Source organism: Oceanicola sp. 22II-s10i (assembly GCF_002210105.1).
Taxonomy (GTDB): domain Bacteria; phylum Pseudomonadota; class Alphaproteobacteria; order Rhodobacterales; family Rhodobacteraceae; genus Pseudooceanicola.
The window spans coordinates 53990-217500 of the sequence record NZ_AQQU01000001.1 but is presented as its reverse complement, the minus strand read 5'-3'; the positions used below and the strand labels follow the sequence as shown (position 1 = coordinate 217500).

Genomic DNA, 163511 nt, shown 5'->3' with positions numbered 1-163511 from the left:
ATCGGATTGGGTGGGCCGCTCAGTGGTTCCTGGAAATAGCCCTCCATTAGATCGTACCCTAAACCGACACAGGTGGACTGGTAGAGAATACCAAGGCGCTTGAGAGAACGATGTTGAAGGAACTCGGCAAAATACTCCCGTAAGTTCGCGAGAAGGGAGCCCGGTTTCTAGGCAACTAGAGGCTGGGGGCACAAACCAGGGGGTGGCGACTGTTTACTAAAAACACAGGGCTCTGCGAAGTCGCAAGACGACGTATAGGGTCTGACGCCTGCCCGGTGCCGGAAGGTTAAAAGGAGGGGTGCAAGCTCCGAATTGAAGCCCCGGTAAACGGCGGCCGTAACTATAACGGTCCTAAGGTAGCGAAATTCCTTGTCGGGTAAGTTCCGACCTGCACGAATGGCGTAACGACTTCCCCGCTGTCTCCAACATCGACTCAGCGAAATTGAATTGCCTGTCAAGATGCAGGCTTCCCGCGGTTAGACGGAAAGACCCCATGCACCTTTACTACAACTTCACACTGGCATCAGGCCATGCATGTGCAGGATAGGTGGTAGACTTTGAAGCAGGGACGCCAGTCTCTGTGGAGTCTCCCTTGAGATACCACCCTTGCATTGCTTGATGTCTAACCGCGGTCCGTTATCCGGATCCGGGACCCTGTGTGGTGGGTAGTTTGACTGGGGCGGTCGCCTCCTAAAGCGTAACGGAGGCGCGCGAAGGTTGGCTCAGAGCGGTCGGAAATCGCTCGTTGAGTGCAATGGCAGAAGCCAGCCTGACTGCGAGACTGACAAGTCGAGCAGAGTCGAAAGACGGCCATAGTGATCCGGTGGTCCCAAGTGGGAGGGCCATCGCTCAACGGATAAAAGGTACGCTGGGGATAACAGGCTGATACTGCCCAAGAGTCCATATCGACGGCAGTGTTTGGCACCTCGATGTCGGCTCATCTCATCCTGGGGCTGGAGCAGGTCCCAAGGGTACGGCTGTTCGCCGTTTAAAGAGGTACGTGAGCTGGGTTTAGAACGTCGTGAGACAGTTCGGTCCCTATCTGCCGTGGGTGTAGGATACTTGAGAAGAGTTGCCCCTAGTACGAGAGGACCGGGGTGAACGGACCACTGGTGGACCTGTTGTCGTGCCAACGGCAGTGCAGGGTAGCTATGTCCGGACAGGATAACCGCTGAAGGCATCTAAGCGGGAAGCCCCCTTCAAAACAAGGTATCCCCGAGGGCCGTGGTAGACCACCACGTCGATAGGCTGGAGATGTAAGTGCGGTAACGCATTCAGTTGACCAGTACTAATTGCCCGATAGGCTTGATTTGATCCAGTAGAAGTCGGACTTCTACGGATCGGAAGAAGTACACCGAACGTGTACTGACTTGGACGATGATTGAGGGTCTTACTTGGTCTGGTGGTCATAGCGAGAGCAAAACACCCAGCCCCATCCCGAACCTGGCCGTTAAGTGCCTTAGCGCTGATGGTACTGCGTCTTAAGACGTGGGAGAGTAAGTCACCGCCAGACCTAGTAAGCCCCTCAATGATATCTCTCTTACGATGCGCACCTCACAGACCATATGGCCCGAGGTGCCGGAAATTGGCGCGGGATGGAGCAGTCCGGTAGCTCGTCAGGCTCATAACCTGAAGGTCGTAGGTTCAAATCCTACTCCCGCAACCAATGCCACCCCGATCGACAGGAACATCCGCCACTCCGGCGGATTTTTTGCGTTTTGGGGGCCCGTATCGACATTCCTGCACCCTCCCAATGCTCCGGTTCGGTGAAATTACCCTGGCAAGACGATGGGCCCAGACGGTGCCGGGCCGCATGGCCTGCGACAACAAATATCGACACCGATCCCGATCCCGGCCGTTGCAGAGCGACCGACGGCATAATATATTCCGTTATCAGAATGTGAGTCGGCCCCGCCGATTCCTCAAATCGGAGCATGCTATGACACTCGATCGCGCAGTCCTCGCCTTTGCCGGGGTGATGGTTCTTCTCAGCCTGGCGCTGACCCTCTGGGTCTCGCCCTACTTCATCTGGTTCACCGCCTTCATCGGTGTGAACATGCTGCAATCGGCGTTCACCGGCTTCTGCCCCGCGGCGATGATCTTCCGGCTGTTCGGCATCCAGAAGGGCTGTGCCTTTCAATAAGCCCGGCCCGCGGGGCTGAACTCGGCCCCGCGGCTATTGCAACCCGTCGTGCACCTGTCACTCTGCCCCGAAACCGGGGAGGAGCTGATGACCGGACCGAACGAAAAGCAATGGCGCGCCGTCGCGGACCTGTATCACGACGTCTTTCTGGGGCTGCTGCTGACTGTGCTGTCCCGGAAGGGCGCCCGCGCCGGCGAAATCTTCATGTTCAATATCTTCCGCCGCCAGCAGCGCGAGAAGTTCCTGTCCGGTCTCGAAAAACTCGGGATCGCGGATGAGCCGCCTGCCGTGGCGGCGGCCAAGTATCATTACCTGTCGAACATGATCGGCGGGGTGAATGTCGAATACATGCGCGAACATGACGGCAAGGCGTGGATCCGCTATGCCCCGCCCCGTTGGGCGTGGAAGGGCGTCGTGCTCTGTGCGATTCCGCCCAAGGTCTCCGAGGCGATGCTCTGGGGCTGGCATTCCAACAACGGCATCATGCTCGGCGCGCCGTCCATGGGATTCGTCTGCACGAAACAGGCGGTTGACGCGCAGGACGGGCTCGAGGGCTATTATTTCGACTACGGTCGCCCCCTAGAACAGCAGGAACGCCTGAGGTTCGCGCGGGACGAGGAAGCGCCTGTGTTCGACCCCGCCGCCGCGCCGATGCTGGGGATCGAGACCTGGCCGGCCGAGCGTCTGGCCAAGGCGCACCGGAACTACGCAATGGAATATGCGAAATCGGCGCTGCTCGAGGTGGTCAACACCTTTGGCCCCATCGAAGGCGAGGGGCTGATGCGGCTGGCCTGCCGCATGGTCGGGATGCAGGTCTATCGCGATATGGAGGCGGCGTTCGGCACCCCGGACTTCGCCGCAGCTCTGACCTGTCTGATCGCGGCGCAGGGCGATTCCGGCACGGCGACAGGGGAGGGGGCCGAGGTCCGCGTCACGCAGGACAGCTGGCGGCTGATGGCGGATGCCGGGCCGCATGGTGTCATCGCACGTGCCGGATACGAGGCGCTGCTGGCCGGGATGGGCGACGCGGCCCGGCGCGGGTCGAGGGTGTCGGTCAGCTGGGCCTGAACCGGACACGCATCGTCGCAATCGCTTGAACGCCTGCGGCACGGCGGTGTCCCGCGCAGGGGAACCCCTTGAAACGGCGGCATAATGCCCAGAAACGGCGCGCAGGTTGCAGACCGCGTGCGGGTGGTTAGCTGTGTGACAGCGCAGAGGCCGGTTGGTCTCCGCGACCTCTAACTCACAGGCATCCGGAGGATGACATGACAACGATTGCTTCCAAGCTGCTCCGCGGCTCTATCATTGCGGGCGTCGCGCTCGCACCCGTGTCTGCGCTGGCGCAGAGCGCGGCGACGCCGCAGGACGACACGGCGCAGCAGACCGCGCCCGAAACCATGCCGGGGACCGAAGCGGCTGATTTCAGCGAGGCGCAGCTGGAGAGCTTTATCGAGGCGACCGTGAAGATCCAGGAGCTGCGGGACAGCTTCCTGCCGCAGATCGAGGCGGCCGCGTCCGAAGAGGACAAGCAGGCGCTGGCACGGCAGGCCCAGACCGAGATGCAGTCGGCGGTCGAAGAGACCGAGGGGCTGGACGTCGAGACCTACAACCAGATCGGTCGCGCGGCGCAGTCGGACGAAGGGCTGAACGCACGTCTCGTGGCGATGCTGCAGGACCGGACGCCCGCGCCGGGCACTGCCGGGGAGACCCGCGACGAGGGCTGACCCCTCCGGATTATGAAATGCGGCCGTCTGGCCGTGTCATTGAACGCCGCTCCTTCGGGGCGGCGTTTTCTGTTCGCTGCGGACGGGCGGGCGGCAGGCTTGCGTCCGGGCGGCTGCGGTGGCGGGTGAAGGCGGGGCGGTGCGTGGCGAGCACGCACCCTACGCGTGTCGGGGATAAGGGGACGCGCGTGAAATAATTCACCACCTCGCGGCAGGTGCGGGTAACACTGTGCCATTGGTTAGCGACAGGAGGTATCGCCATGACCGAAATGACCCGCCGTTCCACCCTTGGGCTTCTCGCTGCCGGGGCCGCTGCGCCCCTCTTTGCCGGGTCGGCCCATGCCGCGTCTCACGCGGATGTCGTGGTGACGATCAAGGGGTTCGCCTTTTCGCCCGCGTCGCTGACGGTCAAGGCCGGGACCGTCGTGGCTTTCGTCAACGAGGACGGCGCGCCGCATACCTCGACCTCCAAGGACGGGGGCTGGGACACCGGACGGCTGAACAAGGGTCAGCGGAAGGAGATCGAGATGGGCAAGGCGGGGACGTTTGCATACGTCTGCGCGTTCCATCCGAACATGAAAGGGACGGTTGTGGTGGAGTGAGGCGACCCGCGTTCAGGGATCGGGGGCGGACAGGCGGGGGAAGTCGATGTCTTCGCTCCGCATGTCTGGGCAGCCAGCCTCGGACACCAGGCGGACCTTGCGGTCATACGCCATGTGTCCGAACCCCATCTGACGCGTGGATTGCAGCACGAAGGCTTCCGTCACCCTGCTGAGCCAAAGCCGGCCGTCGAAAATGCCGCAGAAATAGATGTACTCCGCGTCGAGAACGCGGGGATGCTTGTCGGGCGCGATGATTGCGCCGAGTTCCTGCCGCGCCGCCACCTGCATCGGCAGGGGGACGAAATATTCCAGACTATCCTCCGGCTGTTAGTCGCTCAGGATGACGTTTCCGTCCGCATCGTAGAGCGCGAAGTAGATCTTGGCGTTCTGCATCGGCAGGTCGGAGTTGTTCTTGAACGAGAAGAAAAGCGCCCGCGTCGACGGATCGTCCTGCACTTCGTTCTGGAAGGACACCATCGGGACGAGGCTGGCGGTGACGCTGAACATGTCGGAATACAGCAGCCCGACGATCCCCGAGACCAGCCCGATGCCAGCGACAATCGCGGCAGAGGTCTTTGATACGATGGCCGGTGCGTGAATGGGCATGGACGGTCCTTGGACTGTTTGGACGGGGCCCATCACGTAACTCAACCGGTGGATGAAGGACACGCCGCACATCCCTGCGGCGGGCATGTCCCATTGGATGTGGCGCGCCGGTCACGCGGGCGGGTTACGGGGCTGAGATCGGCGGGACGCAGTGGCTTGCGCGCTTGCCCGCATCGGTTGTCGGGAAACATGCCGCGTCAAGCTTGGTGCAAACCACACGACCATCGCCTGCGCCGCTTTGCCGGATGGCGGCCTGACAATCCTGTCCGGGAGGTCGCTGGGTCGATTGCCCGCAAGACTGGCCATGGTGCCCGTCGCACCTGGGCGTCCCGGAGGTAACCGTTGTGTGGACTGATCCGGGCGGTTCCGGATCTGAGGTTCTTGGCAAACAGGGCGGGGTTCGTCCCGCCCTGTTCCAAAGCGCTGCGCGTTGCTGACGCGCGGTGCGCGTCCTTAACGGGTGAACTTCTTGTACTTCACCCGCTTCGGCTCAAGCGCATCCGGCCCGAGCCGGCGCTTCTTGTCCTCTTCGTAATCCTCGAAGTTGCCTTCGAACCATTCCACATGCGCCTCGCCTTCAAACGCCAGCATGTGCGTGCAGATCCGGTCGAGGAAGAAGCGGTCGTGCGAGATGACCACGGCGCAGCCGGCAAAGTCGGTCAGGGCGTCTTCGAGCGCGCGCAGCGTCTCCACGTCCAGGTCGTTGGTCGGTTCGTCGAGCAGCAGCACGTTGCCGCCGTCCTTCAGCAGCCGCGCCATGTGGACGCGGTTGCGTTCACCGCCCGACAGCAGCGAGACTTTCTTCTGCTGGTCCGGGCCCTTGAAGTTGAACGCACCGCAATAGGCGCGGGAATTCACCTCGGCGTCGCCGATGGCGATGATGTCCTGACCGTCGGAAATCGCTTCCCACACGTTGTTGTCGGGGTCGAGGTCGTCACGGGACTGGTCGACGTAGCTCAGTTTCACCGTATCGCCGAATTCCACCGTCCCGGCATCAGGCTTTTCCTGACCGGTCAGCATGCGGAACAGCGTGGTCTTGCCCGCGCCGTTGGGGCCGATCACGCCGACGATGGCGCCGGGCGGGATCGAGAACGACAGGTCCTCGATCAACAGCTTGTCGCCCATGGCCTTTTTCAGGTTCTCGACCTCGATCACCTTGCCGCCCAGACGGGGGCCGTTGGGGATGACGATCTGGGCCTTGCCGATCCGTTCCTTCTCGGACTGGTCGGCGAGGTCCTTGTAGCGCGTGATCCGGGCCTTCTGCTTGGCCTGACGGGCCTTGGCGCCCTGCCGGATCCATTCCAGTTCGCGCGACAGCGTCTTCTGCTTGGCCTTGTCCTCGCGCGCTTCCTGTTCCAGCCGCTTGGCCTTCTGTTCCAGCCACGCGGAATAGTTGCCCTCGTAGGGGATGCCGCGGCCGCGGTCGAGTTCGAGGATCCAGCCGGTGATGTCGTCGAGGAAGTAGCGGTCGTGGGTGACGATCAGGATCGTACCCTTGTAGTCGATCAGGTGCTGCTGCAGCCACGCGATCGTTTCCGCGTCGAGGTGGTTGGTCGGTTCGTCCAGCAGCAGCATGTCGGGCTGTTCGAGCAGCAGCTTGCACAGCGCGACGCGGCGCTTTTCACCGCCCGACAGCTTGGTGACGTCGGCATCGTCGGGCGGGCAGCGGAGCGCTTCCATCGAGATGTCGATCTGGCTGTCGAGATCCCAGAGGTTCTGGGCGTCGATCTCGTCCTGCAGCTGCGCCATCTCGTCCGCCGTCTCGTCCGAGTAGTTCATCGCGATCTCGTTGAACCGGTCGAGCTTGGCCTTCTTCTCGGCCACGCCCAGCATGACGTTGCCGCGCACGTCGAGGTTCGGGTCCAGCTCCGGCTCCTGCGGGAGGTAGCCGACCTTGGCGCCCTCGGCGTGCCAAGCCTCGCCCTGAAAGTCCTTGTCCCAGCCGGCCATGATCTTGAGCAGCGTGGACTTACCCGCGCCGTTCACGCCGACGACGCCGATCTTCACGCCGGGGAGGAAGTTGAGGTGGATGTTCTCGAAGCACTTCTTGCCGCCCGGATAGGTCTTGGAGACGCCGGACATGTGATAGACGTATTGATACGAGGCCATCTTGGACTCCCTTGAAGGGCTGCGGATTCCGGGGGGTGATACAGAAGCGCGCGGGCGGGGGCAATGTGATCGCGGGCCCCTTTGTCAAAAGGCCGGAACCGGCGGGCGCTGGCGGGTGTTCATCCCCTGTGAGCGGAGGGTCCAGCGTGGCGGACGGTACGAGTACCTTGAATGATGATGAGTTGACGGCCGAGGCTGAGACGCGGGAATCCCGGCGGCTGAGGCGCATCCAGTATATGCTGGCGGGCATCCTGATCCTGCTGTTCCTGTGGTCCATTTCACTGGCCAAGGTCGTGATCATGCCCATCGTTCTGGGCCTGCTGATCGCCCTGACGCTGACGCCGTTCGTCCGGGGGCTGAGGCGGCTCGGCGTCCCGGAAGTGGTGTCGGCTTTTGCGCTGATCGGCGCGCTGGCGCTTTCGATCGCCATGGCGCTCTACTTCCTCAGCGGCCCGGCGACCACGCTGGTGGACGAGGTCCCGCGCATCCGGTTCGAACTGCGCGAGAAGATGGCCGAGTTCGAGGCGCGGTTCCGGGCCGTTCAGCAGGCGTCGGAAGAGATGGAGAACATCACGAACGGCGACAACGAGAACCAGCAGCAGGTGGTGGTGTCGGACAAATCCGGTGTGCTGGGCACGGCGCTCAGCTCGCTGGCCGGGCTCGGCTCGGCGGTGGCGATCGCCATGGTGCTGGCGATGTTCCTGCTGGCGGCCGGTGACTTCTATCACCGCAAGCTGGTCGAGGCGCTGCCACGCCTGTCGGACAAGAAGCGGGCGTTGCTGATCGCGCATGACATCGAACGCCAGATATCGCGCTACCTCGCTGCGATCACGGTGATCAACGCCTGCCTGGGGCTGGCGGTCGGCATCACGCTCTATCTGCTGGACATGCCCTTTGCCTACCTCTGGGGCGTGGCGGCGTTCCTGATGAACTACCTTCCGTTCATCGGCGCGATGCTGGGTGTGGCGGGCTGTGCCGCCGTGTCTCTCGTCACCTTCGACACGGTGAGCGCCGCGCTGGTTCCACCGCTGGCCTACCTGACGCTGACCTCGCTCGAGGGGCAGATCATCACGCCCTACCTCGTCGGCCGGCATCTGAAGCTGAGCGCGGCGGTGGTGTTCGTGGCCGTCGTGTTCTGGGCGTGGCTCTGGGGCGTGGCGGGCGCGCTGATGGCGGTGCCGTTCGTCGTGTTCGTCAAGGTCATCTGTGACCACATCCCGTCCTTGCACGTGTTCGGCACCTTTCTGGGCGGCAAGGGCGATCCGCTGGCCGTGACCGGGCCGGCCACGGGCGCCGGTGGCCGATGATCCATGCCGAACTTCATGCATGGAGCCTGCCGGAAAGCGCTCCACTTGCGTGCCGCCATGCGCTAAATGGCGGGAATGCGTCACGATTTTCCATATGCGCGGGCAGGGCAGGTGATCGGGCTTCTGGGCGGATCCTTCGATCCGGCCCATGCCGGTCACGCCATGATCACCAAGGAGGCGCTCAAGCGCTTCGGCCTCGACCGGGTCTGGTGGCTGGTCAGCCCCGGCAACCCGCTCAAGACCCGCGGCCCCGCGCCCCTGCCGCAGCGCATGGAACATGCGCGCGAGGTGATCGACGATCCGCGTGTCCGCGTGACGGATATCGAGGCGCATATCGGTACGCGCTACACCGCGCGGACGCTGCGAAGGCTCAAGTCGCTCTACCCCGGCGTCCGCTTCGTCTGGCTGATGGGGGCGGACAACCTGGGCCAGCTGGACCGTTGGCAAGAATGGCGCTGGATCATGGACAACGTGCCGGTCGGGGTGCTGGCCCGGCCCGGCCAGCGGATATCGGCGCGGACGTCCAAGGCGGCGCGGGTCTATGGGGCGGCGCGCCTGCCCTCGGCGCATTCGACATTGCTGGGACGGTGCGCCGCACCGTGCTGGTGTTTCGTAAATGTTCCCATGATACCCCTGTCGTCGTCGGCGATCCGAAAGGCCGGCCAGTGGCACGCCGGGTCCGACAACACGGGCGCTTGAACCCCGTGGACTTGAGCCCTGTGGACAAGCGCGGATAGGGTGCGCTCATGAACCGTCAGATTCCCCGTCGCACCTTTCTCAGCGGTGCCCTTGCAGCCCTCGCCGCGCCCGCGCTGGCCAATGCGCCGGCCCGTTCGCTGCGCCCCGTGCCGCGTCCGCCCGAGGGCCAGCGCGGCCCGCGTGTTCCCGAGGGCGAGGCGCTGGTGTCCGACGCGCGGCTGGATGCTGCCGTCGCCTATGCGGTCGCGGATGCCCGTACGGGGCTGGCGCTGGAAGGCCGCGGCGCGGGCGACGCGCTGCCGCCCGCAAGCGTGGGCAAGGCGCTGACGGCGCTCTATGCGCTGGACCGGCTGGGGCCGGATCACCGGTTCCGCACGCGGCTGATCGGCACCGGCCCGGTCCGGGAAGGTCGGCTGACGGGCGATCTGGTGCTGGCCGGGGGGGCCGATCCGACGCTCGACACCGACGGGTTGGCCACCCTGGCAAACCGCCTGAAGGAGTCCGGGGTGCGCGAGGTCGCGGGCCGGTTTCTTGTCTGGGGCGGGGCCCTGCCGCAGGTGCAGACGATCGACAGGGCGCAGCCGGATCATGTGGGCTACAGTCCGGCCGTGTCCGGGCTGAACCTGAACTACAACCGCGTGCATTTCGAATGGCGCCGGGCCTCGGGCAAATGGGCCGTGTCGATGGACGCGCGCAGTGCCAAGTACCGGCCGGACGTCGCCTTTGCCCGGATGCGGATCGAAACGCGCGATGTGCCCGTCTACACCTATGCCGACCGGGACGGACGCGACGAATGGACGGTCGCGGCCGGTGCGCTTGGCAACGGCGGGGCGCGCTGGCTGCCGGTGCGCAAGCCCGAGATTTATGCGGGCGAGGTGTTCCAGACCCTCGCGCGGGCGCACGGCATCGTGCTGAAGGCGCCGGAAGTGACGCAGGCGCAGCCCGTGGGCGACGAACTGGCGGCGTTTGAAAGCGGCGAGCTGCGGGGCATCGTGGCGGACATGCTGCTCTATTCCACCAATATCACGGCCGAGGCGATCGGCATGGCCGCCAGCGTGTCGACCAACCCCGATGTCTCGACGCTCGCCGGGTCCGCCGCGCTGATGAACGCGTGGCTCGCGACGCTGCCCGGTGCACCGCGCATCGCGATGGTGGATCATTCGGGGCTGGGCGGCGACAGCCGGGTCACGGCGGATGCGATGGTGACGGTCCTGTCCGCGCCCGGCGTGCCGGGCCGGCTGCGCCCGCTGATGAAAACGATCCCGATGCGCGATGAGAAGGGGCGCCCTGACCGCAACCATCCGATCAAGGTCGAGGCCAAGACCGGCACGCTCAATTTCGTGTCCGGTCTTGCGGGCTACATGACCGGGCCGGACGGCACCGATCTGGCCTTTGCGATCTTCGCGGCCGACGTGACCCGCCGCGAGGCTCTGGACGAGGACGAACGTGAACGTCCGCCGGGGGCGCGGTCGTGGAATGCCCGCGCCAAGGCCCTTCAGAGGGCGCTCATCGAGCGCTGGGGCGCGCTCTACGGCACCACCTAAGGCGGGCCGCGTCAGTAGTGGCGCGTCAGCTGTTCCGAATGCAGCTGCACGACCCGGTGGGGTTCGTTGTGGGTATCCGCGAAGGTGCCGAGGACCGGCAGCAGGCAGAGGATCAGGGACGCCACGATCAGGAAATGCTTGCGGTTCATTGTTTCGAATTCCTCACTGTCTATGATCCCATTTGGGGCCGGACAGGGGTTTTCGCCAATGGTGGAATTCCTGACCCTGCGGAAGTCCGCATCGGGCCGGGCGGATTGTCGCCGCAGGCTCAACAGCCTCGCGGCGACGTGATTTCCGGTCAGCCCTTCAGGTGCCGCGCCCGTGCCCCGCGTTCGATCGCGGCGGCGTGCAGGCGGTCGATCCTCAGCTCGTAACGGATTTCCTCGAGCAGCCTCAGTTCCGCCTCGCGCAGGGTGCCGTCGGCGGCGGCCACGTCGCAGGCCAGCGCATAGGCGGTTTCGTTCAGGTGCTCGGGCAGGTTGTCCCGCACGAGGCCAAACAGCGCGTCCAGCCCGTCCTCCTCGGCAAACAGGTCGAAGACCAGCTCCGACATGGAGCGAATGCGGTCCGCGTCGTAATGGCCGAAGATCGGCAGGACGTTCACGTTGTTCTCGATCTTGACGAGTTCCATCGTGCGGACATCCTCGTCCGAGACGGAAACGGCGATCATGATGAGGACAAGACAGTCCTGCGGGGTGAGGGAGTGGGTTTCGGTATCAACCATTGGTCTTCTCGGGTCTGTTGTTGCGGTGCAGAATATTGACCCCGGCGGTGGCGGGCAATAGGAAGCGCCATTGTCCCACCGGTCCGTGACCGGGTTCTGAAGGAGTGGAGTGATGAGCGATTTCCGCGAAGCGGCGATGAATTCGAAGGCCTGGCCGTTCGAAGAGGCCCGCGCTCTGCTCAAACGGTACGACAAGGCGCCGCCGGAAAAGGGCTATGTGCTGTTCGAAACGGGCTATGGCCCCTCCGGCCTGCCGCATATCGGCACCTTCGGCGAGGTGCTGCGGACGACGATGATCCGCCGCGCCTTCGAGGTCATCAGCGACATCCCGACCCGGCTGATCTGCTTCTCGGACGACATGGACGGGATGCGCAAGGTGCCGGGCAACGTCCCGAACCAGGACCGCCTGCGCGAGGACCTGCAGCGCCCGCTGACCAGCGTCTACGACCCGTTCGAGGAATTCGAGAGCTTCGGCCACCACAACAACGCGATGCTGCGCCGGTTCCTCGATACCTTCGGGTTCGAATACGAGTTCTATTCGGCGACCGAGTTCTACAAGTCCGGCCAGTTCGACGAGGTGCTGCTGCGCGCCTGCGAACGCTATGACGACATCATGAAGGTCATGCTGAAATCGCTCCGCGAGGAGCGTCAGCAGACCTATTCCTGCTTCCTGCCGATCCACCCCGAGACCGGGCGCGTGCTCTATGTCCCGATGAAGGAGGTCAACGCCAAGGACGGCACGATCACCTTCGACGACGAGACCGGGCGCGAATGGACGCTGCCGGTGACGGGCGGGCAGGTGAAGCTGCAGTGGAAGCCGGACTTCGGCGCACGCTGGGCCGCGCTGGACGTCGATTTCGAGATGTATGGCAAGGACCACTCGACCAACACGCCGATCTACGACCGGATCTGCGAGATCCTCGGCGGACGGGCCCCGAACCATTTCACCTACGAGCTGTTCCTCGACGACAAGGGCGAGAAGATCTCCAAGTCCAAGGGCAACGGCCTGTCGATCGACGAATGGCTGACCTACGCCTCGACCGAGAGCCTGTCGTATTTCATGTACCAGAAGCCCAAGACGGCCAAGCGGCTGTTCTTTGACGTGATCCCGCGGGCGATGGACGAATACCACCAGCAGCTGCGCGCCTATGCCGATCAGGACGACGCGCAGAAGGCGGCGAACCCGGTGTTCCACATCCACGGGCACAACGTGCCGGCGTCGGACATGGTGGTGCCGTTCGGGATGCTGCTGAACCTCGCCTCCGTCGCCTCGGCCGAGGACAAGGACGTGCTGTGGGGCTTCATCCGCCGCTATGCGCCGGAGGCCACGCCGGAAAGCCACCCCGCGCTGGACGCGGCGGCGGGCTATGCGGTGCGCTACTACAACGATTTCGTGAAGCCCGAGAAGGTCTATCGCGCCCCGACCGACAAGGAACGCGAGGCGCTGGAGGCGCTGCGCGACGGTCTGAAGGACTGGGGCGGGCCGATGGATGCCGAGGAGCTTCAGGGGCTGGTCTTCTCGGTCGGGCGTGAACGGTTCGACCCGATGAAGGACTGGTTCAAGGCGCTCTACGAGGTCCTGCTGGGGGCCTCGCAGGGGCCGCGCTTCGGCGGGTTCATCGCGCTTTACGGCGTGACCGAGACGGTGGCGCTGATCGACCGGGCGCTGGCCGGGGACTTCGTCTGACACCGGTCGCCGGGGGCGCAGCACGCCCCCGGCCCACAGGACCGGATCACCGCCGGCGCGCGTCCACGAGCGCGAGCGTGTAGAGCCCGATCCCGGCCACGGCCAGCACGGCCCCCACGACGCCCGAGGCGGGATAGTCGTATCCCATCCTCAGCGCGGCGGCGGCCAGCATCGGGCCGAGCGCGTTGGCAAAGTTGAACGCGGCGTGGTGCATGGCGGCGGCCAGCTGCTGCGCCTCGCCTGCCACGTCCATCAGGCGCGACTGGATCACCGTCGCCACGCCGCCCAGCATCCCCAGCGAGAAGACGACCGGGATCAGCGTCCACAGGCTGCCCGCGGCCACGGAATAGAGCAGCAGCACAAGCGTCCCGGCGGTGAAGCAGGCATAGACCGTGGCGTTGGCGTTGCGGTCGGCCATCATGCCGGACAGCAGGGTAAAGACGGTCATCCCCGCCCCGGTGATCATCAGCACCACGGGCACGGCACTGGCCGGAGCGCCGGTGGTGTGGATGACGGTCGAGGCGAGGTAGGTGTAGACGGCGAAGAACCCGCCGAAGCCGATGGCCCCGGTCGCCAGCAGCAGCAACACCTGCCGGTTCCTCAGCGCGCCGAGTTCCCGCAGCGGGTTGGCAGCAGGATCGGGCCGGTCGCGGGGGGCGGCGAACCAGACCGACAGCGCCGTCGCCAGCGACAGCACGCCGACGAGGGCAAAGCCCCATCTCCAGCCCACGACCTGCCCCAGCCAGCTTGCTGCCGGAACGCCGATGGTGGTGGCCAGCGACAGCCCCACGAACACCCGCGCCACGGCCGAGGCGCGCCGGTTGCGCGGCACCACCGCGGCTGCGGTCAGCGCGGCGAGGCCCAGGTAGGCGCCATGCGGCAGGCCGGAGAGAAAGCGCGTCAGGGTGAACAAGCCGAAGTCCTGCGCCAGCCCCGAGGCGGTGTTGAACACCGCGAAGGTCAGCATCAGCAGCACCAGCATCAGCCGCCGCGACACCCGCGCGCAAAGCACGGAGATCGTCGGCGCGCCGATCACGACGCCGATGGCATAGGCGCTGATGGCATCCGCCGCCCGCGCCTCGGACACGGCGAGGTCGGTCGCAAAGAAGGGGAGCAGCGCCATGGAGGCGAATTCCGTCGTGCCGATCGCGAAGGCGCCGAGCGCGAGGGCAAGAATGACAAGCCCCGGCGGAACCGGGGCTGCTGTCGTCACCGGGGCGGGTGCGAAAGCCTGATCGGACATGAGGGGGCCCTGTCTGTCGTGACGTCTGGCTCCTCCCTGTCCGATGGCTAACGCCACCGGGCAGGGATTGCAATCGCGCCGGTCAGTCGCGCAGCCGCCAGCCGGTGCGGAAGATCAGCCAGATGATCCCGACGCAGAGCGCGGTGAAGCCGGTGATGGCCAGCAGGCTCAGCGCCACCGAGACGTCCGACTGTTCGAAGAAGGCCCAGCGGAAGCCCGAGATCAGGTAGACCACCGGGTTGAACAGCGTGATCGTCTGCCAGACCGGCGGCAGCATCGAGATCGAGTAGAACGACCCGCCGAGGAAGACGAGCGGGGTCACGATCAGCATCGGCACAAGCTGCAGCTGTTCGAAGTTCTTGGCCCAGATCCCGATGATGAACCCCATCAGCGCGAAGCTGACGCAGGTCAGGACGAGGAAGGCCAGCATCGCCAGCGGGTGTGCGATGCTCAGGTCCACGAACAGCGAGGCGGTGCCGAGGATCACCAGACCGATGAACAGCGACTTGGTCGCCGCCGCGCCCACATAGCCGATCACCACCTCGATGAAGTTCACCGGGGCCGACAGGACCTCGTAAATCGTGCCGATGAACTTGGGGAAGTAGATCGCGAAACTGGCGTTCGAGATCGACTGCATGATGACCGAGAGCATGATGAGGCCCGGCACGATGAACGCGCCGTAGCTCACGCCCTCGACCTCCTGGATGCGCGAGCCGATGGCGGTGCCGAAGACCACGAAGTAGAGCGAGGTCGAGATCACCGGCGAGATGAAGCTCTGGAGGATGGTGCGGAAGAACCGCGCCATTTCGTAGCGGTAGATCGACCAGATGGCATAGGTGTTCATGCCGCGTCCTCCTTCACGAGGCTGACGAAGATCTGTTCCAGCGAATCCTGCCGCGTCGACAGGTCCCGCATCACGATCCCCGCCGCCGACAGGTCGGCCAACAGGCGGGTGATCCCCGTCCGGTCCGCATGGGTGTCGTAGGTATAGACCAGCGCGGCACCGTCGTCGGCGAGCTCCAGGTCATAGCCCTTCAGCGCGTCCGGCACCTCGGACACGGGTTCGCGCAGCTCGATCTTCAGCTGCTTGCGGCCCATCCGGCTCATCAGCTTGTCCTTGTCCTCGATCAGCAGGATCTCCCCGTGGCTGATGACGGCGACGCGGTCGGCGATGGCCTCGGCCTCTTCGATATAGTGAGTGGTCAGGATGATCGTGACGCCCTGTTTCTTCAGGTCCGCGACCACTTCCCACATGTCCTTGCGCAGCTCCACGTCCACGCCCGCCGTCGGCTCGTCCAGGAACAGCACACGCGGTTCGTGGATCAGCGCCTTGGCGATCAGCACCCGGCGTTTCATCCCGCCGGACAGTTCGTTCACCTTGCTGTCCCGCTTGTCCCAGAGCGACAGCTGCTTCAGCAGCCGCTCCATCAGCGCATCGTCCCGGCGCTTGCCGAACAGGCCGCGCGTCAGGCCGACGGTGTTCTTCACCTTCTCGAACGGCTCGAGCGAGATGTCCTGCGGCACGAGACCGATCATGCCGCGCGCCGCGCGGTAGTCGTGCTGGACGTCGTAGCCGCCGACCGTCGCCTGTCCCGAGGTCGGGATGGTGATGCCGCAGAGCGTCGAGATCAGCGTCGTCTTGCCCGCGCCGTTCGGGCCGAGCAGCGCGAGGATCTCGCCCTCCTCGATGTCGAGGTTGACGCCCTTCAGCGCCTCGAAACCGCCCTCGTAGGTTTTCTTCAGGTTCTTGACCTGCAGGATCGGGGCCATGGCCACCTCCCGTTATGTTGTATTCAACGCGGGAGACCTATACGCGCAGCCATGAATGACAAGGCCGCCCGCAGGCGGCCGTATCCCTCATCCGCGCACAGTCGCGGTAATGTCGGTGCGCGCTCAGCTGCCGGTGATGCGCCGCAGCCAGCCCTTCTTCTCGGCCTCGGGGGCCTCGTCGCCCTCGGCCGGGCCTTCCAGCACCTCCTGGAAGCGGGTGAAGAACTGGTCGGCCATCTTCTTGGCGAAACCGTCGATTATCCGGCTGCCGAGCTGCGCCAGCTTGCCGCCGACCTTGGCCTCGACGTCATAGGTCAGCAGCGTGCCGGCCTCGGTCGGCTCCAGCGTGACCTTGGCGCCGCCCTTGGCAAAGCCCGCCGCGCCGCCCTTGCCCTCGCCGCTGAGCGTCAGGGACTGGTTCTCGACGATGTCGGAAATGGTGACCGCGCCCTTGAAGGTCGCCTTGACCGGCCCGACCTTCTGCACGACCGTCGCCTCGAATCCCTCCTCGGGGGTGCCGGTGACCTCCTGCGCGCCGGGCACGCATTCCTTCAGCACGTCAGGCGACAGAAGCGCGGCAAACACCACCGCCGGTTCCGCCTTGATCTCGCGGCTGTCGCTCATCTGCATGGGAAGTCTCCTGTCCGTCCTGTTCAGGCCGGAGGCTACTACCGCGCAGGGGCGTATGGAATACCGGATTTCGACGCGGCGTCAGTCGAAGTCGAAAATCTCGCTCAGCAGGCTCTTGCGCTTGCGCTTCTTGTAATACTTCCGGTCGTCGTCGCGGTAGCGCGGATCATAGCCGTGATAGCGCCGGTCGTCGTCGTAGCGGCGGTCGCCGTCATAGCGCCGGTCATGGCCACGATCGCGCGGCGGCTCCATGTGGTGCGGCTGCGGCGCGGGGGCCGGTTGCGGCGGGGGCGGCGGGGTGACGACGGCTTCGCCCAGTTCCTGTGCCGAGCGGTCGATGATCTTGTCCAGCTCGCCCCGGTCCAGCCAGACGCCCCGGCAGGACGGGCAATAGTCGATCTCGACCCCCTGCCGTTCGGTCATCATCAGCTGGGTTCCGTCCACCGGACATTTCATCACGCTCTCCCATGTGTATCTGCACCTGACATGTGGGGACCGGGGGCGTGCTTCTCAACCCGTTAACCCTGCCCGCGGAATGTGCGCGACAACCGGCCGCGTCACGCGCTATCCCCCGCCTCACGACACCGGGCCGCTCTGCCGCCCGCAACCAGACACAACACGATCCGACGGTGTGGGCCGCATGTGCGGCCACTGTCGTGCATTGCGGCCCTCTTCGTTCTGCATGAGGAGCCTGCGATGCGCATTCTGATCTCCGACGCCACATGGACCTCGGCCACACTCGCGCACCAGTTGCGCGGACAGGGCTTCTATGTCAGCGAAGCGGCCACGGGCGAAGACATCCTGACCTACGCGGCTCAGGGCCGGTATGACGCCATCCTGATCGACCCGGATCTGCCGGACACCACGGCGCAGAGCCTTCTCCGGCACCTGCGCGGCGCGCATCCGCACATGCCGGTCTGCCTCTTCGCCCGGTCGTGGAGCCACGAGGCGACGGCCCGCGCCCTGACCGCCGGGGCCGACGATGTGATCCCCTTTCCCTACGACGCCCCGGCCATCGCCGCCCGCCTGCGGGCCTATGCCCGCCGGGCGCAGGGCTTCGCCAGCCAGACGCTGACGCATGGCGGTCTGACGGTCGAGCTGGACGGGATGGCCGTGCGCTATGCGGGGCAGGCGCTGCACCTGACGCGGCTCGAATACGAACTGGTCGAGATGCTGGCGCTGGCCGATGGCCGTCTCGTCACCCGCGAAGCGATCATGACTAAGCTCTACGCGTGGGAGGACGAGCCCGATCCCAAGATCATAGACGTCTATATCTGCCGCATCCGCTCCAAGCTCGCCGCTTGCGGTGCACCCGGCGACGTCCTGCTGACCACATTCGGGCAGGGTTATCGCGTCAATGCCGCGGCGGTGCCGATGCGTCGCGCCGCCTGAGATACCCCGCGCGCCTCTCTCACACCGCGCGCGTCCGGGCGCCGGGTCCAGCCTCCAGGGACCCGGCCCACCCATTCGGCAGCTTTTCGGCGACGTTAACACCGGCTTAACCGAGCTGCGGCCAAGCTGTGCCATGTCCCCGACCCGACCGCCCATTGCGCTCCTCGCAGCCCTGCTGTTCGCCACGCTGCCACTGGCCGCGCCGGATGGGGCCGCGGCCGGGGCGTGGCCGCGTGACCGGGGGCGGGTCTTTTCCGCCTACACGCTGCGCCGGGGGCTGTCGGGCGGACCGGTGATGACCTCGATCTATCAGGATATCGGCCTCGGCCCGCGCAGCGGTCTGACGCTGGAACTGGACCTTGCACAGGGACGGTTCGAAAAGGTCTTTGCCTTTGGCCGTGTCACGGCCACCCGGCCCGGCGCCGCGACACAGATGTCCTTTGCTGTCGGCGGCGGCACGCTGTCCGGCGATGCCGCCGTCGCCGGCCGCGTCATGCTGGGCCACGGTTTCCGCGTCTTCGGCTCTGACGCATGGGCGGAAATCGCGCTGACCGGCGAACACACCCGCCGGACCGGCAGGATGGCGGGCAAGGCGGACCTGACGCTGGGCATCTCGCCGACACCGCGCCTGAAATCCTACGTTCAGGTCTTTGCCTACAAGGCGAACGACAGCCTGCTCTACCTGCGCACGGAATCATCCACCGCGATCCGGCTGTTCGGCAGCACCTGGCTCGACCTCGGCCTGTCGAGCGGGATTGCCGGATCGTTCGACCGCCGGATCAAGCTCGGCATCTGGATGTCGTTCTGATGGACCTCGACCGCGCCACGCCCTAGGTTCGGCGGCATGAGCAAAGCCGATCCGATCCGCCCGACCGATGACGAAGCGCGCGCGCTGGCCCGCGACCTGCTGAGCGGCGCAACTTTCGCCGCGCTGGGCGTGATCGACCCCGACACCGGCGCGCCCTCTGTCAGCCGCATCGCGATGGCCACCGCCCCGGACGGGCGCCCGCTGAGCCTGATCTCGGACCTTTCAGCGCACGCCCGCGCACTGAAGGCGAACCCCTCGGCCTCGCTGCTGGTCGGCGAGCCCGCCGACCGCGGCGATCCGCTGACGCACCCGCGCCTGACGCTGCAGGTCACCGCCCGCGAAACGCGACACGGAGAGCCCGGCCATGCCGAACTCTCCGCCCATTACCTGTCGCAGCGGCCCAAGGCGAAACTCTACGCCGGGTTCGCGGATTTCTTCCTCGTCACCTTCGACATCGAGGCGGGGTTCCTCAACGGCGGCTTCGGCCGCGCCTTCCGCCTGACCGCCCAGGACATCCTCGGCTGAGGCTCACAGCGCGTCGTCCATCCGCACCATCACGCTGACGGTGCCCTTCACCGGCTCTTCCCAGTCCAGCGTCACCTGATCGCGGTCCGGCCCTTCCTTCAGCTTCACATAGGGCATCCCCCAGTGGGCGGTGTTGTTGGCCCGCTCGATCTTGCCGTTCGCGACCACCGCCTCGACCGTCTGCGCCCAGCCCCCGAACGGCAGGCGCGGCGCGCAGTCGAGCGTCCACGTCGCCGCCGCCGTCGCCTGATCGTGCCGGACCAGCAGCGGGTTGGTGACGCCCACCTCGACCGCGTTGAACATGTTGTCCGAGAAGGTCACGTTCTTGCAGCGGTCGTAATCAATGTCGGCAAAGGACGTATCCACCGATTCCACCCGGTCGATCTCGCCGTGGATCACGCGGAAGATGTTCCCGGTCACCGCCAGCCCGTTCAGGAAATGCCCGGTGCCGTAGGGCTTGACGACGATGAAGGTGAACCACGGCGCGACGTCCGAACACAGGAAGATGTTGTCCGTGATCGACAGGCCCGAGAACGAGAACTCACTGCTGAACCCCGGCGCCGCATCATGCTCGTTCGCCCATTCGATGAAGCAGTTGTCGACGTAGTTCCCGTTGATCGTCGCCCGCGTGTTCGGATGCGTCAGCACCAGCCCCGGCGTCCGCACCGCGTTGTTCGCGTCGTCGCCTTGGAACCAGTGGTTGCCGGTGATGATCGTCCCGGTCCCCGCCAGCACGGCGAAGTGCCTGAACTGCACGATCCGGTTGTCCCGCAGCTTCACGTCATTCGCATTGGCGTTCATGGCGATCGAGATACGGTCCGCGCTCTCGACCCCGCCCTCGTCGCTCAGGAACTGGCAGCGGTCGATCAGCATCCCCTGACAGCCTTCGCCGTGACTGGTGATGCCCCGGTTCTTGGGCTTGTTGATCACGCAGTCGCGCAGGTGAAAGATCAGCCCCGACGGCGGCAGCAGGATCCCGGAACAGCGGCCCGACAACCGGAACTCGATGTCGGACATGGAGAACTTGTCCAGGTCGTCGAAGCCCGAGAAATCCAGCAGGTACTTGAACCGCGTGAAGGTGTAGGTCTGCGTCCCGGCCGCATCGTAGAGCGGGGCCGACAGCGTGATCTCCTGCGCACCGACGTTTTTGGCCCTTACGTAGACTTCGCGTCCGACGCCGTTGCCCGTGACCAGCGATCCGACCTGCACGTTGGCGACGTTGACGACATTGGTCAGCTTCAGGTGCGACGACGGCGAGTAGCTGGCCTGCGAGGTCACGACATCGGTGTTCCACGCGGCCGAGTCCGCCACGTCGAACTGCCCGTTCGCGATGTGCCGCCGTGTCGAATAGGCCGTCTTGTTGGCCACCGCCGCCGCCATGTCGATCGGCGCGCTGATGGTGATCCGCCGCCCGCACATGTCGAGGCTCTCGTGCTGGCTGTCGTTCAGCAGCGACTGGAACGCCTTCTTGAAGGCCAGTTCCTCGTCGCCGAAGGCGTCGATGTAGCTCGGCAGGTCGAAGTTGCGGGTCAGCGACAGGATGGAGCCGGTGTCCATCGTCACCGTCCCCTCAAACTGCACGCGGCTGTCCAGCGTCAGGCTGTCACCGAGGTAGTATGTCCCCTCGGACACCATCACCAGCCGCCCGTTCGCATCCGCATCCGCCGCCAGGAACGCGGCCAGGTCGTCCGTGACCCCGTCGCCCTTCGCGCCGTAGTCGCGGACGTCGACCCACGGCAGCATCTCGCGCAGGAAGACGCCGGTCACGTCCTCGATCACCAGATCGTCGATCCGCACCACGCCGCCGTTCGACCCAGTCAGGTCCAGACCGAAATGCCCGTAGACCGGAGCCGTGCCCCACGGCATGTCGACTCCGCTGCGGTCGCCGGTCCCGACGATGGCCGAGACCTCGACCACCGCGCCGTATTGCGTCAGGGCGACCGAGGTGCCGACCTCGGTCAGCCCGACGACATGGCTGTCGCCGCCGTCACCGGCCCAGCCCGCGATGCGGACCGAAGGCAGGTTGCCGCTGACCGCCTTCACCCGCGCCGTCACCCGCAGGTAGCAGCCCGGCAGGATCGGCGTCTGGCCCATGTAGCGCAGTTTCTGGGTGGTCGATCCCTTGAGCAGTTCCAGACAGCCGCCGAAGTCCGCATCCGCCGGGACCAGCGCCGCCGCCGGGTCGCCCGCATAGGTGTCGGAGCCCGCCGTGCCGTCTCCCTTGGACCAGACACTCAGCCCGCCCGAGAACTCGGGCGGCATGAAGAGGATGCCGTCGGTGATCGCCTTGTTCATTACGCTGTCCCTTTCCACCGGACCCGAAGCGGGGCCATTCAGGGACAGCGGGCTACAGCGCCCGCCTTAACGCGGCCCGATCACACCGTGACGGTGCCCCGGCCAACACGCAACGCCTCAGGCGGCGACGTCGGGTGGCGGCAGTATCTGTACGCCGTTGATCTTCCAGCCGTTTTCCGTCTCGATCATGTCGTAGCGCAGCAGGAAGCTGCGCCCGTCCATGTCCTCGACCTCGACGATCTGCTGCATCTCGGGCGCCGCATCCTTCAGGTCGAGGAACCGGAACACCTTGGGCCGGTGCACCATCGGATAGCCGTTGCGGACCATCATCCCGAAGTTCTCGGCGCTGCCGAAGATGCCCTGGATCATCGGGCTGGCATGGTCGAAAGCCCCCGCGAAATCGTCGGCGCGGAACTTCTCGAACTGGTCCGCGATCACGCCCTCGATCTCGCGCGACTGCGCGCCTGCGGGGGTGGCGAACAGCATCAGGGCGGTCATTAAGGCCAATATACGTGTCATCACGTCTCTCCCGTTTGACATGGAATATACGGCACCTAGGCTCGAATGGTTTCGAAAGGACCGGACACCGCCCATGCCTTACCGGCTGACAGCTTCGGACAAGGACCTGACCCGCGCGCTCCGCCGCATCGCGCGGCAACAGATCGACCGTGCCATCGCCGCCATCGACGCGGAAACCGGCGAGACGCTGGCCGAGACGATCCACGACGTCCGCAAGCGCGCCAAGAAGCTGCGCGGCTTGCTGCGGCTGGTCCGGCCGGCGCTGCCCGCCTATGCCAAGGAAAACGCCACCCTGCGCGACGCCGCCCGCCGCCTGTCGGCGCTGCGCGACCGTGGCGCGCTGATCGAGGCCTATGACCGCCTGCTCGACCACTATGCCGACGACACGGCCCGCGCGCCCTTCGCCTCGTTGCGGGGCGCACTGACGCGGGACCAGAACCAGATCGCCGCCGACCCCGCGACATTCGACGAACTCTCCCGGTTCCGGGACCGCCTGCTGCGGGTGAGGGACCGGACCGCCGCATGGCGGCTGACCGAAAAGGACCGCAGGGCCATCGCGCTCGGGGTGGCCAAGACCTATGGCCGGGCGGTGATCGCGTCCGGGGCCGCTGGTCACGCGCCGGACGCCGCCGCGCTGCACGAATGGCGCAAGCGGGCCAAGTATCACCGTTATCACGTCAGCCTGATGGCCCCTGTCTGGCCGGCGGAGCTGGAAAACCGCCTGGTGCTGGTGAAGCGCCTTGAGGACATATTGGGCGAGCATCGCGATCTCACCCTGTTGTCTGCGGCGGCCAGCGACATGTCGCGCCCGCTTGACATCTCGGCCCGCGCGACCTTCACCGGCTTCGCGGAGCGGCGGCAGGCCGAGATCATTGCCGAGGCCGGGCCGCTGTCCGGTCGCCTGTTCGCGGAGAGCCCCGAGGCCCTGACCGACCGCTGGACGGCGTGGCACAAGCTCTGGCGCAGGGAAACGGCCTGACCGCCCCCGGCCTCAACCCCGTTCGTGGAAATGGTCGTAGATCGTTTCCGCCAGCGCGTCGGAAATCCCCTCGACGGCCTTCAGATCGGCAAGGTTCGCGCGGCTGACCGCCTTGGCCGAACCGAAATGCGCCAGCAATGCGCGTTTGCGTGTCGCGCCGACGCCCGCGATCTCGTCCAGAGGCGTCGCCGAAATCGCCTTGGCCCGTTTCGCCCGGTGGGTGCCGATCGCAAAACGGTGCGCCTCGTCCCGCAGGCGCTGGACGAAGTAGAGCACCGGATCGTCCCGCCTCAGCGCAAAGGCCTGCTGGCCGGGACGGTGGAATTCCTCTTTCCCCGCATCCCGGTCGATCCCCTTGGCGACCCCGATGAAGGGCAGGTCGTCGATGCCGACCGTCTCCATGATCTCGCGCACCGCCGAGACCTGACCGGCGCCGCCGTCGATCAGCAGCAGGTCTGGCCACAGCCCCTTGGTGCGGTCCGGGTCTTCCTTCAGCAGGCGCTTGAGGCGGCGGGTCAGCACCTCTTTCATCATGCCGAAGTCGTCGCCGGGGGTCAGCTCGTCCCCGCGGATGTTGAACTTGCGGTAGTGGTTCTTCATGAACCCCTCGGGCCCCGCGACGATCATCGCGCCGACGGCGTTGGTGCCCATGATGTGCGAGTTGTCATAGACCTCGACCCGTTGTGGCGGGGCGTCCAGGTCAAACGCCTCGGCCAGCCCGCGCAGCAGCTTGGCCTGGGCCGAGCTTTCCGCCATCCGCCGCCCGAGGCTTTCGCGCGCGTTCCGCGCCGCGCCCTCGATCAGCTCGGCCTTTTCGCCGCGTTTGGGGACGAGGATTTCGACCTTGCGCCCCGCCTTGTCCGACAGAGCCTCGGCCATCAGGTCGGGGTCCTCGATCGGATGGGACAGCAGGATCTGCCGGGGCGGCTCCTTGTTGTCGTAGAACTGCCCGAGGAAAGCCTGCAGCACCTCGGCCTCTTCGATGTCCACGCCGACGCGCGGATAGAAGTCCCGGTTGCCCCAGTTCTGGTTGGCGCGGATGAAGAAGACCTGAACGCAGGCCTGCCCGCCCTCCATGTGGAGCGCGATGACGTCCGCCTCGGCGGTGGTGCGCGGGTTGATCCCCTGCGCGGTCTGCACCTGCGTCAGCGCCCGGATCCGGTCGCGCAGGGCGGCGGCGCGTTCGAACTCCATCGCCTCCGACGCGGCGGTCATGTCGGCGGCCAGCTTCTCCTGCACCTGTGTCGAGCGGCCGGACAGGAAGCGTTCGGCGTCAGCGACCGAGGCGGCATAGTCCGCTTCGGAGATCAGGCCGGTGCAGGGGGCGGAGCATCGCTTGATCTGATGCAGCAGGCAGGGCCGGGTGCGCGAGGCGAACATGCTGTCCGAGCAGTTGCGCAGCAGGAACACCTTCTGCAGCTGGTTCAGCGTCCGGTTCACGGCGCCCGCGCTGGCGAATGGGCCGTAGTACGCGCCCTTCTGCTTCTTGGCGCCGCGATGCTTCTCGATCTGCGGATAGGGGTGGTCCTTGGCGACGAGGATGTTCGGGAAGGACTTGTCGTCGCGCAGCAGGACGTTGAATTTCGGCTTGAGCTGCTTGATCAGGTTCTGCTCGAGCAGCAGCGCCTCGGTTTCTGTCCGGGTGGTAAGAAACATCATCGAGGCGGTTTCGCGGATCATACGGTCGATCCGCGCGGAATGACCTGCGGGGCGGGCGTAATTTGACACCCTCGCCTTGAGGTTGCGCGCCTTGCCGACGTAGAGGACGCGGCTTTCCGAATCGAGCATGCGATAGACACCCGGCGCGGCGGTCAGCGTGCGCAGGTAGCTCTGGATCAGGGCGTGTCCGGTCAGCGATTCGTCGGTCATCGGAGGTTACGTATGGTTATCTGCGTCAATCATGATTCTCGGGGGTCGCCTGCAACGTCTCATGCTTTGGAGCAAGCGTGAAGGTTTCCCCGGATCCTGTGGATAAGTCTGGTGGCAAGTTTTGTCCGATTGGAAATTTCCCTTGCTTTCGGCTGACTTCAGGGGTTTGCCTATTTTTTAGGCTATATTTTATCTCTTTGATTTCATTGTATAAAAATTTGAACTTAGAGTCAAATAACTGAAATCATTGAAGTTTTGGTAACGGTTCTGTGACGCTCCGGGGTCCGGTGCACAACTCTGAAAGTCCGACCTCTTGAACCTGGCTATTCCACCCCGATCACGTCCGGAGTCTGCCATCCCAGGTGCTGCCCGCCGTCCGTGCAGATCAGCTGACCGGTGACCGAGGGCGCGTTCAGCAGGTAGATCAGCGCGCCGGTGATGTCCTCGGGATTCGACCCGCGACTCAGCACCGTCGCGGCCCGTTGACGGGCGAAGTGCGTCTCGCTCTGGCGGCCGCCGATCAGGGTCGGTCCGGGCCCGATCGCGTTGACGCGCACGTTGGGGGCGAGCGCCTGGGCCGACGTCCGTGTCAGCGTCCAGAGCGCGGACTTGGCCAGCGTGTAGGTCATGAACTCGGGGGTAAGTTTCCGAACCCTCTGGTCGATCATGTTGACGACCAGCGCCCGCGCACGGGGTTCGCCCATTTCGTCCGTCTCGGCCTCCGGCGCCTGTTCGGCAAATTCCTGCGTCAGGACGAAGGGCGCGCGCAGGTTCGACTCGAAATGCCGGTCCCAGCTGTCGCGGGTGGCGGAGCGGATGTTGTCGTAGTCGAAGATCGAGGCGTTGTTCACGAGACAGGTCAGCGGCGTCCCCAGCCCGTCGACGGCGGCAGCGACGAGGCCGTGCATCTCGGCTTCGACCGTCAGGTCGGCCTGCAGGGTGACCGCCTTGCGGCCCATTTCCCGGATGCGCGCCGCGGTGTCCTCGGCCTCCTCCCGCGATCCGGCATAGTGCACGGCGACGTCGTGGCCCGCTTCGGCCAGCGCCAGCGCCATGGCGCGGCCAAGGCGCTTGCCTGCGCCGGTGACAAGTGCTGCGGTCATGAGACCCCCGTTCAGATCAGGACGTAACCCACGTAGACCAGATAGGCCGCGACAAAGGCAATGCCCAGCCCCCGGCCCATGTCACGGCGCCCGAGGACGAAGGGCGCGATCAACACGGACGCGGCAAGCATGACCCACAGGTCGAAGCGCATGATCGTGGGCGCGACGGGAACCGCGCCGATGGTGGCGGTGATGCCGATGATGCCCAGCAGGTTGAACAGGTTCGACCCGATCACGTTGCCGATCGCCACATCCGCCTGACGGCGCAGGGCGGCCGCCACCGTCGTCGCCAGTTCCGGCAGCGAGGTGCCGAGCGCGACGAGGGTCAGACCGATCACCGCGTCGCTGACGCCGAAGGCGCGGGCGATGATCGCGGCGTTTTCCACCAGCAGGTCCGCGCCGAGCGGCAGGCCGATCAGGCCCAGCACGAGGAAGACTGCGATCTTCCACCACGGCATGTCGGGATCGGCGCCTTCGACGTCTTCGGTATCCGTGGCGGCGCGGCGCGCCTTGCGGATGCTGCGGAACTGGTCGAACAGCGTCAGGGCAAGGATCGCCAGCAGGATCAGGCCGGAGGTCAGGCCGATCACGCCGAACAGGGCGAGGCCGATGAAGACCACGGTCGCGGCGATCATCACGACAAAGCTGCGGCGCGTGTCCACCTTACTCATGTGCAGGCCCGAGATGATGGCGGGCAGGCCAAGGACCAGCAGGATATTCGCGATATTGGAGCCTATGACGTTGCCGAGCGCCAGATCGGGCTTGCCGGACACGACGGCGTCGATCGAGACCAGCAGTTCCGGCGCGGAGGTGCCGAAGGCGACCACGGTCAGCGACACGATCAGCGCGGGGATGCCAAGGCGGAGGGCGAGGTTGACCGCGCCCCGCACCAGCAGGTCGCCCCCGATCACCAGGACCACGAGGCCGAGCGTCGCCAGTCCGGCGGCTTGCAGCAGTAGCATTCGGTGTCAGCCCTTTCCGCAGGGGCAGGGCCCCTTGCCGATCTTGTGCCGCCCGCAGTTCGGGCACTTGGCCCGGCCGAGTCGCGGCGCGCCGGGCAGGCGCAACTTGCCGAACATGGCCATCACGCCCATGAACACGAGAAACAGGATGACGATCTTGAGGACCATCCGGTCAGAGCCCGAACCGGGCGAAGGCCGCGCGGTCCTCGATTTCGGCCAGCGCCCCGCCGAACGCGGCAGAGGTAAAGCGTGTGAACAGCCCGCGCTTGACGCCGTAGCGCCGGAAGCGGACCTTTTCGCCGAACTTGCGCCGCATGAACGGGGTGATGTGGTCGATCCCGTCGATCAGACCCAGCTCCTTGGCGCGGCGGGCGAGCCAGATGTCGCCCTCGAACAGCGGAACCTCGGGTTTCAGCTTGTCGCCGCGCCGGGATTTGACGTGGTCGATGAAGGATGTGTGGATATCGCCGAGCAGCGCCTGAAGCTTCTCGACGTCCTCGGGGTTCTCGGGTCGGAACGGGTCGAGCATGGATTTCGACCGGCCCGCCGTGTGCACGCGGCGTTCGACGCCCTGCCGCGCGAGGAGGACATGCGCGCCGAAGCTGGCGGCGATCACCCCGATGGAGCCGACGATCGAACTGTCGTCGGCGTGGATCTCGTCCGCCGCGCAGGCCAGCCAGTAGCCGCCCGAGGCCGCAACGTCCTCGACGAAGGCGTAGACGGGGACGTTCTTTTCCGCCGAAAGCCGCCGGATCCGCGCCGAGATCAGCGAGGACTGCACAGGCGAGCCGCCAGGCGAGTTGATCGCCAGCGCCACGGCGGCGGGTTTGCCCTTGCGAAAGGCGCGTTCGATCACCGGGCCGAGGATGGCGTCGTTGATCGGGCCGCGCGGTCCGGCGGAAATGGTGCCGTGCAGCCGGATGACGGCGACGGTCGGGTGCTTCTTGGTGAAAGGCAGGCGCTCAAGCATGACAGGCATTTAGAATGCCGTGGGCCTGTAAACAAGGTGGCCGCCCGCAATCACGGGGCTTTGCGGGCGGCCGGTGCCGCGAAAGGCGGCAGGCGGGTGACTGGGTCAGAATTCCTCGGGCAGGTCCCGCCAGTTGGGGCTGGCCCGCCAGCGGCCGCGCTTGTGGCTCTTGGTGCCGGGCAGGTCGCGCATGCGCTGCTGGTTCAGACGGGTCGCGACGTGAAAATAGTTTGCAAAGATATCCAACATGGTGCGCCTCCTTTTCTGCGCTAGTTCATGCTTGCGAATATGGCCTTTTCGGGCGGTTCGGTCTAATCTGGAATAAATGTCGGATGTAAGTTGGGCTTACACATGGACTGGATCAGGCTGCCACCGCTCACCGCGCTCAGGGCCTTTGCCGCCTACGTGGATGCGGGCGGCATGGCCGCTGCCGGGGCGCGGCTGAACGTCAGCCACGCGGCGATCAGCCAGCAGATCCGCGCGCTTGAGGAATACTTGGGCCTGACGTTGCTGGACCGCAGCGGGCGGGCGGGATCGCTGACCGACGCGGGGCGCACCCTGTCCGAGGCGTTGCTGGCCGGGTTCGACCGGATCGAAAAGGCGGTGGACGAACTGACCGGCGCCGATGCCGACCGTCCGGTGCAGGTCACGACCACGCCCGCCTTCGCCTCGAACTGGCTGATGCCCCGGCTTGGCGGGTTCCGCGCGACCAATCCCGGCGTGTCGCTGATGATCGACCCCTCGCCCGAGCTGCGCGAACTGCGTCCCGGCGGGCTGGACATCGCCGTGCGCTATGGCAGCGGCGAGTGGCCGGGGCTGGAGGCGGACCTGCTGATCGAGACGCCCATCGTGATCGTCGCCGCCCCGTCGCTGGTCGGGGAGGAAGCGTTCACCGAACCCGCCGACCTGACCCGGTTCCACTGGATGCAGGAGGTCGGCACCAACGAGGCGAGCGAGTTCCTCGAGCGCCACGGCGCGGTGCTGGACCGGGCGCGGGGGCTGACCTCGCTGCCCGGCAACCTGATGATCGAGGCGGCGCGGGAGGGGCAGGGGATCGCGGTGTCCGCCGGCGCCTTTGTCGAGGCGGACGTGGCGGCGGGCCGGTTGCGGCTGCTGTTCGAGGACCGGCGGAAGAAGGGATATTACCTCGTCACCCGGCCCGGCGTGATGCGTCCGGCGGCGCGGATGTTCCACCGGTGGCTTTTGTCGCAGTCACGGGATCGCGATTAGATACCCCGAAAATATCGCATTTGATCGAGGTCAAGGCTGCGCCCCCCGCAGCCTGACAGAACACACTCGAAATTGCCGATATGACGGAGTGAGTCCAAGTGGCGACCACCGACCAGGAACCGGGGCTTTACGCGGCCCGCGAACCGATCTTTCCCAAGCGGGTCAAGGGCCGCTTCCGCAGCCTCAAGTGGTTCATCATGGCGGTGACGCTGGGCATCTACTACCTGACGCCGTGGATTCGCTGGGACCGTGGCCCGAACCTGCCGGACCAGGCGGTTCTGGTGGATATGGCGAACCGGCGCTTCTACTTCTTCTGGATCGAGATCTGGCCGCACGAGTTCTATTTCGTCGCGGGCCTGCTGGTCATGGCGGGGCTGGGGCTGTTCCTGTTCACCTCGGCGCTTGGACGGGTGTGGTGCGGCTATACCTGCCCGCAGACCGTCTGGACCGACCTTTTCATCCTTGTCGAACGCTGGGTCGAGGGGGACCGCAACGCCCGCCTGCGCCTGCACCGGCAGAAGAAATGGGATGTCACCAAGGCCCGGCTGCGGCTGACGAAATGGACGCTGTGGCTGCTGATCTCGATCGCGACGGGCGGGGCATGGGTGTTCTATTTCACCGACGCGCCGACGCTGCTGGTCGACCTGTTCACGCTGAACGCGCATCCGATCGCCTATACGACGATCTTCGTTCTGACGATGACCACCTTCATCTTCGGCGGCTTCGCCCGCGAACAGATCTGCATCTACGCCTGCCCCTGGCCGCGTATCCAGGCGGCGATGATGGACGAGGACACGATCACCGTCGCCTATCGCGAATGGCGGGGTGAACCGCGCGGCAAGGGCAAGCGTCGCCGCGCCATCGCGGAGAAAGCCATCGCCGAAAGCCATGTCGCGGGCCCCAAGGAGGGCGGCAAGGCGCCGTTCATCCCCATGCCCGACATGCCGAGCGGCGTGGGCGGCGAGATCGACGAGCCCGAGAAGATGGGCGACTGCATCGACTGCAACGCCTGCGTGAACGTCTGCCCGATGGGGATCGACATCCGCGACGGCCAGCAGCTGGCCTGCATCACCTGCGCGCTGTGCATCGACGCCTGTGACGAGATCATGGACAAGATCGGCAAGCCGCGCGGGCTGATCGATTACATGGCACTGACCGACGAACAGGCGGAACGGGCCGGCGGCAAGGCGCGCAATATCTGGAAACACGTCTTCCGTCCCCGGACGATCCTTTACACGACGCTCTGGTCGCTAGTAGGCGTGGGGCTGCTGTTCGCCCTGTTCATCCGGTCGGATATCGAAATGACGGTCGCGCCGGTGCGCAACCCGACCTTCGTGACGCTTGCCGATGGCTCGATCCGGAACACCTACGACGTCCGGCTGAGGAACAAGCATGGCGAGGAGCGGCCGTTCCGCATGACGGTCACCGGGCACCCGGCGCTGCGGATCCTGCTGGAAGGCTCGCCCTACGAAACGGTCTACGTGCCGGCGGACGAAGCCAAGCTGCAGCGGGTCTACGTGATCGCGCCCAAGGGGTCGGACCCGGCAGAGGACGAACGGACCGAATTCCGGTTCTGGGTCGAGGACATCTCGAATGGCGAACGGGCCTACAAGGACACCATCTTCAACGGAAGGGCGAACTGATATGGAAAGTGTGCAGGACAGCGGCTTCCGGCTGAAGGGCCGGCACGTTCTGGCGGGGTTCGTCGGGGCCTTCGGGATCATCATCGGGGTGAACCTCGTGCTGGCCTTCAGCGCGGTGCGGACCTTTCCGGGGCTGGAGGTCAAGAACTCCTACGTCGCCAGCCAGACGTTCGACATGGATCGCGCCGCGCAGGAGGCACTGGGCTGGACGGTCTACGCCGATGCGGCGGACGACATGGTGCGGCTGAGCATCACCGACCGCGCGGGCGAGCCGGTGCGGGTCAAGACCCTGCACGCGGTCGTCGGGCGTGCGACCCATGTGAAGGAGGATGTCGAGCCGGTCTTCGCCTTCAACGGCACGGTCTACGAGGCGCCGCTGCATCTGGGTGACGGCAACTGGAACATCCGTATGACCGCGATCGCCGAGGACGGCACCGAATTCAAGCAGCGCGTCGTGCTGCATGTGAAACGCTGAACCCGCAGGGTGTAGAAATGGAAATGTCCCGTGCCCCCGTATCGGCCTGTCCCGCCTGTTCCGCGATGCCCGCGGCCGAGGCGCTGGCCGGGTCGAAGGAGGCGATGAAAGACAGCACGATCTCGCTGTCGCTGCCGCAGATCCACTGCACGGCCTGCATCACCGGTGTCGAAGGCGCCCTGCGCGCCGCGCCGGGGGTCCGGGACGCACGGGTGAACCTGACCCTCAAACGCGCGTCGGTCAGCGCCGAGGCGGGGGTCGAGGCGGGGGACCTGATCCGCGTGCTGGCCGATGCGGGCTACGAGGCGCACGAGCTGGACGCGGGCACCATCGCCGCGACGCGGACGGACCGCGCCGGGCGCGACCTGCTGATGCGGCTGGCGGTCGCCGGATTCGCCTCGATGAACGTCATGCTGCTGTCGGTGTCGGTCTGGTCCGGCGCCTCGGATGCGACGCGGGACATGTTCCACTGGATCAGCGCGGCGATCACGCTGCCCGCCATCGCCTTTTCCGGCCAGCCGTTCTTTCGCAACGCATGGACGGCGCTGCGGGCGCGGCGGCTGAACATGGACGTGCCGATCTCGCTCGCCATCGCGCTGGCGCTGGTGACGTCGCTCTGGGAAACCTCGCTGTCGGGCGAACACGCCTATTTCGACGCGGCGATGGCGCTGACCTTCTTCCTTCTGGCGGGCCGCTACCTCGATCACCGGACCCGCGCCATCGCGCGCTCGGCGGCCGAGGAGCTGACGGCGCTGGAGGTGCCGCGCGCATGGCTGGTCGACGGGGACGGGGAACGGCAGGTGCCGGTGGCGGAACTGAGGCCGGGGATGCTGATCCGGGTGCGTCCCGGCGGACGGATGCCGGTGGACGGCGTGATCGTCGAGGGCGCTTCGGAAATCGACCGGTCGCTGCTGACGGGCGAGTCGCTGCCCGTCGTCGCGGAGCTGGGCGCGCAGGTGTCGGCGGGCGAGGTCAACCTGACAGGCCCGCTGGTCGTGCGGGCGACGGCGGTCGGCGAGGAAACATCGCTCCATCGCATGGCGGAACTGGTGGCGGTCGCGGAAAGCGGGCGGGCGAACTACACCTCGCTGGCCGACAGGGCGGCCAAGCTCTATGCGCCGGGGGTGCATATCCTGTCGGCGCTGTCTTTCGTGGGATGGTGGCTCTACTCCGGCGATGCGCGCGTGGCGCTGAACATCGCGGCTGCTGTGCTGATCATAACCTGCCCCTGCGCCCTTGGCCTCGCGGTGCCGGCGGTGACGACCGCGGCCTCGGGGCGGCTGTTCCGGCGGGGGATGCTGGTCAAGCACCAGACCGCGCTGGAGCGGCTGGCCGAAGTGGACACGGTCGTCTTCGACAAGACCGGCACGCTGACAGCCGGGGCGCCCGAGGTCGTGAACCTCGACCGTCACGACCAGGCCGATCTTGAGATCGCTCTGGCGCTGGCCGAAGGATCTTCACATCCGCTGAGCGTGGCGCTGACGCGGGCGCTGCGCGCGCGCGGCATCGCGGCGGCGCGGCTGGACGAGGTCAGCGAACTGCCGGGCTACGGAACGCGGGGCAGCCTCGATGGGCTGGAGGTCAAACTGGGCCGGGCCGCATGGGTCGGCGCGGCGGGGAAGGGGGGCACCTCGGCCTGGTTGAAGATCGGCGAGGCGCGCCCGGTGGCGTTCCAGTTCACCGATGCGCTGCGGCCGGGGGCCGAGGCGGCTGTCGCGGCGCTGAAGGCGCAGGGCAAGCGGGTCATCGTTATGTCGGGCGACACGGCGCAGGCGGTCGAGGATCTGGCCAGACGGCTGGGGGTCGCGCAATGGGTGGCCGAGGCGCTGCCGGGCGACAAGGCGGCGCGGATCGCAGCCCTGCAGAAGGACGGGGCCAGGGTCCTGATGGTCGGCGACGGGCTGAACGACACCGCCGCGCTGACGCAGGCGGATGTGTCGATTTCGCCCGCCTCGGCGCTGGATGCGGCGCGGGTCGCGTCCGACATCGTGCTGCTGGGGGCGGACCTGACACCGGTGCCCGAGGCGCTGGAGATCGCCACACGGGCGACGAAGCGGATCCGCGAGAACTTCACGATCGCGACGTGGTACAACGTGATCGCGGTGCCGGTGGCGGTCATCGGGCTGGCGACGCCGCTGGTGGCGGCGCTGGCGATGTCGCTGTCTTCGATCACCGTTTCGCTCAATGCGCTGAGGCTGAAGTAATGGATATCCTCGTCTGGCTGATCCCGATCTCGCTGGTTCTGGGCGGGGTGGGGCTGTTGGGGTTCATCTATACCGTCCGGTCGAACCAGTATGACGATCCCGAGGGCGATGCCCGCCGGATCCTGTCGGACGAGTGGGACGATCATCCGCGACCCTGATCCGTTGCCCCTGACGGCCCGGTCCTGACCTGATTGCGCGCGCGTGCCGCGCGCATGCCGTCACTGGGCGTTTTTCCTCCTGCGGAAGAAAAACGCGGTGCCTCCGGCGGAAGTATTTTCGGCCAGAGGAAGCAGGCGGAGTTGATGCGGACTGGCATGCGAAAACGCCGCCCCCCGAAGGGAGCGGCGTTTTGCATGGGCCGAGGGAAATCGGGCTGTTAACCCGAGGGGCCGATCATGAAACAGGTCTGGTTGCGCGCCTGCAGGCGGCGGCAGGCGAGATCCGCGGTTTCGCGGGTCAGGCCGAGGAAATTCGCGTCGAAGCCGGTGGGTTTCTTGACCACCTTGCGGAGCGAGCCGTCGAGGGTCGACATTTCGTTCAGGGCCGTCTGCAGAAGGACACGTTCCGCGCGGTAGTGGCTGGTGTAGCGGCCGACGTTGATGCCCCAGTGGCGTCCGCCCGAGGTCGAGACGCGGGTCACGACCTGCGGCTGGCTGGCGGCCTGAGCAGCCCGGCCGATGCCCGCGTTGCGCACGGTTTCTTCCTGCACTTCGGTCACCGTCGCCTCGATCACCGCGCTCATCGCGATCGAGGCGGCCTTGGAGGAGGGTTCGGCGGAGGCCAGGGCAACGGCGGCAGGTGCCGTGCCGGGGCGCAGCTTGGGGCGCAGGCTCTTGACGACGGCGGTTTGCAGGCGGATCACCTTGCCTGCCGTGCCGTCATGGGTCGCGGCCGCATAGACCGGCGCGGCGGGCGCCTTTGTGGTCGCGTTGGAGGGCGCCCGGCGGAAGCCGAGATCGAGCAGCTCGGCCACCTTGGCATTGCGCGCCGAGGTGGAGCGGCCGCCGAAGACGGTGGCGATGATGCGTTCGTTGCCGCGCACGGCCGAGGCCACGAGATTGAAGCCCGCGGCGCGGGTGTAGCCGGTCTTGATCCCGTCCGCGCCCTTGTAGTTGGCGAGGAAGCGGCGGTTGGTGTTGTTGACCTCGCGCATGCCCGCATCCGTCGATTCCCGCCCGAAGAGGTTGTAGTATTCGGGGAAGTCGAACAGCAGGTGCCGCCCGAGCAGCGTCATGTCACGGGCGGTGGAGAGGTGGCCTTCCTCGGTCAGGCCGTGCGCGTTCTTGAAGGTCGACCGGGTCATCCCGATCGCCTGCGCCGTCCGGTTCATGCGGCGGGCGAAAGCGGCCTCCGAGCCTTCCAGCGCCTCGCCGATGGCGGTTGCGGCATCGTTGGCCGATTTCACGGCGGCGGCGCGGATCAGGTAGCGGAAGCGGATTTTCTGTCCGGTCTGCAGGCCCAGCTTGGAGGGCGGCTCGGACGAGGCGTGGCTGGAGATGCGGACCGGCGTATCGAGCGTGATCTCGCCGTTCCGGATGGCCTGGAACGCGATGTAGAGCGTCAGCATCTTGGTGAGGGATGCGGGATGCAGCCGTGCATCCGCGTTCTGGCTGTGCAGCACCTCTCCGGTGCGGGCGTCCATAACCATGGCGGCATAGGGCGCTGCCCGTGTGCCGGCCGGAATGGCGATGACAAGTGCCAGGATGATCAGGAATGGCCCAAGAAGAGCCAGCCGACTGCGTCGCGCTGTCACGATAGTTGCCTTTTCACTGCCTCTGCCGCCGGTTGATCCGGCTGGCGTTTGATCTGCTATATCACATTAGCACATGCAGGTGGCGCGTCAAAGTGCGAGTTTCAACTGAAAAACCGGGGCGTTTACCCCGGTTGCTCCACATCTTGTGGTAGAATGCCGACATTCCCGCCAAATCGGCAATTGTGGCGGGAATGTGGCGCGTTTCACCTGTGCAACAGCGGCTTTTCGCCATTGCGGCCTTGAAAAAATGTGCCGTCAATTTGTGCCTTCATGGGGGAATTTGAGCCAGGTCTCGACGGTTTCCAGCGTCGTCCGGGTGCGTGTCAGCCGTGCGCGCTCCTCGGAGAGCTGCTGGCTCGCGCTGTGCCGTTCGAGGACGCGGATCGAGCGTTCCAGGGCGGCAGCCTGACGGCGGAGCTCATCGCGGGCGCTGCGCAGGCGATTGGCCCGGTCGCGAACCGGTTCGATGGCCGACATTTCGCGCATCAGACGGAAGATGTAGCGGCGGTCAGAGGCGGCGGCCTGCAGCAGCCATGCGGACATCGGACCCGAGAAGCCGCGGATGGAAACCGAGGCACCGCGCTCCCACAGATCGTAGAGTTCATCCAGCTGGCGGTCGTTCAGGCTCAGGAAGCCGATCTCGGTGTAGCTGGTGCGGTTCCGGTCGCCGGGACCGTTGCCGCCGTCGCTGCCGCCGGGATTGGCGAAACTGGCGGTGGCGAAGGCGATGAGGATGGCGGCGAGGGCGAAGAAGCGGCGGTTGAAAATGTAGGGCATCGGTCTGGTCCTTTCAGAATGCAATGGTGATCCGACTGCCGACCGCACATGCGGAAGGCGCTGATTAAATTCAGATATTTTCAATGTTTCCGTGGCGGGCCTCTGCGCCGCCACTACAGGGACATTACCCCGGCGCGCGGGGCGGCGACAGTCAGGTATTCCTGCCCCCGGCCCCCGGATCGCGCCGTGCTGTCAGCCGATCTCGGCGACCAGCCCCGGTATGCCCGACAGGTCCGGGCGCGCGACATAGCGGGCCGAACCGGCAGGCGCCTCGGCATGTTCCAGCGCCCAGGTTTCGCCGTGGGGCACGTAGACGCCCCATCCGCCCGCCTCGATCACCGGCAGGACGTCGGATTTCATCGAATTGCCGATCATCATCGCCCGGTCCGCGCCGTCGCCATGGCGGGCGAAGATCGCGGTATAGACCGGCGCGGTCTTTTCCGACACGATCTCGATCCCGTCGAAAAGCTCGCCCAGACCGGACTGCGCCAGCTTGCGTTCCTGATCCAGCAGGTCGCCCTTGGTGATCAGGATGACGCGGTGAGTGTCCGCGACCGCCTCGACCGCCGCGCGGGCATGGGGCAACAGCTCGATCGGGTGGCGCAGCATCTCCTGTCCGGCGTCGATCAGGTCGCGGATGACCGCGGCCGGGACCTTTTCGTCGGTCACCTCGATCGCGGTCTCGATCATCGACAGGACAAAGCCCTTGATGCCGAATCCGTACTGCCCGATGTTGCGCCGCTCGGCCTCCAGCAGTCGCGCCCCGAGGTGGTCGGGGGCCGCGTAATCGGCCAGCAGCGCCGCGAATCGATCCTGAGTCAGACGAAAGAACCGTTCGTTGTGCCAGAGCGTATCGTCCGCATCGAAACCAATTGTTGTGAGTTTTTGCGCCATCATGCTGCCGGATCCGCCTGGCCCTCTTTTCTCGCACGTGGGTGAAGTTATATAGGAAGGCCAATGACGAAAACCCCGAGCGGTGACGGAACGGACATGGGCCTTACCCCTTTGCAGATGATGGCGAACGGCACGGATGACGACAGCGACACCTCTGTCGTCGTCGACACGCGTCCCAAGACCAAGCGTCCGCCGCTCTACAAGGTCCTGCTGCTGAACGACGATTACACCCCGATGGAATTCGTCGTCGCGGTGCTGGAGCGCTTCTTCGGCATGAGCCACGCGCAGGCGTTCGAGATCATGCTGACCGTCCACAAGAAGGGCGTCGCGGTCGTCGGGGTCTTCAGCCATGAAATCGCCGAGACGAAGGTCGCGCAGGTGATGGATTTCGCCCGCCGCCACCAGCATCCGCTGCAATGCACCATGGAAAAGGAATAGGCCGCCCGCGATGAGCGCGCCAAGGCTTGAGCTGGCCCTGTCGGGCGGCGGACTGGACCTGTCCGGAACCGGGCGGATCGCGGTCTTCGCTCCGCGTGCGGGGATGGACCTGTCGGTTCTGCCCAGGGACCGGGTGCTTGTCGTGTCCGGCTTCCGCCCGGATGTCGAGGGGTTCGAGGCGGCGGGTTACGCCACCTCAGTCGCGGCGGAGGGCCGTTTCGATGCGGCCATCGTTTTCCTGCCCCGCGCGAAACGGCTGGCCGAGGCACTGGTCGCGCAGGCCGTCGCGGTCAGTGACGGGCCGGTGGTCGTCGACGGTGCGCGCACGGACGGGATCGAAGGCGTGCTGAAAGCCGTGCGCAAACGGGTCGCGGTCGAGGGACCGATCAACAAGGCGCATGGCAAGCTGTTCTGGTTCTCGGGCGGCGATTTCACCGACTGGGCGGCGGCAGAGCCCGCGCCGCTGGAGGGCGGGTGGATCACCGCGCCGGGGGTGTTCTCGGCCGACGGGATCGACCCGGCATCGGCACTGCTGGCGGCGGCGCTGCCCGCGAAGCTGAGCGGAAAGATCGCCGATCTCGGGGCCGGCTGGGGCTATCTCGCGTCCGAAGTGCTGAAGCGCGACGGCGTGAAATCGATCGACCTGGTCGAGGCGGATCATGCGGCTCTGGACTGTGCGCGGCGGAACGTGACCGATCCGCGTGCGCGGTTTCACTGGGCCGACGCCACGCGCTGGCGGCCCGAGACGCTGATGGACGCCGTCGTGATGAACCCGCCGTTCCACACCAGCCGCACGGCCGATCCGGGGATCGGACAGGCCTTTATCCGTGCCGCCGCCGGGATGCTGCGGCCGGGCGGTCGGGTCTGGATCGTCGCGAACCGTCACCTGCCCTATGAGACCGTGATCGCGGGCACATTCGGCGCGGTCGAGGAAATCGGCGGCGACACCCGGTTCAAGGTGATGACCGCCACGCTCGCGCCTCGCAACGCGCGGCACAATCGCGTATCCTGACCGGACGCCGTACGGGAGCACCCAATGACGTTTTCCATCGCGGGTAAGACCGCCATCGTGACCGGCGCCGCCAATGGCATCGGTCTGGCCATCGCCCGCCACTTTGTCGAACGCGGCGCGAACGTGATCTTCGCCGACGTGGACGAGGAACGGCTGGTCGAGGAACTGGGCGATCAGCGCGAGGCGGACAATGTCCGATACTTCGCAGGGGATCTGAGGGAAAAACTGACCGTCGCGAACCTGCTGTCGGCCACCATCGACGCCTTCGAGCGGGTCGATGTCCTGGTCAACGCCTCGCGCCAGATCGGGTTGTCGGACCCGCTGAACCCCGAGGAAGACGCCGTCGAGTTCCTGTTGCAGCAGAACCTGATGACCGCGCTTCGCCTGACGCAGGCGGTGTCCAAGCGTATGATCCGCCAGTCCGAAGGGCAGGAGGATGCGCCGGCCGGGTCCATCGTGAACATCTCGTCCATCGCCGGCCAGCGAACCCATCCCGACCTGCTGGGTTATTCCGTTTCGGTGGCCGCGCTGGACCAGATGACGCGATCCATGGCGCTGGCGCTGGCGCCGCATCGCATCCGCGTCAACGCCGTCGCCTTCGGTTCGGTGATGAGCGCGAGCCTCCAGCGTGGCCTGAAAGCCGAGGACGAATATCGCAAGCGGATCGAGGCGGGCACACCGCTGAAGCGCATAGCGCCGCCGTCCGAACTGACCGAGGCTGTTCAGTTTCTGGCGGGCGAGGGGTCCAGCTTCATGACCGGCCAGATCATGACGGTCGACGGCGGCCGGATGCTGCTGGACCCGGTGAACGCCCCCGCGCATTGATGCCGCATTGGCGGTCGGGGGCCCTGGGGGTAAGCCTCGGGCCCCAGCACAACCGGTAGGCGGAGGATCCGATGGACATGATGGACGGGGAAAAGGCGCGCGCTTCTGCGTGGTTCCGCGAACTCAGGGACAGCATCGTCGCGGCCTTCGAAGGGCTGGAAGACAGGGCCGGCGGCACGCCGGGCCGGTTCGACGTGACGGAAACGCGCCGGTCCGCCCCGGACGGGGGCGATGCGGGCGGCGGCCTGATGTCGGTGATGCGCGGCGGTCGTGTATTCGAGAAGGTCGGCGTGAACGTCTCAACCGTCTACGGCACTCTGGGCGAGCGCGCACAGATGGCGATGGCCGCGCGCCGTGGCCTCCCCGGCATGGCGGACGATCCGCGGTTCTGGGCGTCCGGCATCAGCCTCGTCGCGCATATGCAGAACCCGCATTGCCCGGCCGTCCACATGAACACCCGCATGTTCTGGACTCCGCACGGCTGGTGGTTCGGCGGCGGATCGGACCTGAACCCCTGTATCGAATATGCCGAGGACACCGCGCATTTCCACGGTGTTCAGAAGGCGCATTGCGACCCGCACGGGACCGACCTCTATCCCCGGTTCAAGGCCTGGGCGGACGAATATTTCTACATCCCTCACCGGGGCCGGGCACGTGGCGTCGGCGGGATTTTCCTCGACGACTACAACACCGGGGACTGGGCGGCGGATTTCGCCTTCATCCGCGATGTGGGGCAGGCATTCCTGCCCGCCTTCGTGCCGCTGGTGGAAAAGCGGATGGGGATGGGCTGGGGCGAGGCCGAGAAGGACGCGCAACTGGTGCATCGCGGGCTCTACGCCGAATACAACCTCGTCTACGACCGGGGCACCAAGTTCGGGCTGGAGACGGGGCACGACGCGAACGCCGTGCTGATGTCCCTGCCGCCGCTGGCCAAGTGGGTCTGAGCGGTCAGGCCGCCTGATCCGTGTTGAAGTCCCGGACCTGAATCTCGACCGCGATCATGAAGCTGTCGTCATCCGCGGTGACCACAGCCCGTGACCCGAGCTGGGTCGCGAAGGCGTCGATCAACTGACGGCCAAGCCCGGTGCCCTCGACCTCGTCCTCGCGCAGATCCAGCCGTTCGCCGCAGGAATTGGCGACCGAGAACAGGAAGGTCCGCTCGCCTGTCTGTTCCAGCTTGACCCTGATCCACGGGCGGCTGCCATCTGCGGGGCGTCCGATATACTTGATCGCGTTGGTCGCGGCCTCGGTCGCCAGCAGCGAAAGCGGGACGGCCTGATCGGGGTAGAGCAGCATCTCCTCGATCTCCATCGAGACGTCGACCACGTTATCTGCCGGCAGCACCGATTTCAGGGTCTGGCGCAGGATGTCATCCAGCAACCCGTCCGCCCGCAGCGAGGCGAGCCGAGAGGTGTGGTAGAGGTTCGAATGAACCATCGCCAGGCCCAGCACCCGGTCCTGCACCCGACGCAGGGTCGATCGTGTCTCGCCGTTCCGTGCCTTGCGGATTTCCAGGTTCATGATCGAGGCGATAAGCTGAAGGTTGTTCTTGACCCGGTGATGGACCTCTTTCAGCAGCACGTTGTTTTCGTGCAGGTTATTTTCCAGTTCAGCCGTGTCGCGGACGATCCGTTCGACCATCGCGTCAAAGCTTTCCTCCATCTGCTTGATCTCTGCCGGCGCCCGGTCGCTGCCCGACGGGAACTGGCTGCTGAATCGCGTGGAGCCGTTGCCGAAGTCGCGCATCTTGCGGCGCAGGGCGCGGATGTGGCGTATGACCAGACGGTGCACGGCGACGTAGGCCACGATCAGGCTGATGGCCCACATCAGCAGCGGGAAGGCCAGCGCTGCCCGGCTGACAAAACTGCCGCTGCCGGTAAGACCGGCGGTATCCCAGACCGCGACGGCAAAGGCCACGCCGGGTATGACCGGCACAACGGTGTACAACCGGTTCTCCCCGGTCATGTCGTCCGCCTCGAACGTGTTCGCACGTCGGTAGAGGAAAGACCGCAGGTCGCGGAAGGCAGGCAACTGCGCGCGCGCATCGTCCAGCGCGCCGGGTGTCAGCACGACCTGCCCGTCCTCGTTCAGCGTGATCAGGTTCAGCGGTTTGCGCAGGCCGGTGTAGTCCGGGTCCAGCTGGATGTTGCCACGCGGCAGGGACAGCGTGACAAAGCCGATCAGGTTCAGGTCGTCATGCACGGGCTGCGAAATCACGATGACCGAGCGCCCGCTGATCCGTCCCTGTTCGACCCAGTCCACACGGTGGCGGGGTGCCTCGAGCAGCGACTTGATCATCTGGGATTCGTTCAGGTCCGCGATAACGCCGCGGGAATTGCAGCGCGACACGCCATCCAGCCCGACAAAGGTGGCCAGTGCATAGGCCGGATGCGACCGGACGAACCCGCGCATCAGATCGTGGCAGGCTTCGGGATCGTCGATGTCGTCACGCAACGCTCCGCCCAGCACGCGTGCCGCGGCGAATCCTTCGTGGATCAGGTCGCTCTGGCTGGCGACTGCGGACAGCGCCTGGCCAACAAGCGCCGCGCGCTCAAGCTGTTCCGCTTGGCGCACGACGTGGCTGGTCTGGTAGAGTGCGATCAGTCCCACGGGCAGCAAGGCGATGGACAGCATTGCCACCAGCCTTGTGCCCAGACTGTCGAAAAAGCGAAACCGGGTAATGCGCGCCTCCTTAACCGGCAGATCGCGCATTCGCGGCCAGAACCGCCATCGTGGACTGGTCTGTCAGTTCCATGCTTTCATTGCTGTCGAGTTCAAGAAGTTCGGTCAGCCTTGCGCGACCACGATTGGCCCGGCTCTTTATGGTGCCGACGGCACAGCCACACATGTCAGCCGCTTCCTCGTAGGAAAAGCCCGACGCACCGACCAGGATCAGCGCCTCGCGCTGTTCATCGGGCAATTGCGCAAAGGCCGCTTCGAAGTCCTTCATCGCAAGGCGACCGTCGTGATCGGGCTTGCTGGCCAGCTTGGCCGAGAACACGCCGTCCACATCCGCAACTTCGCGCTGCGCCTTGCGGCGGCCCGAGTAGAAGGTGTTGCGCAGAATCGTGAACAGCCAAGCCCGCAGGTTGGTGCCCTGCTGGAACTTGTCGAACTTGGTCCAGGCCTTGACGATCGTGTCCTGAACAAGGTCATCCGCCTGGGCGGAGTTTCGACAAAGGCTCATCGCGAAGGCGCGCAGGGCCGGAAGGTGCTCGACGATGTCGTCACGCGGATCCCGGGCGGTCATTGCTGATCACCGGACTTCGGTTCCTTCGCCTTCAGCTGTTGTAGGAGGTTTCGGAACCGCTCGGGAAGCTCCTCTTCCACCTTTTCCTGGTAGACCCGTTTCAGGTTATCATCGATCTGCCTGCGGACGTCATCGTATTCACTATCCTGCGCCATGATCCCTTGTCATTTTGTAGTGCCACACCAAAATTTTCGGAACTAAACGCCACGGGACGTGTTTGGTTCCCAGAAAATACGAAAAAAGGTGTCAGTTTTCATGAACCAGCCAGTCGCTACCGAAGATTTCGTTTCCAATGTGGCAAGGGAGCTGCCGTATCTTCGTCGCTATGCGCGCGCGCTGACGGGAAGCCAGGTCTCAGGGGACAACTACGCTGCCGCCACTCTGGAGGCGATGCTCGAGGATCCGTCGATCATGGACCGCAGCAAGTCGACCAAGGTCGCGCTGTTCGGTGCGTTCCATGCTATCTGGTCCAGTTCCGGGTCTCCGGTGATGGATGAGGAAACCGGGCTCAAGGCGCGGGCGCAGGCGCATCTGGGCCGCCTGACGCCCAACACGCGCGAGGCGCTGTTGCTTCACACGATCGAGGAATTCGACTTCGAACGGATCGGTCAGGTCATGGCCGTCGGATCCGCCGAGGCCGAGGAAATGGTGCGCATCGCACAGCGCGAGCTGGCCGAGAGCGTGACCGGCCGCGTGATGATCATCGAGGACGAGGCGATCATCGCCATGGACCTTCAGAGCATCGTCGCGGACATGGGCCATGCCGTCACCGGTGTCGCCCGCACCCGTGACGAGGCTGTTGCGCTCGGGACGGCCGAGCGTCCGGACCTGATCTTTGCGGATATCCAGCTGGCCGACAATTCCAGCGGGATCGACGCCGTGAACGATCTGCTGGGAAAACTGGGCGATCTGCCGGTGATCTTCATCACCGCCTTCCCGGAGCGTTTGCTGACCGGCGAAAAGCCCGAACCGGCGTTCCTGATCACCAAGCCTTATACCGAGGAACAGGTGCGCCTTGCCGCGTCGCAGGCGATGTTCTTTGCCTCGACCGAGACTCTGCACGGCTGATACTGCCGGGCATCGCACAAACGAAAGGCGGCCTTGCGGGCCGCCTTTCTGTTTTTCCGCGTCAGCTACAGCCGACATTAAGCGGTGTCACTTTCACGGGGTCCGGCCGCGCACCGCCCGTGCAATCATCGCGACGATGAAGAGCACCAGGAAGATGACGAAGAGGACCTGCGCGATCCCGGCCGAAGCCGAAGCGATGCCGCCGAAGCCGAAGACGGCGGCGATGATTGCGACGATAAAGAATGTAACAGCCCACCAGAGCATGGTTTTTCCTTTCACAATTTTGTTCAAGCTTGTTCGCTCGTCTGGATGGCAAACGCCAAAATCGACGATCCGGTTCCCGTTTCGCAGCCCGTGCCGGCGCGCCTCAGGGCACTACGTGACGTCGCTAGAAAATTTTCTTGGAAAGGCTGGAACCGATCTCGTGCAGGCGCGTTTAGTCCAAACCGACACCCTTCGGTTTCTCAAGTTCTGACGGGGGGCAAACCCCGATTTACCTCGCCCCCCGCAGAACAACTCTTCCGAAAAGATGAGCATTACTAAGGCCCTGACACGGCCTCTGACCCCGTGCTCGCGCCCGTGCACGGGAACCTGTCCGGGTTTCATGCGTTGCGATCACAGAACCGCGACTTATCTCGGAGAGAGACCATGCTTGAGATTTCCGGCCTTGGCGGCCTTATCATCCTCGCCCTCGACATCTGGGCGATCGTTTCCATCATCGGCTCGAACACGACCACCGGTAAAAAGGTGCTGTGGACGCTTCTGGTGTTGATCCTGCCGGTCCTCGGCTTCATCATCTGGCTGATCGCCGGTCCCCGCAATTCCGTCCGGCACGTCTGACACTGTCGACGGGAAGGCTGGATGACCAGCAACACGAATAGCGAGAGCCAACAGGCCGCGGCCCCGACAGGGTCGCGGCCTCAGCGTTGGCGCAAGGTCGTCAACGGCGTGTGGCTTCAGATCGGCGAGGCGAACATGGGCCTCGTCGCGGCGGGTGTCGCCTTCTACGCCATGTTCTCGGTCTTTCCCGGCCTGGCGGCGGTGATCGCGATCTGGGGCCTGATGTCCGATCCCAACGTCCTGCTGGAACAGCTGGAGCTGGTGCGGAACATCGTCCCCGCCGAGGTCTTTGCGCTGGTCGAGACGCAGATCCTCAACCTCATGTCCACCAGCGGCGACACGCTGGGTTGGGCGGGCGTCCTGTCACTGATGGTGGCAACGTGGTCCGCCCGGTCGGGCGTCGCCGCGCTGATGCTGGGCCTGAACACGATCCACGGTGCGACGAACCGATTTACCGTCCGGCACTACCTGACCGCGCTGGCCCTGACGGTGGCGCTGTTCGCCGTGACGATCATCGCGCTGAGCCTCGTGGTCGTGATGCCGATTGTGCTCAAGTTCATCCCGCTGGGCACATGGACCACCATCTTGATCGCGTTCATCCGCTGGGTGGCGGCCATCGGGTTCCTGCTGGTCGGCCTTGCGCTGCTCTACCGCTTCGGCCCGAACCGCAAGGGCGGGGAAAAGGTGAAATGGGTCACGCCCGGCGCGGTTCTGGCGGTCGCGCTGTGGGGGCTCGCGTCATGGGGCTTCTCGGTCTACCTGACCAACTTCGGGCGGTATAACGAGGTCTACGGTTCGATCGGTGCGGCGATCGCCATGTTGATGTGGCTCTACGTGACGGCCTTCGTCGTCCTGCTGGGCGCGTCGATGAACGTCCAGATCCAGCGCAGGCCGCGCCGCGACAAGTCGCAGGCGAGCCGACCTCAGAGCTTGTCGCCCAACTCCTCCAGCACCGCTTCGTAAACCGCGCGCTTGAAGGGCACGATGGCGTCCAGAAGCTCGCCCTTGTCCAGCCATTTCCACGCGCCGAACTCCGGATGCGCGGTCTGGATGTTGACCTGATCGTCGGTGCCGTGAAAGCGCATCAGGAACCACTTCTGCTCCTGTCCGCGATACCGGCCCTTCCACAGCTTGGCGACCAAGTCCGCAGGCAGGTCGTAGGCGTGCCAGCCCTCGGATTCCGCCTCGATGGTTACGAGGTCGGGGGACACGCCGGTCTCTTCCTCCAGCTCGCGCAGGGCGGCCGTGCGGGCATCCTCGCCCTTGTCGATCCCACCCTGCGGCATCTGCCAGGCGTCCGAGGTGAAGTCGAGCCGCTGGCCGACGAAGACCTGGCCGGAGGCATTGGCGAGCATCACGCCGACATTGCGGCGATAGGGCAGGCGGGCGATTTCCTCGGGCGTCATGTGGTCCTCCTTGGCTGCAACTCTTGCATAACCGTGCAGACAGGAAACGCAATCGCCCTGCGGGGTGGACGCTGGGGACGCAGCCTGTAAACCTCGTGCGGAGGCAGAGGGGGAACAGAATGCTGAACGGAATCCGCATCATCGAGATCGAGGGGATCGGGCCCGGCCCGTTCGCCGGCATGACGCTGGCCGATCTGGGCGCCGAGGTCATCGTCGTGCAGCGCGGCGGCGATGCCGGCGGGACCGGCGGCGGCCGGCCGCCGCTGACACGCGGCAAGCGGACGATCGAGCTGGACCTGAAGGATCCCGGTGACGTGGCGGTGCTGAAGGCTCTGATCGCGACGGCGGACGGCCTGATCGAAGGCTTCCGTCCCGGCGTGATGGAACGGCTGGGCCTCGGCCCGGCGGAGTGTCAGGCGATCCGCCCCGCGCTGGTCTATGGCCGGATGACTGGCTGGGGGCAGGCGGGGCCGATGTCGCATCAGGCGGGGCACGACCTGAACTACATCTCGCTGTCCGGGGCGCTGTGGTATGCCTCGCCACCGGGCGAGACACCGTTTCCGCCGCCCACTCTGGTCGGGGATATCGGCGGCGGTGCGCTCTACCTCGTCATCGGGCTGCTGGCCGGGATCATGGAGGCGCGGCAGACCGGCAAGGGCCGTGTCGTGGACGCGGCCATCGTCGACGGGTCGGCGCATATGATGAACCTGCTGCTGTCGCTGGCATCGACCGGCAACCTGTCGCCTGAGCGGGGACAGAGCCGGCTGGACGGGCCGCATTACAGCCGGACCTACCGCTGCGCGGACGGCGGGTTCATGACGGTCCAGTGCCTTGAGCCGAAATTCTACGCGGAGTTCCGCGATCTCATGGGGATCGCGGGCGATGCGTTCTTCGATGACCAGAACGACCGGGCAAGCTGGCCCGAACAGACCGCGCGGCTGGCGGAGATGTTCGCCGCCGAGCCGCGGGCGCACTGGGAAACGGTCTTTGCCGGCAGCGACGCCTGCTGTGCGCCTGTTCTGACACCGCAGGAGGCAGCGGCGCATCCGCACATTCAGGCGCGCGGGGTCTTCCGTGCGAACGGCGAAGGCCTGCAGGCCGTCGCCGCGCCGCGATTCTCAGGCTACGACCCGGAACCGCGCCCGGCCCCCTCGCGCGGTCAGCACTCGGCGGAGATCCGGGCGGAACTGGGTTTCGACTGATCTAAATCACGGTGGCCGTTTCCGCAGGGTGCGATCCTGACCCACATGGGTCAGGAGGTTGTCGTGAAGTTTGTTCTGTTTATTGCAATCGCACTCGTCGCCACGCTGCTGGCGCTGGTCTGGCTTCAGCGTGGCGACCGCCGCGCGGTGGCCGCGCTCCGGGAAAGCCTTTCGTCGCTGGCCGATACCGAGGCCCCACGCTTTCGGCCCGCGATGGTGGCGGATTTGCCCGAACCCGCGCGGCGCTACCTGACATGGGCGATCATGCCCGGCACGCGCTTGGCGCGCGTGGCCGAGATCGAGATGCGGGGCAGTTTTGGACTGGGCGATGCGGATGATCCGAAATACCAGCCGATGACGGCGCGCCAGGTGCTGGCCCTGCCGGGCGGTTTCGTATGGGAGATGCGGACCACAGGCGGCCTGCCGATCTCGGGCTCGGATGCGGGTGGTGCGGCACTTTCATGGACGCGCTTCGCCATTGCCGGCCTGATCCCGGTCGCCCGCGCCGGATGGACCGAGGATCACCGGCGGTCCGCCTTCGGGCGCGCGGTGGCCGAGGCCGCGATCTGGACCCCCGCCGCCGTCCTGCCGCGGCCCGGCGTCAGATGGGAGGCCCCGTCGCCCGATGTCGCGCGGGTGACGGTCGAGGCCGAGGGGCTGGTGCAGTCCGTCGACCTGACACTGTCGCCCGAGGGCGCGCCCCTCAGCTTCGTCCTGCAGCGGTGGAGCAATGCGAACCCGGCCAAGGTCTGGCAGCTGCAACCCTTCGGCGGGCCCCTGTCCGACCATCGTCTCGTCTCGGGCTACCGGATCCCGTTCCACAACGAGGCGGGCAATTTCTTTGGCGAGGAGGGGTATTTCCCGTTCTTCGTCGCCGACCTGACCTCGGTCCGCTACCTGCCCGACTAGAACGGGGCGGGCGCGCGAAAGGCCATGCCGCGCCCACCGTCGGGATGCAGCAGGCGCAGTTCTTCCGAATGCAGCATCAGCCGGGGATGGTCGTCGCGGGCCGGGCCCGTCGCGTAGAACGGATCGCCAAGGATCGGATGCCCGATCTCGGCCATGTGCACCCGCAGCTGGTGACTGCGCCCGGTCCGGGGCATCAGCCGCATCCGGCTCTCGCCGCCGCCGCTGCGCAGGCAGCGCCAGTCGGTCTGGGCCGGGCGGCCGTTTTCGTGATCCACGTGCTGTTTCGGCCGGTTCGGCCAGTCCACGCCGATCGGCAGATCTATGGTGCCGGACTTCTCCGCAACCTCGCCCGCGACCCGCGCAACGTAGGTCTTCTTGGTGCGGCGGTGTTCGAACTGCAGACCGAGGTGCCTCTGCGCATGTGGTGACAGGGCAAAGACCATGATGCCCGAGGTGTCGCGATCCAGCCGGTGCACCAGCAGCACGGAGGGAAACGCGGCTTGCAGGCGCGACAGCAGGCAGTCGGACAGATGCTCGCCCCGGCCGGGGACCGAAAGCAGGCCGGCGGGTTTGTTCACGACGAGGATCTCGTGATCCTCGTGGATCACGTCGAGCGGCGTGTCGGGTGGGGCGTAGCTGTCCATGCCGCCGAGATAGGGGCAGGGGCGGGCGGCGTAAAGCGGTCAGGGGTGCCGCGGCAGGTCATCCTGGATGTCGTAGTAGTCGCCCTTGTCCGCGGTGAAGATGTGTTTCTCCAGCCGGATCCCCGTCGGGCCGTCAATGCAGCCGAGCGAGAAGCTCATCGCCGTCTCCCCGGTCCCCTGCCAGAACAACGTGCTGCCGCAGCGCGGGCAGAAGCCGCGCCGCGCCTTGGGCGAGGCCTCGAACCATGCGACCGGACCGCTGATCGCCACCGCTGTTTCCGGCGCCTGCGCCGAGGCCCAGGTGTGCCCTGTCATCTTGCGGCACATGGTGCAGTGACAGACCGAGGCCGAGCGGACCGGGCCGGTGACGGCGAAGGTGCAGGCACCGCAGAGGCAGGAGCCGTTCAGCATGGCGTTCTCCGGTCGTTCATCGGTCCTCGCGGACCGCCTCGCGTCTGTTCAGACCCGTTCGATCGCGATGGCCGTGCCTTCGCCGCCGCCGATACAGATCGCGGCCACACCGCGCTTGAGCCCGCGCTTTTCCAGCGCGTTCAGCAGGGTGACGATGATCCGCGCGCCCGAAGCCCCGATCGGATGGCCGAGCGCGCAGGCCCCGCCGTTCACGTTCACCTTGTCGCGGGGCAGGTCCATTTCGTGCATGAAGGCCATCGGCACGACCGCGAAGGCCTCGTTCACCTCCCAAAGGTCGACATCGTCCTTGGTCCAGCCGATCCGGTCGAGCAGCTTCTTCGCCGCCGGCACGGGCGCGGTCGTGAACAGGCCCGGCGCCTGCGCATGGCTGGCGTGGCCGAGGATGCGGGCGCGGATGTTCAGCCCCTGTGCCTCGGCCGCGCTCCGCGAAGCGAGGACGAGCGCCGCGGCACCGTCGGAAATGGACGAGGAATTCGCCGCCGTCACCGTGCCGCCGTCGCGGAAGGCGGGCTTGAGCGTCGGGATCTTGTCGGGCCGTGCCGAGGCGGGCTGTTCGTCCGCCGAAATGACCGTGTCGCCCTTGCGCGAGGCGATTGTGACCGGCGTGATCTCACCGTCGAAGGCGCCCGATTTCTGCGCCTCCAGCGCGTTGGACAGCGAGCGGAGCGCGTAGTCGTCCTGCGCCTCGCGGGTGAACTGGAACGCCTCGGCGCAGTCCTCGGCGAAGGTGCCCATCAGACGGCCCTTGTCATAGGCGTCCTCCAGCCCGTCGAGGAACATGTGGTCGATCACCTGCTGGTGCCCAATCCGCGCGCCGCCGCGCATCTTGGGCAGCAGGTAGGGCGCCTCGGTCATGCTCTCCATCCCGCCCGCGATCATCGTCGCGGTATGGCCGAGCGCGATCTGGTCGAAGGCGATCATCGCCGCCTTCATCCCCGAGCCGCACATCTTGTTCAGCGTCGTCGCCGGAACCTCTTCGCCCAGACCGGCGGCAAAGAGCGCCTGCCGCGCGGGGGCCTGCCCCTGTCCGGCGGGCAGGACGCAGCCCATCAGGACTTCCTCGACCGTCTTCGCCCCCGCATCGGCCAGCGCCGCGCCGATGGCCGCCCCGCCCAGCGTCGCGGCGGAGACGCCGGAAAAGACACCCTGAAACCCGCCCATGGCGGTGCGCGATGCGCCTGCGATGACGACGTCCTGCATGATCGACCTCCTCTGTTCTGCACCTGAATACCGAATGGTAAGGATTGGCGTCTAGCCTTGTCTCGGGATCATCGGGCCGATCGGGACGAAACGGATGGAACTGGATGTCAGCCTGTCGGGCGATACGGCGACGGTGACGGTCGCGGGATCACGCATTGATGCGGCTGCGGCCATCGGGTTCAAGGAGGCGATGCGCGCCGCCGTCCCGGCAGGGTCGCGCCGCGTGCTGCTGGATCTGGGGCAGGTGGCGTTCATCGATTCCAGCGGGCTCGGTGCCATCGTCTCGGTCATGAAGTCGCTGGGCGATGGGCAGCGTATGGAACTTGCGTCCCTGCAGCCCAATGTGGACCGGGTGTTCCGGCTGACCCGGATGGATACGGTGTTCGTTATCCATGACCGGGTTCAGGACGCGGCCCCCGGCCATGCCGGCTGAACCGGGGATGGGGCGCGTGGCGACGGTGTCTGCCCCGCGGCCCGGACCCGATCCCTTTTCGACGGAGTTCACGGCCTCGGCGCTGGCCGTCCGGCAGGCGCTGACCGGGTTTGCCGACTGGATCGCGCCGCTCGATCTGGACGAGGTCGAAACCGGCGCGGCAGAGCTGGTTCTGGCCGAGGCGCTGAACAACGTGGTCGAACATGCCTATCGCGACGCTGGTGCGGGCCCTGTCATGCTGCACTGTTCCTTCGGGCAGGGCGGGCTGAGCGTGTTGATCCGCGACCGGGGCGTGCCGATGCCGTCCATGCGCGTTCCGCTTGCCGATCTTGCGGATGGCCAGCGGTCGCCGGTCGATCTGCGCGAGGGTGGCTATGGCTGGTTCATCATCCGCGATCTGGCCCGCGACATCGGGTATGAACGCCGGGGGGCGGAAAACACTCTCACCTTTCGCATCGCGATCGGGCGGACACTCTGGGCTGGCTGACACATCGCAGGCCCATCCGGTTGGGGGATGATCCCGATGAGAGGCGAATCCTCGCGAGTCGTGGGCCGAATTTTCCTGAGAGCATGAACACTCCGCTCCGGATGGCCGAATCGTAGAGGATTAACGTGCCCTTTGTTGAGGAAAGCACCGGTGATTCAGGGCTGACTCTCGGGATTGTCCCCTCATTGGACACCAGTTCCGCGAAAATGCCTTGTTTCAATCGAATTGCGGTCCGAAAGCAGGGTCATAACGGAGGGGTAGCTGCACATAGCTTCACCTCGGCGCCGCGTGTTACAGCCCCCACCCAGTGCGCGGCGTCGAGGTTCCTACCGAATTCAATCGTGGTCGTCCTCGCAGCGGCCACGATCCTTTTTTGCGCTGGACCGTCCGGCACGCCCGGCTAGGATCGCCGCAATCAAGGAGACTAACTCATGCGCGATCTGCATCTGCCCGGCCGGTCCCCGGTCCTCGCCCTGAACGGTGTCTGCGCCACATCGCATCCGCTGGCCGCGCGCGAAGCGGTCTCGGTGCTGGAGCGGGGCGGCAACGCCATGGACGCGGCGATCGCCGGCGCGGTCCTGCTGGGGCTCTGCGAACCGGCGATGACCGGAATCGGCGGCGATCTGTTCGCCCTGATCGCCCGGAGCCCCGATGCCCCGGTCGAAGCGCTGAACGGCTCCGGCCGTGCCCCTGCCGGAGCCACGGCAGACGCATTGCGCGCCAAGGGGTTGGACAAGATGCCCCTCGACAGCCCTTGGGCCGTGACCGTGCCCGGTGCGATCGACGGGTTCTGCCATCTGTCTGAAACCTATGGGAAACTCGGGCTCGACGCCCTGCTCGAACCTGCGATCCGGCATTTCGAGGCGGGCATCCCGGTCGCGTCCCGCGTGGCGTGGGACTTCGCCGCCAAGGGTGGCACGCTGCAGGAGACGGCCCGCCGCTTCTTCCTGCCCGGCGGCAAGCTGCCCGAGGTGGGCACGCTGCTCAAGGCGCCGGGCCAGGCCGAGGTGCTGCGCCGCATCGCCCGCGACGGACGCAAGGCCTTCTACGAAGGCGAGGTGGCCGAAGATATGGTCAACTCATTGAAAAAGCAGGGCGGACCGCACGAACTCGCCGACTTCGCCGCGACAGCCTCCACGCCGACCTTGCCCGTCGGCGGCTCCTACGGCGACCTGGAACTGCTGGAGCATCCGCCGAACGGTCAGGGCGCGACCGCGATCCTGCTGCTGAACATACTATCCCAGTTCGACATCGCATCGCTCGACCCTTGGGGCGCGGAGCGTGTGCATCTGGAGGCTGAGGCCACCAAGCTGGCCTATGACGCCCGCGACCGGTTCCTCGCCGATGCCGATCACATGACCCGGCTGGATCACATGCTGTCCATGGACACGGCGCGCAAGCTTGCCGCTCTGATCTCGCCCGACTGCGTGATCGAGGCCCCGGCCAAGGTGTCCGAGGCCGTGCACCGCGACACGATCTACATCACCGTGGTCGACCGGGACCGGATGGCGGTATCGCTTATCTATTCGATTTTCCACGGTTTTGGCTCGGGCATCGCCAGCGAGAAGTTCGGGATCCTGTTCCAGAACCGCGGTGCAGGGTTCTCGCTGCAGGACGGGCATCCCAACGAAATGGCGCCGGGCAAGCGGCCGATGCACACGATCATTCCCGGCATGTTGCGTGAGCGCGGCAAGGTCATCATGCCCTTCGGTGTGATGGGCGGCGCCTATCAGCCCACGGGTCACGCGCGGTTCGTCACCAACACGGCCGATTTCGGCCTCGACCCGCAGGAAACGATCGACGGCCCCCGCGCCTTCACCGAAAACGGGGTGCTCAAGGTCGAGCGTGGCTATTCCGACGCGGTCCGCGCCAGCCTGCAAGAGCTTGGCCACAAAGTACAAATTCCGGATGAACCGCTCGGTGGCGCACAGGCGATCCGCATCCGGCCCGACGGTGTCCTGATCGCCGGTTCCGATCCCCGCAAGGACGGCTGTGCCATCGGCTACTGATCCCGTGTCCGGCCTGCCGTCAGGGTGGGCCGGGCGCTCAGTTCAGCTGGAAATGCAGGGGATAGTGCCCGTCTGTGAACGGCCCGAAAAGGTCGGGAATATCAGGATGATCCACCGGTTCGCCCGAATAGTCCTCCACCAGGTTCTGTTCCGAGACATAGGCCACGTAGTAGCTCTGATCGTTCTCGGCCAGCAGGTGGTAGAACGGCTGCTCCTTGGACGGTCTGCTGTCCTCGGGAATCGCCGCGTACCATTCGTCAGTGTTGTTGAATTCCGGGTCGACGTCAAAAATCACGCCGCGGAACGGATGTTTCCGGTGGCGTACCACCTGACCCAAGTGATATTTCGCGCGTGCTTTTAACATGTCTTCAGCCCCTTAACGACACTACTAGCGCCAAACCGCGGGGCTTGTCCAATTTCCCTTCAGATTTAAGGAGAAACAGTCTGTGAACCTCGCTTTTACAGTGCTTCAGATCGTTGCGCCGGTGTTTATTCTGGCAGGCGTGGGCTTTGCATGGGTGAAAGCAGGCTTCGAATACCGCGTGGACTTCGTCACGCGGCTGGCGATGACCCTGTCGGTGCCCTGCCTGATCTTCACCGCGCTGATGAAGACCTCGATCGACCCGCAGGCGCTGGCGGCCCTGTCTTTGGCTGCTGTGGCGGCCTATGCGGCCCTGACGGTTGCGGCCGCCGTGCTGGTCAAGCTGGCCGGCCTCGACTTCCGCAGCTACCTCGCGCCGCTGATCTTCGGCAACACCGGCAACATCGGCCTGCCATTGGCGCTCTTCGCCTTCGGCGAGACGGGGCTGTCCTATGCCGTGGTGGTTTTCGCCGTCATGGCGATCTGGTCCTTCACCTTCGGCATCTGGGTGGTCTCCGGCGGCGGCTCCGTGACCCGTGCGCTGCGCGAGCCACTGCTCTGGGCCACGGTGCTGGGCGGGCTGTTCCTGTGGCAGGGCTGGCATACACCGCGCTGGGTGACCAACACGCTGGAGCTGACGGGCCAGATGGCGATCCCGCTGATGCTCATCACCCTCGGCGTCGCGGTTGCGCGGCTGCATCCCGGACGGCTGGTACAGGCGATGGGGCTGTCGCTGGTCAAGGTCGCGCTCTGTGTGGGCGTGGCCTGGATCTTCGGCCGTGCATTCGGGCTGGATGACACCGCCTTCGCGGTTCTTGTCGTCCAGATCGCCACGCCGGTCGCCGTCACCTCCTACCTGCTGGCCGAGAAATACGGCGCCGACTCCGGCGCGGTGGCCGGTCTGGTCGTGGCCTCGACGCTGGCTTCGGTGATCTACCTGCCGCTGATCCTCGCCGCGGTCCTGTAGCCTCTGACGCGGGCGCCACATCGCCGCCACAGCCTTCGAAATCGTGATTTCGCTTTGCCCGCGTTACCGTTACAATGCCCGAAAAAAGCAGAGCAGTTGGCGAGGGGCAGATGGGCAGAAGTCTCCGTGCCGCAATGATCCTATTTCTTGTGGCCTCCTGCGGCGGTGGCAACTACACGGCGCCGCGCGATCTGGAAAACGCCTGCAGCATCGTGCAGGAGCGTCCGAAATACATGCGCGCCTTCAGGGCGGCCGAGCGGCGTTATGGCGTCCGGCCGGAGGTGCTGATGGCGATGATCCATCAGGAAAGCAAATTCATCGGCAACGCCAAGACACCGCATCAGTATGCGCTCGGGGTGATCCCGATGGGGCGCCAGTCTTCGGCCTATGGCTACAGCCAGGCGCTGGACGGCACCTGGGACGAATACCGGGAAGAGAGCGGCAACCGCCGGGCCAAGCGCGACGACATCCGCGACGCGACAGATTTCATGGGCTGGTACATGACCCGCAGTCAGGAGCGGCTGGGGATCCCGATCAACGACGTCCGCAACCAGTACCTCGCCTATCACGACGGCCCCACCGGTTACGCCCGCGGCACCTACAAGGGCAAGCCCTGGCTGCTGGCGGTCGCGGACCGGATGGAAGCGCGCGCCATCACCTACGGCCTGCAACTCCGCTCATGTGGCCGCGCCTGACGCGACCCACATGGTGCTGAGGCTTGCGAGACCGGCTTAGCGCCGGTCCGCGCGCAGACGCGACTTCTCGCCCTCGATGCTGAACTTGTTGTTCGCGATGCCGACACCCGTGCGCAACTCGCCGAGGATGACGGTGGTCAGCGAGCCGGAGTCGTCCTGAATCACCCACTGGCGCAGCTCGACCGGGCTGCCGGTGAACACCATCTGGATGTTGCCGTATTCCGGATGCGCCGGATCCTGCGCGGTCACGGTCGTCGTCTTGCCGTCCGAGGCATGCCCGGTCACCATCCGCGCGCGGCCCAGATCGACGTTCTGTGCCAGGATGATCGACAGCGGCGTGTGGTCCAGCGGATAGGTCTCCGGCCCGGTGTTCGAATTGCCGTCAAAGATCGCGACCGCCCCGGCATCCGCCAGCACAAGCGTCTTTTCCGGCGGATCGTATTCGAACCGCACGTTGCCCGGCCGCTTGATGTAAAGCGTGCCCGTCGAAATGGACCCGTCCCCGTTCACCTGCGTGAACTTGGCCTGCGCGGTCTTCATCGCGTTCAGATAGGACGAAATCTGACCGAGTGGCAGCTTCTCCGCCTGCGCGGGCAGGGCCAGCGCAAACGCGATCACGGGGGCAAGAGCGAGTTTTTTCCACATGAGCCAAAGATAATCCTTACTGCCTTCACACACCAGCGCCCAACTTTCACGAACGCGACAAGGTTCCCCTGCTTCTTCTGGTCTCAAATACTTCGGGGGGTGAATTGCGTTTGCCTGCAAACGCAAGAGGGGGGCAGCGCCCCCCTCCTTGGTCGGTCGGGCGCAGCCCGGCCGAAATCTTCGCCGGGCTTACTGCTCCGGCACGAGGATCTCGCGTTTGCCGACGTGGTTCGCCGGGCTGACCAGCCCTTCCTCCTCCATCTGCTCCACGAGGCGCGCCGCCTTGTTGTAGCCGATCCCCAGCTTCCGCTGGATGTAGGAGGTGGAGCACTTGCGGTCCTTGATGACCACCGCCACCGCCTGATCGTAGAGCGCGTCCTCGCCGTTCGTGTTGCCGCCGAGCCCCAGCACGAGGTCGATGTCGCTCTCCGCATCCTCGTCCGGCCCCTCGACCACGCCCGAATGGTAATCGGGCGGTCCGTAGGCCTTGAGGTGGTTCACGATCTCCTCGACCTCCTCGTCGCTGACGAAGGGCCCGTGACAGCGCTGGATCTTCGCCCCGCCCGCCATGTAGAGCATGTCGCCCTGGCCGAGCAGCTGTTCCGCGCCCATCTCGCCGAGGATCGTGCGGCTGTCGATCTTGGAGGTCACCTGGAAGGAAATCCGGGTGGGGAAGTTCGCCTTGATCGTGCCGGTGATGACGTCCACGGACGGGCGCTGTGTCGCCATGATCAGGTGGATGCCCGACGCCCGCGCCATCTGCGCCAGACGCTGGATGCAGGCCTCGATCTCTTTCCCCGCGACCATCATCAGGTCGGCCATCTCGTCGACGATGACGACGATGTAGGGCATCTTCTCGGGCACCGTTTCCTCGGTCTCGAACACCGGCTCGCCGGTCTCGTCGTCGAACCCGGTCTGCACCGTGCGCTTGAAGGTCTCGCCCTTGGCCAGCGCATCCGCCACGCGGCCGTTGTAGCCGTCGATGTTGCGGACGCCCATCTTGGACATCTTGCGGTAGCGGTCCTCCATCTCGCCCACGGTCCACTTGAGCGCGACGACGGCCTTCTTGGGATCGGTGACGACCGGCGACAGCAGGTGCGGGATGCCATCATAGACGCTGAGTTCCAGCATCTTGGGGTCGATCATGATCAGTCGGCAGTCCTCGGGCGTCAGGCGATAGAGCAGCGACAGGATCATCGTGTTGATCGCCACGGACTTGCCCGACCCGGTGGTCCCCGCGATCAGCAGGTGGGGCATCTTGGCGAGGTTCGCGACGACCGACCCGCCGCCGATGTCCTTGCCGAGCGCCAGCGGCAGCTTCATGTGGCTGTCGCCGAATTCGCGCGCCGCGAGGATCTCGCGCAGCACCACCATCTCGCGGTTGTCGTTGGGCAGTTCGATCCCGATGACCGAACGGCCCGGCACCGTCGACACGCGGGCTGACAGCGCCGACATCGACCGTGCGATATCGTCGGCCAGCCCGATGACGCGGCTGGCCTTGAGGCCCGGCGCGGGTTCCAGTTCGTACATGGTGACGACGGGGCCGGGGCGGACGCTGACGATCTCGCCCTTCACGCCGTAGTCGTCCAGCACGGATTCCAGCATCCGGGCGTTCTCTTCCAGCGCCTCGTCGCTCAGGTGGTGACGCTTGATGCCCGAGGGGTCCATCAGCAGGTTCAGCGGCGGCAGTTCGTACTGCACCGCCGGCTCCTCGAACTTCAGCTGCGGCTGTGCCTCGGCCTTGGCGCGGGTGGAGGGGGCAGGGGCTTTGCGCATGGCGGGCTGCACGACGCGACGCGCCGGTTCCGCGTGGGGCAGGGGGGCCTGCATCACCGGGGCAGGGGCCTCGGCCATCGGCATATCCTCTGCCTCGTGGCCGTAGTCCGCCTCGTCATATGCCTCGTCACCGGCGGCATAGTAGACGTCCTCTTCCACCAGTTCCGGCTCGGCGACCGGTGCAGGTGCCGGTGCCGCAACACGGGGCTGCGGCGCGACAGCGGCCTGCGCGGACGTCACGGGCGGCTCGGCGCGGTGGCCGAGGATCAGCGGATCCGGACCACGGCCGCGGCCGCGGGTGACCGGCTGATGCGTCGGTGCGGACAGGCGCGACGAGGTGCGGGCGCGCTGGCGCACGGCATCGGCGATCTTGGCCTTGATCCGATCGTCGACCGGCAGCCCGGATGCATCGTTCAGGTCGTCGTCCACCGCCACGAAGCCCGCGGGCATCTGGGATTTCTCGGGGCGCCGGATCATCGCGGGCAGGCGGCTCAGGAAACCGGGCTTGGGCGCGGACTCCTCGAATTCGTCCTCCTCCACGACCTCCTCGTAGGCGGTGACGCGGGTGACGCCGCCGAGGCGGGGGCCGGGCTGCGCGGGAGTGGGGCGGCGGTGCATCGGAGGCTCGGCGGGAACCGCCTGCGGCTCGGGCGCGCGGCGCGGCGCGGCGAGGACCGGGGCGGGCTGGCGCGCGGGCGCGACGGGGGCAGCCGCAGCGCGCTGGTCGGCCTGATAGGCCTCCCACGCCTCGACGTCGGCGGTGTCGTCGACGTCATAGGCGTAGGGCTCGTCGTAGGAGGTGTCATGCCCCCCTGCGCGGCGGACGATGCCGGTCAGGCGCTCGCGGATCGTCGGGGCCGGCGCAGGCGCGGCGTATTCGGGTTCCGGGGCATAGCGGGCGGCCTCGGCGGCGGCAGCCTCGGCTTCGGCGGCGGCGAAAGCGGCGGCTTCGGCCCGCTCGGCGCGACGCACGGCGCGATCGGCTGAGGCTTCGCGATGCCGCTGGTGCAGAACCTGGCCGGTCCTGTGCGCGGCAATGGCGGCGGCCCAGCTCATCTTCGCGCCCTGACCCATGAGCTTGCGGATACCCACGTAGGCCATGATGACGGCATAGACGACGAGGCGCAGCGCCAGACGGCCCTCGCGCGGGGTCGCGCCCAGCACGTAGAGCCCGAGCAGGGCGACGGCGAGCCCGGTGACCAGCGACAGCGCCTTGAGCCCGGCGGAGGCATCCAGCGGCGAAACACCGAGCATCGTGCCCAGCACCGTGTCACCGAAGAGCCCGCCCAGGCCGAAGGAATGGCTCCAGTCGCTGCCGGGAACGAGGGAGGCGGCAAAGACGGAGAGCAGGACGATCCAGATCGGCGCGAACACCAGGCGCGACAGCGCGTTGTCCGTGCCGCGGTGCAGGCCCAGACGCAGACCCCAGACGAGGGCGAGGATGGCGAAGCCCCAGCCCCCCAGACCGAGGATCATGAAGAACGGCGCAGACAGGCCCGCGCCGACACGGCCCAGCAGGTTCTGCACGGGTCCGTCGGTTACCGAGAGCCAGGAGGGATCGTCGGGCGAATATGTCGCGAAGGCCAGCGTTGCGACCACGCCTGCCGCGAACAGTAGCACCCCGACCAGTTCCTTGCCGCGCTTTTCGATCGCAGCCTGCATGTCACTGTCGAACAACGGATCGCCGCCCCGCGTCTGAAATGCCATCTCGAATTTCCCTCAATTGTAGAGACAGTTGCGCAGGCGCTGCAGCGCCCCGACCATCTCGTCTTTTGGGGCCACCATGGCGACCCGGATGTAGTTCTTGCCGGGGTTTTCCCCGTTCACGTCCTGCCCGAGATACGTGCCGGGCAGCACCCGCACGCCCGTCTCGGTCCACAGTTTAAGCGCGGCCTGCTCGCTGTCCTCGACCGGCAGCCACAGGAAAAAGCCTCCGGCGGGGCCCTGGTAGCCCGGCACGCCGTTCATGACCTCGTCGGCCGCGGCATATTTTTCCGCGTAAAGAAGGCGATTTTGTGTCACGTGGTCTTCGTCCGACCACGCCCGCTCGGCCACCTTCTGCAGCGGCAGGGGCATCGGCGCACCGGCGTAGGAGCGCAGGCGGCGGATGTGCTTGATGTTCTCGGGGCCCGAGGCAATGAAGCCGCCGCGCAGGCCCGGAAGGTTCGACCGTTTCGACAGCGACTGGAACAGCACCATGCGTTCGGGATCGGTGCCCGCGGCCTCGGCCGCCGTCAGCGCGCCCATGGGGGCTGTGTCGCCGCGGTAGATCTCGGAATAGCACTCGTCCGAGAAGACGCGGAAGTCGTGTTTCTCGGCCAGCGCCAGCAGGTCCCTCCAATAGCCCGCATCGGCCACCGCGCCCTGCGGGTTGCCGGGCGAACAGATGTAGGCCGCGACCGCGCGGTCCAGCACCTCGGGCGGCAGCGCGCCGTAATCGGGCAGGAAGCCGTTCTGTCGCGTGGCGGGCACGAACACCGGCTCGGCCCCGACCGAGATCGCTGCGATCATGTAGACTTGGTAGAACGGGTTGGGGATCAGGACGACCGGCCGCTTGCCGCGCTTCGTTTCCGGCAACAGCGCCATTGCGACGTTGTAGAGCCCTTCGCGCGTGCCGTTCAGCGCCATCGCCCGGTCCGCGCCCTCGAACGGGACACCGTAGCGGCGGCTGATCCATGCGCCGATGGCGTCCAGCAGTTCGGGCGTGCCGTCGTTGGGGGGATAGACGCCGAATCCGTCAACATTCTCGGCCAGCACCTGCGAGACCCAGTCGGGAAAGGGGTGTTTCGGTTCCCCGATCGTCATGTTCACGACGGGCCCGCCCGCCGGATGCGGGTCAAGGAGCGCGCGAAGACGCGGGAACGCATATGCCGGTAGGTTCGCGAACCGTTCGGGGTAAATCATGCACTGCCTCTGGGTCGGGGTCGTTGATCGCCCCGTTATGCCGAAAAGTAGTGCCGTGCAGTAGTTTCGTCCAGTTCTCTAATGTGGCCGACGGGGCACTTGTGGCATTTAGGACAAAGCCTTTTCCGCGGCTTTTCCGAGGCGCAGAAGTCGTTCCTCCTGCCCCGGCGGGCACATGATCATGATGCCGCAGGACGGCACGCCGGTCGGCAGCGTCAGCGCGCAGAGGCCGAGCGTATTGCCGATCCGCGTGTTCCTGAGCGCCAGCAGGTTCTCGGCCACGTAGTAATCGTGGTCCGACATCATCCGTTCGGCATCGGGGGGCAGAATCGGCGAGGTGGGCAGGATCACGGCGTCATAGGGCGCGGTCCGCTCGGCCCACTGGCGGCGCAGCACCTCCAGCCGCTGCCAGCCCGCCACGTAGTCGGCGGCGGTGAAGGTCTTGCCCACGCGGAACCGGTTCAGGATCTCGCTGAACATGACGTCCGGCTGCGCCTCGATCTCGTCCTTCCACGTGCCGTAGGCCTCGGCGGTCAGCAGCATGCCCGACAGCGTGTTCGCTTCGGCCGGTTCGGGCGCGTCGATGGGGTCGACGATCGCGCCCCCGCGCTGCAGCCGCTCGCGGGCCGAGTTGAAACCGTCGCGGGGCGCGTCGCGGATGTCGTCATGCGCGAGCGACATGAGCGAGGCAAAGCGCACGCCCTCCAGCGTCGCGCCGGGCAGGTCGGCGGGCTTGGTCCCCTCCATCGCGGCGAGTGACAGCGCGCAGTCCTCGACCGTCCGGCAGAGCGGGCCGACCGTGTCGAACTTGACCGCCAGAGGCACGACACCGTCCAGCGACAGCCGCCCCGACGTGGTCTTGAGCCCCACGAGGTCGTTCCAGCCCGACGGCAGGCGCACCGATCCGCCCGTGTCGCTGCCGATCCCCGCCGCCGCCAGTCCGAAGGCCACCGACGCCGCCGCGCCCGAGGACGAGCCGCCGGGCACCCCCTTGGGATCGTTGACGTTCGGCGGCGTGGCGGTGACCGGGTTCAGCCCGATGCCCGAGAAGGCCAGTTCCGACATATGCGTCTTGCCCAGGCAGACGGTCCCCATGTTCGTCGAGGTCGCCAGCACCCGCGCGTCCGTGTCCGGCACCCGGCCCTTGAGCAGGGCGGTCCCCGCCTCTGTCGCCACGCCGGCGCTGTCGAACAGGTCCTTCCACGAGATCGGCACCCCGTCGAGCGCCGAGCGGCGCAGGCCCAGTTTCGCCCGATCGGCGGCTGCCTTGGCCTCGGCCCGCGCGCGGTCATGGGTGACGGTGCTGTAGATGCGGTCGCGGTCGGGATGGGCGTCGATGGCCGACAGGTAGGTTTCCGTCAGCGCGACCGGGTCGATATCGCCTGCGGCGATCCCGCGTCCAAGGTCGCCCGCACTCATCCACAGCCACTTGTCCATCCGCATCCCTCCGGCGATTTCGACGTGACGGTAGCGGCAGGCGGGCGCATGGACAATCCCGTCCGGGGGCGCATATTGCCGGGGAACGGAGGCCCGCATGGACGACAACAGCGACATCCTGATCGTGGGCGGTGGCCTGAACGGCCCCGCGCTGGCGCTTGGCCTCGCACAGGCCGGGTTCGGCGTGACTGTGATCGACGCACTGCCCGCCGCGACACGGGGCGAGGCGGAGTTCGACGGCCGCGCCTATGCGCTGGCGCTGGCCTCGGTCCGGCTGCTGCGCGCCATCGGCGTCTGGCAGGCGGTCGGCGACAAGTCTCAGCCGATGCTGGAAATCCGGGTGTCCGACGGCCACGCCGGACAGGGCGGCGGGTTCTTCGGCCTCGACTTCGACCATGCCGAGATCGAGGAAGGCCCGATGGGCCACATGCTCGAGGACCGGTTCCTGCGGGGCGCATTCCTCGACGCGATGGCGGCCGAGCCAAGGATCACTCAGGTTTCGGGCGAACAGGTCGTGGCGCAGGCGGCCGACGCCACCGGGATCACGCTGACGCTCGCCTCGGGGCGGATGCTGCGCGGCAAGGTGGTCGTGGGGTGCGACGGACGGCAAAGCGGCACCGCACTGCGGGCCGGGATCAAGCGGACGGGCTGGGCCTATGGCCAGACCGCGCTGGTCTGCGCCATCGCGCATGAACGGCCGCACAACGGCGTCGCGCATCAGTTCTTCATGCCGCCGGGGCCGCTGGCGATCCTGCCGCTGCCGGGCAACCGCTCCTCCATCGTCTGGAGCGAGACGGAGGAGATGGCGCGGACCTTCATGGGCCTGTCTGATGCCGATTTCGTCACCGCCCTGCGCCCGCGCTTCGGCGATTTCCTCGGTGAGATATCGCTGGAGGGGAAGCGTTTCGCCTATCCGCTGAACCTGACCGTCGCGAATGCCTTCGTCGCGGACAGGCTGGCGCTGGTCGGTGATGCGGCGCACGGGATGCACCCGATCGCGGGGCAGGGGCTGAACGCCGGGCTGCGCGACATCGGGGCGCTGGTGCAGGTGCTGAAAGAGGCCGCCCGGCGGGGCGAGGACATCGGCGCGGCGGACGTTCTGGCGCGCTACCAGGAATGGCGGCGGTTCGACACGGCCAGTCTTGCCATGGCGACGGACCTGACCAATCGTCTGTTTTCCAAAGACAATCCCCTGCTGCGCCTCGGCCGTGACATCGGCATGGGCGTGATCGGCAGCCTGCCCCGCCTGCGCCGCGGTTTCATCCGCGAGGCTGCGGGGCTGACCGGCGATCTGCCCGAGCTGATGCGCTGATCACCAGCTGTCGACGAAGCGACCGGTGCCCCCGGTCGGCGGCGCGGCGGTGATCGCGTTGACGATCCAGCGCCGGGTCTCCATCGGGTCGATGACCGCGTCCAGTTCGATCGCGGCGGCGTAGTTCACCGCCTTGCCGATATCGTAGAAGTTCGCCAGCAGCTTGTCGAAGAGCGCCTGTTTCTCGGCCGGGTCCTCGACCGCCGCCAGTTCCTTGCGGAATCCGAGGTGCACCGCGCCCTCCAGCCCCATGCCGCCGAACTCGCCCGTGGGCCAAGTGACCGTCAAAGCGCTTTCCTTGAACCCGCCGCCGATCATCGCCATCGCGCCGAGGCCGTAGCCCTTTCGTAGCACGATCCCGATCAGCGGCACCGAGACCTGCGCGCCGACGACGAACATCCGGCAGACGTGACGGACGAGCGAGGTCTTCTCCGCCTCCGGCCCCACCATGAACCCCGGCGTGTCGCAGAGCGAGATCACCGGCAGCCCGTGCGAGTCGCACAGTTGCAGGAACCGTGCCGCCTTGTCGCCCGCATCCGCGTCGATGGCCCCGCCGAGGTGCTTGGGGTTGTTCGCGATCAGGCCATAGGGCCGCCCCTCGATCCGCACGAGGCAGGTGACCATGCCGGGCCCCCAGCCCTGCCGCAGTTCCAGCACGGAGCCTTCGTCGCAGAGCTTGTGGATGACGTCGCGCACCTCGTAGGACCGCAGGCGGTTTTCCGGGATCGCGCGGCGCAACAGGCGCTGGTCGGGGGCGGTCCAGTCGGTGACAGGTCCTTGGAAATACGAGATATATTGCTTGGCCGCCGCGCAGGCCTCGGCCTCGTCCTTCACGCGGATGTCGACGTTGCCGTTGCCCCATTGCACGTCGATCGGGCCGACCTCCTCGGGGGTATAGACGCCAAGGCCGCCGCCCTCGATCATCGCGGGACCGGCCATGCCGATGTTGCTGTCCTCGGTCGCGATGATGACGTCGCAGCAGCCCAGCAGGGCCGCGTTGCCCGCGAAACAGCGCCCGGAGACGACGCCGACGACCGGGACCTTGCCCGACAGCGCGGCGAAGTGGCGGAACGACGGGCCGTCGAGGCCCGCCACGTTCACGCGATCGGTGTCACCCGGCCGTCCGCCGCCGCCCTCGGCGAAGAACACCAGCGGCAGCTTGTGGCGACCGGCGACGTTCAGGATGCGGTCCAGCTTGCGGTGATGGCGTTGGCCCTGCGTGCCCGCCAGCACGGTGTAGTCGCCGATGGCCAGCGCGACGCGCCCGCCCTCGGGGCCGAAAAGCCCGGCGTTGATCGTGGCGGTGCCGGTCAGCAGGCCGTCGCCGGAGGTGTTCGCCTCCAGATCCTCGCGGGTGCGCCGTTTGGACTGCGCGGCGATGGCCAGTTCGCCGTATTCGTTGAAGCTGCCTTCGTCGATCAGGTCCGCGATGTTCTCGCGCGCGGTGCGCTGGCCCAGCTTGTGGCGCTTGGCGACCTTGTCGGGCCGGGCGGCGTCCTGACCCTTGGCCTTGTGGTCGAGGAGTTCCTGCAGGTCGGGGCGGACAGCATCCAGATCCACGGTCTCCTCGGCCTCTGTCGTGGCCGCGTCGACCTCGCCCGGCGCGATGGACAGGATCGGCGCGCCCTCCATCAGCGTCTCGCCCGCCTTTGCCAGCACCGCGCCGACGCGGCCAGAAACGGGGGATTCGATGGTGTGCTCCATCTTCATCGCTTCGAGCACGGCAACGACGGTGCCCTTGGCGACCGAGTCGCCCGGTTCGACATTCAGCGAGATCACGGTCGCCTGCATGGGGGCGGGGACGGCGGTTTCGCCCTCGGGGACCTTGGCCCCGGTCTGTTCAGCGGTGCCTGCCTGATCGACGCCAAAGGTCGCGACCGGCAGGGCGACGGCGGCTTCGGCGAGGTCCTTGGCATGCGCCTCGATGAACCGGGTCGAGACGTTGTAGCCGGGCAGTTCGGCGCGGCCCAGCAGGGCGCGGAGCCAGCTGGCGTTCGTCTCCAGCCCCGCGATGCGGAATTCCGAAAGCGCGCGGGATGTCTTGGCGATGGTCGAGGCGAAGTCCGGCCCCTGCACGATCACCTTGGCCAGAAGAGAGTCGTAGGCGGCGGAGGTCGTGTAGCCCGCGTAGGCGAACCCGTCGACGCGCACGCCCGGCCCGGCGGGCGGATCGTAGGCGCTGATCTTGCCGCCGGACGGGCGGATGTCGCCCTTGGCGTTCATCCGCTCCATGTTCACCCGCGCCTGGATCGCGTAGCCGCGCGGGGCGACGTCGATGGCGAGCTCCGCGAGCGTCGCGCCCGAGGCGATGCGCAGTTGCTGCGCGACGAGGTCGATGCCATGCACCGCCTCGGTGATCGTGTGCTCGACCTGGATGCGGGGATTGGCCTCGATGAAGAAGACCTCGCCGGTCGCACGGTCCAGCAGGAATTCGAAGGTGCCGAGGCTGCGGTAATCGCCTGCCCGCGCCATCGTTTCGGCATGGGAGAGGAGCGCAGAGCGGGTTTCGGGGGCAAGGTCGGGGGCGGGGGCGATCTCCAGCACCTTCTGATGGCGGCGCTGCAGGGTGCAGTCGCGTTCGCCCAGCGTCATCACGCCGCCCGCGCCGTCGCCCAGCACCTGCACCTCGATATGGCGGGCGGTTTCCACGAACCGCTCCACGTAGACCTCGGCGGATCCGAAGGCCGCCTCGGCCTCGCGCGCCGCCGCGGCCACCGATGCCTCGATCTCGGACGCGTCACGGACCAGCCGCATCCCGCGCCCGCCTCCGCCCGCGACGGCCTTGACGATCATTGCGGCACCGCCCGGCAGCGTGTCCCAGAACGCCGCCGCGCCCGCCGCGTCCACAGGATCGGCCGTGCCCGGCAGGACCGGCACACCGCATTCGTCGGCCAGTTTCCGCGCCGCGACCTTGTCGCCGTAGAGCGACAGCGACTCCGGCGTCGGCCCCACGAACCGCATCCCCGCCGCCTCGGCCGCCGCCGCGAAAGCGGCGTTCTCGGACAGGAAGCCGTAGCCCGGATGCATCGCGTCGCAGCCCGACCGCTGGCCCGCCGCGACCACCTCGGCCACGTCGAGATAGGCGCGCGCGCCCCGGCCCGGCAGCAGTTCCGCCATGTCGGCGCGGATGACGTGCAGCGAGGCGGCGTCGTCCTCGGGATGCACGGCGACCGTTTCCACCCCCATGTCTGCAGCGGTGCGGGCGATGCGCAGGGCGATCTCGCCCCGGTTGGCGATCAGCAGTCTCTTGATCGGGCTCACGGTCTTCCTTTCCTCAGTCCACCCACTTGGCCAGTTCCGCCTTGCGGACCTTGCCGGTCGCGGTCATCGGCAGGGCCTCGACCACGCGGATTTCGGGGAGTTTGTATTTCGACATCCGTTCCGCCATCCAACCGCCGAGGGCCGCGATGTCCAGCGCGGGATCGGCCAGTTCGATGAAGGCCACGGGAATCTGCCCCGCATGGGCATCGCTGCGTCCGACCACGCCCGAGCCGCGGATGCCGGGATGTTTGCCCAGCACCGCCTCGATCTCGGCGGGAAAGACGGACATGCCGCGAACCTTCAGCATCTCCTTGCGGCGGCCGAGGTAGTGCAGGTAGCCCATCGTGTCGATCACGCCGATGTCGCCGGTGTGCAGGAACCCGTTGCGCAGCGCCTCTGCAGTGGCATCGGGACGCTGCCAGTAGGATTTCAGCAGGGCCGGGGTGCGGATCGTGATCTCGCCCTCCTGCCCGAGCGGCACGATCGCGCCGCTGTCGAAGTCGCGGATCACCACGTCGGTCTGGGGCAGGGGCAAGCCGACGAACACCGGCTGCTGTTTCAGGTCGAAGTCGTCGTCCTGCATGTCGGTGGTGAAGGTGTTCGACGTGTGCGTTTCCGTCATCCCGAAGGAGCTTTCGGCCAGCGTCGTGCCGGTCAACGCCTTCCACCGCGCGCGGATGTCGGTGTCGAGCTTCTTGATGAAGCTGACGACGCGGACACGGCGGAGCGAAGACAGGTCGAAGTTGTCGATATCGGGCCGGTTCATCAGTTCCACCGCGCCGTCCACGACGAAAGCGACGACGGCGACCCCGTAGCGTTCGATGGCCTGCAGCACCCCGAGCGGGTCCCAGCGGGACATCAGCACCAGCGTGTCGCCGGTCATCAGCGGAAAGATCAGCGCGCCGTTTTCGCCAGCGATCCAGAACTCCGGGAAGAAGGTCAGGATCGTGCCCTCGGCCCGCGCGGTGGTGACCGACCAGTTCGCGGCCCCGGTGAACACCATGTCCCGCTGCGTGTGGACGCAGCCCTTTGGCATGCCGGTGGTACCGCCGGTGTAGTTCAGCGCGGCGGGGCTATCGAGGTCGCCGAGGGCGACCGGGTCGGCGGGCATCCCGGCGATGGCGGGCAGGAAAGGCGTCGTGCCGGGGCAGGGGGCGGGCGCCGTGTTCACCGTGTCGGGGCAGTGGAAGGCGGGCGCGTCGGGGATCATCTCGGCCAGCGCGGTCGTCATGATCTCGTCCAGCGGGGCCTCTGCCGTCGCCTCCGCCGCGACGGGGTGCAGGGTGTCGAGCGTGACGAGGATGCGCGCGCCGGTGTCGTTCAGGACATAGGCAAGTTCCGTCGGGGTCGAGAGCGGCGAGACCGGCACATGCACCACGCCGGCCTTGAGGATGCCGAAAAAGGCGATGTGGAACTGCGGGCAGTTCGGCAGGAACACCGCCACCCGGTCGCCTTTGGCAATCCCCCGCGCGGCAAGGAGCGCGGCGAAGCGATTGGCGTCGGCGTCGAGCTGCGACCACGTCACCTCGGTGCCGTAGTAGATCAGGGCGGGGACGTCCGGCTTTGCCTGCGCCCAGTGGGCGAGGTGATCGCTCAGCGGCACCTCACCGATGGGATAGCTGATCTCGCGCGACAGGCGCGGCGGCCATGCCTTGGCCTGCAGGTCGCGCAGGCGGGCGAGGTAGGCTTCGGTGTCGGTCATGGCGCTCCGGTGCGGTGAGGCTCAGTCGGGGGAAAAGATGGCAACGGTCTGATCTTCCTCGACCTCGTCGCCCTCCGCCACCAGAACCTTGACCACGGTGCCCGATTGCTCGGGGGCGACAGGGATCTCCATCTTCATCGACTCGATGATGATGACCGCCTCTTCGGCCTCCACGCTGTCGCCCGCCGATTTCGGGATCTGCCAGACCCGGCCCGAGACGTCGCTTTTCAGTTCAATATCCGCCATTTGCCTGTCTCCTCAGGGGCGATACCGCACGGGCGGCTTGTCGATCATGTTGCGCCGGTAGGCGAGGTGGACGAACTCCACGAGGTTCTCGCGGGTGTCTGCGGGGTCGATGATCTCCTCCACTCCGAACGCCTCGGCGGTGCGGAAGGGCGAGCGGAGCGCGTCCAGACGCGCGACGATCTCGGCCAGCGTCGCCTCGCGGTCCTCGGCGGCTTCAAGATCGGCGGCATAGGCGGCTTCGATCCCGCCCTCCAGCGGGATGGAGCCCCAGTCGCCCGAGGGCCACGCGATACGGTGGCGATAGACCTCGTGGTTCATGTGCGCGGCACCGGCGACGCCGAACACCTTGCGGATCAGGATCGCCATGATCGGAACGGTCGAGCGATAGATTGCGGACATGGTCCGCGCGCCGTGGCGGATGGTGCCGGTGCGTTCGGCGTCCGGGCCGATGACGAAGCCGGGGCAATCGACGAAGTTCAGGACCGGAATGCGGAAGGTCTCCACGAAGTCGAAGAACCTCGCGATCTTGTCACAGGTGTCCGCGTTCCAGCCGCCGCCGTAGATGCGCGGGTCTGACGCCATGATCGCCACCGTCCGCCCGTCCACGCGGGCCAAGCCCTGGATCGAGGCGCGGCCGAACATCGGGGCCATTTCCATGAAGCTGCCGGGATCGACCACGCGGGTCACGATTTCCCGCATCTTGTAGATCTTGCGCCGGTCCTCGGGGACGATGTCGCGCAGCGACTGGTCCGGTGCGACCTCGCACCGGTCCAGCTGGGGCAGCTGTTCGCCGACCGATGACGGCAGGTAGGACAGGAACTGCCGCGCGGCGGCAAAGGCGTCCTCCTCGGTGCCGACGACCATGTCGACCGCGCCGGATTTCTCGTGGATCTTGTAACCCCCAAGGCTGTCCTTGGTCGTCTCGATCCCCAGGCGCGCCACCACCGGCGGGCCGCCGATGAACATGTGGCTGGTGTCCTTGACCATCACGGTCAGGTGCGACGCCACCGCGCGGGCCGAGGCGATGCCGGCGACCGAGCCCAGTACCAGCGACACCACCGGCACGGTTTCGAGGTTCGACACGATCGGTCCCCATGCCGGGCTGCCGGGGACATAGGTGCGGCCCATGGCCTCGACCGTGCGGACGGACCCGCCGGTCGCGTCGATCAGGCGGATCATCGGGATGCGGAAGTGGTTGGCCATCTTCTCGGCCTGCACCGACTTTTCGCGGATCGAGGCATCGGCGGCCCCGCCCCGGACGGTGAAGTCGTCGGCGGCGATCACCACGTCGCGCCCGTCGATCTTGGCGCGGCCGAAGATGAAGTTGGCGGGCGACATCGACACGAGGTTGCCGTCGGCGTCGTATTGCGCGCTGCCCGACAGGGTGCCGACCTCGCGGAAGGTGCCGGGATCGACCAGCTTTTCGATCCGGGTGCGGACGTCCAGCTTGCCGCGCGAGCGGTGGCGTTCGACCTTTTCGGCCCCGCCCATTTCCAGTGCACGCGCGCGGCGGTCGGCAAGCTCTTCGAGCGCCTTTTCCATCTTCATGACCATGGCCTCCCTGGCGGCGGTTCAGCCGCTCAAGGGGGACGCTGGCAGCGACGGGATCACCTGTAAAGCCGGGCGGCAGGCGCTTTCACAACCCTGTCGCCGGGCGGGCGTCAGCGTTTGCGGTTGATGAAGGGCGCCATGTATTCCGCGGGCTCGCCGGTGTCGAAGGCTTCGCCGAAGGCCTCGACGCTGCGGGCGATCCCGTCCTCCAGGCTGGAGGTTTCCCAGTAGCGGATCAGCGCCTTTTGCGAGCGGACGGCGGCGGGGGCGCTTTCCACGATGCCGTGGATCGTCTTTTCGACCAGTGCGTCCAGTTCGGCCAGCGGGGCCGTGAACTGGACGAACCCCCATTTCAGCGCCTGCGCGGCATCGACGTTTTCGCCCGTCAGCAGCAGCCAGTTGGAGGGCCCCGGTCCGATCAGCCCCGGCAGGACCGCCGCATGGATGACCGAGGGGATGCCGACCTTGACCTCGGGCATGCCGAAGATCGCGTCGTCCGACGCCAGCCGCACGTCGCAGACCGCCGCAAGTTCCAGCCCGCCGCCAAGGCAGTGCCCTGCGATCCGGGCCACCGTCGGCACCGGCATGTTGCGCGCGGCCTCGCACAGATCGCGCAGGTTCGAGATAAAGGTGCGACCACCTGCGGCGTCCAGTTCCGCCATCTCGTAGATGTTCGCGCCGCCGACGAAGGCCTTGTCACCGGTCCCGCGCAGGATCACCGCGCGGGCGTCGTCCTGCGCCGCGATCCAGTGCAGCGCCTCGGTCATGCTCAGGATCACCGGGGTGCCGAGGATGTTCAGGCTCTTGGCGTTGGCGATGGTGGCGGTGTAGACGCCGCGGTCGTCGCGGGAGACCTCGCAATGGTCGAAGGTGGGGATCGTCATCTCTCGTTCCTTGAGTTCAGGCCTTGGCGGCGCTCTCGACCAGCTTCAGGCACATCTCGGTCGCGACGGCCATGTCCTGAACCGACACCCATTCCAAGGGGCCGTGGATGTTCTGCATGCCTGTGAACAGGTTCGGCGTCGGCACTCCCATCTCGGTCAGGCGCGAGCCGTCCGTTCCGCCCCGGATCGGGACCGAAATCGGCTCCACCCCGACGGCGCGGGCCGCGTCACGGGCAAGCTCGACGGGGGTCATGTCCTTTTCCAGCCAGTAGCGCATGTTGCGATACTGCGGACGGATCGCGCAGGTGATCAGGGCGCGGGGTTCGGTCAGTTGCACCGCCTCGCAGACCTTGCGCACGATCTCGCCCTTCTCGGCCAGCCCGTCGAGTTCGAAGTCCCGCAGGATCAGCTTGACCTTCATCTCGGACGACCCGCCGGTCATCTCGGTCAGGTGGATGAACCCGTCGCGGTCGTCCGTCGTCTCGGGCGTCATGGTCGCCTGCGGCAGCGTCGCGACGATCTTGGACGCCAGATGGATCGCGTTGACCAGCTTGTCCTTGGCGAGGCCCGGATGGATGGACACCCCGGTCACGCGGACCTCGGCCAGGTCGGCGGAGAAGCTTTCGTATTCGATCTCGCCCACTTCGCCGCCGTCGAAGGTATAGGCGAAATCCGCGCCCAAGTCCTTAGGGAGCCGTTCGTCCACGCCGCGCCCGATCTCTTCGTCGGGGGTGAAGGCGATGCGGATCGTCGGATGCTTCATGCCGGGGTTTTCCAGCATGTGACGGGCCGCGGTCATGATGATCGCCACGCCCGCCTTATCGTCGGCGCCAAGCAGGGTCAGACCCGAGGCGGTGATGATGTCATGCCCCTGCTTGCCACCGAGGTACGGCGAGGTTTCGGGCGACAGGATCAGCGCGGGGTCGTCGGGATAGGTGATGTCGCCGCCGTTGTAGCCGCGGATAACCCTCGGCTTGACGCCTGTGGCATTGAACTGCGGCGCCGTGTCGACATGGGCCAGCAGGCCGACTGTCGGCCCCTCGGCGGTGCCGGGGATGGTGGCGAGGACCGCGCCGTATTCCGTCAGCTTGACATCCGAGGCGCCGATCTCGGTCAGCTCCTTTTCCAGCAGACGCAGCATCTCGTACTGGATGGAGGTGCTGGGCTGGCTGGGGCTGTCGTCGTCGCTCTGGCTGTCGATCGCGGCATACCGCACGAGGCGGGTTTCGAGTTCACTGTCGAACCGGTCGGTCATGGGCGCTCCTCTTGCTGGCGCAAGAAGGGCGGGCGGAGGGGACAGAGTCAAGCGAGCGTCCTGCGATTGAGCGCGAACCCGAGCTGCGTGTCCGCAAGGGGATGCCACCCGCGGCATTTGGCTGGACCGTCGGGACGCCCTGTGCGCTTGTCAGCGTGGCCTTGCGAAGATCCGAGACCCGGAAAGCGAGGAATCGGTCGCTGTAGGAATGCGGAATTATTGCACACGTGCGACGCAGGGATACCCTCAAGCCATTCATTCCACGTAAGAACAACCGGGTGTTCCGCGCGACGAACAACGGAGAATTTCCCCTTGTATCACGGGCATCCAGCGCTTAGTCAGGTCGGCGGAGACGTGGCCGAGTGGTCGAAGGCGCTCCCCTGCTAAGGGAGTAGACGGGAAACCGTCTCGTGGGTTCGAATCCCATCGTCTCCGCCATCCTTCCAATGGCCTCGGAACAGGCTGCGGCGATCAATATGCCCGCCAACGTGACCGGCTCGGTCGGGTATCCTGCTGCTATTCTGGAGTGACTTGACGGAAAGAGCGTCGTGGCGACAGTCTGTCTGCCTCGCTCTGGCGACCCCGGAAGGACTCGAACCCTCAGCCTATTGATTAGAAGTCAATTGCTCTATCCAGTTGAGCTACGGGGTCGCAGAGAGCGCTCGGGGCGATGTTTAGCGTGTTGCCAGAGGTGAACCAATCCCGATTCGAAGCCAAGGCCGCGGCAAAAGGAGACCGGTCGGGCGCGGCGCTCGGCCGTGGGGCCGCGGCTCGGCAGTCAGTGCGTCCAGACCTGTTTGCGGTTGGTCGCGAAGTTGTCGCCATAACCGCCGGGGCGGACGTTAACCTTGCGCGACTGCGGCTCGGTCACGACGGCATCGATCCCGTTTTCGCGCGCATAGTCCAGCGCCGCTTCCTTGGTGTCGAACCGCAGCCGGACTTGCGCCTGGGTGTCGGCGCTGGAGGTCCAGCCCATGAGCGGATCGACCTCGCGCGCGGTGTCGGCCACGTAGTCCAGCACCCATTGGCGGGTCCGGGCGGTGCCGGATTGCATGGCGGTCTTGGCGGGACGATAGATGCGCGCGGACATGAAGAACCCTCTTGTGACGCACCGGGTGTACGGGAAATCCGGCGGTTTCGGCAAGGCAAAACTGCCGATAAGGCTGACGGTGGAACGGTTCGGAGGGAAGGAAGCCCTTCCAGCGCGCCGGGTGTGGTTGGGGTGCGGCGAGCCGGAAGGGCTTTGATGCATCTGCGAGTTATATTAGGCGCACCGCGCGCCGGTGCAAGAGCATTATTGACGCAACGGCACGTTTGCTCCGCCCGCCGGGAGCCGCACTGCTGACAGGCTGCTGTCAGCAGTGCCGGTTGAAACCCGCGCGGCAGCGGGCATATTGCCTGCTGGAGGCCCCCGATGTTCAACAACACGCCCGACCGTCTGCCCGTCAAGGATCCCACCGTGCCCGACGTGGCCGATGTCCGCCGCCGCCTCAAGCTCGAGGGCGGCAAGCGGCTCGTCATGCGCACCGAGTTCAACGCCGCGGGCGACCAGCCGACGGCGATCGAGGAACTTGCCTCGGGCGTGCTCGGGGGCGAGCGCGATCAGGTTTTGCTGGGCGCGACCGGCACCGGCAAGACCTTCACGATGGCAAAGATCATCGAGGAAACGCAGCGCCCCGCCATCATCCTCGCCCCCAACAAGACGCTGGCGGCGCAGCTCTATGGCGAGTTCAAGGGCTTCTTCCCCGACAACGCGGTCGAGTATTTCGTCAGCTACTACGACTACTACCAGCCCGAGGCCTACGTCCCGCGCTCGGACACCTATATCGAGAAGGAATCCCAGATCAACGAGCAGATCGACCGGATGCGCCACTCGGCCACCCGCGCGCTTCTGGAGCGCGACGACGTCATCATCGTCGCCTCGGTGTCGTGCATCTACGGTATCGGTTCGGTCGAGACCTACGGGGCGATGACGCAGGACCTGAAGGTCGGCTCGGACTACGACCAGCGGCAGGTGATCGCGGATCTCGTGGCGCAGCAATACCGGCGCAACGATCAGGGCTTCCAGCGCGGGTCGTTCCGGGTGCGCGGGGATTCGCTCGAAGTCTGGCCGGCGCACCTGGAGGATCGGGCCTGGCGGCTGTCGTTCTTCGGCGAGGAGCTGGAGAGCATCACCGAATTCGATCCCCTGACCGGCGAGCGGACGGACACGTTCGAACACATCCGTGTCTATGCCAACAGCCACTACGTGACGCCCAAGCCGACGATGCAGCAGGCCGTGGTGGGCATCAAGAAAGAGCTGCGGCAGCGTCTCGACCAGCTGGTCGGCGAGGGCAAGCTGCTGGAGGCGCAGCGGCTGGAGCAACGGACGAACTTTGATCTGGAGATGCTGGAGGCCACCGGCGTGTGCAACGGGATCGAGAACTATTCCCGCTACCTCACCGGCCGCGCGCCGGGCGAGCCGCCGCCGACGCTGTTCGAGTTCATCCCAGACAACGCCATCGTCTTCGCCGACGAGAGCCACGTCTCGATCCCGCAGATCGGCGGCATGTACCGGGGCGACTATCGCCGCAAGTTCACGCTCGCCGAACACGGGTTCCGGCTGCCGTCCTGCATGGACAACCGCCCGCTCAAGTTCGAGGAATGGGACGCGATGCGCCCGCAGTCGGTCTATGTCTCGGCCACGCCGGGAAGCTGGGAGCTGGAGCAGACCGGCGGCGTATTTACCGAACAGGTCATCCGCCCGACAGGCCTGCTGGACCCGCAGGTCGAAATCCGCCCGGTCGAGATGCAGGTCGACGATCTGCTGGACGAGGTGCGAAAGGTGGCGGCGCAGGGCTATCGCACGCTCTGCACCACGCTGACCAAGCGGATGGCCGAGGACCTGACGGAATACATGCACGAACAGGGCATCCGCGTCCGCTACATGCATTCCGACATCGACACGATCGAGCGGATCGAGATCCTGCGCGACCTGCGGCTCGGGGCTTTCGACGTGCTGATCGGCATCAACCTGCTGCGCGAGGGGCTCGACATCCCGGAATGCGGGCTGGTGGCGATCCTCGATGCCGACAAGGAGGGGTTCCTGCGCTCCGAAACCTCGCTGATCCAGACCATCGGCCGGGCCGCGCGGAACGTGGACGGGCGGGTCATCATGTATGCCGACCGGATCACCGGCAGCATGGAACGCGCGCTGGCCGAGACCGAGCGGCGGCGGGTCAAGCAGATCGCCTACAACGAGGAACACGGGATCACCCCGGCGACCGTCAAGAAGAACGTCGAGGACATCCTTGCCGGGCTCTACAAGGGCGACGTGGACATGAACCGCGTGACGGCCAAGGTCGACAAGCCGCTGGTCGGGGCCAACCTGCAGGCCCATCTGGACGGGCTGCGGGCGGACATGCGCAAGGCGGCCGAGAACCTCGAGTTCGAGGAAGCCGCGCGGCTGCGGGACGAGGTCAAGCGGCTGGAGGCGGTGGACCTTGCGGTGCACGACGACCCGCTGGCGCGCCAGCAGGCGGTGGAAAAGGCGTCGGACGAGGCGGTCGGCAAGCGCGGCCGATCCACGGCGGGCCGCGCGGGCCAGCGCGGCGGGAATGTGAAGCGGCGGGGACGGTGACGCCCGGCGCGTGATGACAAAGCGTGTCACCGGGACCGTCAGGGTTTACTGAAATCGCGGACCATGCGACCGTGACCGGGTTGCAGACCCTGCGCATTTCAAGGTTCCCGCATGATTGGATACGTCCGGATTACCGCGCTGATCCTGTGCCTCGCCGCAGGTTACGGCATCCGCTCCGGCCAGGCGGCGACGGCGGATTTCAATGCCGAGCGTCGCCTCGCGCTTGTCGTGAGCGTGGGTGAATACGTTCATCTGCCCGACCTCCGCAACACCGGCCGCGATGCCGCGCTGATCTCGGCCAAGCTGCGCCAGCTGTCCTTTGCGGTGACGGAAATCCATGACCCGACGCTGGCCGACCTGCAGGCCCGGATGCGGCAGTTCGCGTTCGATGCGGAAACCGCCGATGTCGCGCTGATCTACTTTGCCGGGCACGGGATCGAGTTCGCCGGTCGCAACTTTCTGCTGCCGGCCGATATGGACGCCTCGGGGCGGTCGCGGGTGCTGGAGGGCGCGATCACGCTGCAGGACACGCTGCGCGCGGTCGAGCGGGCACGGCAGTTGCGTATCGTCGTGCTGGATTCCTGCCGCAGCGATCCGTTCGCCGACAGCGATCTTCCGGCGGATGTGCTGGCCTCACGGGGCGCGGCAAGCGTGGCGGCGACGGCCGCGCGCACCCGGGGCGGGGTGGGGCTGGTCACACCCAATCCAGAGCGCGGCACGCTGGTCGTCTATGCCGCCGAGGCGGGGCAGGCGGCGCTGGACGGCGACGGCGACAACAGTCCCTTCGCCAGCGCGCTGGCCGACGTCATCTCGACCCCCGACCTCGAAATCGGGCTGCTCTTCCGCCAGGTCCGGGATCGGGTTCTGATGACAACCGGCGGGCGACAGATCCCGCATGTCTACGGCTCGATCTCGGGCAATCCCTATTTCCTCGCCGGGAACACGGCCCGGCTGAACACGCTGGAAAGTGTCGAGCGCAAACAGGCATGGGCCAGCCTGAGCATCGACCAGGAAGCGCAGCTGCGCGCCCTGGCCGACGACGGAAACCTGCGTGCGATCAAGGGGCTGGCCTACATGCGCCTGAATCCCGAAGGCCGCACGTTCGATCCCGCTGCCGCTGCCGCGCTGCTGGCCCGCGCGGTCGAGGCGGGCGATCCCGAAGCGATGTATGAACTGGGACGGCTGCTGGAACGCGGGATCGGTGTCGATCAGGACATCCCGCGGTCCATCGACCTTTTCCGGCAGGCCGCCTTGCTGGATCATGCGGATGCGATCAACGATCTGGGCGTGCTGACCTTCAACGGCGCGACAGGCATTCCACGCGATCCCGCCCGCGCCGTGGCCTACTTGGCCCGCGCAGCCGACCTGCGTCACCCGGAGGCAATGTTCAACTACGCCGCGCTGATCGACGACGGCATCGTGCCGGGACGGGGCCCCGAGGATGCGGGGCAGTATCTGTACGACGCCCTGCGCAGCGGCAATGACGAGGTGCTGGCGCAGCTGACCGAGGCGCCGAACATGTTCAAACCGGCCTCGCGCCGGGCCCTGCAGGCGATTCTGAAGTCGAACGGGTTCTACACGGGTGCCGTCGATGCCTCGTTCGGCCCGATGACCCGAAGCAGTCTCAGAAAAGCCTATGGCGTCGAAGAGGAGAACGACCGATGAATGACCCCGCCCGCGCAGGCCGCATGGGCCCGCTGAGCCGTATTCTGCCCGCCGCCATGGCGTGCCTCATCCTTCCGGTGGAAGTCGGGGCGCGCTACAGCCCGGCACCTTTGCCGCAGACAGGATGGCCGGATGGCGCGCGCCCCGAACCGCCGCTCAGGGTCTTTTCGGATTCGGTGACCAACCGGGTCGTCAGAACACTGAAATCCGCCGAACAGTCCTGCGCTGCGCTGCCGCTGCAATACAGGATCGACTGTCTGGGCATCGCGCTTCAGCGTGCGGCACAGGATCTTGGCAACCGGCCGGACTACGCCGAGGCCAAGGCGATCCTGAACGAAGCGGCGCAACGGCTGCGGGGACTTGCGCAGGCGAACGAGGACACCACGGCCCCCGCCGTGCGTCAGGGCCTGACCCGCGTGCGCGCGGTCCGGGCCGCGGTTCTGCCTCAGGCGCTGCGCCGTGCCGACAGCATCGTGCGCGAGGCCGAAACCAAGCTGATCCGCGCCTCGGGCAGCTCGGGCAACCGCAAGGCGCACTACACCCGGATCGCCGCTGCCGTCGGCTCCACCAAGGTCCTGCTGCGGTCGGCCTGACCGGGCCTACTGACCCAGTCCCAGCCGTTCCAGATGGGCGACGCTGGCGGGCACCTTGCCGAAGTCGTTGATCTCCACGATCAGGTGCGGCGCGGCCCCGGTGGCGCCGAGCGCCCGGAAGATCGGGTGGAAATTGATCGTCCCCTCGCCAAGCGCCCAGTGCCGATCCGCCCAGCCATCGGCATCCTGCAGGTGCACATGGCCGAGCAGGGTGCCCGCATCGGCGATGAAGCGATCGACCGGCGGTCCGCCCGCGGTGACATGGGCCCATTCCGCGTGGCCGGTGTCGACCGACAGGCGCAGGGCGGGGCTGTCCGCCGCCTCGACCACGGCGCGGCGCAGGGCGGGATCCGTGTCGCGGATGTTCTCCAGCACCATCTCGACCCCCGCCGCCGCGGCCCGCTTCAGCGCGGGCGCCAGCGTGTCGAGGATCGCCGTGACCGACTTCGTCCGCTCCTTCGCGCCCTTGACGTCGAGGTTCTGCGCATCCCAGCCGTCGTAGGGCGAATGCACCACCATCTGCCGCGCGCCGAGGCGTTCGCACACCCCGAGCGCCGCATCCAGCCGGGCCTGAACGACCGTGCGGACGTCCCTGTCGCGGACGTCCAGTTCGAAGCCGGAGAACGGCCCGTGGATGCCGAGTCGCCCGTTCCAGCCGTCCAGCTTCTTCAGCGCCATGTCGATGAACGGACCGGGATTGGCGAGGATGTCCGCCATGCAGAACTCGGGCAGTTCGAGGTCCCGGTCCTTTTCGAACAGCCAGTCCCGGTGCCGGTCCAGATCCAGCACCGAAAGCTGCGCGCCGATCACTGGCAGGTCGGTCATGTTCCTTCCTCCTCCTTTTCAGGCGGAGGACGGGACTACTTGCCGCCCTCCACGGTCAGGCCGAGCATCCGCCAGCCCTGCATGCCCCAACGGTAATACATGATCTTGTCAGCCGGATAACCGGCTTCGATGATCCGGCGGATCGCGGTCGGCGACTGGCCGCACCACGGACCGTTGCAGAACAGGACGATCTCGCCCACGTCCTCGCATTCGAACCCGTCGAAATCCGGCGCGCAGCCCAGCTCGTGCAGGCGGTCCGCCATTTCCGTGTAGGGCATCGAAATCGCGCCGGGGATGGTACCGGTTTCCCAGTCCGGCCGGACCCGGCTGTCGATGACGGTGACGGACGGGTTCTGCAGCGCGTCCAGCAGCTCCAGCTCGCCGATGGTGCGCACGCCTTCGGCGGGGGTCATCGGCTGGATGCAGAAGTTGGGGCAGGGCCGCGAGGTGCGGGCGAAGTCGCCGGTGATCTCGTGGGTATTGTCCTGAATGCGGCTGATGGCGACCGGGCCTTTTTCCGTTTCCACGGTCACGGACATCAGGCCGGGGGCGATGTTCACCGGCTCCTGCGCGGCGACCGGAGTCACGGCGGCGGTCAACAGGGCAAGGGCGGACACGAAGGTGCGCGGGGTCATGGGGGCTCCTCCTCCAATCATATTCGAATATATGATTTGAGGATACGCGCCGCCGTGCCAAGTGCAACGCGACATGATGGAGGATGTGCTACTCGGTCATCACGAACGGGCCGAAATCCGCCCGCTGATAGGCCGGTCGCGCCTGAACCGCGGCCCACCACGCGGCCACGCCCGGATGTCTGGCCGTGGTCATCTCGTCCGGCGCGATCTCCTCGTCGATCCGGCGGATGAAGGGCGCGACGGCGATGTCGGCCAGCGAATAGGCGCCACCGAACAGCCAGCCGTCGGACAGGGTGGCCTCCATCTGGTCCAGCAAGCCGACGAGCACGGCGCGCGACTCGGCCAGTTCTTCCTCGGTGTAAGGGGTCCGGGCCGCGCGCAGCCATGCCTCCTTGCGCTCCGCGCTCGGCACCCGTGCGATGGCCTGCTGCAGTTCCGCGTCCGTCAGCTGCGCCGCGCGCTTGGCGATGGAATGGCGCCAGTTGAACCGGATCAGGTTGCCGATCAACCCGTCCACATGACGCACCCAGTTCCGCACCAGCGCCCGGTCATAGGGATCGCGCGGCATCAGCGGCGGTTCGGGAAAGGTTTCGTCCAGATATTCGCAGATCGTCCCGCTTTCGTGCAGGGGCCGACCGTCATGCAGCAGCGTCGGCACGACGCCGAGCGGGTTGATCCGCAGGTAGTCCGGTGAGTGCTGTTCCTGACGGGACAGGTCAATGACGTGCCCCTCCCAGTCCAGCCCCTTTTCCTCCAGACACAGGCGCACACGGCGCGACGCGCTGGACCTCGGTCCGTGATACAGGATCAGTGACATGGCCCCTCCGGTCCCGGCGGCACGTCCGGCCGCCTCGGGGTCAGACTAACCCCGTCCGGCGAGCCGGGCGATGCGGCGCCACATCCGTGGCGTGTGGGCCGGGGATCAGTCGGAGGTCTTGCAGAACAGCTGGTACAGCAGGCCGATGACCGCCGAGGTGTTTTCGTTGGCAAGGCTGTAGTAGATCGTCTTGCCTTCGCGCCGTGTCGACACAAAGCCCTCGTCCCGCAGCCGCGCCAGCATCTGGCTGACCGCCGCCTGCCGCATGTCGAGCAGGGCCTCAAGTTCGCCCACGGACTTCTCGCCGGAGCCGAGGTGGCACAGGATCATAAGCCGGCCTTCATGGGCCAGCGCCTTGAGGAAACCCGCCGCGGCAGAGGCGTTGCGGGCCATTTCCTCGGGCGGTGCAGGGGGCTCAGCGGTGTTGGGCAAGGTCTCGGTCCGAAAAGTTAGGATACATGAATATCACGCTATGGTAGAACATGCGAGATCACGTTTTCCCGACCGGCGCACCACCCTCGAACACGTTTTCATCAACGTAGTCGCAGGGCGCCTCCTGCATTTGCAGATGCAGTCCGTCGCCGGTCCATGGATGCGCACGGGCGAGATCCTCGTCGATCTCGATTCCCAGTCCCGGACCGGATGGCGGCGTGACAAAGCCGTCCTCGACCGTGATCGCGCCACGGATCAGGCCCGCGTGGAACGCTGTCTCGATCGTCTCGATCATCAGCAGGTTCGGCGTGGCGGTCGCGAACTGGATGTTGGCCGCCCATTCCACCGGCCCGCAGTAAAGGTGCGGCGCCATCTGCGCGTTGAACGCCTCGGCCATCGCGGCGATCTTCTTGGCCTCCCATATCCCGCCGACCCGGCCGAGCGCCGGTTGCAGGATGTTGGCCGCGCCCTCGCGCAGCAGCGCGCCGAACTCCGCCTTGGTGGTCAGCCGCTCGCCTGCAGCCACGGGGATCGGCGTCGCCCGCGCCACGGCGGCCATGCTGTCCACGTTGTCGGGCGGCACCGGTTCCTCGAACCACAGCGGCGAATAGGGCGCGATGGCGTCCGCCAGCCGGATCGCGCCGCCGGTCGAGAACTGGCCGTGCGTGCCGAACAGCAGGTCCGCCCGGTCCCCGACCGCCGCGCGGATGTCGCGGCAGAACTCGGCCGAGCGCGAGATGTCGCGCATGGACGGCATGTGCCCGCCGCGCAGGGTGTAGGGCCCGGCCGGGTCGAACTTGACCGCCGTATAGCCGCGCGACACGCAGTCGACGGCGGCCTCGGCGGCGAGGTCGGACTTGATCCAGAAATCCGTCAGGTCGTGCTGGGGCAGGGGGTAGAGGTAGGTATAGGCCCTGAGCCGATCGTTCATCCGCCCGCCGATCAGCATGTGCACCGGGCGGTCGCGGTCCTTGCCGAGGATGTCCCAGCAGGCGATCTCCAGCCCCGAAAACGCGCCCATCACGGTCGGGTCGGGCCGCTGCGTGAAGCCCGAGGAATAGACCCGGCGGAACATCATCTCGATGTTCTCAGGGTTCTCGCCCGCCATGTGCCGTTCGAAGACGTCTCGGACGACGGCGCATTGCGCCTCGGCTCCGACGGCTGCGGCATAGACCTCGCCCCAGCCCGTGATCCCGGTGTCGGTCGTGACCTTGACGAGGATCCAGTAGCGACCGCCCCAGCCCGGTGCGGGCGGGGCGGTCACGATGATATCGAGATCGGCGAGCTTCACTTCAGCAGGACGACGTTCCGCCGTGCCGCGCCGGTCTTGGTCGAGGCGATGGCGTCATTGATCTCTTCGAACTTGTAGCGCTTGGAGATCAGCTCATCGAGCTTCAGGCGGCCCTGCTGGTACATGTCCACGATCCACGGAATGTCGCGCTGGATCACCATGTCGCCCATCTTGGACCCGATCATGCCCTGGCCCTGGTTGGCCATGATCATCGGGCTGTAGCTCGACGTCTGGTCGATGTGGGGCATGCCGACCATGACGACCTTGCCGTTCATGCCCAGATAGCGCACCGCCTGGTCGTAGGCCTTCGGAGAGCCGACGGCGACCAGCACGTAATCCGCGCCGCGCCCGAGGATTTCCTTGACCGCGTTCCACGGCTTGGGGTCCTTGGCCGAAACGGCGTCGGTCGCGCCGAATTCCTTGGCGACTTCCAGCTTCTCGTCCAGCAGGTCGACGGCGACGATCCGCCGGGCCCCCGCGATCTGCGCGCCCTGGATCGCGTTCAGGCCGACACCGCCCGCACCGATGACCACGACGTCCTGACCCGGACGCACGCCCGCCGCGATGGTCGCCGCGCCGACACCGGTGATGACCCCGCAGGAGATCAGGGCGGCCACGTCCTTGGGCATCGAGGCCGGGATCTTCACGATCTGGCTGTGATGCACCACGACCTTCTCGGCGAAGGCCCCGGTGGCCATCGCCTGCAGCACCGGCTTGCCGTCCAGCGTCTTCAGCGGGCTTTCGCCGCGCGGCGTCTCGCAGGTGGTCGGGCTGCCGGTGTGGCAGGACTGGCAGTGCCCGCAGGCGCGGATCAGCGTGACGCAGACGTCGTCGCCGACCTCGAAACCCTGAACGCCCTCACCGACCTTGGTGACCTTGCCGGCTGCCTCGTGACCGTAGACGGCGGGCAGCATCCCGCCCCAGCCACCGTCCTGGAACGTGATGTCCGAATGGCAGATCGCGACGGCGTCGATCTCGACCTCCAGCTCGCCCATCCGGGGATCGGCGAGCTCGATCTCTTCGATCACGAGCGGGGTGCCGAATTCGTGGCACACGGCGGCTTTGATTTTCTGCATAGGCTGGTCCTCCCGATTTTGATGGCACCTCACCCCGAGCGGCCACGGGATTCAAGCGCGAAATGCGCTTCCGGATTGCGGAATTACATCGCGGAGGTCGCGCCGGCCCGCCTGTTCAGCCCGAACAGGACCAGCGCCAGCACCACGAAGCCCAGGGACACGAGGAACGGTGCGCCCGGCATGTAGGCGGGGGCGCTCTCGGCGGTGAAGGCGCGGAAGGTCGTCGTGTAGACCAGCGGTGCCCCGATCATGGTCAGCGCCATGAGCGAGGACAGCACGCCCTGCAACTCGCCCTGCGCGTCGTCGGGCACGCTGCGACTCAGTTCGCCCTGCAGCGCGGGCAGGGTCACGCCGCCGATCGCCGTGATCGGCGTCAGCACCATCGCCAGCGGGCCCGAGGTGACGAAGGCCAGCAGCAGCAGGCTGGCGGCCTCCCAGCCGAACCCCGCCAGCACGGTCCGCCGGTCGCCGAGCCAGTTGAGGATGGGCCGGATCAGCAGCGCCTGCACCACGACCAGCGCCGCGCCGTAGACGGTCAGCGAGACGCCGACCAGCCGCGTGTCCCAGCCGAACCGGGCCTGCGTGAAATAGGCCCAGATCACCGGATAGACCTCGGTCGAGACGTGGTAGAGCGTGAACACCGCCAGCAGCGCGCCCATCCCCGGCAGGTGCCGCATCGCGCGCAGGGCCGACAGCGGATTGCCCCGGCGCAGGTCGAACTTGCGGCGGATGCGGTCGGTCACCGTCTCCGGCATCACCGCCAGCCCGAAGCCGAGGTTCGCGGCGGCCAGCACGGCGGCGGCCCAGAACGGCGCGCGGGTGCCGAAATCGGCCAGCAGCCCGCCGATCACCGGGCCGATGACGAAGCCGACCCCGAACGCGGCCGAAACCAGCCCGAACCGCGCCGATTTCTCCTCGGGGCGCGAGATGTCGGCGACGAAGGCCGAGGCGGTCGCGTGGGTGGCCGACGCGATGCCGCCCAGGATGCGCCCGGCGATCAGCAGCCAGATCGACCCGGCCAGCGCCATGATGACGTAGTCCACGCACATCACCGCGAGCGAGATCAGCAGCACCGGGCGGCGGCCGAAGGCGTCGGACAGGTGCCCGACCAGCGGTCCGAACAGGAACTGCATCGCCGCGAAGGACGACACCAGCACCCCACCCCAGATCGCCGCGCCGCTGAGCGAGGTGTGCATCACCTCGCGGATCAGGTCGGGCATGACGGGAAAGATCAGCCCGATCCCGATGGCGTCCAGCGTCACCGTGGCAAGGATGAAGACAAGCGGCAGGCGATGCGGCATGGAACGCGGATCCCGTCAAAGCCCCGCGACCTTGCCCCTGCGCCGGTCAAAGTCAACCTGACCGCGGCTTCTGGCGGCGATCAGGACAAGCGTCTTCCGATCTCAAGTCGCGCCGCAGCAGTTTGGGCGCTGCGCGCGGACTCAAGGATTTTTCATCGTCGGCTGGTAACTCAGAATGCGGACAAGTGCACCAAGTCCCAAACTTCATCTGGCCATGGGCTTCGCCCGTTCGGGGCTGAAACCGTCCACTGGACGGTTTCCTGACGCCCCTCACCCCCCGCCGGAGGCTCCCACACTCTCCACAGGCCCTGCAGCCGGGCTAGCGCCCTCGAGCCTCAACCGCGAACCGTCGCGCTTCGTCCGGCGCGCTGCCCAATCCGCCTCCCGCGCCGAACACCGGCGACAGGTCGACATCGGGCCACATCTCCGCCGCCACCTCGGCCAGCGGACGGCCCTCGTCGCGGACGCGCGCGCAGGCCGCCTTCACCGCCGCCTGCGCCTCGGGGCGCGGCATGTGGGCGGCGAGGTGGAAGCTCAGCGCCTCTGCATGGATCACACCTCCGCCCGCGTTCAGTGCGGCGGCCATCGCGACCGGCATGGGCTGCAGGCCGGGAACCAAGGCACGGGCGGTCTCGACCGCCGCGGCGGTCGACAGGACCAGTTGCGGCAGGCAGAGCCATTCCGTGAACCATGCCCCGCCGTCCCGTTCCTGCCGGGGGCTGCCCGCCGACAGCAGCGCATGGTTCAGCGCCGTCACCTGCCGCGCCAGCGCCACCAGTGCCGAGGGCGCGACGGGGTTCTGCTTCTGCGGCATAGTCGACGACCCGCCGGAGGACCCCAGCCGGACCTCGCCGATCCCGCTTTGCGTCAGCGCGATAAGGTCCTCGCCCATCTTCGCCAGCGCCGCCGTCAGTCGCGCCATCCAGCCGGCGATCCTGAGCACCGGCCCGCGATCCGCATGCCATGAGTAGCCGGGGTCACGCAGCCCGAGCGCCTCGGCCATCGCCGCCCGCAGCGCCGCCGGGTCGGGCCCAAGCTCCGCCCCGGTGCCCGAGGCCCCGGACAGCGAGACGATCAGCCCCGTTTCCCGGATCGCCCCTATTTCCGACCGCAGCGCGATCAGCGGGAACCCCCAGTGCGCCACGACCGAGCCGAAGCTGACCGGCGTCGCGAGCTGGCCATAGGTCCGCCCGGCCATCGGCAGCGCCGCATGCGCCTCGGCCAGATCGGCGAGCGCGGCCAGCACGGCCCCCAGCCCGTCGTCCATCAGCTTCAGCGCCTGCCGCAGCCGCAGCATCAGCGCGGTGTCCATGATGTCTTGCGAGGTCGCGCCCCAGTGCAGGTATTGGGCGTGTTCCGGCGCTTCCATCGCCTTGCGGAACGCGGCCACCAGCGCCGGCACCGGGACGCCGTTCTGGCCCGTCGTCTCGGCCATCGCGCCGGGGTCGAGCGGGATTTCCAGCGCCGCGCGGTGGATGAAGGCGGCCGAGATCTCGGGGATAACCCCCGCCGCGCCCTGCACCTTGGCCAGCGTGCCCTCGACCAGCAGCATCGCGCGGACCTCGGCGCTGTCGGTGAACAGGCGTCCGACGTCGCCCACCGGGAAAAGCCGCGCGTAGAGCTGGCTGTCGTGGACGGATCCGGCCATCAGGCGCCCTTGGCGATCTGGTCGATCAGGTGAGCCAGCGCCTCGGGTTCCGACAGGAACGGCGAATGCCCGGTCTCGATGTCGAACAGGGCCGCCGCGCCTTCATGCGCCATGCGCTCCTGATCGGTCGAGGGGATCACCCGGTCCTCGGTGCAGCGGATGTAGCTCTTGCGCACGCTGCCGAAATTGTCGCCGACCCGGATCGCCTCGCGGTGTGGGGCCGAGGGTTCGGGGCAGATCTGCGTTAGCGCCCATTCCGCGTCCGCCTCGGACACCCCGTTGTACAGCAGCGGCGCGGCGCTCGGGTCGAAGGCATAGCCCTTGCCGTCCAGCGCGCGGTTGAAGCGGGCCCGTTCGCCGGTCTGGCTCAGCGCGCCCATCTTGCCGACCAGCGTGTCGCCGGTCTGGGGCAGCAGCGCCGCGACATAGATTAGGTGCTGCGCCTTGTCCGGCGCCGCCTCGGCCGCCGCCGAGATCGAGAAGCCGCCCGCCGAATGGCCGACCAGCACCGCACCGTCACCCGCCGCGTCGAGGATCGTCTGCGCCTGATCGGCCAGCGTCAGCGCGCCGGGATCGCGGGTGTCCCCCGCACGGCCCGGCATGTCGAGCGCGATGACCTCGTGCCCCTGCCGTTCCAGCAGCGGCACGACATCGCGCCAGCACCATGCTCCGTGGCAGGCGCCGTGTATCAGTAGAATGCGGCTCATAGGTCGAGGAAAACCGTTTCGCCCGCGCCCTGCAAGCGGATATCGAAGCGGTATTCGCCATCGGCGGTCTTCTTCGCGATCAGCGTCTCGGCGCGGGGGCGCTGTTCGATGCGCTTCAGCAGCGGATCGGCGCTGTTGTCCTCGTCCTCGAAGTAGATCCGCGTCTGCAGACCGACGTTCACGCCCCGCGCCACGACCCAGAGCGAGATGTGCGGCGCTTGGAAACCGCCGCCTCGCGCGGGTATCGGACCCGGCTTGACGGTCCGCAGGGTGAACTCGCCGCTTTCGCCATCCGCGGCGAAACGGGCGAAGCCCGACACGGCCGGGTCAGCGTCATCCTGACCGGGAAACCTGCCCGCCGCATCCGTCTGCCAGCTTTCGATCATCGCGTCGCGCAGCGCCCAGCCGGTGCCGTCGATGACCTGTCCCCGGATGGTGACGATCTGCCCCTTGGCCCCGTCGGCGATCGGCGACTTGCCGATCTCGGTCCCGAACGCACCGGCGTTCCCGGCATGGGTCGGCATGCAGCCGATATGCACGTAGGGCCCCGCCGTCTGCGAGGGCGTTTCGCGCAGGTTGTCTAGCGACTGCACCATGTCACATCCCCTCCGGCTTGTTCTCGAACATCGTCTGGCGGCGGCCGCGCAGGACGATGTCCATCTTGTAGGCGAGGAAATCGAGCGGTCGCGACTTGGCCATGTCCAGCGGCGCGACGAGGCGGTCGATCTGGCTGCGGTCCTTGATCGTGTTGACGATGGGACAGCGCGCGATCAGGGGATCGCCCTCGAAATACATCTGGCTGATCAGCCGCTGGCCGAAGCTGTGGCCGAAGATCGAGAAATGGATGTGCATCGGCCGCCAGTCGTTCGCCCGGTTCGGCCAAGGATAGGCGCCGGGGCGGATCGTCAGGAACTCGTAATAGCCGTTGTAGTCGGTGATCGTCCGCCCGCAGCCGCCGAAGTTCGGGTCGATGGGGGCAAAGTAGGTGTCCTTGACGTGGCGATAGCGTCCGCCCGCGTTGGCCTGCCAGATCTCGACCAGGGTCTGCGGCACGGGCCGCCCGAATTCGTCCAGCACCCGCCCGTGCACAAGGATGCGTTCCCCGACGGCGGGGGCCGCGCCCTTGGTCCAGTTCAGGATCAGGTTGTTGTCCAGCGGCCCGAGGATGTTGTGCCCGAAGCGGGGTCCGGTTTCCTCGGACGGGGTGCTTTCCATCGACAGCAGCGGCTGGTGCGGCGACCGCGCCACGCTGGTCTTGTAGTCGACGTCATAGGGCACCGGATGCGCCGCGCGGTCGCGCGGCACCAGCGGTCCGAGGTCCGTGGTCATTGGCCGTCCTCCTCCAGTTCGGCGTAGATCTCCTTGGCGAGCTTGAAGGCGTGGTTCGCCCGCGGCACGCCCGCATAGACCGCGACGTGGTGCAGCACCTCGCGGATGTCCTCCCGCGTCGCGCCGGTGTTCACGGTGGCGCGCAGGTGCAGCTGGAATTCCTCGAAATTCCCGAGCCCGGCCAGCAGGGCGAGCGTGATCATCGACCGTTCCCGCTTGGTGATCGCGTCGGACGACCAGACCGTCCCCCACGCGCCCTCGGTGATCATGTCGACGAAGCCCCGGTCGAACTCCGTGGCCTTCCCCTGCGACCGGTTCACATGCGCGTCGCCCAGAACGGAACGGCGGGTGGCTTCGCCCTGTTCACGCTTCGACATGGCCGGTCCCCGTGATGAAATCGTTGAGGATCTGCGCATATTCCTCGGGCTTTTCCACGCAGGGCAGGTGCCCCGCGCCACGGATCAGCGCGAAGCGCGAACCGGGGATCAGGTCGACCGTCTCGCGCACCAGATCGGGCGGGGTCGACCCGTCCTCGGTCCCCGCGATGCCGAGCGCCGGGATGCGCAGACCGGCGGTCGGCGTATAGAAATCGGTGCCCGAGATCGCCGCCCCGCAGCCGGTGTAGCCCGCGACCGTCTGCCTGACGAGCATGTTGCGCCAGGCGTGAAATTCGTCGGTCTGGCGGAAAGGTTTCGAAAACCACCGCTCCATGATGCTGTCCGCCAGCGCTTCGATCCCGCCCCTGTTCACGGCGGCGATCCGGTCGGCCCACATCTCGGCGGTGCCGATCTTGGCGCCGGAGTTGGAGATCACGACCGCCCGAACGAGATCGGGCCGCTTCACGCAGAGCCCCTGGGCGATCATCCCTCCGATGGAGAGGCCGACGAACAGCGCGTCCTTGACGCCCAGATGGTCCATCAGCCTTTCCACGTCAGACACCAGCGTGCCCATCTTGTAGGGCGCCGGCGTCGCCTCGCTCAGCCCGTGGCCGCGCTTGTCGTAGCGGATGATCCGCAGGCCGGCGGGCAGCAGCGGGACGATCTTGTCCCACAGGCGCAGGTCGGTCCCGAGCGAGTTGGAAAAGACGATCGGCGCGCCGTTCGGGTCGCCTTCGTCGGTGTAATGCAGCTTGATGTCGTCGAGATTGGCGATCTTCATCAGTAAGGGAGCCCCACGTAATTCTCGGCCAGCGACGCCTGTGCGGCATCGGAGGATTCGAGGTAATCGAGTTCAGCTTCCTGCATCCGGTGCTCGAACGCGTTGCGCTCGGGGAAGGTGTGCAGCAGCGTCGTCATGCTCCACGAGAACCGTTCGGATTTCCAGACCCGTGCGAGGGCACGCTCGGAATACCGGTCGATCCCCTCGTCCTCGCCTTGGTAGTGCTGGACCAGCCCGTGATAGAGGTAGTGGACGTCCGAGACCGCAAGGTTCAGCCCCTTGGCCCCGGTCGGCGGCACGATATGCGCGGCGTCCCCCACGAGGAACAGGCGGCCCCACCTCATCGGTTCGGCCACGAAGGAGCGAAGGGGCGCGATGCTCTTCTCGATCGACGGGCCGGTGATCAGCGTCTCGGCCGCGTCGGCGGGGATGCGCCGTTTCAGCTCCGCCCAGAAGGCATCGTCGGACCAGTCCTCGGCCTTGTCGGTCAGCGGGACCTGCACGTAATAACGCGCCAGTGCGGCGTGCCGCATGGAGCAGAGCGCGAAGCCGCGTTCGTGCTGGGCGTAGATCAATTCGTGGCTGACCGGCGGCGTCTCCGACAGCACGCCGAGCCAGCCGAAGGGATAGACCCGCTCGAACTCCTTCAGCACGCTGGCCGGGATCGTCTTGCGCGACACGCCGTGGAAACCGTCGCATCCCGCGACGAAATCGCAGTCCAGCCGGTGTCCGGTGCCGTCCAGTGTGTAGGTCACATGCGGCGCGTCGGTGTCGGCGCCGTGGATCGTCACGCCCTCGACCCCGTGGATCACCTTGCCGTCCATCGCGTCGCGGGCGGCGTAGAGGTCGCGCGTCACCTCGGTCTGGCCATAGACCATGACCTGCTGTCCGGTGTGCCTGCGGAAGTCGATGCGGAAGCCACGGTTGCGGGTGGCGATATAGGTGCCGTCATGTGGCAGCCCCTCGGCATCCACCCGTTTGCCGACGCCCGCCTCGCGCAGCATCTCGACCGCGCCCCATTCGAGGACGCCCGCGCGGATGCGGCCGAGGACATAGTCGCGGGACTGGCGTTCGAGCACGACCGTGTCGATCCCCGCGCGGTGGAGCAACTGGGACAGCAGCAGACCCGATGGCCCGCCGCCGATGATGGCGACCTGCGTGCGCATGAACTCCTCCCTGTTCGCGAGATCAGGGTAGAGATTTGATTGTCTGCGTCAATCAATTTCGCGCGTGGAGGTGGCTTCGGTCTGGGGCTGCGGCCCGTCCGGGAATCGAGCCCGGCCGTGCCGGGACCTGCGGTCCGGGGGGCTGCCTGCCCCCCCCTTGCGACCCTGCGGGCCGCAATTCACCCCCGGGGATATTTATGGCCAGAGGAAGCAGGGGAGCCCGTGGCGGGTGTCAGTCGAGGCGGGCGAGGGCGCGCTGGAACATCGCGGGATCGACGTTGCCGCCGGAGACGAGGGCGATCACCGTGTCGCCCTGCAGTTCCGCGCCGCGCCACAGGGCGGCGGCAAGGGCGACCGCGCCGCCGGGTTCCGCGACGATCTTGAGCCGCAGGAAGGCCTGGGCCATCGCGCTCAGTGCCTCGTCGTCCGACACCGACAGCCCCGGCCCGCAGAGGTCGGCCATGATCGGGAAGGTCAGGTTGCCCGGCTGCGGCGTCACGATCGCGTCGCAGATCGACCCGCCCAGCCGGTCGTTGCGCTGGATGGTCCCGGCGGCCAGCGAGCGTTTCGCGTCGTCGAAACCCACCGGCTCCACCGGCCGCACCCGCAGGCACGGCGCGCGGTCGGCCAGCGCCATCGCGATGCCCGAGGTCAGCCCGCCGCCACCGCAGCAGACCAGCACCTCGGCACTGTCGATCCCGGCCTCGGCGGCCTGTTCCGCGATCTCGACCCCGGCGGTGGCCTGTCCGGCGATCACCATCGGCTCATCGAAAGGCTTCACCAGCGTCAGCCCGCGTTCCGCCGACATCCGCGCCCCGATCTCGTCGCGGTCCTCGTTCTCGCGGTCGTAGAGCACCACCTCGGCGCCGAGCGCGCGGGTGTTCGCGATCTTCAGTGTCGGGGCGTCGGCGGGCATGATGATGACCGACGGCACGCCGTGCATCTTCGCCGCCCATGCGACGCCCTGCGCGTGGTTGCCGGACGAGAAGGCGATGACGCCCCGCGCCCGCACCTCGGGGTCCAGCGCAGAAATCGCCGACCAGCCGCCACGCGCCTTGAAGCTGCCGGTGTGCTGCAGGCATTCGGGCTTCACGAAAACCCGGCGGCCCGCGATCTCGTCCAGGAACGGCGAGGACAGCAGCGGCGTCCGGCGGATGTGGCCCGACAGGCGGCCGACGGCGGCGTCGATGTCGGCGGGGGAAATGGCGAAATGGGTGAGGTCCTTCATCGGATACGCTCCAGCCAGAGGGTCAGCGCGGTCAGCGCCTCGGGTTCGTCAAGGAAGGGGATATGCGCCCGGTCGGGGACATGGGCGACGATCAGGTCGGGGTGGCGGCGGGCCATCTCCTCGACCGTGTCAAAGCTCAGCAGGTCCGAGTTCTCGCCATGGATCACCGCGCAGGGCAGGGGGGCCACCGCCTCGAACAGCGGCCAGAGGTCGACTGTGGTCGCCGCCGCCTCGCCATCGCCGAGCGCCTCGGCCAGACGCGGGTCGTAGTTCAGGCGCAGCCCCTCGGGGGTCTCGACCGAGGTATTCATGACTTCCTTGCGCCAGCGCTCCAGCGGGACGCCGGGAAAGCTCTGCGCGTTCATCTCCATCCGGGCTTGCGCGGCGTCCTCGACCGTTTTCTGCGGCGGGTGCTTGCCGACATAGCCCCGGATCACCTCCAGCCCGCGCCCGTCCACGACCGCGCCGACGTCGTTCAGGGCGAGGCCCAGCATCCGGTCCTTGGCGGTCGCCGCCATCAGCATCCCGATCAGCCCCCCGCGCGAGGTGCCCAGCACGGCGGCCTTCTCGATGCCCAGCAGGTCCAGCAGCGCGAGCGCATCGGCCAGTTCGACCTTTACGTCATAGGTCTTGGGATCGGCCCAGTCCGACTTGCCGCGTCCGCGATAGTCCATGCGGATCATCCGCACGCCCGGCAGATGCGGCGCGACGTAATCGAAGTCGCGCGCGTTGCGGGTCAGGCCCGACAGGCACAGCAGCGGCAGGCCCTCGCCTGCCTCCTCGTACCAGAGCGACAGCCCGTCGGGCGCTGTGAAATGCGGCATCAGTAGATCTCCAGATCGGGCAGGGCGGCAAGGTCGGTGAGGATGTGCTGCGGGCGGCCGGGCAGGCGGTCGACCGGATCGCCGCGCCGGTTCACCCATGCGGTGACAAAGCCATAGGCCGCGCCCGCCGCCGCGTCCCAGCCGTTGGACGACACGAACAGCACCTGATCCGGCGCGGTGCCGAAGCGCTGGCCGACGAGGTCGTAGACCGCGCGGGCGGGTTTGAAGACGCCCACGCTTTCCACCGACAGGCAGTCGTCCAGCACCTCTCCGATGCCAGCCGAGGCCACCGCGTCGGACAGCATGCCCGGCGATCCGTTCGACAGGATCGCCGTCACCAGCCCGCGCGCCTTCAGCGCCGACAGCATCGCGGGCACCTCGGGATAGGCCTCCAGCTCGCGATAGAGCGCCAGCAGCCGCGCCCGCAGGTCCGCGTCGCCGTCGAGGCCATGCGCCTCAAGCGACCAGTCCAGCGCGTCCTGCGTGACCTGCCAGAAATCGGTGTGATCGCCCGCCACGGCGCGCAGCCACGAATAGGACAGCTGCTTGATCCGCCAGTCCTCGGCCAGCGCCTGCCAGCACCCGGCCAGCCGGTCGCGACCCGGTTCAGAGGCGGCGGCGCGGGCGGCGGCGGCCACGTCGAACAACGTGCCGTAAGCGTCGAATATGCAGGTGGTGACGGGCATGGACCCCCCTTTCGCCGCGTGACCCTGCCACGGCGCGGGCCCCACCGGAAGGGGTGGTTTGCATCGCGGCGGGTCATCCCCTAAGTTGGAGGGCAGCGATCCGGGAACCCGTAGAGTTCGGCCCCGGCACATTCATCCCCAATTATCCCAATCAAAAGGAGCGGCCATGACAGAGGCCAAGACCGGCGACACCGTGCGCATTCATTACACCGGCACCCTGCAGGACGGGACGACCTTCGACAGTTCCGCAGGGCGCGAGCCGCTGGAATTCACCGTGGGGTCGGGTCAGATCATCCCCGGCCTCGACCAGGCGATACCCGGCATGACCGTGGGCGACCAGAAGACGGTCGAGGTCCCCTGCGCCGAAGCCTATGGCCCGCGTCAGGAAGAAGCCTCGCAGGTGGTGCCGCGCGACCAGATCCCCGACAATATCGAACTGCAGCCGGGCCTCCAGCTTCAGGTGCAGACGCCGCAGGGGCAGGTCGTGCCGGTGACGGTGACCGAGATCACGCCGACCGAGGTGACGCTGGACGCGAACCACCCGCTGGCGGGCAAGGATCTGACCTTTGCCATCGAACTGGTCGAGATCGCCTGACGAGGTGACGGTTTCCCGCGTTGTCCGGCGGCCCCCCGCGATCTAGCATCGCGGGGCGGAGGCTGTGACCTCCGGCAGGAGGCGGCCATGACGACACGGATCGAAACGCTGCGCGCCCGGATCGAGGCGCTGCAGGACGAACTGGAAGAGGCGATCGCGCAGCGGCGCGAGGACCTTCGCTGGCGGGTCGAAAACGGGCGCGTGGTCTTCGAGGCCCGCGCCCGCGCCCGTCATGCGGAACTGAGACAGCGGATCGCGACCTTTGTCGCCAACGCCCCGCCGCGCCACCTGCTGACCGCGCCGGTGATCTATTCGCTGATCGTGCCCTTCGCCATCGCGGACCTCTGGGTCACGCTCTATCAGGCGATCTGCTTTCCGGCCTACGGCATCCCCAAGGTCCGGCGGCGGGACTACATCCGGCTGGACCGCCACCAGCTGGCCTATCTCAACGGCATCCAGAAACTGAACTGCATCTACTGCGGCTACGTGAACGGCCTGATCGCCTATATCGGCGAGATCGCGGCGCGGACCGAGGCCTACTGGTGTCCGATCAAGCACTCGATGCGGCTGAAGGGACGGCACCGGCACTACGCCGGGTTCATGGAGTTCGGAGACGGCGAAGGCTATGCCGACGGGCTGCGCCAGTCCCGGTCCCGGATCACCGGGGCCGAGTGAGGCGCCGCCCTCCGGGGTGTCAGCCGAGAAGGGCCGACGCCATCTCTCCGATCTGACCGCTGATGAACGTGTCGAACGCCGCGTTCGGCTGCCGCAGGCGGAGCGTTTCGGCCATCGGATCGGGCGCGCCGATGTCGGACCCGGCCAGCGTCGCGATCACGGCATGGCCGCAGAACGGCACGTAGGCTTCGGAATAGCCGCCCTCGTGCACCATCACCAGCCGTCCGCCGCACAGCCGATCCGCCGCTTCCATCATCCGGCGTGTCATCTCGACATAGGTCTCGGCCGTGCAGAGCATCCGGGCCAGCGGATCGAAGGCCGAGGCGTCGAAGCCGCAGGCGACCACGATCAGGTCCGGCTTGTAGCGGTCGAGCGCGGGCAGGACGATGCGGTCGATCACCTCCAGATAGCCCACGTGACCGACGCCCGGCGGCAGCGGGATGTTCATGTTGAACCCCTCGCCCGCCCCCTCGCCGCGATCCGCGATGTCGCCGGTGTCCAGCGGATAGTTCTTTTCCTGATGGATCGAGATCGTCAGCACGTCGTCGCGACCGTAGAAGATGTGCTCGGTCCCGTTGCCGTGGTGTACGTCCCAGTCCACGACGGCGACCCGCGGCGCCAGCCCGTCGGCCTTGGCCGCCTCGATCCCGATCCCGATGTTGTTCATCAGGCAGAACCCGTTCGGCCAGTCCGGCAGGCAGTGGTGTCCCGGCGGCCGCGACAGGGCATAGGCGTTCTGCAGCTCGCCCCGCAGCACCGCGTCCATCGCCCAGCGGGTCAGCCCCGCCGACAGGGCGGTGATCTCGAACCCGCCCTTCGCGAAGGGGGTGCGCAGCCCGAGTTCGCCGCCGCCCGCATCGGACATCGCCTTGAACCGGTCGAGGTAGTCAGCCGGGTGAATGCGCAACAGTTCCTCGCGCGTGGCCTCGGGCGCGCTGCGCGAGTCGATGGCGCGGGTCAGGCCGGTGACGTCCATCAGGTTCTTGAGCCGCCGCTTGGTCTCGGGGCTTTCCGGCAGGCCGCCCGCCGCCAGCGGCTGGACGTATCCGCCAACGGGCAGCGTCAGGGCATAGTTGCCGCCCGCGTGCCAGAAACACCGCTCATCCCAGAAAAAGCCGGTCGCCATGCGAACCCTCCCGTCGTGCTTGCCTTTGGCGCCAGAGGATCGGAGCATGGCGCCAATGACAACCCCCTGCGCGACATCGGTCCGGTGAAGGACCTGCCCGACCTGTCAGACCTCGCCCGCGACGGGGCCGAGATCACCGTGCGCGTCACCCCGCGCGCCAGCCGGAACACGATCCGGCGGGACGGCGATGCCATCGCGGTGCTGGTGACGGCGGTCCCCGAGAACGGAAAGGCCAATGCCGAGGTGCAGAAACTGCTGGCCAAGGCGCTGGGCATCGCCAAGGGGCGGCTGGTGCTGGTGCGTGGCCAGACGGCGCGGGACAAGACCTTTCGGATCGGATGACCGGCGCGACGTCTCAGACCTTGTCCGGGCGCGATCCCTTGGGCGGAAAGACATAGGTGCCCTCGGGCAGGTTCAGCGCGGCGGCGAGGTCGCGCAGCTGTGCCATGGAGAGCGTGATTTTCATCATCTCGTCCGTCCGGGCATCGTATTGCTCGACCGTGACGCATTCGGCAAAGGCGCAGACTGCGACGTCTTCCTGAAGCGGCGCGCGCCCGTCGTCGACGAGGGTGATAACGGTGCAGTCGAACTCGTGCTCGATGGTGAACATATGATGTTGATATGCGCGGGCGGTTGCAAAGCAAACGATTATTTCGGCAAATGCGGACTTCAATTCCGCGTGGTTCCCCCGTGCGCAGGCTGGCCTAACCTCCGGCGGTGGTGCATCTAGGGTCCGGCAGCAAGACGAGGCAGCGACATGGCGATGAAACCCCTGTTTGCCCTTTTGGCAATGGCGGCGCTGTCCGCCTGCGCGGCGGGCGCACCCGGCCCGGCCCCGCGCCCGGCGCCGTCCCCGGCGGCCTACGACAGCAGCGGCCAGATGACCGAGGCCGAAGCGTCGGCGGCGGCGCGCCGCTTCGTCAACGTGGTCCGCACGGTGGAGCCGGTGGCCGAAGGCGAATGCCGCCGCCTGTCGCCGGGCCTGAACTGCGATTTCCTGATCGTCGTCGACGACCGGCCCGGCCAGCCGTCGAACGCCTTTCAGACGCTCGACGGATCGGGTCGCCCGGTGCTGGCCTTCACCCTGCCGCTGATCGCCGACGTCCAGAACGAGGACGAGATGGCCTTCATCATGTCGCACGAGGCGGCGCATCACATCCGGGCACACCTGAACCGCCAGCGCACCAACGCGACGGCGGGGGCGCAGGTGTTCGGCGTTCTGGCCTCGATCGCGGGCGCGGGCGGCGCGGGGGTCGAGATGGCGACGCAGATCGGCGCGTCGGTCGGCGCGCGGACCTATTCCAAGGATTACGAGCTGGAGGCCGACGCGCTCGGTGCGCGGATCGCGCGGGCCGCGGGCTATGACGCGATCCGGGGCGCGCTCTATTTCACGCGCATCCCCGATCCCGGCGACCGGTTCCTCGGCACGCACCCGCCGAACGCCAACCGGATGGACACCGTCCGCCGCGCGCTTGCCTCCGGGTAAGGCTTGATCGAAATCAAGGCGCGCCCGACTCGGGCGGCGTAGATCATCGGCGAACTCTGCAGGAGGGCGCGATGAACACGCTTGGCGACGTCAGCACACATCTGCAACTGGTCCGGCGCATGGCGCGGGCGACCGGTGTCGATCTCGACGCCGCACACCAGCGCGGCGCGCTGGCCGACGCGGAATGGGCCGCGACCGTCACCCGCTGCCGGGGATGCCAGTGCACCGAGGACTGCAGCCGCTGGCTGGCCGAGGGCGAACTTGCCGCGGCCGGTCCGCGCCCTGCGCCCCAGGGCTGCGAGAACAAGGCGTTGTTTGCCACCCTGAGCACGGAGCAGGACGAATGGGATTCCTGAGCTACTTCCAGCGCCTCGACCGGGCGGGACGCCTGTTCAACGGGATGGCCGACCGCATGGGCGTTGATGTCCGCGCCGACAACGGTTCCGAAGCCGGGGTCGCGGCCTATCGTGGCGCGCTGATGCGCTGTGCCAACTGCGCCCGCCCTGAAACTTGCGCCGGCTGGCAGGTCGAACATCACACCGCTGCCGCCCCGCCCGACTACTGTCGCAACCGCGACGTGCTGGAGGCGATGATGCGCAGCTGAGTTTGCTGGACCCGGTTTGGGCGTGGTGCGGGACTGGGGAGCCTCCGCGCCGAGAGGGACGTCCGTGGGTCGAAGCAAGAGCGCCGGTGCAGGGGGGGTGCCCTGCACCGGCGCAATTTTTTCCGGTGGGTGTCAGTCCATCAGACGGCCCCAGAGGTCGTATTCGCCCGCCTCGTCCACCTCGACGGTCACGATGTCGCCGGGCTTGAGCGCCTCGAAGCCTTCGTCGATGAACAGGTTGCCGTCGATCTCGGGCGCGTCAGCCTTGGTGCGGCAGGTGGCGGCGTCCTCGTCCACCTCGTCCACGATGACCTCGATCCGGGTGCCGACCTTGGCCTCAAGCTTCGCCTCGGAAATCGCCTGCGCCTTTTCCATGAAGCGGTGCCAGCGTTCGTCCTTGACCTCTTCGGGTACGTGGTCGGGCAGCGCGTTCGACCGCGCGCCGTCGACGTTCTCGTACCGGAAGCAGCCGACGCGGTCGAGCTGCGCCTCGTCCAGCCAGTCCAGCAGGGTCTGGAACTCGGCCTCCGTCTCGCCCGGATAGCCGACGATAAAGGTCGAGCGCAGGGTGATGTCGGGGCAGTCGCGCCGCCATGCCGCGATCTCGTCCAGCGTGCGGGCGGCGGCGGCGGGGCGGGCCATGCGCTTCAGCACATCCGGGTGGGCGTGCTGGAACGGGATGTCGAGGTAGGGCAGGATCAGACCCTCGGCCATCATCGGGATCATCTCGCGCACATGCGGGTAGGGATAGACGTAGTGCATCCGCACCCAAGCCCCGAGCTGGCCCAGTTCCCGCGCCAGCGGCAGGATCGGCGCCTTGTCGTCACGATCCTTCCAGTCGGTGCCATAGGCCGACGTGTCCTGGCTGATGACCAGCAGCTCCTTCACCCCGGCCTCGACCAGCTTCTCGGCCTCGCGCACCACCGCCTTCATCGGGCGGGACTGCAGGCGGCCGCGCATGTCGGGGATGATGCAGAACTTGCACTTGTGGTTACAGCCCTCGGAAATCTTCAGGTAGCTGTAGTGCCTCGGCGTCAGGCTGACGCCCGACGCGGGCAGCAGGTCGATGAACGGATCGGGGTCGGGCGGCACCGCTCTGTGCACGGCATCCAGCACCTGTTCGTATTGATGCGGCCCGGTGACGGCCAGCACCTTGGGATGCGCGCCGGTGATGAACTCGGGCTCTGCGCCCAGACAGCCGGTGACGATCACACGTCCGTTCGAGGTCAGCGCCTCGCCGATGGCGTCGAGGCTTTCGGCCTTGGCGCTGTCGAGAAAGCCGCAGGTGTTCACGATCACCGCGTCGGCGCCCGCGTAATCGGGGCTGATGGCATAGCCCTCGGCGCGCAGCCGGGTCAGGATGCGTTCGCTGTCGACCAGCGCCTTGGGACAGCCGAGCGAAACCATCCCAATCGCGGGCTGGCCGGGACGGCGGGTGGTGTCGAAGCGGGGCGCGGGCGCGATGTCGGGCCGCAGGTTTGGCGGGTTCTGGCTCATACGCGCCCTATAGCGCGAGTCGCGCGGCACGGAAACGGGGCGCGCTTGTGCGGGGATTCTGGTAAGGTAGAATTGAGGTGAGCAGTCAAAAAGGGGGTGCGACATGCGCCTGATCCGTTGGATCGTGATCGCCGTCGTGGCGGTCGTTGTCATCATGGCCGGGGCGGTGTTCTTTCTGCCCGGCGACCGCATCGCGCGGATCGCCGCGGACCAGATCCGCGCACAGACCGGGCGGGCGGTGACCTTCTCGGGCGAGACCAAGGTGACCTACTGGCCCGTTCTGGGCGTGACGACCGGCGCGGTCGAGGTCGCGAATGCCGACTGGTCCGACAAGGGGCCAATGTTCAGGGCCGCCGGGCTGAAGATCGGGGTCGAGACGGCGGCGCTCTGGGGCGGTGCGGTCCGGATCACGGAACTTGAGGCGATCCGGCCCGAGATCCTGCTGGAAAAGGCCAGGGACGGGCGCGCGAACTGGGATTTCGGTTCCGGCGGCGGGACGTCCGCGGGCACGGGCGGCAGCGACACGGCGGCGCAGTCGGGCGGCATGTCCGCCCGTGACGTGCGGCTGGACAAGGCCCGCATCCAGAACGCCCGGCTGACGATCATCGACGCCGGGGCGGGCACGCGGCAGAGCTTTCAGGACGTGGACATCGCGCTCGACTGGCCGGAACGGTCGGGGCCGGTGGCCTTCGACGTCACCATCCGCCCGGCGGGCGAGCCGGTGCGGGTCAAGGGCAGCCTCGCCGCGATGGACCCGCTGCTCGACGGCAAGATGACCGGCGTGGCCTTCGACCTGACCGCCCCCGGCGGCACGGCGCGGTTCGACGGGCAGGTCAGCACGGCGGGCGCGGCGCAGGGCAAGGTCAGCGCCGATCTGGGCGAGACGGCGAAGTTCACCAACGCGCTCGGCGCCGGACCGGTGGACCTGCCACGCGGGCTGGGGCGCAGCGCGAAGGTGTCGGGCGATCTGAACTACAAGGGCGACAGCCTCGCGTTTTCGGACGGCAAGGCGACGCTGGACATGAACACGCTGGCGTTCAACGCCAACGTGACGCTGGCGGGCAAGCCCTACGTCAAGGCGAACGTCGCCGCCGGGGCGCTGGACCTGACGGCGCTCGGGGGCTCCGGCGGTGGTGGCGGCGGGTCGGGTGGCGCCTCGGACGGCTGGTCGCGCGATCCGATCGACCTGTCGGCGCTTTCGGCGATCAACGGCGAAATCGGTCTGACCGCGGACAGCATCGACCTTGGCGGGCTCAAGCCGACGTCCGTCAGCACGCTGACCACCATCGACAATGCCCGCGCGGCGACCGCGATCCGCAGCCTGTCGATCTTCGGCGGCCAGATCGGCGGCGAGGTCGTGCTGAACAACCGCAGCGGCTTTTCCACCGGCGGGACGGTGAACGTCGCGGGCGTCGACCTGCAGCGCCTGCTGACCGACATGGCCGGGGTCGACCGCCTGACCGGCAGCGCGGACGGACAGCTGAAGTTCCTCGCATCCGGCAATTCGATGGCCGCGCTGATGAACAGCCTGTCGGGCAGCGGCAACCTGAAGACCGGGCAGGGCCGCATCCTCGGGATCGACCTCGATCAGCTGTTCCGCACGGGGCAGGGCGCGGGGGGGACGACGATCTTCGACAGCCTCACCGCATCCTGGACCATCGAGGGCGGAAACCTCGTGAACCGTGATCTGGACATGAAGCTCGCCTCGATCCAGGCCAGGGGCGAGGGCCGCGTCGGCATCGGTGCGCGCGACATCGACTACCTGTTCACGCCGATCTCGCTCAAGGCCCGCGACGGGCGGGGCGTGGCGATCCCGATCCGCATCAAGGGCCCGTGGGCCGCGCCGCGCATCCTGCCGGACCTCGAAAAGGCGATCCAGCTGAACCTCGACGAGGAGAAGAAGGCGCTGGAGGCCAAGGCGCGGCAGGAGGTCGAGAAGAAAGTGACCGAGACGCTGGGGGTGACCAAGCAGGAGGGCGAAAGCACCGAGGACGCGATCCGGCGCAAGCTGGAGCAGGAGGCGCTGAAGGGGCTGGGCAAACTGCTGGGCGGAAACTGAGGATCAATCCTCGGCCAGTCCGATCATGCGGATCCGGTCGGCGTGCTGCTCGTTCCCCTCCCAGAAGGTGCGGGGAAAGCTCTGCTGGAACCGCGTCAGCGTCAGGCCGGGGTAGCTCTGCAACAGGAGCTGCACCTCGGCCCGCGCCTCATCCATCCGGTCCGCGCCGAGCAGGGTCAGCAGCATCGTGCGCCTGATCCACGGCGCCTGCGGGTTCTCTCGCATCGCCTGACGGTGATAGGCCAGCGCGGTGTCGTAGTCGCCCATGATGCGATAGGCCGACCCGCGCGCGACGAGCGAACTGAAGCGGAACGGGTCGAGCGGGCTGAGTTGATCCGCCCGGTCGAGCGGCGGCAGCACTTCGGGTCCGCGCCCCGCCGCCACGTGCGACCAGCCACGCCGCAGCCAGCCCCATGCATTGTTCGGGTCGATTTCCAGCGCGCGGTCGATGAAATGGTTCCCGATCGCGGCGTCGGTCGAGCTGAAGGCGAAGGTGGCCCCGATGGCGACCAGCGTCGGCGGATGGTCCTCGGCATGCAGCGCGGCGGTTTCGGCCAGTTCCAGAGCGCGTTCGTGATCGCCAAGCGGATCGTCGGACCACATGTAGGTGGGCATATGGGCGACCGCCCACGCCTTGTAGGCCAGTGCGGGGGCGTGCGTCGGTTCCCGTGCGATGGCTTGGTCGAGGATGCGGATCGCGGCCTCGATGCTGTCCTTGCGGCTGGCCCAGAACAGCGGCAGGGCGGAGAGCGTCAGTTCGTAGGCGGTGCGATCCTCGGCCCGGACACGCCCGATCCGCGCGATCTCGGCCGAGCGCAGGTGCGGCGAGACCTGCCCGGCCACCAGCGCGGCGACCCGGTCCTGAAGGTCGAACAGGTCGTCCTGCCGGTCGTCCAGCCGCTCGCTCCATATGGTGTGGCCGTCCGCGCCTCGGATCAGCTGGACCGAGATGCGCACACGGTCGCCCGACCTACGGACACTGCCTTCGACCACGTAGTCTGCGCCGAGCTTCGCCGCGATCTCGGGGACCGGCAGGGCAAGGCCGCGCAGGGCGAACGCCGACTGGCGGGCGATGGTGTCGAAGTCGCGGTTGCGGGACAGGGCCGAGGTGATTTCTTCGACCACGCCGTCGGCGAACATGTCCGCCTCGGGCGCGCCGAGCTCCTCGAAGGGCATCACGGCCAGCGTGGGCGTGTTTGAGGCGGGGATGGCGGGTGGCGCGGCGGCGGGCTGTGGCACATCGGCATTGCGCATCGTGCGCAGCCAGTCCTCGAACGCCTCGGACGGCAGGTCGAACCCTTCGAGCAGAGTGCCCGGTCCCGGTTCAACGACGATGCGCGCGGGATCGAGCGAGACGCTCTGCCGCGAGGCAGTCATCAGGCCCTCCGGCAGTATCCGGCGCATGACCGAAAGCTCCTGCCGCAACGAGGCGCGGGCCTGCGCCTCGGCCCGGTCGGACCACAGCAGATCGGCCAGCAGCCCGCGTTCCGCCTGCATGTCCGGCTGGGTCGAAAGGTAGGCCAGCATCGCCTGCGCCCTGCGCGAAAGACCCTCGACCGCACGACCCTCGCCGTCGCGCACCGACAGCATACCGTTCAGCCTGAGTCTCAGCGCGGGTGGCTTCAATGCGTCTGCGCTCCGTTTTTACGTTCGCGGGACCGTATTTGACGGAGATATTGCACGCCGGGCGCGGCTTTTCACCACCGGAATTACGCTGGCCTGACGGCAGGGGCGCAATCTGGGGTCACCCAACACGGAGGACACGGACATGACCCACACATCCCAGATCACCCGCTTCGCCCCGGCCACCGCTGCCGTGGATACCCGCAAGACGCCGCTCTGGCTGCGGCTGCTGAACCGGCTGGCCAATGCCGACCGCCGGTATCGCGAGGAGCGGCGACTGCGCGAGATGACGGCGGACCGGCTGGATGACCTGAGCATCCCGCGCGAGACGCGCGAGCACTACCGCCGTCAGGCAATCATAGCGCGCGACAAGATCTCACCGCCGATCCGGATGATCCTGTAATGCGCCTCAGCGCCGCCGGTCACGGCGCGAGGACATCGGCTGGAACGCGACGCCGACATGGGCCTCGCAATAGGGCTTGCCCGCCTGGACGGGCAGGCCGCAGAACCAGAAGTCCGGCGTGGCCGGATCGCCGACCGGCCATTTGCAGGTCCGCTCGGTCAGTTCCATCAGCGTCAGCTTCTTGGCCTTCTTCTCGATCTCGCTGACCTTGGCCAGCGCCTCGGGGCTGATCTCGTTCGCGGACGGCTGCGGCGGCAGGGGCTGACCCGCGGGGATGATCGCCTTGCGCGCCGGGCTGGGCGCGGCGGCGGCGGTTTCCTCTTCCGGCTCTTCCGCCGGACGGGGCGCGGCTGCGGCGGGTTTCGGCGCGGGGCGTGCGGCGGCATTGGCCGGGGCCTTGGGCTTTTCCTCGACCTTCTTCTCGGGCGCGGTCGTCGTGGCGGCCCCGCCGGAGCGGTTCGACAGGCCCAGACGATGCACCTTGCCGATCACCGCGTTCCGGGTCACGCCGCCAAGCTCTTTCGCGATCTGGGAGGCCGACTGGCCCTCGCTCCACATCTTCTTGAGCAGTTCGACGCGTTCATCGGTCCAAGACATGAGATCTTCCTGATGGCTTATGGCAGAGGGGCGGCACCGTCTGGCCCGCCCCGGAATTCCTAGAGCGCCCCATTCTAGGCATACGAGCGGCAGAGACAAGCGAATGATTCGGCCCCGGCTACCGCTTGCCGATCAGGCGACCGGGACACCCCGCCTGCGCAGGACCGCCTCGCGCCATGCCAGCGCGATGCCGCCCGCCACGATGATCGCCGCGCCGGTCCACGAGACCGCGTCGGGCAGCACGCCGAAGATCAGAGCGTCGTAAAGCGCCGCGAACAGGAGCGTGGCGTAGGAGAAGGGGATGACGAAGCTCGCCTCGGCCCGCGCGACCGCGTTGATGTAGCAGTATTGTGCGGTCGCCATCACAAGTCCGATCCCCGCAAGCGCGGCCCACTGGGCGGGCGTCGGCATCTGCCAGAACGGCAGGACGGCGAGTGACGAGATCACCACGCCGAGGCCGTTGTTGATCAGCAGGATCTGCAGGGGACGTTCCCGGCCCGACAGGAACTTCACCGCGATCACCTCGGCCCCCATCATCAGGGCGGCGCCAAGGGCGAGGAAGGCCGCCGGACGGAACGCCTCGGGCGTCGGGCGCAGCAGGACCAGCGCGCCGATCAGGGCGATGGCCGCCGCGCCCCAGCGGATCGGGCCGACCTTCTCGCCGAGGATCGGGATCGCGAGGACCATGGCGAAGACCGGGTTCAGGAAGCTGATCGCGGTCGCGTCCGACAGCGGCAGGAACGCCGCCGCCGCGAACATCAGGCTGACGCCGCCCCAGCCGAAGAACGTCCTGAGCGCATGTGCCCGCCAGGCCGGGCTCTGGACCCGCAGACGCCGCGCGAGGGCGATGGAGGAGATCGCGATGAAGGCGAATATGAACCGCCCGTTCGACACCTGAAGCGGATGCAGCGACGGGCCGAGATGCCCCGCGCCGATGGCCTTGGCCAGCAAAGTCGTCATCGCGATGCAGGCGGTCGCCAGAAGCATCAGCTGGATGGCCAGAGAGGGGGCGGGGCGGGGCGCGATCATGCGGATCCTCTGCCGCCCGCGCGGGAAAAGGCCAAGGGCAAATGCGCCCCTGCACTGTGCAATCCCGCGCATCCGGGGCTGCGCTGCATTTACATGAAATCGTCACGCGTTACCTCGCCAACCCCTTGGGAAGGGCGTAAGGGGATCCCCATGACGCGCACGACTCGCCTTTCCGACGCCCACTCCCTGCCACGCTGGCGGCGGCCGCAGGCGCTGCTGTTCCTCATGGCCGCAGCCATGCCCGTGGCCTTTGCGACGTGGTCGGCGCTGCTGAACAACTTCGTCATCGACGTGGCGAACTTCAACGGTTCGGACATCGGCTGGCTGCACACGGTGCGCGAGATTCCCGGCTTCCTCGCCATCGGCGTCATCGCGATCATCATCTTCGTGCGTGAACAGGTGCTCGGTCTCGTGTCGCTGGCGATGCTGGGTGCCGCCACGGCGGTGACGGCGTGGTTCCCGACCCTGGGCGGCATCCTGACGATCACGCTGCTCAGTTCGATCGGCTTCCACTACTACGAGACGGTGAACCAGTCGCTTCAGCTCCAGTGGCTGACCAAGGAAGAGGCGCCGCGCAAGCTTGGCCTCTTCGTGGCGACCGGATCGGCGGCGACGCTGGCCTCCTACGGGCTGATCGTGCTGCTCTGGGAACCGCTGGGGCTGACCTACAACATCGTCTACATGCTGGCGGGCGGCTTCACGTTCTGCGTTGCCCTCTTCGCGATGTTCGCCTTTCCGCAGTTCGAGGCGCCCAATCCGCAGGTCAAGAAATTCGTCCTGCGCCGCCGCTACTGGCTCTACTACCTGCTGCAGTTCATGGCGGGCGCGCGGCGGCAGATCTTCGTGGTCTTCGCCGGCTTCATGATGGTCGAGCGGTTCGGCTACGACGTGCACGAAGTGACGGCGCTGTTCCTGATCACGCTGGTCTGCAACATGGTCTTCGCACCCCTGATCGGCCGCGCTGTCGGGCGGTTCGGGGAACAGCGGACGCTGCTGTTCGAATATGCGGGGCTGGTGACCGTCTTCACGCTCTACGGCGGCATCTACATGTTCGGCTGGGGCGTGCTGCTGGCCTCGGTGCTCTATATCATAGACAACCTGCTGTTCGCGATGGCGCTGGCGCTCAAGACCTACTTCCAGAAGATCGCGGATCCCGGTGACATCGCCCCGACGGCGGCGGTGGCCTTCACGATCAACCATATTGCGGCGGTCTTCCTGCCTGCGGCCCTCGGCTATCTGTGGCTGGCCTCGCCCGCCTCGGTCTTCGTGCTGGCCGCCTGCATGGCCAGCGGATCGTTCCTGCTGGCCACGCTGATCCCGCGCCACCCCGAACCCGGCAACGAGACCCGCATCCAGCGGTTCAATTTCCGTGTCGCTGCGGAGTGATCAGGACGCCCGGACGCCCCCCAAGGCCCGGTTCCTGACCGGGTCCACGATGCGGCACGTCGTGGTCATGTCGATCGCGGGATCGCTTGGCCTGTCGTTCCTGTTCCTGATCGACTTCCTCGCGATGTTCTGGGTCAGCCAGTACAACAACGAGGTCTGGGTCTCGGCCATCGGCTTCGCCTTCGCGATCCAGTTCTTCCCGGCTTCGATGAACGTCGGCATGATGATCGCGACCATCGCGATCTACGCCCGCGCGCTCGGGGCGGGGGAGATCGACCGCGCCCGGCGCATCGCGACGGTGGGGATCCTGTCGGGGGTCGGGGCCCAGGTCGCCTTCTCGACGCTGCTGTGGTTCACCCGCTACGACCTGCTGGCGATCAGCGGCGCGAACGGAGAGGCGCGGGAACTGGCGGCGGATTTCCTGTCCGTCTCGCTGTTCGGGATGCCGCTGATGGTGGCCGGGATGACCATGTCCGCCGTGGTCCGCGCGACCGGTGACGCGGTACGTTCCACGATGGTCACGGGCACCGCGGCGCTGGTGGCGCTGGTGGTCGATCCGTTCAACATCCTCTACCTCGGCCTAGGCGTGCAGGGGGCCGCGATCTCGGTCATCATCACGCGGGGGGTGATGACGGTGCTGGGGTTCTACTTCCTCGTCATTCACCACGGCATGGCCGCCCGCCCGAGGTGGGAGGACTTCCGTCTGATCTTCCGCCTGTGGGTCGTCATCGCGATCCCCGCGATCTTCACCCAGTGCTCGACCCCCTTCGGCAACTGGGTCCTGATGCGCGCGATGGCCGATTTCGGTGACAGCGCGACGGCGGCGCTCGGCGTGGTCCTGCGGCTGACGGTGCTGGTGTTCGGGGGCATTTTCGCGCTGTCCGGGGCCATCGGCGGCATCCTCGGCCAGAACTACGGCGGGGGACAGTTGGACCGGGTGGCGCAGGCCTACAAGGACGCGCTGATCTACTGCATCGGCTACACGCTGGTGGCGTGGATCGCGCTGGCGTCGATGTCCGGCCCGCTGGCGCGCGGGTTCGGCCTGTCGCCGGAAGGGGCCGAGGTGATGCACTTCTTCACCTTCTACATGGCGCCCGCGCTGGCCTTCACCGGTGCGCTCTACGTGGCGAACGCCGCGTTCAACAACCTCGGGCGGCCGATCAGCGCGACCATCGCCAACTGGATCCGCGACGGGCTGCTGACCTGGCCGCTGGCCTTCGGGCTGGGCGCGGCCTATGGCGCGAACGGGGTGCTGATGGGGCAGGCGGGCGCGGCGATCCTTGCGGGCACCATCGGCGCATGGATCGGCTGGCGCTACGTGAAGGGCCTGCGCGACCGGCCCAAGACCGGCGCTTGACGCAGGTCCCGGCGGGACCTAAGCGCAACGCACCGCAAGGAGACCGCCGATGCCCACCTACACCGCCCTGACCACCCTTCCCGGCAAGGCCTCCGCCGAAGCCCTCGGCGAGGCGCTGGAAACCCTGATCCCGGAACCGACCGGTGTCGGCGTCTTCGAGATCGAGGACGACAGCGGGTTGTGGGAGGTCGGCGGCTACTTCACCGAGGCGCCGGACGAGGCCGGACTGGCGCTGCTGGCCATGGTGCACGGGGCCAAGGATTTCACCGTATCGGAACTGCCGGAAACCGACTGGGTCGCGCATGTGAAGCGGGAGCTGTCGCCGGTCGTCGCCGGACGGTTTTTCGTCTACGGCAGCCATGACGCGGACAAGGTGCCCGGCGACAAGATCCCCCTGCTGATCGAGGCGGCGATGGCCTTCGGCACCGGCCACCACGGCACCACGCAGGGCTGTCTGAGGGCCATCGACCGGCTGGCGACCGAGGGGCTGAACCCGGTCGCCGTCGCCGACATCGGCTGCGGGACGGCGGTGCTGGCCATGGCCGCCGCACGGGTCTGGGACATCACGCCGGTCGCGGGCGACATCGACCCGGTCGCGGTCGAGGTGGCCGATGCGAACCTCGCCGCCAACGGCATGGCCGGACGGGTGACCTGTGTCGAGGCGACGGGCTTTGGCCATCCCGCCATCGCGGCGGCGGCGCCGTATGACCTGATCCTCGCCAACATCCTCAAGGCGCCCCTGATCGACCTCGCACCCGATGTCTCGGGCCACCTGTCGCGGGGCGGTTACGCGATTCTGTCGGGCCTTCTGAACGAGCAGGCCGAGGAGGTGTTGCGGGCCTACGAACAATGCGGATTGAAGCAGGCGCATTGTGAACGGATCGGCGACTGGACGACGCTGACTCTGCAGAAGTCCTTGTAAATAAGCCTCATTCGGACGGCGGAAATCCGCGCAGCCACGAAATTGCCTTATTTCGACGTTACCCAAACGTCAAATTTCTGATCGAGGCAGTGCAATGAGCGTGGCTATGAAAAGCTTTCAGGACCGCCTGAAATTCATCGACCGCAGGGCGCGGTCGCTGGAGGGCGGCTATCATCCCAAGGTCCGCAAGGACGGTCTGATCGACCTCGTCCCGGACCGCAAACCGCTGCGCAAGCGGGTCCCGATGAAATACGTCATCGGCCTGCTGGCCGGCGTGATCGGGTACAAGGTTTTCCTGCTGATCCGGATGGGCGAGGCAGGCTATGCGGCCAAGCTGGCATCGCTGGCGCAGGGCGAGACCGTCGAGAAGATCGGCGCGACGCTGATGCAGATCGACCCGGTGACCCGCATGATGACGGATTTCATCGCGCCCTTCGTCAGCTGACGCAGCTGTCATCCCCCAAAAGAAAAAGCCGCGCCCTTTCGGGTGCGGCTTTTTACTTTCCGGGGCTGCGGCAGCAATGGCCCCGGAGGGTCCGATGACTCAGCGGGCGGTGACGTCGTCGATGTCGCCCCGGCACAGGCCGATGTCGTCCAGTTCGCGATCCGTCAGGCGCGACAGCGCGTTGCGGGTCACCCGCGCGTCGTTCCAGTCGGCGACGGTGATGATGGCGTTCGAGATGAACCGGCCGATGCGGCCATAGAGGACAGCAGAAGCGGCCTGCGTGCCCGAGATGTATTGTGCAGCCATTGTGCAAATCCTTGTTCGCGGTGTTTGTCTTGATGGCGCGGCAGGTATTCTCAAACTGCACACAAAACAAGCAGCGCGATTTGCATAGGCCGCATGCGTTTTCTGCATGACTCAGAAGTTCCGTAAGGGCATGAAAATACGTCATAAATCTGCCGAATTGGCTGTCGCTAACGGCGTCGGAAATGACGTTTTCAGACTGCGGATGTCGCGAGTGTCACCCGAATGTCGAATTTTCTGCTTGCGCGGGGCACCGGGTCTTTGTCCTTGGCGGATGTTCCCGTTTCGTGCTAGCGTCGCATCAAAGACACACCGGAGCCATCCGGGACGGGCAGAAGGGGCTGGCAATGCGGGTTTTGGGGATCGACCCCGGTTTGCGCAATCTTGGCTGGGGCGTGATTCGCGTCGACGGCAGCCGGATTTCCCATATCGGAAACGGAATCTGCCAGGGCGACGGCGACACGCTGGCCGAACGCCTGCTGTCCCTGCACCGCCAGCTGACCGAGGTGGTCGCGGCTTATCAGCCCGACGCGGCGGCGGTGGAACAGGTCTTCGTCAACCGCGACGGTGCGGGCACGCTGAAGCTGGGGCAGGCACGGGGCATCGCGCTGCTGGTGCCGGCGGCGGCGGGGCTGGCGGTTGGGGAATATGCGCCGAACACGGTCAAGAAGTCGGTGGTCGGTGTCGGCCACGCGCAGAAGCAGCAGGTGCTGCACATGGTCCGTCTGCAACTGCCGGGGGCCGAGATCGCGGGCCCGGACGCGGCGGATGCGCTGGCCATCGCCATCTGCCACGCGCTCCACCTCGGGACGGGCCGGGCCATCGCGCAGGCGAAGGTGCGGGCATGATCGGCAAGATTTCCGGCCGGATCGACTATCGCGCGGACGATCACGTTCTGATCGACGTGAAGGGGGTCGGGTATCTGGTCTATTGCTCGGACCGGGTACTGGCGTCACTGCCCGGCGTCGGCGAGGCCGTGGCGCTCTATACCGACCTGCTGGTGCGCGAGGATGTCCTGCAGCTCTTCGGTTTTCCGACCCTGGTCGAGAAGGAATGGCATCGGCTGCTGATGACGGTGCAGGGCGTGGGGGCGAAGGCCTCGCTCGCCATACTCGGTGCGCTCGGGCCGGAGGGCGTCAGCCGGGCGATCGCGCTCGGTGACTGGAACGCGGTGAAGGCGGCCAAGGGGATCGGGCCCAAGACGGCGCAGCGGGTGGTGATCGAGCTGAAGGACAAGGCCCCCGCGGTCATGGCGATGTCCGGTCGCGGCGCGGCCGCCTCGGCGCCGGACGCGGTGATCGACGATGCGGACCCTGTCGCGACCCCCCGTCCGGCACCGGCCAGGGCGCAGGGCAGCGGCGCGGCACAGGCCGAGGCCTTGTCGGCGCTGACCAACCTCGGCTATGCGCCGGGTGAGGCGGCTTCGGCCGTGGCGGAGGCGGCGGGCGCGACGCCCGAGGCCGACACCCCCGCCCTGATCCGCGCCGCGCTGCGCCTGCTGGCGCCGAAAGGATAGGAATGACCGGACCCGACCGCTCATCGCGCCCTGACGCGCGCGCCTCGCTGGGGGCGCGGCGATGACCGGTTCCGATCCCGCCCTGCGCCCCGAACGGCTGCCCGAGGACGAGGCGTCGGACACCCGGGCCCTGCGCCCGCAGCAGTTGTCGGAATTCATCGGCCAGGCCGAGGCGCGGGCGAACCTGCGGGTGTTCCTCGAGGCTGCGCGGCGGCGGGGCGAGGCGATGGATCACACGTTGTTCCACGGCCCGCCCGGCCTGGGCAAGACCACGCTGGCGCAGATCATGGCGCGGGAACTGGGCGTCAACTTCCGCATGACCTCGGGCCCGGTGCTGGCCAAGGCGGGCGATCTGGCCGCGATCCTGACCAACCTCGAGGCGCGCGACGTCCTCTTCATCGACGAGATCCATCGCCTGAACCCGGCGGTCGAGGAAGTGCTCTATCCCGCGCTGGAGGACTTCGAACTGGACCTTGTCATCGGCGAGGGGCCGGCGGCACGGACGGTGCGGATCGAACTGCAGCCCTTCACGCTGGTCGGCGCGACCACGCGGCTCGGGCTGTTGACCACGCCGCTCAGGGACCGCTTCGGCATCCCCGTCAGGCTCCAGTTCTACACCGAGCCGGAGTTGCACGAGATCGTCACCCGCAACGCCCGCCTGATGGGGGCGCCCGCCGACGAACAGGGCGCGCTGGAGATTGCGCGGCGGGCGCGGGGCACGCCCCGGATCGCCGGGCGGCTGCTGCGGCGGGTGGCGGATTTCGCGCAGGTCGAAGGCGACGGGCGGATCACGCGAGAGCTGGCCGACATGGCGCTGACGCGGCTCGGGGTCGATCACCTCGGCCTCGACGGCGGCGACCGGCGCTATCTCAAGATGATCGGCGAGGAATACGGCGGCGGGCCGGTCGGGATCGAAACCCTGTCGGCCGCGCTGAGCGAGAGCCGCGATGCGCTGGAGGATGTGATCGAGCCCTACCTGCTGCAGCAGGCGCTGATCCAGCGCACCCCGCGCGGGCGGATGTTGGCGCAGAAGGGCTGGCGGCACCTCGGGCTGACACCGCCGCGGAACCAGACGGACCTCTTCGAATGACCGACCTCAGCGCGCTTCAGGCCCGCGCCGCGCGGGTCAATGCCATTTACCGCGACAGCTTTGGCATCGCGGACGACCCGGCCTTCTACATCGGCAAGATCGCCGAGGAGGCGGGCGAGGCGGTCGGTGCGCATCTGCGCCTGCACGGGCTGTCGCGGGGCGGAGATGGTGACGCGCGGCAGGCGCTGGAGGACGAACTTGCCGATCTCTTCGGCTTCCTGCTGGTCTATTGCGACCGGTTCGGCGTCGATCTGGACACCGCGTTCGAACGGAAATGGGGCCGCTACCTGGAGCCGCGCGATGACGCCTGACGAGATCGAGAGCCTGTTCACCACGCCCGAAGGCTACCGTTTCGCCCGCTGGTCCCGGCCCGTCGTGCCGGTGATCTTCGGCGTCGAACAGCAGACGCTCGGCGTGCTGAAGGCGGCGATCGAGGCGACGGTCTTTGCCGCCGGTCACAGGATGGCCGAGACGGATGCCGAACTGGGCGCGAACCTGATGATCTTTTTCCTGCGGGACTGGCAGGATCTTGCCGCGCTCGACAACCTCGACCGGATGATCCCCGATCTGCACGACCTGCTGCCCCGGCTGGAACAGGGCGGCGCGCTGCAGTACCGGACCTTCCGCTTTGACGAGGCGGGCGGGATCAAGGCGGCCTTCGTGTTCCTGCGGATGGCCGGGGGGCTGGCCGACCAGCCCGCCGCCGATCTCGGGCTGGAGCAGGCGGTCAAGGCGCTGCTGCTCTGGGGGCCGGGGGCGTTCCGCGACCGCAGCCCGCTGGCGGTGCCGCAGGGCGGGGGCGACGCGCTGCTGCATCCGGACGTCGCGGCTTTGATGCGCGCGGCCTATGAACCGGTGATGCCGGTGGCCGCGGACGACGCCAGCCACGCGCTGAGGCTCTCGGCCCGGATGGGGCTGACGGGACACTGAAGGGGACGAGGATGGAGCACCGGTTCGACCTGCGGGTCTACTACGAGGACACCGATCTGGCCGGGATCGTCTACTATGCGAACTACCTGAAGTTCATCGAACGGGCCCGCAGCGAATGGGTCCGGACGCTGGGCATCGACCAGGTCAGGATGAAGGCCGAGGACGGCATCGTGTTCGCCGTCCGCCGGGTCGAGGCCGACTATATCTCGCCCGCCCGGTTCGACGATCAGCTGACCGTCCACACCACGACCGAAGCGGTGACCGGGGCGCGGATCGTGCTGAAACAGGACGTCCTGCGCGACGGCGAAGTGCTGTTCACCGCTCACGTTACACTCGTCGCTCTGTCAGAAACCGGTCATCCCGTGAGGCTTCCGGCAAATATCCGCCTGCTGATGCACTGAAAGCATCACCGCGAAGTCACTCGCGGCAATGTGTTGGCGTTTGCAATTGCTTTACTGTATTTTCCTGCGCAATCGGGCCGAATAAAGACGCCATCAAGGCGGGCCGACAGCAACGAGCAGGCAGAATGGAAACAGAAAGTCTCGCCCTCGGACAGGGGATGGATTTCTCCATGTGGGCGCTATTCGCGCAATCGACCTTCACCGTGAAGATCGTGATGATCATGCTGATCTTCGCGAGCTTCTGGTCGTGGTCGATCATCATCCAGAAAATCATCGCCTACCGGTCCGCCCGGCGCGAGGCGGCGCGGTTCGACCGGGAGTTCTGGTCGGGCGAGCCGCTGGACGAGCTCTATGACCAGATCGGCGCCGATCCGAGGGGCCGGTCACAGCGCATCTTCGCCAGCGGCATGACCGAATGGCGCCGGTCGCACCGCGACGACGGCGCGTTGATCGCCGGGGCGCAGGCGCGGATCGACCGCAGCATGGACGTCGCGATCGCCAAGGAATCCGAACGGCTGCAGAGTGGCCTGCCGGTGCTGGCCACCGTCGGCTCCACCGCGCCGTTCGTCGGCCTGTTCGGGACGGTCTGGGGCATCATGCACGCCTTCATCGGCATTGCCGAACAGCAGAACACCAACCTTGCCGTCGTGGCCCCCGGTATCGCCGAGGCGCTGCTGGCCACCGCACTGGGGCTGGTCGCGGCCATTCCGGCGGTGATCTTCTACAACAAGCTGTCGACCGACGCGGACCGTATCGTCGGCAACTACGAAGCCTTCGCGGACGAATTCTCGACCATCCTCAGCCGGCAACTGGACGCCGCCTGATATGGGGGCCGCCGCGATACAGAAGGAAGGCGGGGACAACCACCGCCGGGGCCGCCGCCGTGGCGGCCGTGCCCGTCCCATGGCCGAGATCAACGTCACGCCTTTCGTGGACGTGATGCTGGTGCTGCTGATCATCTTCATGGTCGCCGCCCCGCTGATGGTCGTGGGCGTTCCGGTGCAGCTGCCCAAAACGGCTGCCCGTTCGCTGCCTTCGGACCAGGAAGAGCCTTTGACCGTGACGGTGACCGCCGAGGGGACCATCACGCTGCAGACCACCGAGGTCGCGCCGGACGAACTGATCGCCAAGCTGCGCGCCATCGCGGCGGAGCGTGAAGGCGACCGCGTCTACCTGCGGGCGGACGGCTCGGTCCCTTATTCCGAGGTGGCGGTCGTCATGGGCGCGCTGAACCGTGGTGGCTTCACCAATATCGGCCTCGTGACCGACAACGGCGGCCCGGCGCTTGATGGCACCGGCGCGCAGCCGTCGGGGAACTAGGGGCGCATTTTGCATGTCGGGCACGTCATATCCGGGGCCGCCCATGCGGGGCTGATCGGCTGGATGCTGTTCGGCTCCTTCGCCGTGCCGCCGTCGCCCGAGATCGAGGTGACCGAGGTCGCGCTGGTCTCGAACGAGGAATTCGCGGCGATGATGTCCGCGCAGCAGCCGCCCGAGGCCGCGACGGGGGTCGAAGAGCCGTCGCCGCCGCCCGACGAGGGCACGCCGCCGCCCGAGGTGTCCGACACGACCGACAGCCAGCCCGAACAGGCCGAGCCCGCGCCGACCGAGACCGCACAGCCGGATCCGACGCCCGCTCAGCCGGACCCGATCCCGCCGCAGCCCGCCGAGGTCACCGACCGTGCACCCGACATCACGCCGCCGAGCGAGGATATCGCCGCGGTTCAGCCCGAACCCACGCCGGAGCCCGCGCCCCGCGACGTGCCCCGTGTCGCTCCGCGCCCGGTGGAGCGGCCCGAGCAGGACGTGAAGGTCGACGAGGTCGTGCGCGAGCCGGCGACCGAGGAGGCGCCCGCCGAGGAACAGCGCGAGGAAAAGGAAGCCACCGCGCCTGAGGAAGCGACGACCGAGATCGTGACCGAGGCCGAGAAGCCCAAGACGCTGGCGCCGAGCGTGTCCAAGCGTCCGCAGGCCCGCCCGGCGGTCCGCGTCGCGGCGGCAGAGCCCGAGCCGAAGCCAGAACCGAAGCCCGAGCTGAAGCCGGCCGCCGAGAAGAAACCCGATCCGAAGCCTGCGGCCGAACCCAAGCCCGCCCCGAAACCGGCGGCGGAAAAGAAGCCCGATCCGAAACCGGCGCCGAAGAACGACGAAAAAGCCATCAACGCCGCGCTGGAAAAGGCGCTCGGCGGGGGCGAGACGTCCAATCCGGCACCGACCGCACCTGCTGGTCGGCCGATGACCGGGTCCGAAAAAGAGGCGCTTCGCGTCGCGGTTTCGAACTGCTGGAACACCGGTAGCCTTTCTTCTGACGCGCTTCGCGTTACCGTGGAAGTATCTGTGACCATGACGGAGGACGCGCGGCCCGTGTCTGGCAGCATCAGGATGGTGTCGTCCTCGGGCGGCAGCGACGCCTCGGCCCGTCAGGCGTTCGAGGCGGCCCGCCGCGCGATCATCCGTTGCGGCGCGACCGGCTACGGCCTGCCGACCGAAAAGTTCGATCACTGGCGGGAAATCGTCATGACCTTCAACCCCGAGAAGATGCGGATCAAATGAGACACCTCTTGACGCTCGCCCTCGCGGCTTTCGCTACCATCGCCCCGCTCGCGGCACTGGCCCAGGGTGGTCCGCTCAGGATCGAGATCACCGAAGGCGTGATCGAACCCCTGCCGTTCGCCGTCCCGAACTTCGTCCCCGAGAACGCGGCGGCCGCGTCGATGGCGGCGCAGATCGCGCGGGTCGTGTCCGAGGATCTGACCGGCACGGGACTGTTCCGGGAAATCCCGGCCTCGGCCCACATCAGCCAGGTCAGCAGCTTTTCCAGCCCGGTCCAGTATGCCGACTGGAAAGCGATCAACGCGCAGGCGCTGATCACCGGCGCGGTGTCCATGGACGGTGGCGGGCGGCTGACGGTCAAGTTCCGGCTCTATGACGTCTTTGCGGGGCAGGAGCTTGGCTCGGGACTGCAGTTCAGCGGAACCGAGGCGGGCTGGCGGCGCATGGCGCACAAGGTGGCCGACGCGGTCTATTCGCGGATCACGGGCGAGGGCGGCTATTTCGACAGCCGCGTCGTCTACGTGTCCGAGACGGGCCCCAAGGACAACCGCCGCAAGCGCCTCGCGATCATGGATTACGACGGCGCGAACCTGCAGTTTCTGACCGACAGCGCGTCCATCGTGCTCGCGCCCCGGTTCTCGCCCTCGGGCGACCGGGTGCTCTACACCAGCTACGAAACCGGACGCCCGCAGATCTTCGTGCTCGACGTCGCCAGCGTGGGGCGGCGGGTGCTGCCGACGCAGGGCGGCAACATGGCCTTCTCGCCGCGCTTTGGTCCGAACGGGCAGACGGTGGTCTATTCGATGGAGCAGGGCGGCAACACCGACCTCTACATGATGAACGTCGCCTCGGGCCAGTCGACCCGGTTGACCAACGCGCCCTCGATCGAGACCGCGCCCAGCTTTTCGCCCGACGGCAGCCGCATCGTGTTCGAAAGCGACCGCTCCGGCACGCCGCAGGTCTATGTCATGTCCGCAAGCGGCGGCGAGGCGACGCGCATCTCCTTCGGTCAGGGCCGCTACGGCACCCCGGTCTGGAGCCCGCGCGGCGACCTGATCGCCTTTACCAAACAGTCCAAGGGCCGGTTCCACATCGGTGTCATGCGCACCGACGGGTCCGAGGAACGTCTGCTGACCGCCAGCTTCCTCGACGAGGGGCCGACGTGGTCGCCGAACGGGCGCGTCATCATGTTCACCCGCGAAACGCAGGGCGCGCAGGGGGCGTCGTCGCTCTACTCCGTCGACATCACCGGCCGGAACCTGAAACGCGTCCGCACCGATGGCGGCGCCTCGGACCCGGCGTGGTCGCCATTGCAGAACTAGGGCCATGCGTTCCTTTCGCGAAAGCCCTGTGGTAAGACCCGAACCAACGATAACAACTCTATCCGCCAGAACGAGGCACGAGACATGAGCATTCTGAACCGCGCGGCCATCCTGCTGATCGCCGCGCTCGCCCTTTCCGCCTGCTCCAACAAGGACAGGTTCGACAATGCCGGCGCTGGCGCCGGAGGTGCCGGCAGCGGCGCCGGCGCGGGCGTCGTGCCCGGCAGCGCCAACGACCCGGCCTCGCCCGCCTATTTCCAGCAGGCCGTCGGTGACCGCGTGCTGTTCCTCGTCGACCAGTCGACCCTGACCGACGAAGGCCGGGCCACGCTGGACGGGCAGGCCCAGTGGCTGCTGACCAACACCGACTACCAGGCCACGATCGAAGGCCACGCGGACGAACAGGGCACGCGGGAATACAACCTCGCCCTCGGCGCGCGGCGCGCGAACACGGTGCGGGAATACCTGCTGTCCAAGGGCGTCGCCGGCACCCGGCTCAAGACCGTGAGCTACGGCAAGGAGCGCCCGATTGAAATCTGCTCCGAAGAGGCCTGCTATGCCAAGAACCGTCGCGCGGTGACGGTCATCGCGGCAGGCGGTCTGACGAGCTGACCTGACACAACCCGCTGGGGGGCCATTTCATGCGCGCATTCGTCTTTATCCTGAGCCTGGTGATCGGCAGCGGCCTTTCCGTGCCGGGCGCGAGGGCGCAGGCGAGCGATGAGACCCTCGCCGACATCCGGCAGGAACTGTCGGTTCTCTTCGTCGAGATCCAGAAGCTCAAGCGCGAGCTCTCCACCACCGGCGGTGCGGGCACCGTTGCGACGGGCGGCTCGGCGCTGCAGCGGCTGGATGCGATCGAGGCCGAGGTTCAGCGGCTGACCTCCAAGACGGAAACGCTGGAACACACGATCAACAGCGTCGTCTCGGACGGGACCAACCGGATCGGGGATCTGGAATTCCGGCTGGTGGAGCTTGAAGGCGGCGACGTGTCCAAATTGGGCGACACCCCGACGCTGGGCGGCGTGACACCGGGTCCGGTGGCCGCCGCGCCGGCCGATCCGGTCAAGCCGCCGGAAACCGAACTGGCGATCAGCGAAGAGTCCGATTTCAAGCGGGCGCAGGACGCGCTGGCCGCAGGCGACAACCGGTCGGCGGCGGATCTCTTTGCCGCGTTCGGGGAAAGCTATCCCGGTTCCCCGCTCGAGGCGCAGGCACAGATCGGGCGCGGCAAGGCGCTGGAAGCCCTGGGCGAGATCAGCCAGGCCGCCCGCAGCTACCTCGCCGCCTTCTCGGGCGCGCCGAACGGGCCGCACGCGGCCGAGGCGCTCTATAATGTCGGGCGGATGCTGGGCGCACTGGATCAGGTGCAGGAAGCCTGCGTAACGCTGCGCGAAGTGCCGGCACGGTTCCCGTCTTCGCCCTTTGCCGGGCAGGCGCAGACCGAGATGCAGGCACGGGCCTGTCAGTGACCGAAGGCGACCAGGCGGTCGCGGACCGGCTGCTGCGCGAAGTGGTGGCCGGACATTTCCTTCCGACCCCACCGGAACGCATCGGCCTCGCCGTCTCGGGGGGCAGCGACTCCACGGCGCTGATGGCGCTGATGGCGGAGTATTTCGGTGACCACCCCTGCCGTCCCGAACTTCACGTCGTAACGGTCGACCACGGCCTGAGACCCGAAGCCGCCGCCGAGGCCGAGGCGGTCGGACGTTCGGCGGGCGCGCTTGGACTGAAGCATCATGTCCTGCGGTGGCGGGGATGGGACGGGCAGGGCAACCTGCAGGACGCCGCGCGCCGGGCGCGCTATCGGCTGATCGGGGAATGGGCCTGTGAACACGGGATCGGGGCGATCGCGCTTGGTCATACGGCGGACGATCAGGCCGAGACTTTCCTGATGCGGCTGGCCCGTGCCTCGGGCGTGGACGGGTTGTCCGGCATGGCGACGACACGGCGCTTTGACGGGATCGCGGTGGTTCGACCCATGCTGAGCCTGCGCCGGTCCGATCTGCGCGGCTATCTTGAACGGCGGGGGATGGCCTGGATCGACGACCCGTCGAACGAGAACACCGATTTCGAGCGGGTGCGCATCCGCCAGGCGCTGTCGGCGCTCGAACCGCTGGGGCTGGACGTGCCGACGCTCTGCACCGTGGGGCAGAACCTGTCCTCGATCCGCGAGACGCTGGACTGGTACGCCTTCAACGAAGCGCATGACATCGCCAGGGTCGAATGCGGCGACGTGGTCATCGCCATGCGGGACCTGCGGCGCATGCAGCCCGAGATCCTGCGCCGGATCCTCGTCAACGCCATCGGCTGGATCGCGGGCCATCCCTATCCGCCCCGGCGCCGCGCGATGCTGCTGCTGATCGAAGCGCTGCGCAGTGGCCATGGCATGACACTGGGCGGCTGCCTGTTCACGGTCGCGCGGGGCGAGGTGCGGGCCACGCGGGAATTTCAGGCGGTGTCCGGCGCCACCGCCGCGCCGGGTGCTGCGTGGGACAGGCGCTGGCTGCTCACCGGACCCTGGCCGGAAGGTGCCGAGATCCGCGCGCTCGGTGAGGCCGGTCTTGCCAGTTGCCCCGACTGGCGGGACACTGGGATGCCGCGGACAAGCCTGCTGGCCTCGCCCGCCGTCTGGCGGGGCGACGGGCTGATCGCCGCGCCGCTGGCCGGACTGTCGGGGGGCTGGACGGCGGAACTGTCACGCGGCTCCGAAGCGTTCTATGCGGCGTTCCTGTCTCATTGAACGTCGGCGGGTGAAACTTATTTAATGTTCACAGCCCCTGTGATAGCTCCGGGGGATCGTGCATGTGAGGAGAGGCTTCCTTGGGAACCGCTAGAAACATCGCCTTCTGGGTCGTTTTGCTGCTGTTGATCGTGGCGCTGTTCAATCTGTTCAGTGGTTCCGGCAACACGCTGCAAAGCCGCGAGATCGCCTATTCCCAGTTCGTTCAGTCCGTGAACGACGGTAACGTTGCGTCAGTGACGCTCGACGGGGAACAGGTCAGGTTCCGCGGGACCGACGGCAAGGATTACGTCACCATCAAGCCGGATGACGCCGAACTGACCAACCTGCTGATCGACCGGGGCATCCCCGTCAGCGCCAAGAGCCAGGAGGAGTCGGGCTTCCAGTCCTTCATCATCTCGCTCCTGCCGATCCTGCTGCTGATCGGGGTCTGGGTCTATTTCATGAACCGCATGCAGGGCGGCGGCAAAGGCGGGGCCATGGGCTTTGGCAAGTCGCGGGCCAAGCTGCTGACCGAAAAGCATGGCCGCGTGACCTTCGACGACGTCGCAGGCATCGACGAGGCCAAGGAAGAGCTGGAAGAGATCGTCGAATTCCTGCGCAACCCGCAGAAATTCAGCCGTCTCGGCGGCAAGATCCCCAAGGGCGCGCTGCTGGTCGGCCCTCCGGGCACCGGTAAGACGCTGCTGGCCCGTGCCATCGCGGGCGAGGCGGGCGTGCCGTTCTTCACCATCTCGGGTTCCGACTTCGTGGAAATGTTCGTCGGTGTCGGCGCAAGCCGTGTCCGCGACATGTTCGAGCAAGCCAAGAAGAACGCGCCCTGCATCGTCTTCATCGACGAGATCGACGCCGTCGGCCGTCACCGTGGCGCAGGCTATGGCGGTGGTAACGACGAACGCGAGCAGACGCTGAACCAGCTGCTGGTCGAGATGGACGGCTTCGAGGCGAACGAGGGTGTCATCATCCTGGCCGCCACCAACCGCCGCGACGTTCTGGACCCCGCGCTGCTGCGTCCGGGCCGCTTCGACCGCCAGGTCACGGTGCCGAACCCCGACATCAAGGGCCGCGAGAAGATCCTCAACGTCCACGCCCGCAAGACCCCGCTGGGGCCGGATGTCGACCTGCGCATCATCGCGCGCGGCACGCCGGGCTTCTCGGGTGCCGACCTTGCGAACCTCGTGAACGAGGCCGCGCTGATGGCCGCCCGCGTGGGTCGCCGCTTCGTGACGATGGTCGATTTCGAGAACGCCAAGGACAAGGTCATGATGGGCGCCGAACGGCGCAGCATGGTCCTGACCGCGGATCAGAAGGAAAAGACCGCCTATCACGAGGCCGGACATGCCGTCGTCGGCCTGGAACTGCCCAAGTGCGACCCGGTCTACAAGGCGACGATCATTCCCCGAGGCGGTGCGCTCGGGATGGTGGTCTCGCTGCCGGAGATCGACCGCCTGAACTGGCACAAGTCAGAATGCGAGCAGAAGCTCGCCATGACGATGGCCGGCAAGGCGGCCGAGATCCTCAAGTACGGCGAGGGCGACGTGTCGAACGGCCCGGCGGGCGACATCCAGCAGGCCAGCGCGCTGGCCCGTGCGATGGTGCTTCGCTGGGGGATGTCCGACAAGGTCGGCAACGTCGACTACGAGCAGGCGCACGAAGGCTACATGGGCAACGGCGCCGGCGGTTTCTCGGTCTCGGCTCACACGAAGGAGCTGATCGAGGAAGAGGTCAAGCGCATGATCGACGACGCCTACCAGTGGGCGTTCAAGATCCTGTCCGAGAAGAAAGAGGAATGGGAACGTCTGGCGCAGGGGCTTCTGGAATACGAAACCCTGACCGGCGAAGAGATCAAGCGCGTGATCAAGGGCGAACCGCCCCACGCCGACGCGGACGAGGACGACAACTCGGACGCGGGATCCGCCCCCTCTGTCACGGCCATTCCCAAGACCAAGCCGCGCGCCAAACCGGGCGGCGGGATGGAGCCGGAACCGACGGCCTGACGCCACGTCATCGGATCAAGGGCCGGGAGCTTCCCGGCCCTTTCCTTTTGCCATCGGCCATGTTTGTGTGCCGACGTATGCAATGCTTGCAGGGGGAGGCATCGTATGTCCCGCACGGACTGGAACCCGGAACTCTACAGCCGCTTCGCCGGTCTGCGCCTGCGCCCCGCGCTGGACCTGCTGGCGCAGGTCGGCACACTGCCGGACGGGCCGGTCTGCGATCTGGGCTGCGGGACGGGCGTCGTCGGTCCGATGCTCAAGACGCGGTTCCCCGACCGTGAGTTGACCGGAATGGACAGCTCGACCGCCATGCTGAAGAAGGCGGACGAGACCGGGGCCTACGACACGCTGGAAAAGGCGGATATCGCGAACTGGTCGCCCGAGGACAATTTCGCGCTGATCTTCTCCAACGCGGCGCTGCACTGGCTGGACGATCACGAGTCGGTTCTGGAACAGCTTGTCCGCTACCTGCGCCCCGGTGGCACGCTGGCGGTGCAGGTCCCGAACCAGAACCGCGCCCCGTCGCACCGCATCTGGCTGGACCTCGTGGGCGAACATTTCCCCGGCCGCGTCAAGCCCGAGACGATCCCCGGCGTGATGGAGCGGGGGGAGTATTTCCACACGCTCGCGCCGTTCGGAGCGGTCGACCTGTGGGAAACCGAGTACTTCCAGCGGCTGCCCGCCTCGGACGAAGGCCATCCGGTCCGGCACTTCACATCCTCCACCTTCGCGCGCCCGGTGCTGGACCGGCTGGACGAGGGCGAGACGGTGATGATCGAAAAGCTCTACGACGAGGTCATGGAGAAAGCCTATCCGCGCCAGCCGGACGGTTCGGTGATCTTCCCCTTCCGGCGGCTTTTCTTCAAACTGGAAAAATCCTGACCCGGCCGCCGATGGCGTCCCCCGAGAGAGCGCCATGCCCGCACTGAAAAAGACAGACTACACCGCCGAAATCGTCTGGCTCGGCACCGTCGCCGATCGCGACGCCGCGCTGGCCTCGGCGCCGCTGCAATCGCTGGACCTGAGCTTTGCCGGTCCTGCCAACGAAGCGCATGGCGGCGAGACACGGCCGTCCTGCAGCCGGGTGCTGGGGCTCTATCCCCGCGACACGCCGATCCGCAACGTGCGGCAGCTGAGCATCCTGTCGGAAGAGGAACTTCAGGCCATCGCCGGGAAAATGGGCCTCGACCGGATCGACCCGGCGTGGCTGGGCATGACGATGCTGGTGCGGGGGATCCCGGATTTCACTCATCTGCCGCCGTCCTCGCGTCTGCAGGGGCCGGGGGGATGCACGCTGACAGTGGATATGGAAAACCGCCCTTGCCAACTGCCCGCGCGGGTGATCGAGGATCACAGGCCGGGGTTCGGCAAGGCGTTCAAGCAGGCCGCCGAAGGCAGGCGCGGCGTGACCGCCTGGGTGGAACGCGAAGGGCGCCTGACCGTGGGCGACACCCTTCGCCTGTTCATTCCCGACCAGCCAGCCTGGTCGGACATCGGCCTTGCCCGTGGCATGGCCGTCTGACGCGTCAGGCCACGATCGCTGCGAAGAGGATCAGGCTGAGGGCGAAAGAGGCGTGGATGGTGATTGCGGCAGCTTTCAACGTCTCGCTCCTTGGTTGGACTGTTCCATCGTTGCGGGACAAACCCCTAATATTGGGTAAATGTTCCATCGCGCCCCAATTCCCGGCATGGGGACACAGGTTTCGGATGCGAAACCCGATCTGCCGAAATCATCCACCATAAGGTCGGAATCGCCGCGCATCCCGCTCGCAGGCACGGGTAAGACCGGTGCAGAACACGCATAGCCGCAAGGGTCCACGGCCATGAGCTTCAAATCCGATATCGAGATCGCCCGCGAGGCGGACAAGAAACCCATTCAGGAGATCGGTGCGAAACTCGGCATTCCGCTGAACCAGCTGCTGCCCTACGGCCACGACAAGGCCAAGGTCGGGCAGGGCTTCATCGACAGCGTGCAGGACCGCCCGAACGGCAAGCTGATCCTCGTCACCGCGATCAACCCGACGCCCGCGGGCGAGGGCAAGACGACCACCACCGTGGGCCTCGGCGACGGGCTGAACCGGATCGGCAAGAAGGCCGCGATCTGCATCCGCGAGGCCAGCCTCGGCCCCTGCTTCGGCATGAAGGGCGGGGCGGCGGGCGGCGGCTATGCGCAGGTGGTGCCGATGGAGGATATGAACCTCCACTTCACCGGCGATTTCCACGCGATCACCAGCGCCCACAACCTGCTGTCGGCGATGATCGACAACCACATCTACTGGGGCAACGAGCTTCAGATCGACGAACGCCGCGTGGTCTGGCGGCGCGTCATGGACATGAACGACCGCGCGCTGCGCGACATCGTCACCTCGCTCGGCGGCGTGTCCAACGGCTTTCCCCGGCAGACCGGCTTCGACATCACGGTCGCGTCCGAGGTCATGGCGATCCTCTGCCTCGCCACATCGCTCGGGGACCTGCAGCAGCGCCTCGGCGACATCATCGTCGCCTACCGCCGCGACCGGACGCCGGTCTACTGCCGCGACCTCAAGGCCGACGGCGCGATGACGGTGCTGCTGAAGGACGCGATGCAGCCGAACCTCGTCCAGACGCTGGAAAACAACCCGGCCTTCGTCCACGGCGGCCCCTTCGCCAACATCGCGCACGGCTGCAATTCCGTCATCGCCACCACCACCGCCCTGAAATGCGCGGATTTCGTGGTGACCGAGGCGGGCTTCGGCGCGGACCTCGGGGCCGAGAAGTTCATGAACATCAAGTGCCGCAAGGCCGGCCTCGCGCCCGACTGCGTGGTGCTGGTCGCGACCGTCCGCGCGATGAAGATGAACGGCGGCGTGGCGCGCGGCGACCTGGGGGCCGAGAACGTCAAGGCGGTCGAAGCGGGCTGTCCGAACCTCGGGCGGCACATCGCGAACCTCAAGCAGTTCGGCGTGCCGGTGGTCGTGGGGATCAACCATTTCCACGGCGACACGGAGGCCGAGATCGAGGCCGTGAGGGCCTATGTCGCAGAGCAGGGCGCCGAGGCGATCCTGTGCCGCCACTGGGCCGAAGGTTCGGCCGGGATCGAGGACCTCGCCCGCCGGGTGGCCGAGATCGCCGAGAGCGGCGTCAGCCAGTTCGCGCCGCTCTATCCGGACGACATGCCGCTCTTCAAGAAGATCGAGACTATCGCGCAGCGGATCTACCGCGCGGAGGACGTGATGGCGGACAAGAAGATCCGCGACCAGCTGAAGGCATGGGAAGAGGCAGGATATGGCGGCCTGCCGGTCTGCATGGCCAAGACGCAGTATTCCTTTTCGACCGACCCGAACCTGCGCGGCGCCCCCGTCGGGCACAACCTGCCGATCCGCGAGGTGCGGCTGTCGGCGGGGGCCGGGTTCATCGTGGTGATTTGCGGGGAAATCATGACCATGCCGGGCCTGCCGCGGGTTCCGTCCGCCGAGGCGATCATGCTAAACGACGCCGGACAGATCGAGGGGCTGTTCTGAGCCCGCCTGGGGCCGGGACGAGGGCAGGGACATGACGCGCAGACATCCCGACGAGATCGACACGCTGGACGGGCTGAGGGCCCAGATCGACGCCATCGACAGCGAGGTCCTGCGCCTTCTCGGCGAGCGAACGGCGCATGTGGACCGCGTCGCGGTGATCAAGCACGCGACCGGAGTCAGCGCGGCGGCGCCGGGGCGCTACGCGGCGGTCATCGCCTCGGTCCGCGACAGGGCGGCGGCGGCGGGGATGGACCCGGACATGGCCGAGGCGATGTGGCGGGTGATGATCGAAGGCTTCATCGCGCGCGAGGAAAAGGTTCTCGGGACCGGGGGCGTTGACGGATGATCGGCGTGCTGAACCGGACAGGGGCGGCGCTGGCCACGATCTGGCTGCTTGCCGGGACCGCCACGGCGGGCGAATGGTTTCAGCACCAGTACGGCGAGCTGCGCGCCTATCACGGCGACTGGCTGGCGGTCTGCGCCGATGCGGGCGCGGGACCCTGCCGGGTGGTGGCCTCGGCCAAGGATCCGGGCTCGGCGGCGTTCTTCGACAGGCGGATCGCGGTGCACCGGATCGACAACAGTCCCGACTGGGCGGTCGAGGTGATGGACCGCGACCTGCCCGCGGGCGACGTGACCGCCCTGCGCTTCGTGTTCGACGGCGTGGCCGAGGAGGTTCCGGCAGGCCTCTGGACGCCCGGCGCGCTCGATGCGGCCAATGCGGCCGACACGCTGAGCCTGCGCGACCCGGATCTTGCGGGCAGGCTGGTCGAACGGATGAAGGCCGGCAACCGGCTGGTCGTGGAGTATTCACCGGCCGGCGCCGGCGACGGCACGGCGGAATTTTCCCTGCGGGGCGTGACGGCGGCAATGAATGCCGTTCAGGCGCGTGTCCTCGCACGTCAGGAATGAGGATCAGATGACGGCCAAGATACTGGACGGCAAGGCATTCGCGGCGACGATCCGCGAAAAGGTCGCGGCGCATGTGAGCGCGCTCAAGGACAAGGGCATCCACCCCGGCCTCGCCGTCGTGCTGGTCGGCGAGGACCCGGCGAGCGAGGTCTATGTCCGCAACAAGGGCATCGCGACCCGCGAGGTCGGGATGGCCAGCTTCGAACACAAGCTGCCCGCCGATGTGTCCGAGGCCGATCTCTACGCCCTGATCGACCGGCTGAACGCCGATCCGGCGGTCAACGGCATCCTCGTCCAGTTCCCGGTGCCGGATCACCTGTCCGAACGCGACATCGTGGCTCGGATCGACCCGGCCAAGGATGTCGACGGGCTGTCGGTCATCAATGCCGGGCTGCTCGCCTCGGGCCAGAACGCGATGGTGTCCTGCACCCCGCTCGGCTGCCTGATGCTGCTGCGTGATACGCTGGGGTCGCTGTCCGGGCTCGACGCGGTGGTGATCGGGCGCTCCAACCTCGTCGGCAAGCCGATGGCGCAGCTGCTGCTGCGGGACAGCTGCACGGTGACGATCGCGCATTCCCGGACGAAGGACCTGGCCGCAACCGTCCGCCGCGCCGACATCGTCGTGGCCGCCGTCGGCCGCGCGCAGATGGTGCCCGGCGACTGGATCAAGCCGGGTGCGACGGTGATCGACGTGGGCATCAACCGCATCCCGGCGCCCGAGCGGGGCGAAGGCAAGACGCGGCTGGTCGGGGACGTGGATTTCGACACCGCCAAGGAGGTCGCGGGCGCGATCACCCCGGTGCCGGGCGGCGTCGGCCCTCTCACCATCGCCTGCCTGCTGGCCAACACCGTCACCGCCGCCTGCCGCGTCAACGGCCTGCCGGAGCCGGAGGGACTGACGGCCTGAACAGGGGGCCCCGATCGCTGGAGCATGCCTGGGGCGGGTTCAGCCGCCCGCCACCACCTCGAACATCAGGCGGCCGGGCAGGACGGTGAACGCACCCGCGCCGAGCAGTGCGCCGAACACCAGCATCCGCATCGCGCGGCGGTGCTGCCGGACGTGACCGCGCCGCGCTGCCAACACCGCGACTGCCAGCGACGCCAGCGTAAAGATCGAAAGCAGGTGGATCGGGCTGAACGGGCCGACCATCCGGATCGTATGGATGCCGAAGCTCGACAGGGCCACCAGCGCCATGCCGCCCGCCCAGATGCGGCCGCTGACGCGGTGCAGGGGCGTGCCCTTGCGCGCCGCCAGCAACAGGACGGTCAGCGGCACGAGAAGGATGGCGGAAAAGGCGTGGATCTGTATCACCGGGCTGGCGTGCAGAAGGGGGGCGAGGCTCATGGTCGTCTCCTGACTTGTCTGTCTCGTCCATGACGTGCGAGACAGGCCCGGACCGCGACAATCGCGGTTCCGTCAGCGACCCGGAGCCTTCGCCAGTGACCGTCCCCGAGACCCGCCTGTCATCCGCGCTTCGTGAGCGACAGGGCCTCGTCGCGCCGCTTGTGCTCTGGGCGGTGATCACGCTGGCCTGCGGGGTGACCGGGCCGTTCGGCACCTACGAGTCGTTGAGCGCTGAAGGACGCTGGACCTACTGGGCGCTGGTCGCCGCATGGTCCATCGGCGCGGCGCGGCGCGGGGGCGGGGGCAACTGCGGCGGCGTCTGGATTTGCAGGGGGCGCGGGCCGAGGCGCTGCGGGTCGTGTCCTGGCCGGTGATCGCGGGCGGGGTTGTGGCGCTGAATGCGCTGATGCTCGGTGCCTGGGATGACATGGCACATTTCGCGATCCTGACCGGGATCGTCGCGCTGGTGGAAGGCGCGGTCGCGGTGACGGCCTGGCTGGCCGATGGCCGGGTCCATGCGCCAGCAACCGAGCCGGGTGCGCCGCCGGGTGATCGTTTCCTGCGCCGCCTGCCGCTGGACAAGCGTGGCCGACCGGTGCGGGTCGAGGCGCAGGATCATTACCTCTGTGTCGTGACATCCGCCGGGCAAGGCCTGATCCTGATGCGCCTGGCGGATGCAGAGGGCGAGCTGGACGGGGTCGAGGGGCTGCGCGTGCACCGGTCGCACTGGATTGCGCGGGCGGGCGTCACGCGGCATGTCAGGCGGGACGGGCGCGATTTCCTGGCGATGGCCGACGGGGTGGAGGTGCCGGTCAGCCGGTCCTACCGCGCCGCCGCGCGCGCGGCCGGGCTGTTCTGAGCCTCAGGCCGGGACCGGCATCATGGTGCCTTGCAACAGCGCGACGGTTTTGGATGTGCCACCGGTCAGTGCAACGACCTCTGCCGTCACGACCGAAACGCGCCGTCCGGCCCGTTCCACCCGCCCGGTCGCGACGAGTTCGTCGCCCATGCCGGGGGCGAGCAGGTTGATCTTGATCTCGACCGTCAGGATCTCGTGTCCCGGCACGGCCTGTGTCAGCGCGGCATAGCCTGCCGCCGTGTCGCCGATGGTGAAGCTCAAACCCGCATGGGCAAAGCCCTGCTGCTGACGGGATCCCGGCAGGATGGGGGCACGGATCTCGACCAGACCCGGTTCGACACGGGTCAGCCGCGCGCCGAGGGTGGCGAGCATGGAGGAACGGTCGAAACTGGATTGCACACGGGCGAAGAGCGGATCTGTCATGCGCGCGACATTGCCGCGCCGGTGCACGGGCGACAAGGGGCCTAGCGCGGCATCGGGATCGCGCGGGGGGTCGGGCCGGTCAGGATCGCCAGCGCGCCGGGCTGCATCAGCGTGGCAAGCGCCGGATCGGTGCAGCGCAGGCCGCCGGTATAGGCGCCGTAGGCCGGCAGGATCAGGCGCGCGCCGTCGATCAGGAAGCAGGGACGGGTGATCCCGCGCCCACGGGCGGACAGGGTCGCCTTGGGGTGGTAATGGCCGCTGATTTCGGCCCGCCCCGCCGGGGTGGCGATGTGGCGGAACACCAGCGGTCCCGCCTCCAGTTCCGCCAGGTGCTGACCGCCGAGGCCGACGGGGCCGGGATCGTGATTGCCCTCGATCCACACCCATCCCCGACCGGCCTGAAGGCGCATCAGCCACAGTACCTCGTCCTCGGTCAGCGCATCCGCCGCCGCCGCGTCGTCGAAGCTGTCGCCGAGGCAGATCACCTGGTCGGGCCGCGTCGCCTCTATATCCGCGTCGAGGCGCGACAGCGTCTCCTGCGTCTCGTAGGGCGGTAACTGGGTGCCGCCGCGCCTTGCGGTGCGTTCGGATTTGCCCATGTGCAGGTCCGAGACGATCAGCGTCCTTTCCCCTGCCCACCAGAGCGCGCCGGAGCCGAGGGCGGCCAGCTCGGCCCCGCAGAAGGTGAAGGCATGGGTGTTCATGCTGTGTTCCTGCCAAGCGCCCGCGTGTTTGGCAAGGGGGCTCGCGCCGGGATCAGCCCCGGTCGTCGCCCACGTTTTCGCGATAGGACTGCTCGAAGGCGGCTTTCTTGGCGTCGTCGGCCTCGGTCTGGCTCTGCGCCTTCCAGTCGTCGTAGGGCATGCCGTAGTAGATCTCGCGCGCCTCGTCCTTGGACATCTCGATGCCGCGGGCGTTGGCGGCCTCCTGATACCAGCGGCTGAGGCAGTTGCGACAGAAGCCGGCGAGGTTCATCAGGTCGATGTTCTGAACGTCGGTGCGCTTTTCCATCAGGTGCTCGCGCAGTGCGCGGAAGGCGGCGGCTTCGAGTTCGATCTGGGTCTGTGCGTCGATCTGGGTCATGGTGGAGCCCTTTCGGTGGTTTGGCGTGAAGGTAAGCGCCTCGTCGGGGCAATGAAAGGTCAGACATGGGACCCTTTTCCCGAACAGGCGCTGTGTCACCCGCGCGCTGACCTTGGGCAGAGGAGGTTCGTGCCCGGGATAAAGCACGCCGATCAGCCGTCGGGGCGCCCACCCACGGGCAGGCCTTCCCCCGTTGCGATTGCGTTTTGGGGCGCTCTCGCCCGACCTACAGCTTCGCTCCCGCCAGCGCCTCTTTCAGCATCGGCGCGAGGCGCAGGGCCCATGCCTTCTGGTCCTCCGGGGTCCCGATCAGATCGTTCCGCAACTCGATCAGCACGTTCGGCCGCCCGTGCCGCAGGGCGTGCCGGTCGACCGCGTCCCCCGGCAGGTGCCCGGTGTAGGGCTCGTTGTCCCCCACCGTCAGGTCCGGCTCCTGCCGCAGCCTTTCCATCAGCACCCGCGCCAGCCGGTCGTCCGCCGCGTAGAGCACCCCGATCTGCCAGGGCCGTTTCGGCTTGCCGCGCAGCTGCGGCGTGAACGAATGCACCGACACCAGCACGGTATCCGTCCGCCGCGCCGCCAGCGCCGCCAGCGCGCCGTGGTAGGGCCGGTAGCAGGCCTCCAGCCGCCGCTCCAGTTCCTCGCGCCCGGCGTGGCGGTTCGCGGGGATGATGGAGCCGTCGTAGAGCTTCATCAGCAGGGTCGGATCGTCCTCGCCCCGGTTCGGGTCGATCACGAGGCGCGAGAAGTTCGACAGGATCGCGGGCCCGTCCAGCGCCTTGGCCAGTTCCGCCGTCACCCCGGCCGCGCCGACGTCATAGGCGATGTGGCGGGCCATGTCCTCGGCCGGCAGGCCGAGGTCTCCGCCGCCGACGAAGTCCGGGACCGTGTTCGCCGCGTGATCGCAGGTCACCAGCCAGCGCGACGGGCGGTCCCTGCCCAGAATTTCGTAAGCTTCGTATGTCATCAGCCTGTTGTCCGCGCGGGATAGCTCTGGCGTGGTTGTTGCCCAATTGGAAAAGCGCAATACTGCGGCGGACACCCCCGCACAAGGTCGGGGGGCAGGGGATACGGGCAGGACGAGAGCAGAATGAGACGTCTGAGAAACACTAAGATCGTCGCGACCCTCGGGCCCGCGTCGAGCGATTATGCGACCATCCGCGCGCTGCACGAGGCCGGGGCGGACGTGTTCCGCCTGAACATGAGCCACGGCAGCCACGACGAGATCCGCGAACGCCACAGCATCATCCGCAAGATCGAGCGCGAGCTGGACAGCCCGATCGCCATCCTCGCCGACCTTCAGGGGCCCAAGCTGCGCGTCGGCACTTTCGCCAAGGGTGAGGAAGTGCTGAGCGAGGGGCAGGCGTTCCGCTTCGATCTGGCCGAGGCCGAGGGTGATGCGACCCGCGTGACGCTGCCGCACAAGGAAATCTTCGACGCGCTTGAGGTCGGGTCGCAGCTGCTGGTGAACGACGGCAAGATCCGGATGAAGGTGACGGCCTGCGGTCCCGATTTCGCCGACTGCGAGGTGACGACCGGCGGCACGATTTCCAACCGCAAGGGCGTGAACGTGCCCGACGTGGTGCTGCCGCTGGCGGCGCTGTCGGACAAGGACCGGGCCGATCTGGAATTCGTCTGCCAGCTTGGCGTGGACTGGCTGGCGCTGTCCTTCGTCCAGCGCCCGGCGGATGTGGAGGAGGCGCGGACGCTCGCGGGCGGCCGGGCCGCGATCCTCTCCAAGATCGAGAAACCGGCGGCGGTCAAGGCGTTCGACGACATCCTCAATGCCTCGGACGGGATCATGGTGGCGCGGGGCGATCTGGGTGTCGAACTGCCCGTGCACGCGGTGCCGCCGATCCAGAAGAGCCTCGTGCGCAAGTGCCGCAACGCCGCCAAACCGGTGATCGTCGCGACCCAGATGCTGGAAAGCATGATCGAAAGCCCGATGCCGACCCGTGCCGAGGTGTCGGACGTCGCCGCCGCGATCTACGAGGGCACCGATGCGGTCATGCTCTCGGCCGAAAGCGCCGCCGGGTCCTATCCGGTCGAGGCCGTGCGCACGATGGACAACGTCGCCCGTTCGGTCGAGGGCGATCCGCTCTATCGCGACATCATCGAGGCGAGCCGCCGCAACATCAAGGGCACCGTGGCCGACGGCATCGTCGCCGCCGCCCGCGAGATCGCCGAGACGACCGACATCAAGGCGATCTGCTGCTACACCGACAGCGGCACCACCGCGCTGCGCGTCGCCCGCGAACGCCCGCGCGTGCCGATCATCGCGATGACCGCCCGGCGCGGCACCGCACGCCGCCTGTGCCTGAGCTGGGGCACCAACTGCGTGATGACGGCGGAGCTCGAACGCTTCAAACAGGCGGTGGTCAACGCGGCCCGCGCCGCACGCACCGGCGGCTTCGCGACCGAAGAGCACCAGATCGTCGTCACGGCGGGCGTGCCCTTCAACCAGACCGGCACCACGAACATCCTGCGCGTGGCCCCCTGTAACGAGCGTTTGATATTCGCGACCGATCCGGGCTAATGTCCCCGGGCTGAACGCCATTCAACCGGGGGCTGAAATTGGACGTTGACGCAAACCTTGCGATCGGCACCACGCTGATGTGCCTGTCGGTGCCTTCGCTCATCGCGGCGCTGTCGGACCGGCGGTTTCCCCTCGTCGCCCTCTGCGTGCTGGGGGGCGGGGCCGCGCTGGTGCTCTGGGTTGCGTTCACGGTTGCTGGGGGCGTGCCCGGCTCGGTCGACGGTGCGATGGCGTTCCTGACCGATGCCCTGCCCGAGACTGTCCGGATGATCCCGCATGCATTCTACGAGATGGCCGGTCGGGTGATCTCGATTTTCTACTGAGATGACGCGGAGCGGGGGATGACGACGACCTCCATCTATTCCGACCTGTTCGACGATGGCATCACAGGGTTCAACTTCGTCGCCGAGGATCTGAACGACCGCCCGTTCGAACTCCGCCTGCTGCACGCGATCCGCTTTCAGGTCCTGCTGGCCATCCTGTTCGAACGCCAGATCGCGGTGCCCGAGGCGTGGATGACCTCCTCGCCGCTGTTCGTCACAGTGTTCACCGAGGTCTTTGCCGCCCGACCGTCCGAGGTGTTCCGCCGCGAACCCGGCTCCACCTCGCCGCGGTTCGCGCATTATCCGTTCCGCCCCGTCTTCTCGCGCCCCAAGCATGGCAACGCAGCCGACAACCTGCTGGCCTCGCTGATCTGGCGGCTGGAAACCGGGCGCCGCATCCAGTGGCTGCCCGAGCTGCCGGGGGCGACCGAGGCGGAACAGCAGCGTATCCGGCGCGAACTGACCGGGTTGCTGGGCGCGCAGATCGGGCCGGGCGCGCGGACGCCGGGCTTTGCGCTGGACCTGTCAGGGGCGATCACCGACCTCTACGGGCTGCCGCAGGACCGCGCCGACGGCATGGCGCTGTCGGTCTGCCGGGTGCTCGACGGCCTGAACCAGCCGGTCGCGGCGCGGGGCGTATCCGCATGGGGCCCGGACGGCGAGGCGACCTATCGCAGCGTGATGGAAAGCCGGGTCGATCTGGTCCGTCAGGCGGTGTTCGAAAGCCCCGCGCTGATCGAGGCGCATCCCGATGAGACCAAGGCGTTTCAGGCGTTCTTCAACCGGGCCGAGGCGCAGGGCCTGCTGCGCAACGATGTCATGGGCATGTGGCAGGTGATCCAGAGGGAAGCGCGCGAGGACGTGCGCGCCACGGTCGAGGCGTTTGGCCGCTTCGCCATGAACTCGGGCTACGCGGCATCGGGCAACAGCCAGCAGGCGGCCCATGCGTTCAGCTATTATTCCGGCGGCAAGTCCTCGGACTTCACGCAGGCCCTGCTGTCCGAGGCGGTCGCGCGGATCACCCGCAGCGACGAGGCCACCATCGCTGACGCCTTCGTCGAGATCGCGCCGACGCCCTATTACGACCTGGCCGATACGCTGGACTGGGACCGGGTCTGGGCCGAGGCGTTCGAGATCGCGCAGGACTATCGCTGGCGGCGCGAACGGCAGGCGATCGAGCTGCAGATCGGGCTGGCCTTTCACCGTGGCGAGACCGGCTTTGATCACTGGATGGCCCTGTTCGACCGCATCAACGGTGGGTTTCAGGACGTCATGTTCGACATCCGGGGCGGCGACCGCCCCGCGGTCGCCATCCTCGCACGGAACCGCGAAAAGTCCTCGACCGGCGACAAGGCGGGCAGCGCGCTCGGCAAGATCGGGATCGGGGCGCTGTCGACGGTCACGCAGGCCGTGTCGACCAAGACGATGTCCGCCGAACGGGCGCTGCAGATCCTCAGGAACCTCAGATGGCTGGGCGACCGCGACGGCGGTTCGGCCAGCGATCAGGACATCGTCATTTCGAAATACTGACGGCCGCGCGGGTTACTGCGCCGCGTGCGCGCGTTCGATGTAGGCGCGCAGTTCCTCGGCCTCGTGCCGGGCTTCGCGCAGGCCGTCCATGGCGGCGCGCAGTTCCGCCTCGCTCTGGCTGAGCTGGTTCATCAGTTCGGCCTCGCGCTGCTGCAGGTAGGTGATCGCCTGATCGCGGGCCTCTTCGGCTTCGTGCAGCTCCTGCGCCATCTTCTCGAGCTCGCCCATGTCGGATTTGGACACGCGGGTGAAACGGTGGATCAGCCAGTAGGCGAACCAGCCGAGGCAGAACGCGACGAAGAGGATGACCGCCGTAGCGATGATGAATTCAGTTCTGTTCATCCTCTGCCTTGACCTCCCCGTCGTTCGATGCGGTGTCTTCTTGCGCCGAACGGGCGAGGCTTTCAAGGGTCGTATTGTCTTCGGTGGCGTCCACGGTCATCAGCGTGAACTCGATCCGGCGGTTCGCCTCGCGGCCCGCTTCGGTGCTGTTGTCGGCAATGGGATTGTCTTCGCCATAGCCCTTGGCCGAGAACGAAGAGGTCAGGACGCGGCGCAGGCGCAGTTCGTTCAGGACGGTCTGTGCGCGGGCCTGCGACAATTGCTGGTTCATCGACTCGCGGCCCTGGCTGTCGGTGTGGCCGCCGACTTCCATCCGGATCTGGCCGCAGGCGTTCAGCACTTCGGCGATGTCGTCCATGATCGCCATCGAGGCGGCGTCGATCTTGGCCGAGCCGGGTTCGAAGTTGATCTTGCTCACCTCCTGGATCGCGGCCAGTTCGGCAATGCATTCCTCGGGCTCGGGCAGGGCGGCCTGTGGGTCCAGTTTCTCCTGATAGACCACCTCGACGCGGAAATCCTCGGCCTCGCCCAGCTTGGCGGACAGAAGTCCGGTGATCTCGTCGCTGGCGGTCTGGTTGCCGGTGTTTCCGGTGACGCTGACGCTGTCGGGCGTGATGACGGCCGCGCCGTTGGACAGCTTCGACAGCGCCTCGAGCCCGGCGAGAACGCGGACCGGCCAGGTCTTGGGCAGAGTGTCGTCGATGCGGGCGCTGTTGTGCAGCGCGGCGGAGCCGAAGCGGGCGCGGGCATAGCTCTCGGCGGCGGCGCGGGTCATCTCGTCGTTCAGGCGGCCGCGCATCTGCACGAGCCCCTCGGGGCTGAGCGTGACGGTGAACTCCGGCGGGCCCTCGGCCGTGACTTCCTGAACCTCGGGAAGCACGGCGTGCAGCGCGAAGACGTCGGGCAGGCTGTTCTCCAGCTCGCCCACGACGGTGTCGAAGCGGTCCTGTTCGGTGCCCTCGGCGGCGATCAGGGTGATGTCGGCGTCCGAGAAGGTGACCGATCCCGCCTCGAGCCGCGCCAGCGCGGCGATGGCCTGTGCGGCGGCCTTGCTCCATTCCGGCGAGGGCACGCCCAGGCCGATGGTGCAGCGCGGCTGTCCGGTCAACCCGGCGGCACGGGCGGCGGCAAAGATCGCAGTCCGCGCGGCCTCGGTGTCGGCGGAGCAGGCGTCGAACCGTGCCGCGCCGTCCTCGATCAGGAAGCGCAGGGTGAACGGCGTGATGACCGGGCGCGGGGCCGAGATGGCAAGGTGCAGCAGCAGGTCCGCCGGGGCCGAGTCCTTGAGCCGCGCTTCCATGCGGTTGCGCTGTTCGGGGCTGTCGGACATGGCGGTGATCGCGACGCGGCCCGCCTGGACCGAGATCTTGGAATGCGGGACGATGTTCAGGGCCCGGACCGCGTAGGCGACCGCGGGCTCCCACCCCTGCGGCACCGGATGGTCCGCGGTTTCCAGCAGGTCGGCCACATCGGACACGCCTTCGATCCGGTTCAGCTGCTGGATCAGGCGGTCGCGGTTGGTGGCGGTCGGGATCAGGCCGATCAGCGACAGCGCCTCGTCGTTGCGCAGGATCTCGACCGAGAAGCGCGGCGGTGCGATGGCTTCGGCGGGCTTCACCTCCATCCCGTCGATCACGCGGCTGGCGTCGATGATGCCGCCCGCGACGGTCAGCGCCTTGAATCGCAGCGCCTCGGACGGCGCGGTGCCGGTCAGGTGCAGCTGAAGCCCGTCCGACTGCACCTCGGCCCAGTCCATTTCGGACAGGTCGAGCGCCGTGCGCACCTCGCGCTCCGTCGTCGCCTCGACCGTGGTGACGGCAAAGGCGGCCGCCACGAGGCTGGATACGGCGGCGAACAGGAAGGCGGCGGCGAGGATCGCGATGGAGGACAGGCGCATAGGGTCTTGGTTCCGGCGTTGTCTTCGGGTGGAAGAGGATTACGGGGCGAAGGGGCTTTGTGCAATCAGAGCAGCAGCGCACCGGCGAAAAACGGCACAACCAGCAGGGCAGCGTCGCGATTGGACCGGAACAGCGCCAACAGCCTGTCCCCGTTGTCCATATCGAACCGTTGCAGCTGCCAGGTCATGTGCCAGCCAAGCGTCCAGGGCCCGCCGAGGGCCACGACGAGCGCAAGCGGGTTGACACGGCCGATCGCCGCGCCGAGCACGGCCAGCCCCATCAGGCCTACGGTGGCGACGAGGAAGCGGCGCAGCCACATCGGCGTGTCGGCACCGAACAGGCGCGCGGTGGATTTCACGCCGATCAGCGCGTCGTCCTCGCGGTCCTGGTGGGCATAGATCGTGTCGTAGAACAGCGTCCACGCGATCCCCGCGACGTAGAGCACGACCGGCGGCCAGTCGAGCGAGCCGGTATGCGCGGTCCATGCCAGCATCGCGCCCCAGTTGAAGGCGAGGCCGAGGAAGATCTGCGGCCAGTAGGTGAACCGCTTGGCGAAGGGATAGATCGCGACCGGCAGCAGCGACAGGACGCCCATGGCGATCGCGGCCCGGTCGAAGGTCAGCAGGATGCAGAGCGCGATCAGCGCCTGCGCCGCCATCCAGACCAGCGCCCCGGTCACGCTGACCGCGCCCGAGGGGATGGGCCGCGAGCGGGTGCGCTCGACGGAGCCGTCGATGTCGCGGTCGGTGATGTCGTTCCACGTGCAGCCCGCGCCGCGCATCAGCCATGCGCCCGCGCCGCAGCCGATGGCGATCCACAGGTCTTCCCACCGGGCCTGACCGTCCGAGAGCATCGCCAGCAGCAGGCCCCACCAGCAGGGCAGCAGCAGCAGCCATGTGCCGATCGGGCGGTCCGCCCGCGACAGGCGCAGATAGGGCCGCGACCATGCGGGCGCGCTGCGGTCGACCCAGTTGCCGCGCACCGCGTCGGCCACCTGTCCCTCTGGCGTGTGCTCTGCCTGCGTCATAGACTGCGCCCCATGAACGAACCCCGCGTCTCGCCTCGTGTCCGCCTCCATGTAGACCACCCGCTCGGTGCGGCGCAAACCGTTCCACTGGAACGTGATCAGGCGCATTATCTCTTTGGCGTGATGCGGATGGGGCCGGGCGACGCCGTGGCGCTGTTCAACGGGCGCGACGGGGAATGGCGGGCCGAGGTGGCCGAGGCGGGCAAACGGGGCGGTGCGCTGGCCTGCGTGGAGCAGACGGCCCCGCAGGCGATGCCGCCGGACCTGTGGCTGCTGTTCGCGCCGGTCAAGAAGACCCGGACGGACTTCATCGTCGAAAAGGCGGTGGAGCTGGGCGTCGCGCGGCTGCTGCCGGTGCAGACCGGGTTCACCAATTCCGAACGCATCCGAAGGGACCGGCTGCAGGCCCATGCGGTCGAGGCGGCGGAACAGTGCGGCGCCACCTATGTGCCCGAGGTCGAGGATCTGGGGCGGCTGGACCGTGTGCTGTCGGCCCGGCTGGCGGGGCGGCGCCTGCTGTTCTGCGACGAGGCGATGGCGGGCGAGGCCCCGGCGCTGGAGCGGTTGCGGGCGGAGGCCAAGGGCGAGCCCTGGGCCGTGCTGATCGGGCCGGAGGGGGGCTTTTCCGAGAGCGAGCGTCGGATGCTGCGCGGGCGCGACGGCGCGGTGGCGGTGGCGCTCGGCCCGCGCATCCTGCGGGCGGATACGGCGGCGGTGGCGGCGATCACGCTCTGGCAATCCGTGCTGGGGGACTGGTGATGCGCCGCGCGGAGCCGGAGGATGTTCCGGCGCTGAGGGCATTTCTGATGGATCACGCGGACATCGCCATGTTCGCCCTGTCGAACCTCGATACCGAGGGTCTGGCGCGGGACGGCGCTGAAAATCCGGCGCGTTCGATTTACGCTTGGATCGACGGTGAGCCAGTGACGGCCTGCATCGCGATCACCGCGGAGGGGATGATCCTGCCCGTTCTGCCCGACAACGATCCCCGCCACTGGGCGGCCGTGGCCCCGCATATGGCCGGCCGCCGTGCCTTCGGCGTGACCGGCGAGGCCGGGGCGGCGCGGGCCGGTTTCGACATGCTGGGACTGGCGCGTCAGGGTTGCGCGCTGGACCGGGACGAGCCGCATTTCGTGCTGCCGCTAGAGGATATGGTGCTGCCGGACATGGCGGGCTTCGAGGTCCTGCGCCCGGAGGAGAGCCATCGCGCGCTGATGATCCGCTGGCGGATGGCCTATCATCTGGAGATTCTCGGCACCAACCCGATGAGTGTCGAACGCATCGCGACCGCCGACATCGACCGCGTATTCCGAACCGATTCCTATCGCCTGCTGGTCCGCGACGGAGAGGTCGTGTCGATGGCCGGCATCAACGCAGCGGCTGGCGACGTGGTGCAGATCGGCGGCGTCTTCACCCCGCCCGAACTGCGCGGGCGGGGCCTCGCCCGCCGGGCGGTGGCCGGGATGCTGGACGAGAAGCGGCGGAACGGCATCCGGCGCGCGGTCCTGTTCGCGGCGAGCGACATGGCGGCGAAAGCCTATGTCGCAATCGGATTCCGCCGGATAGGGTCCTACACGCTGACCCTGTTCGACCCGCCGGTGAGGATACCCGCATGAGCTTCGTCCGTCCCGAGATCGCCGCCGGCCTCTTCCGCTGGCGCGAGGCGCTGACCGGCGCGGCCATCGGGCTGATCGGCCTGTGGTGGGCGCTGTCGACCCATGGCCTGCTGCACTGGCTGGGCTGGGTCATCGCGGCCATCGGCGGCGGGCTGGTGGCGGCGGGGCTGCAGCGCGGACGGTTCCGGCTGGGCCGCGACGGGCCGGGCGTCGTGCGCGTGGACGAGGGGCAGATCGCCTATTTCGGCCCGTGGAACGGTGGTGTCGCGGCGCTGTCCGAGATCGAGGAGATCACGCTCGACCGGTCCACCAACCCGCCGGTCTGGCGGCTGCGGCAGGCCGGGCGCGCCGATCTGGATATCCCGGCGACGGCCGAGGGGGCCGAGGCGCTGTTCGACGCCTTTGCCGCGCTGCCGTCTTTCGACACGCGGTCGATGCTGGCTGCCCTTCACGCGGTCGAAACGCGGCCCATCGAGATCTGGAAGAAACCATCGCTGCGTCTGCATTGACACTTTCCCGCAACCCGGTCACTTCTTCCCACTCAAGCGAACAGACCCGGAGGCCGTCGCATGTCCATTCCCCAGTCCGGCGGCGGGCCGATCGAGCGGCATGAGCAATTGGCCGAATACATGGCCTCGGGCTGCAAGCCCAAGGACGAATGGCGCATCGGGACCGAGCACGAGAAGTTCGGCTACTGCAAGGACACGCTCAAGCCGATTCCCTATGACGGCCCCCGGTCGATCAAGGCGGTGCTGGAAGGTCTGCGCGACGGTCACGGCTGGACGCCGATCGAAGAGGGCGGGAACCTCATCGGGCTGACCAAGGACGGCGCCAACGTCTCGCTGGAGCCGGGCGGGCAGCTGGAGCTGTCGGGCGCGCCGCTGGAGAACATCCACCAGACCTGCGACGAGGTGAACGAGCACCTGCGCGACGTCAAGGACATCGCGGACAAGGTGGGCGTGGGCTTCATCGGGCTGGGCGCCGCGCCGGTCTGGTCGCATGACGACATGCCGCTGATGCCCAAGGGCCGCTACAAGCTGATGGACAGCTACATGCAGCAGGTCGGGACGACCGGCCGGATCATGATGCGGCGGACCTGCACGGTGCAGGTGAACCTCGACTTCTCGTCCGAGGCGGACATGGTGCAGAAGATGCGCGTCGCCATCGCGCTGCAGCCGGTCGCCACGGCGCTGTTCGCCAACTCACCGTTCCTCGACGGGCAGAAGAACGGCTTCAAGAGCTACCGCAGCCGCGTCTGGCGCAGCCTCGACGACGCGCGGACCGGCATGGTGCCGTTCGTCTTCGATGAGGGCTTCGGGTTCGAACGCTGGGTGCAGTACGCGCTCGATGTGCCGATGTACTTCGTCTATCGCGACGGGAAATACATCGACGCGCTCGGCCAGTCGTTCCGCGACTTCCTCAAGGGCGAACTGCCTGCCCTGCCGGGCGAGACGCCGACGCTGTCGGACTGGGCGGATCACCTGACCACCCTGTTCCCCGAGGCGCGGATCAAGAAATACATGGAGATGCGCGGCGCGGACGGCGGTCCGTGGCGGCGGCTCTGCGCGCTGCCCGCGTTCTGGGTGGGGCTGATGTACGACCAGTCCTCGCTCGATGCCGCGTGGAACCTGGTGAAGGGCTGGGATGCCGAGACCCGTGAGGCGCTGCGCGTGGCGGCGTCGGAACAGGCGCTGCAGGCGAAGGTCGGCAAGATCGACATGCTGGACCTGGCGCGCGAGGTCGTGGCCCTGTCCGACGCGGGCCTCAAGGCGCGGGCGCGGCCCGGCGCGGGCGGGCTGGTGCCGGACGAGACGCATTTCCTGAACGCGCTGAAGGAAAGCGTGGAATCCGGGAAGGTCCCCGCCGACGAGCTGATCGAGAAATACGACGGCGACTGGGGCGGCGACCTGAGCCGGATCTACGGCGAATATTCCTACTGATCCATCCCGAGGACGTCGCGCAGCGACGCCTCGATCTGCCCGCCGCACCAGACCGGGCCGAAGTCCCGGTCGCTGTCACGCTGCAGAGCTTGCTGTTCGGGGCGGGCGGCGATCCGGTCGCAGAGCGCTGCAATTGCGGGGGCCTGCTGGTCCAGCCGGGGCCGCAGCGGCGTGAGGATCGTGGTCATCGCGCCCCAGAGCGTCGCCACCGTGTAATCCGCGATACCGGGCTCCGGCGTTCCGAGCATGTGGCCCCCGGCGTCGGTCAGGCCGTTGCTGCGTCCGGTCGCCTCGAAGATCCGCATCCACCGGTCGAGACGGGGCTGGAAGTCCTTCCATGCCTCGTCGGTCCACCTTTGTGCCCCGTTGTAGCGGGTCATGTCGTAGAGCACGTCGTTCGCATCGCCGATGATCTTGTCGGTCAGTGCGATCTTGTCCGCTTTTCCGGAGAGCAAGCCGTGCCTGCGCCCGAGGTAGCCGAGGATAGCGGGCATCTGCGACAGGCTGAGGCCCGTCGCGTGATCCGTCAGCACCGGCGGCCCCATGTGCGGCACGGGCTGATCCGACGGATCCCGGAGGCGCAGGTCGGCGGTCGCGTCGATCCCGGCCTCGGTCCACGTGCTGCCGGTGGCGGCTAGGACGCTGCGGACGAACTGGCCACGGAACTGGATCGGCCAGTAATGGAGCGTGTAGTCGGCCATCGGTTGCGCCCTTTCCCTGTGCTGGTGGCGGGAGCTTAGGCCATTGCCCGGCCCCTTGTCCCGTCACCCCGGCCCGATCACCGGGCTCAGCCGCCGGCGTTCACACCGACGACAAGCGCCGCGTCGTAGCCGTCCGACTGTTCCCTGACCGCCGCGAAGGCCCCGTCGCCCGCGCGTTGCGCGATACGGTCGTTGCGGTTCGTCGTGTCCTGATCGCCGGGGCGGTCATTGTACGGCACGACGGACTGGAACAGGTAGGCGGACAGGGCGTCGGGAAAGAAGACCTGGCTGGTCAGGACCTCCCGGTCGTCGAGGTAGACCATGTAATGAATGTGGGTCGTCCGGCCGCGATACCAGCCGGGATAGATCGTGTCGAACCCCGCGATCCCCTGCACGTCGGTGAACTGGGTGCCGCGCAGGAACGTCTCGCCCGTCGTGTCGTTCGTCCGGTCGCTGCCCTGCCGGGCGTAGCCGGAATAGTTGCCGCGCGCGTCGCAATGCCAGACGTCCACCCGCGCGCCCTCGATCGGGGTGCAGTCGGCGGTGACGACCTGCAGTCGCATCCGCAGCGGTTCGCCCTCGCGATCCTCGCGGATGTCGGCACGGACCAGTTCGGGGTCGAAGTAGTAGGGCCCCTCGGTGGTTTCCGGGGTGAGCATGCAGACATTGGGCGCGATCAGCCCCGCGCCCGAGGCCTGCGCGCGGGCCGCGCTGCCGAAAACGCCGATGCCGGTGGTGACGAAGGGCGCGGCGGCAAGGGCACGCAGGAGCGTGCGGCGATCGAGGGAGGATTGCATCGGGGGACCTTTCTTTCCTGGTAAGTCCCCGGTTCAACGCAGGTCCGCGCCGCTTCCGCCGGTGCGCGGGCGCACAACGGACCTGCGCAGGCTCACGCCGGTTTACTTGCTGCCGATCTTCGGTTCCGTGCCCCGGTTGATGCGGACGATATTGGCGCGGTGCCGCCAGAAGACGATCAGCGTCAGGATCACGCAGAGGAAGAACACCTCGCCCTGGCCGAGGAACATGGCCCAGGCACTCGACGTTGCCGCGCCGACCAGCGCGGCCAGCGACGAGATCCGTTTCATCACCGCGGTCAGCAGCCACGTCGCGCAGATGGCGAGGCCGACCGGCCATGCCAGCGCCAGCAGCACGCCCAGGAAAGTCGCCACGCCCTTGCCGCCCCTGAAGCGCAGCCAGACGGGGTAGCAGTGCCCGAGGAAGGCCATCAGGCCCGCCACCTGTGCCGCGTCCTCGGCGGCCATGGCGCGGGCGATCAGCACGGCGACGGCCCCCTTGGCGCCGTCCAGCAGCAGCGTCGCGGCGGCGGCGCGCTTGTTGCCGGTGCGCAGGACGTTTGTCGCGCCGATGTTGCCCGACCCGATCTGCCGTAGGTCGCCGAGGCCCATCATCCGCGTCAGCAGGATGCCGAAGGGGATCGACCCGATCAGGTAGCCGAAGACGGCCCAGAGGATCAGCGCGGTGGTGCCGGTGACGAACTCAGGCATTGGAGGTCTCCGCGTCGTAGATGCGTTGCCCGGCGACCCATGTGCCGCGCACGCGGCCCTGCATCCGGGCGCCGTCGAAGGGGGTGTTCTTGGACTTCGAGCGCAGCGTCTCGCGGTCCAGCACGAAGGGCGCGTCGGGGTCGAACAGCACGAGGTCGGCGGGCGCACCGGCCGACAGCCGCCCCTGCGGCAGGCCGAGGCGGCGGGCCGGGTTCAGGGTCATCGCGCGGATCAGCGTGGGAAGGTCCATGTCGCCCGCATGATAGAGCCTGAGCGCCGCGGGCAGAAGCGTTTCCAGCCCGACCGCGCCCGAGGCCGCTTCCTCGAACGGAAGGCGCTTGCTTTCCTCGTCCTGCGGGGTGTGCATCGAGGTTATGATGTCGATCAGCCCGGTCGCCACGGCCTCGACCACGGCGCGGCGGTCATCCTCGGACCTGAGCGGCGGCTTGACCTTGAAGAAGGTGCGGTAGTCGGCGACGTCGATCTCGTTCAGCGTCAGGTGGTGGATCGACACGCCGGCTGTCACGTCCAGCCCGTTGCGCTTGGCGCGTTCCAGCGCGGGCAGGGCGCGGGCGGTGGTGATCTGGTCGGCATGGTACCGCGCGCCGGTCATTTCGATCAGCGCCATGTCGCGGTCGAGCGCCATGCGCTCGGCCATCGCCGACACGGCGGGCAGGCCGCGCAGAGAGGCGAACTTGCCCGACGTCGCGGCGGCGCCATGCGACAGGCTCGGGTCCTGCACATGGGCGATGACCAGCGCCCCGAGCGAACGGGCATAGGTCAGCGCGCGGGAGAAGACCTTGGTGTCGGCGACGACCCGGTCGCAGTCGGTGAAGGCCACCGCGCCCGCGTCGAGCAGGAAGCCGATCTCGGTCATCTCGCGCCCCTCGCGGCCCTTGGTCAGGGCGGCCATGGGCAGGACACGGACCGCCGTCGCCTCGCGCGCGCGGCGGGCGACGAATTCCAGCGTCTCGGGGGTGTCGATGGACGGCAGGGTGTCGGGGCGCGTGACCATCGTCGTCACGCCGCCCGCCGCCGCCGCCTGACCGGCGCTGCGGAAGCTTTCCTTGTGCCGCTCACCCGGTTCGCAGACCTTGACGCCGATGTCGACGAGGCCGGGCGCGAGGCACAGCCCGCCGCAGTCCAGCACTTCGTCGCCCCCTTGCGCGTGCGCCTCGGCGCCGGTGTCCACGATCCGCCCGTCGCGGACGGTCAGGCTGCCGTGGGTCTCGGTGCCCGTCTCGGGGTCGATGAGGCGGGCGTTCTTGAAGATCAGGCTCAACGAAATCCTCCGGTCAGGGCGATCAGCAGGCCGATGACGACGATGGCCGCGGCAATCGCCGCCATCCATTTCACAGCCCGCGGTGTCGGTGTCGAGGGGGCGGCGGGCTGGGACAGGTGTCCCTCGGCCGAGGGCGAGCGCAGCGGCTCCATCGTCGTCGCGCCCTTCAGTTCCGGGTATCCGCCCGCGTGGATCAGCGGCGGCTCGACCGTAAGCGTCTGCGCCTCGCCGCCGAAGGCCGCGGGGCGCAGGATCACCACCTCGCCGCGCAGGGCGTCGAGCCTGTCGCGCCCGGCTTCCACCGCTTCGGGGTCGAGGCCCAGCCCCTCGGTCAGGTAGCCGGTCAGGCCGATCCCGGCGAGGTCGCCGACGCGGATGTGTTCGATATGCGCGGGCTCCAGCTGCCGCGCGCCAAGGGCGACCTTCAGCGGCCATCCCGCCCCGTTCTCGGTCGTCGGTTTGCGCACGAAGGCTTCCGCCTCGGGCCCCGTCAGGTCCAGCCCGAAGACGTGGACGATCTGTCCGCCCCCTGCCGGTATCTCGATCCGTTCGCTCATGCCGCGTCCTCCTGTATCTCGCGCATCTTCGCAAGCACAACGCGCCCGTCGGGAATGCGTTCGAAACCGATGTCGACCCGGCGCGAGCCGTTCTTGTTCTGGCGATATTCGTGGGCGAAGTTCACGGTCGCAAGGTCGCCGTCCTCGTCTATCGAGAGGGGCGTGTGGGTGTCGATGGGATAGGCTTTCAGCTTGCGACCCCACAGCGGCATGTCCGTGGCGATGAAGGCCCGGCGGTCGGTCAGCGTGTACCACGTATGCCGCCGCCGCCACGGCGGGCCGACGATCGAGCCGAAGGCGACAGACAGGCCGACGAAGAAATGCAGCAGGCCGAACATCCAGAAATACCCGCCGGCCGTCGAGGCGAGCATCATCCACACGGCGGCGAACCCGGCAAAGAACAGGCCGAAGATCATCCCGAAGATCTGCGCGCCGCCGACACGGACCGTGGCATCGGGACGGCCCTGCCAGAGGATCACCTCGTCCGGGTCGAGTATGCCCTCCCAGCCGTCGCCGGTGGCCTGGCCGGAGAGGTCGCGGCTCACGCAGCCGCGCTCCGCCGGGCGCGCAGGTTGCGGGCCAGCAGGTCCATCGCGGCCATGCGGACGGCGACGCCCATCTCGACCTGTTCCTGGATGACCGAGCGGTTGATGTCGTCGGCGATGGTGCCGTCGATCTCGACCCCGCGGTTCATCGGGCCGGGGTGCATGACGATGGCGTCGGGCTTGGCATGCGCCAGCTTTTCGGCGTCCAGGCCGTAGCGGTGGTAATACTCGCGCTCGGACGGGATGAAGCCGCCGTCCATCCGCTCCTTCTGGAGCCGCAGCATCATGACGACGTCCACGTCCTTCAGCCCCTCGGCCATGTCCTCGTAGACCTCGCAGCCGAAATCGGCGATGCCGGAGGGCATAAGCGTCGGCGGACCGATCAGGCGGATGCGGTTTTCCATCTTGCCCAGCAGGATCAGGTTGGACCGCGCCACGCGGGAATGGGCGATGTCGCCGCAGATCGCGATCGACAGCCGGTGCAGGCGCCCCTTGCGCCGCCGGATCGTCAGCGCGTCGAGCAGCGCCTGCGTCGGATGCTCGTGCCGCCCGTCGCCCGCGTTGAGCACGGCGCAGTTCACCTTCTGCGCCAGCAGGTCGACGGCGCCGGACTGCGGATGGCGGACGACCAGCAGGTCGGGCTGCATCGCGTTCAGGGTCAGCGCGGTGTCGATCAGGGTCTCGCCCTTCTTCACCGAGGACATCTGCATCGCCATATTCATCACATCCGCCCCGAGCCGCCGCCCCGCCAGTTCGAAACTGGCCTGCGTGCGGGTCGAGTTCTCGAAGAACATGTTGATCTGCGTGAGGCCCGCCAGAGCGTCGGAATGCTTGTTGGCGGAACGGCTGAGCGCGACGTAGTCGTCGGCGAGGTTGAGCAGCGCGGTGATCTCGGCCGGGGCGAGCGGTTCGATCCCCAGAAGGTGGGTCTGCGTGAAGGCCATGTCCGCGCTCCTGCTGTTCCGTTCCGGCTTATAGAAAGCGGGGGCGCGCGGGACAAGCGGGGGATGCGGATGCGTCGGAACCGCCCGCCGTTTTCGACCTTACACGGGTCCGGACAAAGCCGTCGCCGGACGGTCCGTTCGGGTCACGGATTTGTGATGGTTCCGTGACCTCGGGCCTGAATTGACTTGTTGGTCAAATCTCTGTCTCCTCCCGCCGTTGCCTGACAAAAATGGCAAGAATTCCAACAGGAGACGACCATGACCAAGCTTCCCTCCGCGCTGAAGCTGACCGCTTCGGCACTCGCGCTGGCCCTGGCCGCCGGAAGTGTTTCGGCCGAGACGATCCGCTGGGCCCGCGTGGCCGATGCGCTGACCCTCGACCCGCACAGCCAGAACGAGGGGCCGACGCTGGCCCTTCTGCGCCACATCTACAGCACGCTGGTTTCGCGCAGTGTCGACGGCACGCTTGAGCCGAACCTCGCCACCAGCTGGGAAATCCATCCCGACGACCCGTCTGTCTGGGTGCTGAAACTGCGTGAAGGCGTGACCTTCCAGGATGGCGCGGCCTTCACTGCCGAAGACGTCGTCTTTTCCTACGAGCGCGTCCTGCACGAAAGCTCGGGCTTCCGGGCGATCCATGCAGATGTGACCGGTGCCGAAGCCATCGACGACTACACGGTTCACGTGAAGATGTCCGGCCCCTCGCCGCTCTACCCGAACAACCTCACGAACTTCTTCATCGTCGACAAGGACTGGGCCGAGGCGAACGATGTGGTGGCGCCGCAGAACTTCGCCGCGGGCGAGGAAAACTTTGCCGTGCGCAACACCAACGGAACCGGACCCTACCAACTGGTCTCGCGTGATCCCGAAGTGCGGACCGTTCTCGAGGCCCACAGCGGCTACTGGGGCGACGCCCCCGAGATCACCGAGGTGATCTATCAGCCGATCCCCGAGGCCGCGACGCGCATCGCCGCGCTGCTGTCGGGCGAAGTCGACTTCGTTCAGGACGTGCCGGTGCAGGACATCGCGCGGCTGGAGCAAAGCGATGGCGTGAAGGTCGTGACGGGTCCCGAGAACCGCAATATCTTCTTCGCCTACGACATGACCTCCGAGAAGCTCCGGTCGTCCAATGTCGATGACAACCCCTTCTCGCATCCCGAGGTCCGCGAAGCCATGGCACTGGCACTGGACCGCGACGCGATCCGTCAGGTCGTCATGCGGGGCCAGTCGCAGCCGTCGGCCGCGCCGCTGCCGCCCTTCGTGAACGGCTGGACGGAAGAGATGAACGCCTATGACGCGCCCGATGTCGATCGCGCGGCGGAACTGGTCAAGTCGGTCTACCCGGACGGGTTTTCGGTGCAGCTCGACTGCCCGAACGACCGGTATCTGAACGACGAGGCAATCTGTCAGGCCGTGGTCGGGATGCTGGGTCGCATCGGCATCACCGTGTCGCTGAACGCGCAGTCGCGGTCGCTGCACTTCCCGCTGATCGAGAAGTGGGAAACCGACTTCTACCTGCTGGGCTGGGGCGTGCCGACCTTCGATTCCGCTTACGTGTTCAACTTCCTCGTGCACACCCGCGAAGGATCTTACGGTGCCTACAACGGCGGCCGGTACTCGAACCCCGAAGTCGATGCCAAGATCGAACAGATCGCCACGATGACCGATCTGGATGAGCGCAATGCCGTAATCGGTGAGATCTGGAATACCGTGATGGAGGACCGCGTCTTCCTGAACGTGCACAACCAGCTGCTCGCATATGCGGTGAAGGACGGCTTCAACATCGAGGTCCATCCCGAGAACTCGCCCACGATGTGGACCGTCACGGTCGACTGACCCGACCCCGAACGACCTGCGCCCGGCTGGCCGAAATGGCTGGCCGGGCGTTTGCCTTGGTGGCAGCCTCTCCGGCAGATCGTGCACACCGTGCCGATCCCTCAGCCGGCCGGCCCGCCGCCGAAAGCCCCGCCACGCGCGCTCCATGACGGGACAGACCCATGATCGCATTCATCATCCGCCGCCTGTTGCAGTCGGTCATCGTCATGATCGCCGTCGCCGCGGTGTCCTTTGCCCTGTTCCGCTTCGTCGGTGACCCGATCTACTCGATGCTGGGGCAGGAGGCTTCGATCTCGGACCGCGAGGAGCTGCGGGACCGCCTTGGCCTGAATGACCCGATCGTCGTCCAGTTCGCGCGCTTTCTCGGCAATGCGGCACAGGGGGATTTCGGGATCTCCTACCGGTTGCAGATGCCGGTGGCCGAACTGATCCTGCAGCGTCTGCCTGCCACGATGGAGCTGGCGCTGGTATCGGCCACGCTGGCCTTCGTCACCGGACTGGGGCTCGGAGTATACACGGCGCTCCGGCGGCGCGGCATCCTGTCGAACATAATCATGACGGCCTCGCTTATCGGGGTGTCGCTGCCCACCTTCCTGATCGGGGTGCTGCTGATCTGGGTCTTCGCGGTCGAACTGCGCTGGCTTCCGTCGAACGGGCGTGGCGCGGTGGTTCAGATCGGCAACTGGTGGACCACCGGGTTCCTGACGACCTCGGGGCGGCTGGCGCTGATCCTGCCGGCGATCACGCTGGGACTTTACCAGATGACCCTGATCATGCGGCTGGTGCGGGCCGAACTGCTGGAAGTCCTGCGCACCGACTACATCAAGTTCGCCCGCGCCCGCGGCCTGTCCGCGCGGGCGGTCAACTTCGGCCATGCACTGAAGAACACGCTGGTGCCGGTCATCACGATCACCGGTCTGCAGCTCGGGTCGATCATCGCCTTCGCCATCATCACCGAGACCGTTTTCAACTGGCCCGGAGTCGGCGCGCTGTTCATCAACTCGGTCCGGTTCGTCGATGTGCCTGTCATGTCGGCCTACCTGATGATGATCGCGCTGATATTCGTGGTCATCAACCTGATCGTCGACCTTCTCTACTATGCGGTCGATCCCCGTCTGCGCGTCGACCGCGCCGCGCGAAGCCACTGATCGGAGCGCCAGATGACACCTGAAACCCCGGTTTCCGAACCCAAGACCCCCGGTCGGCTTTACCGTGCCTGGGACAGCGATCTGGCCTATGCGTTCCGCACCGCGCCAGTGGCCATCGTTGCGACGGTCGTGGTCCTGATCGTCGTGGTCTGTTCCGTCTTCGCGCCCCTGATCGCGCCGATGAATCCCTACAACCCGGCCGCCCTGAATCTCATGAACGGTTTCACTCCGCCGATGGAGCCGAACGCCTTCACGGGCGAGGTCTTCCTGCTTGGTACGGACGGACAGGGCCGCGACATGCTGTCGACGATCATGTACGGCACGCGCACTTCGCTGTTCGTGGGCGCGATGGCGGTGCTTTTCGCGATGGTCATGGGGATCTCGATCGGTCTGTTCGCAGGGTGGCGGGGCGGATGGGTGGACAGCGCCCTGATGCGCATCGCGGATGTGCAGCTTGCCTTTCCGGCGATCCTGATCGCGCTTCTGGTCTTCGGCATCGCGCGGGGCTTCATCCCGGATGCATTGCGCGACCAGCTTGCCATCTGGGTGCTGATCGTCGCTATCGGCCTGTCGGACTGGGTGCAGTTCGCCCGCGTCGTGCGGGGCGCGTCCATGGTCGAGAAGAACAAGGAATACGTACAGGCCGCCCGCGTGATCGGGGCGCATCCGCTCAAGATCATGTTCCGCCACATCCTGCCCAACGTGATGGGGCCCGTCCTGGTGATCGCCACCATCAGTCTCGCGCTGGCCATCATCGCCGAGGCAACCCTGTCCTTCCTCGGCGTCGGCGTGCCACCGACGCAGCCCAGTCTCGGGACGCTGATCCGGGTCGGGCAGGGCTTCCTGATTTCCGGCGAGTGGTGGATCCTCCTGTTCCCCGCCATTACCCTCCTGGCGCTGGCCCTGTCGGTCAATCTGCTGGGTGACTGGTTGCGCGACGCGCTGAACCCCCGCCTGCGATAAGAGAGGCCAGAGATGACCGGTGCGATGACCGACCCGCTGCTTTCCGTCCGCGATCTCGTGGTCGAATTCCCCACCCGGCGCGGGACACTGCGCGCGCTGGACAGGGTGAGTTTCGACATCATGCCGGGCGAGGTGCTGGGAATGGTCGGTGAATCCGGGGCGGGCAAGTCGATCACCGGAGCCTCGATCATCGGCCTGATCGAACCGCCGGGCCGCATAGCGGGCGGCGAAATCCGTCTGAAGGGCGAACGGATCGACAATCTGCGCCCCGAGGCGATGCGCAAGGTGCGGGGCCGTCGGATCGGTATGGTCTTTCAGGACCCGCTGACCTCGCTGAACCCGCTCTACACCGTGGCGCAGCAGCTGATCGAAACGATCCGCACCCATATGGACGTGTCGGAAGCCGAGGCGCGAAAACGCGCGGTGGCCCTGCTGGACCGTGTCGGCATCCCCGCCGCCGCGCGCCGGATCGACGACTATCCCCATCATTTCTCGGGCGGGATGCGGCAACGGGTGGTGATCGCTCTCGCCCTCTGCGCCGAACCGGAGCTGGTGATCGCGGATGAACCGACGACTGCTCTGGACGTCTCTGTCCAGTCGCAGATCATCGAAGTGCTCAAGGACATCTGCGCCGAACGGGGCGCGGCCGTCATGCTGATTACACATGATATGGGCGTCATCGCGGAAACCGCCGACCGTGTGGCGGTGCTCTATGCGGGACGGATGGCCGAAATCGGACCGGTCCGCGAGGTCATCACCGATGCGCTGCATCCCTACACGGCCGGGCTTATGGGCTCCATCCCGACGCTGACTCAGGAAAGCGACAGGCTGGTCCAGATTCCCGGCGCGATGCCGCGGCTGCATGCCATCCCGCCGGGCTGCGCCTTCAACCCGCGCTGCGAAAAGGCGTTCGCGCCATGCCGGGAAACCCGGCCCGAACTGATGGATCGGGGGAACGGACGCGAGGTCGCCTGCTGGCTCTACGACACCGTGGCGACCGGAGGAATGCGCAATGCCTGAGCCGCTGCTGAAGATCGAGGGCCTGACCCGCCGCTTCGACGTGTCCAGACCCTGGCTCAACCGGGTGATCGAGCGCGACGAGAAGCAATACCTGACCGCCAATGCCGATGTCAGTTTCGAGATCGCGCGGGGCGAGACCTTTGCCCTGGTCGGCGAGAGCGGTTCGGGCAAGTCGACCATCGCCAAGATGGTCGTGGGCCTGCTGCCGCCGTCTGCCGGCACGATCACCTTCGACGGCCAGCGGATCGACGCGGGGGCGGGTGTACCGCGCAGCCTGCGCCGTCGTTTCCAGATGATCTTTCAGGATCCCTTCGCCAGTCTCAATCCGCGCTGGCGTGTTGGCGAGATCATATCCGAGCCGATCCGCACCTTCGGCCTGATGAATGCCACCGATGCCCGCGCCGAAGCCGCGCGCCTGCTGGAGGTCGTGGGCCTGTCGGCCTCGGACGTGATGAAGTATCCGCACGAATTCTCGGGCGGACAGCGGCAGCGGATCGCGATTGCGCGTGCATTGTCGTCGAAACCCGAGTTCATCGTCTGCGACGAGCCGACGTCGGCGCTGGACGTGTCCGTGCAGGCACAGATCCTGAACCTGATGCGCGACCTGCAGGACGAATTCGGCCTGACCTACCTGTTGATCAGTCACGACCTTTCCGTGGTGCGGCACATGGCGACACGCATCGGGGTGCTCTACCTCGGGCGTCTGGTCGAGGTCGCGCAGGGGCGGCGGCTGTTTTCGGAGCCGCAGCATCCCTACACGCGGATGCTGCTGGATGCGGTCCCGGATCTCGCCCTGTCGGGACGTCGCCGCCGCCCGGTCGAGGGCGAGATCCCCAATCCGATTTCACCGCCGCCCGGCTGCGCTTTTCACCCGCGCTGTCCGTTGGCGTTCGACCGCTGCCGGCAGGAGATCCCTCTGCCCAGGCCGACGCCGGCCGGTCAGGCCGCCTGTCACGCGTTGGCCGAAGTGGCACCGGCCTGACGAAGGTCGGCAGGCCCCGGTCGGGTCCTGCGTCGCAGGCATGTGTGCTGCGGCCCCCGTGGCCCATGGCCCCGAAGCCGCATGAGTGATCCGGGCGAGATGAAGCATGGAACCCGTCACGGTTTCCGGCGGTCGCGCGGGGCTGTAGGGTGGAGCGATGGAATCGGCACTCGACTGGCACAGGGCGAAGGCACTGCTGGAATGGCAAGTGGAACTCGGCGCGACCGAGGCGATTCTGGATGCGCCTGTGGACCGCTTTGCACTGGCCAAGGTGCAGGATCGTCCGGGCAAGGCGGCACGCGCGGCTGCGGCGCAGGTGGCGGAGCCGGTTCGCGAGCGGAACGAGGTCGATGCGGTCGAGGTGGCGCGGGCTGTTGCAGGCGCGGCAAAGGACCGCGAGGGGCTGAAGGCTGCGCTGGCCGCTTACGAGCATTGCGAGCTGAAGCTGGGGGCGAAGACCCTCGTGTTCTCGGACGGCAATCCGGCGGCGCGGGTGATGATCATCGGCGAGGCGCCGGGGCGGGACGAGGACCGGATCGGTCGGCCCTTCGTCGGGCGCGCCGGGCAGTTGCTGGACCGGATGCTGGCCGCGATCGGGCTGGACCGCGAGGCGCAGGAGCCCGAACGCGCGGTCTACATCACCAACGTGATGCCGTGGCGGCCGCCGCAGAACCGCGACCCGGAGCCGGGCGAAATCGCCATGATGCTGCCCTTCGTGCAACGGCACGTGGCGCTGGTGGACCCGGATGTCATCATCCTGATGGGCAACATCTCGTGCCAGGCGGGGCTGGGGCAGCGGGGGATCCTGAAACTGCGGGGCAACTGGGCCGAGGCCTATGGCAAGCCGGCGCTGCCGATGACCCATCCGGCCTACCTGCTGCGGCAGCCGTTGGCCAAGCGCGAGGCATGGGCCGATCTGCTGAGCCTGAAGGCGAGGCTGGGCGGATGAGGGCGCCTGTCGCGGTCTTGCTGTGCTGCATCGCGGGGCCGGGGGCGGCGTTCGACATCGACTACGCGGCGGTGATGGCCGCGCACGAGGCAGAGGTCGAGGATCTGGGCGACGGCAAGCGGATGCTGGTGCTGCCCCAGGGGCCGGTGCGGATCATCGAGATGCCGGACGGCGCAGGCGGGGTCCGCTACAGCGCGATGGACGAAAGTCCCGTGGGCTCGGCCGGGTGCATGCTGGGCGTTCTGGTGGATCTCGTCGCGGGGGCCCGTCTCTGCGAGGGGATGCTGGAGCCCGATGCGGTGGAACGGCTGGAACTGGCTTTGCTGCGTTCCGCGCGCTTCGTCGGCGTGAACGCGGTGCCGCCGGTGCCCGAGGACCAGATCGCCGAACGGGCCGGGGCGCTGGTGGCGCGGGCTGTCGAGCGGTATCGCGAGGGCATGGCCTGTCCCGGCGATCCCGGTGCCGATCCGACCGGCGCCTCGCTGGCGCGGCAGGCCTCCGGCCCGACATTCCAGCAATTCCAGTCCGCGATGCACGAGGTGCCGCGCCTGCCCGTGCCCACCCCCTGTTTCTGAGGCCCCGATGCTGCCCGTCGATCCGATCGTCCTGCTTGCCTTCCTGCCCGCGGGGCTTGCCCTGAACCTCACCCCCGGCGCGGACATGATGTTCTGCGTGGGGCAGGGCCTCAGGCGCGGGCCGGGCCCGGCTTGGGCGGCGAGCGGTGGCATCGCGCTCGGGGCGTTCATCCACGGGCTCGTGGCGGGGCTGGGGCTGGGCGCGCTGGTGGCGGCGCATCCGGGGCTGTTCGACGTGATCCGCTGGGTCGGGGTGGCCTACCTGCTGTGGCTGGCCGTGACCTCGTTGCGGGCGAAGGCGCCCGACGCGGTGGACACGCGGGGGGCACGGCATGCGTTCAGGGACGGCCTGCTGGTGAACCTGACCAATCCCAAGGTGATCCTGTTCACGCTGGCCTTCGTGCCGCAGTTCGTGGACATCGCACGCGGGCAGGTGCTGGCGCAGTTCCTGACCTTCGCGCTGATGCTCTCGATCGGCGGGTTCATCATCAACGGGCTGGCCGGCGCCTTTGCCGCCGGTGTCGGCAAGCGGATGGCGACCTCGGACAGCGTGTCGCGTTGGCTTGGCCGGGCCAGCGCGGGGATATTCGCGGCGCTGGCGCTGCGGCTGGCGCTGACCGAACGCGCCTGAGGAGGCGAAGATGGCGATCGACGACACGAAACCCTTCATCCCGGTGCGGATCGCGGTGCTGACCGTGTCCGACACCCGCACGCTGGGCGACGACCGGTCGGGCGACACGCTGGTGCAGCGGATCGCCGACGCGGGCCATGTTCTGGCCGCGCGGGACATCCTGCCGGACGAGCGCGATACGATCGCGGCGAAGCTCAGGGATTGGATCGCGGATGACGGCATCGACGCGATCCTCAGCACCGGCGGCACCGGGCTGACGGGGCGCGACGTGACGGTCGAGGCGCATCGCGACGTCTACGAGAAGGAGATCGAGGCCTTCGCCACGGTCTTTACCATCGTGTCGATGAACAAGATCGGCACCAGCGCCGTGCAGTCCCGCGCGACGGGCGGCGTGGCGGGGGGCACCTACCTCTTCGCGCTGCCCGGCAGCCCCGGCGCATGTCGCGACGCATGGGACGAAATCCTCGCCGCGCAGTTCGATTACCGGCACCGGCCCTGCAACTTCGTCGAGATCATGCCGCGGCTCGACGAACATCTGCGACGGAAGTAGCGCCGTATCACGTATAACCCTGCAATGGACCGTCCCCTGCGCCGCTGACGGGCTTGTCACTTGGCCGTGGCGCGGGGTGCGGTCTATCCTGTGATGCCCCTGCGGGGACGTGTAAGGAGCCGTGCCGATGAGATTCCTGCGAAACAGCCTGACCGGGTTGTTCCTGCTGTCCGTGACCCTTGGCCTGATGGTCTATGCCGGGGCCACGGTGTTCGGCGCGGTCTCGTCGCGGCTGTCGCAGGAACCGCGCACCCCGTCCGCGCGCGAGCGGGTCTTTGCCGTCAACGTGGTGGCGGCCGATCCCGGCACGATCACCCCGGTCCTCAGCGCCTTCGGCCAGATCCAGAGCCGCCGGACGCTGGACATCCGCGCCTCGGCCGCCGGTTCGGTGATGGAACTCAACGAGGATTTCGAGGACGGCGGCGCGGTGGAGGCGGGCGAGGTGCTGATGCGTCTCGATCCGGTCAATGCCGAGGCGGCGCTGGCCCGTGCGCGGGCCGATCTGAGCGATGCCGAGGCCGAGGGGCGCGACGCGGCGCGGGCGCTGGTCATCGCGCAGGACACCCTGACGGCGGCCGAGGAACAGGCGGCTCTCAGGGACCGGGCGTTCCGGCGGCAGGCCGACCTGCGCGACCGCGGCGTCGGCACCGAGGCGCTGGTGGAGACGGCCGAACTGGCCGCCGCCGCGTCGCGGCAGTCCGTGTTGTCCGCACGGTCGGCGCTGGCCAATGCCGAGGCGCGGGTGGATCAGGCGGCGACCGCGCTATCGCGGGCCGAACTGGCGCGGGACGAGGCGCAGCGCGATCTGGATGACACCACGCTCACCGCCGAATTCGCGGGGACGCTGAGCGGGGTAACGGTGGTCGAGGGGCGGCTGGTTTCAGCCAGCGAGATGCTGGGGCAACTGGTCGATCCGGACTCGCTCGAAGTGGCGTTCCGGGTATCGACTGCGCAATATGCCCGGCTGCTGGACGTGGACGGGCGGTTGCGCCAGGTGCCGGTGACCGTGACGCTGGACGTGCAGGGGATCGGGCTGAGCGCCGGTGGCACCGTCAGCCGCGCCGGTGCGGCAGTCGGCGAGGGACAGGTCGGGCGGTTGATCTATGCGCGGCTGGACCGCGCGCCGGGGCTGAAGCCGGGCGATTTCGTCACCGTGACGACCGAGGAACCGGCGCTGACAGATGTCGTGCGCCTGCCCGCCACGGCCATTGACGCGGCCGAGACGGTGCTGGTGGTCGGCGCGGACGAGCGGCTGGAGGTGCTGCAGGTCGAACTGCTGCGCAGGCAGGGGGACGACGTGATCGTCACGGGCGACGACCTTGGCGGGCGCAACGTGGTGCGCGAACGCTCGCCGCTGCTCGGCGCAGGGATCAAGGTGCGTATCCTGAACACGCCCGACGCCGAGCAGACCGCCGCCGCCGCGCCACAGGCCCCCGCGATGGTCGAACTGACGCCCGAGCGGCGGGCCCGCATCCGTGCCTTTGTCGAAGGAGCGCAGAGGATGCCGCAGGAGATGAAGGCGCGCATCCTCGCGCAGCTGGACGAACCGATGGTGCCCGCCCAGATGGTCGAGCGCATCGAAGCACGGATGGGGGGCTGATCCATGCGCACGATGCCGAATGCCGCGGGCGGGATCCTGTCCTATTTCACCCGTCACCGGACGGCCGCCAACCTGCTGCTGGTGATCCTGCTGGCACTCGGGATGCTGGCCGCGCCGCGGATGCGGGCGCAGTTCTTTCCCGATGTGATCATCAACGACATCAGCGTCAGCGTGGTCTGGCAGGGCGCCGGGGCCGAGGACATCGACGGTGCGATCGTCCAGCTGCTGGAACCGGCGCTGCTGGCGGTCGAGGGGGTCGAAAGCTCGGACTCCCGCTCGCGCGAAGGGCGGGCGACGATCTCGCTCGAATTCGAGCCGGACTGGGACATGGGCCGTGCGGTCGACGACGTGTCGGCGGCGCTCGACGCGGTGAACAACCTGCCCGAGGATGCCGAGGAGCCCGAGGTCCGGCGCGGGGGCTGGCGGGACCGGGTGACCGACGTGGTCATCACCGGCCCGGTCGGCACCGATCAGCTGGCACGCTTCGCAGACGAATTCGTCACCCGGCTGTTCGCCGAAGGCGTGACGCGCACGACGATCCGGGGCGTCTCGGCCCCCGAAACGGTGGTCGAGGTGCCATCGGTCAGCATGATGACGCATGGCGTGACCATGTCCGAGATCTCCGAGGCCATCGCGGCCGAAGCGGACGCCGACCCGGCGGGCGACGTGACCGGCGCCAATGCGCGGGTGCGCACCGGGGTCGAGAAACGCTCGGCCGACCAGATCGCGGCGATCCCACTGCGGCTGAACCCGGACGGATCCGAGCTGACCATCGGCGACGTCGCGACCGTCAGGGTCGAGGGCGTGGACCGGGGCCGGACCTATTTCGTGGGCGAGAACCCCGCGATTTCCATCCGGGTCGACCGGACCGACCGGGGCGATGCCATCGGCATCCAGAACACGGTCGAACGGGTCGCAGCCGAGCTTCAGGCGACGCTGCCGGAAGGCACGACCGTCGATCTGATCCGCACGCGGGCCGAGGCGATCACCGGCCGGCTGGACATCCTGCTGGACAACGGGCTGGTCGGGCTTGGGCTGGTCGTCGTGCTGCTGTTCCTGTTCCTGAACGCGCGCACCGCGCTCTGGGTCGCGGCAGGGATCCCGGTGTCGATGCTGGCGGCCATCGCGTTGATGTATGCCTTCGGTCTGACGCTGAACATGATCTCTCTCTTCGCGCTGATCATCACGCTGGGGATCGTGGTGGACGATGCCATCGTCGTGGGCGAACACGCGGACGCACGGTATCGCAAGCTGAACGAACATCCCGTGGTCGCAGCGGAATCCGCCGCGCAGCGGATGGCGATGCCGGTGTTCAGCGCCACGCTGACCACGGTCATCGCCTTCTTCGGCCTGACCTTCGTCGGCGGCCGCTTTGGCGAGATGATCCAGGACATTCCGTTCACGGTGATCGTGGTGCTGATCGCCTCGCTCGTCGAATGCTTCCTGATCCTGCCCAACCACATGAGCCACGCGCTGGCCCATGCGGGCACCCGGCACTGGTACGACCTGCCGTCGCGGGTGGTGAACCGCGGGTTCGTCTGGATCCGCCGCCGCCTGTTCCGGCCCTTCGTCGGCTGGATCGTCCGGCTGCGTTATCCGGTGCTGGGCGGGGTCTTCGTCGTGCTGGCCTCGCAGATCGCCCCGGTGATCGACGGCACGATCCCCTGGCGGTTCTTCAACGCGCCGGAACAGGCGTCGATTTCCGGCAACTTCGCGATGGCGCCGGGGGCGACACGGGCGGACACCATCGAGATGATGCGCGAGATGCAGCGCGCGACCGACGAGGTGGCGGCGCGGTACGAGGCGGAACATGGCCGCAACCCGATATCCTACGTCATCGCCGAGATCGGCGGGAACACGGGCCGGGCGCTGGCCAGTTCGGAATCGAAAGAGCCCGATCAGCTCGGCTCCATCGCGATCGAGCTGATCGACCCCGACCTGAGGCCCTATTCCTCGTTCCAGTTCGTCGCCGATCTGCAGGAGGCCGTGCAGCAGCATCCCATGGCCGAAGAGGTGTCCTTCCGTGGCTGGCGCTCCGGGCCCGGCGGCGACTCGCTCGACGTGCAGTTCTACGGGGCGAACTCGTCGACGCTGAAGGCCGCGGCCGAGGCGCTGAAGACGGCGCTGGCGCGGTTCCCCGAGGTCTCGGCGGTCGAGGATTCGCTGGCCTACGACAAGGAAGAGCTGATCCTCGACCTGACCCCGCAGGGCCGCGCGCTCGGTTTCACCATCGACACGCTGGGCCGGGTGCTGCGACAGCGGCTGAACGGGATCGAGGCGGCGACCTATCCCGATGGGCCGCGCTCGGCCACCATCCGGGTGGAACTGCCCGAGAACGAACTGACCGCCGATTTCCTCGACCGGACGCAGATGCGGACGCCGTCGGGCATCTACGTGCCGCTGGCGGACATTGTCCGCGTCGAACGGCAGTCGGGCTTTTCCACCATCCAGCGCGAGAACGGGCTGCGGGTGATTTCCGTCACCGGCGACATATCGGAAGACGATCCAGCCCGCGCGTCGGAGATCATGCAGAGCCTGCAGGACGAGATCCTGCCGGCCATCGCCAGCGAACAGCAGGTGGAATGGCGGATGAGCGGTCTGTCGGAACAGGAGCGGGAGTTCCTGTCCGACGCCACGCTGGGCCTGATGATGGTGATCCTCGGCATCTACCTCGTGCTGTCCTGGGTCTTTGCCTCGTGGACGCGGCCGCTTGTCGTGATGGCGATCATTCCCTTCGGGCTGGTCGGGGCGATATGGGGGCACGGTTTGTGGGACACCCCGTTGTCGATGTTCACGGTGGTCGGCCTGCTGGGGATGACCGGGATCATCATCAACGACTCGATCGTTCTGGTGACGACCATCGACGAATACGCGGCCGACCGGGGGCTGATTCCGTCGATCATCGACGGCACGGCGGACCGCCTGCGCCCCGTGCTGCTGACCACGCTGACGACCGTGCTGGGCCTCGCCCCTTTGCTCTACGAAGGGTCAAGCCAGGCCGAGTTCCTGAAGCCCACGGTCATCACGCTGTGCTACGGGCTCGGCTTCGGCATGATCCTCGTGCTGGTCATAGTGCCCGCGCTGATCGCGGTGCAGGCGGACGTTCAGAGCAAGACGCGCGCCTTCCGCCGCGCCACCCGCGCCCCGCGCGAAGGCCGGGGCCTGCGCGGCCTGACGCGGGCGGCGGGGCTGGTGATGCTTGCGTGGATGGCGGCGACGATGGGCGTCACGGTGGTGACCGGGGCGCTGCCGGGCTGGATCACCGCGCTTGCGCCCGGACTGGCCGGAGCCGCGCCGCTCGGCGCCGCGCTGATGGTGTTCCTTGCCGGGATGGCCGTGGTCGTGGTCGCGGTCTACGCGATCGGTGCGGTCAGCATGATGCGGGGACGCCGGCGGCTGGCGGCGGGGGCCTGAGGGCTCAGCCGCCGCAGCCGCTGATCTCGACCGCGTGGTCGCGGCCGAGGACGGTGATCGTCAGGCCCGACCGGTCCAGCGCGAAACTGCCGCCCGCGCTGTGCATGATCTCGGTCCGGGCGACGACACGATTGCCCTGACGGACGGTTTCGGCATCCGCGACCCAGAGGCCGGGATCGTTCGATTCCACGACGATCGTTTCACGGCCACCGGCACTCGGCATCGCGATGTCGACCGACAGCCCGATGCCGCGCTGGCCGGGGGTCAGGTGGCATTCGACCTTGCCGACCTTCGCCTCGCGCGCGGAATAGGGACGGTCCGCCATCGCGGCGGCGATGGCTGGATCGCGCCCGCCGCCCTGCGCGGGCAATGTGCCCGAGATCCGCAAGTCCAGCGGCACGCAGACGTCTTCGCAGATACCGAGGCTGACATCCCCGTCCAGCCGGATCGGCTGACCGGCCCGTGCGGGCGTCAGCACCAGCGGCAGCACCACGCGCCCGTGATAGCCGATCGACCGCAGGCCGTTCTGGTCAAAGACCGTCGGCCGGGGCCAGACGACCTGCACGGCGGAAAGATTGTCCGAGCCGGACCAGTCGAAGATCGGCGGCACGCCCGCTTCGCCGGGGCTGCGCCAGTAGGTTTTCCACCCCTTGGTCAGGGTCAGTTCCAGACCGGCCACGTGCCGCCCGTCCGCGCCGCGCCAGCCCGGCAGGATGCGGGCCGAGACGTTGTTCTCATACGGGTTCGCCAGCGCTGCGGGGGCAAGCGGCAGGGCCAGTGCGAGGGCAGGGATCAGGCGCGACAGATATGACATCCCTTTCAGATGCGGGGTGCGGGCGCTTTTGCCAACTCACATTCGGCTGAACGGCCCGCCGCGTCGCGCATTCGTGACGGGCCTGTCACAATCCGCCCCGGCTCCTTGCAGCAGATGCCTTTTGACGTCATCTTGTCGGCGAACGTTGCAGGCACCCATGGGAGCTTTGGATTGCAGTCCGCCATCGACCTGACCGGCAAGCTGTTGATCGCCATGCCGGGCATGATGGACTCCCGGTTCACATCGGCCGTGGTGTTTCTCTGTGCGCATTCCGATGAGGGGGCCATGGGGCTCATGGTCAACCGGCCGTCCGCCGGGGTCCGCCTGTGTGACCTGTTCGAACAGCTCAACATCGAGTGCGAGAGCGGGGCGGGCGAACAGCATGTCCTGTCCGGAGGCCCGGTCGAGGAAGAGCGCGGCTTCGTCCTGCATTCGCCCGACTACACCTCGGCCATCTCGACGCTGAAGGTCACGCAGGAGCTGTCGATGACCGCCACGATGGACGTAATGGAGGACATCGCGGCGGATCGCGGCCCGGCGCGGACGCTGGTCACGCTGGGCTATTGCGGCTGGGGCGCGGGGCAGCTGGAAAGCGAACTGGCGATGAACGCATGGCTGACCGCCGAGGCCTCGGCGGGGCTGATCTTTGACACCGCGATCTCGGGCAGGTGGGAGGCCGCGCTCAGGACGCTGGGGATTTCCCCGGCGCTGCTGTCCTCGGCGGCGGGCCGGGCCTGAGGCCTAGTTCCGCGGCGCGGCGGCGCGGCGCAGGCGGTCGTTGATCGCAGCGCCGAGACCCTCCTCCGGGACGGGGGCGACAGCGATGGCTTCGGCGGTGTCGAACAGGTGCAGCATGCGGAACAGGTTCGCCGCCGCTTCGGCCAGATCGCCGCTTTCCGACAGGCTGGTATCGCCGGGCACGGGGCCGAAGCCGATCATGACCTCGCCGTCCTCCGGCGCCGTCGCGTTCAGACGGACCCGCCCGCGCGGGGCATAGTGCGACAGCAACTGGCCGGGCGAGGTGATCTTGCCGCCTGCTTCCGGCGGCAGGGGCCGTTCGCCCAGAACCCCCGCGATGTCCTCCGCCGTGATGCCGCCGGGGCGCAGCAGACGCGCGCGGCCGGTCTCGTCGAAGCCCACGATGGTCGATTCCAGCCCGACGCCGCAGGGGCCGTCGTCCAGCACCGCGCCGATCCGGCCGTCGAGACCGGCCAGGACGTGATCCGCCGCCGTCGGGCTGATCCGGCCGGAGGGATTGGCCGAGGGCGCAGCCACCGGACCGCCGAACTTTGTCAGCAGCGCCTGCGCGGCGGGATGGGCCGGGACGCGGATGCCGACGGTGCCCAGACCCGCCGTGACCAGCGGGGCGATTCCCGCGTCGGGGCGAAGCGGCAGGACCAGCGTCAGCGGGCCGGGCCAGAACGCCTCGGCCAGCCGCGCCGCAGTGCCGGTCAGCGCGACGTGACGCTCGGCCAGATCGCGGTTGGCGACGTGGACGATCAGCGGATTGAACTGCGGCCGCCCCTTGGCCGCGAAGATGCCCGCAACCGCCTGGTCGTTCCGCGCATCGGCGCCGAGGCCATAGACCGTCTCGGTCGGGAAGGCGACCAGCGCACCGTCACCGAGCAGCGCGGCGGCGCGGGCGATCCCGTCCGGATCGGCGGTCAGTCTGAGGGTCTTGGACATCGGGTTCGGTTCCGCCGTGATGACGCCGCGTTCCGGTTGCTGGCGGCAGCTTGACGCATAGGTTAGGTGCGGCAGCTATGGATAAGGACAGGGTCGCATGCCATGTCTGGCATCCGTGTTTCAAGGGAGGATCGTTTCATGCCGTACCGTGCGCCCGTTTCCGAGTTCCGTTTCATCCTCGACCACGTGGTCGATCTGGCGCAGGTTGCCGCCACCGAACGATTTTCCGAGGCGACACCCGAAACGGTCGAAGCGATCCTGACAGAGGCGGGCCGGATGTTCGAGGACGTCTTCGCGCCGCTGAACCGTAACGGCGATCTGCACCCGGCCAAGCTGGAAAACGGGGTTGTCCGCACCTCCAAGGGCTTTTCCGACGGCTATCAGGCGCTGGTCGACGGCGGCTGGCTCGGCCTGTCCGCACCGGCCGAGTTCGGCGGCATGGACCTGCCCCATACCCTGACCACGGCGTTCAACGACAT

170 protein-coding genes, 3 tRNA genes and 2 rRNA genes (2 of these 175 running past the window's edge) are annotated in these 163511 nt (G+C 67.3%); 92 read left to right on the top strand and 83 right to left on the bottom strand.

All coding sequences use genetic code 11. The features are described 5' to 3' along the window. From ATO6_RS01155 to ATO6_RS01125, 7 genes are all read left to right on the top strand, one after another. Positions 1-1313, top strand: a 23S ribosomal RNA gene (locus ATO6_RS01155); it begins 1517 nt to the left of the window's first position. A gap of 85 nt (positions 1314-1398) precedes the next feature. After that, positions 1399-1513, top strand: a 5S ribosomal RNA gene (gene rrf, locus ATO6_RS01150). Between the two features lie 76 nt (positions 1514-1589). Beyond that, positions 1590-1666 (top strand) — tRNA-Met (locus ATO6_RS01145). A 273-nt stretch (positions 1667-1939) separates the two neighbouring features. Further along, a complete protein-coding gene (locus ATO6_RS01140; protein WP_088622116.1) occupies positions 1940-2143 on the top strand; it encodes a DUF2892 domain-containing protein in 204 nt (67 codons plus the stop codon). Positions 2144-2230: 87 nt separating this feature from the next. Continuing rightward, positions 2231-3211 (top strand): hypothetical protein, encoded by a 981-nt coding sequence (locus ATO6_RS01135; protein WP_088622115.1) that lies wholly within the window; start codon positions 2231-2233, stop codon positions 3209-3211. A 197-nt stretch (positions 3212-3408) separates the two neighbouring features. Beyond that, positions 3409-3867 carry a DUF4168 domain-containing protein gene (locus tag ATO6_RS01130; RefSeq protein WP_088622114.1) on the top strand — a complete coding sequence of 153 codons (459 nt, stop codon included), beginning with the start codon at positions 3409-3411 and terminating at the stop codon, positions 3865-3867. A gap of 260 nt (positions 3868-4127) precedes the next feature. Next, entirely contained in the window at positions 4128-4469 is a 342-nt protein-coding gene (locus ATO6_RS01125) for a cupredoxin family copper-binding protein (RefSeq protein WP_088622113.1), read from the top strand. Between the two features lie 12 nt (positions 4470-4481). Here ATO6_RS01125 and ATO6_RS01120 read toward each other — a convergent pair whose 3' ends face one another. From ATO6_RS01120 to ettA, 3 genes are all read right to left on the bottom strand, one after another. Beyond that, positions 4482-4751 carry a hypothetical protein gene (locus ATO6_RS01120; RefSeq protein WP_141101906.1) on the bottom strand — a complete coding sequence of 90 codons (270 nt, stop codon included), beginning with the start codon at positions 4749-4751 and terminating at the stop codon, positions 4482-4484. Positions 4752-4796: 45 nt separating this feature from the next. After that, positions 4797-5075, bottom strand: coding sequence for an FxLYD domain-containing protein (locus ATO6_RS01115; RefSeq protein ID WP_088622111.1), 279 nt, complete (start codon positions 5073-5075; stop codon positions 4797-4799). A 453-nt stretch (positions 5076-5528) separates the two neighbouring features. Continuing rightward, a complete protein-coding gene (ettA, locus tag ATO6_RS01110; RefSeq protein ID WP_088622110.1) occupies positions 5529-7184 on the bottom strand; it encodes an energy-dependent translational throttle protein EttA in 1656 nt (551 codons plus the stop codon). A gap of 182 nt (positions 7185-7366) precedes the next feature. Between ettA and ATO6_RS01105 the strand changes: the two genes are divergently transcribed. The 3 genes from ATO6_RS01105 (at position 7367) to dacB (ending at position 10734) form a co-directional block, all read left to right on the top strand. Further along, on the top strand, positions 7367-8491 hold the full coding sequence (locus tag ATO6_RS01105; protein ID WP_254919040.1) for an AI-2E family transporter: 1125 nt from the start codon (positions 7367-7369) through the stop codon (positions 8489-8491). 75 nt (positions 8492-8566) lie between these two features. Further along, positions 8567-9190 carry a nicotinate-nucleotide adenylyltransferase gene (locus ATO6_RS01100; protein WP_088623353.1) on the top strand — a complete coding sequence of 208 codons (624 nt, stop codon included), beginning with the start codon at positions 8567-8569 and terminating at the stop codon, positions 9188-9190. 47 nt (positions 9191-9237) lie between these two features. Continuing rightward, complete coding sequence (gene dacB / locus ATO6_RS01095; protein ID WP_088622109.1) at positions 9238-10734, top strand: D-alanyl-D-alanine carboxypeptidase/D-alanyl-D-alanine-endopeptidase; 1497 nt, start codon at positions 9238-9240, stop codon at positions 10732-10734. An 11-nt stretch (positions 10735-10745) separates the two neighbouring features. Here the strand turns inward: dacB and ATO6_RS24935 are convergent, their stop codons facing one another. Beyond that, positions 10746-10883, bottom strand: a complete 138-nt coding sequence (locus tag ATO6_RS24935; protein WP_176440786.1) for a hypothetical protein — start codon at positions 10881-10883, stop codon at positions 10746-10748. Between the two features lie 149 nt (positions 10884-11032). Next, a complete protein-coding gene (locus tag ATO6_RS01090; RefSeq protein ID WP_088622108.1) occupies positions 11033-11458 on the bottom strand; it encodes a tellurite resistance TerB family protein in 426 nt (141 codons plus the stop codon). 112 nt (positions 11459-11570) lie between these two features. Here ATO6_RS01090 and ATO6_RS01085 point away from each other — a divergent pair, with 112 nt between their 5' ends. Further along, a complete protein-coding gene (locus ATO6_RS01085) occupies positions 11571-13145 on the top strand; it encodes a lysine--tRNA ligase (protein ID WP_088622107.1) in 1575 nt (524 codons plus the stop codon). A 46-nt stretch (positions 13146-13191) separates the two neighbouring features. Here ATO6_RS01085 and ATO6_RS01080 read toward each other — a convergent pair whose 3' ends face one another. The 5 genes from ATO6_RS01080 to ATO6_RS01060 form a co-directional block, all read right to left on the bottom strand. After that, positions 13192-14388 carry an MFS transporter gene (locus ATO6_RS01080; RefSeq protein WP_088622106.1) on the bottom strand — a complete coding sequence of 399 codons (1197 nt, stop codon included), beginning with the start codon at positions 14386-14388 and terminating at the stop codon, positions 13192-13194. An 82-nt stretch (positions 14389-14470) separates the two neighbouring features. Then, a complete protein-coding gene (locus ATO6_RS01075) occupies positions 14471-15232 on the bottom strand; it encodes an ABC transporter permease (RefSeq protein WP_088622105.1) in 762 nt (253 codons plus the stop codon). Next, positions 15229-16158: an ABC transporter ATP-binding protein gene (locus tag ATO6_RS01070; RefSeq protein ID WP_088622104.1), complete on the bottom strand. Its 930-nt coding sequence runs from the start codon at positions 16156-16158 to the stop codon at positions 15229-15231. Before ATO6_RS01070 ends, ATO6_RS01075 begins: the two co-directional genes overlap by 4 nt. A gap of 123 nt (positions 16159-16281) precedes the next feature. Beyond that, on the bottom strand, positions 16282-16788 hold the full coding sequence (locus ATO6_RS01065; protein WP_088622103.1) for a CoxG family protein: 507 nt from the start codon (positions 16786-16788) through the stop codon (positions 16282-16284). Positions 16789-16869: 81 nt separating this feature from the next. Beyond that, positions 16870-17244, bottom strand: a complete 375-nt coding sequence (locus ATO6_RS01060) for a zf-TFIIB domain-containing protein (protein WP_088622102.1) — start codon at positions 17242-17244, stop codon at positions 16870-16872. 240 nt (positions 17245-17484) lie between these two features. On the opposite strand from ATO6_RS01060, the gene ATO6_RS01055 reads away from it, so the two are divergent. The 3 genes from ATO6_RS01055 to ATO6_RS01045 all read left to right on the top strand — a co-directional run bounded on the left by ATO6_RS01055 (position 17485) and on the right by ATO6_RS01045 (position 19513). Continuing rightward, on the top strand, positions 17485-18180 hold the full coding sequence (locus tag ATO6_RS01055) for a response regulator transcription factor (protein ID WP_088622101.1): 696 nt from the start codon (positions 17485-17487) through the stop codon (positions 18178-18180). Between the two features lie 133 nt (positions 18181-18313). Then, positions 18314-18988: a hypothetical protein gene (locus tag ATO6_RS01050; RefSeq protein WP_088622100.1), complete on the top strand. Its 675-nt coding sequence runs from the start codon at positions 18314-18316 to the stop codon at positions 18986-18988. 36 nt (positions 18989-19024) lie between these two features. Continuing rightward, the gene (locus ATO6_RS01045; RefSeq protein ID WP_088622099.1) at positions 19025-19513 is read left to right on the top strand and encodes a HugZ family protein; all 489 of its coding nucleotides are present in this window, start codon (positions 19025-19027) and stop codon (positions 19511-19513) included. Positions 19514-19516: 3 nt separating this feature from the next. On the opposite strand, the gene ATO6_RS01040 is transcribed toward ATO6_RS01045, so the two are convergent. Both ATO6_RS01040 and ATO6_RS01035 read right to left on the bottom strand, forming a co-directional pair. Beyond that, positions 19517-21808 carry a glycosyl hydrolase family 28-related protein gene (locus ATO6_RS01040; protein WP_088622098.1) on the bottom strand — a complete coding sequence of 764 codons (2292 nt, stop codon included), beginning with the start codon at positions 21806-21808 and terminating at the stop codon, positions 19517-19519. Between the two features lie 117 nt (positions 21809-21925). After that, a complete protein-coding gene (locus ATO6_RS01035; protein ID WP_088622097.1) occupies positions 21926-22327 on the bottom strand; it encodes a DUF4864 domain-containing protein in 402 nt (133 codons plus the stop codon). 19 nt (positions 22328-22346) lie between these two features. Between ATO6_RS01035 and ATO6_RS01030 the strand changes: the two genes are divergently transcribed. Continuing rightward, a complete protein-coding gene (locus tag ATO6_RS01030) occupies positions 22347-23306 on the top strand; it encodes a CHAD domain-containing protein (RefSeq protein ID WP_088622096.1) in 960 nt (319 codons plus the stop codon). Positions 23307-23318: 12 nt separating this feature from the next. Here ATO6_RS01030 and uvrC read toward each other — a convergent pair whose 3' ends face one another. The 6 genes from uvrC to ATO6_RS24925 form a co-directional block, all read right to left on the bottom strand. Further along, the gene (gene uvrC / locus ATO6_RS01025) at positions 23319-25175 is read right to left on the bottom strand and encodes an excinuclease ABC subunit UvrC (protein ID WP_088622095.1); all 1857 of its coding nucleotides are present in this window, start codon (positions 25173-25175) and stop codon (positions 23319-23321) included. A gap of 323 nt (positions 25176-25498) precedes the next feature. Next, positions 25499-26278, bottom strand: a complete 780-nt coding sequence (locus ATO6_RS01020; RefSeq protein WP_088622094.1) for an SDR family oxidoreductase — start codon at positions 26276-26278, stop codon at positions 25499-25501. 11 nt (positions 26279-26289) lie between these two features. Continuing rightward, positions 26290-27240: a calcium/sodium antiporter gene (locus ATO6_RS01015; protein WP_088622093.1), complete on the bottom strand. Its 951-nt coding sequence runs from the start codon at positions 27238-27240 to the stop codon at positions 26290-26292. A gap of 6 nt (positions 27241-27246) precedes the next feature. Next, the gene (locus ATO6_RS24930; protein WP_176440784.1) at positions 27247-27408 is read right to left on the bottom strand and encodes a hypothetical protein; all 162 of its coding nucleotides are present in this window, start codon (positions 27406-27408) and stop codon (positions 27247-27249) included. Between the two features lie 4 nt (positions 27409-27412). Next, on the bottom strand, positions 27413-28210 hold the full coding sequence (locus ATO6_RS01010) for a S49 family peptidase (protein ID WP_088622092.1): 798 nt from the start codon (positions 28208-28210) through the stop codon (positions 27413-27415). A gap of 105 nt (positions 28211-28315) precedes the next feature. Further along, positions 28316-28459, bottom strand: coding sequence for a hypothetical protein (locus tag ATO6_RS24925; RefSeq protein WP_176440783.1), 144 nt, complete (start codon positions 28457-28459; stop codon positions 28316-28318). A gap of 102 nt (positions 28460-28561) precedes the next feature. Between ATO6_RS24925 and ATO6_RS01005 the strand changes: the two genes are divergently transcribed. From ATO6_RS01005 to ccoS, 5 genes are all read left to right on the top strand, one after another. Continuing rightward, positions 28562-29440: a LysR family transcriptional regulator gene (locus ATO6_RS01005; protein ID WP_088622091.1), complete on the top strand. Its 879-nt coding sequence runs from the start codon at positions 28562-28564 to the stop codon at positions 29438-29440. 98 nt (positions 29441-29538) lie between these two features. Next, complete coding sequence (gene ccoG, locus ATO6_RS01000; protein ID WP_088622090.1) at positions 29539-31083, top strand: cytochrome c oxidase accessory protein CcoG; 1545 nt, start codon at positions 29539-29541, stop codon at positions 31081-31083. Between the two features lies 1 nt (position 31084). After that, positions 31085-31558, top strand: coding sequence for a FixH family protein (locus tag ATO6_RS00995; protein WP_088622089.1), 474 nt, complete (start codon positions 31085-31087; stop codon positions 31556-31558). A gap of 17 nt (positions 31559-31575) precedes the next feature. Then, complete coding sequence (locus ATO6_RS00990) at positions 31576-33762, top strand: heavy metal translocating P-type ATPase (protein ID WP_088622088.1); 2187 nt, start codon at positions 31576-31578, stop codon at positions 33760-33762. Beyond that, positions 33762-33920, top strand: a complete 159-nt coding sequence (ccoS, locus tag ATO6_RS00985) for a cbb3-type cytochrome oxidase assembly protein CcoS (protein WP_088622087.1) — start codon at positions 33762-33764, stop codon at positions 33918-33920. The genes ATO6_RS00990 and ccoS overlap by 1 nt, the downstream gene beginning before the upstream one ends. A 218-nt stretch (positions 33921-34138) precedes the next feature. Here ccoS and ATO6_RS00980 read toward each other — a convergent pair whose 3' ends face one another. The 3 genes from ATO6_RS00980 to ATO6_RS00970 all read right to left on the bottom strand — a co-directional run bounded on the left by ATO6_RS00980 (position 34139) and on the right by ATO6_RS00970 (position 37186). Continuing rightward, positions 34139-35410: a D-alanyl-D-alanine carboxypeptidase family protein gene (locus tag ATO6_RS00980; protein WP_088623352.1), complete on the bottom strand. Its 1272-nt coding sequence runs from the start codon at positions 35408-35410 to the stop codon at positions 34139-34141. 360 nt (positions 35411-35770) lie between these two features. After that, positions 35771-36292, bottom strand: coding sequence for a hypothetical protein (locus tag ATO6_RS00975; RefSeq protein WP_088622086.1), 522 nt, complete (start codon positions 36290-36292; stop codon positions 35771-35773). 192 nt (positions 36293-36484) lie between these two features. After that, positions 36485-37186 carry an HAD family hydrolase gene (locus tag ATO6_RS00970; protein WP_088623351.1) on the bottom strand — a complete coding sequence of 234 codons (702 nt, stop codon included), beginning with the start codon at positions 37184-37186 and terminating at the stop codon, positions 36485-36487. 117 nt (positions 37187-37303) lie between these two features. Here ATO6_RS00970 and clpS point away from each other — a divergent pair, with 117 nt between their 5' ends. The 4 genes from clpS to hemF all read left to right on the top strand — a co-directional run bounded on the left by clpS (position 37304) and on the right by hemF (position 40405). After that, complete coding sequence (clpS, locus tag ATO6_RS00965) at positions 37304-37624, top strand: ATP-dependent Clp protease adapter ClpS (RefSeq protein WP_088622085.1); 321 nt, start codon at positions 37304-37306, stop codon at positions 37622-37624. Positions 37625-37634: 10 nt separating this feature from the next. Next, entirely contained in the window at positions 37635-38636 is a 1002-nt protein-coding gene (locus ATO6_RS00960) for a methyltransferase (RefSeq protein WP_088622084.1), read from the top strand. 24 nt (positions 38637-38660) lie between these two features. Then, positions 38661-39461, top strand: a complete 801-nt coding sequence (locus tag ATO6_RS00955; protein ID WP_088622083.1) for an SDR family NAD(P)-dependent oxidoreductase — start codon at positions 38661-38663, stop codon at positions 39459-39461. A gap of 77 nt (positions 39462-39538) precedes the next feature. After that, on the top strand, positions 39539-40405 hold the full coding sequence (hemF, locus tag ATO6_RS00950; RefSeq protein ID WP_088623350.1) for an oxygen-dependent coproporphyrinogen oxidase: 867 nt from the start codon (positions 39539-39541) through the stop codon (positions 40403-40405). 4 nt (positions 40406-40409) lie between these two features. Here the strand turns inward: hemF and ATO6_RS00945 are convergent, their stop codons facing one another. Genes ATO6_RS00945 through ATO6_RS00935 form a run of 3 tightly spaced genes read right to left on the bottom strand, consistent with a single transcriptional unit; the run spans position 40410 to position 42866 of the window. Next, positions 40410-42095 (bottom strand): sensor histidine kinase, encoded by a 1686-nt coding sequence (locus ATO6_RS00945; RefSeq protein WP_217898953.1) that lies wholly within the window; start codon positions 42093-42095, stop codon positions 40410-40412. A gap of 58 nt (positions 42096-42153) precedes the next feature. Further along, the gene (locus ATO6_RS00940) at positions 42154-42711 is read right to left on the bottom strand and encodes an RNA polymerase sigma factor (RefSeq protein ID WP_088622081.1); all 558 of its coding nucleotides are present in this window, start codon (positions 42709-42711) and stop codon (positions 42154-42156) included. Next, entirely contained in the window at positions 42708-42866 is a 159-nt protein-coding gene (locus ATO6_RS00935) for a NepR family anti-sigma factor (RefSeq protein ID WP_088622080.1), read from the bottom strand. Before ATO6_RS00935 ends, ATO6_RS00940 begins: the two co-directional genes overlap by 4 nt. Before the next feature lie 100 nt (positions 42867-42966). Here ATO6_RS00935 and ATO6_RS00930 point away from each other — a divergent pair, with 100 nt between their 5' ends. Further along, complete coding sequence (locus tag ATO6_RS00930; protein ID WP_088622079.1) at positions 42967-43779, top strand: response regulator; 813 nt, start codon at positions 42967-42969, stop codon at positions 43777-43779. A gap of 93 nt (positions 43780-43872) precedes the next feature. On the opposite strand, the gene ATO6_RS00925 is transcribed toward ATO6_RS00930, so the two are convergent. Then, positions 43873-44043, bottom strand: a complete 171-nt coding sequence (locus tag ATO6_RS00925; protein WP_088622078.1) for a DUF1328 domain-containing protein — start codon at positions 44041-44043, stop codon at positions 43873-43875. A gap of 384 nt (positions 44044-44427) precedes the next feature. Between ATO6_RS00925 and ATO6_RS00920 the strand changes: the two genes are divergently transcribed. Further along, positions 44428-44619, top strand: coding sequence for a PLD nuclease N-terminal domain-containing protein (locus tag ATO6_RS00920; RefSeq protein WP_088622077.1), 192 nt, complete (start codon positions 44428-44430; stop codon positions 44617-44619). Positions 44620-44640: 21 nt separating this feature from the next. Next, a complete protein-coding gene (locus ATO6_RS00915) occupies positions 44641-45582 on the top strand; it encodes a YihY/virulence factor BrkB family protein (RefSeq protein ID WP_088622076.1) in 942 nt (313 codons plus the stop codon). On the opposite strand, the gene ATO6_RS00910 is transcribed toward ATO6_RS00915, so the two are convergent. Beyond that, on the bottom strand, positions 45543-46025 hold the full coding sequence (locus ATO6_RS00910) for an RNA pyrophosphohydrolase (RefSeq protein WP_088622075.1): 483 nt from the start codon (positions 46023-46025) through the stop codon (positions 45543-45545). The two genes, ATO6_RS00915 and ATO6_RS00910, sit on opposite strands and share 40 nt — an antisense overlap. A gap of 119 nt (positions 46026-46144) precedes the next feature. Between ATO6_RS00910 and ATO6_RS00905 the strand changes: the two genes are divergently transcribed. Together ATO6_RS00905 and ATO6_RS00900 are read left to right on the top strand one after the other, a co-directional pair. Continuing rightward, positions 46145-47227, top strand: coding sequence for a CaiB/BaiF CoA-transferase family protein (locus ATO6_RS00905; protein ID WP_088622074.1), 1083 nt, complete (start codon positions 46145-46147; stop codon positions 47225-47227). Positions 47228-47290: 63 nt separating this feature from the next. After that, entirely contained in the window at positions 47291-48136 is an 846-nt protein-coding gene (locus ATO6_RS00900) for a DUF6544 family protein (RefSeq protein ID WP_254919039.1), read from the top strand. Here the strand turns inward: ATO6_RS00900 and ATO6_RS00895 are convergent. From ATO6_RS00895 to ATO6_RS00885, 3 genes are read right to left on the bottom strand one after another with little or no spacing between them, the layout of a single operon-like run. After that, positions 48133-48780, bottom strand: a complete 648-nt coding sequence (locus ATO6_RS00895) for an RluA family pseudouridine synthase (RefSeq protein ID WP_088622072.1) — start codon at positions 48778-48780, stop codon at positions 48133-48135. The two genes, ATO6_RS00900 and ATO6_RS00895, sit on opposite strands and share 4 nt — an antisense overlap. A 39-nt stretch (positions 48781-48819) precedes the next feature. Beyond that, positions 48820-49191 carry a GFA family protein gene (locus ATO6_RS00890; RefSeq protein ID WP_088622071.1) on the bottom strand — a complete coding sequence of 124 codons (372 nt, stop codon included), beginning with the start codon at positions 49189-49191 and terminating at the stop codon, positions 48820-48822. Positions 49192-49239: 48 nt separating this feature from the next. Beyond that, on the bottom strand, positions 49240-50412 hold the full coding sequence (locus ATO6_RS00885) for an acetyl-CoA C-acyltransferase (RefSeq protein ID WP_088622070.1): 1173 nt from the start codon (positions 50410-50412) through the stop codon (positions 49240-49242). Positions 50413-50506: 94 nt separating this feature from the next. Here ATO6_RS00885 and ATO6_RS00880 point away from each other — a divergent pair, with 94 nt between their 5' ends. The 3 genes from ATO6_RS00880 (at position 50507) to ATO6_RS00870 (ending at position 53341) form a co-directional block, all read left to right on the top strand. Continuing rightward, positions 50507-50845, top strand: coding sequence for an STAS domain-containing protein (locus ATO6_RS00880; RefSeq protein WP_088622069.1), 339 nt, complete (start codon positions 50507-50509; stop codon positions 50843-50845). Continuing rightward, positions 50835-51332 (top strand): ATP-binding protein, encoded by a 498-nt coding sequence (locus ATO6_RS00875; protein WP_176440782.1) that lies wholly within the window; start codon positions 50835-50837, stop codon positions 51330-51332. The genes ATO6_RS00880 and ATO6_RS00875 overlap by 11 nt, the downstream gene beginning before the upstream one ends. 431 nt (positions 51333-51763) lie before the next feature. Then, positions 51764-53341, top strand: coding sequence for a gamma-glutamyltransferase family protein (locus ATO6_RS00870; protein ID WP_088622067.1), 1578 nt, complete (start codon positions 51764-51766; stop codon positions 53339-53341). A gap of 37 nt (positions 53342-53378) precedes the next feature. On the opposite strand, the gene hspQ is transcribed toward ATO6_RS00870, so the two are convergent. After that, the gene (gene hspQ / locus ATO6_RS00865) at positions 53379-53705 is read right to left on the bottom strand and encodes a heat shock protein HspQ (protein ID WP_088622066.1); all 327 of its coding nucleotides are present in this window, start codon (positions 53703-53705) and stop codon (positions 53379-53381) included. 82 nt (positions 53706-53787) lie between these two features. On the opposite strand from hspQ, the gene ATO6_RS00860 reads away from it, so the two are divergent. Together ATO6_RS00860 and ATO6_RS00855 are read left to right on the top strand one after the other, a co-directional pair. Beyond that, positions 53788-54669, top strand: a complete 882-nt coding sequence (locus ATO6_RS00860) for an AEC family transporter (RefSeq protein ID WP_088622065.1) — start codon at positions 53788-53790, stop codon at positions 54667-54669. Positions 54670-54779: 110 nt separating this feature from the next. Continuing rightward, positions 54780-55364, top strand: coding sequence for a transglycosylase SLT domain-containing protein (locus ATO6_RS00855; protein WP_088622064.1), 585 nt, complete (start codon positions 54780-54782; stop codon positions 55362-55364). A 36-nt stretch (positions 55365-55400) separates the two neighbouring features. Here the strand turns inward: ATO6_RS00855 and ATO6_RS00850 are convergent, their stop codons facing one another. From ATO6_RS00850 to ATO6_RS00835, 4 genes are all read right to left on the bottom strand, one after another. Further along, positions 55401-56009 carry an outer membrane lipoprotein carrier protein LolA gene (locus ATO6_RS00850; RefSeq protein ID WP_088622063.1) on the bottom strand — a complete coding sequence of 203 codons (609 nt, stop codon included), beginning with the start codon at positions 56007-56009 and terminating at the stop codon, positions 55401-55403. Positions 56010-56198: 189 nt separating this feature from the next. Beyond that, positions 56199-59492, bottom strand: coding sequence for a DNA translocase FtsK (locus ATO6_RS00845; protein WP_088622062.1), 3294 nt, complete (start codon positions 59490-59492; stop codon positions 56199-56201). A 12-nt stretch (positions 59493-59504) separates the two neighbouring features. After that, on the bottom strand, positions 59505-60689 hold the full coding sequence (locus tag ATO6_RS00840) for an aminotransferase class I/II-fold pyridoxal phosphate-dependent enzyme (RefSeq protein ID WP_088622061.1): 1185 nt from the start codon (positions 60687-60689) through the stop codon (positions 59505-59507). Positions 60690-60797: 108 nt separating this feature from the next. Then, positions 60798-62126 carry an amidase gene (locus ATO6_RS00835; protein ID WP_088623349.1) on the bottom strand — a complete coding sequence of 443 codons (1329 nt, stop codon included), beginning with the start codon at positions 62124-62126 and terminating at the stop codon, positions 60798-60800. 97 nt (positions 62127-62223) lie between these two features. Here ATO6_RS00835 and ATO6_RS00830 point away from each other — a divergent pair, with 97 nt between their 5' ends. Continuing rightward, on the top strand, positions 62224-63438 hold the full coding sequence (locus ATO6_RS00830) for a UbiH/UbiF/VisC/COQ6 family ubiquinone biosynthesis hydroxylase (RefSeq protein WP_088622060.1): 1215 nt from the start codon (positions 62224-62226) through the stop codon (positions 63436-63438). Here ATO6_RS00830 and ATO6_RS00825 read toward each other — a convergent pair whose 3' ends face one another. The 6 genes from ATO6_RS00825 to pepT all read right to left on the bottom strand — a co-directional run bounded on the left by ATO6_RS00825 (position 63439) and on the right by pepT (position 72337). Further along, complete coding sequence (locus tag ATO6_RS00825; RefSeq protein WP_254919038.1) at positions 63439-66699, bottom strand: carboxyl transferase domain-containing protein; 3261 nt, start codon at positions 66697-66699, stop codon at positions 63439-63441. It abuts the gene before it with no gap. A 13-nt stretch (positions 66700-66712) separates the two neighbouring features. Next, positions 66713-68401 (bottom strand): AMP-binding protein, encoded by a 1689-nt coding sequence (locus tag ATO6_RS00820; protein ID WP_088622059.1) that lies wholly within the window; start codon positions 68399-68401, stop codon positions 66713-66715. Positions 68402-68422: 21 nt separating this feature from the next. Continuing rightward, complete coding sequence (locus ATO6_RS00815) at positions 68423-68647, bottom strand: acetyl-CoA carboxylase biotin carboxyl carrier protein subunit (protein WP_088622058.1); 225 nt, start codon at positions 68645-68647, stop codon at positions 68423-68425. 12 nt (positions 68648-68659) lie between these two features. Then, a complete protein-coding gene (locus ATO6_RS00810) occupies positions 68660-70195 on the bottom strand; it encodes an acyl-CoA carboxylase subunit beta (RefSeq protein ID WP_088623348.1) in 1536 nt (511 codons plus the stop codon). A 113-nt stretch (positions 70196-70308) separates the two neighbouring features. Next, positions 70309-71082, bottom strand: a complete 774-nt coding sequence (locus ATO6_RS00805; protein ID WP_088622057.1) for an enoyl-CoA hydratase — start codon at positions 71080-71082, stop codon at positions 70309-70311. A 16-nt stretch (positions 71083-71098) separates the two neighbouring features. Next, positions 71099-72337, bottom strand: a complete 1239-nt coding sequence (gene pepT, locus ATO6_RS00800; protein ID WP_088622056.1) for a peptidase T — start codon at positions 72335-72337, stop codon at positions 71099-71101. A gap of 348 nt (positions 72338-72685) precedes the next feature. Between pepT and ATO6_RS00795 the strand changes: the two genes are divergently transcribed. Further along, positions 72686-72775, top strand: a tRNA-Ser gene (locus tag ATO6_RS00795). A gap of 136 nt (positions 72776-72911) precedes the next feature. On the opposite strand, the gene ATO6_RS00790 is transcribed toward ATO6_RS00795, so the two are convergent. Then, positions 72912-72988 (bottom strand) — tRNA-Arg (locus ATO6_RS00790). A gap of 127 nt (positions 72989-73115) precedes the next feature. Beyond that, entirely contained in the window at positions 73116-73427 is a 312-nt protein-coding gene (locus tag ATO6_RS00785) for an ETC complex I subunit (protein ID WP_088622055.1), read from the bottom strand. Positions 73428-73751: 324 nt separating this feature from the next. On the opposite strand from ATO6_RS00785, the gene uvrB reads away from it, so the two are divergent. From uvrB to ATO6_RS00770, 3 genes are all read left to right on the top strand, one after another. Then, positions 73752-75956, top strand: coding sequence for an excinuclease ABC subunit UvrB (uvrB, locus tag ATO6_RS00780; RefSeq protein ID WP_088622054.1), 2205 nt, complete (start codon positions 73752-73754; stop codon positions 75954-75956). A 111-nt stretch (positions 75957-76067) separates the two neighbouring features. Beyond that, positions 76068-77621, top strand: coding sequence for a caspase family protein (locus ATO6_RS00775; RefSeq protein ID WP_088622053.1), 1554 nt, complete (start codon positions 76068-76070; stop codon positions 77619-77621). Then, on the top strand, positions 77618-78214 hold the full coding sequence (locus tag ATO6_RS00770) for a hypothetical protein (protein ID WP_088622052.1): 597 nt from the start codon (positions 77618-77620) through the stop codon (positions 78212-78214). The genes ATO6_RS00775 and ATO6_RS00770 overlap by 4 nt, the downstream gene beginning before the upstream one ends. Positions 78215-78220: 6 nt before the next feature. On the opposite strand, the gene ATO6_RS00765 is transcribed toward ATO6_RS00770, so the two are convergent. The 17 genes from ATO6_RS00765 to ATO6_RS00685 form a co-directional block, all read right to left on the bottom strand. After that, positions 78221-79039: a sugar phosphate isomerase/epimerase gene (locus ATO6_RS00765; protein WP_088622051.1), complete on the bottom strand. Its 819-nt coding sequence runs from the start codon at positions 79037-79039 to the stop codon at positions 78221-78223. A gap of 35 nt (positions 79040-79074) precedes the next feature. Continuing rightward, on the bottom strand, positions 79075-79674 hold the full coding sequence (locus ATO6_RS00760; protein WP_088622050.1) for a rhodanese-like domain-containing protein: 600 nt from the start codon (positions 79672-79674) through the stop codon (positions 79075-79077). An 88-nt stretch (positions 79675-79762) separates the two neighbouring features. Next, positions 79763-80491, bottom strand: coding sequence for a glutathione S-transferase family protein (locus ATO6_RS00755; RefSeq protein ID WP_217898952.1), 729 nt, complete (start codon positions 80489-80491; stop codon positions 79763-79765). A gap of 105 nt (positions 80492-80596) precedes the next feature. Further along, complete coding sequence (locus ATO6_RS00750) at positions 80597-80884, bottom strand: helix-turn-helix transcriptional regulator (RefSeq protein WP_088622049.1); 288 nt, start codon at positions 80882-80884, stop codon at positions 80597-80599. Positions 80885-80981: 97 nt separating this feature from the next. Then, positions 80982-82214, bottom strand: a complete 1233-nt coding sequence (locus tag ATO6_RS00745) for a mandelate racemase/muconate lactonizing enzyme family protein (protein WP_088622048.1) — start codon at positions 82212-82214, stop codon at positions 80982-80984. Beyond that, entirely contained in the window at positions 82211-83290 is a 1080-nt protein-coding gene (locus tag ATO6_RS00740; protein ID WP_088622047.1) for a Zn-dependent alcohol dehydrogenase, read from the bottom strand. Before ATO6_RS00740 ends, ATO6_RS00745 begins: the two co-directional genes overlap by 4 nt. Positions 83291-83373: 83 nt before the next feature. After that, positions 83374-84591 carry a TCR/Tet family MFS transporter gene (locus ATO6_RS00735; RefSeq protein WP_088622046.1) on the bottom strand — a complete coding sequence of 406 codons (1218 nt, stop codon included), beginning with the start codon at positions 84589-84591 and terminating at the stop codon, positions 83374-83376. Positions 84592-84910: 319 nt separating this feature from the next. Further along, positions 84911-86239 carry a lyase family protein gene (locus ATO6_RS00730; RefSeq protein WP_088622045.1) on the bottom strand — a complete coding sequence of 443 codons (1329 nt, stop codon included), beginning with the start codon at positions 86237-86239 and terminating at the stop codon, positions 84911-84913. Continuing rightward, a complete protein-coding gene (locus tag ATO6_RS00725; protein WP_088622044.1) occupies positions 86239-86946 on the bottom strand; it encodes an alpha/beta fold hydrolase in 708 nt (235 codons plus the stop codon). The genes ATO6_RS00730 and ATO6_RS00725 overlap by 1 nt, the downstream gene beginning before the upstream one ends. After that, positions 86943-87542: a protocatechuate 3,4-dioxygenase subunit alpha gene (gene pcaG, locus ATO6_RS00720; RefSeq protein WP_088622043.1), complete on the bottom strand. Its 600-nt coding sequence runs from the start codon at positions 87540-87542 to the stop codon at positions 86943-86945. Before pcaG ends, ATO6_RS00725 begins: the two co-directional genes overlap by 4 nt. 1 nt (position 87543) lies before the next feature. Next, positions 87544-88275 (bottom strand): protocatechuate 3,4-dioxygenase subunit beta, encoded by a 732-nt coding sequence (pcaH, locus tag ATO6_RS00715; protein ID WP_088622042.1) that lies wholly within the window; start codon positions 88273-88275, stop codon positions 87544-87546. Further along, the gene (gene pcaC / locus ATO6_RS00710) at positions 88272-88652 is read right to left on the bottom strand and encodes a 4-carboxymuconolactone decarboxylase (protein ID WP_088622041.1); all 381 of its coding nucleotides are present in this window, start codon (positions 88650-88652) and stop codon (positions 88272-88274) included. Before pcaC ends, pcaH begins: the two co-directional genes overlap by 4 nt. Next, positions 88639-89433: a 3-oxoadipate enol-lactonase gene (gene pcaD / locus ATO6_RS00705; protein ID WP_088622040.1), complete on the bottom strand. Its 795-nt coding sequence runs from the start codon at positions 89431-89433 to the stop codon at positions 88639-88641. The genes pcaC and pcaD overlap by 14 nt, the downstream gene beginning before the upstream one ends. Continuing rightward, complete coding sequence (gene pobA / locus ATO6_RS00700) at positions 89433-90599, bottom strand: 4-hydroxybenzoate 3-monooxygenase (protein ID WP_088622039.1); 1167 nt, start codon at positions 90597-90599, stop codon at positions 89433-89435. Before pobA ends, pcaD begins: the two co-directional genes overlap by 1 nt. Before the next feature lie 232 nt (positions 90600-90831). Next, positions 90832-91827: a threonine/serine dehydratase gene (locus ATO6_RS00695; RefSeq protein WP_088622038.1), complete on the bottom strand. Its 996-nt coding sequence runs from the start codon at positions 91825-91827 to the stop codon at positions 90832-90834. Then, positions 91824-92651, bottom strand: coding sequence for an alpha/beta fold hydrolase (locus tag ATO6_RS00690; RefSeq protein WP_088622037.1), 828 nt, complete (start codon positions 92649-92651; stop codon positions 91824-91826). The genes ATO6_RS00695 and ATO6_RS00690 overlap by 4 nt, the downstream gene beginning before the upstream one ends. Further along, entirely contained in the window at positions 92651-93337 is a 687-nt protein-coding gene (locus ATO6_RS00685; protein ID WP_088622036.1) for a haloacid dehalogenase type II, read from the bottom strand. The genes ATO6_RS00690 and ATO6_RS00685 overlap by 1 nt, the downstream gene beginning before the upstream one ends. A gap of 166 nt (positions 93338-93503) precedes the next feature. On the opposite strand from ATO6_RS00685, the gene ATO6_RS00680 reads away from it, so the two are divergent. Beyond that, complete coding sequence (locus ATO6_RS00680) at positions 93504-93932, top strand: peptidylprolyl isomerase (protein WP_088622035.1); 429 nt, start codon at positions 93504-93506, stop codon at positions 93930-93932. 87 nt (positions 93933-94019) lie between these two features. After that, positions 94020-94607, top strand: a complete 588-nt coding sequence (locus ATO6_RS00675) for a hypothetical protein (RefSeq protein WP_088622034.1) — start codon at positions 94020-94022, stop codon at positions 94605-94607. 19 nt (positions 94608-94626) lie between these two features. Here the strand turns inward: ATO6_RS00675 and ATO6_RS00670 are convergent, their stop codons facing one another. Then, a complete protein-coding gene (locus tag ATO6_RS00670; protein WP_088622033.1) occupies positions 94627-95733 on the bottom strand; it encodes a class II histone deacetylase in 1107 nt (368 codons plus the stop codon). Between the two features lie 93 nt (positions 95734-95826). Between ATO6_RS00670 and ATO6_RS00665 the strand changes: the two genes are divergently transcribed. Beyond that, positions 95827-96075 carry a DUF167 domain-containing protein gene (locus ATO6_RS00665; RefSeq protein WP_088623346.1) on the top strand — a complete coding sequence of 83 codons (249 nt, stop codon included), beginning with the start codon at positions 95827-95829 and terminating at the stop codon, positions 96073-96075. Between the two features lie 13 nt (positions 96076-96088). Here the strand turns inward: ATO6_RS00665 and ATO6_RS00660 are convergent, their stop codons facing one another. Beyond that, on the bottom strand, positions 96089-96343 hold the full coding sequence (locus tag ATO6_RS00660) for a hypothetical protein (protein ID WP_088622032.1): 255 nt from the start codon (positions 96341-96343) through the stop codon (positions 96089-96091). A gap of 153 nt (positions 96344-96496) precedes the next feature. On the opposite strand from ATO6_RS00660, the gene ATO6_RS00655 reads away from it, so the two are divergent. The 3 genes from ATO6_RS00655 (at position 96497) to ATO6_RS00645 (ending at position 97823) form a co-directional block, all read left to right on the top strand. Then, positions 96497-97219: a M48 family metalloprotease gene (locus ATO6_RS00655; RefSeq protein WP_088623345.1), complete on the top strand. Its 723-nt coding sequence runs from the start codon at positions 96497-96499 to the stop codon at positions 97217-97219. Between the two features lie 71 nt (positions 97220-97290). Then, positions 97291-97575 (top strand): DUF6455 family protein, encoded by a 285-nt coding sequence (locus ATO6_RS00650; RefSeq protein ID WP_088622031.1) that lies wholly within the window; start codon positions 97291-97293, stop codon positions 97573-97575. Beyond that, positions 97563-97823: a DUF6455 family protein gene (locus ATO6_RS00645; protein ID WP_088622030.1), complete on the top strand. Its 261-nt coding sequence runs from the start codon at positions 97563-97565 to the stop codon at positions 97821-97823. Before ATO6_RS00650 ends, ATO6_RS00645 begins: the two co-directional genes overlap by 13 nt. A 132-nt stretch (positions 97824-97955) precedes the next feature. On the opposite strand, the gene rimO is transcribed toward ATO6_RS00645, so the two are convergent. Further along, positions 97956-99320, bottom strand: a complete 1365-nt coding sequence (gene rimO, locus ATO6_RS00640; RefSeq protein WP_088622029.1) for a 30S ribosomal protein S12 methylthiotransferase RimO — start codon at positions 99318-99320, stop codon at positions 97956-97958. A 103-nt stretch (positions 99321-99423) separates the two neighbouring features. On the opposite strand from rimO, the gene ATO6_RS00635 reads away from it, so the two are divergent. Beyond that, a complete protein-coding gene (locus ATO6_RS00635; protein WP_088622028.1) occupies positions 99424-101379 on the top strand; it encodes an AsmA family protein in 1956 nt (651 codons plus the stop codon). A gap of 3 nt (positions 101380-101382) precedes the next feature. On the opposite strand, the gene ATO6_RS00630 is transcribed toward ATO6_RS00635, so the two are convergent. Next, entirely contained in the window at positions 101383-103005 is a 1623-nt protein-coding gene (locus ATO6_RS00630; protein ID WP_141101905.1) for a tetratricopeptide repeat protein, read from the bottom strand. Between the two features lie 142 nt (positions 103006-103147). Here ATO6_RS00630 and ATO6_RS00625 point away from each other — a divergent pair, with 142 nt between their 5' ends. Then, positions 103148-103405, top strand: a complete 258-nt coding sequence (locus ATO6_RS00625; RefSeq protein ID WP_088622026.1) for a hypothetical protein — start codon at positions 103148-103150, stop codon at positions 103403-103405. A gap of 6 nt (positions 103406-103411) precedes the next feature. Here the strand turns inward: ATO6_RS00625 and ATO6_RS00620 are convergent, their stop codons facing one another. Further along, on the bottom strand, positions 103412-104002 hold the full coding sequence (locus ATO6_RS00620; RefSeq protein WP_088622025.1) for a GcrA family cell cycle regulator: 591 nt from the start codon (positions 104000-104002) through the stop codon (positions 103412-103414). Positions 104003-104134: 132 nt separating this feature from the next. Continuing rightward, on the bottom strand, positions 104135-105031 hold the full coding sequence (locus ATO6_RS00615; protein ID WP_088622024.1) for a DMT family transporter: 897 nt from the start codon (positions 105029-105031) through the stop codon (positions 104135-104137). Between the two features lie 150 nt (positions 105032-105181). Here ATO6_RS00615 and ATO6_RS00610 point away from each other — a divergent pair, with 150 nt between their 5' ends. The 4 genes from ATO6_RS00610 (at position 105182) to ATO6_RS00595 (ending at position 109141) form a co-directional block, all read left to right on the top strand. Further along, positions 105182-106417: an MFS transporter gene (locus tag ATO6_RS00610; RefSeq protein WP_088622023.1), complete on the top strand. Its 1236-nt coding sequence runs from the start codon at positions 105182-105184 to the stop codon at positions 106415-106417. After that, complete coding sequence (locus ATO6_RS00605; protein WP_088622022.1) at positions 106401-107774, top strand: MATE family efflux transporter; 1374 nt, start codon at positions 106401-106403, stop codon at positions 107772-107774. Before ATO6_RS00610 ends, ATO6_RS00605 begins: the two co-directional genes overlap by 17 nt. 49 nt (positions 107775-107823) lie before the next feature. Then, positions 107824-108696 (top strand): 50S ribosomal protein L11 methyltransferase, encoded by an 873-nt coding sequence (locus ATO6_RS00600; RefSeq protein WP_088622021.1) that lies wholly within the window; start codon positions 107824-107826, stop codon positions 108694-108696. Positions 108697-108802: 106 nt separating this feature from the next. After that, on the top strand, positions 108803-109141 hold the full coding sequence (locus tag ATO6_RS00595) for a hypothetical protein (protein WP_088622020.1): 339 nt from the start codon (positions 108803-108805) through the stop codon (positions 109139-109141). Positions 109142-109240: 99 nt separating this feature from the next. Here ATO6_RS00595 and ATO6_RS00590 read toward each other — a convergent pair whose 3' ends face one another. Next, a complete protein-coding gene (locus ATO6_RS00590; protein WP_088622019.1) occupies positions 109241-109447 on the bottom strand; it encodes a DUF1127 domain-containing protein in 207 nt (68 codons plus the stop codon). Between the two features lie 344 nt (positions 109448-109791). Here ATO6_RS00590 and ruvC point away from each other — a divergent pair, with 344 nt between their 5' ends. From ruvC to folD, 20 genes are all read left to right on the top strand, one after another. After that, complete coding sequence (gene ruvC / locus ATO6_RS00585) at positions 109792-110292, top strand: crossover junction endodeoxyribonuclease RuvC (RefSeq protein WP_088622018.1); 501 nt, start codon at positions 109792-109794, stop codon at positions 110290-110292. Further along, positions 110289-110960 (top strand): Holliday junction branch migration protein RuvA, encoded by a 672-nt coding sequence (gene ruvA / locus ATO6_RS00580; RefSeq protein WP_088622017.1) that lies wholly within the window; start codon positions 110289-110291, stop codon positions 110958-110960. The genes ruvC and ruvA overlap by 4 nt, the downstream gene beginning before the upstream one ends. A gap of 61 nt (positions 110961-111021) precedes the next feature. Continuing rightward, complete coding sequence (ruvB, locus tag ATO6_RS00575) at positions 111022-112050, top strand: Holliday junction branch migration DNA helicase RuvB (RefSeq protein WP_088622016.1); 1029 nt, start codon at positions 111022-111024, stop codon at positions 112048-112050. Then, on the top strand, positions 112047-112361 hold the full coding sequence (locus ATO6_RS00570; RefSeq protein ID WP_088622015.1) for a hypothetical protein: 315 nt from the start codon (positions 112047-112049) through the stop codon (positions 112359-112361). Before ruvB ends, ATO6_RS00570 begins: the two co-directional genes overlap by 4 nt. Next, on the top strand, positions 112351-112980 hold the full coding sequence (locus ATO6_RS00565; RefSeq protein WP_088622014.1) for a hypothetical protein: 630 nt from the start codon (positions 112351-112353) through the stop codon (positions 112978-112980). The genes ATO6_RS00570 and ATO6_RS00565 overlap by 11 nt, the downstream gene beginning before the upstream one ends. A gap of 11 nt (positions 112981-112991) precedes the next feature. Next, a complete protein-coding gene (ybgC, locus tag ATO6_RS00560) occupies positions 112992-113381 on the top strand; it encodes a tol-pal system-associated acyl-CoA thioesterase (protein WP_088622013.1) in 390 nt (129 codons plus the stop codon). 125 nt (positions 113382-113506) lie between these two features. Then, positions 113507-114205 carry a protein TolQ gene (gene tolQ, locus ATO6_RS00555; protein WP_088622012.1) on the top strand — a complete coding sequence of 233 codons (699 nt, stop codon included), beginning with the start codon at positions 113507-113509 and terminating at the stop codon, positions 114203-114205. 1 nt (position 114206) lies between these two features. Next, the gene (gene tolR / locus ATO6_RS00550) at positions 114207-114701 is read left to right on the top strand and encodes a protein TolR (protein ID WP_088622011.1); all 495 of its coding nucleotides are present in this window, start codon (positions 114207-114209) and stop codon (positions 114699-114701) included. 9 nt (positions 114702-114710) lie between these two features. Then, entirely contained in the window at positions 114711-115934 is a 1224-nt protein-coding gene (locus tag ATO6_RS00545) for an energy transducer TonB (protein ID WP_088622010.1), read from the top strand. Beyond that, positions 115931-117256, top strand: coding sequence for a Tol-Pal system beta propeller repeat protein TolB (gene tolB, locus ATO6_RS00540; RefSeq protein WP_088622009.1), 1326 nt, complete (start codon positions 115931-115933; stop codon positions 117254-117256). The genes ATO6_RS00545 and tolB overlap by 4 nt, the downstream gene beginning before the upstream one ends. Before the next feature lie 84 nt (positions 117257-117340). Next, positions 117341-117868, top strand: coding sequence for a peptidoglycan-associated lipoprotein Pal (gene pal, locus ATO6_RS00535; protein ID WP_176440781.1), 528 nt, complete (start codon positions 117341-117343; stop codon positions 117866-117868). Positions 117869-117897: 29 nt separating this feature from the next. Next, entirely contained in the window at positions 117898-118728 is an 831-nt protein-coding gene (locus tag ATO6_RS00530) for a tetratricopeptide repeat protein (protein ID WP_088622008.1), read from the top strand. Then, a complete protein-coding gene (tilS, locus tag ATO6_RS00525) occupies positions 118725-119999 on the top strand; it encodes a tRNA lysidine(34) synthetase TilS (protein WP_254919037.1) in 1275 nt (424 codons plus the stop codon). Before ATO6_RS00530 ends, tilS begins: the two co-directional genes overlap by 4 nt. Before the next feature lie 80 nt (positions 120000-120079). Then, a complete protein-coding gene (gene ftsH, locus ATO6_RS00520) occupies positions 120080-121996 on the top strand; it encodes an ATP-dependent zinc metalloprotease FtsH (protein WP_088622007.1) in 1917 nt (638 codons plus the stop codon). 105 nt (positions 121997-122101) lie between these two features. Then, on the top strand, positions 122102-122878 hold the full coding sequence (locus ATO6_RS00515) for a methyltransferase domain-containing protein (protein ID WP_088622006.1): 777 nt from the start codon (positions 122102-122104) through the stop codon (positions 122876-122878). Between the two features lie 34 nt (positions 122879-122912). After that, the gene (locus ATO6_RS00510; RefSeq protein ID WP_088622005.1) at positions 122913-123518 is read left to right on the top strand and encodes an MOSC domain-containing protein; all 606 of its coding nucleotides are present in this window, start codon (positions 122913-122915) and stop codon (positions 123516-123518) included. A 301-nt stretch (positions 123519-123819) separates the two neighbouring features. After that, positions 123820-125496, top strand: a complete 1677-nt coding sequence (locus ATO6_RS00505; protein WP_088622004.1) for a formate--tetrahydrofolate ligase — start codon at positions 123820-123822, stop codon at positions 125494-125496. A gap of 31 nt (positions 125497-125527) precedes the next feature. Beyond that, positions 125528-125842, top strand: a complete 315-nt coding sequence (locus ATO6_RS00500; protein ID WP_088622003.1) for a chorismate mutase — start codon at positions 125528-125530, stop codon at positions 125840-125842. Between the two features lie 5 nt (positions 125843-125847). Continuing rightward, positions 125848-126408 (top strand): hypothetical protein, encoded by a 561-nt coding sequence (locus ATO6_RS00495; RefSeq protein WP_141101904.1) that lies wholly within the window; start codon positions 125848-125850, stop codon positions 126406-126408. Between the two features lie 7 nt (positions 126409-126415). After that, positions 126416-127315 carry a bifunctional methylenetetrahydrofolate dehydrogenase/methenyltetrahydrofolate cyclohydrolase FolD gene (gene folD, locus ATO6_RS00490; protein ID WP_088622001.1) on the top strand — a complete coding sequence of 300 codons (900 nt, stop codon included), beginning with the start codon at positions 126416-126418 and terminating at the stop codon, positions 127313-127315. Positions 127316-127354: 39 nt separating this feature from the next. Here the strand turns inward: folD and ATO6_RS00485 are convergent, their stop codons facing one another. Continuing rightward, a complete protein-coding gene (locus ATO6_RS00485) occupies positions 127355-127753 on the bottom strand; it encodes a DUF2306 domain-containing protein (RefSeq protein ID WP_088622000.1) in 399 nt (132 codons plus the stop codon). A 268-nt stretch (positions 127754-128021) separates the two neighbouring features. On the opposite strand from ATO6_RS00485, the gene ATO6_RS00480 reads away from it, so the two are divergent. Then, entirely contained in the window at positions 128022-128612 is a 591-nt protein-coding gene (locus ATO6_RS00480; protein WP_088621999.1) for a LytTR family DNA-binding domain-containing protein, read from the top strand. A 3-nt stretch (positions 128613-128615) separates the two neighbouring features. Here ATO6_RS00480 and ATO6_RS00475 read toward each other — a convergent pair whose 3' ends face one another. The 4 genes from ATO6_RS00475 to ATO6_RS00460 all read right to left on the bottom strand — a co-directional run bounded on the left by ATO6_RS00475 (position 128616) and on the right by ATO6_RS00460 (position 131085). Next, on the bottom strand, positions 128616-129035 hold the full coding sequence (locus tag ATO6_RS00475) for a PaaI family thioesterase (protein WP_088621998.1): 420 nt from the start codon (positions 129033-129035) through the stop codon (positions 128616-128618). Positions 129036-129076: 41 nt separating this feature from the next. Continuing rightward, complete coding sequence (gene pdeM / locus ATO6_RS00470; protein WP_088621997.1) at positions 129077-129739, bottom strand: ligase-associated DNA damage response endonuclease PdeM; 663 nt, start codon at positions 129737-129739, stop codon at positions 129077-129079. A 52-nt stretch (positions 129740-129791) separates the two neighbouring features. Continuing rightward, positions 129792-130118: a DUF1244 domain-containing protein gene (locus ATO6_RS00465; protein WP_088621996.1), complete on the bottom strand. Its 327-nt coding sequence runs from the start codon at positions 130116-130118 to the stop codon at positions 129792-129794. Positions 130119-130344: 226 nt separating this feature from the next. Further along, entirely contained in the window at positions 130345-131085 is a 741-nt protein-coding gene (locus ATO6_RS00460; RefSeq protein WP_088621995.1) for an N-formylglutamate amidohydrolase, read from the bottom strand. A 123-nt stretch (positions 131086-131208) separates the two neighbouring features. On the opposite strand from ATO6_RS00460, the gene pyk reads away from it, so the two are divergent. The 3 genes from pyk to ATO6_RS00445 are packed head-to-tail and all read left to right on the top strand — an operon-like array spanning position 131209 to position 134507. Next, on the top strand, positions 131209-132654 hold the full coding sequence (gene pyk / locus ATO6_RS00455; protein WP_088621994.1) for a pyruvate kinase: 1446 nt from the start codon (positions 131209-131211) through the stop codon (positions 132652-132654). Between the two features lie 38 nt (positions 132655-132692). Continuing rightward, positions 132693-132977: a hypothetical protein gene (locus tag ATO6_RS00450; RefSeq protein WP_088621993.1), complete on the top strand. Its 285-nt coding sequence runs from the start codon at positions 132693-132695 to the stop codon at positions 132975-132977. An 18-nt stretch (positions 132978-132995) separates the two neighbouring features. Further along, entirely contained in the window at positions 132996-134507 is a 1512-nt protein-coding gene (locus tag ATO6_RS00445; RefSeq protein WP_088621992.1) for a hypothetical protein, read from the top strand. 12 nt (positions 134508-134519) lie between these two features. Here ATO6_RS00445 and ATO6_RS00440 read toward each other — a convergent pair whose 3' ends face one another. The 3 genes from ATO6_RS00440 to ubiA all read right to left on the bottom strand — a co-directional run bounded on the left by ATO6_RS00440 (position 134520) and on the right by ubiA (position 137774). Continuing rightward, complete coding sequence (locus ATO6_RS00440) at positions 134520-134849, bottom strand: hypothetical protein (protein ID WP_088621991.1); 330 nt, start codon at positions 134847-134849, stop codon at positions 134520-134522. Continuing rightward, positions 134836-136746 carry an OmpA family protein gene (locus ATO6_RS00435; RefSeq protein ID WP_088621990.1) on the bottom strand — a complete coding sequence of 637 codons (1911 nt, stop codon included), beginning with the start codon at positions 136744-136746 and terminating at the stop codon, positions 134836-134838. The genes ATO6_RS00440 and ATO6_RS00435 overlap by 14 nt, the downstream gene beginning before the upstream one ends. Positions 136747-136811: 65 nt before the next feature. Continuing rightward, positions 136812-137774 (bottom strand): 4-hydroxybenzoate octaprenyltransferase, encoded by a 963-nt coding sequence (gene ubiA / locus ATO6_RS00430; RefSeq protein ID WP_088621989.1) that lies wholly within the window; start codon positions 137772-137774, stop codon positions 136812-136814. 12 nt (positions 137775-137786) lie between these two features. Between ubiA and ATO6_RS00425 the strand changes: the two genes are divergently transcribed. From ATO6_RS00425 to ATO6_RS00410, 4 genes are read left to right on the top strand one after another with little or no spacing between them, the layout of a single operon-like run. Then, the gene (locus tag ATO6_RS00425) at positions 137787-138533 is read left to right on the top strand and encodes a 16S rRNA (uracil(1498)-N(3))-methyltransferase (RefSeq protein WP_088621988.1); all 747 of its coding nucleotides are present in this window, start codon (positions 137787-137789) and stop codon (positions 138531-138533) included. A 47-nt stretch (positions 138534-138580) separates the two neighbouring features. Next, complete coding sequence (locus tag ATO6_RS00420) at positions 138581-139390, top strand: GNAT family N-acetyltransferase (protein ID WP_141101903.1); 810 nt, start codon at positions 138581-138583, stop codon at positions 139388-139390. Then, complete coding sequence (locus ATO6_RS00415; RefSeq protein WP_088621986.1) at positions 139387-139899, top strand: hypothetical protein; 513 nt, start codon at positions 139387-139389, stop codon at positions 139897-139899. Before ATO6_RS00420 ends, ATO6_RS00415 begins: the two co-directional genes overlap by 4 nt. Positions 139900-139959: 60 nt before the next feature. Next, positions 139960-141330, top strand: coding sequence for a glutamate--cysteine ligase (locus ATO6_RS00410; protein WP_088621985.1), 1371 nt, complete (start codon positions 139960-139962; stop codon positions 141328-141330). Here the strand turns inward: ATO6_RS00410 and ATO6_RS00405 are convergent. The 7 genes from ATO6_RS00405 to ATO6_RS00375 all read right to left on the bottom strand — a co-directional run bounded on the left by ATO6_RS00405 (position 141324) and on the right by ATO6_RS00375 (position 146864). After that, complete coding sequence (locus tag ATO6_RS00405; protein WP_088621984.1) at positions 141324-142031, bottom strand: glutathione S-transferase; 708 nt, start codon at positions 142029-142031, stop codon at positions 141324-141326. The genes ATO6_RS00410 and ATO6_RS00405 overlap by 7 nt on opposite strands. Before the next feature lie 86 nt (positions 142032-142117). Beyond that, on the bottom strand, positions 142118-142828 hold the full coding sequence (locus ATO6_RS00400) for an intradiol ring-cleavage dioxygenase (protein ID WP_088621983.1): 711 nt from the start codon (positions 142826-142828) through the stop codon (positions 142118-142120). A gap of 102 nt (positions 142829-142930) precedes the next feature. After that, positions 142931-143536: a glycerol-3-phosphate 1-O-acyltransferase PlsY gene (gene plsY / locus ATO6_RS00395; RefSeq protein WP_088621982.1), complete on the bottom strand. Its 606-nt coding sequence runs from the start codon at positions 143534-143536 to the stop codon at positions 142931-142933. After that, a complete protein-coding gene (gene pyrC, locus ATO6_RS00390; protein ID WP_254919036.1) occupies positions 143529-144818 on the bottom strand; it encodes a dihydroorotase in 1290 nt (429 codons plus the stop codon). The genes plsY and pyrC overlap by 8 nt, the downstream gene beginning before the upstream one ends. After that, positions 144815-145375 (bottom strand): hypothetical protein, encoded by a 561-nt coding sequence (locus ATO6_RS00385; RefSeq protein WP_088621980.1) that lies wholly within the window; start codon positions 145373-145375, stop codon positions 144815-144817. The genes pyrC and ATO6_RS00385 overlap by 4 nt, the downstream gene beginning before the upstream one ends. Beyond that, entirely contained in the window at positions 145372-145920 is a 549-nt protein-coding gene (locus ATO6_RS00380) for an aspartate carbamoyltransferase catalytic subunit (protein WP_088621979.1), read from the bottom strand. The genes ATO6_RS00385 and ATO6_RS00380 overlap by 4 nt, the downstream gene beginning before the upstream one ends. Next, positions 145917-146864 (bottom strand): aspartate carbamoyltransferase catalytic subunit, encoded by a 948-nt coding sequence (locus ATO6_RS00375; RefSeq protein WP_088621978.1) that lies wholly within the window; start codon positions 146862-146864, stop codon positions 145917-145919. The genes ATO6_RS00380 and ATO6_RS00375 overlap by 4 nt, the downstream gene beginning before the upstream one ends. Positions 146865-147122: 258 nt before the next feature. Between ATO6_RS00375 and ATO6_RS00370 the strand changes: the two genes are divergently transcribed. The 11 genes from ATO6_RS00370 (at position 147123) to ATO6_RS00320 (ending at position 160532) form a co-directional block, all read left to right on the top strand. Continuing rightward, positions 147123-148700: an ABC transporter substrate-binding protein gene (locus ATO6_RS00370; RefSeq protein ID WP_088621977.1), complete on the top strand. Its 1578-nt coding sequence runs from the start codon at positions 147123-147125 to the stop codon at positions 148698-148700. 161 nt (positions 148701-148861) lie between these two features. Then, the gene (locus ATO6_RS00365; protein ID WP_088621976.1) at positions 148862-149848 is read left to right on the top strand and encodes an ABC transporter permease; all 987 of its coding nucleotides are present in this window, start codon (positions 148862-148864) and stop codon (positions 149846-149848) included. A gap of 12 nt (positions 149849-149860) precedes the next feature. Continuing rightward, positions 149861-150811 carry an ABC transporter permease gene (locus ATO6_RS00360; protein WP_088621975.1) on the top strand — a complete coding sequence of 317 codons (951 nt, stop codon included), beginning with the start codon at positions 149861-149863 and terminating at the stop codon, positions 150809-150811. Between the two features lie 24 nt (positions 150812-150835). After that, the gene (locus tag ATO6_RS00355) at positions 150836-151831 is read left to right on the top strand and encodes an ABC transporter ATP-binding protein (RefSeq protein ID WP_088623342.1); all 996 of its coding nucleotides are present in this window, start codon (positions 150836-150838) and stop codon (positions 151829-151831) included. Then, positions 151824-152813 (top strand): ABC transporter ATP-binding protein, encoded by a 990-nt coding sequence (locus tag ATO6_RS00350; protein ID WP_088621974.1) that lies wholly within the window; start codon positions 151824-151826, stop codon positions 152811-152813. The genes ATO6_RS00355 and ATO6_RS00350 overlap by 8 nt, the downstream gene beginning before the upstream one ends. Positions 152814-152970: 157 nt before the next feature. Further along, positions 152971-153762: a uracil-DNA glycosylase family protein gene (locus ATO6_RS00345; RefSeq protein ID WP_088621973.1), complete on the top strand. Its 792-nt coding sequence runs from the start codon at positions 152971-152973 to the stop codon at positions 153760-153762. Next, positions 153759-154337, top strand: a complete 579-nt coding sequence (locus tag ATO6_RS00340; protein WP_088621972.1) for a hypothetical protein — start codon at positions 153759-153761, stop codon at positions 154335-154337. The genes ATO6_RS00345 and ATO6_RS00340 overlap by 4 nt, the downstream gene beginning before the upstream one ends. Before the next feature lie 7 nt (positions 154338-154344). Next, on the top strand, positions 154345-154968 hold the full coding sequence (locus ATO6_RS00335; RefSeq protein ID WP_176440779.1) for a LysE family translocator: 624 nt from the start codon (positions 154345-154347) through the stop codon (positions 154966-154968). 10 nt (positions 154969-154978) lie between these two features. Then, entirely contained in the window at positions 154979-155518 is a 540-nt protein-coding gene (gene moaB, locus ATO6_RS00330; protein WP_088621971.1) for a molybdenum cofactor biosynthesis protein B, read from the top strand. A gap of 127 nt (positions 155519-155645) precedes the next feature. Continuing rightward, complete coding sequence (locus ATO6_RS00325; protein ID WP_088621970.1) at positions 155646-157118, top strand: efflux RND transporter periplasmic adaptor subunit; 1473 nt, start codon at positions 155646-155648, stop codon at positions 157116-157118. Positions 157119-157121: 3 nt separating this feature from the next. Then, the gene (locus ATO6_RS00320) at positions 157122-160532 is read left to right on the top strand and encodes an efflux RND transporter permease subunit (RefSeq protein ID WP_088621969.1); all 3411 of its coding nucleotides are present in this window, start codon (positions 157122-157124) and stop codon (positions 160530-160532) included. A gap of 4 nt (positions 160533-160536) precedes the next feature. Here the strand turns inward: ATO6_RS00320 and ATO6_RS00315 are convergent, their stop codons facing one another. Then, positions 160537-161346, bottom strand: coding sequence for a protein-disulfide reductase DsbD domain-containing protein (locus tag ATO6_RS00315; RefSeq protein ID WP_088621968.1), 810 nt, complete (start codon positions 161344-161346; stop codon positions 160537-160539). Positions 161347-161517: 171 nt separating this feature from the next. Between ATO6_RS00315 and ATO6_RS00310 the strand changes: the two genes are divergently transcribed. Further along, a complete protein-coding gene (locus ATO6_RS00310; protein ID WP_254919035.1) occupies positions 161518-162084 on the top strand; it encodes a YqgE/AlgH family protein in 567 nt (188 codons plus the stop codon). A gap of 3 nt (positions 162085-162087) precedes the next feature. On the opposite strand, the gene ATO6_RS00305 is transcribed toward ATO6_RS00310, so the two are convergent. Continuing rightward, the gene (locus ATO6_RS00305) at positions 162088-163032 is read right to left on the bottom strand and encodes an L-threonylcarbamoyladenylate synthase (protein WP_088621967.1); all 945 of its coding nucleotides are present in this window, start codon (positions 163030-163032) and stop codon (positions 162088-162090) included. Positions 163033-163170: 138 nt separating this feature from the next. Between ATO6_RS00305 and ATO6_RS00300 the strand changes: the two genes are divergently transcribed. Next, a protein-coding gene (locus ATO6_RS00300) for an acyl-CoA dehydrogenase (protein ID WP_088621966.1) crosses the window boundary here: on the top strand, positions 163171-163511 show its 5' portion. Its footprint extends 1375 nt past the window's final position; 341 of the gene's 1716 nt are visible here — the first part of the coding sequence; it begins with the start codon at positions 163171-163173; its stop codon lies beyond the right edge, outside the window.

Excerpts from the sequence above, each read along its gene's own strand:
- ATO6_RS00590 (WP_088622019.1), bottom strand. The coding sequence starts at position 109,447 with ATGGCTGCACAATACATCTCGGGCACGCAGGCCGCTTCTGCTGTCCTC.
- ATO6_RS00775 (WP_088622053.1), top strand. The coding sequence starts at position 76,068 with ATGATTGGATACGTCCGGATTACCGCGCTGATCCTGTGCCTCGCCGCA.
- ATO6_RS00315 (WP_088621968.1), bottom strand. The coding sequence starts at position 161,346 with ATGTCATATCTGTCGCGCCTGATCCCTGCCCTCGCACTGGCCCTGCCG.
- ATO6_RS24935 (WP_176440786.1), bottom strand. The coding sequence starts at position 10,883 with ATGAACCGCAAGCATTTCCTGATCGTGGCGTCCCTGATCCTCTGCCTG.
- ATO6_RS00845 (WP_088622062.1), bottom strand. The coding sequence starts at position 59,492 with ATGGCATTTCAGACGCGGGGCGGCGATCCGTTGTTCGACAGTGACATG.
- ATO6_RS00680 (WP_088622035.1), top strand. The coding sequence starts at position 93,504 with ATGACAGAGGCCAAGACCGGCGACACCGTGCGCATTCATTACACCGGC.
- ATO6_RS00405 (WP_088621984.1), bottom strand. The coding sequence starts at position 142,031 with ATGGCCGACTACACGCTCCATTACTGGCCGATCCAGTTCCGTGGCCAG.
- ATO6_RS00375 (WP_088621978.1), bottom strand. The coding sequence starts at position 146,864 with ATGGCCTTCACGCAGACCCACCTTCTGGGGATCGAACCGCTCGCCCCG.
- pdeM (WP_088621997.1), bottom strand. The coding sequence starts at position 129,739 with ATGAACACCCATGCCTTCACCTTCTGCGGGGCCGAGCTGGCCGCCCTC.
- ATO6_RS01005 (WP_088622091.1), top strand. The coding sequence starts at position 28,562 with ATGGACTGGATCAGGCTGCCACCGCTCACCGCGCTCAGGGCCTTTGCC.
- ATO6_RS00975 (WP_088622086.1), bottom strand. The coding sequence starts at position 36,292 with ATGCCCTACATTTTCAACCGCCGCTTCTTCGCCCTCGCCGCCATCCTC.
- ATO6_RS00370 (WP_088621977.1), top strand. The coding sequence starts at position 147,123 with ATGACCAAGCTTCCCTCCGCGCTGAAGCTGACCGCTTCGGCACTCGCG.
- uvrC (WP_088622095.1), bottom strand. The coding sequence starts at position 25,175 with ATGACCGACGAATCGCTGACCGGACACGCCCTGATCCAGAGCTACCTG.
- ATO6_RS00530 (WP_088622008.1), top strand. The coding sequence starts at position 117,898 with ATGCGCGCATTCGTCTTTATCCTGAGCCTGGTGATCGGCAGCGGCCTT.
- ATO6_RS01040 (WP_088622098.1), bottom strand. The coding sequence starts at position 21,808 with ATGAACAAGGCGATCACCGACGGCATCCTCTTCATGCCGCCCGAGTTC.
- ATO6_RS01125 (WP_088622113.1), top strand. The coding sequence starts at position 4,128 with ATGACCGAAATGACCCGCCGTTCCACCCTTGGGCTTCTCGCTGCCGGG.
- ATO6_RS00425 (WP_088621988.1), top strand. The coding sequence starts at position 137,787 with ATGAACGAACCCCGCGTCTCGCCTCGTGTCCGCCTCCATGTAGACCAC.
- ATO6_RS00420 (WP_141101903.1), top strand. The coding sequence starts at position 138,581 with ATGGATCACGCGGACATCGCCATGTTCGCCCTGTCGAACCTCGATACC.
- hspQ (WP_088622066.1), bottom strand. The coding sequence starts at position 53,705 with ATGTTAAAAGCACGCGCGAAATATCACTTGGGTCAGGTGGTACGCCAC.
- ATO6_RS00345 (WP_088621973.1), top strand. The coding sequence starts at position 152,971 with ATGGAATCGGCACTCGACTGGCACAGGGCGAAGGCACTGCTGGAATGG.
- ATO6_RS00660 (WP_088622032.1), bottom strand. The coding sequence starts at position 96,343 with ATGTTCACCATCGAGCACGAGTTCGACTGCACCGTTATCACCCTCGTC.
- pcaD (WP_088622040.1), bottom strand. The coding sequence starts at position 89,433 with ATGAAGATCGCCAATCTCGACGACATCAAGCTGCATTACACCGACGAA.
- ATO6_RS01035 (WP_088622097.1), bottom strand. The coding sequence starts at position 22,327 with ATGACACGTATATTGGCCTTAATGACCGCCCTGATGCTGTTCGCCACC.
- ATO6_RS00930 (WP_088622079.1), top strand. The coding sequence starts at position 42,967 with ATGAACCAGCCAGTCGCTACCGAAGATTTCGTTTCCAATGTGGCAAGG.
- ATO6_RS00570 (WP_088622015.1), top strand. The coding sequence starts at position 112,047 with ATGACCGACCTCAGCGCGCTTCAGGCCCGCGCCGCGCGGGTCAATGCC.
- ATO6_RS00890 (WP_088622071.1), bottom strand. The coding sequence starts at position 49,191 with ATGCTGAACGGCTCCTGCCTCTGCGGTGCCTGCACCTTCGCCGTCACC.
- ATO6_RS24925 (WP_176440783.1), bottom strand. The coding sequence starts at position 28,459 with ATGTTGGATATCTTTGCAAACTATTTTCACGTCGCGACCCGTCTGAAC.
- ATO6_RS00360 (WP_088621975.1), top strand. The coding sequence starts at position 149,861 with ATGACACCTGAAACCCCGGTTTCCGAACCCAAGACCCCCGGTCGGCTT.
- ATO6_RS00895 (WP_088622072.1), bottom strand. The coding sequence starts at position 48,780 with ATGGACAGCTACGCCCCACCCGACACGCCGCTCGACGTGATCCACGAG.
- ATO6_RS00945 (WP_217898953.1), bottom strand. The coding sequence starts at position 42,095 with ATGCTGTCCATCGCCTTGCTGCCCGTGGGACTGATCGCACTCTACCAG.
- tolB (WP_088622009.1), top strand. The coding sequence starts at position 115,931 with ATGAGACACCTCTTGACGCTCGCCCTCGCGGCTTTCGCTACCATCGCC.
- ATO6_RS00915 (WP_088622076.1), top strand. The coding sequence starts at position 44,641 with ATGACCAGCAACACGAATAGCGAGAGCCAACAGGCCGCGGCCCCGACA.
- ATO6_RS00695 (WP_088622038.1), bottom strand. The coding sequence starts at position 91,827 with ATGAAGGACCTCACCCATTTCGCCATTTCCCCCGCCGACATCGACGCC.
- ATO6_RS01060 (WP_088622102.1), bottom strand. The coding sequence starts at position 17,244 with ATGAAATGTCCGGTGGACGGAACCCAGCTGATGATGACCGAACGGCAG.
- ruvA (WP_088622017.1), top strand. The coding sequence starts at position 110,289 with ATGATCGGCAAGATTTCCGGCCGGATCGACTATCGCGCGGACGATCAC.
- ATO6_RS00365 (WP_088621976.1), top strand. The coding sequence starts at position 148,862 with ATGATCGCATTCATCATCCGCCGCCTGTTGCAGTCGGTCATCGTCATG.
- ATO6_RS00925 (WP_088622078.1), bottom strand. The coding sequence starts at position 44,043 with ATGCTCTGGTGGGCTGTTACATTCTTTATCGTCGCAATCATCGCCGCC.
- pcaG (WP_088622043.1), bottom strand. The coding sequence starts at position 87,542 with ATGGTGCAGTCGCTAGACAACCTGCGCGAAACGCCCTCGCAGACGGCG.
- ATO6_RS00670 (WP_088622033.1), bottom strand. The coding sequence starts at position 95,733 with ATGGCGACCGGCTTTTTCTGGGATGAGCGGTGTTTCTGGCACGCGGGC.
- ATO6_RS00480 (WP_088621999.1), top strand. The coding sequence starts at position 128,022 with ATGGTCCATCGGCGCGGCGCGGCGCGGGGGCGGGGGCAACTGCGGCGG.
- ATO6_RS01140 (WP_088622116.1), top strand. The coding sequence starts at position 1,940 with ATGACACTCGATCGCGCAGTCCTCGCCTTTGCCGGGGTGATGGTTCTT.
- ATO6_RS01065 (WP_088622103.1), bottom strand. The coding sequence starts at position 16,788 with ATGCAGATGAGCGACAGCCGCGAGATCAAGGCGGAACCGGCGGTGGTG.
- ATO6_RS00685 (WP_088622036.1), bottom strand. The coding sequence starts at position 93,337 with ATGCCCGTCACCACCTGCATATTCGACGCTTACGGCACGTTGTTCGAC.
- ATO6_RS00920 (WP_088622077.1), top strand. The coding sequence starts at position 44,428 with ATGCTTGAGATTTCCGGCCTTGGCGGCCTTATCATCCTCGCCCTCGAC.
- ruvB (WP_088622016.1), top strand. The coding sequence starts at position 111,022 with ATGACCGGTTCCGATCCCGCCCTGCGCCCCGAACGGCTGCCCGAGGAC.
- ATO6_RS00385 (WP_088621980.1), bottom strand. The coding sequence starts at position 145,375 with ATGAGCGAACGGATCGAGATACCGGCAGGGGGCGGACAGATCGTCCAC.
- ATO6_RS00325 (WP_088621970.1), top strand. The coding sequence starts at position 155,646 with ATGAGATTCCTGCGAAACAGCCTGACCGGGTTGTTCCTGCTGTCCGTG.
- clpS (WP_088622085.1), top strand. The coding sequence starts at position 37,304 with ATGATGGCGAACGGCACGGATGACGACAGCGACACCTCTGTCGTCGTC.
- ATO6_RS01045 (WP_088622099.1), top strand. The coding sequence starts at position 19,025 with ATGAGCAAAGCCGATCCGATCCGCCCGACCGATGACGAAGCGCGCGCG.
- ATO6_RS00475 (WP_088621998.1), bottom strand. The coding sequence starts at position 129,035 with ATGACAGATCCGCTCTTCGCCCGTGTGCAATCCAGTTTCGACCGTTCC.
- ATO6_RS01135 (WP_088622115.1), top strand. The coding sequence starts at position 2,231 with ATGACCGGACCGAACGAAAAGCAATGGCGCGCCGTCGCGGACCTGTAT.
- ATO6_RS00725 (WP_088622044.1), bottom strand. The coding sequence starts at position 86,946 with ATGAGCCGCATTCTACTGATACACGGCGCCTGCCACGGAGCATGGTGC.
- tolQ (WP_088622012.1), top strand. The coding sequence starts at position 113,507 with ATGGAAACAGAAAGTCTCGCCCTCGGACAGGGGATGGATTTCTCCATG.
- pcaH (WP_088622042.1), bottom strand. The coding sequence starts at position 88,275 with ATGACCACGGACCTCGGACCGCTGGTGCCGCGCGACCGCGCGGCGCAT.
- ATO6_RS00740 (WP_088622047.1), bottom strand. The coding sequence starts at position 83,290 with ATGCAGAAAATCAAAGCCGCCGTGTGCCACGAATTCGGCACCCCGCTC.
- ATO6_RS00830 (WP_088622060.1), top strand. The coding sequence starts at position 62,224 with ATGGACGACAACAGCGACATCCTGATCGTGGGCGGTGGCCTGAACGGC.
- ubiA (WP_088621989.1), bottom strand. The coding sequence starts at position 137,774 with ATGACGCAGGCAGAGCACACGCCAGAGGGACAGGTGGCCGACGCGGTG.
- ATO6_RS00400 (WP_088621983.1), bottom strand. The coding sequence starts at position 142,828 with ATGCAATCCTCCCTCGATCGCCGCACGCTCCTGCGTGCCCTTGCCGCC.
- ruvC (WP_088622018.1), top strand. The coding sequence starts at position 109,792 with ATGCGGGTTTTGGGGATCGACCCCGGTTTGCGCAATCTTGGCTGGGGC.
- ATO6_RS00850 (WP_088622063.1), bottom strand. The coding sequence starts at position 56,009 with ATGTGGAAAAAACTCGCTCTTGCCCCCGTGATCGCGTTTGCGCTGGCC.
- ATO6_RS00565 (WP_088622014.1), top strand. The coding sequence starts at position 112,351 with ATGACGCCTGACGAGATCGAGAGCCTGTTCACCACGCCCGAAGGCTAC.
- ATO6_RS01090 (WP_088622108.1), bottom strand. The coding sequence starts at position 11,458 with ATGGTTGATACCGAAACCCACTCCCTCACCCCGCAGGACTGTCTTGTC.
- ATO6_RS00515 (WP_088622006.1), top strand. The coding sequence starts at position 122,102 with ATGTCCCGCACGGACTGGAACCCGGAACTCTACAGCCGCTTCGCCGGT.
- ATO6_RS24930 (WP_176440784.1), bottom strand. The coding sequence starts at position 27,408 with ATGGTCCTCAAGATCGTCATCCTGTTTCTCGTGTTCATGGGCGTGATG.
- ATO6_RS00445 (WP_088621992.1), top strand. The coding sequence starts at position 132,996 with ATGACGACGACCTCCATCTATTCCGACCTGTTCGACGATGGCATCACA.
- ATO6_RS00735 (WP_088622046.1), bottom strand. The coding sequence starts at position 84,591 with ATGCCGCATCGCCTGCCGCTTGTCTTCATCCTTGCCACGGTGACGCTG.
- ybgC (WP_088622013.1), top strand. The coding sequence starts at position 112,992 with ATGGAGCACCGGTTCGACCTGCGGGTCTACTACGAGGACACCGATCTG.
- pcaC (WP_088622041.1), bottom strand. The coding sequence starts at position 88,652 with ATGTCGAAGCGTGAACAGGGCGAAGCCACCCGCCGTTCCGTTCTGGGC.
- pepT (WP_088622056.1), bottom strand. The coding sequence starts at position 72,337 with ATGACCGACCGGTTCGACAGTGAACTCGAAACCCGCCTCGTGCGGTAT.
- ATO6_RS01075 (WP_088622105.1), bottom strand. The coding sequence starts at position 15,232 with ATGAACACCTATGCCATCTGGTCGATCTACCGCTACGAAATGGCGCGG.
- ATO6_RS00510 (WP_088622005.1), top strand. The coding sequence starts at position 122,913 with ATGCCCGCACTGAAAAAGACAGACTACACCGCCGAAATCGTCTGGCTC.
- folD (WP_088622001.1), top strand. The coding sequence starts at position 126,416 with ATGACGGCCAAGATACTGGACGGCAAGGCATTCGCGGCGACGATCCGC.
- ATO6_RS01050 (WP_088622100.1), top strand. The coding sequence starts at position 18,314 with ATGTCCCCGACCCGACCGCCCATTGCGCTCCTCGCAGCCCTGCTGTTC.
- ATO6_RS00415 (WP_088621986.1), top strand. The coding sequence starts at position 139,387 with ATGAGCTTCGTCCGTCCCGAGATCGCCGCCGGCCTCTTCCGCTGGCGC.
- ATO6_RS00335 (WP_176440779.1), top strand. The coding sequence starts at position 154,345 with ATGCTGCCCGTCGATCCGATCGTCCTGCTTGCCTTCCTGCCCGCGGGG.
- ATO6_RS00485 (WP_088622000.1), bottom strand. The coding sequence starts at position 127,753 with ATGAGCCTCGCCCCCCTTCTGCACGCCAGCCCGGTGATACAGATCCAC.
- ATO6_RS00650 (WP_088622031.1), top strand. The coding sequence starts at position 97,291 with ATGAACACGCTTGGCGACGTCAGCACACATCTGCAACTGGTCCGGCGC.
- pobA (WP_088622039.1), bottom strand. The coding sequence starts at position 90,599 with ATGCGCACGCAGGTCGCCATCATCGGCGGCGGGCCATCGGGTCTGCTG.
- ATO6_RS00875 (WP_176440782.1), top strand. The coding sequence starts at position 50,835 with ATGCCGGCTGAACCGGGGATGGGGCGCGTGGCGACGGTGTCTGCCCCG.
- pal (WP_176440781.1), top strand. The coding sequence starts at position 117,341 with ATGAGCATTCTGAACCGCGCGGCCATCCTGCTGATCGCCGCGCTCGCC.
- ATO6_RS00615 (WP_088622024.1), bottom strand. The coding sequence starts at position 105,031 with ATGATCGCGCCCCGCCCCGCCCCCTCTCTGGCCATCCAGCTGATGCTT.
- ATO6_RS00460 (WP_088621995.1), bottom strand. The coding sequence starts at position 131,085 with ATGACATACGAAGCTTACGAAATTCTGGGCAGGGACCGCCCGTCGCGC.
- rimO (WP_088622029.1), bottom strand. The coding sequence starts at position 99,320 with ATGAGCCAGAACCCGCCAAACCTGCGGCCCGACATCGCGCCCGCGCCC.
- ATO6_RS00770 (WP_088622052.1), top strand. The coding sequence starts at position 77,618 with ATGAATGACCCCGCCCGCGCAGGCCGCATGGGCCCGCTGAGCCGTATT.
- ATO6_RS00935 (WP_088622080.1), bottom strand. The coding sequence starts at position 42,866 with ATGGCGCAGGATAGTGAATACGATGACGTCCGCAGGCAGATCGATGAT.
- ATO6_RS00675 (WP_088622034.1), top strand. The coding sequence starts at position 94,020 with ATGACGACACGGATCGAAACGCTGCGCGCCCGGATCGAGGCGCTGCAG.
- tolR (WP_088622011.1), top strand. The coding sequence starts at position 114,207 with ATGGGGGCCGCCGCGATACAGAAGGAAGGCGGGGACAACCACCGCCGG.
- ATO6_RS00340 (WP_088621972.1), top strand. The coding sequence starts at position 153,759 with ATGAGGGCGCCTGTCGCGGTCTTGCTGTGCTGCATCGCGGGGCCGGGG.
- ATO6_RS01055 (WP_088622101.1), top strand. The coding sequence starts at position 17,485 with ATGCGCATTCTGATCTCCGACGCCACATGGACCTCGGCCACACTCGCG.
- ettA (WP_088622110.1), bottom strand. The coding sequence starts at position 7,184 with ATGGCCTCGTATCAATACGTCTATCACATGTCCGGCGTCTCCAAGACC.
- ATO6_RS00690 (WP_088622037.1), bottom strand. The coding sequence starts at position 92,651 with ATGCCGCATTTCACAGCGCCCGACGGGCTGTCGCTCTGGTACGAGGAG.
- ATO6_RS00905 (WP_088622074.1), top strand. The coding sequence starts at position 46,145 with ATGCTGAACGGAATCCGCATCATCGAGATCGAGGGGATCGGGCCCGGC.
- ATO6_RS00730 (WP_088622045.1), bottom strand. The coding sequence starts at position 86,239 with ATGGCCGGATCCGTCCACGACAGCCAGCTCTACGCGCGGCTTTTCCCG.
- ATO6_RS01080 (WP_088622106.1), bottom strand. The coding sequence starts at position 14,388 with ATGTCCGATCAGGCTTTCGCACCCGCCCCGGTGACGACAGCAGCCCCG.
- ATO6_RS00750 (WP_088622049.1), bottom strand. The coding sequence starts at position 80,884 with ATGGCCCGCAACGCCTCTGCCGCGGCGGGTTTCCTCAAGGCGCTGGCC.
- ATO6_RS00960 (WP_088622084.1), top strand. The coding sequence starts at position 37,635 with ATGAGCGCGCCAAGGCTTGAGCTGGCCCTGTCGGGCGGCGGACTGGAC.
- ATO6_RS00785 (WP_088622055.1), bottom strand. The coding sequence starts at position 73,427 with ATGTCCGCGCGCATCTATCGTCCCGCCAAGACCGCCATGCAATCCGGC.
- ATO6_RS00870 (WP_088622067.1), top strand. The coding sequence starts at position 51,764 with ATGCGCGATCTGCATCTGCCCGGCCGGTCCCCGGTCCTCGCCCTGAAC.
- ATO6_RS00815 (WP_088622058.1), bottom strand. The coding sequence starts at position 68,647 with ATGGCGGATATTGAACTGAAAAGCGACGTCTCGGGCCGGGTCTGGCAG.
- ATO6_RS00820 (WP_088622059.1), bottom strand. The coding sequence starts at position 68,401 with ATGACCGACACCGAAGCCTACCTCGCCCGCCTGCGCGACCTGCAGGCC.
- ATO6_RS00760 (WP_088622050.1), bottom strand. The coding sequence starts at position 79,674 with ATGACCCCGCGCACCTTCGTGTCCGCCCTTGCCCTGTTGACCGCCGCC.
- ATO6_RS01085 (WP_088622107.1), top strand. The coding sequence starts at position 11,571 with ATGAGCGATTTCCGCGAAGCGGCGATGAATTCGAAGGCCTGGCCGTTC.
- ATO6_RS00635 (WP_088622028.1), top strand. The coding sequence starts at position 99,424 with ATGCGCCTGATCCGTTGGATCGTGATCGCCGTCGTGGCGGTCGTTGTC.
- ATO6_RS00885 (WP_088622070.1), bottom strand. The coding sequence starts at position 50,412 with ATGCAGGACGTCGTCATCGCAGGCGCATCGCGCACCGCCATGGGCGGG.
- ATO6_RS00805 (WP_088622057.1), bottom strand. The coding sequence starts at position 71,082 with ATGACGATCCCCACCTTCGACCATTGCGAGGTCTCCCGCGACGACCGC.
- ATO6_RS00355 (WP_088623342.1), top strand. The coding sequence starts at position 150,836 with ATGACCGACCCGCTGCTTTCCGTCCGCGATCTCGTGGTCGAATTCCCC.
- ATO6_RS00505 (WP_088622004.1), top strand. The coding sequence starts at position 123,820 with ATGAGCTTCAAATCCGATATCGAGATCGCCCGCGAGGCGGACAAGAAA.
- ATO6_RS00970 (WP_088623351.1), bottom strand. The coding sequence starts at position 37,186 with ATGGCGCAAAAACTCACAACAATTGGTTTCGATGCGGACGATACGCTC.
- ATO6_RS00500 (WP_088622003.1), top strand. The coding sequence starts at position 125,528 with ATGACGCGCAGACATCCCGACGAGATCGACACGCTGGACGGGCTGAGG.
- ATO6_RS00320 (WP_088621969.1), top strand. The coding sequence starts at position 157,122 with ATGCGCACGATGCCGAATGCCGCGGGCGGGATCCTGTCCTATTTCACC.
- ATO6_RS00755 (WP_217898952.1), bottom strand. The coding sequence starts at position 80,491 with ATGTCACTGATCCTGTATCACGGACCGAGGTCCAGCGCGTCGCGCCGT.
- ATO6_RS00610 (WP_088622023.1), top strand. The coding sequence starts at position 105,182 with ATGACGCGCACGACTCGCCTTTCCGACGCCCACTCCCTGCCACGCTGG.
- ATO6_RS01030 (WP_088622096.1), top strand. The coding sequence starts at position 22,347 with ATGGAATATACGGCACCTAGGCTCGAATGGTTTCGAAAGGACCGGACA.
- ATO6_RS01130 (WP_088622114.1), top strand. The coding sequence starts at position 3,409 with ATGACAACGATTGCTTCCAAGCTGCTCCGCGGCTCTATCATTGCGGGC.
- ATO6_RS00880 (WP_088622069.1), top strand. The coding sequence starts at position 50,507 with ATGGAACTGGATGTCAGCCTGTCGGGCGATACGGCGACGGTGACGGTC.
- ATO6_RS01070 (WP_088622104.1), bottom strand. The coding sequence starts at position 16,158 with ATGGCCCCGATCCTGCAGGTCAAGAACCTGAAGAAAACCTACGAGGGC.
- ATO6_RS00440 (WP_088621991.1), bottom strand. The coding sequence starts at position 134,849 with ATGAACAGAACTGAATTCATCATCGCTACGGCGGTCATCCTCTTCGTC.
- ATO6_RS00835 (WP_088623349.1), bottom strand. The coding sequence starts at position 62,126 with ATGGACAAGTGGCTGTGGATGAGTGCGGGCGACCTTGGACGCGGGATC.
- ATO6_RS00955 (WP_088622083.1), top strand. The coding sequence starts at position 38,661 with ATGACGTTTTCCATCGCGGGTAAGACCGCCATCGTGACCGGCGCCGCC.
- ATO6_RS01115 (WP_088622111.1), bottom strand. The coding sequence starts at position 5,075 with ATGCCCATTCACGCACCGGCCATCGTATCAAAGACCTCTGCCGCGATT.
- ATO6_RS00940 (WP_088622081.1), bottom strand. The coding sequence starts at position 42,711 with ATGACCGCCCGGGATCCGCGTGACGACATCGTCGAGCACCTTCCGGCC.
- ATO6_RS00910 (WP_088622075.1), bottom strand. The coding sequence starts at position 46,025 with ATGACGCCCGAGGAAATCGCCCGCCTGCCCTATCGCCGCAATGTCGGC.
- ATO6_RS00625 (WP_088622026.1), top strand. The coding sequence starts at position 103,148 with ATGACCCACACATCCCAGATCACCCGCTTCGCCCCGGCCACCGCTGCC.
- uvrB (WP_088622054.1), top strand. The coding sequence starts at position 73,752 with ATGTTCAACAACACGCCCGACCGTCTGCCCGTCAAGGATCCCACCGTG.
- moaB (WP_088621971.1), top strand. The coding sequence starts at position 154,979 with ATGGCGATCGACGACACGAAACCCTTCATCCCGGTGCGGATCGCGGTG.
- ATO6_RS00855 (WP_088622064.1), top strand. The coding sequence starts at position 54,780 with ATGGGCAGAAGTCTCCGTGCCGCAATGATCCTATTTCTTGTGGCCTCC.
- dacB (WP_088622109.1), top strand. The coding sequence starts at position 9,238 with ATGAACCGTCAGATTCCCCGTCGCACCTTTCTCAGCGGTGCCCTTGCA.
- plsY (WP_088621982.1), bottom strand. The coding sequence starts at position 143,536 with ATGCCTGAGTTCGTCACCGGCACCACCGCGCTGATCCTCTGGGCCGTC.
- ATO6_RS00655 (WP_088623345.1), top strand. The coding sequence starts at position 96,497 with ATGAAACCCCTGTTTGCCCTTTTGGCAATGGCGGCGCTGTCCGCCTGC.
- ATO6_RS01010 (WP_088622092.1), bottom strand. The coding sequence starts at position 28,210 with ATGCTTGAGCGCCTGCCTTTCACCAAGAAGCACCCGACCGTCGCCGTC.
- ATO6_RS00765 (WP_088622051.1), bottom strand. The coding sequence starts at position 79,039 with ATGACCGACCTGCCAGTGATCGGCGCGCAGCTTTCGGTGCTGGATCTG.
- ATO6_RS00840 (WP_088622061.1), bottom strand. The coding sequence starts at position 60,689 with ATGATTTACCCCGAACGGTTCGCGAACCTACCGGCATATGCGTTCCCG.
- ATO6_RS00810 (WP_088623348.1), bottom strand. The coding sequence starts at position 70,195 with ATGAAGATGGAAAAGGCGCTCGAAGAGCTTGCCGACCGCCGCGCGCGT.
- pyk (WP_088621994.1), top strand. The coding sequence starts at position 131,209 with ATGAGACGTCTGAGAAACACTAAGATCGTCGCGACCCTCGGGCCCGCG.
- ccoS (WP_088622087.1), top strand. The coding sequence starts at position 33,762 with ATGGATATCCTCGTCTGGCTGATCCCGATCTCGCTGGTTCTGGGCGGG.
- ATO6_RS00645 (WP_088622030.1), top strand. The coding sequence starts at position 97,563 with ATGGGATTCCTGAGCTACTTCCAGCGCCTCGACCGGGCGGGACGCCTG.
- ATO6_RS00620 (WP_088622025.1), bottom strand. The coding sequence starts at position 104,002 with ATGTCTTGGACCGATGAACGCGTCGAACTGCTCAAGAAGATGTGGAGC.
- ATO6_RS00600 (WP_088622021.1), top strand. The coding sequence starts at position 107,824 with ATGCCCACCTACACCGCCCTGACCACCCTTCCCGGCAAGGCCTCCGCC.
- ATO6_RS01100 (WP_088623353.1), top strand. The coding sequence starts at position 8,567 with ATGCGTCACGATTTTCCATATGCGCGGGCAGGGCAGGTGATCGGGCTT.
- ATO6_RS00410 (WP_088621985.1), top strand. The coding sequence starts at position 139,960 with ATGTCCATTCCCCAGTCCGGCGGCGGGCCGATCGAGCGGCATGAGCAA.
- ATO6_RS00305 (WP_088621967.1), bottom strand. The coding sequence starts at position 163,032 with ATGTCCAAGACCCTCAGACTGACCGCCGATCCGGACGGGATCGCCCGC.
- ATO6_RS00980 (WP_088623352.1), bottom strand. The coding sequence starts at position 35,410 with ATGGTTATGGACGCCCGCACCGGAGAGGTGCTGCACAGCCAGAACGCG.
- ATO6_RS00350 (WP_088621974.1), top strand. The coding sequence starts at position 151,824 with ATGCCTGAGCCGCTGCTGAAGATCGAGGGCCTGACCCGCCGCTTCGAC.
- ATO6_RS01020 (WP_088622094.1), bottom strand. The coding sequence starts at position 26,278 with ATGACCGCAGCACTTGTCACCGGCGCAGGCAAGCGCCTTGGCCGCGCC.
- ATO6_RS00995 (WP_088622089.1), top strand. The coding sequence starts at position 31,085 with ATGGAAAGTGTGCAGGACAGCGGCTTCCGGCTGAAGGGCCGGCACGTT.
- ATO6_RS01015 (WP_088622093.1), bottom strand. The coding sequence starts at position 27,240 with ATGCTACTGCTGCAAGCCGCCGGACTGGCGACGCTCGGCCTCGTGGTC.
- ATO6_RS00990 (WP_088622088.1), top strand. The coding sequence starts at position 31,576 with ATGGAAATGTCCCGTGCCCCCGTATCGGCCTGTCCCGCCTGTTCCGCG.
- ATO6_RS00595 (WP_088622020.1), top strand. The coding sequence starts at position 108,803 with ATGAAAAGCTTTCAGGACCGCCTGAAATTCATCGACCGCAGGGCGCGG.
- hemF (WP_088623350.1), top strand. The coding sequence starts at position 39,539 with ATGATGGACGGGGAAAAGGCGCGCGCTTCTGCGTGGTTCCGCGAACTC.
- ATO6_RS00465 (WP_088621996.1), bottom strand. The coding sequence starts at position 130,118 with ATGACCCAGATCGACGCACAGACCCAGATCGAACTCGAAGCCGCCGCC.
- ATO6_RS00435 (WP_088621990.1), bottom strand. The coding sequence starts at position 136,746 with ATGCGCCTGTCCTCCATCGCGATCCTCGCCGCCGCCTTCCTGTTCGCC.